The organism is Stenotrophomonas sp. CASM106, assembly GCF_049384825.1.
GTDB classification, from domain to species: Bacteria; Pseudomonadota; Gammaproteobacteria; order Xanthomonadales; family Xanthomonadaceae; genus Stenotrophomonas; species Stenotrophomonas muris.
The window spans coordinates 1-213,541 of sequence record NZ_JBMRFS010000007.1; the positions used below are offsets into that span (position 1 = coordinate 1).

A 213,541-nucleotide genomic window follows, 5' to 3' on the forward strand; every position below is an offset into this window, starting at 1 on the left:
CCCGGTAGTGCCGGGCGCTGGCGGGAATGGGGTGATAGTGGTTTTTGCCGGCCAGCGGCCGGCACTACCCCTTATCCACGCATGGCGTGAATCTACTTCGCGGCTTTCTTGACGGCCTTCTTCGCCGGTGCCTTCTTTGCAGCGGCCTTCTTTACCACGGCCTTCTTCGCCGCCTTCTTGGCAGGCGCCTTCTTGGCTGCGGCCTTCTTCGGCGCCGCTTCCTTCTTCACGGCCGCCTTCTTGGCCGGTGCCTTCTTCGCGGCAGCCTTCTTGGCGCCGAAGCCCTTGCGCACGGGCTTGCCGGTTTCTTCCATCAGCTGCTGCACTTCGGCCAGGGTCAGCGATGCCGGCTCGCGATCCTTGGGGATCTTGCCGTTCATCCTGCCGTCGCTGATGTACGGGCCGAAGCGGCCGTTCAGCACCTGGATGTCGCTGCCCTCGAACTCCTTGATGATCCGGTTGCGCGCGATCTCTTCCTTCTCTTCGATCAGGAACACGGCGCGGGCCAGGTCGATGGTGTACGGGTCGTCTTCCTTCTTCAGCGAGGCATAGGTGCTGCCGCGCTTGGCGAACGGGCCGAAGCGGCCGATGCCGACGCTGACCGGCTCGCCGTTGTCCTCGCCCAGCGCGCGTGGCATCAGGAACAGTTCCAGCGCGTCTTCCAGCGAAATGGTGTGCATCGACTGGCCGGGGCGCAGCGAGGCGAATTTCGGCTTCTCCTCGGCGTCCTCGGCGGTGCTGCCGATGGCGGCGTAAGGCCCGAAGCGGCCGAGGCGCACGCTGACCGGCTTGCCGGTCTTCGGGTCGGTGCCGAGCTCGCGCGCGCCACTGGCCTCGGCGCGGTCCACCGATTCCTTCTTGTCTTCCACCAGCTCCTTGAACGGCTCCCAGAAGCGGGCCATCAGCGGGATCCACTCTTCTTCGCCACGCGAGACGGCGTCGAGCTCGTCTTCGAGCTTGGCGGTGAAGTCGTAGTCCACGTACTGGGTGAAGTGGCTGGACAGGAACTTGGACACCGCGCGGCCGACGTCGGACGGGCGGAAGCTGCGGCCTTCCATTTCCACGTACTTGCGGAACAGCAGGGTCTGGATGATCGAGGCGTAGGTCGACGGACGGCCGATGCCGTACTCTTCCAGCGCCTTCACCAGCGCCGCTTCGGTGTAGCGCGGCGGCGGCTGGGTGAAATGCTGCTCGGCCTGGATGCGTTCCAGCGGCACGCGGTCGCCCGGCTTCATCGCCGGCAGCTTGCGGCCTTCGTCCTCGTCTTCGGCGCTCTTGTTGTCCTTGCCTTCCTCGTACACGGCCAGGAAGCCGGGCACCACCACGGTGGTACCGCTGGCACGGAACACGTGCTCGCTGCCAGCCGACAGGTCGACGCTGACCGTGTTGAGCGTGGCCGGAATCATCTGGCAGGCGACGGCGCGCTTCCAGATCAGTTCGTACAGGCGGCGCTCGTCGTCGGTCAGGAAGCGGGCGACCTGCGACGGAGTGCGCAGGGCCGAGGTCGGGCGCACCGCCTCGTGCGCTTCCTGGGCGTTCTTGGACTTGGTCTGGTAGGTGTTCGGCTGGTCGGGCAGCGAGGCGATGCCGTAATCACGGGCGATCACGTCGCGGATTTCGGCCAGCGCGTCCTGCGACAGGTTCACCGAGTCGGTACGCATGTACGAGATGAGGCCGACGGTGCCTTCGTCACCGATCGCCACGCCTTCATACAGCTTCTGCGCCACCTGCATGGTCTTGCGGGTGGTGAAACCGAGCTTGCGCGAGGCTTCCTGCTGCAGGGTGGAGGTGGTGAACGGCGGCGCCGGGCGGCGCTTGCGCTCCTTGCTGGCCACGTCGGTAACATGCAGCGAGCCCTGCGCGGCCTGCTGGATGCGCAGGCGGGCGGCTTCGGCGGTGTCGCCGTCGGTGATGGTGAACTGCTCGAATTTCTGCCCGTCCAGCTTGACCAGCTTGGCGTTGAAGTGCTGCGACGGGTGTGCGCACTCGGCGGCGATCGACCAGTACTCGCGGGCGATGAAGGCTTCGATCTCTTCCTCGCGCTCGACGATCATGCGCAGCGCCGGGCTCTGCACGCGGCCGGCGGACAGGCCGCGCTGGACCTTGCGCCACAGCACCGGCGAAAGGTTGAAGCCGACCAGGTAGTCCAGCGCGCGGCGCGCCTGCTGGGCATCGACCAGATCGCTGGCGATCGCGCGCGGCTGGCTGATCGCTTCCTTGATGGCGCGCGGGGTGATCTCGGTGAACACCACGCGCTGCATCGGCTTGTCCTTGACCAGCCCGCGTTCCTTCAGGATCTCGGCGATATGCCAGCTGATCGCTTCACCTTCGCGATCCGGGTCGGTCGCCAGCAGGATGTCGTCGGCGCCCTTGGCGGCCTTGGCGATCGCGTCGACATGTTTTTCGTTCTTGTCGATCACGTCGTAGTGCATGGCGAACCCGTTGTCCGGGTCGACCGCGCCTTCCTTCGGAATCAGGTCACGCACATGCCCATACGAGGCCAGGACGGTGTAGTCCTTGCCGAGGTATTTGTTGATCGTCTTGGCCTTGGCCGGCGATTCGACGATGAGCAGGTGCTTGGGCATGGCAGCAGTGTCTGTGGGGCGAGCCGCAGGGGAGGGGCCGCTAGGGTGGAGCAAACGGCCGCATTAGTGAAGCGGCCACGGACAAATCAATACGCTGAACGCCCGGTAGTGTGCCGGGCGTTCAGGTTTCACCTTATTAGAGGAATCACGCCCGGCCAGCCCCTGTCAAGCAGCCAGACGTGAGGATGGCCGTTCATGAGGCCATCTTGGCGATGAAGCCGACCGCGGCCACCAGCACCACCAGGCCCGCCAGCACCAGCAGGCCGGTGAGCACCAGGATCACGATGGTGACCGTGCCCAGCTCATGGCGCTGCAGGTGCGGCTGGTCGGTGTAGGCCCAGCGGTCGACCACCAGGGTGTCGCAGATCATGTCGTGCAGGCCCTGCTTGCGCTCGGTGAAGGCGGCCATCAGGAAGCCGATGCCGAGGGTGAAGCTGCTCAGCAGCATGGCCCAGTAGCGGCCGAAGGCGCGGCCCTTGGTCAGGCGATCGCCGTTGCTGCGCACGACCTTGATGCCGACCGCCATCTTGCCCAGCGTGGCGCCACCCTGCGAGGAATGGAACCAGGTGTAGTAGGCAACGCCGATGGCCATGTTGATCAGCGCGCTGGCCACCTGCGCGACGATTTCGATGGAGGTCTCGCCGCTGCCCACCGCGCCCATGCTGGCGCCAAGCACCACGCCGATGATGGCGCCGATGATGCCGCCCGGAATGGCCAGCACGAAGTAGTCGATCATGTACGCCGCTACGCGCTTCCAGAAGCCTGCGTAGACCACCTCGCCGCCGATCACCGGCTGCGGGCCACCGGCACCGGAAGCGGCCGGGGCGCTGTAGGGCGAGCTGCTGAGCGCGCCCGTGCCAGGCAGCGGTGCAGTGCCGTTGTCGATGGCGGCGTAGTCGCCGCGCAGGTCGAAGCCGCCGCTGGCGGTGGCCGTGCTGGCATCGGCCAGTGTCTGCAGGCCGAGCTCATCGACCACCTGGCGCAGTGCAGCCCACTGGGCCATGCCTTCGCGCCAGACCAGGGTGTCCAGATTCAGTTCGCCCCGCTGGAAGCGCTGGCGGATTTCCTGGACCGGCAGCGGGCCCTGGCGTTGCTGTCCTTCGGCGTAGTACCACTCGGTCATTGCATGTTCCCTGTTGGATCGTCCTTGGAGGTGCTGCCGTGCACGTGGCTCAGCCGCGGCACGACGGCGGCAGGTACTTGTCGTCGCTTTCACCGCTGCATTCCCAGCGGCCGCTGTCGCGATCATATTCCAGCCACAGCAGGTCGCCATCGAGGCTCTTGCCGGGCACGGCCAGCGTTGCTTCGATGCCGCAGTGGCCGTTGTTGAAGCGGCCGATGTTCACCGCCGACAGGCCGGCCTGGGTGAAATCACCCGGCGCCGGGAAACCGGCATCGTTGGCACCGGGGCAGCGGCCTTCGTCGTCGGCGAAGTGCTGCACCTGCTGTTTCAGCGGCTGCAGGGCCTTGACCGCGGTGGCAACCTTGGCACGCACGGTGTAGTCGTTGTAGGCAGGCAGGGCGATCGCCGCGAGGATGGCCATGACCGGCACCAGCACCAGCAGCAGGCCGCCGCCGATGATCGCGGTCAGGGCGCAGCCGGAGAGCTTCTTTTTCGGCGGCGGCAGCACCCCGGCCGGGGTCTGCGTGGCATAGGGCGTGGACGGCGGCAGCACCGGTGGTTGCGGCGGCGGCGGCGCAACCGGTTCCGGTTCGGGCTCCGGCTCGGGTTCCACGGCCGGCGCGGCGACGTCCAGCGCCGGCACGATCAGGCCCAGCTCATCGACCACGCTGCGCAACGGCTGCCATTGCGGCAGGCCGTCGCGCCAGACCAGGGTGTCCAGGGAGATCTGGTTGTTGCGGAACAACTCGACCAACTGTTCCGCCGGCAGCGGGCCTTGCTGCCGGTTGCCTTCTGCGTGGAACCACTCGCTCACGGGGACGCTCCTGAATGCGCTATGCCCCCAAGTGTACGGTCAGTGCAGGGGTTCTGGCTCGTCCATGAACATCTGCGTCTCCATCCAGGCGTAGGCCGCTTCGGAGCCGGGCTGGTTGAACAGCACCATCAGCACGACCCACTTCAGGTCGTCCAGGTCCAGTTCGTCCTGGTCCAGGGCCATCGCCCGGTCCAGCACCAGCTCGCGCTGGTCGGCGTCGAGGATGCCGTGCTGTTCCAGGTACAGCAGGAAGCCGCGGCATTCCACGTCCAGCTTGTCCAGCTCGGGGCCGTGGTAGATGCGCACGGGGCCATCGACCCGCGCCTGGGCCACGCTCGGCCGCTGCGCGGCCAGGGCATCGAGCCAGTCGAACGCCTTGTTGATCTCGGTGGGGCTGAAACCGGCCTGGATCAGGCCGTTCTGGAGCGAATCGCGGTCACGGATCAGGTCCGCATCTTCGCTGAAATAGTGTTCAAACAGGTACAGCAGTACATCCAGGATGCTCTCTTTCATTGCCCCTCGGCCTGCGTCGCGCGACGCTGTGGAGGTGAAGAAACTAGGGAGTTCGACAGTAGCGGCCGTGTACGCACACCACGATTCCCGCCAGTTCCATGGCCAGCAGCATGGAGGACACCTGTGACGCCGTCAATCCACAACGCGTGATCAGTGAATCCATACCGCTTGGGTTGTGGTCCAGCGCCCGCCACAAGCACTGGTAGTCAGGGTCGCCGGCCCAGCGCGCCGGCAGGAGCGCCGGCGGTGCCTGTTCAGTGGGGGTGGCCAACCGCGATTGCAAGCCCGGCAGCTGCTGGCGAAGGGCGGGGGCGAGCAGTTCCAGGACCTCCTCGGGGCGCTCGACCAGCGCCGCGCCCTCGCGGATCAGGCGATGGCAGCCGGCCGCGCGCGGGTTGAGCACCGACCTGGGCAGGGCACAGACCTCGCGGCCCGCCTCGGCGGCCAGGCGCGCGGTGATCAGCGCGCCCGAGCGCTGTGCGGCCTCGACCACCACGGTGGCCAGCGCCAGTCCGGCCACCAGCCGGTTGCGCGCAGGGAAGTGGCTGGGGCGGGCAGCCGTGCCCGGCAGGTACTCGCTGAGCACCACGCCTTCGGCGGCGATCCGCGCCTGCAGCCGGGCGTGGCTGTCCGGATAGGCCCGGTCAGGGCCGGTGCCGATCACTGCCATGGTGCAGCCGCCGGCCTCCAGCGCAGCCTGGTGCGCGGCCGCATCGATGCCTGCGGCCAGGCCGCTGGTCACCGCCAGGCCGGCCTCGACGAAGCAGCCGGCAAAACGCGCGGCCAGTGCACGCCCGCCCGGGGTGGGCGAGCGGCTGCCGACCAGCGCCACCGAAGGGCGCCAGGCCAGGCAGGGATCACCGGCCACGAACAGCGCCAGCGGCGGGTTGGGTACCTCCAGCAGTGATGGCGGAAAGGCCGGATCGGTACACGGCAGCAGGTGATGGTTGTCCTGTTCCAGCCAGCGCCGGGCGGATGTCCAGGCCCGGGTATCGGGGCGTTCCAGGGCGGCGCACTGCTCCGGCGTGCAACCGTGCGCACGCCAGGTCGCAGTGCCTTGCGCGATGGCGGTTTCCGCATCGCCCGCGGCCTGCAGCAGGGCCCGTCGGGACGCCAGTGCGCCTCCCGCCATCAACAGGCGCAGCAGCGCCTCGTATGCATGTGTGGTCATCCCCCACTATCGGCCGCACACAACAAAGGCGCCCTAGGGCGCCTTCGCATGTGGCTGTCAGGTTTTGCCGGAGGTGCCTGCCGGCCCGCGGCCGGCACTCCAGTGGTGGCCGGGGCAGTCCGGCAACCGTTACTTCGCGTCCGGGTGCAGCGCGTTGTAACCCACCTGCACCGGCTTCACGCCCTGCATCACCAGCGCGTAGCTGACGTTGTCGAAGGTGCGGAACACCATCGCATGCGCGGCATACTCATCCGGCAGCGAGACCCGGCCTGCGCCGGTGCTGAGCGAGTCGTCCATGCGCGAGGAGGTCGGGTACTTCATGCGGTGCGCTACATGCCGGCCCGGGCGCCACAGCGAGAACACGGTGCCGTTGTCCACGCCCTGGGCACGGCCGGCCGAAATCGCGATCACGTCGCGTGGGCCACCGGCGGTGAACATGTCGGTGACCGCCAGCACGCGCACGTCCACGCCCTCGACACCCGCAGCGGGTACGTGGGGCACGAACTGCAGGTCGTACGGCCGGGCTTCGACCGGCACCAGGCGGTCGCCGGCGCGCACTTCGCGGCCGCCGACGTTCTTGTCCAGCACCAGCGTGGAGGCCTCGACCTTGCCGCCGGCGATCTGGGTGATGGTGCCGGTGGCGACCTGGGCCAGTTCGTAGCCGAGCACGCCACGACGTGCGTTGGGTGCGTTGTAGGCCTTCCACAGGTTGCCGCTGCCCGGGGTGACGTCGCCGTTGGCGGTCAGGTCCTCGGTCGGCTTGGGCTGGGCGTAACGCACGGTCGGGCGTACCACGGCCCAGCGCTGGCCCACCTGGGCATCCGCCAGGCGCACGTAGACGGTGTCGCCACCGGACACGCGCAGGCGGCTGTCCTCCAGGCCGACGACGTAGGGCAGCTGCTTGACGCTGTCGACAACGCTCAGCTGCTTCAGGAACGGCTCGACCTGGGCCAGCGGAATGGCGTCGATCGGGGCCTCCTGGCGCGGACCGGCCTGGGACACGGTCACCCGGTCCAGGTAGGCCAGGCTCAGCACGTCACCTGGATAGATCAGGTGCGGGTTGGCGATCTGCGGATTGGCTTGCCAGATCTCCGGCCACAGCCAAGGCTTCTGCAGGAAACGTGCGGCGATATCCCACAACGTATCCCCTTTTCGGACCACATAGGTGTCCGGGTGCCCGCCATTCACTTCCACGGCGGTAGCATAGGCAGCCACGGTCAGCATCGCCGCGGCGACGACCGTACGAAAACGAAGCAACATAGGTGTGAAGCCCTGATTCCCCAACAGGTCCACGCACTATAGTCCAGAAACCGGGGCGCAAGGCAAGCGTTGGAGCTAGAATCTGCGACGTATGCCGGCGTGCCGGCCCCCTACCCGGAAACAGCCATGGCCCTTCTCCCCATTCTCGAGTTCCCCGATCCGCGCCTGCGTACCAAGGCTGCGTTGATCGACGCCGCCGAAGTCACCACGCCGGCCTTCCAGGAACTGATCGACAACATGTTCCTGACCATGTACGACGCCCCGGGCATCGGCCTGGCCGCCACCCAGGTGGACGTGCACAAGCGCTTCATGGTCATCGATGTCAGCGAAGAGAAGAATGAACCGCATGTGTTCATCAACCCGGAAATCGTCGCCAAGGACGGGGGCCGGGTGTACCAGGAGGGCTGCCTGTCGGTCCCGGGCATCTTCGCCGACGTGACCCGCGCTGACACCATCACCGTGAAGTACCTGGACCGCAACGGCCAGGAGCAGCAGCTGGAGGCCGGTGAAGTGCTGGCCACCTGCATCCAGCACGAGATGGACCACCTGGACGGCAAGCTGTTCATCGACTATCTGTCGCCGCTCAAGCGCGAGATGGTCCGCAAGAAGCTGGCCAAGCAGCGCAAGCACGTGGCGTGATCGCCAATCCGGGCCGCCCTCCGGGTGGCCCGTGCCTGCGCGACGCGCGCGGGCTGTACGGCGCCGGCCGACGGCGCCGTTTTCTTTCCTGCACGAATCCATCCTGCAAGTGGGGTAGCCATGAGGATTGTCTTTGCCGGTACGCCGGAATTCGCGGTGTCGTCGCTGCGCGCCGCGGCGCGCCACCACGAGGTCGTGGCCGTCTATACCCAGCCTGATCGCCCGGCCGGGCGCGGCCGTGGCCTGGCACCGTCGCCGGTCAAGCTCGAAGCCGTGGCCCGTGGCATTCCGGTCTACCAGCCCGAATCGCTGAAGGATGAAGCTGCCCAGCGGCAGCTGCGCGACCTGCAGCCGGACCTGATGGTGGTGGTCGCCTACGGCCTGATCCTGCCCAGGGCGGTACTGGCGATCCCGACCCACGGCTGCTGGAACGTGCATGCCTCGCTGCTGCCACGCTGGCGCGGTGCCGCGCCGATCCAGCGCGCGATCCAGGCCGGTGACGCAAAGACCGGCGTGTGCCTGATGCAGATGGAAGCCGGCCTGGATACCGGCCCGGTGCTGCTGCACCAGGAGCTGCCGATCGCGGCCACCGATACCGGCGGCCAGTTGCATGACAAGCTGGCCGAACTGGGCGCACAGGTGCTGTCCGACGGCCTGGGCCTGCTGCGTGCCGGCATCAAGCCGATCGCGCGGCCGCAGCCCGAGCAGGGCGTGACCTACGCGCACAAGCTGGACAAGGCCGAAGCCCGCCTGGACTGGGCGCAGGACGCCGATGCCCTGGCGCGCACCGTGCGCGCCTTCAATCCGTGGCCGATCGCCGAGGCCACGCTGGCCGGCGAGCGCGTGCGCATCCACGGCGCGGTCGCTCTTGACCTGGCCCACGGCCAGGCGCCGGGGGCGGTGCTGGCGGCCAGCCGCGATGGTATCGACATCGCCTGCGGCCAGGGCGCGCTGCGCCTGCGCACGCTGCAGCGCGAAGGCGGCAAGGCGATCACCGCCGCCGACTACCTCAATGCCCGCCGCGACCTGCACGTGGGGGCATAGGCGGTGTCGAAGCAGAATGATTTCTCCGTCGCCAAGGCGGCGCCGGGCGCGGCCACCCGCATGCTGGCCGCACGCGTACTGGCGCAGGTGTTCACCCGTGGCCGCTCGCTGAAGGCGGAACTGGCCTGGGCACTGCCCAAGCTGGCCGACAGTCGTGATCGGGCCTTGCTGGAAGCGCTGTGCTTTGCAGTCCTGCGCCGCCGCAGTACCTACGACGCTGCCTTGCAGTCGTGGATGCAGAAGCCGCTGTCGGCGCGTGATGCCGACCTGCGCACGTTGCTGATGGTGGGCTTCGCGCAGCTGGACGTGCTGGAACTGCCGGCGCATGCGGCCCTGTCGGCCACGGTCGACGCCGCCCGCGCGCTGGGCCGTGAGCGCCAGGCCGGGCTGGTCAACGCGATCCTGCGCCGCGCGCAGCGCGAGGGGTTCCCGGAGCAGCCTGCGCGTGACGCCTTTCCGGCGTGGCTGGCCGATGCCGTCGAGCGCGACTGGCCGTCCCAGGCCCAGGCGATCTTTGCTGCCAGCCTGCAGCCGGCGCCGCTGTGGCTGCGTGCCAACCGCCAGCAGGGGGGGCGTGACAAGGCGCTGGCCACGCTGGCCGAGGCCGGCATTGCTGCCGACGCCAGCCCGCTCAGCGCCGACGCGCTGCGCCTGGTGGCGCCCATCGCGGTGAACCAGTTGCCGGGGTTCGCCGACGGTGCGCTGTCGGTGCAGGACCTGTCGGCGCAATGTGCGGCGGACGCGCTGGCACCGGCGTCCGGCGCCCGCGTTCTGGACGCCTGCGCGGCACCGGGTGGCAAGTCGGCGCACCTGCTGGAGCGTGACCCGAGCCTGCGTCTGCTGGCGCTGGATATCGATGCGCGTCGCCTGGCGCGTGCCCGCGATACCTACACCCGCACCGGTGTAGGTGAGGGCGCGCAGACCCGGGTGGCCGATGCCAGCGACCCCGGTGCGTGGTGGGATGGCACACCGTTCGACGCCATCCTGCTGGATGCGCCGTGTTCGGCCACCGGCGTGATCCGCCGCCAGCCGGACGTGATGTTCCACCGCCGCGCCGAGGATATCGATGCGCTGGTCGGCGTGCAGGCCCGCCTGCTGGAGGCCTGCTGGTCGATGCTGCGCCCGGGCGGCGTGCTGCTGTACGCCACCTGTTCGATCCTGCGCGCCGAGAACATCGATCAGGTGCGGGCCTTCCTGAAGTGGCATCCGGACGCGGTGGCACAGCCGCTGGATGACAGATTCGGCCTGGACTGCGAGGGGATCGCGCGCCAGCGACTGCCGGGTGACAGCGATGCTGACGGTTTCTTTTACGCGCGTCTGCTAAAAACGGCCTGACCCCCCGCTGACGTTGCGAGTCCCATGCTGAAATCCCGCGCGTCGCGCGAGACGTGGTTGTTCGTGGTGATGGCCCTGCTGGTGCTGGGGGCCGGGCTGGGCCTTCGTGATCCGTGGCCGTCGGACGAGCCGCGCTTCGCGCTGGTGGCCAAGCAGATGTTCGACAGCGGCCACTGGCTGTTCCCGCACCGCGGGACCGAGCTGTACTCGGACAAGCCGCCGATGCTGATGTGGTGGCAGGCCACGCTGTACAGCCTGGTCGGGCAGTGGCGCGTGGCCTTCCTGCTGCCGTCGCTGCTGGCGGCACTGGGCACGCTGTGGTGCGTGGTCGACCTGGGCCGGCGGCTGTGGACGCGGCGGGTGGGGCTGTATGCCGGCTGGGCGCTGCTGTTCGCGCTGCAGTTCACCTTCCAGGCGAAGAAGGGGCAGATCGATCCCCTGCTGCTGCTGTTCATCACCCTGGCCAACTACGGCCTGCTGCGCCACCTGCTGCTGGGGCCTGCCTGGCGCTGGTGGTGGCTGGGCTGGTTCTTCGCCGGCATCGGCGTGATCACCAAGGGCGTGGGCATGCTGGCGCTGCTGATGATCGTGCCCGCGGCAATCGCCACGGCGCTGCGGTGGCCACGGGTGGGCCTGCACGCGCGCGACGCGCGCTTCTGGCTGGCGCCGCTGGCCTTCCTGCTGGCGGTGTCGTTGTGGCTGGCGCCGATGCTGCTGGCCGGCTTTGCCACCGGCTCGGACGAATATCGCGCCTACATGGACGATATCCTGTTCCAGCAGACGGCGCGGCGCTACACCCATTCCTGGGATCACCACCAGCCCGCCTGGTACTTCCTGGCGACGATGCCGCTGATGTGGATCCCGGCATTCCTGGCCATGCCCTGGGCGATTCCGGCCTGGCGCCGCCGGCTGCAACGCCGCGACGCGCGCTATCTGCTGCCGCTGGCCTGGTGGCTGATGGTGGTGCTGTTCTTCTCGATTCCCGCCGGCAAGCGCGACGTCTACATCCTGCCGGCGCTGCCGATGTTCTGCCTGGTGCTGGCACCGCTGTTGCCGGGGTTGCTGAAGCGACGCGATGTGCAGGCCGTGGTCGGGCTGTTCACCGGCCTGCTGTCATTGGGCCTGGCCGTGGCTGGCGCGATGGCGGTGCTGGGTGACCCGGCCTTCGAGCTGCGCCTGACCCATAGCCGCGGGCTCGCCCCCGGGGCCGTCGACGCGCTGGCGTGGACGATCCTGGCGATGGGCCTGTGGGGCGGATTGAGCCTGCTGGCCTGTGGCCGTCGCCGGCAGCTTGCGCTGGTGTCGACCCTGGCGGTGGTCTGGGTGCTGTACAGCCTGGTCGGCTACCCGCTGCTGAACGATTCCAGTTCGGCCCGTGGCCTGATGCGCACGGTCGGTACCCGCCTGGGCCCCGATGCCGAGCTGGGGTTGGTGGCCTGGAAGGAACAGCACCTGCTGCTGGCCGACCGTCCCGCCGCGACCTTCGGTTTCGAGACTGACTGGGACGAGCAGCTGGTGGCGGCCACGCGCTGGCAGCGGCTGGCGCCCGGACGTCGTTGGCTGCTGGTCCACGAGTACGCGATGCTGTCGTGCGTCGACCGCAACCGCTCCGAACTGGCCGGCGTGTCCAACCGGCGGCGCTGGTGGCTGGTGCCGGCGGCGGCGGTGACGGTGCCGTGCGTGGTCACTGCCGAGGAGCGGGAACGTGAACGGCGTTTGCAGGAACATGACTAGCCAGCACGATTTCCGCTTGTCCAGTCTGCCCAAGCGGGTCCAAAGGCAGTAAAACAGCAGGCTGGGACGGCCCGCGTTGGCCTGTCCCATTCTTCCAGCATATTGCAGCGATACTTCCCGACGTGCCAGCTTCACCGGACAACCTGAACCTCATGGCCGGCGACCCGCTGGGCGTTCCCGTCGGTGGGCGTCACGGGGTTGCACACGGGCTGGCCCAGCTGGGGCTGTTCTGCCTGCCGGCACTGGTGCTGACCGTGCCGATCAACCTGTTGCCGTATGGTCTCCTGCTGCTGCTCAGCACCCTGCTGGCGCCGGAGCTGCTGTGGCGCGCGCGGGGCATGGCCGGCCAGCCGGTGAAAGTGCTGGTCTGGCTGATGCTGGCGGTGCTGGCGCTCGGCGTACTGTCGGTGGTGCTGTTCGAACAGGGCCTGCGTGACGTCGACAACCGTTCGCGGTTCGTGGTGATCCCATGGATCGCGCTGTGGATCTGCGCGCTGCGTCCCAGCCTGCGGTGGCTCTGGTACGGCTCGTTGACCGGCCTGCTCGCCACCTTCGTGATGTCGCTGTGGCAGGTGCTGGGCGGTGCCCCGCGCGCGGAGCTGTTCACCAACGCCATCGTGCTGGCCGACATCGTGATGGTGTTGATGGTGCTGCTGGTGTTCTGCCGGCCGTCGCGGCGCTGGTCGCTGGTGATCCTCGGCATGGCCGCCGGTTGCGGCACCATCGTGCTGACCGGCAGCCGCGGTGTGTTCGCCGCCTTGCTGGCGCTGCTGGTGGTGCTGGCGCTGAGCCTGCGCTGGCGTACCGGTGCGGCGCGCCTGTCGGTGCTGGCCGGGATGCTGGCGATCGGTGCGACGCTGCTGCTGTCGGTGCCGGAGCTGCGCCACCAGGTCCGCCTGAGCGAGCTGCACAGCGACGTGCAGCGGATGGAGCTGGGCGACAGTGATTCTTCCGCCGGTGCCCGCGTCGAGCGCCTGCAGGTAGCCTGGCAGACCTTCCTCGATCATCCGCTGGTGGGTGTTGGCATCGGTCATTTCGACAGCGCGATGCAGCGCGTGCCGGTCTGCCGGGAGAACCCGGAAGAGTTGCGCTGCCACCTGGGGCATGCCCACAACGACGTGGCCGAATGGGCGGCGACCCAGGGTGTACCGGGCCTGCTGCTGTTGCTGGCGGTGTATGGCATCCCGCTGTGGTTGTTCGTGCGCCTGCATCGCCGCAGCGGACGAGCGACCTTCCGCGGGCCGGCCGCTGCCGGCGTCATGCTGGTGATCACCTACGCGTTGTGCGGGCTGACCCAGTCGATGTTCGCGCACCAGATGACGGCCAGTTTCTACGTGACCCTGGTCGGGCTGCTGACCGGCCTGTCGATCGTCGAAGGCGCGCGCCACCGGGCGATCACCGGCGGCTCGTGATGCGTCGGCGCGCCGGGCGGGCCCCGGCGATCAGGGGTTCGGCGGGTCGGCCACGGGCTGGCCGTTGCCCAGCATCCACAGCATGATGGTCTTCTGCCGCACGTAGTTGGCGCGCACGTAGGCGTAGACCAGGCCGTGCCAGCCGTCGCGGAAGCCGCCACGGAACACGAAGCCGCGCCAGAACCGCCAGGCCGGCGCCAGCACCAGCTTGCCCAGCGTGGCCCGCTTGCCGCGTGCGAACTCGTGCTCGGCCATCATCCGCGCGTACTTCTCGGTCTTGGCCAGCTGCTGCTGCAGGGAGCGGTACGGGTAATGGACCAGGTCGCCGCGCAGGGTGCCGACGCTGCCGTCGACGCTGGCCGCCTCGTGGATCTCGCGCTTGCCGCGCCAGCCGCCGCGGCGGCGGTCGAACAGGCGCATCACCCGGTCCGGGTAGGCGTTGCCATGGCGCAGGAACCTGCCGAAGTACTCCGACAGGCGCGCGAAGCGATAGCCGGCATGGCCGGCGAAGCCACCGTCGCGGGCCTGTTCGATGGCTGCGCGCAGTTCCGGGCTGATCCGCTCATCGGCGTCCAGGCACAGCACCCAGTCGTGGCTTGCCTGCTCGACGCAGTAGGCCTTCTGGCTACGGAAGCCATCGAACGCGCGCTGCAGCACGCGGGCGCCTGCGGCCTCGGCGATGGCCAGGGTGGCATCGGTGGAGTACGAGTCCACGACGATGATCTCATCGCAGAAGGCCAGCGAGGCCAGGCAGTCGCCGATGCGGCCGGCCTCGTTGAACGCGATAATGCAGGCCGAGATGCGAGGCCGTTCGATGGGAGCGGTCGTGGAGGACATGATGGCCGGGTACCTGTTGTTTGCGACGGAGCGCTATGCGCTGCCTATTCTCGCCCCGTTGGCGCAGGCCTTGCACGCCTCCGGGCAGGAGGTGGCGGCCTGGTTCGAGGACGGCGCGGCCGCCAGCAGGCTGCCGGGCGTGCCCAACATCGGACTGAAACAGGCCCTGGCGATGCGGCCGCGTGCCGTGTTCAGCGCCGCGAACTGGGTGCCGACCTTCCTGTCCGGCGCCAAGGTACAGCTGTTCCATGGCTTCAACGTAGAGAAGCGCGACAGTGCGCGCGGCCACTTCCGGGTGCGCGGCATGTTCGACCTGTACTGCACGCAGGGGCCGGCCACCACCGCGCCGTTCCGTGAGATCGCCGCCCTGCAGGGCCATTTCGCCGTAGCCGAGACCGGCTGGCCGAAGCTCGACCCGCTGTTCCGCGACGACGGTGGCGAGAGCGCCGCGCTGCGCGCAGCGGCGGGCGGGCGCCCGGTGATCCTGTTCGGTTCGACCTTCACCGAGCGCCTGAGCGCAGCGCCCCACCTGCATGCGCAGATCGCCGCCGATATCGCTGGCGGTGAGCGCTACTGGCTGCTGACCCTGCACCCGAAGTGCCCACCGGAACTGTTCGAGCGCTACCGCGCGCTGGCCGGTGCCCATGCCCGCTTCATCGAGCCGGAGCAGGTGATGGCCGCGCAGCGCGCCGCCGATGTGCTGGTGTCGGACACCTCGTCGATCGTTTCGGAGTTCATCGTCCAGCACAAGCCGGTGGTGACCTTCCGCAACCGCGTGCCCAAGCCGCACATGATCGACTTCGACGACCCGGCGCAGCTGCCGGCGATGCTGCAGCGCGCGCTGCATCCCGACGCCGCGCTGCAGGCGGAGATCGTGCGCTACGCCGACGCCATCCATCCGTACCGCGATGGCCTGTCCAGCGAGCGGGTGATCGCCGCCACCGAGGATTTCCTGTCCGGTGAAATGGGCGTGCTGCGGCGCAAGCCCTTCGGCAGCTGGGTGCGCGACCTGCAGATCCGCAAGGACCTGGGATATTGGGGGCCGTCGCAGCGCTGATGCCTCGCCGACCCCGCTCGCGGTAGTGCCGGCCGCTGGCCGGCAACCTCGGGAATGTCTGCGGTTGCCGGCCAGCGGCCGGCACTACCGGTGTTGCTTACCAGCGCAACTTGCGCCGCGCCAGCGCCGCGGCCAGCTGCTCCATCACGTGTTGCGCCTGCGCCTGCGGCAGGTGGCGCAGGGTCAACGCCACATCACCGTGCGCACCGGCCGTATCCAGCTGCAGGCTGCTGGTGCCGAGCAGCTTGTCCAGCGGTGAACGCTGCAGGCGCAGGCCCTGCACCTTGTCCAGCTCGGCCCAGCGCCACCAGCGCTTCCACCAGCCGCCGCGCACGGCCACGTAATGGGCATCCAGATACCAGCCCATGCGCGCCATCTGCCGATGTGCCACCAGCAGCGCCACCGGCAGCCAGGCCAGCACGATCAGGCCCCATGATCCCCAGCGCCAGTACGCGGCCGCTGCCAGCACCGGCACCAGCAGCAGCGCGCCCAGGCACAGCCGCCACCAGCCACGCTGCGGAATGGACTGCCATTGCGCTGGCGGCCACCGCAGTTGAGGCAACAGGTGCTGCACCAGCTGCTCGCAGCGTATTGCCGGTGCCAGCGGTGCCAGCTCGCGCAGGGCGCGGTCTTCGTCGCGCGAGGGGCCGCCGGCAGCGCTGTCAATGCGCAGCTGGCGCAGGCCGAACCAGCGATGCAGGGTGGTTTCGCGCAGCGTCCAGGCCTGGATGCGGCGACGCGCGACACTGCTGCGGGTACGGCTGAGCAGGCCGGCCGAGACGGTCAGGCGGCGATCCTGCTCGCTGAGGGTGAAGCCGTGATAGCGCAGCAGGGTCAGCACCACCGACAGCGCACGCAGCGCCAGCCAGCCCAGCAGCAAGGCTGCGGCCAGCAGCAGGAAGGCGCCGGCCACGCCGGGATGCAGGTGGCTTGCGTAGCCGAAGGCTTCCCGGCCGCCACGCTGGATGGCCGCGTCCATCACCGGCCGCGGCACGGTCTGGAACAGCACGCCGAAGGCGGCGATCGCCAATGCCCAGCCGCGGTTGGACAGCAGGCCCATGCGCACCACGTCCCAGCTCGACAGGCGCAGCAGCACCTGTTCGGTGTCGGCGTCGGTGATCGAGTGGGCGGCCACGACGTCGGCGGCCTGCGGTGCCTGCCCACGCTGGCGCACCAGTCGTTCCAGCGCCAACGCCTGGTCCAGCTTCAGCACGCGCATTTCGGCTTCCGGACGCACGCCGCCGGCCGATTCAAGGCGCAGCTCGGCCACGCCGAACAGGCGGTGCAGCGGGTTCTGCCGCACTTCCACGTTGTGGATGCGGGCGAACGGGATCTCGCGGCGGTTGCGCGCCAGCAGTCCGCTGCGCACGGTGATCGCGTCGCTGCCGATGCGGTAGCGGTAGCTGAGGTACTGCAGCACCGAGACCAGCACCAGCGCGGCAATCGCCGACAGCGGAATCAGCTGCGCCCACATCGGGTCGCGGTCACCGCGCTGGCCGAACACCAGCAGCGCCACCAGCGGCAGGAAGTAGTGACGCAGCTGCATCAGCAGCACGAACAGCCACGACCACGGGTGCAGGCGATGGTCCTCGCCACCGGCAGGCAGCGATGCGGGCAGGGGCGGCGGCAGGCTCACAGGGCGTCGGCGTCCTGGTCGAGCTGATGCGACAGGGTGTCACGCAGGCGCTCGGCGTCGGCCTCGTCCAGGCCGCTCACGGTCACTGCGCTCATGCGGGTCCCGGCGGTGTGCACGATCAGCGTGGCCAGGCCGGCACGGCGTTCCAGCGGGCCGCGGCGCAGATCCAGGTGCTGCACGCGCGAAATGGGGATGCGCGTTTCCAGCTGCCACATCAGGTCGCGGCGCAGGCCCAGCCCTTGGGTATCCAGCCGCCAGCGGGTGCGGGTCAAGCGCCGGTGGCCAAGCCACGCGCCGAAGACGATGCCGATCAGCAGCCCAAGGGCGGCCGTCCACAGGCCGCCGGGCAGCTCGAAGAACCACGCGGCCGCGGCCAGCGGCAGGCCCGGCACGAACAGTCCGCCGAAGGCGCCTTCCAGTGCGGCCAGGCGGGCGGCGCGCTGCGGCAGCGACTGCCAGGCATCGGCAGGCGGGGAGGTCAGGGGAACGTCGATCACGCAGGCTCCGTCAGGTGGCAGGGCGGGCGGTGGCGGCAGGGCCGCACCGCGCAGACGGTAGCAGGTCGACCGCGCTACTGGGCAGCCTGGATCAGCGCGTCCACATCCAGCATGTGGCCGGCACGATCGGCCTTGGTGCGCAGGTAGTGTTCGTTCTCGGCAGTGATCTCGCCGGTGACCGGAATGCAGTCCAGCACCTCGATGCCGGCGTTGCGCAGACGCTGTGCCTTGGTCGGGTTGTTGCTGAGCAGGGCCACGCGCGAAATGCCCAGGCCATGCAGCATCGCCACCGCACTGCCGTAGCGGCGCTCGTCGGCACCGAAGCCCAGCTGTGCATCGGCATCGATGGTGTCCAGGCCGTCGTGCTGGTAGCCGTAGGCGCGCATCTTGGCGGCGATGCCGGTGCCGCGGCCTTCCTGGTCCAGGTACAGCAGCACGCCGCCGCCCAGTTCCTTCAGCTTGCGCAGGCCGCGCCGCAGCTGGTCGCCGCAGTCGCACTTGAGTGAGCCGAACAGGTCGCCGGTCAGGCACGAGGAGTGCACGCGTACCGGCACCACCGCCGACAGGTCCGGTTCGCCGACGATGATCGCGACCTGGTCGCGCTGGGCCACGCCGCCGCGGAACACCGCGAAGGTGGTCACGCCGACGTCGCGCAGCGGTACCGGCGAACGGGCGACCAGTTCGTAATCGTGGGCGGCGTGTGCCGCGCCCTCGGCCAGGTCGCACAACGCCACTTCGGCCGCACCCGCAAAGGTCATGTCCTCTGCATCCAGGCGCACCGCCACCATCGCCGGCAGCAGCAGGCCCAGGCGGGCCAGCTCCACCGCGCCGGCATCGAAGGCGTCGCCGGCCGTCCAGTCGTCCGGCATCGGGCCGGGCTCGCGCAGGTAGCCCAGCGAGGGCAGGGCATCGAAGGCAACCCCCGCCAGCGGCAGGCGCGCGCCTGCCGGTGCCTCCACGCCGAGCACGCGGGCGCGGGTGGCGGTCAGGAACAGGTAATGGCGCTCGCGTGCGGCAGCGGCGAAGGCAGCGAAGCTGCTGGCAGTGGCGCTGTCCAGTGCAATCACCGCCAGGCGCTGGCCCTGCCCATCGTGGAGCAGTACCGGGCGACCGGCACGCAGTTCGGCCACCGCGCGTTCGCAGCGGATCGCGGCGGGGTCGCCGAACAGGGAAGAGGCAGCAGGCATGGCGGGACCGGGGGAGGCGGACATCGCAGTCTCTATGGGGGCGCCGGCGTCGTATTCAACGTGGTGCGGCCGCCGGTCGCAAGGGCCGGATGGGCATGGGCGTGGGGGCCGTCAGTGCGGATGCTCTTCGGTCGCATACGGATCTTCCTCGCCGCTGCCCGGTGGCCGCAGCGTATAGCGCTTGTAGGTCCACTGGTACTGCGTCGGGTCGCGGCGGGCGATGCGCTCGATGCCGGCATTGAGCGCGGTGGCGGCCACCTGCGGGTCCGGATCGGCCACGGCCGGGTCGGTCGGCTCGATGTGCAGGGCGAATTCCATGTCCGGCCCGATGCGCTCGCACCAGCCATACAGCACGGTGGCGCCGGTGCGCTCGGCCAGCCGGTTGACCAGGGTCATGGTCAGCGCCTGCACGCCGAAGAACGGCACGAACACGCCATCGCCGGCCTTGGGCTGCTGGTCGGGCAGGATGCCGGTGGCGCCGCCGTCCTTGAGCACCTTGAACAGCTGGCGCACGGCCGGGCCCTCGGCGCGTACCTGCTGCACGTTCTGGCCGCCGCGCACCAGCTGCAGGAAGGCGTCGCTGGCCTCGTCTTCCGGCGGCTTGTAGACGATGGCGATCTGCCCGCGCGAGGCCAGCCACTGGTTCAGCAGCTCCCAGTTGCCGAAGTGCGGTGCGGCCACGATCACGCCCTTGCCGCTGGCCAGGGCCGCGTCGTACAGGGCTTCGCCGTGGCGCTGCTTCAGGTGCAGCCGCAGGTTGTCGGCCGGCTGCCGGCTCCACAAACGCAGGGTCTCGATGGCCTGCAGCGCAGTGGAGCGCAGCAGTTCGCGGTGCAGACGGTCGCGTGCAGGACCGTCCAGCTCCGGGTAGGCCAGTTCGAGGTTGCGCCGGGTAACGCGGCTCTCACGGGCATTGACACGAACCCACGTCCACGCCAGGGCGTGTGCGAACCCCCGCAGCAGCGGCCAGGGCAGGCGGGCGAACAGGGTGGTGGCGCGGTAGACCAGCCGGGCTTTGCGTTGCGGATTCATCGGCGCCAGTTTAGCCAAGGGCGCTGCTATCGTGGCCGGCCCCGTTCATTGGAAGCCCACGATGCTCGTCCTGATCCAGCGTGTCAGCCAGGCCGCCGTCCATGTCGACGAGGAGGTGGTGGGGCAGATCGGCCCCGGCTTGCTGGCCCTGGTCGGCATGGAACCGGGGGATAGCGAGGCCCAGCTGCGGCGGATGGCCGAACGCCTGCTGGGTTACCGGGTGTTCGCCGACGAGGCCGGGAAGATGAACCGGTCGCTGCGCGACACCGGTGGCGGCCTGCTGCTGGTCAGCCAGTTCACCCTGGCGGCCGATACCCGTTCGGGCATGCGGCCGAGTTTCACCAGCGCCGCACCGCCGGACGAGGCTGAACGCGGGTTCAATCGATTTGTCGACATCTGCCGTGAAAATCATGCGCCAGGGGTGGAAACGGGCCGGTTTGGTGCCCATATGGTCGTCAGCCTGGTCAACGACGGTCCCGTGACCTTCCTTCTCAGGCCCTAGGCCGCCGGGACCACCGCCCGGCAGGCAGGGCCCCGGGCTGGTATAATGCTACGTTCCCTATTTCTCCCTAGCCGGTGGCGCGAGCACTACATGGCCAACGAACGTCCTGCCCAATCCGAAATCAAGCAACTGATCAGCAAGGGCCTGGAACAGGGCTACCTGACCTACGCCGAAGTCAATGACCATCTGCCGGACGACATGGTCGACCCGGAACAGATCGAAGACATCATCGGCATGATCAACGGCATGGGCATCGATGTCCATGAAGTTGCGCCGGATGTGGAAACCCTGCTTCTCAACGACGGCAACACCGGTAACCGCGAAGTCGATGACACCGCGGCCGAAGAAGCTGCCGCCGCGCTGAGCGCGCTCGACACCGAAGGTGGCCGTACCACCGACCCGGTGCGCATGTACATGCGCGAAATGGGCACGGTCGAGCTGCTGACCCGCGAAGGCGAAATCGCCATCGCCAAGCGCATCGAGGAAGGCCTTTCGCAGGTCCAGGCCGCCCTGGGCCAGTTCCCGGTTTCGGTCGAATCGCTGCTGACCGACTACGAGGCCCACAAGGAAGGCAAGAAGCGCCTGGCCGAAGTGATCGTCGGCTTCAACGACCTGGCCGACGAAGAGCCGGCGCCGCCGGCGGTCGCTGCCGATGACAGCAGCGATGCCGACGCAGAAGGCGACGAGGACGAGGACGATGACGTCGAGGGTGGCGAGGAAGAAGCCGCACCGACCGGTCCGGATCCGGAGGAAGTCGCTGCGCGCATGCAGGCGCTGAGCGATGCTTTCAATGCCTTCAAGAAGGCGGCGACCAAGGGCGACAAGAAGAACCTGCCGCGCCTGCGCGAAGAGATGTCGGCGGTGTTCGTCACTCTGAAGCTGCCGCTGCCGCTGACCGACGTGCTGACCAAGCAGCTGCGCGACACCATGGCGTCGATCAAGGCCCATGAGCGACGCGTGCTGAACCTGGCCACCGTCACCGCGCGCATGCCGCGCAAGGACTTCATCCGCTCCTGGGAAGGCAACCAGACCAACCTGGAGTGGGTGGAAGACGCACTGAAGCGCAAGCAGAAGTGGTCGTCGGCCCTGCGCGAAGTGAAGGATCAGATCATCGCCGAACAGCAGGCGACGATCGACATCGAGAAGCTGACCCAGCTGGACCTGGAAGAGCTGAAGGAAATCAGCCGTGCCATGGCCTACGGTGAAGCCAAGGCGCGCAAGGCCAAGAAGGAAATGGTCGAGGCCAACCTGCGCCTGGTGATCTCGATCGCCAAGAAGTACACCAACCGTGGCCTGCAGTTCCTCGACCTGATCCAGGAAGGCAACATCGGCCTGATGAAGGCCGTGGACAAGTTCGAGTACCGCCGCGGTTACAAGTTCTCGACCTACGCCACCTGGTGGATCCGCCAGGCGATCACCCGCTCGATTGCCGACCAGGCGCGCACCATCCGTATTCCGGTGCACATGATCGAGACGATCAACAAGTTGAACCGCATTTCCCGCCAGATGCTCCAGCAGTACGGCCGCGAGGCCACGCCGGAGGAGCTGGCCAAGGAAATGGACATGCCGGAAGACAAGATCCGCAAGGTGATGAAGATCGCCAAGGAGCCGATCTCGATGGAAACCCCGATCGGCGACGACGAGGATTCCCATCTGGGCGACTTCATCGAGGACACCAACGTGGAGTCCCCGATCGAGAACACCACCAACATCAACCTGTCTGAAACCGTGCGCGACGTGCTGGCCGGCCTCACCCCGAGGGAAGCCAAGGTGCTGCGCATGCGCTTCGGCATCGACATGAACACCGACCACACGCTGGAAGAAGTCGGCAAGCAGTTCGACGTGACCCGCGAGCGCATCCGCCAGATCGAAGCGAAGGCGCTGCGCAAGCTGCGTCATCCGAGCCGCTCGGAGCAGCTGCGCAGCTTCCTGGATATCGATTGATTTCCAGCGGCTGGTGAAGCGTTGAGAGAAACCCCGCCTGGTGCGGGGTTTTTCTTTTTGGGGTGCCTGGACATGCCCGACGGGGCTTGCCGATGACGCATCTGCCGTTTGAATTTTTCCTGCGACGGTCGCACGCTGATCGCGCAGATGCTCAACACATCCCGTAGGCGGGCCGGTCATCACCGGCGCCGATGCAAGCGCGCGGCAGGTCACGTGCAACTCGTACGGCCTGCGGCATTGATTCGTCATGCATCTGGAGTCACGCCATGAATGATGTGGAGCACGATGTTCCCGAGCCCGTGCAAACCGATTTCCCGCCGCTGCTGGACTGGGATGAGGTGATGCGGGATGAGTGCGAGGATCGATTGGGATTTGCACGCCGTACGACGTATGCGCTGCTGACGCTGTCGGAGGCCGGATTGCTTGCCGGCTTCAGCGGCGACAACCAACAGGGACTGGAGGAGATCAGAAGGATGGTTGCGTTGTTCCAGGCATGCCTGAGGCGGCAGGTATGGCTCGCAGAAGCGGCGGAGAGGCGGCTGGGGCGTATTTCGGAGGCGTTTGCCGCTGCCGGGTAGCCGATCGAGCGCGGCCTCCACTACACTGTGACGCTGCGCCGGGCCTATAGCTCAACGGTTAGAGCAGGGGACTCATAATCCCTTGGTTCCAGGTTCGAATCCTGGTGGGCCCACCATAAGAAGCAGGTGCTTGGGCGTCGGGCCCGATGCCTCTACCGCGTCGGCGGAAAAAGCATCGGAAATAATTCTCGGGCACCGATAGGGTTCCACGGGATTTACTGCGCATCGACAGGCAATGGACACTTGGTGCCATGACAAGGAAGGCAGCAAGAAACGAATGGTTGGTCCTCGCCGGCAGGTGCGCGGAGAGTACACGGAGGCGGCCACGCCGGCTGGCTCTATCGCCAGGACCATATCTCCATGGTGACGCTCGAAAGCGGCAAGATAATGGCCTACAGGGAGTACTGGGATCCTTACGTTGCGCTGAGGGACTTCGGGCTGGTCAGGCCCGGTGTTGCCGCTCGATAGCCCTGAACAGCACACGGCGTCGTGGCGTGATGCTTGCAGCGTGCCTTGGCAGCACCTGGATCAGCTTTCTGGAAGCTCGATCAGGAATCCCCTCCTTATGTAGTGCGGGATCTTCACGTACTCGGCCCTGACGCGTTCGGCGAACTCCGGATCCAGGTGCCAGTCACTCTTGTCTACTGCGAAATAGTTGACCCACTGCGCGGTAACGGTTGGCCCTGGCCAATGACGGGCCAGTGTCATCAGATATCGACGCGCGGAACAGATTTTTCCGATGGCAATGACGCTCCGTCTCTCTTCGAGAGGCAGCATGCGCTCGGCAAGCTCGCGCGAGCGCCATACGTTCTCACCAGTGTTCATGGCGAACGGCTCGATGATGAGCACATGCTCTGGAACTCCCAACTCCATGAGGCGGGTAGCCATGGTTTCGGCTTCTGAATCGTGAAGACCTGCGGTCATGCCACCGGAAACGACTGCCTTCCGGAACATTCTCTTGTGCCACAGGGTGACTACTGCCTGGCAGAAATCCTCCACTCCGTGCCGAGTTCCGAAGATCAGTGCGAGATCTGAGCGTACTGCAGGGCGCTCCGGCATGACGTAGTCGCCTATGCGCTCGATGTCTTCCAGTTGCATGGCTGCTTCCCTCATGGTCAATTTGGCTGGCTTCTAAGTTGACCACTGGAGTATTACGGCCTGTGGGTTCTCGAATTGGTACGAAGACCCTCTTCGACGCGCAGGTCAGGGGGGCGGCCCACAATCTGGTGGTGCATCTCCTGGATACCCCGCATGACATTCGTCGTGATCGCGTCCGCGAGCGCAATCGCGAGAAAGGCACAACGTTCCCCATGGAGGTACCCGCTGCCTTCCTTGAGCTGGCGAGCGAGCATTGGGAACCGATGGACCCAACCGAATGCGAGATCTACGACGTCAGGTAATCACCTGGAATTCAAGGCCCCCTTCTGACTGACAGGGATACAAAGGCCCCAACGCCGCTGCACGCTCCTGATACATGAGGTAGCGCGTCATCGCCCCGCAGCCGCGATGCTGATTCATGGGAGGAGACGGCGGCAGCCGCCATGCGGCTGCCGCTCATGTGGACGTCCTGCTGCATGCAACTACTTCGGCATCAACACGGTGTCGATCACGTGGATCACGCCATTGGACTGGCCGACGTCGGCAATGCTGATCCCCGCCTTGCCGCCCTTGGCATCGATGACCCACAGCTTGCCGTCATGCAGTGCGACGGTGAGGGATTCACCTTCAACGGTCTTCAGCGTGGCCTTGCCGCCGTGCTTCCTGGCATCGGCCATCAGCTGCGCTGAACTGTAATTGCCTGGCACCACGTGGTAGGTCAGGATCTTGGTCAGTTGTGCCTTGTTTTCAGGTTTCACCAGCGTATCGACCGTACCTGCGGGCAGCTTGGTGAAGGCTGCATTGGTGGGCGCGAAGACGGTGAAGGGGCCGGCGCCATTGAGGGTATCGACCAGGCCCGCTGCCTTGACCGCAGCGACCAGGGTCGTGTGGTCCTTGGAGTTGATGGCGTTCTGGACGATGGTCCTGGTGGGATACATTTCCGCCCCGCCGACCATCACGGTACTGGCGGCGAAGCTCATTGAAGTGGCTGAGACGAGTACGGCGAAGCTGACTGTGGCGGCTATCCGCTGAAGGGCTTTCACGGCGCGTTCCTCTATGGGATGCCCGCAAGGCGCGGGCATCCTACATACGCGCTGGCGCGGCCCTTGGATGCAGGCAGATGCATCAGTGCGCGTTGTCGCCTGAAACGTCGCAGCGTTGTAAAAGCCGAGTGAACGACTGCCCCCTGCCGGCGGCTACGCAGTACGAACTGCGCGCCGCTCAGCGGCGCGGATGGCGGATGTCGGATGGGCAGCCAGAAAGGCGCGCGTTGCTGATGGCCTGGCGGACACCACAGCCACGGCATGAGAGCACGGTTCCACCGGCAACGTGTTCCATCTCATGCTCGTCCCACACGCTCGTCGATCCGCAGGCGGTGCAGGTGGCGACGATCTGCAGTGCGCGGGCCAGGTCGCCCTGCTCCCCAGCCTTGTAGGTGAGATCGGTGATCTGAAAAATGCCGGTATGACTCATGGGAATGCCGGGGGGTGCTTGTTGGCGAACGATAGGGCCCACCGGGTATCGGTCGTGTCGGTGCTGTGTTGATGGATGGTTGAAGTGCAGGCTATTCGTCGCTGCGTCGATTGAGCTCTTCAAGCCGTGCGCGGCTGACTGACTGGTGATTGCCGCAGGTTGGGCAACTGAGGGCAGCCGCACCGTCGAGATCGACAAGGCCATGGTTGGGAATGGCCCTGAACTGCCAGGAACACTTGATGCAGGAGCAATCGATTCGGGTGACCTGCAGCAGGGTGCCGTCTGCCCGCGTCACTCCCTCGACGCTGATTACGTAGAACTGTCCGATGTCACGCATGAAGATGAACGAAATTCCTGAATCCGTAGGGCGCCATCATGCTGTCTTGTGGGCCATCTGGGACAAAGGTGGCTTGGTCGAATTCTGAAGAGTTAAGAATTCGAGTGACGATGCGGAATGGTGTCGACCCATCGCCAGCATGCCGGTGTCACCGCGCGGGGTCGTCGACCACAGGCATGCTTGGCGTGCGGATGCTGATTCCGATCCCGACAGGAGATCGCATGATGCGCAGTGCTTGTACGTCCTTCGTTCTGGCTGCATCGCAATGCGTTCCGGCATTCGCGTCCGACGCTGGCGAATCACCCAGGTCAAGACGCCGGCGCCGATCATCGATGGCCTGCAGTACACGCGCGCCTTCAACGTGGCCGGACCCTCACGGCCGAGGGTTACGGTGCCATCGAGTTCCTGGATGCACAGGGCAAGGTGATCCACACGCTGGCGCCAGAGGCCGAACTTCGCCGCCAGCGCGTGCACACCTCGAATCGAGGCTTACCCGCGCCGACCGCGCCCGTCGATGCTGTAGCGCCCGGCCCCGGTGCAGGCCAGCAGCAGGAACCCACCGGCCAGCCCCAGGTTCTTCAGGAACATGATCTGCTGGGTCTGGTCGGCGAAGTTGTGGTGGAAGATGAAAGCGGTGACCAGGCTGAAGCCCACCAGCACGATCGACACCAGCCGGGTCTGGAAGCCGAGCAGGATGGACAGGCCACTGCCGATCTCGAAGGCGACCGTTGGCCACAGCAGGATGCCGGGCACGCCCATGGCTTCCATATAGGCCTGGGTGCCGCTGAGATCGCCGAGCTTGCCCAGCCCGGAGACCAGGAACAGCGCCATCAGCAGGATGCGCGCAAGCAGGTAGGCAAGCGAATGCGATGAGGTGCTCACAGGGATGTCCTCGGGGATGGCCGACGAAGGCGATCGGAGCCCACCCGCAGTGAAGCCCGTGTCTACGCGGGGGCAAGCCGCCTTGACAGGCGCCGCGCGGCAGTAGACCTTTCCAGCATGACGATCGATATTGAATCGCTCAGCCTGCGGGAGCTGGGCGCCTTGGTGGTTGCCGCTGAACAGCGGAAGCAGCTGATTTCCAACCGCCGTCCTGCCAGCGCGGTGCGGCGTATGCTGAAAGCCGCCGCGGCGGAAGCGGGATATACCCTCGAAGAACTCTTTGGCGATGAAGCCATCGAAGCGGGCGCACCCAGCCGGAAACCGGCACGGCGCAGAACCGGCAAAGTGGCCGCCAAATACCGAGACCCGGAATACAAGCGGCTGACCTGGTCCGGCCGCGGGCGCATGCCGCGTTGGCTCGCTTCCAGGATCCAGAAGGGCCACAAGGTCACCGACTTCCTGATTCCCGGGTTGGCGCGACCGACGGCGCGCAAGGGCAGCCCGATCGGCAAGCGCACGGTCTTCAAGAAGGATTGAACCTGCCACGCTGCTACCCTGCCGGGGTCTTTGAACGAAGGAGCGCGGGATGGCACACGATGCAGGCAGGACGATCACGCCCACGATGCTGTATATCGCCGCGGCCGCGGCCGTGCTGGTCAGCCTTCTGGCCTGGGCGGTGGAATGGAGCGGGATGGCCTATGTCTGCCCATATTGCCGCGTGCAACGCACGGTCATCGGCGTGCTGGGCCTGCTGACGCTGTTCGCGCGCCCGGGCGGCATCGTCGTGCCCTGGCTGTCGTACAGCGCGGGCGCCTTCGCGTTCGTGGTGGCGGCGATGCAGCACTTCAACGGTTGGAAGCGCATTTCCGCCGGCGACTTCAGTTTCAACGAACAGTGGTACATCGATCCGTGGCTGCTGTCGGGCTGCGCGATGCTGGTCCTGGTGGCGCAGCTGATGCTGGTGCAGGCCGCCTGCCGGCGCAGGTTGCACTGACAGTGTCGTCGCTGCGGGAGAAGTGCCGGGTATGGCAAGCGCTCTCAATCCTTCAAAGCGGTAGTGACATCGCGTGTGGCGCGCGATGCTCATGAAGCATGCCGTCGCACAGGATCCTCTACATACTGAATCCATCGGGCAACATGGCACGAAAGTTCAGCGTCATGCGTGATCGTGAAGGCGGCATCCGTTGCGACAAAATGGAACCCGGCGCGATGGATTGCGAACCCTTCGTCATCATCGACGAGCTCCCGGTCGAGCAACCGGCGATCAACTATCTTCAGTTCAAGCGCATAGTCGCTCAATCGGTGATCAGCCTGTCTGAGCCCGGCTACCCGACCAATGTGTACGATGACATCCAGAATCCGCAGAGAAGGGATGCGGTCAGCCAGCATCTGGGGCAGCGTTTCGAGACTTACATCTACCTGGCTTCTGGCGCGTACTCGCTTGGCATCGATGTCTGGGCGCCGCAGAAGATCCGCTATGCTGACGGGTCTACCGCTTCCTACAACTACAGCATGATCAACCGTCGCTGGGAGCCCAACGCCCTCCTTTACAAGGACAGGTTCGGTAACTCCATTCCGCTTAGCGTTACACAGTTGAGCGAGGGGCGAGGCGGCGTTACGCATCGCTTCGAATTCCCGAATGGCAATGCCACCGATATGGGAAGCTTCGTCAATGCGCTCAACAACATCGGTGTCCCGGTGACGGGGGCAGGCAATCAGTCTGTCACCTGCACCAGCACGATCAGGCTGACCGAGGTCAAGGTGACCTGCAACCGGAACTGATGAGGAATAGATCGATGCGAGTTTCACCAGGCCTGGGTTCCACGGTCATATTCGGTACTTCCTTTGTGGGAGCACTGCTATGCGGGTTCGTGTTTCCATCCATGTCGGCAGGTTCCCCGGAGCTGACCCCTTGGATGTTCAACGGTCTGCTGGCGTGCGGCGCGGTTGCGCTTTTTAGTGCTCCCTTTGGCTGGCGGGGTTACCTGAACTGGAGATCGCGTCGATTGAAGTAACGCATGGGGCCTGCGTGACTGCTGGCCCCTTGTTACCTGGGAGGAGGCGCAGCGCTAGGCGTCCTGGAAAACCGCCAGCTGCGCAGCGAACGCACGCTGGTAGGCGGGCCGCTGCGTGGCCCGGGCCACATAGGCGGCGACCTGTGGGTACTCGTCGAGCAGGCCGCTGCTCTTCAGGCGCAGCAGCACCGAGACCATCATCAGGTCGCCCACGCTGAATTCGCCGTCCAGCCACGTTGCCCTGGCCAACCACGTCGATAGTTGGGCCAGCCGCGTCCGGACCCGCTCATCGAGCATTGGCAGCCGTTGCGCGTACCAGGGTTGCTCGCGCTCAAGCACCCAAGCCATGGAGCGCTCGACGATGGGGGGCTCCACCGTGTTCAGCGCAGCGAACACCCACATGATCGCGCGCATGCGGGCGTCCGGATCGCGCGGCAGCAGGCCGGGGTGCTGTTCGGCCAGGTGCAGGGCGATGGCGCCGGATTCGAACAGGGTCCGGTCGCCCTCCTGCCACGTGGGAATCTGCCCGAACGGATTCCGTGCCAGGTGCGCGGGCTGCTTCAGCTCGGCGAAGCTGAGCAGTTGTACGTCATAGGCCACGGCCAGTTCCTCCAGCGCCCAGCGCACGCGCATGTCACGGGCCAGGCCCTGGCCGCGGTCGGGGGAGGTGGCGAAGGCGGTGAGGATCGGTGGCATTGGAGCGCTCCTGCAGGCCGATGGGCCTGCCTTTCCTGTTCCGACGAGCGACGGGGCGGGAAATCGACAGCCCTCGATGCGGGCCTTCACCCGGCCCGATGCTGCTCCCGATACTGATCGGGCGTGCACTGCGCGTGCCGCTTGAACATTTCGGCAAACGCGCTGACGCCTGAATAGCCAAGCTCCCCGGCGATGCGGCTGATCGGCTTGCGTGTGCACAGCGCCTCGGTGGCGCGCACGAACTTCACACGCCCACGCCAGTCGCCGAGTGACATGCCCGGTTCACTGCGCGCCATGCGCTCCAGCGTGCGCACGCTCATGTGAGGCCGCTGCGCGTTCTCGGCCACGGATTCGGCCGTGCATTTGCCGCCTGCATCGTGCTGATGCAGCGCCGGAAGATTCCGCTGACGGTGCTGCAGTCACTGTTCCTGCAGGCCACGGCGGCATCGCTGATCCTGCTGCCGGTGCAGCTGCCGGAGTGAACAACCTGACCGCGGTGGGCTGTTTCGGTTTCGCTGCGGTGTGTGCATCGATCCTTGCGCCCCTCAGCTGGATGACCGGTCTTTCGCGCTTGGGCGCGGCGCGCGTTTCGGGATTCTTCAACCTGGTGCCGATCGTGACCGCCGCACTGGCGGTGATGCTGCTGGGTGAGTCACTCAGCGGATGGGGTGCTGGGTGGCAGCCTGCTGGCGGTGTCGGGTGTGGTACTTGCTGAATATGCCGCCAAGCACGGGTGCGGAAGGCCGATGCGGCCCGATATTCCAGCAAGGTCTGCACGAAACGTGCACCTCACGTCGACGTTGTGCGATGCCGTTGCGCTTCAGTCTGGCAACCCCATTCCCCGCCCGCGCAGGAGCCCATCGATGAATACGCCTGGAAAGCCGAGACCCACCTGGAAGCAATGGCACGTGCTGCTGGTGATCCTGGCAATCGCGCTGCTGGTCACTCTGATCATCGTCACCGCACCGTGGTAACGCGTGCAACGCGCTCAGATTCCGTGAAAGCCGACGATGCTTGAAATGACGAAGTCAGCAGGTGTTTCGCATGGTGATGCGTGCATCAATTCGTGCTCACCTGGTTGGCACACGCGATTGCACACAGTGGGGTCGAAGGCAATGCAGATGCACTGCCATTCTCCACTGACTTTCGAGCACACAGGAGCGACGCCATGAGCACCCAGTCCACCATCGAACATCGCCTCAACGACCTGATCGAAATCGCCCGCGATGGCAAGTCGTTCTATGAAGAAGCGGCCACCAAGGTCAAGGATGCCGAGCTGTCGGCACTGTTCACCCGCATCGCTGGCGTCAAGGGCCGCATCGTGGCGGCGTTGAGCGGCTCAGTGGCCGCCAGCGGTGGCAAGCCGGCCGAACATGGCACCGTGGTCGGTTCGATGCAGCAGTTCTACGGCAAGGTTCGAGCCGCTTTCGGTGACACCAACTATGGCTACGTGGCTGAACTTGAAGAATCCGAGGACCGCCTGCTGGGCGCGTTCAAGGATGTGCTGCAGGACAACGAGCTGCCGCCGGCCGTGCGCCAGGAAGTGACCCAGCTGCTGCCGGAAGTGCAGGAGTGCCACAACGTCATGCGTGCGCGAAAGCACGCAATGAAGGCCGCCTGACCGCAGCGGTCGGCCCAATCAGCGGGACTGGCAGCCGGGGCGGTTTACCGCCCCGGCTGTTGCATTTGCGGCCCGCGCCGATGGCCTTTGATCAGGCCGCGTCGTCGTTCAGCATGTAGCCCAGCCCACGCTTGGACTCGATGCTGACACTGGCCGAGCGCAGGGCACGGCGCAGGCGTGATACGTGCGGATCCAACACGGTGGTACCGCCGTCGGCGCCGGCCAGGTGCACGGCAGCACTCAGCACTTCATGGCGGACGATCCGGCCCTGGCGGGCGCAAAGCGCTTCCAGCAGCAGCAGCTGGCTGCGCGGCAGGCTCAGGGGCGCACCGCCTACCAATGCCATGCGGTTGGAAAAATCGAACGTGAAATTGCCGATTCTCAGAATGTGGCCGGCATCAGCGTCGAGGCGCCGGGTAATCGCGCGCAGCCGCGCGGCCAGTTCGTCGAACTCGAACGGCGTGGGCAGGTAGTCATCGGCACCGGCATCCAGGCAGGCGATGCAGTCGGCAGCGTGGTTGTGGCGCCCCAACAGCAGAATGGGCAGCCAGGTACGCAAGCCGCGCACGATCTGCACCAGCTTCAGTGAATCGCCTTCGGGCAGCCAGCGGTCGAGAATGAGGGCGCGGTACTCCACGGCCTGTACCGCGGCCTTGGCCAGTGACCAGGTTGCCACGAGGTCCACCAGCATGTTGCGGCTCTGCAATACGTTGCGAAGCGCCTGTGCAAGTTCGGCGTCGTCCATGGCCACGAGGATGCGCATGCTGCGTCTTTTCCTGATTGCTGGATCCGGCGGGCGTGCAGGCGCACTGCGTAGCGTCCGTCATGGTGGTGAGGTCGCAGCGGGGCCGAGCAATGGTCACGGCTGCAGCACGTGCTGCAGCTGGCTGATCATCCCCCCCCCGGGATGCCTGTCCTGGCATTGGCAGATGCAGGACGCGCAGCGCGGGCAGCGGACGGCTGCCTGCCAAGCGATCTCTACGTCGTATGGAGACCTGCCACGTGGCGGTGCATCACGCTGTGGCAGATGTCGAGGTGGTGGGCGCGCACCACCACCTCAGGCAAGCCGGAGAGGCTTAGCCGTTGCAGCAGTTGCTGTCGGAGCTGCTGCAGCTGTTGCCCAGGTTTTCCTGCTGGTTTTCGATCATCAGGCGCTGCAGATTCAGGACGCGATTCATATCAACTCTCCTTAGTCGTACATGGGATCGGGAGGCATGCGTGCCTCCCACGCGTTACGCAATGAAATGATTCACTGCGCGATTGCACCACGCAATCTCAAAGCCCTGTTGCAGTTGCTGAAGAACCCCGGTCTATACGTGGCGGATGGAAAATGGCATTGCCGATTGGAATGAGTCAAGTCAATTGTGGAATGAGAATCGCCTGCGCAATGTAGCGGCAAGGTACGGTGGCAATCATCGATCTGCAGGGACATTCCGGGCGGCTGCATTGCAGCGATAGCCGGCGGATTTCACGCCGTGCTTACGAATGAAGCAGGCAGGGAATCCGCATTCCGCATTTTGCGATGCCTGCAGGCTGGAGCGCCCGCAATGCATCCATCGCGCATGTGCGAGGCGTTCGCGGATGTGTGCACCGGGCAAATGAGCCGTGGAACCGACCAGGGAGAGACGATGTCAGCGCGTCAACGATCACTGCGTGAAGCACGCCACATGGACAAGGCCGCCTATGTGGGGGGCGACGAGCGGTTCTACGAATTGAGCTACAACCAGTACCGGCCCAGCGAGGATTTCCGCAGTATCGTTGAAGCGGAGATCGAGGCGGCCGGCATGGCGTGGACGATCCATCGCATCGGTGTCTGGTCGCACCTGGCGACGCATGGCGACCCGGTCGCCGGCAACCTGCCGCCGCAAGGCTGGAAGATCCACGTTTCAGCCACGCAGCAAAACTGCCAGCGGGTGCTGCGCACCGTCACCCGGATGGCCCTGGCCGAGCGCGTGAAGTTCAAGTTCGCAAATGACATGAACACGATGCGCATGATGAGCTCCAAGCGTTGGCCACGCGGTGGCTCAGGCAAGTTCATCACGCTCTATCCGCTGGACCTTGCGGTCTTCACGCGCTTCATCGAGCAGCTGCATGGGGCGCTGAAGGACGAAGATGGCTCGTACATCCTGTCCGATCGACGCTACAAGGACTGCCGCTGCCTGTATTACCGCTATGGCGGCATGCGCCAGGTGTACCGGCTTGATTTCATCGGCCAGAAGGTGCCGATGCTGGTCGCGCCCGACGGCAGCCATGTTCCCGACCTGCGCAATCCCTATTTCGAGGTGCCTGCCTGGGAAACCGACCCGTTCCCCAGCGAGGATGATCCCGGCGAGATGACGTTGAAGGAGGGCCGCTATCAGGTGCAGGCCGCGCTTGGGTTCTCCAACACGGGCGGGGTCTACCTGGCGTTGGACCAGGTCACCGGGGAGGAAGTGGTCATCAAGGAGGCGCGGCCCCATGTGGAAATGCACGGGGAAGGGCTCGACGCCACCAGCCGCCTGGCACGCGAACGACGCAATCTGGAGTTGCTGGGCCCGGTGGGCGCCTCGCCGCGCTGCCTGGAAGCATTCACCGATTGGGAAAACAGCTATCTGGTGGAAGAGCGCCTGGATGCATTCGATCTTCGCGAGCTGATGCTCAAGCATTCGCCGCTGATGAAGGCCCGTCCCAGCGCACGCGATGGTAGTGACTACTACGGGATGTGCGTGACCATCTTCACCGGTCTGCTTCGCGCGGTCGACCGCGCACACAAGATGGGAGTGGTGATCGGTGACATCTCGCCGTCCAACATCATGGTCGACCGCAGCGACATGCGTGTGCGCCTGATCGATCTGGAGGCCGCGTTCCTGGACGGCAGCGATGAGTGGGATGACATCCACACGCCCGGATTCCGCCGGATCATGAAAGGGCGCAAGCGCGCCAGCTGTTTCAGGGATGACCGTTACGCGACCGCAGTGGTGATGTTCTACTGCCTGTTCCCGCTGATGGCCATGGCCTACATCCGCACCGACCTGTTCCAGAAGGTGCTGCCGGTGATGATGGAGGACATCGGCTGGCAGCACACGCCAGTGGCCGAGGTCATCCAGGCGCTGGTGGACGACCGTATCGACCTGGAAGAGGCCGCACAGCTGCTGCAGCAGCCGGCGACCCTGCAGGCGCCGTTCTCGTCGCCGCAGCGCCCGTTGCCGGCGCCGCGCCAGTGTATCCGGCGGCTGCTCGCGTTCATGGATGCACACAGCCGGCTGCAGCCGGAGCGGACGCTGTTCCCACTTGATCCGTTCTCGCACTCCACCAACACGATGAGCCTTGGTCTGGGGGCGACCGGTGTGATCCACGCCTTCCATGGGGTGGGTCATCAGCCGTCGCCGGCGGTGATGGAGCGCTATGCGCAGGAGCTGCAGGCCCTGGATCGCACATCGCTACCGCCGGGGTTCCTCACCGGCCTTGCCGGCATCGCCTGGTCGGCGCTGCTGCGTGGCGAGGTGGAACTGGCCCGCAGCCTGCTCGACAGCGCTGACGGCAGTGACCTGTTGCATGCGCATCACTCGCTGTATCACGGCATGGCGGGTATCGGAATGGCGCACCTGGCCATGCATCACGCGACCGGCCTGCCCGGGCATCTCGACAGGGCGCTGTCGCTGGCGCGGCGGCTTGCAGACACCGTCCACCACGGAGAGCGGGGTGCCTACTGGCAGGACGAAGGTGGCGTCCGCATCGGCATGGGTTACGGCCAGGCCGGCGTGGCGCTGTTCCTGCTGAGGCTGTCGCAGCTCAGTGGTGATCCGGCATGGCGCGTGCTTGGCGAGCAGGCACTGCGACACGATCTCTCCTACGGCTTCGAGCTGGAGACCGGGGTGACCACCTTCCCCAGCTCACCGGAAGAGGTCAACACCTATGAACCCTATCTGGAGCAGGGGACTGCGGGCATCGCCAAGGTCGCGATCCGTTACGGCCTGTGGCAGGACGTGAATCGGCTGGTGGATGACTTCCATCGCAAGTATTCCGGCTTCTGCGGCCTGTTGTATGGCCTGTCGGGCATGCTGGATGTGTTTGTCGACGCCCATCTCTACTCCGGTGACCCGAGGTACCTGCAGATGGCGGAGCGACCGTACCAGGGCATCGTCGATCTGTATCTGTTCGAGGAGGAGGAGGGAATGGCGGCGGTGCCGGGCGAGAATCTGTTCCGCATTTCCTTCGACCACGGTACCGGCATCGCCGGAGTGATCCGCGCCCTGCATCGGTACGACACGCTGGCGCCGGATGAGTTCTTCCTGGATGCACTCGATGTGCATGGCGCGGTGGTACGGGAAGTGGACGCAGCCGGGGTGGGGCAGGCGGCGGTTGCATGAATGCGCGCCCGCACCCGGCCGGACAGCCACTTCAGCGCGAGCAGACCGCGCAGCGGCACAGTGTGCGCGCCATCCTCGCCAGCTTCGCGATCCTGCTCGGCCCCCTCCGCGGGCGCTACCTTGCGGTGGCCGCCACCACCGCGATGTTCGGCGGACTGGGCGGGCTGCTGCATCCGCTGCTGATCCGCGCGATCTTCGACGAGGCCGCCAGCCGGCAGGATTTCAATCGCTTCCTGCTGCTTACCGGTGCATATCTGCTGCTGTGCCTGGTGACCAACCTGGGCAACTACAGCTGCGCGCTGTGGCAGCAGCGCGTGGATAACCGCATCGTGGAGCGGATCGGGACCTCGTTGCTGACCGCCTACTATGGCCGCAGTTATGACGAGGTGGTGCAGAAGGGGGCTGGCTACTATGTGGCGCGGATCCGCTCGGACGTGAAGGATGGCGTGGTGCCGATGCTGTCGGTCGCACGCACCACCCTGACCCAGGCGGTGACATTCGTCGCCTTGATCGCAGCCCTGCTGATCATCTCCTGGCGTGCGTTCCTGGTGCTGATGGCCATCATTCCCATCGCCACCACGGTCAGCGTGCTGGTCGGCCGACGCATCCGCGAGCTGACCGTGGTGGAGCGTGACCGCGAGGCCGAACTGGTTTCTTTGCTGACCCGGGCCGTGTCTGCCTTCAAGATGGTCTGCACGTTCGGCCTGGGCCCCAGGACGGTGCAGGCCCATGACCGCAGCCTGCGCGAGGTGCTGGATTCGACCTACCAGCGCTTCAGGGTGGTGAGGACCCTGCAGGGTGCGAGCGACCTGACGATGGTGATCTCGGATGTCTGCTCGATCTTCGTCGGCGCACTGTTCGTGTTCCGCCAACAGATGACACTGGGTTCGTTCATCGCCTTCATGAACGCCTTCTGGCGCTCAGCCACGACGCTCATCGGCATCTTCAAGAACATTGCCGAGATGCACAGCCACGGTGTGGTGGTGGTGCGGGTGGCGGAGTTCATGACCGCGCCGGCAGCCGCGGCGTCGGCCACGCACATCGAGGGTGGTCTGCTGGCGACGTCGATCGGCTACGGCTACGGCGCCACTCCCGTGTTTTCGGATTTCACCCTGGCCCTTTCACCCGGTGAACGTGCACTGGTGATTGGCGACAATGGCAGCGGCAAGACGACCCTGGCCAACGTCCTGGCCGGGTACTTCCAGCCCGTCGCCGGCCAGCTGCTGCGACCGGCGCGTATCCGCGCCATCACGCTTCCTCTGCAGTTCCCTCCGCTGAAGGTGCGCGACCTCGGCGCCGATCCGGTGCTGCTGGCGCGACTGGGGATGGACGGCGACGGGATCGCCGACAGCCTGCCGGAAACCCTGTCGGCAGGGCAGCAGCAGAAGATCGCCCTGGCGATGGTGCTGGGCGAGGACGCCGACCTCTACATTCTTGATGAGCCGGTCGCCAACCTCGATACGGCCAGCCGCGAGATTGCGATGGACGCGATCTTCGCACGCAGCCATGGCCGCATGCTGGTGATGATCATGCACGGCGCCGAGGCCTACCGCGCCCGATTCGATCACGTACACGAACTTGGCAGGTCCATGTGGCAACCGGCACGGGTCACGCCCGTGCACGTCCGGGGAGAGGCATGACATGAAGTCGATACAGGGTGCAGAAAAGGGTGCGGGCATGCGCAGGCTGGTCTACTGCGCGCAGGTGGCGCTGCACAATACACTGCGGAGCAAGGCCATCACCGCCCTGATGGTGCTGGCCATCGCGGTGGGCATTGGGGCCAGCATGACCACCTTGACCGTGGTCTACCTGCTGTCCGGCGATCCCTTGCCCGGGCGCAGCGGTGACCTCTACTACCCCCAGCTGGATGCCAACCCGAACTCGAAGGGCCGCGAGCCGTACGACGTGCTGGACTATCGTTCGGCCTACGACCTGTGGTCGTCCGGGCGCGCGGACCGGCAGACACTGCTGGTCACCAATCCGGTCAAGCTGCGGCCCGATCAGGGCAGCGCGCCACCGGTCATCCGCTCATCGATCTCCACCACCACCGACTTCGCGACGATGTTCGCGGTGCCGCTGGCGCATGGACGCTGGTGGTCGCGCGAGGAGGATGACGCGCGCGCACGTGTGGTGGTGATCTCGTCGGAGCTCAACGAGCAGATGTTCGGTGGGGGCGACAGTGTGGGGCAGACACTGCGGGTCAAGGACACCGCGATGCGCATCGTGGGCGTGCTCGCGCCCTGGCGGCCCTCGCCGCTGTTCTACAAGGTGCGGGGCGGCCGCTTCAGCGGCGGCAACACGTCGGGCTTCTTCGCCTCGGCCGATGATCTGTTCATGCCGCTGACCTCCAGCCTGGAGATCAATGACGGCGACTTCGTGCCGTTCACCTGCTGGTCCACGCCGGAGGAGCGCGGCCGGCTGCAGACCGCGCCGTGTGTCTGGGTACACCTGTGGGTCAAGCTGGACAGCGCCGCCAAGGTGGCCGCCTATCAGCGGTTCCTGCAGAACTATGCCGCTGAGCAGAAGGCCCTGGGCCGGATCAGCCACGCCGACAACACGCGGCTGCGCTCATTGATGCAGTGGCTCGATTTCAACCAGGTGGTACCCAGCGACGTGAAGCTGCAGGCCATCCTGGCCTTCGCCTTCCTCGGGATCTGCATTGCCAATGTGGTCGGTCTGCTGCTGGCGAAGTTCCTGCGCTACAGCGGCGAGATCGGCTTGCGTCGCGCACTGGGCGCAAGCCGCGCGGCGATCTTCCTGCAGTGCGTGGTCGAGGCCGCGCTGGTGGGGGCACTGGGTGGCACGCTGGGCCTGTTGCTGACCTGGCTCGGCCTGAGCGCGGTGCGCAGCCAGCCGGTGGCCTATGCGGACCTGGCGCGGCTTGATACCACCATGCTGCTGTTCACCCTGGCGCTGTCGGTGCTGGCCAGCCTGCTGGCGAGCCTGATTCCCGCGATCCGTGCCAGTGCGGTCCAGCCCATCGCCCAACTGAAGCTTCTGTAGAGGAACCACCATGCAGATCGGCATCGTACTTTCGGCCCTGCGCCGGCACCGCCTGGCGACCTTCCTCATCGCGATGGAGATCGCATTGGCCTGCGCCGTGCTGTGCAACGCGATCTTCCTGATGATCGAGCGGAACGCTGCAATGCAGCTGGTCAGTGGCCTGGACGAGTCACGGCTGGGGGTGATCCAGCTCGACGGCATCGATGCCGAGCGCGCCAACGATGTCAACGCGCGGGTCGTTGGTGCATTGCGGGGGCTGAGCGGCGTGACGGCGGCCGGGCTGGTCAGTGCCATGCCGTTCGGCAGCCCGGGTATACGCGCCGGCGTCAACCTGGACGAGGACCAGCAGGTGCCCGGCGGTGTTCTGGATTTCTACCTGGCCGATGCCGTGGCCCTGGACGCGCTGCAGTTGCACCTGGTCGGTGGGCGCATGCCCGGTGCGGACGAGTTCGCACCGACCGATGAACTGGTGCCGGCCAATCCCCCGGCGCTGGTCACCCAGGAGCTGGCCCAACGCTACTGGCCCGGCGAAAACGCCGTGGGCAAGAGCCTGTGGGCGATGGATACCCGGCTGCGGGTGATCGGCGTGGTCGAGCACATGGCCGTATCCCGCCCCGGCCGCGGTGAAGCCAAGGGCTCGGACTGGTCGGTGATCGTGCCCGCATCGCAGGGGCCGCGCCTGACCGGCCGCTATCTGGTGCGCGCCGAGGCCGGCGACATGAACCGCGTGATGCGCGATGCGCAGCAGGCAATCCGCCGTGTCGCGCCGGACGTGGTGTTCGATGTCGAAGGCAGCCGGCGCATCTCCGAACTGCGCGAGCGCCATTTCGAAGGTGACCGGGTCATGATGGGGCTGCTGGGCGGTGTCATCATCGCACTACTGGCTGCCACTGCCCTGGGCATTGTCGGACTGGCCAGTTACTGGGTGGAGCAACGTCGCAAGCAGATCGGCATCCGCCGCGCGCTGGGGGCCACGCGCACCGATGTGATGCGCTATTTCCAGATCGAGAACCTGCTGATTGTCTCCATCGGCATCGCGGCCGGGGCTCTGCTGGCCTACGCGATGAACCTGACCCTGATGCGCTTCTACGAACTGCCGCGCCTGCCACTGCTGTACCTGCCGGTGAGTGCGGTGATCCTGCTGCTGCTGGGCCAGGCGGCGGTACTGCTGCCGGCGCTGCGTGCCGCGGCCATCGCGCCGGTGTCGGCCATCCGTTCGTTGTGAGTCCCGCAGCGGCCTTGGCCGGTCGCTGCTTTCATCTGCAAGCGAGAATTCCCATGCTCAGGATGCAAGGCGTCAGCAAAGTGTTCCAGGTGGGTGAAGTCATGACCCATGCATTGCGCTCCATCGACCTGTCGGTGCAGGAGGGCGATTTCCTGTCGATTACCGGCCCTTCCGGCTCCGGCAAGTCCACACTGCTGAACATCCTCGGTCTGCTCGAGGGCTTTTCCGGCGGCCACTACGCGATCGGCGGCGTGGATGTTGGCGGCATGCGCGACGCGGCGCTCAGCGCGCTGCGCAACGAGAAGATCGGCTTCGTGTTCCAGGCGTTCAACCTGATTCCGGACCTGACCATCCAGGCCAATGTGGAGGTGCCGCTGCGCTACCGTGGCATGGCGGCAGCCGAATGCAGGCAGCGTGTGGTCTCGGCACTGGCCCAGGTCGGACTGGGCAGCCGCATGTCGCACTATCCCGGCGAACTGTCGGGCGGGCAGCAGCAGCGCGTGGCGATCGCCCGCGCCATCGCGGGTACGCCGGCCCTGCTGCTGGCTGACGAGCCGACCGGAAACCTGGACTCGCAGATGTCGCAGGGGGTCATGGAGATTCTGCGTGAGCTCAACCAGGGCGGCATGACCATCATCATGGTGACGCATGACAAGGAGCTGGCGGCATGCGCGGGTCGCAGCGTCCACATCGTGGATGGGCAGATCGTCGAGGTCACAGCGCAGGCCATGCAGGCGCTGTGCGCCTGAGCTGAAAGGGAATCACCTGCAAGCAGAAGGGGCGGCCGATCGGCCGCCCCTCCTGTTTTCATCGCATTGCAGGCACAGATCAGAAACGCACGGACCAGCGTGCATTCGCACCATGGTCACGGCTCTCGCTGCCGAACTGGCCGCTGTAGCCCAGCTCCAGCTGCTGGCGCGAGGTGAGCCACGCCGACAGGCCCAGTTCGGCCACCACCGCGTTGTCGGCGATCGGCGCGCCGTTGACCGCGAACGTGGAGCTGCCATTGGCAAACGCAAGGTTGGCGACCTGGCTGCGATCCCCCGAGGCACGACGATAGCCGACGCCCCCGCGCAGGTGCAGCCAGCTGTCCTGCTGGAACGAAGCCTTCAGCCCCTTGTCGAAGCGCACGCCGGCGCTGGCGATCGTGGTTCCGGTGTCGTCCACCTTGCCCTGCAGCGCCGCTGCTCCACCGCGTTCGCTGATGCGCTTGAGGTCCACTTCCACGCGCGCCACCTGCAGGTACGGCTCCAGCCCGGCTTCGGGGCCACCGAAGCGATAACCAGCTTCGATGAAGGCCTGGCGGGTGCGGGCGTCGTAACGCGCGCTCAGGCTGTCACTGAAACCTGCGAAGGCGACTTCACGCGTGCTCTTCACCTCGTGCTTGCTCCACGCCACACCACCGCGCAGGCCGAAGCCGCCCCAGGTGTGGCTGGCATAGGCACCGAAGTGCGTGTTGTCGATCTTCGACTTGGCGCGGCGGTCCTGCTGCTTGACGTCGGTACGGCCGGTACCGGCCAGCACGCCGACCTGCCAGCCGGAGAACTCGCGGTCGATGCCGACCAGCAGGCCGTTGCTGTTGGCCTCGGTGCGGGCGGTGTTGAAGTCACCGTCCAGCCTGCTGTTGCCACCGATGGCCTGCACCCATGCACCCGTCGCATCACCCACGTCGCTGCCGGGCGCGGTGGCGCCGGCACGGCGTGACAACGCGGCATCGCGCACGTAGCGGCTGCCCTCGACCAGGGCGATGGCCGTGGCCGGATGCAGCTCGCCGCTGAGGCCATCGAGCACGCCACCGACCTGCTGCGGGAACAGCTGGGTCAGCGGCTTGGGCAGGCCCTGGGCGATCGGCAGCAGGTCGGCGGCGGCCGCCACCGCACACTGGTTGGGCGTGTTGGCAGCCGTGGCCAGCGAAGCGCCACGGGCCACGTCGATGCGCGTGCCATTGGCGCCGTAGGCCAGGCTGAACTGCAGGAAGGGCGAGAACGCACTGAAGTCGGTCTTGGCGAACTGGCCGCTGATGCCACCGTCGGCACGCAGGACGTTGAACTGTTCGCCGAGGTAATACACGCCCGGTTCCGGCAGGGCGACCAGGGTGCCGCCGAGGGTGGCGGTGCCGGTCACGTGCAGCTGGTCACTGCGACCACCCGGTGCCAGCTCCGCCGCATACACGCCGGTGGCGCCCTGCACGTAGTTGCCGTTGATGGTCAGCGTGCCGATCGAGTTGCCCGGCGCAATGATGCCGTCCACGCGGGTGTTGCCGAGCGTGCCGACGCCCTTCAGCAGGCCATTGGCGCCGACGGTGGTGGTGCCACCGGCCTGCGTGCCGTTGAAGGACACCACGCCGCCGTTGACCACCAGGTTGCTGTTATCCAGCACGCCGCTGGTGCTGACCGTGCTGACGCCGCCGGTGGTGGTCAGGGCGGTGGAGACCAGGCTGCCGTTGAGCAGCAGCCGGCCACCCTGGACCTCGACCGCCGAGGTGAGCGTGTTGGCGCCGTTCAACTCCAGCATGCCGTCCTGCACCACGGCGCCGTTGAAGCTGTTGTTGCCGCTCAGGCGCAGCCAACCGATACCGGATTTGGTCAGCTTGCCGGGGCCGCCGATGTCGTTGGTCCAGTTGTCCCACGCATCGCCTTCCCAGACCTTCAGGCCGCCGGCCCTCTGGTTCATCACCACGTTGGTGTCCACGCGCAGCGAGCCATAGCCTTCGATGGCCTTGCGCAGGTCGACCATGCCCCAGCCGTAGATTGCATCGATGCCTGGCGCGCCGAGATCGCGTGCGGTGGTCAGCAGCACGTCGCGGACCTGGGCGTTGTCCAGGTACGGGAAGCGCTCCATCAGCAGGCCGAGGGCGCCGGTGATATGGGGGGCGGCCATCGACGTGCCGGTCTTGGTGCCGTAGACGTAGTTGGTGCTCTCGCTGTCGATGATCAGCCGCACGTAGGCGGAGGTGTTCTCGATGCGGCCCTGGATATCGCCGGAGACGATGGTGCTGACGATATCGGTACCGGGGGCCGAGATGCACCAGTTGGCGGCAACCCCGCAGATGCTGGAACTGCCATCGATCACGTAGTCGGTTTCACCTGCGGCGGCGTCGGGCCGGCGGACATTGGCGACCGCCAGCCAGTACGGTTCCAGTTCGGGCTTCCAGCGCGGCATCGAGGCGGTGATGCCGGCAACCGCACCGCTGCCGTTGCCAGCCGACCACACCTGGATGAGAGTGGAGCCCGGGGCATCGCCGTTGTTGGCGTAGATGCTGCCGTACACGCCGTAGTCGGCACCGATGCTGGCGTACTGCTGGTCCAGCGCGGCGGCGGTCATGTTGCGCGTGGAAATGCCCCAGCTGTGATTGATGGCGCGTACACCCTGCGCCTGGATCTGCGCATACATGTCCAGCGTGGCGGCATCATCCGGATCGGTGCGGTACACCGCGCGCGGACGATAGAACCTGTCCGGGTCCAGGCGCCACTCGTAGTAGGTGTCACCGAACACGCGGGCGGCGGTAAGATCCGCACCAAAGGCCACGCCATGCATGCCGGTGCCATTGCGGTTGGCGCCGATGGTGCCAAGCACATGCGTGCCGTGATCGGCGTAGCTGAAGCCATAGGGCTGGCCGGCGGCGATCAGGCGTGCCGCCAGTGAGGCCGGAACGCCGGCGCCCAGTCCGTAGTAGTTGTAGCCGGGCTGTTCGCCGCGGGTCTGCCCGCAGGCGCCCGCCCCTGCGACCACGCCCGGCGTCGCACAGTCGGCACCGATGGTGATGCTGGAGGTATTGCGTCCTGCAAACTCCGGATGCGCCAGTGCGGAGCCCGAGTCGAACAGCGCCAGGCGTACGCCCTTGCCGGTCAGGCCGCGCGCATAGGCGTAGTCCGCGCCCATCGCGCCCAGGCCCCAATCGGCGTTGAATTCGTCGCTGCGCCAGCTGGCCGGATCGCCGGGATTGCCAAGAACGGCGTTGCTGCTGGCGGCAGCTGCCGTGGCCGTGGTTGCAGGTGCGGTGCTGGCAGCGGGCTGCGCCCACGCGGCCTGCAGCTGGCGCTGCTGCTGCCAGGCCTCGAGTGATTCGCTGGCCATGGCTGGCAGTGCGGTGGCCAGCAGCAGCGAGCTGGCGACGGCAAGCGCCAGCGGGCGATGCGACAGGGAGCGGGACGAACGGCCGTACAGCGGGTGATTCATCGGACAACTTCCTTGGTTGACGGACAACAAGGCCGTTAACGCCAAGGCATGGCGATATCCCCCAGTAATGTGAAGGGAATTTTATGAACGTGTTAATTTTTTGTGATCGGTGCATGGTGCGGCTCCAGCGGGCAGGGCAACGTGACCCTTCCTTCCGAGGCTTCGGAACCGCCCATGCGTACCGCATTCCGTAAACCACCGTTGGCGATATTGGGCGGGGCCGATCCTGGCAGCGACGCGTTCGAGCGCGCAGCTGGTGGCCAGGTGCCCAGCGTCATCCCGGAAGGCAGCATGCCGCCGGCCGACTGGCCGGCCACGGTGGTGGTGCCCTGTGGCATGGGGGATGCGCGCAACCTGATCATGGCCCTTGCCGGTGATGCCTGCATCGTCAGCGGTGGGCGCGCCTGCACGATCTCGGAGGTTTGGCTGCACAAGCGGCCGCTGCTGCCGCTTGCAGGGGCAGGTGGCGGGTCCGACGCGCTGCCGGACACCCCGCCGGACGAGCGCGGCAATTCGCCGATCCTGCCGTGGCGCAACAGTGATGAGCTGGCCGGGCAACTGCGTGTCCTGGGAATGCTGCAACACTGAGTCCAGCCGCATCCGCCTTCACCCAACGTCCCGTGTGCAGCGCTAAGGTGGCCCGGCCTGGGCTCCCCAGGCTTATCAAGGAGTGATGTCGATGCGTACTTTCAGGAAAGTGATCGCCGGTGTTGTGTTCGCGTTGGCCTGCAGCGGCTCGGTGGCCGTGGCCGGACCGGTCCAGCCCTGCGATTTTCCCTGCTGGAAGGCCTACCAGGCGTGTGTAGCCGGTGGGGGTGATGCCATGGAATGCCAGTACGAATACGATCGATGCGTCATGGAGCGCTGCGGCGCGGTGTAAGCCCAGCCATGATCGGCTGATGACGGGCCCCGTCCATGACGGGGCTCTTCTGTTTGTGCGCAGGGTCGGGCACTCTCGGCGCATTCTTCCTGGTGGAGTGGAACATGGCCGTCATGCGTGTCGTCGCCAACATCGCCACGTCTGATCCCGCCCGCGCCGCTGCATTCTATGGCGAGCTGCTCGGCATGCCGGTGGTGATGGACCATGGCTGGATCGTCACCCATGGCGGGCAGGGCAGTGCGCTGGCGCAGGTCAGCTTTGCCAGCGAAGGGGGTTCCGGCGCACCGGTGCCGGACCTGTCTATCGAAGTGGACAACCTGCAGGAGGTGCTGGAACGCATGCACGCGGCTGGCATCGCGCTGGACTATGGGCCGGCCGACGAGCCCTGGGGCGTGCGGCGCTTCTTCGTCCGCGACCCGTTCGGCCGGCTGTTGAACATCCTCGCCCACGCCTGAGCGACGGCGGGCGCTTCAGCGACGGGTGCCGCCACGCTTCGGCGCCGGCGACACGCCGACCATGCGCAGGCAATCGGCCACCACCGCCGCAATGAAGGTGTCGGCGTCCTGCGTGGGCGCAGCGATCAGGTCATCGGTGGCGCCATGTACGCCGGCATAGATCAGCGAGGCCGTGATCTGCGGTGCCGGCAGCTGCCACAGGCCTGCACGGGTGCCCGCCTCGAGGATGTCGAGCAGCTGCTGCTGGATGGCGTTGCGCTCGGCATTGCCGCGCTGGTGGTGGTGATGGTTGGCGTAGACGACGTCGTGCAGTGCGTGCGTGCGCACATAGGTCTCGATGTTGGCGCGGATCCAGGCGCACAGTCGCGCCACGCCATCGTGGGCAGGCTGCTGCTGAACGGCATGGTCGACCTCGGCCATGAACTGCAGCGTGTAGCGCTGCGCCAGCGCCTGCAGGATCTCGGTGCGCGAGGCGAAGTAGGTATAGAACGTGCCCTTGGCCACGTCGGCGGCGGCCACGATGTCACTGATGGTGGTCGCTTCCACGCCCTGTGACAGGAACAGCGCCTGCGCGGCGTCCATCAGCTCTTCCTGGCGGGTTTCAGCGGGTTTGGTGCGGGGCCTGGCGACTGCGGGAATCTGCATGGGGCGGGGTCCGGGTGCGACGGTCGCCATTCTAGCTTCCCCCGGCAATGACTGACCGCCGGTCATTGACTGACGGTCAGTCAGCAGGCTACGATGCGCGCACGCTCCCTCCCGGCATCCGCACATGCAACGCTTCCGACGGCCGGCCCTGGTGCTGGCGGCCTACCTGGGCACCTTCCTCGCCTCGCTGGACATCAGCATCGTCAACGTCGCGCTGCCGACGCTGCAGCAGGCACTGCACACCGACATGGCCGGGCTGCAGTGGGTGATCAACGCCTATGCCATTGCCCTGTCCGCAGTGATGCTGTCGGCGGGGCCGCTGGGTGACCGCTATGGCCACCGCCGCATGTGGCTGCTCAGCGTGGCGACCTTCACCGTGGGCTCGCTGCTGTGTGCCTGCGCAGGCAGTCTTTCCGCACTGGTGGCGGGGCGGGCGGTGCAGGGGGTGGCCGGCGCCCTGCTGATCCCGAGTGCGATGCCGATCCTCAGCCATGCATTCCCTGATCCGCGCCAGCGTGCACGCGCGATCGGGGGCTGGTCGGCGTTCAGCGCGCTGGCGCTGGTGCTGGGGCCGCTGCTGGGAGGCGAACTGGTGCAGCGCGCAGGTTGGCCCAGCATCTTCCTGATCAACCTGCCGCTGGGCCTGCTTGCACTCGCGCTGGGAGCCTGGGGCATTCCTGAGCGACGGCATCCGCAGCACGCCGCGCTGGACCCGGCCGGGCAGCTGCTCAGCATCGTCGCGCTGGGTGCACTCAGTTACGGCCTGATCGCGATCGGCGAGCACGGCCTGCTGGCACCTTCGACCCTGCTGGCGCTCGGCATCGCAGCATCCGGCCTGGCGCTGTTCGCGTGGGTCGAGCGCCGCGTGGCGCGGCCGCTGCTGCCGCTGGACCTGTTGGCGAAGCCGGGTTTCGGCATGCTCAACCTGGCCTCGTTCGGGCTTGGATTCACCGCTTATGCGAGCCTGTTCTTCCTGTCGCTGTTCTTCCAGCAGGCGCAGGGACATGGGGCTGCGCAGGCCGGTGCGCAGCTGGTACCGCAGTTCGTGCTGATGGCGGTGGTGTCGCTGCTGTTCGGCCGTCTGGCGGCGTGGTTCGGGCTGCATGCCGCGCTGGTGACGGGCTATGCAATGACAGGCATGGCGCTGTGTGCGATTGCCACGTTCGAGCCGACTACAGCGCACGGCCAGGCCAGCGCACTGCTGATGCTGCTCGGCACTGGCATGGGACTGGCGGTACCTGCGACCGGCATGGCGGTGATGTCATGCGTACCGGCCGAGCGTGCCGGCATTGCGTCGGCCACGATGAACGCGCTGCGCCAGGCGGGCATGAGCCTGGGCATCGCGCTGCTGGGCAGCCTGATGGGCCTGCGCGCGGTACGCCAGTTCACTGCGACCGCGCAGGCGGCAGGGCAGCCCGCAGTGGCCGCACAGGCGCGCACGCTGATCCTGCAGCCGTCGTCACTGCTGCCGGGGACACAGATACTGGCCTGGTACCGCGGCGCGATGGCCAGCGGTTTCGGCTGGGCGATGGCTGTCGCGGGCGTGCTGGCCCTGTTGGCGGCGCTCGCCCTGTACCGCCAGTGCAGGCGCGCCTGAGCACGCTGCGGTCAGCCCTGCTGGCGTTGCGGCCCTTCCTTCGTCGGCGCGGGTTCGGCCGCGTGCTGCCGCTGTTGCCGTGCATTGGCGTGGCGCGCGTGCCCGCCTTCGCGGCCGATCGCTGCCATGTGCTGGCGATTGCGGCTGATCGCCTCGCCGCCCTTGCGGCCTGCCACGCGTGCCTCGGCCGGGCTGAACTCATGTGCATTGCCGGACGCATGCGCGGCGCGTCCACCCTTTGCGGCAATCGCGCGCTGCTTGTCCCGGTCCATCGAAGCGAAGCCGCGATGGGAGGTGCCGTGATGCTGGTCAGCCATGTGAAGGCTCCCGGTGCATGGAAGGGGAGCTCATCCTTGCGTGTGCCCGGCTAAGGCAGTGTCCGCACCGGCGGTGCTGCCCTCACGCCACGCCGCACTGGCTTTCACGGCGCAACTACGCCGCTGCGCGATGAGCGCCGCGTGGCTAGGATGGACCGGCATGGCGGATGACCGCCCAGACAGGAAAGGACGCCGTGAACAGATTCGGATGGCTTGTACTGCTGGCCTGCGCTGCACCGGCCCATGCGGACACTGCGCTGCTGAGCGGCAGTTTCGTTCACTTCGGTTACTCGTCCACCGATGAGCAGCTGCCAGCGGCGCAGCTGCCGCTGTTCCTCGACGAACTGCGGGACCTGGGCAACGACACGCTCATCATCGGCCAGACCCGCGCCACCCGTGCCGGCGTGGGCTGCGCCAGCAGCGCGCAGGATTTCGAATGGATCGCCGGCTTCCCGGCCAAGCTGGGCACGGTGCTGGACGCGGCCGCAGCGCGTGGGATGAAGGTCGTGGTCGGCACCACCTACAGTTCGGGCCAGTGTGCGGCATTCTGGCAGGGCTCGAACGCTGCAGCGGTGGCGCAGGACGCAGCGCAGTCGATGGCGCAGCTGGCCCAGCAGTACGCGATGCATCCGGCATTCGCCGGCTGGTACATCACCGATGAGCCCGCGCAGGTACCGGCCGAGCGTGCGTCGTTCTATCGTTCAATCGTTTCCACACTGAAAGCGGCGACGCCGTCCAGGCCGGTGATGGTGGCGCCCTATCTGGCATCCTCCAGCGTCGACCCGGCCAGCGTGGCCAGTGCTGCGCTACGGTTTCGCTCTGCCACGGGGGTCGACGTGCAGATCTGGCAGGACGGCATCGGCGCGGCGTCGCACGCGAAACTGTTCCAGTGGGATCGACCGGGCTATTCCACCGAGCAGTACTACCAGGCGTTGTCGGCGCAGCTGGGCGCCAGCGCTGTGTGGGCCGACATCGAGCTGTTCAACCATGGCAGCCCGCTGTTCCTTGATACCGGTAACGGCCTGTCCGGTGCATACCGGTCGGCGTCGGTGCAGCGCATCAACCAGCAATTGTGGAGCGCGCGTTCGGCTGGCAAGCGCGTTGCCTGGCTCAACCAGTACCACATGTCCGAAGTGGTTGGCCCCGGCCAGGGCTACGGCGAGGCGCCGCGGATGATGAACACCTATCGCGGGTTGTACGGGTTGGGTGCCTCGTACCTCGTCGATCCGGTGCAGACCACCTATCACTACAGCGTGGCGCCGGCGACCAGCTATCCCGACGGCAGCGGCCATGAGCTGTTCGACCGCCGGGTAGGCGACCCGCGCAATCCGATGGACGCGGGTTGGGTAGGCGTGCACGGCAACGTCAGCATCACCATCGACCTGGGCCAGCGCCGACGGGTGGACTGGATCGGCCTGCACACGATGACCCGCCCGGCCTGGGGCATCGTCACGCCGACGTCGGTGGAGGTGATGTGCGCCGAGCCCGGAACTGCCGCCGTAACGATCGGCACGCTGTCGGCACCCTTCACCCAGTCCGGCGTGATGGGCTCGACCGAAGAGGAGTACGTGCTCGGCAATGCAGCCCCCCTGGCTGCGCAATGCCGCACGCTGGAGCTGCGCGTGGCCAACGGCAGCTGGACATTCCTCAGCGAGATCGAGATGGCTGCAGAGCAGTAACGCCTCAGCGCCGGCGGGCGTCCTGCAGGCGCTGTGCGAAGGGCCGTTGTTCGAGCGCCACCAGTGCTTTGCGCAGCACCTGCTCCAACGACTGCCCCAGATCGGCATCGAGGCTGCGTGCCGCCACTGCGGTGGCCTGCCATTGCGCCTGCAGCACAGGCATCGCGCGCTGCGCGCGCGGGCTCAACTGCAGGATGCGTTCGCGCCCGTCGTCACCATTGGCAGTGTGCAGCCAACCATCGCGCACCATCGCCGCCACGGTCTGGCTGAGCGCCGAATGGCTGAGCCCGCAGGCCAGCGCGAGGTCCTTGATCCGGCAGGGGCCCTGCGCCATCAGCGTGCGCAGCACCGGCGTGTAGCGCGGCCGGTAGTCCAGTTGCAGGTGCCGGTAGGCCTGCTCGACGGCCGGGTCCAGCTGGTCGAGCAGGGCGCGCAGCAGGGTACCCAGTGTGGCGTGTTGGAGATCCATGAGTGGGATGATATATAAGCGCTTATATATCCTCAATGCGGGGTGGATGATGGCGGTCTCCTGGATGCTCGGCGCGCTGCTGGCGACGGCCTGCCCGGCGCAGGATGCGGTGCTGCAGGCGGCCGCCAGCGCCGTGCAGGCGCAGTACCTGGACGAGGCGGAGGCCGCCCGCATCGCCGATGCCCTGCGCAGCTGGTCGGCGCAGCAGCGCTATGCGGACAGCTGTTCGGATCCTGCTGCGTTCAGCGCACGCCTGAACCAGGACCTGGACATGTTCGATGGCCACTTCCACGTTGAGCGCGTGGACGCAGCTGCCGGCCAGGACGACTGGTTGATGGCCTGGCGTGCCGATGCCCGCAGCAATGGTGCCGGTGTGCGCGAGGTGCGGGTGCTGGAAGGCAACATTGGCTACCTGCGGTTGAGTACCTTCTATCCGCTGGATCTGGCGCGGCCGAAGTTCGCTGCGGCCTTCACGCTGCTGGCCGACACCGATGGCCTGGTGCTGGATCTGCGCCAGAACGGGGGAGGCGACGATGCAAGTGCCGACCTGCTGGTGCGCACGCTGCTGGACGCGAAGATCGGCGCGGTGCAGCAGCTGGACCAGCGTGGCCGGCGCACGCCGGTACCGCTGCCGCCTGCCAGCCTGCCTGTGTACCTGAAGCCGCTGGTGGTGCTGATCGACCGGCGTACCGGTTCGGCGGCCGAGTTCGTCGCCTATTCGCTGCAGGCCCTGGGCCGCGCGCGCATTGTCGGCACGCGCAGTGGCGGTGCCGCGCATATGTTTGGTGATCCTGTGCTGCTGCCCGATGGCTATCAGATCAGCATTCCCGACCGGCAACCGATCAATCTGCGCACCGGCGGCAATTGGGAAGGCACCGGCGTGAGGCCTGATGTGGCCGGCGGCGACGATCCGCTGTTCATCGCGCGGCAACTGCTGGCGCCTGCGAAGTCGTCTAGATGAACGCACGATTGCAGGGCTGTCCTATCGCAGATGCGCGAATGCATGCCTAGAATCGAAGCATCCCGGTAGTTCCCGGGCGCTTCGAGTGAATGGACTCAATGAAGATTCTGTTGACCGGCAGTTCCGGGCGCATCGGGCGCGCGATCTTCGGTGCGTTGGCGGCCGCCCACGAAGTGGTGGGGCTGGACCGCAGCCCGTTCGCCACCACGCGCATCATTGCCGATGTCACCGATCGCCAGGCGGTCACGCGTGCGGTGCAGGGCGTGGACGCGGTCATCCATACCGCGGCCCTGCATGCTCCGCATGTCGGCCTGGTGCCGGACGCGGTATTCCAGCAGATCAACGTGGAGGCAACCGCGCACATGCTGCAGGCCGCACGCGAAGCCGGCGCACGGCGTTTCGTGCTGACCAGCACCACCGCCCTGTACGGCCATGCCGTGGTAGCCGGTGGCTGCCGTTGGATCGATGAAGACACCGAGCCGCTGCCGCGCACGATCTACCATCGCACCAAGCTGCAGGCCGAGACCCTGGCTGAAGCTGCCGCCACGCCGGGCTTCAGCGTTCGCGTGCTGCGCATGGGCCGGTGCTTCCCGGAACCGCCCGAGCGCATGGCGATGTTCCGCCTGCATCGCGGCATCGACGCCCGCGATGTGGCCAGCGCACACGCTGCACTGCTGCTCGACGAAGGCGCCCGATTCGCCCGCTATCTCGCCTGCGCACCGACGCCGTTCCGGCGCGAGGACTGCCTGGAACTGGCCACCCACCCGCGCAGCGTGCTGGCCCGTCGCGCGCCGCAGCTGCTGGCCGAGTTCGAACGCCGTGGCTGGCCGCTGCCATTGAGCATCGACCGTGTCTACGACAGTGCCCGCCTGCGCAGTGAGCTGGGCTGGCAACCGTGCTTCGGGCCGGATGACGTGCTGCAGCAGTATGCCGTCGGCAGCATCGAGGTACTGCCGCGCGCGCAGTGGATCAAGGACCGCGTGGCCGAGTGAGGCCATCGCGACGGACGGGTGGCTGACCCGACCCTGAGCAGATTCAGGAATGTGCAGGCCGGTCGCCTCAACCTCGTTGGCGGGCGGCCGCTAACCCGGTGCGCTTCCAGCGCCGGGCCCGCCCGGCGGCCGGTGGCCTGCGCGACGGATCGCGCGCCTGCGCGGTGCCTTCGTGGTGCCGGTCGTCCTGAACTGCCTTGCGGACCCTCCCATGCCTTCTTCCCGTTCCGCCGCTGCCCGCCGCCCGGGCAGCATCGCCCACAAGCTGATGCTGGGCACCGCCGCGATCGCGCTGCTGTGCTTCGGCCTGACCGCGTTCCTGATCTACCGACAGGCCAGCGCCAGCCTGATCAGCGCCTCGCGCCAGACCATGACCAGCGAGGCGACCGCTGAGGCGCGCCAGGTGGCGGCCGATCTGGGCACCGCCTTTGCCAGCAACGATGCCATGGTTGAAAGCGTGCTGGCCCAGCGCGCCCGTGGTGACGTGCCCGACCGCGCCAGCTTGGCGGCGGTGCTGGGCGAGCAGCTGCGCGCCCATCCCGAATGGCTGGGCAAGAGCACCATGTGGGAGCCCGATGCCTTCGACGGCAAGGATGCCGAGTTCGTCAACACCGAGGCGCACGATGCCACCGGCCGCTACATGAGCTACTGGGCCTGGCAGGAGGGCAAGCCGCAGCAGTCGGTGATGACCGATTACACCGAGACCGCCAGCGGTTCCGGTGACTGGTACATGGTGCCCAGCCGCGACAAGCTGCCGAAAGTGAGCGAACCGTATGCCTATGACATCGCCGGGCAGCAGGTGCTGATGAGTACGCTGAGCACGCCGATCATCGAGAACGACAGGTTCCTCGGTGTCTTCACCGTCGACTTCTCGCTGGCAGCGTTGCAGAAGCACCTGGCCACGCTGAAGCCGATGGGGGCCGGCCGCGTCGAACTGCTGTCGCCGAAGGGCGTGGTGCTGGCCTCGGCCAATGCCGCCGAAATCGGCAAGCCTCGCAACGACGCACTGACCCGCAGCATGCTGGCCGAGATCGCCGCCGACCGCCCCTTCGAGGCCTTCAGCCCCGATGCGGCCGGCAACGTGCGCGTGTATGTGCCGCTGCGCGTGGGCGATGCCCCGCAGCGCTTCGCGCTGGGCGTGGTGATGCCGCATGCGGTGATCGTGGCCGAAGCGCGCCAGCTGCTGTGGCTGACCCTGCTGGTCGGCGTGATCGCCGCGCTGACCCTCAGCGCCGGTGTCTACATACTGCTGCGCCGCCTGGCGATCCGCCCGCTGGCCGAAGCGGTGCGCGTGGCCGGTGACGTCGCCGCCGGCAAGCTGGACAGCACCCTGCCGGCGCGCAGCAACGACGAAGTGGGGCGCCTGCTGGACGCGATGCAGGGCATGCGCGGCCAGCTGCAGGCGGTGATGGCTGCGCAGGCCGAAATGGCGCGCCGCCACGATGCCGGTGAACTCAGCTACCGCATGGATGCCGCGGCGTTCCCGGGCGAGTACGGCCGCATGGTGGCCGACAGCAACCAGCTGGTGGCCTCCAGCAACGCGGTCACCCAGCGCCTGGTTGAAGTGATGCAGCGCTATGCCGTCGGCGACCTCAGCGTGGACATGGAAGCACTGCCGGGCGAGAAGGCGGTGTTCACCGCTGCGATGGCAACCACCAAGCGCAACCTGGCCGCGATCAACGAGCAGATCCAGCAGCTTGCCGCTGCGGCCGCCGCCGGTGACTTCGCCGTGCGCGGTGATGCACTGCGCTTCGACCACGATTTCCGCCGCATGGTGGAGACCCTCAACACCATGATGGAAGTCAGCGACCACAACCTGGCCGCACTGTCGACGCTGCTGCGCGCGATCGCCGGCGGTGACCTCAGTACCCGCATGCAGGGTGACTTCCATGGGGTATTTGCGGTGATGCGCGACGATGCCAACAGCACCGTGCAGCACCTGACCCAGATCGTCGGCCAGATCCAGCAGTCGGCAGCCAGCATCCGCCTGGCCGCCGGTGAGATCGCTGCCGGCAACAGCGACCTGTCGCGCCGTACCGAACAGCAGGCTGCCAACCTGGAAGAAACCGCCGCGTCGATGGAAGAACTGACCTCCACCGTGCGCCAGAACGCCGACCACGCGCTGCAGGCCAACGCGCTGGCCGGTTCCGCGGCGGGCGTGGCCAGCGAAGGCGGCCAGGTGGTCAGCCAGGTGGTGCACACCATGGAGCAGATCGAGGCGTCTTCGCAGCGCATCGCCGAGATCATCTCGGTGATCGATGGGATTGCGTTCCAGACCAACATCCTGGCGTTGAACGCAGCAGTGGAAGCGGCGCGCGCCGGTGAGCAGGGCCGTGGCTTCGCCGTGGTTGCCAGTGAAGTGCGCGCGTTGGCGCAGCGTTCGGCGGGTGCTGCGAAGGAGATCAAGGAGCTGATCGACGCCTCGGTGGCCCAGGTCGGTGCCGGTGCGCAGCTGGTGCACGGCGCGGGGCGCACCATGCAGGACATCGTCGGTCAGGTCGGTCGGGTCAACGAGATCATGGCCGAGATCTCGGCCGCGTCGCGCGAACAATCGGCCGGCATCGAGCAGGTCAACCAGACTGTGGTGCAGATGGACGAAACCACCCAGCAGAACGCCGCGCTGGTGGAGGAAGCCAGTGCCGCCGCGCGTGCGATGGAGGAGCAGGCCGAGCAGCTGGCGGTGGCGGTGTCGCGCTTCCGCCTGCAGGCCGAGCCGGCGGCCGTGGCACGCCGCGCGGCCTGATCGCGCAAATGAAGACGCCCGGCGGGGGCCGGGCGTCGGTTGCATCCTTGCCGCGCATCCCTGCGCCGGTCTGATGGCTTAGAACATTCCTTCAAACGGGTTCCAGCTGGCGCGACCTTCCACCTTCTCCAGGTAGTAGCTGTAGTTGGTGCTGGAGGCGACCAGCAGATTCATCGCGATGAACAGCATGCGCCCGACGACGTCGGGAAGGAACATGCTGACGATGGCCAGCGCGATGTTGATGCCGATGACCACCAGCGCCTTGCGCCACATGCCCAGGATCAACAGGTAGATCGCACCGAAGAACAACGCGAAGAAGTTCAGGTTGATCTTCAGGCGGTCACCGAACGACAGCGCCTTCCAGGCCTGCTTGAAACCGGGATTCTTGGGCGCGCCATGCTGGCGGAAGAAGTTGAAGCGGAACTGCCACTTCGGGCTGAACTGGGACAGGTCAGTGGTATTCATTTGGGGGAAACATCCCTGTGAGAAAACGTTTTCATGATAAGGCAAGTCCTATTCAGGATCCAAGGGCTGCCGTCAAAAATGTGACGCGTGCCGTGTTCCACGTGCTGCGGCCGGGTGCCGCACCGTCACCCGCCCGCCTTGTTTTTAGGATAGGGTGCGCAGTTCCGCTGCCGCCCCGGTTGGACCCGTGCGGCGGCGGGATGTCCATGGAGGTTGCATGACCACACCTGCTACACCGGAAAACGCACCGGGACCGGTGCTCCTGCCGACACCTGAAGTGGTGCAGGCACAACAACTGCTCGCACGCCAGCAACTGGCGGTGGCGATGGACCGTGCGCGCACGGCCGCCACGCGGGACGCGGCACCGGCCGCGCTGGAAAGCGAGTAACCCGCAATACCGTCGATCGCGCTGGCATGTCGCCAGCGCGATCACGGCGCGTGCCGCCGGTCAGAAGCGCGCGGTCATGCTGAGGAAGTAGCTGCGCCCGGCGACGAAGTAGTCGGTGGAGCCTTCCGCATACAGCTTCCTGTCGGCCAGGTTGCTGACGCCACCGCGCAGGGTCAGCACCTCGTTGACGTTCCATGCGACGGTCAGGTCATACAGGGTGTAGGCCTTGAGGAAGGTCGTGGCGGTGCCGGTCTGCTTGCCGGTGTACTGCGCCGACAGGCTGCCGGAGAACACCGTATTCGGCGACCAGTCCAGCGACGAGTAGCCGGAGAATTCCGGCGTATCGATCAGGTTGCGGCCGGTGGTCAGGTTCCTGGCTTCCTTCATCCAGGTTGCCGAGGTGCGCCAGCGCCACTGCTCGCCGAAGCGGACGTTGAAGTTGCCTTCCATGCCGCTGGTGCGCGCGCGCTGCACGTTGCTCATGCGCGTCCACCAGATGCCGTTGAAGCGGCCCAGCGGTGCGTATTCGATCTTGTTCCGGAAGTCGGTGTGGAAGTAGGTCACGCCAACATCGATCAGGTCATTGTCGAAGCTGATGCCGATCTCGCGGTTGGTGCTGGTTTCCGGATCCAGGTCCGGGTTGCCGGCCATGTAGCACCCGCCGCGGGTATAACCCAGCGGGATCAGCGAGGTGCAGCCACGGCCGCCGGACTGGGTGGCAGCGGTGGCCGAATTCTCGGTCAGGCTGGGCGCACGGAACCCCTTGGAGACGCCACCGCGGATGGTCCACTGTTCGGCCGGATGCCAGACCAGGTACGCACGCGGGCTGACGTGGCCGCCGAACTTCTCATGGTGGTCCAGGCGCGCGCCCACGGTCAGGGCCAGGGTGCGGTGCAGCTTCAGTTCGTCTTCGACAAACAGCGCCCAGGTATCCACTTCCAGGCTGGAGCCGCTGACGGCGTTGCCGGCGTAGTCGATCGGCGCGCGGCCGATGGTATCGGTGTTGGTCAGTTCCTGGCGCTTCCACTGCCCACCCACGGCAAACTGGTGTTCAACGCCCAGGGTGAACGGCGTGGTCAGGCTGCCTTCGATGATCGTGTCGGTGGCCTCTGAGCGGCCGGTGGCGCCGATGTCGTTCTTGTATTCGGTCCAGTACGCGCTGAGCCTGGAGGTGCCGAAGCTCCACGTGCCATCGTGGTTGAGCGCCAGCGAGCTGCGCTTGAGCTCACTGGCTCCCCAGGCGCCTTCGTCCTGCTTTTCCAGCGACGCATCGATGAAGGCCTGCTGCACGCCATGGCCGGCTTCCAGCGACAGTTCCTGTGCGTCGCTCAGCTTCCACTGCAGCAGCGCATCGACAGTGCGGTCCTTCTCGCCGGCGTAGGCATTGCCGTAGACACCGTGGTTGGACTGGTCCGAATCACGGCGCATGCTGTTGGCACCGATGCGCAGGCCGAAGCGTTCGCCCAGTGGGCCGGAGAAGGTCGCGCCGATCTGCTGGGTATCGCCGCGCTTGCCATCACCGGGACGGGTGTAGCTGTGGGTGGCGCTGCCGTTCCATTCGTCGCCGATGCGCCGGGTGATGATGTTGATCACCCCGCCCATGGCGTCGGAGCCGTACAGCGAGGACATCGGCCCACGCACCACTTCGATGCGTTCGATCTGGTCGGGCGAGATCCAGTTCAGGTCCTGGCGGCCGAGGTCGGGGCGGTAGTTGGTCGCGGCCGAGCTGCCCATGCGCTTGCCGTCCACCAGCACCAGCGTGTAGTTGGACGGCATGCCGCGCAGCTTGATCTTGGACTGTTCGCCGACGGCGCTGAGGCCGCCGGTCACGCCCGGCACGCGGCTGAGCAGGGTGGCCAGGTCGGGAACCGGCTGGCGCTCGATGTCCTCACGGCTGATCACGCTGATGCTGGCCGGGGCATCCTTGATCCATTGCTGGCTGCCCGAGGCGGTGACCACCACGGTATCCAGATCCTTGGTGGAGGCATCGGCGCCGGCCTCTGCAGCGGCCAGGCCTGGCAGGGCCAGCAGGCAGGCGGAGGCCAGGGCAGGGGCCAGGCGGGTGCGCGGCAGGCGCGCGGAACGGGAACGGGACGATGGGGACATGGCGGCTTCCATGGGAGGTGGGGTGACCCGGTGGAAGCAGCAGGCGCAGGCAGACAGCAGGCAGCCACCCTTCCGTGGGTCGTCGGTGCGCGCGGTGTGGACCGGCGCAGCTGGGTGGGTCGCGGCCGTGCGGAAGACGGTGACCTGCCTGGTTAATGAAATGATAACCGTTCGCGTTTGATACGATCCAGTACCCGGGGCGATGCAGTGACATCTGGCCATCCCCCGACGTGATCGCCTGCTATTTGCTGAATGGGGATAAATCCCGGCGTAGGCCTTCGCACCCGGCTTACATTCAGCGCCCTAGACTGGGCCGCATTTTCGATTCCGCCCCGTTGGAGATCGTGTGGGTTCCGGTAGTGACAGACATCGACTGTGCGGCCTGAAGCCGACACAGTCTGGACAAGTGCGGGCGCCGGGAAAGCGCGCCGGGAACCTTGGTGCATGCAGCCCGGCCGGGATGGCCGGCCGTGCCGACGGCGCGGAGTAGGCGGCGATGGGGGTGCAGACCATCCATGCGGAAGCAGAAACGCCCCGGCTCGACGCCGGCTGGGCGCTGCTGCCCGCTGAATCTCCGTTGCAGATGCCCGAACAGACCCTGCGCGAAGGTGCACTGAAGGTCCGGCGGCATCGCACGTCGCCGCGCCTGATCGGCCTGCGCCGGCTGTACATCTTCGGTGGCACGCTCGGCATGACCGCCGTGGCCACGCGGATGATGTGGCGGGTGCTGTCGGCCAATGGCATCAGCGTGCTCGAAGCCTGCCTGCTGGTGCTGTTCGTTGGCCTGTTTGCCTGGATCGCGCTGTCTTTCGCCAGCGCCCTGGCCGGCTTCCTGACCGCCGTGTTCGACCGTGGCTATCGCCTCGGCATCGACCCGGACAAGCCGCTGCCGACCGTGCACAGCCGCACCGCGCTGCTGATGCCGACCTACAACGAAGACCCGCGCCGCCTGCTGGCGGGCCTGCAGGCGATCTACGAGTCGGTGGCGGCCACCGGCCAGCTCGGCCGATTCGATTTCTTCGTGCTCAGCGATACCCGTCGCGAGGACATCGCCGCTGCCGAGGAGCGGGTGTTCGGCGAGCTGCGCGAGCGGGTGCCGGACGGGCAGATCCGCCTGTTCTACCGCCGCCGTGGTGACAACAGCGGGCGCAAGGCCGGCAACATCGCCGACTGGGTCCGTCGCTTCGGCGGTGCCTACCCGCAGATGCTGATCCTCGACGCCGACAGCCTGATGACCGGCGACAGCATCGTGCGCCTGGTGGCCGGCATGGAGCACAACGCCGACGTCGGCCTGATCCAGACCCTGCCGTCGGTGATCGGCGGCCGCACCCTGTTCGCACGCATGCAGCAGTTCGGTGGCCGCGTGTACGGGCCGGTGATCGCCCGTGGCGTGGCCTGGTGGCATGGCGCCGAGAGCAACTACTGGGGCCACAACGCCATCATCCGTACCCGCGCCTTCGCCGACCACGCCGGCCTGCCGGCGCTGCCGGGGCGCAAGCCGTTCGGCGGCCACGTGCTCAGCCATGACTTCGTCGAAGCAGCGTTGATGCGTCGTGGCGGCTGGGCCGCGCACATGGTGCCCTACCTCGGTGGCAGCTATGAAGAGGGCCCGCCGACGCTGACCGATCTGCTGGTTCGCGACCGCCGCTGGTGCCAGGGCAACCTGCAGCACGGCAAGGTCGTGGGCAGCCGCGGCCTGCACTGGATCAGCCGCACGCACATGCTGATCGGCATCGGCCACTATTTCACCGCACCGATGTGGGCAATGCTGATGCTGATCGGCATCGCCATCCCGCTGTTCCAGGAGGGCATCGACTTCAATGCCCTGCTGCACCTGTCGCCCAGCGTGTACTGGCGCGCACAGGACGAAGAGCAGGTGGTGCGCCTGTTCGCCGCCACGATGGCGGTACTGCTGCTGCCCAAGGTGCTCGGTTACCTGGCGATGCTGCTGGACCCGGTCGACCGCCGTGGCTGCGGCGGTGCGATCCGTGCCTTCGTGTCGATGCTGGTGGAAACCGTGCTGGCCGCGCTGATGGCGCCGGTGGTGATGTACGTGCAGTCGCGGGGCGTGGCCGAAGTGTTGTCCGGCCGCGATTCCGGCTGGGATGCGCAGCAGCGTGACGACGGCGGCATCTCGTGGCTGGCACTGATCCGCGGCTACGGTGGCCTGGGTGTGTTCGGCGCCTTCATGGGCGTGCTGGCCTGGGCCGTGTCGCCGTCGCTGGCGGCGTGGATGGCGCCGGTGGTGATCGGCATGGTGTTGGCCATTCCGGTGGTGGCGCTGACCTCCTCGCGTGGTCCGGGCGCCTTCCTGCATCGCCTGGGCCTGCTGGACATTCCCGAAGAGAACATCCCGCCACCGGTACTGGTCCGCGCCGCGCAGCTGCGGCGCGAAGCGGCCGAGCAACCGCCGCTGTACTGATTGCCCCACGCCAGCGGCATAATGCGGCTCGAACTTGAAGGAGCCGCATCATGCTGCAAACGGTGGAACAGGAAACCGGCGCCTCGCCGCAGTGGTCGGTGATCTGGCTGCACGGCCTCGGCGCCGATGGCCATGATTTCGCGCCGATCGTGCCGGAGCTGGTGCGGCCGCACTGGCCGGCGCTGCGCTTCGTGTTCCCGCACGCACCGGTGCGGCCGATCACGATCAACAACGGCGTGCCCATGCGCGGCTGGTACGACATCGTCGGCATGGACTTCCGGTCGCGTGCCGACATGGCCGGCGTGCAGGAATCGGTGGTGCAGCTGGACGCGCTGATCGCGCGCGAGATCGAGCGTGGCGTCGCGGCGGAGAAGATCTTCCTGGCCGGCTTCTCGCAGGGTGGTGCGATCATCCTGACTGCTGCGCTGTCGCGTACCGCGCCGCTGGCCGGCCTGATCGCCCTGTCCACCTATCTGCCCGAAGCCGACAGTGCCACGCGCGTTGAAGGCGCGGTGCAGGTGCCGGTGTTCATGGCCCATGGCAGTGGCGACCCGGTGATCCCGCAGGCCGTGGCGGCCCACAGCGCACAGGCGCTGCGTACGCTGGGCCTGGACGTGGCGTGGCACAGCTACCCGATGGCCCACCAGGTCTGTGCCGAGGAAATCCAGGCACTGGGTGACTGGCTGCAGGAACGGCTGGGCGCGGCCTGAGCCATGCCCCTGGCCAGCCCATCGCCGTGGATGCCGGAACTGTGCCGCCTGCCGCGGCTGGCGGCGATGCTGGGCCTGGCCGAGCTGGTGGTGGTGGTGCTGGCCCTGGCCCCGGATGGCAGCCGCCACTGGACCGTTGGCGAGCTGCTGTCGGCCAGCGGCTTCGCGCTGTGGCTGGCGCTGGCCGTGACCGCCAGCCTGTGCCTGCTGCGGCAGGCGCTGTCCAGGCTGCCGCAGGTGATGGGGGCGGTCGCTGCCATCGCACTGGCGGCCCTGATCGCGGTCGTCTGCGCCGGCATCGTGCACGCGCTGTACGCGGTGCTGGGTGACAGCTTCGCCAACGGCATCAGCTTCTGGCGCTTCACCCTCGGCAGCGCCGCCACCACCGCGCTGATCAGCGCGCTGGCGCTGCGCTACTTCTATGTCAGCGACCGCTGGGCGGCCCAGGTGCAGGCCAATGCGCGCGCGCAGGCCGATGCGCTGCAGGCGCGCATCCGCCCGCATTTCCTGTTCAACAGCATGAACCTCATCGCCAGCCTGCTGCATCGGGACCCGGCGGTGGCCGAGCGTGCCGTGCTCGACCTGTCCGATCTGTTCCGTGCTGCGCTCGGTGCAGGCGAGGGCGATTCCACCCTGCGCGACGAATGCGAACTGGCCGAGCGCTACCTGTCGATCGAATCGCTGCGCCTGGGCGAACGCCTGCAGGTGCGCTGGCAGCGTGACGAGCCGCTGCCGTGGGACCTGCCATTGCCAAGGCTGGTACTGCAGCCGCTGGTGGAAAACGCCGTGCTGCATGGCATTTCGCGCCTGCCCGAGGGCGGCACCATCGAGCTGCAGCTGCTGCGCGAGGGCAACGATCTGCAGATCCGCGTGCGCAATCCCGCGCCTGATCCGCAGGCGCCCGGGCTGGCCCTGGCGCGGGGGGCCGGCCATGCCCAGCACAGCATCGGCCATCGGCTGGCCTGGCGCTTTGGCAGTGCCGCGCGGATGACGGCTGGCTGGAGCGAGGGCTACTATGCCTGCCAAGTGACAGTGCCGATCCAGTGAGGGGACGATCGTGAGGGTAGTCATCGCCGATGACGAACCACTGGCGCGTGAGCGCCTGCGCAGCCTGTTGGCCGCACAGGACGGCGTGGACGTGGTGGCCGAGGCCGGCAACGGCGAGCAGGCCCTGCACGCGTGCGCGGAGCTGCAGCCGGACCTGGTCCTGCTGGACATCGCAATGCCTGGGCTGGACGGCCTGGAAGCAGCCCGCCACCTGGCCAGCTTCGAACCGCGGCCGGCGGTGGTGTTCTGCACTGCCTACGATGCGCATGCGCTGTCGGCCTTCGAAGCGGCAGCCATCGATTACCTGATGAAGCCGGTGCGCGCCGAACGCCTGGCAGCGGCGATTGCACGGGCACGCACGTTCCTGGCCGGTCGCGATGGCCAGCCGCAGGCGCACAGCGGGCAGCAGGCACGCAGCGTACTGTGCGCACGCCTGCGCGGCAGCCTGCGGCTGATTCCGCTGGACGACATCCACTACCTGCAGGCCGAAGAGAAGTACGTGGTGGTGCACCACGCGCGCGGCGAGGACCTGATCGAGGAATCGCTGAAGTCGCTGGAAGAAGAGTTCGCCAGCCGCTTCATCCGCATCCATCGCAACTGCCTGGTGGCGCGGCACGAGCTGGTGGAGCTGCGGCGCGGCTCCGGCGGGCAGGTGCAGGCGGTGCTGCGGCATGGCAGGCAGCCGCTGGAAGTCAGCCGCCGCTGTGTGGCGACGCTGAAGCAGGAACTGCGGCATCTGTGAGTGGTCCCGCGCGGCCTGCGGCCGCGACTGCTATGAAATCAACAGCAACAGCAACAGCGGGTCATGGCTCGTTGTTTCTACGTGCTGGGCCGGGCCGGGGTGGGGCGGCGGGACACGCTGCAAGTACATCCATGTAAGCTCGATGGCGCCATCCATGGCGCCAACGGTCCCGCCGCCCCACCCCGGCCCAACCCTCACATTCGTCCAGCGTCGGACGGCAAAGGCATTGTTGTTATCGGGCGGGGGAAGAAGGGTCAGATCCCTTTTCCTGCGGAAAAGGGATCTGACCCCGGAAGCCTTCGGCAGTTGCTTTTGCTTCTGCTCTTTTTTCTTTTCTTTTGATCTTCCGTGGCTGACGCACACGGAAACTGTCAGAGGCCGGGCGGGGTGGGTTCGCGGGGGTGTCCGCGGCATGGATGCCGCGGCCAAGCCTCCACGGACGGATTCACGGCGTCCCCCGCGAACCCACCCCGCCCGGCCAAGCGCGATAGATCCAGCCGATGCACCAGCCACGAGGGGCTCCGCCGTTGGCCGTATCCGTGCCGAAGGCGCGATAATGACCGGATGGAAACCGTCCGCATCGCCACCCGCAAGAGCCCGCTCGCCCTCTGGCAAAGCGAACATGTCGCCAACCGCCTGCGCCAGGCCCATCCCGGGCTGCATGTGGAACTGGTGCCGATGAGCACCCGCGGTGACGAGGTGCTCGACCGCTCGCTGGCCGCCATCGGTGGCAAGGGCCTGTTCCTGAAGGAGCTGGAGCTGGCCATGCTGCGCGGTGAGGCCGACTGCGCCGTGCACTCGCTGAAGGATGTGCCGATGCAACTGGACGAACCCTTCGCGCTGCCGGCGATGCTGACCCGCCACGATCCAGCCGATGGTTTCGTCTCCAACCTGTACGCCTCGCTGGACGCGCTGCCGATCGGTGCGCGGGTCGGCACCTCATCGCTGCGCCGCCAGGCCCAGCTGCGCGCGCTGCGCCCGGATCTGGAATTGCTGGACCTGCGCGGCAACGTCAACACCCGCCTGGCCAAGCTCGACAATGGTGGTTACGACGCCATCGTGCTGGCCGTGGCCGGCCTGGAGCGCCTGGGCCTGGGCGGGCGCATCGTCGCGCGCCTGCAGCCGCCGCAGTGGCTGCCGGCACCGGCGCAGGGCGCGGTGGCGGTGGAGTGCGACGGTGGCAATACGCGCCTGATGGCGCTGTTCGCCACGCTTGATGACGCCGCTACGCGCGCCTGCGTGGAAGCCGAGCGGGCGATGAACCGCGCGTTGCATGGCAGCTGCCACGTGCCGGTGGCGGCCATCGCGCAGTGGCAGGGCGACGACCTGCACCTGCAGGGCCTGGTCGGCAGTGCCAGCGATGGTCGTGCGGTGCGCGCCGAGGCGGTGGGCCCGGCCCGGGATCCGGAGGCGCTGGGCCAGCGCGTGGCGAAGATGCTGCTGGAAGCCGGTGCCGGCGAACTGCTGAACGTCTGAGCTACCGCCGGTAGTGCCGGCCGCTGGCCGGCAACCGCGTGCCCAGTTGAATGCAGTTGCCGGCCAGCGGCCGGCACTACCGGAAGAAGAACGGGCGCCCTGGGCGCCCGTTCTGCTTACTTGAACTTGTAGACCACGTTCATCGTGGTCAGCGTATCGGTCTTGCGCTTGTCCTCGGCCACGTCACTGTTGTAACGCGCCTGCCAGCCGGCCTTCAGTGCCAGGTGCTCGTTCATGCTCACCGAGACACCGAAGTCGTTCTGGCCGAAGGTGTTGTACGAACCGGATTCGACCAGCAGCGTGTTGACCAGGTCGGTGTTGTCAGTCAGCGAATACTTCATGTCGAACAGGCCACGGCCGATCAGGCCGGTGCGGGTGCGGTCGTCCTCGGTGCTGTGGGTGCGGCGCACACCGGGGCCGATCTGCGCGTCGAACGAGAAGCGCTCGGTGTTCCACAGGCGGGTGCCGTAACCCAGACCGAACGAGCTCTGGCGGTCGTAGGTGGCGAAGTCGTCGCGTTCCGTACGCACCGTCGCGGTCAGCTGGCGGTGTTCGCCCAGCTGCAGCGCGCTGCCGGCACTGCCGGTGTAGCGGTTGGCGGTGGTGTTGTTGCGGCGGGTGGTGGTGCCGTCGTCGTTGGTTTCGGTCACCTTGGAGCTGGAGCGGAGGCCGAACAGGTCCATGCTGTGCACCCAGTCACCGTCGGTGTAGCGCAGGCGCAGACGGCCGTTGAAGCTCTCGGTGCTGCTGTTGCCGCGTGCCGAGGCAAACCCGAGCTCGCCACCACTGCCGCTCCACGGCGAGGACATCGCCGCCAGCTCGGAGGCATCCTGCGCGTATGCGAGCGGCGCACACAGCAGCAGGGGGATCAGCAGGGACACGCGCAGGGACATCGAGGCTTCTCCGAAACGGTTGACAGCCGGTGATGATACTGGAAGCGTGATGGCGGTCCGAATCGATCCAAATGCGCGCTTCAGCGAACGTTGGCGCGGTCGCCTATTCAGGGCAGATCGACGCGCACCTCAGGGTCGTTGAAGCGCGAATAGCGCAGGCGCAGCTGGAAGCTGCGGCCATTGCTGCTGCCGCTGCGCACGATCTGGCGTGGCAGGCCCTGGGCATCCACCCAGTATTCCAGGCGTTCCCCGGGCTGGGTGCCGCGCAGCCGGTAATGCCGGGTCTGCACCCCGTCCAGCGACTGGCTGCCGAGGTCTTCGGCCTTCAGGTCGGCGGACAGGGCATCGGCCGGCAGCGGGTTGCGCCACTGCTCAAGCAGGCCAGGCGGGGTCGGCACCTGGCGGATCGCACCGTCGGCCTGCAGGAACATGGTGTCGCCGATGATGGTCTGCGGCCCCGCCGGCGTCTCCACCCGGAAACGATCGGGCGCGACGAAGTCCATGGCGCTGCGTACCGGCTGCGGCGCGCCCAGCACCTCCAGTTCGGCGTGGAAGCTGCGCAAGGCCGCGAAACGCTGGCTGGCGCCCAGCACCGCCTGCGTCGGATCGGCGACGGGTACCGGGGGCTCGGCGCCGGCCGGCGCCGGCGCGCGATCACAGGCGGCCAGCAGCAGGCAGGCCAGCAGGGACAGGGCAGGCAACCGGCGCATCGGGCATTCCATGGGGGTGGGGGCGACCACGATAGCCCAAACGTCCCACACAAGACCCGCGACTCGGACATAATCGGGGGTATGGACCGATACGAACGCATCACCGCCCTGCATCGTCTGCTCAAGTCCGCGCGCTATCCGGTGACGGTGGCGACCCTGCAGGACAAGCTCGGTTGTTCCCGCGCCACCGTCTACCGCGACCTGGCCTTCCTGCGCGATGCGCTGATGGCACCGATCGAGGGCGACGGCGAGGCGGGCTTCCGCTACCAGGCTGACGAGAGCGACCGTTTCGAGCTGCCCGGCCTGTGGCTCAGCTCGGAGGAGCTGCATGCCCTGCTGGCCTCGCAGCACCTGCTGGCGCGGACCGGCGGTGGTGTGCTGTCGTCGGTGCTGGCACCGCTGCAGCAACGCATCGAGAGCCTGCTGGCGGCCCAGGCCGGCGTGTCCAGCTGGCCGGTCGACCGCGTGCGGGTGATTCCGCACCGTGGCCGCAAGTTTGACGAAGGCAGCTTCCGCAGCGTCGCATCGGCCGTGCTGGAGCGCCGCCAGCTGGCGTTCGAGTACCGTGCCCGTTCCACCGACGAGCCGACCAAGCGCACCGTCTCGCCGCAGCGCCTGACCCACTATCGCGACAACTGGTACCTGGATGCCTGGGACCATGACCGCGACGCCCTGCGCAGTTTCGCGGTCGACCGCATCCACAAGGCGCGGGTGGTCGACAGCACCGCGCGCGACGTCGCCGACAGCGAGCTGGACGAGCAGCTCGGCGCCAGCTACGGCATCTTCTCTGGCGCGCCGAAGGGCTGGGCGACCATCCTGTTCAGCGCCAAGGCCGCGCGCTGGGTGGCCGACGAGCACTGGCATTCCAAGCAGCAGGGCCGCTTCCTGGCCGACGGCCGCTATGAGCTGAAGGTGCCGTACAGCGTCTCGCGCGAGCTGCTGATGGATGTGCTGCATTACGGCTCGGATGCCGAGATCGTCGAGCCCATGATGCTGCGCGAGCAGGCCAAGGCGTTGCTTGAGCTGGCCCTGAGCAACTACGAAAACTCCTGACACTCCCCCGAGAATTCAATCCCCCATGAAAAAGACCCTGTTGCTGCCCCTGCTCGCCGCTGCGCTGGCCCTGACCGCCTGCGGCAAGTCCGGCGAGCCCTCGCAGAAGCTGGTGGTGGCCGCCACGGCCGTGCCGCATGCCGAGATCCTCGAGGTGGTCAAGCCGATCCTCAAGCAGGAAGGCGTGGACCTGGACGTGCGGGTGTTCAATGACTACGTGCAGCCCAACGACCAGCTGGTGCAGAAGCAGGTGGATGCGAACTACTTCCAGACCGAGCCCTACCTGGATGCCTACAACCGCGACCGCAAGACCGACCTGGTGAAGGTGATCGGCGTGCACATCGAGCCGTTCGGTGCGTACTCGCGCAAGGTCAAGTCGCTGGCCGAGCTGCGCGAAGGCGCCGACGTGGTGATCCCGAACGACCCGAGCAACAACAGCCGCGCGCTGATCCTGCTGCACAAGGCCGGCGTGATCGAGCTGAAGGACCCGACCAACGCACTGGCGACCCAGCGCGACATCATCGCCAATCCGAAGAACCTGAAGTTCCGCGAGCTGGACTCGGCGATGCTGCCGCGCGTGCTGGACCAGGTCGACCTGGCCCTGATCAATACCAACTACGCGCTGGACGCAGGCCTCAACCCGACCCAGGATGCGCTGGCGATCGAGAGCAAGGACTCGCCGTACGTGAATTTCCTGGTCGCGCGCCCGGACAACAAGGACGACGCCCGTGTGCAGAAGCTGGCCAAGGCCCTGACCAGCCCGCAGGTGAAGGCGCTCATCGAGACCAAGTACAAGGGCGCGGTACTGCCGGCGTTCTGACCGGCACTACCCCTCAATCGACGTGGAAGGCGAGGGTGGCGGCCACCGCCTGCTGCCATCCCGCATACAGTTTCTCGCGCCGGGCCACCTCCATCCGTGGCTCGAAGCGCCGGTCCAGGCCCCATTGCGCGGCGATCTGTTCGCGGCTGTTCCAGAACCCCACTGCCAGGCCGGCCAGATAGGCCGCACCCAGCGCGGTGGTCTCGGTCAGTCGCGGCCGCAGCAGCGGCACACCGAGAATGTCGGCCTGGAAACCGGCCAGGAAGTCGTTGCCGATCGCACCGCCATCAGCGCGCAGCTCGGTCCGCGCGATACCCGCATCGGACTGCATCGCATCGAGTACATCGCGGGTCTGGTAGGCCATCGCTTCCAGCGCGGCGCGCACGAAGTGCGCCTTGCGGGTGCCGCGGGTCAGGCCGAACATCGCACCGCGCACATCACTGCGCCAATAGGGCGCGCCGAGGCCGACGAACGCCGGCACCAGGTAGGCGCCGCCACTGTCGGGCACCTGCGCAGCCAGCGCCTGGCTGTCGCTGGCGCGTTCGATCATGCGTAGTCCATCGCGCAGCCACTGCACCACCGAGCCGGCGATGAAGATCGAACCCTCCAGCGCGTACTCCACGCGCCCGTCCAGGCCCCAGGCAATGGTGGTCAGCAGGCCGTTGCGCGACCGCACCGCCTGCGCGCCGGTGTGCATCAACATGAAGCAACCGGTGCCATAGGTGTTCTTGACCATGCCCGGCTGGAAACAAGCCTGGCCGAACAGCGCCGCCTGCTGGTCACCGGCGATGCCGGCGATGGGGATCGGATGGTCGAAGAAGAACTGCGGCCGGGTGTGTGCGTACACCGCGCTGGAGTCGCGCACCTGCGGCAGCATCGCGCGCGGAATGTCGAGCAGGGCCAGCAGGTCGTCATCCCAGTCCAGCGTGTGGATGTTGAACAGCAGCGTGCGCGCCGCATTGCTGTAGTCAGTCACATGTGCCTGGCCACCGCTGAGGTTCCACACCAGCCAGCTGTCGATGGTGCCGAACAGCAGCTCACCACGTTCGGCGCGCTGCTGCGCACCATCCACGTGGTCGAGGATCCAGCGCACCTTGGTCGCGGAGAAATAGGCGTCGATCAGCAGCCCGGTCCGCTCGCGGATCAGTGCTTCATGCCCGGCGGACTTCAGCCGCTCGCAGATGGCGTGGCTCTGCCGCGATTGCCAGACGATGGCGTTGTGGATCGGCTGGCCGGTGGCACGGTCCCAGACCACGGTGGTTTCGCGCTGGTTGGTGATGCCCAGCGCGGCGATATGGCGTGGGTCGATCTGCCCGCGGCTGAGCAGTTCGGTCAATGTGGCATAGACGCTGGTAAGGATCTCGCGGGGGTCATGCTCGACCCAGCCGGGCTGCGGGAAGATCTGCGCGAACTCGCGCTGCGCGCTGCCGACGATGTCGCCGGCGCGGTCGAACAGGATCGCGCGCGAACTGGTGGTGCCCTGGTCGATGGCCAGCACGTAGCGGGGCGTCATGCAGCGTCTCCAATGGCGATGGGGAAATCCTAATGCATCGATCGCGTCGCGCGCGGCTGCCCTGGTAGCTGCCAACCTGGGTTGGCACACGTGGCAACACGGGGGTCAGAGCCCTTTCCGTGGAAAAGGGATCCGACCCTCCATCCACGCCTGCAGCCGTGCCACCTGCGCAGCATCCAGGCGCAACCCCAGCTTGCTCCGGCGCCACAGGATATCGTCGGTGTCACACGCCCACTCGCGTTCGCGCAGGAAGTCCACTTCGCGTGCATGCAGGCCACCGCCGAAGTCCTCGCCCAGATCGTGCAGGCCGTGTACACCCTGCAGCAGTTCCGCGCTGCGACTGCCATAGGCCCCGGCCCAGCGTCGCGCGATACCTGCGGGCAACCACGGTGCCAGCGCCAGCAGGCGCGAGCACGCCTGTGCGGCGTCGCCCCAGTCGCTGCCCGGCAACGGGTCTCCGCGCGCCGTCCAGGCCGGTCCCATCTGTGGCAGGGCAGGGCGCAGCAGGTCCAGTGCCTCCTCGGCCAGCACCCGGTAGGTGGTCAGCTTGCCGCCCAGTACATGCAGCGCCGGTGCCGGGTCCACCTGCACCTGCAGGCGGTAGTCGCGGCTCAGCTGCGCTGCGCGCGGATCCGGGTCGGCCAGCAATGGACGGACACCGGCGAACGCCCAGACCACCTCGTCCGGGGCGATGGGGTCACGCAGGTAGCGATTGGCCGCTTCGCACAGGTAGGTCACCTCGGAAGGCAGCACGCTGCAGCGCGCCGGGTCACCGCGATAGTCGGTATCGGTGGTGCCCACCAGCAGGTGGTCGTGGGCGAAAGGCAGCAGGAACACCACCCGCCCGTCGGGCTGCTGCAGCAGGCAGGCGCTGTCATCGGGCCAGGGCCTGCGCAGCACGATGTGGCTGCCCTGCACCAGGCGCAGCGCAGGGCCGCCGCTGCGCGCCTGCATCCGTTCCAGCAGGCCCCCGGCCCACGGGCCCGCCGCATTGACCACGGCGCGGGCATTCACGGGGTGCCGCTGGCCATCGGCGGATTCCAGCACGGCCCGCCACCGGCCCTGCACGGGGTGCAGGTCGATGCAGCGGCTGCGCACCTGCACCTGTGCGCCCCGCTGCGCGGCATCCAGGGCGTTGAGCAGTACCAGCCGCGCGTCATCGACCTGCGCATCGGCGTAGCTGAAGGCCTGCCGCAGCGCCGGGGAGAGCCACTGGCCGAGCGGATCGTGCTGCAGTTCCAGTGCGCGTGACGCGGGGAAGGCGGGGCTGCGCCGGCCCAGATGGTCGTACAGCCACAGCCCCGCGCGCAGTATCCAGCGCGGGCGCAGGTGCGGTTCCCACGGCAGGACGAAGCGCAGCGGATGGACCAGATGGGGCGCCTGCCGGCGCACCACCTCGCGTTCGCCCAGCGCCTTGCGCACCAGCCCGAACTCGCCCTGCTCCAGGTAGCGCAGGCCGCCGTGGATCAGCTTGCTGCTGGCGCTGGAGGTGTGCGCGGCCAGGTCATGCTGTTCGCACAGCAGCACGCGCAGGCCGCGGCCGCTGGCGTCACGGGCGATGCCGGCGCCATTGATGCCGCCACCGATCACCAGCAGGTCGACGTCGTCCATCGTGTCTCCGCGTCCTGTGCCTGTAGAGCCGAGCCGCGCCACCCTTGACCGTGGGCGCCATTGAACGTAACGCATCGCAATGCGCGCGGAGCCCGCCGCTCGACCCGGGATAGGGGGCTTGGCTCGACTCTACAAAAAAGCAGCCGAGCATGGGCTCGGCTCTACACGCGGAACGCGGGTGACGGAAACGACGACGGGCCCCGAAGGGCCCGTCGCGTTGCATCAGTGAAGCAGGTGCTGCCTGGATCAGAAGCGGGCGCCGATGCCGAAGCCGACGGTCCACGGATCCATCTTGGCTTCGCCGATCTTCTCGCCGCCGACCTTGATGTCCGGGCGGGCGCGCATGTAGCGGGCGTCAGCACGGGCGAACCAGGTGGAGTTGATGTTCATGTCGACGCCGACGGTACCGATCACGCCCTTGGCATCCTTGAAGCGGATGTCGGTGTCAGCGCCGTTGCCCAGCTTCTCGTTGCTGAAGCTCGACTGGTAGTAGCCCACGCCCACGAACGGGCGGAACACGTTGTCAGCCTGGCCGAAGTGGTACTGGCCGCTCAGCGCGACCGGCTGCTGCTCGACCGAACCCAGGCGGGCGTTGTTCGGGCCCTTGAACTTGTTGTCGAACTTGTCGGCAGCGCCCCACAGCTCAACGGCCCAGTTGTCGTTGATGTAGTAGCTGAAGCTGACGGTCGGCGCCGGGCCACCGTCGGTCTTCTTCACGCCGGTGATCGGGTCGTTCTTCGGCTCCAGCAGCGAGATGCCGCCAACAACGGCAAAATGCTTGCCCGAAGCGGTATCGGTGGTGCTGCTGTCCTGGGCGAAAGCGGCCGGCGCGAAGGCGGCGGAGGTCAGCAGGGCGAGACTCAGGATACGGATGGAGCGCATGGGGGTATCTCCTAATGTTTCTTGTTTTGGGCCCCCGGTTGCGGGGCGAGCACACCGTAGTCGCCCCAACATGAATCGAATCCGACGCACGTTAAAAAATAGTTTTCCTTGTTCAGCGACGGGTGCGGAATGCCTGTATTCATGGCGCTTTCTGCTCTCGCCGACATTCATGCAGTTGGAGAAGATGTGAGCACGGCAACGTTGTGCATTGGCCTGCCAGCGCAGGTGAACGTCGATTGCAGGGTGCTGCTGCTGGGCTCGATGCCAGGCGTGGCATCCCTGCAGGAGCAGCGCTACTACGCGCATCCTCGCAACCGCTTCTGGCCGCTGATGGCCGATATCTGCGGTTTCGACGCGGATCTGCCCTATGCGCAACGGCTGCAGGCGTTGAAGGCCGCAGGCATCGGCCTGTGGGATGTGATCGGGCGCTGCGAGCGGCGCGGCAGCCTGGATGCGGACATCGTGCGTGGCACGGAAGTGGCCAATGCACTGCCGGAACTGATCGCCACGTTGCCTGAGCTGACGCTGATCGGCTGCAATGGCGGCGCGTCATTGCAGGCATTCCAGCGCTGGGTGTTGCCGCGGCTGGAGGCCCCGCCGAAGGTGGTCGCGCTGCCGTCGACCAGCCCTGCCAATGCGGCGTGGTCGTTGCCGCGCCTGCGCCAGGCCTGGCAGCCAGTGCACGACGCGCGGGCGACATGAAGCGGACATCGCCTGGACAATACGCTACCGACTGGTCGCGCACCCGACCCATGGGCAACAGCCTGTCCCGGCTGCGTGCGTACTGAAAACACCTGTAACGGTTGGCGCTGGACCCCGCTGGCCGCACAATAGACGTTTCCCTACACCAGATTGCCGGAGTTATCCCCATGGCCGAAATCAAGGAAGCACTTGTCCCCGATATCGGTGACTACAGCGATATCCCGGTAATCGAGGTGCTTGTCGCCGTCGGCGACACGGTCAAGAAGGACCAGGGCCTGGTGACGCTGGAAAGCGACAAGGCGACCATGGAAGTGCCGTCCTCGGTGGCGGGCGTGGTCAAGGAGCTCAAGGTCAAAGTGGGCGACAGCCTGTCCGAAGGCAAGGTCGTGGCCCTGATCGAAGTGGCCGAAGGCGAAGCCGAAGCCGCCAAGCCGGCCGCTGCCGCACCGGCACCGGCACCGGCATCGGCACCGGCACCGGCACCGGCACCGGCACCGGCACCGGCACCGGCCAAGGCCGCTGCCCCGGCTGCCGCCACCCAGAGCGCGCCGGCCGCAGCTGCGCCGGCCGCTCCGGCTGCCAGCGGTGGTGCGGTTGAAGCCCTGGTGCCGGACATCGGCGACTACGCCGGCATTCCGGTCATCGAAGTGCTGGTCGCCGTGGGCGATACGGTCAAGAAGGACCAGGGCCTGGTCACGCTGGAAAGCGACAAGGCCACCATGGAAGTGCCGTCGTCTGTGGCCGGTGTGGTCAAGGAGATCAAGGTCAAGGTGGGCGACAATCTGTCGCAAGGCGACGTGGTTGCCATCATCGAAGCCGAGGGCGCTGCCGCGCCGGCGCCGAGCAAGGCCGCTGCTGCTGCCGCTCCGGCTGCCGCAGAGACCGCCACCAAGGTCGAGCCGGTCGCTGTGCCGGCGCTGCCGGACAAGCTGGCGGCCCGCGAGATCGCCTCGGCCGGTACCCCGTCCAGCCCGCCGGTGCAGTTCAATGCCGATGGCGTGCTGCCGGCCAAGGTGCCGTACGCCACCCCGGCGGTGCGCGTGTTCGCCCGCGAGCTGGGCGTGGACCTGCTGCAGATCAACGGCACCGAGAAGGGTGGCCGCATCACCAAGGGTGACGTACAGAAGTTCGTCAAGGCCGCGCTCAGCGGTGGCGTGCCGGCCGCTGCCGGTGGCGCCGTCGCCGCTGGTGGTGGCCTGAACCTGCTGCCGTGGCCGAAGGTCGACTTCAGCAAGTTCGGCGAGACCGAAGTCCAGCCGCTGTCGCGCATCAAGAAGATCTCCGGTGCGAACCTGGCCCGCAACTGGGCCATGATCCCGCACGTCACCCAGTTCGAGCAGGCCGACATCACCGACCTGGAAGGCCTGCGCGTGGCGTTGAACAAGGAGAACGAGAAGGCCGGCATCAAGCTGACCATGCTCGCCTTCCTGATCAAGGCCAGCGCCGCAGCGCTGAAGAAGTTCCCGGAATTCAACGCCTCGCTCGATGCCAGCGGTGAAAACCTGACCCTGAAGAAGTACTTCCACATCGGTTTCGCCGCCGACACGCCGAACGGCCTGGTCGTGCCGGTCATCCGCGACGTGGACAAGAAGGGTGTGGTGCAGATCGCGCAGGAAACCGGCGAACTGGCCAAGAAGGCACGCGACGGCAAGCTGGGCCCGGCGGACATGAGCGGCGGCTGCTTCTCGATCAGCTCGTTGGGCGGCATCGGCGGCACCGCGTTCACCCCGATCGTCAACGCACCGGAAGTGGCCATCCTCGGCGTCTCCAAGTCCTCCATCCAGCCGGTCTGGAATGGCAAGGAGTTCGCGCCGAAGCTGATGCTGCCGCTGTCGCTGAGCTACGACCACCGCGTCATCGACGGCGCACTGGCCGCACGCTTCACCACGTACCTGTCGCAGGTACTGGCCGACATGCGCCGCGTGCTGCTGTAAGGCACCGCTCCGCCCCCACCGTGCGGCCGCAGCCCCTGGCGCGGCCGCGTGAACAGATGCAGTGACAGCCCGCCGGCGCCGCCGGGCGGGCACGAGGAAAACCCACCATGGCCACGATTGAAGTCAAGGTTCCCGACATCGGCGATTACAGCGATGTGCCGGTGATCGAAGTGTTGGTCGCCGTCGGCGACACGGTGAAGAAGGACCAGGGTCTGGTAACCCTGGAGTCGGACAAGGCCACCCTGGAAGTGCCGTCCTCGGCCGCTGGTGTGGTCAAGGAAATCAAGGTCAAGCTGGGCGATACCCTGTCCGAAGGCGCCGTGGTCGTGGTGCTGGACGCTGAAGGCGCCGCCGCAGCCCCGGCCAAGGCCGCCGCGCCGGCTCCGGCCGCCCCGGCCAGCAAGCCGCCGGTGACCCCGTCGCACCGCGCCCCGGCCGAACCGGCTGCGCCGAAGCCGGCGCTGTCCAGCGGCAAGCCGGCCGACATCGAATGCGAGATGGTCGTGCTGGGCTCCGGCCCGGGCGGCTACACCGCAGCCTTCCGCGCCGCCGACGTCGGCCTGGATACGGTGCTGGTCGAACGTTACGCCAGCCTCGGCGGCGTCTGCCTCAATGTCGGCTGCATCCCGTCCAAGGCGCTGCTGCATGCTGCTGCGGTCATCGACGAAGTGGCCCACGCCGGTGATTTCGGCGTCGAGTTCGGCAAGCCGACCATCACCCTGGACAAGCTGCGCGCGTACAAGGAAAAGGTCGTCAACCAGCTGACCAAGGGCCTGGCCGGCATGGCCAAGCAGCGCAAGGTGCGCAGCGTGCAGGGCGTTGGCAGGTTTGTCTCGGCCAACGAGCTGGAAATCACCGCGGCTGACGGCAGCACCCAGCTGCTGCGCTTCCAGAAATGCATCATCGCCGCCGGTTCGCAGGCGGTGAAGCTGCCGAACTTCCCGTGGGACGACAAGCGCGTGATGGATTCCACCGATGCGCTGGAGCTGGCCGAAGTGCCGGGCTCGCTGCTGGTCGTCGGCGGCGGCATCATCGGCCTGGAAATGGCCACCGTGTACAGCGCGCTGGGCAGCAAGGTCACCGTGGTCGAGTTCATGGACCAGCTGATGCCGGGCGCCGACAAGGACCTGGTCAAGCCGCTGGCCGACCGCCTGAAGAAGCAGGGCATCGACGTGCACCTGAAGACCAAGGCCTCGGGCGTCACCGCCGATGCCAAGGGCATCACCGTGACCTTCGAAGCCGCCGAGGAAGGCCAGGCGCCTGCGCTGGCGCAAGGCACCTTCGACCGCGTGCTGGTGGCCGTGGGCCGCTCGCCGAACGGCAAGAAGATCGATGCCGAGAAGGCCGGCGTGCAGGTCACCGACCGCGGCTTCATCCCGGTCGATCGGCAGATGCGTACCAACGTGCCGCACATCTTTGCCATCGGCGACATCGTCGGCAACCCGATGCTGGCCCACAAGGCCACGCACGAGGGCAAGCTGGCCGCTGAAGTGGCAGCCGGCCACAAGAAGGAGTGGGTCGCCCGCGTGATTCCGTCGGTGGCCTACACCAACCCGGAAATCGCCTGGGTCGGCGTGACCGAGACCGAAGCCAAGGCCAAGGGCCTGAAGGTCGGCGTGGCCAAGTTCCCGTGGGCCGCCAGTGGCCGCGCGATCGGCATCGGTCGCACCGAGGGCTTCACCAAGCTGATCTTCGACGAAGAGACCCACCGCATCATCGGTGGCGCGATCGTCGGCGTGCATGCCGGCGATCTGCTGGCCGAGATCGGCCTGGCCATCGAGATGGGTGCGGAAGCGGAAGACATCGGCCACACCATCCATGCGCATCCGACGCTGAGCGAGTCGGTGGCGATGGCCTCGGAAATCTACGACGGCACGATCACCGATCTGTACATGCCGAAGAAGAAGTAAGGCGTCCGCGCCGTTCCGAACGAAAAGCCCTGGCATCTGCCGGGGCTTTTTTTCTTCGATCAGTGCTGCAGCAAAGGGTGGGGCCACTGCACGGGTGGCAGGCATTTCGACAAATGTCCCCCGTCGCCCGCCTGCGGCGGTCGCCTCCTCCTTTACTTTGTCAAAATGCCTGCCACCCGCGCAGCGGCTCGGCTTGCGGACGGTCGAGAGCAGTGCCAAAGCCGCCCGGATGCCCTCTCCCTCCGGCGCTCGACCACGCCTGCGTCTACGGCAACTGCCACCGCGAAGGTCTGGGCCGCTGTGCGGGTGGCAGGCGTCTGGACAAATGTCCCCCGTCGTCCGCCTTCGGCGGTCGCCTCCTCCTTTACTTTGTCCAGACGCCTGCCACCCACGCAGCGCACGGCTTGCGGATAGTCGAGAGCCACAGCCTGGCCCGCCTGGATGCCTGACACGCGGGGGAAGAGGGGCTTGTGTGCGAAGTAAAGGAGGAGGTGACGGCCGTAGGCCGGCGCCGGGGGACATTCGCACGCAAGCCCCTCGTCCCCCAGCGCTCGACCACGCATGCGTCTACGGCAACTGCCACCCACGCAGCGGCTCGGCTTGCGGATAGTCGAGAGCCAGTGCCTGGGCCGCCTAGATGCCTGACACGCGGAGGGAGCGGGGGTTGTGTGCGAAGTAAAGGAGGAGGTGACGGCCGTAGGCCGGCGCCGGGGGACATTCGCACGCAAGCCCCTCTTCCCCCAGCGCTCGACCAGCCTGCTTTTCTGCTCGACGATGCAAAGAAAAAACGCGGCCCCGATGTTCCGGAGGCCGCGCCAGGAGAGAAGATGCCGTGGAAGGGGCAGGGGATCAGAACACGAAGCTGATACCGGCCACCGGGCCCTTGAATTCCTGCTTCAGGCCGACCGTGCCGTCGCTGCCCTTCTTGTCCACGTCCAGCTTGAACCAGTCGTAGCCGGCGAACACACCGAAGTTCTTGGTGAAGCGGTAATCGACGATCGCATTGGCGCGGCTCAGGTCGCCCTTGTAGTCATCGAAACTGCCCCAGCGCGTGTTCAGGTACTGGCCCTGCAGCGTGATCATCCAGCGCTCGGACGGAGTGAAGGTCATGCGCGCACCCACCACCGGTGCCACGCCATCGGCCTTCTCGTTGAGGAACTGGCCTTCATACACCGTGCCCAGGTCCGCGTAGCCCTTGGTGCTGACCTTGGCGTACTCGCCACCGATCTGCAGGCCCAGGTCGAAGGTGTCGGTATCGACGACCGAGTAGTCATAGACCAGGCTGGCCACCTGGTACTTCAGCTCGCCCTTCACGAAGCTGCCGGCCGGCACGCTCTCACCGCCGAAGGAAATGCCTTGGTCAAGCGTCTCGCGACGGTCCTTGTCGTACTTGAAGTAGTTGAACAGCAGGCGCTGACGGTTGCTGATGCGGAACATGCCGTCGATGCGCGGCTCCCATTCCTTGCCACCCAGCTTGAAGTCCTGGTCCAGGGAGATGTCTTGGCCGGCCACGGTGGTGCTGCCACGCAGCGTGTTGTCCGAATCGATGTTCATCGCACCCAGACGGATGGCGAAGCGGTCGTCGCCTTCGGCGGCGTGGGCGGCATTGGCGAACGAGGCGCCGGCAGCGAGCAGGGAAAGGGCGAGCAGGGTGGGTACGGGGCGCATCGAAGAGTCCTTGCAGTGGTTCATCAGAATGAAGACCACTGTGCCGGACGCCGCCGTCCACCATCCGTGAACGTATGGTCCACGGCGTGTGCACGGTTCAGCCCTGTCGCGACGACGCAAAAAGATGGCCCCGGAGCCGGGCTTCGGGGCCATCGCGGGACCTGCGGGGCGAAGCGTCGACGAGGTTGCTGCAGGCAGGTCGAAAGATCGGACCGGCGCATCCGGCGAAAGTTCCGCGCCTGCGACCAAAGTTCAATACTGCGGTGCAGCATCACGCGGACGTCATTGTCCCCCGGGTGGCACGCAAAAATGTAACCGTTACCGCAACTTGCGGCTTCCAGGGATGAACAGGCAGCGGTTGTCTCGCAAATTGTCCCATTGCTATAATTTGGCGGCTCGATGAGGCCCCCCTGCTGTAGCCGCCTCAGCCCTCCACTTGCAACCACGCGGGACGTCCTGTGCTGAACTCCGTTGATGCGGGTCGGCGACTGATGCTGCGCGCCGCGGTCTACCCGCTGGCCGCGGTGGCTGTCCTGGCCCTGGCCTTCCTGCTGGTAGGTCCGAAGTATGCCCTCGGCGCGCTGGCGTCCGGTGTGGCCATTTCGGCCGGCGGCTGGGTTGCGGCACGGATGGCTCTGGGCGGTGGTGCGGTGGCCGCAGGATCGGCGATGGCTCGCCTGATCATTGCGATCGTGGCCAAGTGGGTCGTGGTTTTCGGCGTCCTGCTGGTGGGGTTCCTGGTCTTCAAGCTGCCTGCATTGGCGCTGTTGGCCGGTATCGCCGTCGGCTTGATGTTCCAGGTCCTGGCCATGGCCAGGCGTTGACAGAATTCAATTAACTGAAGGTTCCGGACACATGGCGGGCGAGGCTCTAACCCCTACCAGCTACATCCAGCATCACCTGCACAACCTGACCGCACCGGTCGGCAAGGGTGAGGGTATGTTCTGGCATATCCACGTCGATACCTTCCTCACCGCCGTCCTGATGGGCCTGGTGATCGTTGTCGCGTTCTGGCTGGGGACCCGCAAGGCCACCGCCGGCGTGCCGGGCAAGTGGCAGGCCTTCGTCGAGATCTGCCTGGAGTTCGTCGACCGCCAGGCCAAGGACACCTACCACGGCAAGAGCAAGCTGGTCACGCCGATCGCCATCACGATCTTCTTCTGGATCCTGTTGATGAATCTGCTGAAGATGATCCCGGCCGATTTCATCGCCAAGCCGCTGGAATGGGTGGGCGTGCACTACTGGAAGCCGGTGCCGACCGCTGACGTCAATGCCACCCTCGGCATGGCCATCAGCGTGTTCTTCCTGATGCTGTTCTTCGCGCTCAAGTCCAAGGGCCTGGTCGGCTTCGTCAAGGAATTCCTGACGGCGCCGTTCGGCAAGTGGATGATGCCGTTCAACCTGATCCTCAACATCGTCGAGTGGCTGAGCAAGCCGATCTCGCTGGCGATGCGACTGTTCGGCAACATGTTCGGCGGCGAAATCGTGTTCCTGCTGATCTGGGTGCTGGGTGGTGCCGGTTTCTTCGGTGCCATCGCGGGTGGTGTGTTCGGCCTCGGCTGGATGCTGTTCCACCTGCTGGTGATCCCGCTGCAGGCCTTCATCTTCATGATGCTGTCGATCGTGTACCTGAGCCTGTCGGAAGACGCTCACTGAGTTTCAAGCTTCAACGCGTTTCAACCTTCATCCGTTTCATCACCCTTAGCAACTTAAGTTCCTGGAGATAACCATGTACTTCGCCGTCCTGACCAACTTCGCGCAGATTCAGAGCTCCACCGCCCTTGCCGTCGGCATCATGATCGGCCTGGCCGCGCTGGGCGCCGGTCTGGGTCTGGCCATCATGGCTGGTAAGTTCCTGGAGTCGGCCGCGCGCCAGCCGGAACTGATCCCGGTCCTGCAGGTCCGCATGTTCATCACCGCCGGCCTGATCGACGCCGCGTTCATCATCTCGGTCGCCGTTGGCCTGCTGCTGGCCTTCGCCAACCCGCTGTCGGCTGCCTTTGCTGGCGCCGTCACCAAGGCTCTGGCCGGCTGATACAGCGGTTTGAGACGACCGGGTGCTGATGCACCCGGTTTCGGATGAAGGCCGGATGTGCCGCTTCGGCGGCACGTCCACCCCGAAACCAGCGATCGAGCTAACCATGAATATCAATTTCACCCTTCTTGCGCAGGCGCTGGCCTTCGCTGGTCTGATCTGGATCATCGCGACCAAGATCTGGCCGCCGCTGATGAACGCGATCGAAGAGCGCCAGCAGAAGATTGCTGAAGGCCTCGCTGCTGCCGACCGCAGCCAGAAAGATCTGGCCCAGGCGCAGGAGAAGGTCAACGAAGCGCTGAAGGAAGCCCGCACCAAGGCCAACGAGATCATCGATCAGGCCCACGCGCGTGCCAACCAGATCGTTGATGCAGCCCGTAACGAAGCGATCACCGAAGCCACCCGTCAGAAGGAACTGGCCCAGGCTGAAATCGACGCCGCCGCCAACCGTGCCCGTGAAGATCTGCGCAAGCAGGTGTCCGCGCTGGCCGTGACCGGTGCCGAAAAGCTGCTCAAGCGCGAAATCGACGCCAACGCCCACAAGGCGCTGCTCGACGAGCTGGCCTCGGAGATCTAAGGATGAGCCAGGCCCTCACGCTTGCCCGCCCGTACGCCCGCGCCGCGTTCGCGACCGCGCGCGACGAAGGTGCGTTCGCGCCGTGGTCGGACGCCCTGGCGTTCTCCGCCCACGTCGCCGCCGACCCGCGCGTGGCGGCCCTGCTCGCCAACCCGGAGCTGGGTCGTGACGACGCCGTCGCCCTGCTGGCGCCGGTGTCGCACGGCGAGACCTACTCGCGCTTCCTGGCCATCCTGGCCGAATCGCATCGTCTGCCGCTGCTGCCGGAAATCTCCGGCATGTTCGACGCCCTGCGCGCCGAAGCCGAGCACGTGGTCAAGGCCACGGTGACCTCGGCTTCCGAGCTGTCGGCCGGCGAGCTGGACGCGATCAAGGTCGCGCTGCGCAAGCGCTTCAACCGCGAGGTCGACGTGACCACCGCGGTCGATGCTTCGCTGATCGGCGGCGCCGTGATCGACGCCGGCGACGTGGTCATCGATGGTTCGCTGAAGGGCAAGCTGGCCCGTCTGCAGACCGCGCTCGCTAACTGAATTCATTTAACGTCCGGCCCCGCTGCCGGCACTAGGACTTGACGATGGCAACCACGCTCAACCCCTCCGAAATCAGCGAACTGATCAAGAACCGCATCGAGAAGGTCAAGCTGGCCGCGGAATCGCGCAACGAAGGCACCGTGACCAGCGTGTCCGACGGCATCGTGCGCATCTTCGGTCTGGCCGACGTGATGCAGGGCGAAATGATCGAACTGCCGAACAACACCTTCGCCCTGGCCCTGAACCTGGAGCGCGACTCGGTCGGCGCCGTGGTCCTGGGTGACTACGAGCACCTGCGCGAAGGCGACGTCGCCAAGACCACCGGCCGCATCCTGGAAGTGCCGGTCGGCCCGGAACTGCTGGGCCGCGTCGTGAACGCGCTGGGCGAGCCGATCGACGGCAAGGGCCCGCTGGGCACCGACCTGACCGCTCCGGTGGAACGCGTTGCTCCGGGCGTGATCTGGCGCAAGTCGGTCGACCAGCCGGTGCAGACCGGTTACAAGTCGGTCGACTCGATGATCCCGATCGGCCGTGGCCAGCGCGAGCTGATCATCGGTGACCGCCAGACCGGCAAGACCGCCATGGCGATCGATGCGGTGATCAACCAGAAGGGCACCGGCATCAAGTGCGTGTACGTTGCGATCGGCCAGAAGGCGTCGACCATCGCCAACATCGTGCGCAAGCTGGAAGAGAACGGCGCGCTGGCCCACACCATCGTGGTGGCCGCGACCGCTTCCGAATCGGCTGCCATGCAGTACATCAGCGCCTACTCGGGCTGCACCATGGGTGAGTACTTCATGGACCGCGGCGAAGACGCGCTGATCGTGTACGACGATCTGTCCAAGCAGGCCGTTGCCTACCGCCAGATCTCGCTGCTGCTGAAGCGTCCGCCGGGCCGTGAAGCCTACCCGGGTGACGTGTTCTACCTGCACTCCCGTCTGCTCGAGCGCGCTGCCCGCGTGTCCGAGGAATACGTCGAGAAGTTCACCGAAGGCAAGGTCACCGGCAAGACCGGTTCGCTGACCGCGCTGCCGATCATCGAGACCCAGGCCGGCGACGTGTCCGCCTTCGTTCCGACCAACGTGATCTCGATCACCGACGGCCAGATCTTCCTGGAAACCGACCTGTTCAACGCCGGCATCCGTCCGGCCGTGAACGCCGGTATCTCGGTGTCGCGCGTCGGTGGCTCGGCCCAGACCAAGATCATCAAGAAGCTGTCGGGCGGCATCCGTATCTCGCTGGCCCAGTACCGCGAGCTGGCTGCGTTCGCGCAGTTCGCCTCGGACCTGGACGAAGCGACCCGCAAGCAGCTGGAGCGTGGCCAGCGCGTCACCGAGCTGATGAAGCAGAAGCAGTACGCGCCGATGTCGATCGCCAACCAGGCGCTGTCGATCTACGCCGTCAACGAGGGTTACCTCGACGACGTGCCGGTCAACAAGCTGCTGGCGTTCGAAGAAGGCCTGCACGCCCACTTCGCCAACACCCAGGGCGAGCTGATCAGCAAGGTCAACGCCACCGGCGGTTGGGACAACGACATCGAAGGTGCCTTCAAGAAGGGCATCGCCGAGTTCAAGACCACCGGCAGCTGGTAATCGCGGTCCTGTAGAGCGGAGCCGCTGGCTCCGCTGGACCAGATGACAAACGGTTGAACAACGCGGGGCATCAGCCCCGCGCCACGGGAAACAAGAGATGGCAAGCGGACGCGAAATCAAAACCAAGATCAAGAGCGTGCAAAACACCCGCAAGGTGACGCGCGCCCTGGAAATGGTCTCGGCCTCCAAGATCCGCAAGGCGCAGGATCGGATGAAGACCTCGCGTCCGTACGCGCAGGCGATGAAGCAGGTGATCGGTCATCTGGCCCAGGCCAGCACCGACTACCAGCATCCGTTCCTGGTCGAGCGCGAGCAGGTCAAGCGGGTCGGTTTCATCGTGATCTCCTCCGATCGCGGTCTGGCCGGCGGCCTGAACAACAACCTGTTCCGCAAGATGCTGGGCGAAGCCAAGGCATGGCAGGACAAGGGTGCCGAAGTGGACCTGGTGACCATCGGCCAGAAGGCTTCGACCTTCTTCCGCCGCGTGAAGGTCAACATGGTCGGCAGCGTGACCCACATCGGCGACGTGCCGAAGCTGGAATCGCTGATCGGTGTGATCAAGGTCATGCTCGACGCCTTCACCGAAGGCAGGATCGACCGCGTGTACCTGGTCTACAACCGCTTCGTGAACACCATGGTGCAGAAGGCCAGCTTCGATCAGCTGCTGCCGCTGCCGCCGGCTGAGAAGCAGGTCGCTCACCACGACTGGGACTACCTGTACGAACCCGATGCCGCGACCGTGCTCGAGCACGTGATGACGCGTTACATCGAGTCGCTGGTGTACCAGGCACTGCTGGAAAACGTCGCCTCCGAGCATGCGGCACGCATGGTTGCGATGAAGGCGGCGAGCGACAACGCCAACAAGCTGATCGGCACCCTGCAGCTCGTCTACAACAAGGCGCGCCAGGCAGCGATCACCCAGGAAATCTCCGAAATCGTCGGCGGCGCGGCAGCAGTCTGACCGCGTTCGTTCAAAGCACACATTAGAGGATGCAGCAATGAGTCAGGGCAAGATCGTTCAGATCATCGGCGCGGTCGTCGACGTCGAATTCCCGCGTGAATCGGTGCCGAAGGTGTACGACGCACTGAAGGTGGAAAACACCGAGATCACCCTCGAAGTCCAGCAGCAGCTGGGCGACGGCGTGGTGCGTACCATCGCCCTCGGTTCCACCGACGGCCTGAAGCGCAACCTGGTTGCCGTCAACACCGGCCGTGGCATCTCGGTGCCGGTCGGCGCCGGTACCCTGGGCCGCATCATGGACGTGCTTGGCCGTCCGATCGACGAAGCCGGCCCGGTCGCTGCCAGCGACAACTGGGAAATCCACCGCGCTGCGCCGTCGTATGAAGACCAGTCCCCGGCCACCGAGCTGCTGGAAACCGGCATCAAGGTCATCGACCTGATGTGCCCGTTCGCCAAGGGCGGCAAGGTCGGCCTGTTCGGCGGCGCCGGCGTCGGCAAGACCGTCAACATGATGGAACTGATCAACAACATCGCCAAGGCGCACAGCGGTCTGTCCGTGTTCGCCGGCGTGGGTGAGCGTACCCGTGAGGGCAACGACTTCTACCACGAAATGAAGGACTCCAACGTCCTGGACAAGGTGGCGATGGTGTACGGCCAGATGAACGAGCCGCCGGGCAACCGTCTGCGCGTCGCCCTGACCGGCCTGACCATGGCCGAGTACTTCCGCGACGAGAAGGACGAAAACGGCAAGGGTAAGGACGTCCTGCTGTTCGTCGACAACATCTACCGTTACACCCTGGCCGGTACCGAAGTGTCGGCACTGCTGGGCCGCATGCCGTCCGCCGTGGGTTACCAGCCGACCCTGGCCGAGGAAATGGGCGTCCTGCAGGAGCGCATCACCTCGACCAAGAACGGTTCGATCACCTCGATCCAGGCCGTCTACGTTCCCGCGGACGACCTGACCGACCCGTCGCCGGCGACCACCTTCGCCCACCTGGACTCGACCGTGACCCTGTCGCGTTCGATCGCCTCGCTGGGTATCTACCCGGCCGTCGATCCGCTGGACTCCACCAGCCGCCAGATGGATCCGCTGGTCATCGGCCACGAGCACTACGACACCGCCCAGCGCGTCCAGCAGACCCTGCAGAAGTACAAGGAACTGAAGGACATCATCGCGATCCTGGGCATGGACGAGCTGTCCGAGCAAGACAAGCAGGCCGTGTCGCGCGCCCGCAAGATCGAGCGCTTCTTCAGCCAGCCGTTCCACGTGGCCGAAGTGTTCACCGGTTCGCCGGGCAAGTACGTGCCGCTGAAGGACACCATCCGTGGCTTCAAGGCCATCGTCGATGGCGAGTACGACCACCTGCCGGAGCAGGCGTTCTACATGGTCGGCGGCATCGAAGAAGCGGTCGAGAAGGCCAAGAAGATGGCCGAGAAGGCCTGATCCGGGACGGGCGGGAGCGATCCTGCCCGACCTGACGCCGGCGCCGGGCAACCGCCCGCGCCGGTGGACCCCCACGGCGGCATTGCGCCGCCGCGAACAGCGAAGAGATTTGCATGAGCACGATCCGTTGCGACATCGTCAGCGCCGAGCAGGAAATCTTCCGTGGCGAAGCGACCCTGGTCGTGGCCACCGGTGAGCTGGGCGAACTGGGCATCGCGCCCAAGCACGCGCCGCTGATCACCCGCCTGAAGCCGGGCAAGGTGGTGGTGACCACGCCGAACGGCGAGCAGCTGGATTTCGCCATTTCCGGCGGCATCCTGGAAGTGCAGCCGCAGGTGGTGACCGTGCTGGCCGACACCGCGATCCGCGCGCAGGACATCGACGAAGCCTCGGTCCGCAAGGCCAAGGAAGAAGCCGAGCGCATCCTGGCCAACCGCGGCGAAGCGATGGAAGTGGCTGAAGCCCAGCAGAAGCTGGCCGAAGCCGTCGTCCAGCTGCAGGCGCTGGAGCGCCTGCGCAAGAATCTCAAGCACTGAGGTTCGCGCGTCATCAAGCACAAGCGCCGGCTAGCTGCCGGCGTTTTTGTTTGTTCGCCACAGGAGCAGGGAATGCAGCACCACTCGACAGCGATTGAAGGCAGCAGCTGGCAGCGGCCGTGGCGCACACCGGCAGGCGTGTTCCTGATTGCGTGGATCGTTCTGTGCCTGCCATGGCTCAGTGGCATCAAGACCATTCCCTTTGATGCCGTGCAGCAGTTCTTCCCGGCGGTCAGTTTCAGTGCCGAGCAGTTGCGTCACCTGCAGGCCCCCTGGTGGAATCCGTATCTCTACGGTGGCTACCCGCAGGTGGCCGATCCGCAGATGATGACGCTGCAGCCGACGATGCTGCTGCCGATGCTGCTGGCGCCGGGCTCCCTGCACCTGTTCACGGTGGTGGTGCTGCTACATGTGCTGGCAGGCGGCCTGGGTGCACTGCGGTTGAGCCGCGTGCAGGGCATGCCGCCGCCGGCGCAGCTGCTGTTCGCACTCACGCTGATGTTTGGTGGCGTGGCCGCGTCGCGCCTGCAGCACACGCCGATGGTCATCAGCTACTGCCTGCTGCCCTGGCTGTGGCTGGGCCTGGAGCAGGTCCGCCGGCGGGGACGGATGCGCGACATCCTGCTGGCCGGTGTGGCCGGCGGGATGTGTGCGCTTCAACTGACCCAAGTCACCTATTTCATCATCCTCGCGTGCGTGATCTACGCCGTGGCTGCTGTCGTGCTGGCACAGGGGCAGCGCATGCGCCTGCTGTGGCAGCTGGGCGTGGTGGCCATTCTCGCCGGTGGTGTCAGTGCGCCGCAGTGGCTGTCCACGCTGGCCTGGCTGGACCAGACCAATCGCAATGGCCTGACGCTGGAAGCCGCGCTGCCGGGTGCCATCCACTGGCAGACACTGGTGACACTGCTGTCGGGCAACGTGTTCTCGCAGGGGCGCGGCGACAGCTGGGCCTTCGGTGATATCAGCGCCGATTACCTCTATGTGGGGGCAGTGCCGCTGGCGCTGTGGCTGCTCTGGGGCGGTGAGGTGCTGCGGCGCAAGCCGGCGGCGACGCGCGTCGCGCTGTGTGCGCTGACGCTGGCGATCATGGTCGCGGTGGGTGGCGCCACGCCGCTGTTCCCCTGGTTGTTCGGCTGGCTTCCGGGGCTGGACCTGTTCCGGCGCCCGTCCGATGCGCTGTTCCTTACCGTGCCTGCGGCGGCGTGGCTGGGTGCCAGTGCCCTGCAGGTTGCCCTGCAGCGGCAGCCATTGCGATTGCATCGGGTGTCCGTGGCGGTCGTCGCAGTGCTGGGCGCGTGCGCTGCGTGGCTGGCGATCGATCATGGTCATCCGCTCGCTTTCGCCTGGCTTGCGGTCAGCGCCGCGCTGGGCGTAGCCGCGGTGTGGGTGCTGCGCCGCCACCAGTCACCTGCGCGCTGGGTGCTGGCGCTGGTGCTGTTGGACCTGCTGCTGTTCAACGTCGGCACCAGGTTCAACGCGGGCAGCGGCACAAAGTCGGTGCTCACCGCCGATCGTGCGGGTCCTGCGCAGCGCGCCTATGCGCTGCTGGCGGCAGAGCGGCATATCGGCATACCCGAGCGCGCGGTGGTCTTCGGCATCGGCGGACTCACCAACGGCGCGGCGGTGCATGCCATTGCGCTGGCAAACGGCTACAACCCGCTGCTGGCAAGCGACTATCTGCAGATGACCGGGATGCCGGGCGAGCCGGTGGATACCTTCCAGCAGAAGGTCCCCACTGCCTGGATGCCAGACACCGCTGCTCCCCTGTACGACCTGCTGGGCGTGCGTTGGCTGCTGGCCCAGGAGCCGTTCCCGGGCTCCAGCGCGCAGGGCGACCAGGTGGAACTTGCGCGGCGTGACAGCGTGCTGCCACGGGTGCTGAATCCGCGGCAGGTGCGCCGCCATGAGGAGCGTCTACCGCCTGCGCCGCTGTTCAACCAGACCGATTTCAACCGGCAGCTATGGCTGCCGGCAGCCGCCAGCAGCCACTGTGCCGAACAGGATGCCGGCGAGGCCACGGTACAGGTGCTGCACTACCAGCCGGGACGCATCGAGCTGACGGTGGTGGCCGACGATGCAGCATGGGTGGTGATCAACGAAACCACCGGTCGTGGCTGGCAGGCGCAGCTCGAGGATGGCCAGGTACTGCCGCTGCTGCGCGGCAATGGCCTCTTCCATGCGTTGTGCGTGCCGGCCGGGCAGCATCAGGTGCGGTTGCGCTACAGCGCGCTGCAGCTGTGGCGTGAGGGACTGGGAGCGCGCCTGCGCCGTGACGGTGATCGCTGACCGCTGACCGCTGACCGCGATCAGCGGTACACCACATAGCGCATCAACAGGAACGACACGCACGCCAGCCCGCCTTCCACCAGTGGCTTGGCCAGCCAGGTGTACTGCAGGCCCAGCGCGTGGTCGACCAGGCTCACCAGCAACGTGCTTGCCGCGGTCAGCAGCAGCCACAGCCCGAAGAAGCGTACAAAGCGCCTCCAGCCCAGCTTGTGGGTGCCGGCCTCGGCAAAGGTGTAGCGGCCGTTGAGCCAGAAGCCCAGCAGCATGCCGGCCAGGCGTCCGGCGACGTTGGCCGGTGCGACCGGCATGCCAAGCGCGGTGGCGACCACGAACACCAGCCAATCGACCAGCAGCTGCACGAGCCCGATCACGAGGTAGGCGCTTCCCTGGCGGACAAGGCTCATCGGCATGGTGAAGGAGGAGGGATGCCCATGTTAACGGCGTACGCTCTAGAATCGTCGGCAACGAACCACGGACTGCCGTTCCCATGACCCAAGCCCTGCACGTCATCATCCTCGCCGCCGGCGCCGGCAAGCGCATGAGGTCGGTGCTGCCGAAGGTGCTGCAGCCGATCGCCGGCCAACCGATGCTGGCGCACGTGATCGATGCGGCCCGCGAACTGCAACCGGCGGCCATCCATGTGGTCTACGGCCATGGCGGTGAGGCGGTGCGGCAACAGTTCGCCGACCAGCCCGACCTGCAGTGGGCTGAACAGGCGCAGCAGCTGGGTACGGGCCACGCGGTGGCGCAGGCGATGCCGCAGGTGCCGGATGCCGTGCAGGTGCTGGTGCTGTACGGCGATGTACCGCTGATCCGCGCGCAGACCCTGCGCGATCTGCTGGCGCAGCCAGGGCGGTTGGCGGTACTGGTCGCCGAGGTTGATGACCCGACCGGTTACGGCCGCGTGCTGCGCGATGCCGAAGGCAAGGTGGGAGCGATCGTCGAGCAGAAGGACGCGACCGACGACCAGCTGCGCGTGCGCACGATCAACACCGGCATCATCGCCGCGGAGTCGACCGCGCTGCGCCGCTGGCTGTCGCAGCTGTCCAACCGCAATGCACAGGGCGAGTACTACCTGACCGACGTGTTCGCGTTTGCCGCGCATGAGTACACCCCGGCCGAAATGGCGCTGGTGGCCGACGCGCAGGAAGCCGAGGGGGCAAACGATCCCTGGCAGCTGTCTCAGCTGGAGCGTGCCTGGCAGCATCGCGCCGTGCGTGCGCTGTGCGCACAGGGTGCACGCGTGCGCGACCCGGCACGACTCGACATCCGTGGCACCGTCACCGTGGGCAGTGACGTGCTGATCGATGTCGATGTCGTTCTCGAAGGCAACATCGTGCTCGGCGACGGCGTTACCATCGGCCCGTTCAACCGCCTGAAGGACGTTACTCTCGGCCCCGGTACCGAAGTACGCGCGCACTGTGATCTGGAGGGTGTGGTCACCGAAGGCGCGGCACTGGTCGGTCCGTTCGCGCGCCTCCGCCCAGGTACCGTGCTGGCCGATGGCGTGCACGTCGGCAACTTCGTCGAAACCAAGAAGGTCACCCTTGGCGTCGGCAGCAAGGCCAACCACCTCACCTATCTGGGTGATGCGGTGATCGGCAGCAAGGTGAACATCGGTGCCGGCACCATCACCTGCAACTACGACGGCGTGAACAAGTCGACCACCACCATCGGCGACAACGCGTTCATCGGTTCCAACAGTTCGTTGGTGGCGCCGCTGACGATCGGCGAGGGCGCGACCATCGCTGCCGGTTCGGTCATCACCCGCACCGCCCCGGACGGCAAGCTGACACTGGCCCGCGCACGACAGGAAACCATCGATGGCTGGAAGCGCCCGGTCAAGAAGTCCTGAGCCACGTATTCCGCATGCCGACGAGCTCGGCGTGCTGCCGGCAATTGAACAGCGTGCCGGCGAACTGCTGAAGGATCACGAAGCCCATCCGGTATTTGCCAGCCACGGCCTGGATCTGCCGACGCTGCAGGACGGCCTTCAGCGGGGCCAGTTGTGGGTTGTGGATGGCCCCGGCGGCGACATTGCCGGCTACCTGCTGGGCGGCGAGCTGTGTGGCGAGTTCCATGTCCTGCAGATGGATGTGGACCCGGCGCACGCGCGTCGTGGCCATGGCCGTGCATTGCTGCGGCACGCCTTGGCGCAGGCCAGGGCCACCGGCTTTGCTGCAGCGGTGCTGACCACCTTGAGCGATGTGCCATGGAATGCAGCCTTCTATGCCAGCGAAGGGTTCGACGTAGTGCCTGAGGCTGAGTGGAACGACGGCCTGCGCGCCGTCATGGCCGAAGAGGCTGCGCTCGGGTTTCCGATGCACCTGCGGGTGGCGATGCGGCGGGCCTGGTAGGTGCCGGCCCTGGTCGGCACATCCACGCATGGCGTGGATCTACCCGATCGGCCCGCTCAACCCACCGGCAACAGGATCGACACGCACAACCCGCCATCGCCGCGGTTCTGCAGCGACACGCGGCCACCGTGCGCTTCCACGATCTCGCGCGTCAGTGCCAACCCCAGGCCGGTGCCGTTGCGCTTGGTCGAATAGAACGGCATCAAGGCGTTCTGCAGCACCTGCTCGTTCATGCCCTTGCCGCGATCCAGTACGTCCAGGCGCAGCCATTGCGGCAGCCGTGTGAGTTGCACCTGTACGTCATCGTTGGGCGGATCGGCCTCGGCGCAGGCTTCATGCGCGTTCTTCAGAAGGTTCAACAGCGCCTGCCCGAACTGCGCGATGTCGATGCGGCTGCTCAGGTCCTCGTCCGGCTCGCGTTCCATGGTGAACGGGATCTGCTGGCGCAGGCTGGACAGGAACGGCGCCCAGTGCACGGTCTGCAGTTGCGGCTGCGGCAGCTTGGCGAAGCGTGCATAGCCACGGATGAAGCCTTCCAGGTGGCGTGCGCGGTCCTCGATGGTGGTGAAGATCTCCGGCAACCGGTCGAAGCGTTCGCGCTGCACCAGCACGCCACCGGAGTGGGCAAGCGAGGCGATCGGTGCCAGTGAGTTGTTGAGCTCGTGGCTGATTACCCGGATCACCTTCTTCCACGTCTGCACTTCCTGGCGGCGCAGTTCGGCGGTGAGCAGGCGTACCAGCAGCAGGTCGTGCGGACGGCCGTTGAGCTGGAAGGCGCGGCGCGACAGGTGGTAGACCTGCTCGTCATCCTCGTCGCCGTCCTCGCCCTCGGCATGCACCGCGAACAGGCTGTCGCCGCCACGGGCGATGGCATCGCGCAGCTCTACCGGCACCTGTTCCAGCACCTCTTCCAGACGCTGGCCTTCCAGCTTCCAGCCGCCATGCAGCAGCTTGCGCGCAGCCAGGTTGGAGAACACCACGCGGGCGATGCCATCGCCGCCGGAGGCAATCAGCAGCATGGCCACCGGCGTGTTCTGCACCATGGTGTCCAGCAGCAGTTCGCGCTGCACCAGGCCCTGCCGCTGTTCGCGCAGCACATCGCCCAGCTCGCGGTGCGCCTGCACCAGGTCGCCCAGTTCGTCGTTGCCCGGCCAGTACACGCCGAAGTTGTACTCGCCGTCGCGGTAGCTGCTGGTGGTGCCGGACAGTGCGCGCATCAGCGAGCGCACCGGTGCGGTGGCACGGCGCAGGGTCCACCACATCAACGCCAGCAGGATCACGGCCGACGCCGTGGTCACCACCCAGCCATGGTTCATCCAGTACGCCAGCAGCCACGGCAGCGCAGCGGCCAGCGCCAGCACCGGCAGCAGGCGCAGGAACAGGCGGAAGGTGAACGAGCGCCGTTTCATTCGCGTGGGATGCCGTGGCGGTCCATGCGCCGGTACAGGGCCTGGCGGCTCAGGCCGAGTTCGGCAGCCGCCTGGGCGATGACGCCGTGGTTGCGTGCCAGCACGTCCTCGATGCGCTCACGGTCGGGATCGTTGCCAGCGCTCGGTGCAGGTCGTGGCGCCGGTGCGGTGCGCGGTAGGTTCAGGTCGGCCACCTCGATGCGGTTGCCGGTCGCCAGCAGTTCGGCACGCTGGATCACGTTGCGCAGTTCGCGCACGTTGCCCGGCCACGGGTGCCGTTGCAGGGCGGCACTGGCGGCACTGGACAGCGGCTTGCCGGCCGTCAGGAAACGCTCGGCCAGTGGCACGATGTCGCCCGCGCGCTCGGCCAACGGCGGTAGTACCAGTTCCACTGTATTGAGGCGGTAGTAGAGATCTTCGCGGAACGTGCCGTCGCGGATCATCGCCGGCAGGTCGGCATTGGTCGCGCTGACCACGCGGACTTTGACCTGGCGTTCGCGATTGGAACCCAGGCGCTCGAAGCGGCCGGTTTCCAGCACGCGCAACAGCTTCATCTGCCCGCCCAGCGACAGGTTGCCGATCTCATCCAGGAACAGCGTGCCTCCGTCGGCGGCTTCGAACTTGCCCTCGCGTGCCTTGTTGGCGCCGGTGTAGGCGCCGGCCTCGGCACCGAACAGTTCGGCCTCGATCAGCTCCGACGGCAACGCGCCGCAGTTGACCGTGATGAACGGGCCCTTGGCCACCAGTGAATTGGCCTGGATGATCTGCGCGATCTTCTCCTTGCCGGCACCATTGGGACCGGTGATCAGCACCGGCAGCTCGGAGCGCGCGACCTGGCAGGCCAGGGCGATGACGCGCTCGCTGGCCGGATCGGCGAAGACCGCACCGCACAGGTCGTACTTTTCTTCCAGCGCATTGCGCTGGCGCAGCTCGCGGCTGCGGCGGCGGTCCAGTTCGCGCCGCGCCTCGGACAGCTCCAGCAGGTTGTTGACCGTGGTCAGCAGCTTGCGGTCGTCCCAGGGCTTGGCCAGGTAGTCGGCGGCGCCGGCCTTGACCAGGTCCACCGCGCTGCTCAGGTGGGTCCAGGCGGTCAGCAGGATCACCGGCAGGTCCGGGTGGCGTGCGCGGATCTGTGCGAACAGCGCTTCGCCCTCCTCGCCGGAGGTGGTGTCCTCGCTGAAGTTCATGTCCTGGATCACCAGGTCGACCGGCTGCGACTCGAGCAGTGCCAGCCCCTCGGCCGGGCACTGCGCCTGCAGGGTGTCGATGTCGTGCAGGGAGAACAGCACGTCCAGTGCAGTGCCCACACTGGCGTTGTCGTCGATGATCAGGATCGAAGGCATCAAGCGGTTCTGCAGAAAGGGATGGGCGGCGCCGATGGAGCCGTGTTCGTGTCCATACGCCGGGAGAGCCCGGCGCCACCCATCAAGCATAGCCAAACCCGTAGCCGTCGGGGCGGCGGGCTCAGCGTCGGGGCGGCGGCGGTGGCGGTGGCGGTGCTGGCGGAGGCGGAGCGACCAGCGCCATGCGCCAGACAGCGGCGTCCACCGCGACCGTCAGTTCCTGCCTGTCGCGCTGCAGCAGGAGATAGGCCCTGGCGGCGCTTGAACGCCGCAGGGCCTCGGCAAGATGCTCGATCCTGCGTACGGTGGTGTCATCCACCCGCAGGATGCGATCGCCGCTGCGCACGCCGAAGCGGGCTTCCGGGCCGGCGGCTTCCACGCGCACCTGGCCTTCGCTCGAACGCAATGCCAGGCGCGCATCGTCCTGGCGCCACTCCAGTGTCTGCGAGCTGCCACCGCCGGCCAGTGCCGGCAGTGGCAGGAGCATCATCATCAGCATCCAGCGGATACGCATCTCATGCGCCCCGCGTGGCAACCGCAGGCGGTACCGCTGCCGCGCGCCGGGCCGGCCCGAACACCGCGATCTGGCCAAGCACCCACAGCAGCAGTGCGCCCAGCGGCAGGTAGTGCAGCGGCATGCGCGGCAGCTCGTACATGTTCATCAGTGCCAGGTTGATCGCATAGGCGGCCAGCATGCCCAGCACGATGCCCAGCGTGGCCAGCAGGAAGTTCTCGGTCTGGAAGTAGCGCAGGATCTGCCCACGCGTCGCGCCGAGCGCGCGACGGATACCAATCTGCTTGCTGCGCTGCTGCACCCAGAAGCTGGCCAGGCCGATGATGCCCAGTGCGGTGACCACCAGCAGCGAGATGCACACCGTGATCAGCAGCCCGACCATGGCCCTGTCGTTCTTGAAGTAGTCATTGCGCTGCGCCTCATAGGTCAGCTTCTCGCGCACCAGCCGGTTGGGGTCGTTGCGTTCAAGCGCGGCGATCGCGCCCTTGAGTACTTCCTCGCGCCGTTCCGGAGCGGTGCGCAGGACGTACGGGCCCTGGGTGAAATCGGTCCGCACAGGCAGCACCATCGACAGCGTGGTGTTGTTGTTGTAATCGGTGGGCGTGGCCAATGACGCGACAATACCCACCACGTGCAGTGGCTGCTTGCCCATGTAGAACGTCTTGCCCAGTGCGTTCTCGCCGGGGTACAGCCTGTCGGCGAGCGTGCGGCTGATGATCACCGAGGAGGCGGTATTGGTGGAGGCGTTCTTCTGTGCATCCTCGACATTGCTGTATTCGCTGGGCTGGAAGTCGCGGCCGGCGGTCAGCTGCAGTCCAAGCGTGGACAGTCCACCTTCGCCGAACATGTACATGGTGACGAAGGCGGTCGGACGTTCCTGTTCCTGCTTCAGCGAAACGCTGGTATTGGAGGAGTTCGGGCGGAACGGCAGCTGGTTGACCTTCGCGGCGGCGGTGACCCCGGGAACGGCGCGCAGGGCGGACAGGTCCTCCTGGGTGCGGGCCTGGCCATTGGTCTGCTTGCCGATGCCGCTGACCCGGACGAACACCAGCTCGTTCTCGGCCAGGCCGCTGGTCTGGCTGATCCGTTCAACGCGCTGGGTGACCAGGAACAGGGCATTGCAGACGATGGCGCAGGTCAGGGCGACTTCCAGCACGATCAGGGCGGCGGCTGTCTTGTGCCGGCGCATGGTGCTGAGGATGGGGCGGATATCCATGGGAGGTCCTCGTACTCGTGCTTACTGCGACTTGAGCTGGATGGCCGGGGTAACCTGCATCGCGCGCCAGGCGGGCAGGAAACCAGCGGCGAGGCTGGCGAACAGGGTCAGGCCAATGGCCAGCAGCAGCATGCTGCCGTCCAGGTGGGCCAGGCTCGCGTAGTCCACGGGTTGCTGGCGTACCGCATACAGGCCGAGCAGGGCCAGGCCGATGCCGAGCACGCCGCCGGCAACGCCGATCGCACCGGCTTCAACCAGGCATTGCAGGAAGATCTGCCCACGGCTGGCACCGAGGGCGCGGCGCACGCCGATCTCACCGCTGCGGCGCAGGAACTTCGCCAGCAGCAGGCCCACCGTGTTGACCAGGCAGACGCCGAGAAAGCCCAGTGCCAGCCACATCTGCAGGCGCACGTCGCTGGGCACGGCATTCTTGAACGTCAACCACTCCATCACCGGGCGCAGGCGCACATTGGTGGGGCGCTCGAAACGGCCCGCTGCGCGCTGCTGGTCCGAGTAGTTGGCCAGGTAGCTGCGGTAGTCCTCGACCTTGGCCGGATCCAGCTCCACCCAGTACTGGATCCAGCTGCAGGGCGCGCTGATCGAGTTGCTGCTGCCATCCGGATTCTCGCCGAAGCAGTTCATGTTGCCGTTGCTGCCGAACTCCAGGTCCATCGCAGTGGAAAACGGCACCAGCAGGTCTTCATCCTTGCCGTAGTTGCCGGTGGTCAGATCGAAGAAGTGGGGTTCGGGATTCCACTTCTTCATCACGCCGATCACCCGCAGTGAATGGCCACTCAGGCGGATCTCGCGACCGGTGCTGTCGGCACCCTGGAACAGCTTGTCGTTGATCGCTTTCGACAGCACCACCACCCGGCTGCGATTGTCATCATCGCTGCTGTTCCAGGCACGCCCGTACTGCATCGGCACGTCGAACATCGGGAAGAAATCGGCCGACGTCCAGCGCGTGTCCACCGAGAACGGCTTGAGCGTGCTGAGCTCCGGTTCCACCGTGCCGCCGCCCGCGCTCATCATCGCCTGGCGGATGCCGCGCTTCTCGCGCAGCAGGGTCTCGGCGTCGCGCCGTGTCATCTGTTCCTCAGGCTCCTCACCCGGGGTATAGCCGCCGCGCGGGCGCGGATCGACCTGCACGTAGAACAGCTGGTCGCTCTTGCCGGGAATCGGGTCGCCGGACAGCACGTGGAACACCGTCAGCGTGGTCATCGAGGCACCGATGCCGAGCGCGATGGCGACCACCATCAGTGCGGTCAGGATCTTGTTGCGGCGGAAGCTGCGTACCGCCAATCGGGTGTAATAGGCGAACATGGGAGTGCCCTCACTCGTTGACGGCAACGATGTGGCGCGGCGGGGTAGCCAGCACCGGTTCGCGCACCAGGTCGGTCACCTGGCCATCGACGATGTGCACATTGCGCTGCGCGCGCGCGGCCAGTTCCGGGTCGTGGGTGACCATCACGATGGTGGTGCCGGCGGCATTGATCTCCTCCAGCAGTTCCATCACGCCGCGGGCCATCTGCGTATCCAGGTTGCCGGTCGGTTCGTCGGCCAGCAGCAGGCGCGGGCTGCCGGCCAGCGCACGCGCGATCGCCGCACGCTGCTGCTGGCCGCCGGACAGTTCGTTCGGGTAATGCTTCATGCGTGAGCCCAGGCCGACCTGGGTGAGCGCCTTCTCGATGCGTTCGCGGCGCTCGTTGGCACTCATCTTCCGGTAGCGCAGCGGCACGTCGACGTTGTCGAACAGGTTCAGGTCGGGAATCAGGTTGAAGCCCTGGAAGATGAAGCCGATCTTCTGGTTGCGCAGGCGGCTGCGGGCGTCATCGCCCAGCGTGCTCACGTCCTGGCCGTCAAGCAGGTAGGTGCCGCTGGTGAAGGTTTCCAGCAGGCCGGCGATGTTGAGGAAGGTGGTCTTGCCGGAGCCGGACGGGCCGGTGACCGCGACGAACTCGCCTTCCTTGACCTGCAGTTCCAGCGAGCGCAACGCGTGGGTTTCCACCTGTTCGGTGCGGAAGACCTTGGCGACCGAACGCATTTCGAGCATGTACATGGGGTGTCCTCTCTCCAGGATTCAGGTATCGGGTATCAGTTGACGGAGACGCGTTCGGCGTCCTTGAACAGGTCGCTGCCGGAGACCACGATGCGGTCGCCCGGCTGCACACCCGACTTGATTTCCACTTCGCCCAGGCTGCTGACGCCCAGTTCCACCGGACGCCGCACCGCGGTGCGGCCATCCATCACGTAGGCCACGCCATTGCCCTGTTCGACGAACGGGCCGCGCTCGACCTTCAGCACGTCCTTGCGGGTATCGAGCAGCACGCGCACCGACATCCGCTGGCTCTGGCGCAGGCCTTCCGGCTGCGCGCTGGCGAAGCGCACGCGGGCGTTGACCTCGCCGTTGACCACTTCCGGCGACACCGCGCTGATCTCGCCCGGGAACGGCTTGCCATTGCCGCCGGTCAGCTGCGCCGGCATGCCGATCGCCAGGTCGCGGGCGAAGCTCTCCGGCACCTTGATCTCGACCTCGAACTTGGACAGGTCGACCACGCCCAGCACCGGCGCGTTGGCAGCCAGGTTGGTGGACTGGACCGCCTGCACCTGGCCGACCTGGCCGTCAAACGGTGCGCGCAGGGTCAGTGCGTCGACCTGGCGCTGCACTTCGGCCACCACGGCCTTCTGGCGGTCGGCCAGCAGGCGCTTGTTGCGGGCATCCAGGTCGGCGCCCTGGCTCTGCAGGCGCGCATCGGTGGTGGCGTTGGCCAGGGTGATGTCGGCCTTCTTCAGCGAGTCCTTGGCCTTGGCCAGGTCGATCTGTGGCACCGCACCGCCGTCGTAGCCGCGCTGGAAGCGCTGCAGGTCGCGGTCGGCGGCCTGGCGCTCGATGGTGGCCTGGTCGGTTTCCTTGCGCGACTTGGCGCGGGCCAGGGTGGCGTCCAGCGCGGCACGGCTGGCCTCGGCTTCCAGGCCGGCCAGGGTGGCCTGTTCCTGGGCCAGCTTGCTGCGCAGTTCCGGGCTGTCGATGACCGCCAGTTCCTGGCCCTTCTTGACCACGTCACCGGCGACCACTTTCAGGTCCACGGTGCCGGCCGAGATGGCGTACAGGATCGGGCTGTTGGCGGCGATCACCCGGCCGTCGGCGGCGATGTCGCGGACCAGGTCGCCGCGCTTCACTTCGGCGATGCGCACCCGGCTGCTGTCGAAGGAGCGGCTGGCATTGGACCAGGCATGCACGGCCCAGCCGATGCCGGCCAGCAGCACGATGGCGCCCAGCGCCGGCCAGCGGTAGCGCTGCCAGTTGACGCGGGTGGCGCCGGCGGGGGCGGAGGAAACGATCTGGTCCTGTGCGGAAGTGTCGCGGATCATCGGGTGCGTGCCTGACGGTGGTAGCCAGTACCAAGCACGTAGCGTGCCAACTTTATTTCCTTTCAGTTCAACAGGTTGGGCGGGCCGCTGGAGTGTCCGGGTGTCCGCGGACACCTTTCCGGACACTTTCATTAAGCGGACAGGAGGGGGAAGCCGGACACGCGGGCTAGAATGCGCCGATCGTCTTCAAGGAAACGCGTGACATGTGTGGAATCGTGGGTGCAATCGCCGGTCGCGACGTGGTGCCGGTGCTGATCGAAGGCCTGAAGCGGCTTGAGTACCGTGGTTACGACTCCTCGGGCATCGCGGTGATCGATCACGCCGAGCGCCCCGAAGTACGTCGTGTCCGCCGCACCGGTCGCGTGTCGGAAATGGCCACGGCGGCCGAGGCCGAAGGGTTCAATGCGGTGCTGGGTATCGGCCACACCCGCTGGGCCACCCACGGCGGCGTCACCGAGGCCAACGCGCATCCGCACATCAGCCACGGCGTGGCGCTGGTGCACAACGGCATCATCGAGAACCACGAAGAGCAGCGCGAGAAGCTGCGCGCGCTGGGCTACACCTTCGAGTCGCAGACCGACACCGAAGTCATCGCGCACCTGATCCATCATCACCTGAAGGGCGGCGATGACCTGCTGGTGGCGCTGCAGCACACGGTGAAGGAGCTGACCGGCGCCTACGCGCTGGCCGTGGTCAGCCGCGCCGAGCCGGAGCGCTTCGTCTGCGCGCGCATGGGCTGCCCGCTGCTGGTGGGCCTGGGCGAGGGCGAGAACTTCGTCGCCTCCGACGTCTCGGCGGTGATCTCGGCCACCCGCAAGGTGATCTTCCTGGAAGAGGGCGACACCGCCGAGATCCGTCGCGATGGCGTGCGCATCTTCGATGAGCATGACCGGCCGGTCGAGCGCGATGTGCACCTGTCCGACGTGTCGCTGGCATCGCTGGAGCTTGGCCCGTACCGCCACTTCATGCAGAAGGAAATCCACGAGCAGCCGCGCGCGCTGGGCGACACCATCGAGGCGGCGATCGACGCCGGTGGTTTCCCGGCCGAGCTGTTCGGCAAGAATGCCGAAGCGGTGCTGTCGGGCATCGAGGGCGTGCAGATCATTGCCTGCGGCACCAGCTACTACGCCGGCCTGACCGCGCGCTACTGGATCGAGGCCATCGCCGGCCTGCCGTGCAGCGTGGAGATTGCCAGCGAGTACCGCTACCGCGCCGCGTATGCCAACCCGAAGCACCTGATCGTCACCATCTCCCAGTCCGGCGAAACGCTGGATACGATGGAGGCGCTGAAGTACGCCAAGGCGCTTGGCCACAAGCACACGCTGTCGATCTGCAACGTGCCGGAAAGCGCGATTCCGCGCGCCAGCGAGCTGGTCTGCTACACCCGCGCGGGCGCGGAGATCGGCGTGGCTTCGACCAAGGCCTTCACCACCCAGCTGGCCGCGCTGTTCCAGTTGACCGTGGTGCTGGGCAAGCTGCATGGCCGCATCGACGCGGCGCAGGAAGCGGATTACCTGGAACAGCTGCGCTTCCTGCCGGGCAGCGTGCAGCACGCGCTGAACCTGGAACCGCAGATCGCGGCGTGGGCCGAACGCTTCGCGCGCAAGTCCAATGCGCTGTTCCTGGGCCGTGGCCTGCATTACCCGATCGCGCTGGAAGGCTCGCTCAAGCTCAAGGAGATTTCCTACATCCACGCCGAGGCCTACCCGGCGGGCGAGCTGAAGCATGGCCCGCTGGCGCTGGTGGACGAGGACATGCCGGTGGTGGTGATCGCCCCCAATGACAGCCTGCTGGAGAAGGTGAAGTCGAACATGCAGGAAGTGCGCGCCCGTGGTGGCGAGCTGTTCGTGTTCGCCGACCAGGACAGCAACTTCAATGAGTCCGAAGGCGTGCACGTGATCCGCACGCCGCGCCATGCCGGCGTGCTCAGCCCGATCGTGCACACCATTCCGGTGCAGCTGCTGGCCTACCACACCGCGCTGGCACGCGGCACCGACGTGGACAAGCCGCGCAACCTGGCCAAGAGCGTGACGGTGGAGTAACACTACCGGATCCGTTGAATGCTGCATGCGAAAAGGGGCCCGCGTGGCCCCTTTCGTTTGCGTGGTTGGCCATGCCAAGTGGGACAGCCGCCGGGTGTTCTGTCCGCCGTCGGCAGCAGGCAATCATTCTTTAATGCGTGGCATTGGCTGTATTCAGCGGCGGTTTCAGCCGCGGTGCCATTCTCTGGATCGTCGGTTGGTTCCCACGACGAACTGTCCTATCGATGCCGGTAGTGACCGATGGTCGCAGTCGTAGAATCGATTTGACCGAGGTCCGGGTTGAGCGGTTGAGCCCACCTCGTTCGCGTTGCAGCACATCGCCTGCCGATCCATTCCACGCGGCGGGCGGGTGCGCCAGACGTGCGCTGAAAGGTCTGTTCCCGGGGAGGGGGCGTATCGGAAGAGCACACTTTTTTGACTTCAGTGACCTGCACCAGGAAACAAGAATGAACGTCCGCGAACTCCTGCAATCCAAGAAAGAAGCTGTCATCACCATCGACGCCGAGGACACCATCGGTGCCGCCGCCCACAAGATGAGCGCGAACAGGATCGCTGCGCTGGTGGTGATGAAGGACGATGCCCCGGTCGGCATCATTTCCGAGAAGGACATCGTGCGTACCCTGGCCGACGACGGCCCGCAGGCCGGCCGCCGGGTGATCTCCAGCCTGCCGTCCACCGGCCTGGAAGGCATTGCGCCGGACGCGACGCTGAAGCAGGCCATGTCGTTGATGACGTACTCGCGGCGCCGTCATCTGATGGTGACCGACGGCAACCAGCTGGTCGGCATCCTCAGCCTGGGCGATATCGTGAAGAACCTGCTGGGCGAGCTGGAACTGGAAAAGGCCGTGCTTCAGGACATCTACATGGCCGCCCACTGAGGGCTGCAGCGCTGGAAGCAGGGAAGCCGGGCATTGCCCGGCTTCTTCGTTCACGGCTTCGGTGATATCAGAACGTGACCTTCACCGAGTCGGCGCTGTAGTTCGCCGGACCGTGATAGACCACTTCGATGTTGTTGCCGTCCGGGTCGAGCACGAAGGCGCCGTAGTAGCCCGGGTGGTAGGGGCGTTCGCCCGGCGCGCCGTTATCGGTGCCGCCGGCGGCGATCGCGGCGGTATGGAAGGCATCGACGGTGGCGCTGTCGCGGGCCTGGAAGGCCAGATGGTGCCGGCCGGTCAGCTGGCCGGCGGCGGCCTCGCTGCTGGCGCTGGAAATGAACAGCTCATCGGCCCAGAAGTAATCATCGCCTTCGCCGGCGATCGGGATGCCGATGGTGTCGAACACCGCCTGGTAGAAGCGGCGGCTGGCGGCCAGGTCACGCACCACCAGCTGGATGTGGTCGATCAGGCGGCCGCGGTGCAGTTCCATCGTTTCCATACGAACCTCGCAAAAAAGGGGACGGAGGGGATTAAGTCGCTTCCGACCAATAGTGCCAGAAATGACTTAATCCCCTCCGTCCCCTTTTTGTCAGTTGGCGATGATTTCGACCCAGTAGCCGTCCGGGTCCTTGATGAAGGCCAGGTTCTTCATGCGGCCGTCGGTCAGGCGCTTCTGGAAGGTCACGCCGAGGTCCTCGAAGCGCTGGCAGGCGGCCTCGATGTCCGGCACCGACACGCAGATGTGGCCGAAGCCGCGCGGGTCGCTGTTGCCGTCGTGGTACACCGCACCGGCCTGGGTTTCGGTACCGTGGTTGTGGGTCAGTTCCAGCACGCCCGGCAGGCCGGCCATCCACAGGCGGCGCTGGCTGTCGTCTTCTGGCACCACTGCGCCGGCCGGCACGTAGGCCAGGAAGTACAGGCTGAACTGGGCGTCGGGGAAGTCGCGCTTGTCGATCAGCTGGTAACCCAGCACGCGGGTGTAGAAGTCCAGCGAGGCGGTGATGTCCTTCACCCGCAGCATGGTGTGGTTGAACACGAAGCCGCTGGTTTCGGCCGGGGCCTGGGCGGCGACGCCGGGGACATCGCGCAGGGCGGGAATGGTCATGGGGGAGGTCCTTCAGACGGGGCCGTTGCCGGCCGGATGGCGCCATTCTACCGGCCCGCACCTGACGGCACCGCGACGTACAATGGCCGGATCGCACCGTTCCGTCCTGATAACGATTGCCCGCCATGTCGCAGCGTGAATGGGTGGCCGCCGCCATCCGCAAGATCGAAGCCGATTTCAACCGTTCCGCCGATACCCATCTGATCCCGCTGGCGCTGCCCGGGTTCGAGGGCATCGACCTGTACCTGAAGGACGAGTCGAGCCATCCCACCGGCAGCCTCAAGCACCGGCTGGCGCGCTCGCTGTTCCTGTACGCGCTGGCCAACGGTTGGTTGCGCGAGGGCCGGCCAGTGATCGAGGCCTCCAGTGGCTCGACCGCCGTGTCCGAAGCCTATTTCGCGCGCCTGCTGGGCCTGCCGTTCATTGCGGTGATCCCGGCCACCACCTCGCCGGAAAAGATCGCGGCGATCGAGTTCCATGGGGGCCGCTGCCACCTGGTCGAGCGCGCCTGCGACCTCAACTGCGATTCGGAAAAGCTGGCCCGCGAAACCGGCGGCCACTTCATGGACCAGTTCACCTATGCCGAGCGGGCGACCGACTGGCGTGCCAACAACAACATCGCCGAATCCATCTTCAAGCAGATGGCCGAAGAGCCCAGCCCGGTTCCGGAATGGATCGTGTGCAGCCCGGGTACCGGCGGTACCGCCGCCACGCTGGGCCGTTATGTCAGCTACCGCCGGCATGACACCCGCATCCTGTGCGCGGACCCGGAAGTGTCGGTGTTCTTCGACGGCTACAAGGCTGCCGTGGCCGGTGAACAGGACTGGCGTGGACTGACCTGCAGCGGTGGCTCGCGCGTGGAAGGCATCGGCCGGCCACGGGTGGAGCCGAGTTTCATCCCGACCAGTGTCGATGCGATGGTGAAGGTGCCCGATGCGCTGAGCCTGGCCGCGATGCGCCATGTCAGCCGCCAGCTCGGCCGCCGTGTCGGTGGCTCCACCGGCACCAACTTCATCGGCGTGCTGCAGGCCGCGCAATGGATGCGTGAGGCGGGCCACCAGGGCAGCATCGTCAGCATCCTGTGCGACAGTGGCGAGCGCTATGCGCAGAGCTATTACGACCCGGCGTGGTATGGGCGGCAGGGAATCGATGTCGACGGCGCCGATGCGCAGCTGGCGGCGGCGGTGGCCGGGCAGGGGTTGCCCGAACTGCCGTGGTGCAGCCTGGAAGCGTTGTAACGCGGCAACGCACGGCCGGCTGTGCATCGGCTGGGTAGCGTCTGCTGTTGGTCGACCGCTCCACGTTCAGGTCGCCAGAATCCCGCGCTGCGCGCGAAAGTCGACCCACAGTCGACTCCACCCGGTCGCCGGGGCGTCTCAATACCCCGCTGCGGTGAACGCATCCAGCACCGCATCGCGCAGCGCATCAGGCAACGCCTCGATGTCCATCGCGCGGTCATCCAGGTGCAGGCTGGGGTCCAGGATGCTGGCGCGTCCCTGGGCCAATGCCTGCAGCCACAGCAGCACGCAGATCACGAACTCGCGCTCGTGGCCCAGCTGCAACTGGCTGGCGCCGCGCTCGATCACCTCGAACGGGTACCACTCCTGGGCATCGTTGAACGTGCCGCCCTGCTGCAATACTGCCTGCAGCTGCTCCAAATGGCGGGGGGCGTCGTCGCCGGCATCGCACAGCGCGGCGATCCAGGCCAGTTCTGCCGGGCTGGCGGACAGCGCCAGCGAGCGCGCCGGTGAGATGGATGCCACTGCAGCCAGACCTTCCATGTAGGGCCTCGTTCGGTAAGTACCGCTGCGGACTCCCCCGCAGCCAGAGCTTCGGTGCGCGGCCGTCAGGCCGACGTGAACGCCGGCGCATGCCCCCTTGTCAGCCGCGCCTGTCAGCGCCATATCTGGGAAGCTGCCCGCCCGCCGGGCCCGTTCCCTGGAGATCTGCCGTGACCGTTGCCAACCCCCTGCTCGATTTTTCCGGACTGCCGCGCTTTGACGCGATCCGCCCCGAGCACGTCGCGCCGGCGCTGGATGTGCTGCTGGCCGAGGCCGAAGCTGCCGTCAGCGCAGCCGAGCGGGTGCAGCCGGTGCGTTGGGACACCTTCGTCACCCCGCTGGATGACGCCACCGAGCGCCTGTGGCGTGCCTGGGGCCTGGTCGGCCACCTGCAGGGGGTGGTCAACACCCCGGAACTGCGTGAGGCCTACAACGGCAACCTGCCGCGGGTGACCCGTTTCGCCAGCGCGCTGGGCCAGAACCTGGCGCTGTATCGCCAGTACCAGGCACTGGCCGCCAGCCCGGAGGCGGCGCATTTCAATGAAGCCCAGCGCAAGGTGCTGGACAACACGCTGCGTGACTTCCGCCTGGGCGGTGCCGAGCTGGCACCTGAGGCGCAGCAGCGCTTTGCGGCGATCAAGGAGGAACTGTCGGCGCTGTCGGCGAAGTTCTCGCAGAACGTGCTCGACGCCACCGATGCATGGTCGCTGTACATCGAGGACGAAGCGCGACTGCTGGGCCTGCCGGAAGACGTGAAGGCTGCCGCGCGCGCTGCGGCAGAGAAGGACGGCAGGACCGGCTGGAAACTGACCCTGCAGATGCCGTGCTACCTGCCGGTGCAGACCTGGGCTGAAGACCGCGACCTGCGCGAGATCCTGTACCGTGCCAGCGCGCAGCGTGCATCGGAGTTCGGCGATGACGCGCTGGACAACAGTGGCAACATCGACCGTATCCTTGCCCTGCGCGCCGAACTGGCCGCGTTGCTCGGCTTCGATTCGTACGGCCATTACTCGGTGGCGACCAAGATGGCGCAGGACCCGGCCGAAGTGCTGGGTTTCCTGCGTGACCTTGCCGCGCGAGCCAAGCCGTTCGCGGCCAAGGACCGCGCCGAGCTGGAGCAGTTCGCACGCGAGCAGCTGGGCATCGATGACCTGCAGGCCTGGGACCTGGCGTTCGCCGCCGACCGCCTGAAGCAGGCGCGTTACAGCTATTCCGAGCAGGAGGTGAAGCAGTATTTCACCGAACCGAAGGTACTGGGCGGCCTGTTCTCGGTGATCGAGCAGCTGTATGGCCTGCATGTGCAGGAAGACAGCGCACCGGTGTGGCACGAAGACGTGCGCTTCTTCCGCCTGGTCGATGCGCAGGGCGCGCTGGTCGGCCAGTTCTACCTGGACCTGTACGCGCGCGAGGGCAAGCGCGGCGGTGCGTGGATGGACGATTGCCGCAACCGTCGCGTGCGTGGCGACGGCAGCGTGCAGACGCCACTGGTCTACCTGGTGTGCAACTTTGGCCGGGGCGCCAACGGCAGGCCGGCGACCTTCAGCCACAATGAAGTGACCACGCTGTTCCATGAGATGGGCCACGGCCTGCACCAGCTGCTGACCCGCATCGGCGAACTGGGCGTGGCCGGCATCAACGGCGTGGAATGGGACGCGGTGGAGCTGCCCAGCCAGTTCATGGAGAACTTCTGCTGGGAATGGGACCATCTGCAGGGCATGACCGCGCACGTGGACAGTGGCGAGCCGCTGCCGCGCGCGCTGTACGAGCGCATGCTGGCGGCGCGCAATTTCCATAGCGGCATGGCCACGGTGCGCCAGCTGGAGTTCGGCCTGTTCGACATGCTGCTGCACAGCCAGTTCGAACCGGCGCAGGACAGCGTGCTGGCGCTGCTGGACCGCGTGCGCGCGGAAGTGGCGGTGAACCACCCGCCGGTCTGGAACCGCTTCCCGCACCAGTTCAGCCATATCTTCGCCGGTGGTTACGCCGCGGGTTACTACAGCTACAAGTGGGCCGAAGTGCTCAGCGCCGATGCCTACGCCGCGTTCGAGGAAGCGCCGCAGGCACTGGCTGAAACCGGTGCACGCTTCCGCGATGAGATCCTGTCGCGTGGTGGCAGCCGCCCGGCGGCGGAGAACTTCAAGGCCTTCCGCGGCCGCGCGCCGCAGATCGACGCGCTGCTGCGGCACTCGGGCATGGCGTAAGCGAAAAAAAGGGGACGGAGGGGATTAAGTCGTTTGTGCACAAACGACTTAATCCCCTCCGTCCCCTTTTTCTATTCGGCGTAGATCATCTTCCGGGTCATGCCGCCGTCGACGATGAAGTCCTGGCCGGTGCTGAAGCCGGACAGCGACGACAGCAGGTACACCGCCAGCGCGCCGATGTCCTCGGGGCGGCCGACCCGGCCGACCGGGTGCTGTGCCTGGTCGATGGCGGAGTACTCAGGTGCGTGTCGCCGCGAGGGGGCCTGCCAGGCCGTGGTGCCGATCCAGCCCGGACTGATGCTGTTGACCCGCACCGTTGGGCCGGCACTGATCGCCAGCGCATGGGTGAACGCCACCAGCCCGCCTTTGGCCGCAGCATAGGCCTCGCTGTGCGCTTCGGATTGCCAGGCGCGGGTCGAGGCGATGTTGATGATTGCGCCGGCGGCGCTGGCAGTCAGCGCCGGTAGTGCGTGCTTGCTGCACAGGAAGGCACCGTGCAGCGAGGACAGGCGGCGCTGCCACTCATCCCAGTCCATGTCCTGCAGCTGCGTGCCATGCGGTCCGGCGATGCCCGCGTTGTTGACCAGCCCGTCGATACGGCTGAAACGCCGCAGGGCCACGGCGATGAAGTCGCGCACGCTGGCTTCGTCGGTGATGTCCAGGCGCTGGAATGCGGCCTCGCCACTACGCTGCCATTCCGCCAGGCACGCCTCGCCGGCCTCCACGTCCAGGTCGCCGATCAGCACGCGTCCACCGGCACCGAGCACGGCCTGGGCGATGCCACGGCCGATGCCGTTGGCGCCGCCGGTGACCAGCACCACCTTGCCCGACAGCGGCGCGGCCGGCCATGCGGCAATCGGCGGCACCGTGCTCACGTCAGGTCTTCGCCACGCAGGCGGCGATGCCAGCCGTCCACACCGATGCGGTCCAGGGTCTGGATGTTGCGCTCGACGATCACGTCCGGGTCCGGATAGACATCCACTGCGCGCGCCACGCTGTCTTCGCGCAGCAGGTGCAGGGTGGGGAAGGGCGCGCGATTGGTGTAGTTGCTGGCGTCGTCCGCTGCCACGCCGTCGAACTGGTAGTCCGGGTGGAAGCTGGCCACCTGCAGGATGCCCTGCAGGTCCAGTGCCTCGATCGCGGCGTCGGCGTTGTCGAGGAAATCGTTGTAGTCGAGGAAGTCCGTCAGCACCTGCGGATGCACGATCAGCGTGGTATCGATCTGCTCGGCCGGCGTATCGCGCAACAGCACCAGTTCCTCGGCCAGCTGCTCAACCAGCGCTTCCGGCGTGGTCGCATCACTGAGCACGATGCGGACCTGGTCCTTCACATACACCGCCTTGGCGAACGGGCACAGATTCAGGCCGATGACGATGCGCTCCAGCCACAGGCGGGTGGCAGCGATCGGGTCATCGGTGGGCAGGGGGGAATCGGTCATGGCGGGCACGTCGGCTGGCGGGGCCGCCATTGTAGGCGCGTCGCTGGCAACGCGCCGTCGTGCCTGCCGCTGGCAGCGCCGGGGCAGGCCCGGCGGATGCCTCAGTCGCGGAAGTTGTTGAACTGCAGCGGCAGCTCGAACTTGCCGGCCTTGAGCACGGCGATGGCGTCCTGCAGGTCGTCGCGCTTCTTGCCCTGCACGCGCAGCTTGTCGCCGTTGATCTGGCTTTCCACCTTCAGCTTGGCATCCTTCAGCGCCGCCGCGATCTTCTTGGCGATCTTCTGCTCGATGCCCTGCTTGACGGTGATCTTCTGCCGGGCCTGGGCCAGGTTGGTCTCGATGTCGCCGAACTCCAGGCTGAGCACGTCGATGCCGCGTGCGGCCAGGCGAGCACGCAGAATGTCGTTCATCTGCTTGAGCTGGAATTCGGTCGGCGCGGTCTGGTTGATGACATCGCCGTCGCGCTCGAACTTTGCGTCCACGCCCTTGAAGTCGAAGCGGGTGGCCAGTTCGCGGTTGGCCTGGTCGATGGCGTTGGTCAGCTCGTGGGTGTCGACTTCGGACACGACGTCGAAGGAAGGCATGGGCGGTGCTCCGCAGGTTTCAGTGGCGATCATTCTATCGCGAGGGCCCGCATGCCCGCCCTTTGTAGCGCCGAGCCCACGCTCGGCGGCTTTGTGAAGGGCAGCCGAGCGTGGGCTCGGCTCTACAGAAAGCGACGACCGGGCGATAATGGGCCATGAACGTGCAACGCTCCCCTTCGCGTGCGGTGGCCTGGATGGTCGCTGCGGTCGCCTGTTTCTCGCTGATGGACGCTGGCATGAAGCAGCTGTCGGCCAGCTATCCGACCCTGGAAGTGACCTTCCTGCGCGGCGCGGCCTCGTTGCCGTTCGTGCTGGTCTGGGTGTTGGCCAGCGCCGGCCCGCGCTCGCTGGTGCCGCGTCGCTGGGGCCTGCACCTGCTGCGTGGCGCGCTGGGCATGGCGATGATTGGCTGCTTCGTGTTCGCCCTGCGCGACCTGCCGCTGTCCACCGCCTACACCATCTATTTCGTCGCCCCGCTGCTGATCGCCGCCTTGTCGGTACCGCTGCTGGGCGAGCGGGTCGGGCCACGGCGCTGGGTCGCCATCGGCATCGGCCTGGTCGGCGTGCTGGTGGTGCTGCGGCCGGGCGTGGACGGTTTCATCTCGGTGCCCGGCCTGATGGTGCTGGCTGCGGCCACCGCCTATGCCGTGGCGGCGATCACGGTCAGCCTGCTGACCCGCACCGATACCTCGCAGTCGATGGTGGTCTGGTTCCTGGTGATCATGGCCATCGGTGCCGGCCTGCTGTCCCTTCCCGGCTGGGTGCCGCTGCAGCTGGCGCATGCGCCGCTGATCGCCGGCATGGGCCTGGCCGGGGCGCTGGGCCAGATCGCCCTGACCAAGGCGTTCCAGCTGGGAGAGGCCTCGATGATCGCGCCCTTGGAGTACAGTGGCCTGGTCTGGGTGATCGGTTGGGACCTGGCCTTCTGGGGCCAGCTGCCTGATGGCTATACCTGGGTGGGCGCCGCGATCATCGTGGCTTCGGGACTGTACCTGCTGCATCGTGAGCGCCTGAACCGGGTGCAGCCACCGAAGCCGCTGGACCATCCCTGAGCCGGTTGGGCCTGGGAATGGGGTCAGAGCCCCTGCGGGGATCCGACCCCGGGGTCGGATCCCCGCAGGGGCTCTGACCCCAGCCAACACGTCGGCGCGGGCGGCTTAGAACCAAAAGGAATAACATTCTGGCCCATGGCGCGGGCGCGCGACCGCCTGCGCTGGTAGGCTGCACGCCCCCTTCCGTCACCCAGCCGGTGAGCCACGCCCGTGATCGAGTTCCAGCGCCTGCACAAATCCTATGCCGTTGCCGGCCGCGAAGTCAGCGCGCTGCAACCGCTGGACCTGACCATCGAGGCCGGTGAGGTATTCGGCATCATCGGCCATTCCGGCGCGGGCAAGTCGACCCTGATCCGCATGATCAACCGCCTGGAAGAACCCAGCGGTGGCCGGCTGCTGATCGGTGGCGAGGATGTCACCGCACTGGACGCGGACGGCCTGCGCACGCTGCGCCGGCGCATCGGCATGATCTTCCAGCACTTCAACCTGCTGTCGTCGCGCACGGTGGCTGGCAATGTCGCCTTCCCGCTGGAGCTGGCCGGCACGCCGCAAGCGGAGATCGACGCGCGCGTGGCCGAGCTGCTGCAGACCGTGGGCCTGGAAGCGCATGCGCAGAAGTATCCGGCGCAGCTGTCCGGCGGCCAGAAGCAGCGTGTCGGCATCGCCCGTGCGCTGGCGACCCGCCCGCAGATCCTGCTGTGCGACGAGGCCACCAGCGCGCTGGATCCGCAGACCACCGCCTCTGTGCTGTCGCTGTTGTCGAAGATCAACCGCGAGCTGGGCCTGACCATCGTGCTGATCACCCACGAGATGGACGTGATCCGCCGTGTCTGCGACCGCGTGGCCGTGCTCGATGCTGGCCAGATGGTCGAGACCGGCCCGGTTACCCGGGTGTTCCTGCATCCGCAGCACCCGACCACGCGGCGGTTCGTCAGCGAATCGGAGCACGTGGACGAAGGGGCGTTGCACCGCGATTTCGACGTGGTGGGCGGGCGCATCGTGCGCCTGACCTTCCTCGGCGGCGACACCTACGAACCCCTGCTCGGCAGCGTCGCGCGCCAGACCGGGGTCGACTACAACATCCTGTCCGGCCGTATCGACCGGATCAAGGACACCCCCTATGGTCAGCTGGTGGTCGCCCTGGTGGGCGGTGACCAGTCCGCCGCGCAGGCTGCCTTCGTGGCTGCCGGCGTGCATGTCGAGGAGCTGCGTCGATGATCATCGCCACTGCCGGCGGTTTCTTCCGTCACCTGGATGCGGGCAAGTGGGCCGACATCGGCCAGGCCACCATCGACACCCTGCTGATGCTGCTCGGTTCGCTGCCGCTGACCCTGGCCATCGGCCTGCCGCTGGGCGTGCTGCTGTACCTGTTCGGGGCGCCGCAGATGAAGCGCCGGCCGTTTGCCTATGGCGTGCTGGCTCTGGTGGTGAACCTGCTGCGCTCGGTGCCTTTCATCATCCTGATGATCGTGCTGATCCCGGTCACGCTGTTCCTGATGGGTACCTCGCTGGGCGTGCGCGGCGCGATCGTGCCGCTGGTGATCGGCGCGGCGCCGTTCTACGCGCGCCTTGTCGAGACCGCGCTGCGCGAAGTGGATCGTGGCGTGATCGAGGCGACCCAGGCGATGGGTGCCACCACCTGGCAGCTGGTCACCCGGGTGCTGCTGCCGGAAGCACGACCGGGGCTGATCGCCGGGGCGACGGTCACCACCGTGGCCCTGATCGGCTTCACCGCGATGGGCGGTGCGATTGGTTCCGGTGGCCTCGGCGACCTGGCGTTCCGCGATGGTTACCAGCGTTCGCACACCGACGTGGCGCTGGTCACCGTGGTCCTGTTGCTGGTCCTGGTGCAGCTGCTGCAGATGCTCGGCGACCGCCTGGTCGCGCATTACAGCCGCAAGTAACAGAATGCCGGGCGGCAGCCGGCCAGCGGCCGGCTCTACCCGATTGCCGGGAAAAAAACGGTAGTGCCGGCCGCTGGCCGGCAATTCCACGTGCGGTCAACGCGCGTTCGGTACTTCGTAGCCCAGCTTGCCGACCTGTTCCGGATGCTGAGGCACGCGCTTGAGCTTGTCGGTGTTCACGCCGTACTCGTCGCGCAGGCGCTCGGCCAGCTCCTTGTACAGGGCTTTGTCCATGTCCGGCGTGCGCGCGAAGATCCAGGCCATTTCGCGGCCCGGATAACCGATCAGTGCCCATGAATAGTCCGGGGCCACTTCCAGTACCCGCGAATGGGTCGGCACCACGCGATAGAACCAGGTTCGCCAGCCATGGTTGCCGCTGTCCGGATCGACGCTGGCACGTGCGCGAATTTCCTGCAGTGGTTCGCCGAAGCCATCACGGTAGCGGTAGGTGATGGCGACCTTGTGCTCGTCGCGCAGCTCGTACTCGTTGACGCTGGCGACATGCCCGCGTTCGATGAAGTTCGGCACGCGGCCGATCACATACCAGGTGCCCATGAAGCGCTTCAGGTCGATCGGCGCCCCCGGGTCGGCCGCGTCGGGGGCGCTGGCGCGGGGCGACGGCGGCTCACTGGCGGCCATGGCAGGACCTGCCAGGGACAGAGCCAGCAGCACGGCGCAGAACGGGCGGATCGAAGTCATGCGGGAGCGGGCTCCAGTGGGCTTGCACGCGCATGGTCGACTGTGTGCACGCGATCCGTCAATGGTGTCGCATCCTGTGAGAAGGGGCTTGCCCAAGCTGTGTTGCATTGTCTACCGGAGAAGCCCCCATGAACGCTCGTTCCGTCCGTCGCCCTGCAACTGAACGCGTCACCGAACGCGCCGACCCGCGCCTGCTGCGCGGCGTGCGGCAGCTGACCCTGGCTGGGCTGGCGCTGGTACTGGTCTGGCCGGCGGCGCGTGGCAGCAGCGCATGGCTGGGCTGGCTGCCGATGTGGCTGGTGGGCATGCCGCTCGCGGCCTGGTGGGCGCTGCTGCGCTTTCCGCTGCCGCACCCGTCATGGCGATGGCGGGCGCGGCGTACCGGTGGACAGGCGCGCCGTCGACCGGCTCCCGCCGCACGCGGGCGGCGCGGTCCGGCGGCCACGGCCTGACCTTCGACACGGGGGCGGCTGCAGCGATCCATGCTAGCGTTCCACAGCTTATGACTGCCTGGAGCTGCAATGTCTCGACTCGCTTCCGCCTGCCTGCTGGCTGGCATGATGACCGCTGCCTCGGTGGGGACCGCCGTGGCTGCTGAAGACGCCGATCGCTACGCCTGGCTGGAGGATGTCACCGGCGACAAGCCGCTGTCCTGGGTCAAGGAACAGAATGCCAAGTCCGAGGCGCGCCTGGCGCAGACCCCGGCCTTCAAGCAGATGGAGACCAGCATCCGCGAGGTGCTCGACTCCGACGCCAAGATTCCCGGCGTGCAGAAGATCGGCGATTACTACTACAACTTCTGGAAGGACCAGCAGCACGAGCGCGGCCTGTGGCGCCGCACCACCCTGGCCGAGTACCGCAAGGCCTCGCCGCAGTGGGAGACCGTGCTCGACCTGGATGCACTGAACAAGGCCGAGGGCGAGAACTGGGTCTGGCACGGCGCCGATTGCCTGCGCCCGGATTACAGCCGCTGCCTGATCGCGCTGTCGCGCGGCGGCGCCGACGCCGACGTCACCCGTGAGTTCGACCTGGCCAACAAGACCTGGATCAAGGACGGCTTCTTCCGTCCGGAGTCGAAGGGCGGTCTCAACTGGGTCGATCGCGACACCGTGTTCGTCTACACCGACTTCGGTGCCGGCTCGATGACCACCTCCGGCTACCCGCGCGTGGCCAAGCTGTGGAAGCGCGGCACGCCGATGGCCTCGGCCACCGTGGTGTACGAAGGCAAGCCGGAGGACATGTACATCGCGGCGATGCACGATGACACCCCGGGCTTCGAACGCAACCTGGTCAGCCGCACCCTGGCGTTCTACAACAACGAGCTCTACCTGCGTGGCGATGACGGCACGCTGACCAAGATCGATGCGCCGAACTCGGCCGAGAAGGGTTTGCACAAGCAGTGGCTGACCCTGGAACTGCGCGATCCGTGGACCGTGGGCGGCAAGACCTACGCGTCCGGTTCGCTGCTGGCGACGAAGCTGGACGACTTCCTGGCCGGCAAGCGCGACTTCGACGTGCTGTTCACCCCGACCGCGACCACCTCGCTGGCCAGTGCCAGCTGGACCAAGAGCCACCTGGTGCTGAATGTGCTGGACGACGTCAAGAACCGCCTGTCGGTGCTGACCCCGGGCGCCGACGGCTGGCAGACCAGCCGCTTCGTCGGCGCCCCGGCCTTTGGCACGCTGGGCGTGGCTGCGGTGGACAGCAATGACAGCGACGCGGTGTGGCTGACCGCCACCGATTACCTGACGCCGACCACGCTGGCCCTGGCCGAGATCGGCCAGGCACCGGAAACGCTGAAGACCATGCCGGCCTTCTTCGATGCCAAGGGCAAGGTGATCGAGCAGCACTTCGCCACCAGCAAGGACGGCACCCGCGTGCCGTATTTCGTGGTGCACGACAGGGCGATGAAGCTCGATGGCTCCAACCCGACCCTGCTGTATGGCTACGGTGGTTTCGAGATCTCGCTGACCCCGAGCTATTCCGGTGGCATGGGTCGCGCCTGGCTGGAGAAGGGCGGCGTGTACGTGGTCGCCAACATCCGCGGCGGCGGCGAGTACGGCCCGCGCTGGCACCAGGCGGCGCTGAAGCAGAACCGTCACAAGGCCTATGAAGACATGGCCGCGGTGGCGCGGGACCTGGTCAAGCGCAAGATCACCAGCGCCAAGCACCTGGGCGTGCAGGGCGGCAGCAACGGTGGCCTGCTGACCGGCAACATGCTGACCCAGTACCCGGAGCTGTTCGGTGCGGTGGTGGTGCAGGTGCCGCTGCTGGACATGAAGCGCTACAGCCACCTGTTGGCGGGCGCCTCGTGGATGGCCGAGTACGGCAACCCGGATACCAGCGACTGGGAATTCATCAAGACCTTCTCGCCGTACCACCTGTTCAACGCGAAGAAGAACTACCCGCCGGTGCTGTTCACGACCTCCACCCGCGATGACCGCGTGCACCCGGGCCACGCCCGCAAGATGGCGGCGAAGATGATCGACGCCGGCAAGGACGTGACCTACTACGAGAACATCGAAGGGGGCCACGGCGGCGCAGCCAACAATGCACAGGCCGCGCATATGTCCGCGCTGGCCTACAGCTTCCTGTGGGAGCGGTTGGGCGGCAAGTAAGCAGAACGGAAAACGCCGCCCCAGGGCGGCGTTTTTCTTTACCGGTAGTGCCGGCCGCTGGCCGGCAACCGCATCATTCAGGCATTCCCGGCTTGCCGGCCAGCGGCCGGCACTACCCTCAACGTGATCCCTGCCAACGCTTCAACCCGCGCGCGATCCGCGCCACCGCCTCCTGCAACCGCGGTATTTGCTGGGTATACGCCAGCCGCACATGCTGGTTGGCGCGATGGAAGCCGAAATCCAGGCCCGGGGTGAACGCCACGTGCTCGGTTTCCAGGAAGTGCGCGCAGAACGCCTGCGCGTCGTCGGTGAACGCGCTGACATCGGCGTACAGGTAGAACGCGCCCTGCGGCTCGACTTCAATGCGGAAGCCGAGCTCACGCAACGCGGGCAGCAGGAAGTCGCGGCGTTGGCGGAACGCTTCACGGCGCTGTTCGAAGATCGCCATTGATTCCTCGCTGAAGCAGGCGAGCGCGGCGTGCTGGGCGATGCTGGAGGCGCTGATGTACAGGTTCTGCGCCAGCTTTTCCAGGTCCGGTACCGCTGCAGGCGGTGCCACCAGCCAGCCCAGCCGCCAGCCGGTCATGCCGAAGTACTTGGAAAAACTGTTCAGCACGAACGCGCTGTCGTCCACCTGCAGCACGCTGGGCGCATCCAGGCCGTAGGTCAGACCGTGGTAGATCTCGTCCACCACCAGATGGCCGCCCCGCGCGTGCAGGGCCTGCGACAGTGCCGCCAGTTCGTCGGCGGACAGCACGGTGCCGGTCGGATTGGCCGGTGAGGCGACCAGCGCGCCGACGCTGTCGTCATTCCAGTGCTGTTCCACCAGCGAAGGGGTCAGCTGGTAGGCGGTGTCCGGGCCGACTGGCACCAGCTGCGCGCCGCCCTCGACGAGGCGCAGGAAGTGGCGGTTGCAGGGGTAGCCGGGGTCGGCCAGCAGCCAGTGGCGGCCGGGATCGACCAGCAGGCTGCTGGCCAGCAGCAGCGCACCGGACCCACCCGGGGTGACCAGGATGCGTTCGGGATCGACATCCAGCCCATAGTGGCTGCGGTAGAAACCGCTGATCGCCTGGCGCAGCGCCGGCAGGCCGCGCGCGGCGGTGTAGCGGGTGTGGCCGGCGGCCAGTGCGGCCTGGCCGGCACGCACGACGGGCTCGGCGGTAGTGAAGTCCGGTTCGCCGATTTCCAGGTGGATCACATCGTGGCCTGCCTGTTCCAGCGCCTGCGCGCGGGCCAGCAGGGACATCACGTGGAACGGAGCGATTTCATGGCTGCGCCGGCTGTAGCCCGGCGTGTGGGGCGGGGTGCTCATGTGCCCATGGTACGCCGGCCGGCGCAACCCATGACGTTCCGCAGGGTTGCCGCATTGCCGCGATTGGGGTCAGATCCCTTTTCGGGAAAAGGGATCTGACCCCGTCGAAGACCATTGCATTGATGCGCCAGGAGCCTTATCTCATGAAGTCCACCCTCTGCCTGTTGCTCGCCAGCCTGATGACCACGACTGCTACCGCCGCCACGCCGCCCGTTCCGCCGGATGCCGCCAAGCATCCGCACGTGGTCAAGGCGCCGTTCGGCGCGACCCGCAACGATGACTATTACTGGCTGCGCGACGACAAGCGCGAGAACAAGGACATGCTGGCCTACCTGCAGGCAGAGAATGCCTACGCCGACCAGCTGCTGGCACCGCTGAAGCCACTGGAAGACACCCTGTACAAGGAGATCGTCGGCCGCATCAAGCAGGACGATTCCAGCGTGCCGGCGCGCGAGCGCGGCTACTGGTACTACAGCCGCTTCGAGACCGGCCAGGATTACCCCATCCACGCGCGCCGCAAGGGCAGCATGGAGGCGGCCGAGGAAGTCCTGCTGGACGTCAACGCGATGGCCGCCGGCAAGGGCTACTTCAGCGTCGGTTCGATGGAAGTCAGCCAGGACAACCAGCTGCTGGCCTGGGCCGACGATGACGTCGGCCGCCGCCAGTACACGATCCGCTTCAAGGACCTGGCCACCGGCACGGTGCTGCCCGATGTGATCACCGGCAGCTCCGGCGATCTGGTCTGGGCCGACGACAACCGCACCGTGCTGTATGTCGAGAACGATCCGGAAACGCTGCTGACCGTGCGCGTGAAGAAGCACGTGCTGGGCACCCCGGCCAGCGCCGACACCGTCGTCTACGAAGAGAAGGACGACAGCTTCTACATGGGCATCGGCCGCACCCGCGACGATCGCTTCATCACCATCGGCGTGCACAGCACCGTGTCCTCGGAAGAGCGCTATGCGCCGGCCAGCGACCCGACCACCTTCACCGTGCTGGCGCCGCGCCAGCGTGACGTCGAATACGATGCCGACCACCATGACGGCCGCTGGGTGATCCGCACCAACGATGGTGCGAAGAATTTCAAGCTGGTCACCGCACCGACCGATGCCACCTCGCGCGCGCAATGGAAAGACTGGATCGCGCATGACGATGCGGTGTTCATCGAAGGCTTCGAACTGTTCGACACGTACACCGCCATCGCCGAACGGTCCGAGGGCCTGGAGCGCATCCGCCTGCTGTTCAAGGACGGGCGCAGCGACTACGTGAAGGCCGACGAGCCGGCCTATTCGATGGGCCTGGGCGATAACACCGAGGCCGATACGCCGTGGCTGCGCTACGTCTACACCTCGATGACCACCCCGACCACCGTGTTCGAGCTGAACACCGCCACCGGCGAGCGTCGCCAGCTGAAGGTGCAGCCGGTGGTCGGCTATGACGCCTCGAAGTACGAGACCAACCGCGTCTGGATCACCGCGCGCGATGGCGTGAAGGTGCCGGTGTCGCTGGTCTACCGCAAGGGCTACCAGAAGGACGGCAAGGGCGCGCTGTTCCAGTACGCCTACGGCAGCTACGGCATGTCGATGGATCCGTACTTCAACCAGACCGCGGTCAGCCTGCTTGATCGTGGCGTGGTGTATGCCATCGCCCACATCCGTGGCGGCCAGGAGATGGGGCGCGACTGGTACGAGAACGGCAAGCTGCTGCACAAGCAGAACACCTTCAACGACTTCATCGACGTCACCCGTGGCCTGGTAGCACAGGGCTGGGCGGCGAAGGATCGCGTGGCCGCGTCCGGTGGCAGCGCCGGCGGCCTGCTGATGGGCGCGGTGGCCAACCAGGCGCCGCAGGATTACCGGGTGATGGTGGCGCAGGTGCCGTTCGTCGACGTGGTCACCACCATGCTCGACCCGACCATTCCGTTGACCACCAACGAATACGACGAGTGGGGCAACCCGGAGCAGAAGCCGTATTACGACTACATGCTGTCCTACTCGCCCTATGACAACGTGAAGCAGCAGGCGTACCCGGCGCTGTACGTGGGTACCGGCCTGTGGGATTCGCAGGTGCAGTACTGGGAGCCCGCCAAATGGGTGGCCAAGCTGCGTGACGACAACACCGGCCACTACCCGATCCTGTTCCGCACCAACATGGAAGCTGGCCACGGCGGCAAGTCGGGGCGCTTCCAGCGCTACCGTGAACTGTCCGAGTCGTACGCGTTCGTGCTGCAGCAGCTGGGCATCGCCCAGCCGTAACGGCGAAGGGGCGCCGGGCGCTGCCTGGCACCCCGAACCGGTATCCTTGCGGCCATGAGCCTGCCCGAGCCATCTGCACCCCGCGATAGCGCCACGCCGCCGCGCGTGGTGCGTTTCCGCTGGGCATGGTGGCTGCTGGCGTACGTCAGCCTGGGCACCGGCATCGTCGGCATCTTCGTTCCGGGGCTGCCGACCACCGTATTCATCCTGATCTCGGCCTGGGCCGCCTCGCGCGGTTCGGAGCGCCTGCATACCTGGCTGCTGCAGCATCCGCGTTTCGGCCCGGCCATCGCCAACTGGCAGGCACACGGGGCGGTCAGCCGCTACGGCAAGTGGATGGCCACGATCACCATGGCGGTATGCGCCGGCATCATGCTGTGGTGCGTGCCGATCGCCTGGGTGAAGTGGTTCTCGATCGGCAGCATGACCGTGGTCGCAATCTGGCTGTGGACGCGGCCGCTGCCACCACCGCCCGCGGATTGAGCGCCGGCGGTAGTGCCGGCCGCTGGCCGGCAACCCGATTCCCTGCACCAACCGCTCAGCCGCCAATGGCTATACTCGGGGCATGAAGATCCCCCATCGAAACGCCATCCTGATTCCGCTGGCAGCGGCCTCGCTGCTGCTCCTCGCCGCCTGCGGCAACAAGGGCCCGCTGGTACTGCCGCAGAAGCCGGTGCCGGTGGAAGAAACTGTCGAACCCGCTGCCGAGCCCGCCACCGAGGCGACTGCGCCGCAGACCCAGGGCAGCGGCACCCCGGCCACGACCGTGGAGCCGGCCGCACCGGCCACCCAGCCGGCGCCCACGCCCGCGAAGAAGGCGGGCAGCGGGAATGAGTAAGGCCGGTTCCAAGGCCCTGCGTTTCAGCAAGATGCATGGCGCGGGCAATGATTTCGTAGTGATCGACCTGCGTGACGGCACCGCACCGCCCACGCCCGAGCTGGCCGCGCGCCTGGCCGACCGCCACACCGGCGTTGGCTGCGACCAGATCCTGACCATCGAGGCACCGCGTGCGGACGGTTCGGTGGCCTCGTACCGCATCTGGAATGCCGACGGCTCCAATTCCGAGCAGTGCGGCAACGGCGCGCGCTGCATCGCCGCCTGGCTGGTGCGCGAGGGCAGTGCGCAGGGCGATGCATTCGTCATCGACAGCCCGCTGGCCAGCCATGAAGTGAAGGTGCTGGGCGAAGGGCAGTTTGCGGTGACGATGGGCGTGCCCGCCTTCGAGCCGGCCAACGTGCCGCTGATGGGCTTTGCGCACGCGCGCGAGGAATACCTGCTGCCGCTGCAGGGCGAGAGCGTACGCTTCGCCGCGGTGTCGATGGGCAACCCGCATGCGGTGATCGAAGTGGGCCTGGTCGATGCTGCACCGGTCGAGCGCGTCGGTGCGCTGCTGCAGCAGCATGCGTCGTTCCCGCGCTCGGTGAACGTGGGCTTCGCCCAGGTGATGAGCCCGGCCCACGCCCGCCTGCGCGTGTTCGAGCGCGGTGTCGGCGAGACCCTGGCCTGCGGCAGTGGTGCCTGTGCCGCCGCGGTGACCCTGATGCAGCGCGGCCGCCTGCAGCGCGATGCCCGCATCAGCCTGCCCGGTGGCGACCTGCGCATCCAGTGGCCGGGCGATGGCCAGCCGGTGGTGATGGCGGGCCCGACCGCATTCGTCTTTGAAGGGGAGTGGATGGCATGACCGAAACCGTCGACAAGCTCGGGGCCCATGAAGTCGCTGCCTGGTTGCGGCGTCATCCCGGCTTCCTCAAGCAGTTCCCGGACCTGGCCCTGACCCTGGTGGTGCCGCGTGACGACGGCCCGACCGCGTCGCTGGCCAGCTACCAGCTGGAAGTGCTGCGCGAGAAGAACCGCGAGCTGGCACGACGGTTGGCCGATCTGGGCGCGACCGCCCAGGTCAATGAGCGCCTGGCGGTGCGCACGCACCAGCTGACCCTGGCGCTGATGAAGCAGGACAACGCGGCTGACACCCTGCGCGCGATGGCCGCCTCGCTGCAGGAAGACTTCGCCGGCGACCTGGTGCGGCTGGTGGTGCACACGCCAGTGGCCGGGCTGGAACAGGCCGACTGGCTGCAGGTGATTGCCGCGGATGATCCGCAGCTGGGCCCGTTCCGCGATTGCCTGAACGATGGCGAGCCGATCTGCGGCCGCCTGCAGCCGGAAAAGAATGCCGTGCTGTACGGCGTGCGCAGCGAGGAAGTGCAGACCACCGCGCTGCTGCCGCTACCGGGCGTGGGCCTGATCGCGGTCGGCAGCCACGACCCGAACCGCTTCTACCCGGGCATGGGGACGTTGTTCCTGCGCATGATGGGTGACGCGCTGGTCACTGGCCTGAAGCGCTTCCCGGGCTGAGCAGGTTGCGACGACGATGAGCGCGGTACAGGCCTTCCTGCAGCACCTGCAGGTGGAGCGGCGGATGTCGGCGCATACGCTCGACGCCTACCGCCGCGACCTGGACGCGCTGTCGGCCTGGGCCGAGCCGCGTGGCGTGGCGGTGGAGGCACTGGATGCCGAGGCGGTGCGCCAGTTCGTTGCCGATGAGCACCGCCGTGGCCTGTCGGCCAAGAGCCTGCAGAGGCGCCTGTCGGCCTGCCGAAGCTTCTATGCCTGGCTGCTCAAGCACGGGCGCATCGAGGTCAGCCCGGCAGCGACGCTGAAGGCACCGCGCGCACCGCGCCGCTTGCCACAGGTCCTCGACGCCGATGAGGCGGTGCAGCTGGTCGAGCTGGAGCCGGAGGGTGAGCTCGGCCGCCGTGACCGCGCGTTGCTGGAACTGTTCTATTCCTCTGGCCTGCGCCTGAGCGAAGTCTGCGCGCTGACCTGGCGCGATCTGGATTTCGACAGCGGGTTGGTGAACGTGCTGGGCAAGGGCAACCGCCAGCGCCGGGTGCCGTTCGGCCGGCCGGCGCGCGAAGCGCTGCAGGCGTGGCGCGCGGAAAGTGGCGGCGGCCCGGCCTCGCCGGTGTTCCCCGGCCGCAACGGGCCGATCAGCCAGCGCGCGGTGCAGATCCGCATCCGCCAGCTGGCGCAGCGCCAGGGCCTGTTCAAGCACGTGCACCCGCACATGCTGCGGCACAGTTTCGCCAGCCACATCCTGGAATCGTCCGGCGACCTGCGCGGTGTGCAGGAGCTGCTGGGCCACGCCGACATCGCCACCACGCAGATCTATACCCACCTCGATTTCCAGCACCTGGCCAAGGTCTACGACGCCGCGCATCCGCGCGCGAAGCGTCGACGCAGCAACGAGGGCAGCGGAGAAAGCTGAACGTTGCCCCTGCGGCAGCCGGTCGCGGGTGGCTTGAAGGGCGCAGCGCAGTCCCCACCTCTGGTTCTGTCACCCCGGAGGCATCATGGACCCCAGTCAGAACCCCAACGTTTTCCACGCCACCACCATCGTCTGCGTCCGTCGCGGCGAGCACGTGGCCATTGCCGGCGACGGCCAGGTCACGCTGGGCCACACCGTGATGAAGGGCAACGCGCGCAAGGTGCGCCGCCTCGGCCGTGATGGCCAGGTGCTGGCCGGCTTCGCCGGTGCCGCCGCCGATGCCTTCACCCTGTTCGAGCTGTTCGAGGCCAAGCTGGAAAAGCATGGCCAGCTGCAGCGTGCTGCGGTCGAACTGGCCAAGGATTGGCGCACCGAGCGCCGCCTCGGCAAGCTGGAAGCCCTGTTGGCGGTGGCCGACAAGGAAACCTCGCTGATCATCAGCGGCACCGGCGATGTGATCGAACCGGAGGACGGCATCATCGCCATCGGCTCGGGTGGTTCGTATGCACTGTCGGCCGCACGCGCCTTGATGGCGCACACCGAACTGGATGCGCGCACCATCGCCAGTGAAGCGATCGGCATCGCCGGCGACATCTGCATCTACACCAACCGCAACGTGGTGGTCGAGGAGCTGTGAGGGTAGCGTCGGGCGCTGGCCGGCAACCTCATGATCCCCCGCACGCGTGCCTGGTTGCCGGCCAGCGGCCGGCACTACCGACAAAGAATCCGTGAGCACATCCATGTCGAAGATCGAAGTTTCCTCCGCCACCATGACCCCGCGCGAGATCGTGCAGGAACTGGACCGGCACATCGTCGGCCAGCACGACGCCAAGCGCGCCGTGGCCATCGCCCTGCGCAACCGCTGGCGCCGCATGCAGCTGGTGCCCGAGCTGCGCAATGAAGTGATGCCGAAGAACATCCTGATGATCGGCCCGACCGGCGTCGGCAAGACCGAGATCGCGCGTCGCCTGGCCACGCTGGCCAACGCGCCGTTCGTGAAGGTCGAAGCCACCCGCTTCACCGAAGTCGGCTACGTCGGCAAGGACGTCGAGCAGATCATCCGCGACCTGGCCGATACCGCGGTCAAGCTCTATCGCGAACAGGCCAAGGTGCGCGTACGCACCCAGGCCGAAGAGCGTGCCGAAGACCGCATCCTGGATGCGCTGCTGCCGCGCCGCAGCGGTGGCATCGGCTTCGATCCGGAAGTCGCCCGCAACGAGCCGTCGGCGCAGGACAACGAGACCCGCATCAAGTTCCGCAAGATGCTGCGCAACGGTGAGCTGGACGAGCGCGAGATCGAACTCGACCTGGCCGCCAACGTCAGCATGGACATCATGACCCCGCCGGGCATGGAGGAAATGGGCCAGCAGCTGAAGTCGATGTTCGCCAACCTCGGCGGCGGCGCCAAGGCGCACAAGCGCACGCTGACCATCAAGGCCGCGCGCCCGCTGCTGATCGAGGAAGAAGCGGGCAAGCTGGTCAACGAGGACGACATCCGCACCGCCGCGATCGAGGCCTGCGAGCAGCACGGCATCGTCTTCATCGACGAGATCGACAAGGTCGCCAAGCGTGGCGACAACGTGGGTGGTGGTGACGTGTCGCGCGAAGGCGTGCAGCGCGACCTGCTGCCGCTGGTGGAAGGCTCCAACGTGTCCACCAAGTACGGCACGATCAAGACCGACCACATCCTGTTCATCGCGTCGGGCGCGTTCCACCTGGCCAAGCCCAGCGACCTGATTCCGGAGTTGCAGGGCCGCTTCCCGATCCGCGTGGAGCTGGGTGCGCTGAGCAAGAACGATTTCGTGCGCATCCTGACCGAACCGAAGGCCGCGCTGACCAAGCAGTACGAAGCACTGCTGGCCACCGAAGGCGTCAAGGTCAGCTTCACTGCCGATGCCATTGATCGTCTGGCCGAGATCGCTTTCCAGGTGAACGAGCGCCAGGAAAACATCGGCGCGCGTCGCCTGCATACGGTGCTGGAGCGCCTGCTGGATACGCTCAGCTACGAGGCACCGGACCGCGACGGCGAAACCCTGGCCATCGACAGCGCCTACGTTGACAAGCACCTGGGTGAGCTGGTGCAGGACCCGGACCTGAGCCGCTACATCCTGTAATGCCCGGCGGGGTCGGATCCCTCGCCGTGGCGAGGGCGCTGACCCCGCTCACTGCAACAGAAAAGGCCGCCGCAAGGTGGCCTTTTTCCTGTGCGGTCAGTGCGATTGCCGGGTGCGGTAGTCCCGCAGCACCTGGTCGATCACTGCACTGGTGCGGGCGGCGCTGATGCCGTTCGAGGGCGAGTGCCCGTTGCCGCGCAGTTCGTCCACGAGGGAGGCGATCAACGGCTGCTGGATCGACGACGGGTTCGGGATGTCGAAGGCCTGCACGCCCGCTTCGGTTTCCAGCTCCACCGGAACGTCCTCGAAGGTGGCAAAGCGCAGCTGCCCACGGTCGCCGGTGATCTCGATCTGATCCTGGCGGCGGAACGCGCAGAAGCTCCATTGCGCGATGCCGTGTGTCCCCGTCCCGGTGCGGAAGCACATCGAGACGCTGTCCTCGGCGGCGTAGGCGCCGGTCAACGAGCTGGCCAGGCCACGCACATCGCTCAGCGGCCCCAGCAGATGGTCGAGCAGGTCCAGGGTATGCGAGCCCAGGTCGACGAACAGCCCGCCGCCGGCGATCGCGGGGTTGGTCCGCCAGAAGTCAGGCGATGCGACATCCACTGAATGCGGCCGGTGCAGGGTGGCGCGCACGCCGCGCACTGTGCCGATCGCGCCGTCGTCCAGCAGCTGCTTCACCTGTGCGAAGCGGGGCAGGGCACGGCGGTAGTAGGCCACGAACACGGGCACGCCGCTGCGGGCGCTGGCCGCGATGATGCGCTGGCACTCGTCGTGGTCCATGGCCATCGGCTTTTCGATGTAGACCGGCTTGCCCGCAGCAATCGCCTGCAATGCGTAGTGCATGTGCGTGGAGGGCGGTGTTGCAACGTAGACCGCGTTCACCTCCGGATCGGCGATGAGTGCATCGGCGTCCGCGTACCAGCGCGGAATCGCGTGGCGGCGTGCATAGTCTTCGGCCAATGCGGCATTGCGGCGCATGACCGCCGCCACCCGCGAGCCGGGCGTACTGGCGAGCGCCGGACCGCTCTTCTTCTCGGTGACGCTGCCGCAGCCGATGAAGCCCCACACCACGTTGTCCAGGATCATCGATCTACCCTTGCAGGGGTGCCGCAGTGATGGGAGCAGCCTCGTTCACGCCTCGGGCAGCGGCTCGGGGACGGTGCCGGGAACGAACACGCCATCCTTCACGTAGGCGGCCAGGGTCATGTCCAGAGCGAGCATGCCGTCGCGCTTGAGGTCCATCAGGTCCGGTTCGACCATCGCGCCGTGCAGCACGCCCAGCACGGTGGCGTGCAGCATGCGCGCGGCGATTTTCGGGTCGGCGCCCTCGCGCAGCTGGCCCAGATCGCGGGCGCGGCGCAGGGCACGCTCCATCCGGTCCAGCGCATCGCGGAATCCGGGCTGCTGCATTTCGGTCAGCACCCTGGTGTCCGCCGACGCATCGCTGCGCAGCATGATCTCCATGGTCTTGCGCAGGCGCTCGTCCTCGGACAGCTCGATGAACGAGTGGATCATCACCGCGCGCAGGTCGTGCACCGGGGTGTCGCGCTGGTCGGTGGAGGTGCGCTCCAGTTCCTGCATGAAGGGCAGGTGCACGCGCTCGACGATGGCGGCCAGCACCTCGCTCTTGTTCTTGAAGTGCCAGTAGACCGCGCCACGGGTGTAGCCGGCGCGGGCACCGATCATCTCCAGCGTGGTACGGGCCCCACGCCGTGTTCATGGAAGCAGGCTTCGGCGGCGTCAAGGATGCCTTCCCGGGTTGCCTGGGTGTCCTCTTTGGTCTTGCGGGCCATGGGTGTGGGTACGAGTGCGGGTGAAACGTGGCTGAATTGTACCGGTTTACAAACAAACAAGCATGTATGTATATTTCGCACCCATCATTCCCGTCGTGTGCGTGGCAGGCCGGTCCGGCTCCCACTCCACCCGGGTGGGCGCGATCTGCGGGCTTTCACCGGAAGGGGAACGTCCATCGATATCAGCTCCCTCTGAGATTCCTTCCTCCAAGAGCCTTTCCGTCATGTTGCTGAGCCGAATCCGACCCTTTGCACTGTCGCTGGCAATCGCCGCGACCGTGGCTGCCTGCGGCGGCCAACCCCAGGCCCCCGAGCAGGGCCCGGGTGACGTCACCGTGGTCACGCTGAAGTCCGAGACCGTGGGCCTGACCCGCGAACTGCCGGGCCGTACCAATGCCTTCCTGGTCGCCGAAGTGCGCCCGCAGGTCAATGGCATCGTGGCCAAGCGCCTGTTTACCGAGGGCGGCATGGTCAAGGCCGGCGAGCCGCTGTACCAGCTCGACGATGCCAGCTACCGGGCCCAGGCCAACAACGCCCGCGCCCAGCTGGCCCGCGCCGAAGCCACCGCCAATGCCGCGCGCCTGAGTGCCAAGCGCATCACCGAGCTGGCCAAGGTCGATGCGGTCAGCCAGCAGGACCTGGAGAACGCCGTCGCCGCGCAGAAGCAGGCCGAGGCCGACGTCGGTGCCGCCAAGGCCTCGCTGGATGCGGCCAACGTCACCCTGGGCTACGCCCGCATCACCGCGCCGATCAGCGGCCGCATCGGCAAGTCCAGCGTCACCCAGGGTGCGCTGGTCAGCGCCGGCCAGGCCAACGCACTGGCCACCGTGCAGCAGCTGGACCCGATCTATGTCGACCTGACCCAGTCCTCGGCCGAGCTGCTGCAGCTGCGCCGCGAACTGGCCGCCGGCCGCCTGCAGGACAACCAGACCCTGCCGGTCAGCATCCTGATGGAAGACGGCAGCACCTTCGAGCACAAGGGCACGCTGGAGTTCTCCGAAGTCAGCGTTGATCCGACCACCGGCAGCTTCGGCCTGCGCGTGAAGGTGGACAACCCGGACGGCCTGCTGATGCCGGGCATGTACGTGCGTGCGGTGATCGGCGGCGGCGTGCGCAGCGACGCGGTGCTGGTGCCGATGCAGGGCATCGCGCGCGATCCGAAGGGCGACACCACCGCGATGGTGGTCGGCAAGGACAACAAGGTCGAAGTGCGCCCGGTCAAGGTCAGCCGCACGGTCGGCGACAAGTGGCTGGTCGAGGACGGCCTGAAGGCCGGTGACAAGGTCATCGTCGAAGGCCTGCAGAAGATCGGCCCCGGCATGCCGGTCAAGGCCACCGAGAAGGGCGACGCACCGGCCAAGCCGGCGGCAGCCGCCCAGCCTGCCGCCCCGGCCGGCGACGCGAAGTAAGCGGAGAACCCCATGGCACGCTTTTTCATCGATCGACCCATCTTTGCGTGGGTGATCGCCATCATCATCATGCTCGCCGGCGGCCTGGCGCTGTTCAAGCTGCCGGTCTCGATGTACCCCAACGTCGCACCGCCGGCGGTGGAAATCAGTGCCACCTACCCGGGTGCATCGGCCAAGGTGGTCGAGGACTCGGTGACGCAGATCATCGAGCAGAACATGAAGGGCCTTGATGGCCTGATCTACTTCTCCTCCAACAGCTCGTCCAACGGCCAGGCCACCATCACCCTGACCTTCGAGAGCGGCACCAACCCGGATATCGCCCAGGTGCAGGTGCAGAACAAGCTGCAGCTGGCCATGCCGCTGCTGCCGCAGGAAGTGCAGCGGCAGGGCATCAACGTGGCCAAGTCCAGCTCGGGCTTCCTGAACGTCATCGCGTTCGTGTCCGAGAACGGCAGCATGGACGCCAACGACATCGCCGACTACGTCGGTTCCAATGTCGTCGACCGCCTGAGCCGCGTGCCGGGCGTGGGCAACATCCAGGTGTTCGGTGGCAAGTACGCCATGCGCATCTGGCTGGACCCGAACAAGCTGCATACCTATGGCCTGTCGGTGCCGGAAGTGACCGCCGCGATCAAGGCGCAGAACGCCCAGGTGGCGATCGGCCAGCTCGGCGGTGCGCCGTCGGTGAAGGGCCAGCAGCTCAACGCCACCATCAACGCGCAGTCGCGCCTGCAGACCCCGGAACAGTTCCGAAACATCATCGTGCGCGGTGCGCAGGACGGTGCCGAGCTGCGCCTGGGTGATGTCGCCCGCGTCGAGCTGGGTGCCGAGTCGTACGACTTCGTCACCCGCTACAACGGCCAGCCGGCCAGTGGCCTGGCGGTCACCCTGGCCACCGGCGCCAACGCGCTGGATACCGCGGCCGGTGTGGATGCCGCGCTGGAAGACATGAAGGGCTTCTTCCCGGCCGGCCTGAAGGCCGAGATCCCGTACGACACCACCCCGTTCGTGCGCGTGTCGATCAAGGGCGTGGTGCAGACCCTGATCGAAGCGATCGTGCTGGTGTTCGTGGTGATGTACCTGTTCCTGCAGAACTTCCGCGCCACCCTGATCCCGACCATCGCCGTGCCGGTGGTGCTGCTGGGTACCTTCGGCGTGCTGGCGATGCTGGGCTTCTCGGTGAACATGCTGACCATGTTCGCGATGGTGCTGGCGATCGGCCTGCTGGTGGACGATGCCATCGTGGTGGTGGAGAACGTCGAGCGCATCATGTCCGAGGAAGGGCTGTCGCCGCTCGAAGCAACCCGCAAGTCGATGGGCCAGATCACCGGTGCGCTGGTGGGTATCGGCCTGGTGCTGTCGGCGGTGTTCGTGCCGATGGCCTTCATGAGCGGCTCCACCGGCGTGATCTATCGCCAGTTCTCGGCCACGATTGTCTCTGCGATGGCGTTGTCGGTGCTGGTGGCGATCGTGCTGACCCCGGCACTGTGCGCGACCATGCTCAAGCCGCTGAAGAAGGGTGAGCACCACGTCGCCCACCGTGGCCTGGCCGGTCGCTTCTTCAATGGCTTCAACCGTGGCTTCGACCGCACCAGCGAAAGCTACCAGCGCGGCGTGCGCGGCATCATCCACCGTCCGTGGCGCTTCATGGGCATCGTGGCGGCGCTGTTCGTGCTGATGGGCGTGCTGTTCGTGCGCCTGCCCAGCTCGTTCCTGCCCAACGAAGACCAGGGTGTGCTGATGGCGCTGGTGCAGGCGCCGGTCGGTGCCACCCAGGAACGCACGCTGGAATCGATCGCGGCACTGGAAAACCACTTCTTGCAGAACGAGAAGGATGCGGTGGACTCGGTGTTCTCCGTGCAGGGCTTCAGCTTCGCCGGCATGGGCCAGAACGCGGGCATGGCGTTCGTCAAGCTGAAGGACTGGAGCGAGCGTGACGCCGACAATGGCGTGATGCCGATCACCGGCCGTGCGATGGCGGCCCTGGGCCAGATCAAGGATGCCTTCATCTTCGCCTTCCCGCCGCCGGCCATTCCGGAGCTGGGGACCGCCTCGGGCTACACCTTCTTCCTGAAGGACAACAGCGGCCAGGGCCACGAGGCACTGGTGGCCGCGCGCAACCAGCTGCTCGGCCTGGCCGCAGGCAGCAAGAAGCTGGCCAACGTACGCCCGAACGGCCAGGAAGACACGCCGCAGTTCCGCATCGACATCGACGCGGCCAAGGCGACCTCGCTGGGGCTGTCGATCGACCAGATCAACGGCACGCTGGCGGCCGCGTGGGGCAGCTCGTACATCGATGACTTCGTCGATCGTGGCCGCGTCAAGCGCGTGTTCGTGCAGGCCGACCAGGCGTTCCGCATGGTGCCGGAGGACTTCGATCTCTGGTCCGTGAAGAACGACAAGGGTGAGATGGTGCCGTTCAGCGCCTTCGCTACCAAGCACTGGGATTACGGTTCGCCGCGCCTGGAACGCTACAACGGTGTGTCGGCAATGGAAATCCAGGGCGAACCGGCCCCGGGTGTCGCCTCCGGTGATGCCATGGCCGAGATCGAACAGCTGGCCAAGCAGCTGCCGGCGGGTTTCGGCATCGAATGGACGGCGATGTCCTACCAGGAACGCCAGGCCGGCTCGCAGACGCCGCTGCTGTACACGCTGTCGCTGATGATCGTGTTCCTGTGCCTGGCCGCGATGTATGAAAGCTGGAGCGTACCGACCGCGGTGCTGCTGGCGGCCCCGCTGGGTATCCTCGGCGCGGTGCTGGCCAACACCTTCAAGGGCCTGGAGCGCGACATCTACTTCCAGGTGGCGATGCTGACCACGGTGGGCCTGACCAGCAAGAACGCGATCCTGATCGTCGAGTTCGCCAAGGAAAACCTGGAAAAGGGCGCCAGCCTGATCGAGTCGATCATGCACGCCGTGCGCGACCGCCTGCGCCCGATCGTGATGACCTCGCTGGCCTTCGGCATGGGCGTGGTACCGCTGGCGATCTCCACCGGTGCCGGCTCCGGCGCCAAGCAGGCGATCGGCACCGGCGTGCTCGGCGGCATGATCGTCGGCACCGTGCTCGGCGTGTTCTTCGTGCCGCTGTTCTTCGTGGTGGTGCAGCGCGTGTTCAAGCGCAGATCCACGACGTGACCTGAAACGGTCATGCCGGCCTCAGGCTGGCGTTATCGAAACGGTAGTGCCGGCCGCTGGCCGGCACTGCCTCCTGCCATCCGGCAGTACCGATGGAAGTGATCCCCATGAAAAGTGCATCCCTGTTCCTCTCCATTGCCGCCACGCTCGCGCTGGCCGGCTGCTCCACCCTGGCGCCGAAGAACACCGCCGTCGCTCCGGCGATTCCTGCGCAGTGGCCGGCCGAGGCCGCGCAGGGCGAGGTGGCCGATGTCGCCGCCGTCGGCTGGCGCGATTTCTTCACCGATGCGCGCCTGCAGCAGGTGATCGAGCAGTCGCTGCAGAACAACCGCGACCTGCGCGTGGCCGTGCTCAATGTCGAGCGCGCGCGTGGCCAGTACCGCGTGCAGCGCGCCGATCGCGTGCCCGGCGTGGCCGTGACCGGCCAGATGGACCGCCGTGGTACCGATGCCGGTGTCACCGAGCAGTTCAGCGCGGGCGTGGGTGTGGCCGAGTTCGAGCTGGACCTGTTCGGTCGCGTGCGCAACCTCAGCGAGGCGGCGCTGCAGCAGTACTTCGCCGTGGCTGCCAACCGCCGCAACGCGCAGCTGAGCCTGGTGGCCGAGACCGCCACCGCGTGGCTGACCTATGGGGCTGATGCGCAGCGGCTGAAGATCGCCGATGCCACGCTGAAGACCTACGAGGATTCGCTGCGCCTGGCCGAGGCCCGCCACGAACGCGGCGGCAGTTCGGCGCTGGAGCTGACCCAGACCCGTACCCTGGTCGAGACCGCACGCACCGATGCCGCGCGCCTGCGCGGCCAGCTGGCCCAGGACCGCAACGCACTGGCGCTGCTGGCCGGTGGCCAGCTCGATCCGGCACTGCTGCCGGACAGCATCGAACCGCAGCTGCTGGCGCTGGCCCCGCCGCCGGCCGGCCTGCCCAGCGACGTGCTGCTGCAGCGCCCGGACATCATGGCCGCCGAACACCAGCTGCTGGCCGCCAATGCCAACATCGGTGCGGCACGCGCAGCGTTCTTCCCGAGCATCTCGCTGACCGGCAGCATCGGCAGCGGCTCCAGCGAACTGTCCAACCTGTTCGACAGCGGCACCCGTGTGTGGAGCTTCCTGCCGAAGATCACCCTGCCGATCTTCCAGGGCGGCAAGCTGCGCGCCAACCTGGCCATCGCCAACGCGGATCGTGATATCGCACTGGCGCAGTACGAGAAGTCGATCCAGGTGGGATTCCGCGAAACGGCCGATGCGCTGGCGTTGAATGTCAGCCTGGATGAGCAGGTGAGTTCACAGCAGCGCCTGGTGGAAGCGGCCGAACAGGCCAATCGCCTGTCGCAGGCACGCTACGACGCGGGGCTGGACAGCTTTGTCACCCTGCTTGACGCGCGGCGTACCGCCTACAACGCGCAGCAGACCCAGCTGCAGGCGCAGCTGGCGCAGCAGGCCAACCGCATCACCCTGTACAAGGTGCTGGGCGGCGGCTGGCACGAGCGCGGGTAAGCAGTGCTTCTGGTAGGTGCCAACCTTGGTTGGCACGGATGCGTCAGCGCAGGCGGCTGGCCCTGTGCCAACCAAGGTTGGCACCTACCTGGAGATCGAGGGTAGTGCCTGCCGTTGGCCGGCATTGTCATTCGGAGGCCTGCTATACCGCTTCATCGTCGCGTCGCGCCGCATGGCAGGCGCGAACGCGCGCCAGCGCATCGCCGGCTTCGCGCGCCATCTGCTCGTACTCGGCGCGGATCTCTTCCAGGCGCGCTTCATCCAGTTCTTCCAGATCCAACAGTTCGTTGTTGGCTTCGGCCGTCGCCCGGATCAGCTCGTCCAGCTTGATCTGCATCGCGGCAGTATCCGCGTTCTGCGTGTGCTGGATCAGGAACACCATCAGGAAGGTGATGATGGTGGTGCCGGTGTTGATCACCAGCTGCCAGGTGTCGTTGAAACCGAACACCGGGCCACTGATGCCCCAGATCACCACGATCGCTACTGCAGCCAGGAAGGTCCACGGCGAGCCGGTGGCGGCCGCGGCCTTCTTGGCGATCGTATTGAACAGGTTGCGTGCTTTCATCGTCGTCGTCCCACTCAGGTGACGAGGATGATCGGCAGTGGCCCGTGCAGGGGTTGTGCAGCGGCGGTCAGGCGCGCATGCGCTGCAGTCGTGGCGCCTGCAGGCTGCGCACCGGGCTGCTCTGGTAGACGTGCTGCCAGCAACGGTCGACGAACTCACGGGCCTGGGCTTCGCTCAGCCGCGGCATGATCTGCAGGGCGTATTGGGTCTGGAACATCTCGTCACGTTCGGCCTCGCTGGCGCGCGGCTGGGTGATCAGCGAATCACAGGCGAACTTGATCCACGGCACGTACGAGCCGAACGAGTTGTGCGGCAGTGCGCCTTCGGCATGTTGGCGGCGCCAGTGGTCAAGCTCGGCGTCAACGTTGATGACCGGAGGAATGGTGGGGACTTCAGCGTGCATGACAATCCAGTTCGGTTGAGTGGAAAGGGAGTGGGGGTTCATCCGAGTGTGGCGTATATGGCGGTGCATGCCGCGTCAGCGGGATGTGGAGCCTGCGTTGGCATGGCCGATCAACTGCGCATGTTCGACCGCACCGAGGTCTTCGGCCAGAGTGGCCATCGCATTGCACAGGCGTTCGTGGTCGAGCGGGTGGCGGCGGACCAGCTCCAGTTGCATGTGCTGATAGGCAGTCCAGAACGGCGCGCCGCGCCGGTGCAGCGCATATTGCTGCTGCAAGCGTTCGCGGATCGGATCGAGGATCGGGTCTGTCGTAGGGCGTACGGCGTGCGCGCACATGGCTGGCTCCGCCGGGGAAAGGGTGCCCCGGTGACCCCACCGTAGGCGTGTCAGCCGCGTGGGGTGTTACCGCAATGTGTGCGCGTGACCTGGCTGACTGTGCGCGCGGTCACGCCGATGCCCGCAAAGGCCGCCGGCACAAGGGCGCACCGGCGCTGAAGCGTTCATTAAATGTGTTGCAGAGACGAGCGCGCGTGGCTCATTCGCCGATGTCCTCGTTCCAGATGTCGGGATGACGGCTGATGAAATCGCCCAGCAGGTCCACGCATTCCTGGTTGTCCAGGTCGATCACGTTGACGCCGTTTTCGCGCAGCCAGTCGATGCCGCCCTGGAAGGTGCGCGATTCGCCCACCACCACGGTGCCGATGTTGAACTGGCGCACCAGGCCCGAGCAGTACCAGCACGGGGCCAGGGTGGTGACCATGATGGTGTCCTGGTAACGGCGCTGGCGGCCGGCCTTGCGGAAGGCGTCGGTTTCCCCATGCACCGACGGGTCGCCTTCCTGCACGCGGCGGTTGTGGCCGCAGCCGAGCAGGCGGCCGTCGTTGTGGTACAGCGCCGCGCCGATCGGCACGCCGCCCTCGGCCAGGCCCTGGCGGGCTTCGGCGATGGCGGTCTGCAGCAGGGCCTGGTAGTCGGGCGTGGTGATCATGCGGGGCTCCGGTAAGTCGTGGCCCGCCATCATACGGGCAGGGGGTGCCGCTGGACCCCGGCGGTGCGATAATCGGGGCCATGAGCGAATCCCCCTACAAAGCCGGTACCACCCATTTCGGGTTCCGCGACGTCGCCGCCAAGGACAAGCAGAAGCTGGTCGGCCAGGTCTTCACCTCGGTCGCGCGCAACTACGACCTGATGAACGACCTGATGAGCCTGGGCGTGCACCGGGCGTGGAAGCGCTACTACGTGGCCACCGCGCAGGTGAAGCCGGGCGACCGCGTGCTCGACCTGGCCGGCGGCACCGGCGACATCGCCGCCCTGCTGAAGGAGCGCGTCGGCGCCGAGGGCTCGGTGGTGCTGGGCGACATCAACGCCGGCATGCTGTCGGTCGGCCGTGACCGCCTGACCAACCGCGGCCTCGTGCTCGGCCTGGACTACGTGCAGTGCAACGCCGAAGCCCTGCCGTTCCCGGACAACAGCTTCGATCTGGTCACCATTGCCTTCGGCCTGCGCAACGTGACCGACAAGGACGCTGGCCTGCGCGAGATGTACCGCGTGCTGAAGGTGGGCGGCCAGGCCCGCGTGCTGGAATTCTCCGAAGTCACCGCGGACTGGTTCAAGCCGATCTACGACTTCCACTCGTTCAAGATCCTGCCCAAGCTGGGCAAGCTGTTCGCCAACGATTCGGACAGCTACCAGTACCTGGCCGAGAGCATCCGCAAGCACCCGCCGCAGGACGAACTGAAGGCGATGATGGGGCAGGCCGGCTTCGAGCGCTGCCACTACAAGAACCTGACCGGCGGCATCGTCTCGATCCACTCCGGCTACAAGCTGTAAGCCCTGCTCTGGTGGGTGCCAACTTGGTTGGTACTCGCCCGCTGCGGTCATCCGCTCTGGTAGGTGCCGACCTTGGTCGGCACGGGCCTGCCGCGTGCGTTGATGGATCCGTGCCAACCAAGGTGGGCACCTGCCTGTAGATGCCAACCAAGGTTGGCACCTACCTGTAGATGCCAACCTTGGTTGGCATGCGCCGGAGGCGCAGGAACGGCCCCGGCCTGCATTACCCCGCACCGCGCAACGCCTGCGCGTCCGGAGGGAGGTACCATTGGGGTTTGATCCCCGTAACGGTCCCGATTCATGCGTAATCCGCTGATGCTCCTTCCGCTGGCCGTGGCCCTGGCCGCCGGCTGCTCCCAGGAGGCGGCCGCGCCCGCCGCCGCCCCGACTGCCGCAAAGGCCCCCGCCGCCCCCGTGAACGCCGAGAACCGCAGCCACGACGAAAGCTCGTATGCCGAGCCGGACAAGGTCGTCATCAAGGACATCGCGCTGGATCTGAAGCTGGACTTCGACCAGAAGCAGATCGGCGGCACCGCCACCTACACCCTGGAATGGAAGCAGAAGGACGCCAGGCAGCTGGTGCTCGACACCCGCGAGCTGACCGTGTCCAAGGTCGAGGCCGTCGCCGCCGATGGCGCGCGCAGCCCGCTGCAGTTCGCGCTGGCCCCGGTCGACAAGGTGTTCGGCAGCAAGCTGACCATCGAGACCCCGGAACAGCCGGCCAAGGTGGAAGTGACCTACCACACCGCACCGACCGCCTCGGGCCTGCAGTGGCTGGCGCCGTCGATGACCGAAGGCAAGAAGCTGCCCTTCATGTTCAGCCAGTCGCAGGCCATCCACGCCCGCTCCTGGGTGCCGCTGCAGGACACCCCGAGCGTGCGTTTCACCTACAGCGCGCACGTGGTCTCGCGCCCGGACGTGATGGTGCTGATGAGTGCCGACAACGATCCGAAGGCCGCGCGTGACGGTGACTACACCTTCAAGATGCCGCAGCCGATTCCGTCCTACCTGCTGGCCATCGCCGCCGGCGACCTGGTGTTCGAGCCGATCTCCGGCCGCTCCGGTGTCTGGGCCGAGCCGACCATGGTCAACAAGGCGGCCAAGGAATTCGAAGACACCGAGAAGATGATCGGTGCCGCCGAGAAGCTGTACGGCGAATACCGCTGGGGCCGCTACGACATGCTGGTGCTGCCGCCGTCGTTCCCGTTCGGCGGCATGGAGAATCCGCGCCTGACCTTCGCCACCCCGACCGTGATCGTCGGTGACAAGTCGCTGGTCTCGCTGGTCGCCCATGAACTGGCGCACAGCTGGTCGGGCAACCTGGTGACCAACGCCAGCTGGAAGGACATCTGGCTCAATGAAGGCTTCACCACCTACGTCCAGGGCCGCATCACCGAAGCCCTGTACGGCAAGGAGATGGCCGAGATGGAGAAGCAGATCGACCAGACCGACCTGCTGGCCGAAGTGAAGGACATGAGCCCGGCCGACCAGGCGCTGGCGCTGCCGCCGCTGAACGAGCGTGACCCCGACGAAGCCCTCAGCCAGGTCGCCTACGTCAAGGGTTCGTGGTTCCTGGAATTCCTGGAGCAGCGCTTCGGCCGCGAGACCTTCGATCCGTTCCTGCGCGGCTGGTTCGATGACCATGCCTTCCAGAGCGCGAACACCGACCAGTTCGTCGCGTACATGAAGAAGAACCTGCTGCCGAAGAATCCCTCGGCAGTGACCGAGGCCGAACTGAAGGCGTGGCTGGACGAGCCGGGCATTCCGGCGTTCGCGGCCAAGGCGCAGTCGCGCAACTTCAGCAGCGTCGATACCGCGCGCATTGCCTTCGCCAGCGCCGGCACCGTGCCGAGCAGCCAGGTCATCGCCGACTGGAGCACGCAGGAATGGGTGCGCTTCATCGACGGCCTGGGTGCGACCCAGCCGCTGGACAAGCTGGCCACGCTGGACAAGGCGTTCCACTTCACCGGCACCCCGAATGGTGAGATCGCCATGCGCTGGTACCCGCTGGCGATCCGCAGCGGCTACGAGCAGGCCAATGAAGGTGCTGCCGCGTTCATCGAGCGCGTCGGCCGTCGCAAGCTGATCCTGCCGATCTACGCCGAACTGGTGAAGACCCCGAAGGGGCTGGAGCTGGCCAAGCAGGCCTTCGAGAAGGCCAAGCCGGGCTACCACCCGATCACCACGGCCTCGGTCCAGGACATGCTGGCCAAGGCTGAAGCCAAGTAACCGGTGGTGCCGGCCGCTGGCCGGCAACCGGTCACTGCTTCACCAGCTACGGCGGGGAAACCCGCCGTTGCTGTATCCGCTTTTCGCTGCCGATAGAATCGGGATGCACTCGCATAGGACCTCCGCCATGAAACGACTGATCCTGCTCACCGCCTGCACCCTGGCCCTGGCCGCCTGCAGCAACCCCGAGGAAGAGCGCAAGGCGCAGGAAGCCGCCGCGGCCGCCGTGCAGGCGCAGAAGGAAGCCAAGGCCGAGGACGTGGCCAAGCAGTACGACATGGCCGTGGCCGCGCAGGACTGGGAACGCGCGCGCCTGCATGGCGCCTCGCTGCTGGACCAGTACAAGGACACCGCCGCCGCCGAGCGCATCGCCGCGGGCTTCGACGAGGTCAAGGCCAAGGGCGATGCCGCGCGCGACCTGCGCCGCATGCAGGCGCTGTGGCAGTACAACCAGATCCCGGTGGGCAACAAGGGCAACCAGGTTTCGGCGCAGATCTACAGCAAGGAACGGGTGGACGTGGATGGCAGCGGCGCCAAGCCGGTGCAGCTGGTGTTCCGCGATCACCCGGAGTGGAAGCGGCACGCTTACCTGGTGCTGCAGGCCGGCGATTTCCGCTGCCCGCAGTGCACGGTGAAGGTGACCGTGGACGATGGCAAGCCGGTGTCGATGGCGGCCTGGCGCCCGAAGACCGATGAAGCCATCGCCCTGTTCATCACCGACCAGAAGGCGTTGTGGAAGCTGGCGCGCAAGGGCAAGTCGATCAGCATCGAGTTCCCGGTCAAGGCTGGCGGCACGCGTACGGCCGTGTTCGAGACCGGCGGTGTCGACGCCAGTCGCATGCCGCAGTGGTGGCAGTGATGATCGCGACGGGCAGCGCAGTGCACGCGTTGTCCGCGATCCGGCACTGGGTCTTCGACATGGATGGCACGCTGACCGTCGCCGTGCATGATTTCGCCGCGATCCGCCGTGCGCTGCAGATCGCGGCCGAGGAGGACATCCTGGACCATATCGCAGCGTTGCCGGATGCGCCGGCGCAGGCCAAGCGTGAGTGGCTGCTGGATCACGAACGTGTGCTGGCCGAGGAGGCGCTGCCGGCGCCGGGTGCGGTGACGCTGCTGCGTGCGCTGGCAGCCGACGGTTGCCGGCTGGGCATCCTGACCCGCAACGATCATGCGCTGGCGAAGCTGACGCTGGACGCGATCGGGGTCGGGGAACTGTTCGATGATGCCGACATCGTCGGCCGTGATGAAGCGGTGCCCAAGCCCTCGCCGGATGGCCTGCAGCAGCACCTGCGGCGCTGGGGCATTGCAGCGAGGGAGGCGGTGATGGTCGGCGACCACGCCTACGACCTGGAGTGCGGCCGCGCCGCGGGCGCCCATACCGTGCTGGTCAACCTGCCGGAAAACCCGTGGCCCGGCCGTGCCGACTGGCATTTCGCCGATTGCCGCGCGCTGTTGGCGGCCTGGCAGCAGAAGGGGTAGTGCCGGCCGCTGGCCGGCAGTGTCGACCAAGGTCGACACCTACCAACAGCATTCCCAGCAGCGTATCGGGTGGAAAGCCCCCTTGTTGTTCAAGGGGGCGCGCCGAAGGCGCGGGGATAAGGTGGAATGCGCGGGCAGTTCGGTTTACGCGCCCAGCGCGTAACCGAACTGCTGCTTGAACTGCTCGTTGAACTCGTCGAAGGTGAAGCGCTGGTTCTGCGTGCCCGGGTGCTCGACCTTCAGTGCGCCCATCAGGTTGCCCATGCGGCCGATGGTCAGCCAGTCGTAGCCCTTCTGGATGCCGTAGATCAGGCCGGCGCGGAAGGCGTCGCCACAGCCGGTCGGGTCGACCACGCGGCGCTCGTGCGCCGGCGGGATGTCGTAGCTCTTTTCCGGGGTGTGGATGACCGCGCCCTTCGGGCCGCGGGTGGTGATGTAGGCCTTGACCCGGCTGACGATCTCCTTTTCGTCCCACCCGGTGCGCTCCTGCAGCAGGTTCGACTCGTAGTCGTTGACCACCACGTAGTCGGCCTGGTCGATGAAGGCGCGCAGTTCCGGGCCGTTGAACAGCGGCATGGCCTGGCCCGGGTCGAAGATGAACGGGATGCCGTCCTCGTGGAATTCCTGCGCGTTCTGGATCATGCCTTCGCGGCCGTCCGGGCCGACCAGGCCCAGGGTCACGCCCGGCACGCCGCGCACATGGTTCTCGTAGGAACGCATCATCGCGCCCGGGTGGAAGGCGGTGATCTGGTTGTTGTCGTGGTCGGTGGTGATGAACGCCTGCGGGGTGAACAGCTCATCGATCACGCGCACGCGCGACAGGTCGATGCCCAGGCCTTCGAAATACTCGCGGTACGGGCCGAAGTCCGAACCCACGGTGCCCATCGGGATCGGCTGGCCGCCCAGCAGGTGCAGGTTGTAGGCGATGTTCCCGGCGCAGCCGCCGAACTCGCGGCGCATGCGCGGCACCAGGAAGGACACGTTCAGGATGTGCACCTTGTCCGGCAGGATGTGATTCTTGAACTGGTCCGGAAACACCATGATGGTGTCGAAGGCAAGAGAACCACAGATCAGAGCGGACATCGATGTAAGCCTATGCGGTGAATTTTGGGGTGGGCCAGCCCGGTTCAGCGGGCAAGCAAACGGCGCCCTTGGGCGCCCGACGGCGCAAAGGTTACCCGCTGGTGCCGCTCAGGGCCAGAACCGGGTGATGCCCGATCAGGCCGAAAGCCTGTGAAGACGCGGGTTCAGCTAGTTTTTTCCTTGCTCGGCGGCAGGCGGGTTGCTAGGCTTGTCGGCCTCGATTTCTGCCCATTTTTTCGCCATCCCGCGGCGGGCACGACACCCCTCAGGACTCCTTCCTCAGATGTTCAAGAAACTCCGTGGCATGTTCTCCAACGACCTGTCCATCGACCTGGGCACGGCCAACACCCTCATCTACGTGCGCGGGCAGGGGATCGTGCTGAACGAGCCGTCGGTCGTGGCCGTGCGCCAGGACCGTGCCATCGGTGGCACCCGCTCGGTGGCAGCCGTGGGCGCCGAAGCCAAGCAGATGCTGGGCCGTACCCCGGGTCACATCACCACCATCCGCCCGATGAAGGACGGCGTCATCGCCGACTTCACCTACACCGAGGCGATGCTCAAGCACTTCATCAAGAAGGTGCACAAATCGCGCGTGCTGCGCCCGAGCCCGCGCGTGCTGGTCTGCGTGCCGGCCGGCTCGACCCAGGTCGAGCGCCGCGCGATCAAGGAATCGGCCGAGGAAGCCGGTGCCCGTGACGTGTTCCTGATCGAAGAACCGATGGCGGCCGCGATCGGCGCCGGCATGCCGGTCACCGAGGCCCGTGGCTCGATGGTCATCGACATCGGCGGCGGCACCACCGAAGTGGCGGTGATCTCGCTCAACGGCATCGTCTATTCGGCCTCGGTCCGCATCGGCGGCGACCGCTTCGACGAGTCGATCACCAACTACGTGCGCCGCAACCACGGCATGCTGATCGGTGAAGCCACCGCCGAGCGCATCAAGGTCGAGCTGGGCTGCGCCTACCCGCAGGCGGAAGTGATCGAGATGGAAATCTCCGGCCGCAACCTCGCCGAGGGCGTGCCGAAGATGATCAAGATCAGCTCCAACGAGGTGCTCGAGGCCCTGCACGAGCCGCTGTCGGGCATCGTCAGCGCGGTCAAGCTGGCGCTGGAGCAGACCCCGCCGGAACTGTGCGCCGACGTCGCCGAGCGCGGCATCGTGCTGACCGGTGGTGGCGCCCTGCTGCGCGACCTGGACCGCCTGATCTCCGAGGAAACCGGCCTGCACGTGCAGGTGGCCGACGATCCGCTGACCTGCGTGGCCCGCGGTGGCGGCCGTGCGCTGGAGCTGGTGGACATGCACGGCAACGAGTTCTTTGCGCCGGAATAAGCCGTCCCGGCCGTTCCTGCCCGCCGCGCCCTTCCGGGGTGCGGCCCGCCGTGATGGCGGGCCGGCACCGGCGGGGCGCCCGCGTGTTTCCCTTTCGCCTTCTGCCAGTTGAATCGTTGCCGTGCCGCCCTACGCCGGTCCTCCCGTTGCCTCCCGATCCGGTGATGCCGCCAGCCCCCTGCGGTTGCTGGCCTATCTCGCGTTGGCCATCACCCTGATCGTGCTCGATGACCAGGCCGGCTGGCTGGCGCGCCTGCGCGAGCAGGCCAACAGCCTGGTGCAGCCGGTGTGGGCGCTGGCCGGCCTGCCCGGCAAGCTCGGCAACCAGGTCAAGGATTCCGCCGCCAGCCATACCCAGCTGGTGACCGAGAATCGCGAACTGCGCAACCAGCTGCTGCTGGCCAACGCGCGCCTGACCCGCCTGCAGACCGCCGCGCTGGACAATGCCCAGCTGCGCGAACTGCTGAACGTGGCCGAGCGCAGCGGCCTGGACGTGCAGCTGGCGCCGATCCTGGACATCGACCTGGACCCGGTGAAGCAGCGCCTGGTGCTCGACGCCGGCACCCGCGAAGGCGTGCACGTCGGCCAGGCGGTGATCGATGCCGGCGGCTTGATGGGGCAGGTGATCAGTGTCACCGGCGGCACTTCCACCGTGCTGCTGCTGACCGACCCCGACCACGCGGTGCCCGTTACCGTGGCCCGCAACGGCGTGCGCCTGATCGTCTACGGCCGCGGCGATACGCTGGAGCTGCGCGACATTCCGCTCAGCGCCGGCGTGGAAGTGGGCGATGAGATCGTTACCTCCGGCCTCGGCGGGCGTTTCCCGGCCGGCTTCCCGGTCGGCACCATCACCGGCCTGCGCCCGGACGACACCCATGCCTTCCTGGTCGGCGAACTGAAGCCGGCGGCCCAGCTCGACCGCGGCCGCGACGTGCTGCTGCTGCGCCCGGGCGCGGCGATCCGCATTCCGCCGGAACTGCGCCTGCAGCTGGAAGAAACCGCCCCGGGGGGGCCGGCCACCGGCGCCAGCGTGCCTGCGGGAGCCGCGCCAGCGGCAACGACGCCGGCTCCGGCCAGCTCCCCGGTAGTGCCGGCCGCTGGCCGGCAACAGCCCTCGTCGCAAACGAGGACTGTTGCCCCCGCATCCTCCCTTACCCCCGCGCCTTCGGCGCGCCCCCCTCAGCCGACTGCACCTTCGGTGCAACCGGCCCGCGCATCCTCCCTTACCCCCGCGCCGTTGGCGCGCCCCCCTCAACAAGAGGGGGGCTCCACCCCAGCCGGGTCCACGGTAGTGCCGGCCGCTGGCCGGCAACCGACCACGCCGGAGGCCCAGCGATGAGCCGCCTGCGCGACAACCCGTGGGTGCTGCCGGCCAGCCTGGTGGTGGCGCTGCTGCTGGGCCTGCTGCCGTTGCCGGCGCTGCTGCAGCCGCTGCGCCCGTACTGGCTGGCGCTGGTGCTGGCGTACTGGGTCATCGAAGCTCCCGAACGCGTCGGCCTGGGCATCGCCTTCGCCAGCGGCGTGGTTGCCGACCTGTTGTACGGCGGCGTGCTGGGCGAACAGGCGCTGCGGCTGGTGATGCTGGCCTTCATCCTGCAGCGCTTCCGCGCCCGCATCCGCTTCTTCCCGATGTCCCAGCAGATGCTGGCCATCGGCGGCCTGCTGTTCAACGACCGCATCGTCAGCGCGCTGGTCCACATCGTGGTGGATGAGCCGACCCTGCCGTGGTCGTACTGGTGGGCACCGCTGCTGGGCATGGGCCTGTGGCCGCTGGTGTTCGTGCTGCTGGACGCGGTGCGCTTCGGCAAGCGCGGGCGCTGAGCCATGATCCCGCGCCGCCAGGTCAAGAACCCGCACGCCGAAGCCGAACAGTTCCGCCGCCGCGCGGCGCTGGGCTTCCTGGGCGTGCTGGTCTGCCTGCTGGGCCTGGGCGGCTGGTACTTCAAGCTGCAGGTGCTGGACCACGACGTCTATGCCACGCGCTCGGAAGCCAACCGCATCAAGCCGCGGCCGGTGGTGCCCGGGCGCGGCATGATCTACGACCGCAATGGCCGCCTGCTGGCCGAGAACGTGCCGGCCTTCCGCCTGGACGTGACCCCGGACAAGGTCAAGGACATGGACGCCACCCTGGACGGGCTGGCGAAGATCATCAACATCAGCCCGGAAGAGCTGGAAGCGTTCAACAAGTCGCGCAAGGCGCGCCGCAAGTTCCTGCCGGTCACGCTGAAGCTGCGCATGAGCGACGAGGAGATGGCGCGCTTCGCGGTCGACCGCTGGCGCTTCCCCGGCGTCGAGCTGGAGCCCTACCTGACCCGCCGCTACCCCTACGGCGATCTGTTCGCGCACATCATCGGCTACGTTGGCCGCGTTGATGACAAGGATCTGGAGATCCTCGGCGAAGGCAATGCCGCGCTGACCCACATCGGCAAGTCCGGCCTGGAGCGTTACTACGAGCAGCAGCTGCGCGGCAAGGTCGGCTACGAGCAGGTCGAGACCAACGTGCAGGGGCGCGCGATCCGCACCATCGGCCGCGTCGCCGCGCAGTCCGGCGCCGACCTGCGGCTGTCGATCGACGCCGACCTGCAGCGCGCCATGGTGGCCGCCTTCGGCGACCAGGAAGGCTCGGCGGTGGCGATGGACCCGCGCACCGGCGAAGTGCTGGCGATGGTCAGCCTGCCGTCCTACGACCCCAACCTGTTCGTCAACGGCATCTCGCATGCCGACTTCAAGGCGCTGAACGAAAACCCGTCGCGGCCGCAGTTCAACCGCCTGGTGCTCGGTGGCGTCGCCCCCGGTTCCACGCTGAAGCCGCTGATCGGCCTGGCCGGCCTGGATTCGGGCGTTCGACGCCCGGAAGACAAGGTGCTGTCCACCGGCATGTTCTATCTGCCGGGCACTTCCCGCGGCTGGGGTGACGCCCACCGTGGCGGCCATGGCTGGACCGACCTGCGCAAGTCCATCGCCGAATCGGTCAACACCTACTACTACAAGCTGGCGCTGGACCTGGGCATCGAGCGCTTCGACCATTACATGGAGTACTACGGCTTCGGCCAGCCGACCGGCATCGACCTCACCGGCGAGATCGGCGGCATCCTGCCGTCGCCGGCCTACAAGCGGAAGAGCCGCAAGGAAGCCTGGTACCCCGGTGATACGGTCAACATCAGCATCGGCCAGGGTGACTGGAAGGTCACCCCGCTGCAGCTGGCGCGCGGCGTCAGCGGTCTGGCCGATGGCCAGCTGCGCACCCCGCACCTGGTGATCCAGCAGCGCGAGGGTTTCGACAGCGACTGGTCGGCGATGCCGGCTGGCGAGAGCAAGCCGGTCAGCCCCAACCCCGCCAACGTGCAGGCCGTGCGCGAGGGCATGATGGCGACCATGCGGCCCGGCGGCAGCGGCTGGCGCGTGGCGGTGGGTGCGCCGTACGTGATGGCCGGCAAGACCGGTACCGCGCAGGTCATCAGCCGAAAGGGCACGGCGGCGGTGAATCCGAAGAGCCTGCCGATGCACCTGCGCCACCGCGCGCTGTTCGTCGGCTTCGCACCGGTGGAAAACCCGGTGATCGCGATCGCGGTGGCCGTGGAAGGCGGCGGCTATGGTGGTTCGGCGGCCGCGCCGATCGCACGCAAGGTGTTCGACGCCTACCTGCTGGGCAAGATGCCCGAAGGCATGCAGCCACTGGACAGCGAGCGCGGCACCACCGCCATCGGCGCCACCGCGTTCGACAACGAAGATGCCGGCGCGCGCCAGGCTGGCGACCTCGCCGCGGCGCAGCTGGGTGAACATCCGGCGCTGGTCGGCGTGCCGGCGCCGGAACCTGTACCCGCACCGCAGCCGGGTACGCCGGCCGCCGCCGTGTTGCCCGCCACGCCACGCCCGACCGTCGCGGAGCCCGTACGATGAGAGTGTTCCTGCGCTGGGCCGGCGACATGCTGCGCCGCTTCTTCAGCACGCTGGACTGGGTGCTGTGCCTGGCCCTGGGGACGCTGATGGTGATCGGCCTGGCCACCCTGAAGAGCGCCGGTGGCGACAGCCTGGTGATGGCCCAGGGCGCGCGCTTCGCCGTGGGCATGGCCGCGCTGTGGGGCATCTCGCGGGTGCCGATCCTGCGCATCCGCTCGGCTACGCCGATGATCTACGCGATCTCGATGATCCCGTTGCTGGCGGTGTTCGTGCTGGGCACCGGCAAGTACGGCCGGCAGTGGCTGGACCTGAAGTTCTTCTACCTGCAGCCGGCCGAGCTGCTGAAGGTCAGCCTGCCGATGATGGTGGCCTGGTACCTGCACAAGATGCCGCTGCCGCCGCGCTTCAACACCGTGCTCGTGGCCCTGGTCATCATCGGCGTGCCCACTGGCCTGGTGATGCTGCAGCCGGACTTCGGTACTGGTGTGCTGATCGCTGCCAGTGGCGTGTTCGTGCTGTTGTTGGCCGGCCTGCCGTGGTGGTGGGTCGGCCTGGGTGTGGGTGGCGTGGCCGCGGTCGCGCCGGTGGCCTGGTTCTGGTTGCTGCGGCCGTACCAGAAGGACCGCATCATGATGTTCCTGGACCCGGAGATGGATGCGCTGGGGGCCGGGTGGAACATCATCCAGTCGAAGATCGCGATCGGTTCCGGCGGCTTCGATGGCAAGGGCTGGGGCGAGGGCTCGCAGTCGCACCTGAACTTCATTCCCGAACAGACCACCGACTTCGCGTTCTCGGTGCTGAGCGAGGAGTTCGGCTGGATCGGCGTGGCCACCGTGCTGGCGCTGTACCTGGTGGTGATCGGGCGCTGCCTGTGGATCGCCAGCCAGTCGCGCGATTCGTATTCGCGCCTGCTGGCCGGCGCCACCGGCCTGGCGTTCTTCGTCTATGTGCTGGTGAACGGCGGGATGATTTCCGGCCTGCTGCCGGTGGTGGGCGTGCCGATGCCGCTGATCAGCTACGGCGGTACCTCGGCGGTGTCATTGCTGGCCGGCTTCGGTCTGGTGATGGCCGTGCGCAGTCACAACCCGGTGCACGGCGGCTACGGCTGAGTACGGCGTCGGGGTCAGATTCCTTTTTGCACAGGGAAAAGGGATCTGACCCCACAGCCCGGCTACGGAGATCAGAAGCACCCTGACAGCTTCACGCAAGCGCCCGTTGCTAGCGTGCTGTGCGTGGAATGGAAACGACTGTTTGGCGGCTGCCGTGAGGCAGTGCGCACGATCGATCTGCCGTTGCTGGTCGCATTGCTGATCCTGATGGGCGCGGGCCTGGCGGTGCTGCACAGTGTGTCCGGGCCGGTGGCCGGGCAGGCGGCGCGCTTTGCGGGTGGACTGCTGGCGATGTGGCTGCTGTCACGTGTTTCGCTGCTGCGCCTGCGCGCGTGGACACCAGCGTTGTACGCGCTGTCGATGCTGCCGCTGATGGCGGTGTATGTGATCGGCACCGGCAAATATGGGCAGCGCTGGCTCAACCTCGGCGTGTTCTACCTGCAACCGTCGGAGCTGCTCAAGCTCAGCCTGCCGTTGATGATGGCTTGGTACCTGCACCGGCAACCGCTGCCGCCGTCGCCGCGCACGGTACTGACCGCCGCGGTGCTGATCGGCGCGCCGGCGGTGTTGATCCTGATGCAGCCCAACCTCGGCACCGCCACGCTGGTCACCGCCAGCGGCGTGTTCGCGTTGTTGCTGGCGGGCCTGCACTGGGGCTGGGTGGCGACCGGCGCGGCGGGGCTGGCAGTGGCCGCGCCGCTGGCGTGGTTCGGTCTGCTGCGTCAGTACCAGAAGGATCGTGTGTTGACCTTCCTCGACCCGGCGGCCGACCCCCTGGGCACCGGCTGGAACATCCTGCAGTCACGCATCGCGATCGGCTCCGGGGGATGGCAGGGACGCGGCTGGGGGCAGGGCACCCAGGCCACGCTGGATTTCCTCCCCGAATACACCACCGACTTCGCGTTTTCGGTGCTGGCCGAAGAGTTCGGCTGGATCGGCGTGGCGACGCTGTTCGCGCTGTACCTGTTCGTGGTCGGGCGTTGCCTGTGGATTGCCGTGCACGCGCGCGACACGCATGCACGGTTGCTGGCCGGCAGCCTGGGGCTGGCGTTCTTCGTCTACGTGCTGGTGAACGGCGGAATGATTTCCGGCCTGCTGCCGGTGGTGGGCATTCCGATGCCGCTGATCAGCTACGGCGGGACATCGGCGGTTTCGCTGTTGGCCGGCATCGGGTTGGTGATGGCGGTACGCGGGCACCGGCCCGTGCACGGGGGATAGGGTTTCCGGCCAACGGCGCAGCCCCTCGTGGGTGGTGTCTGGGTGGCTGCGGAAGGCAGAAGCCGCAGGTGGGCCGGTCGGGTTGGGTACGCGGGGGACGCCGTGAATCCGTCCCTGGAGGCTTGGCAGCCGCATCCATGCGGCTGACACCCCCGCGTACCCAACCCGACCGGCTTCTGACAGATTTCGGAGGTCTGCCACCCACGGAGAAGAAAAAGAAGATCAAAAGCGGATCGCGACGCTGCGCTTGCTCGTGAGCCGAGCATGGCTCGGCTCTACACACGGCAATGAAGCGACCCGCCAGGCCGCCTTTGCTTTTGATCTTCTCTTTACTTCGCCGTGGGTAGACGCGCACGGAACCTGTCCGTGGCCGGGTAGAGGGGCTGCGCAGGGGCGTGAGCCGCATGGATGCGGCGACCGAGCTTACAGGGACGTACTTGCAGCGTCCCCTGTGCAGCCCCTCTACCCGGCCCCACCGCTGAACTGCTTTGCGTGGCCACCCACGAGGGGCTGCGCCGTTGGCTGGAAACTACCTGACTGCGCAACGCCCGTTGTGTAAGCGTTCTCACACCGATGCACGACAGCACGCCCGCTGACGAAAGTCCGCAAAAAACGTTAGCTGGTTCACACTTTTACACCGCGTTGATCTTGATCAATGGACTTGTCGTAATCGGCCTGCACAATGGCGGCCCGTTCGGCACGGCGCGCCGTCAATCGTTGCAGCGCGAGGGGGCGTCGGGCGGGAAGCAGTACTGATCCAACGGGTACAGGGAGCGCGGGGTACTGCCACTGGGGAGCGGCAGCCGCGCAGGTACCGACCGGATCCGGTCGCCGGTTGCGTCTGCGGGGATGGGGACGCAACCGGCAACCTCTATCTGAATGGGGAAGGGCGATCACGATGCCTTCACATTTCCCGCTGGTCGCAGGCAAATCGTTGTGATTCATGGTGTTAGGGGTTTTAATTCATCCATGACCTGCTAACCTGCGACGATGATTCGACGCACTCTGGCCTGCATGCTCACCCTCGGCCTGGTCGCCTGCGCGACCCAGCCGAAGTCCCCACCGTCTTCGCCCCAGGCCAGCAGTACGCCGCGCCAGCCCGCCGCCAAGGCCCATGGCCCGGCCGAGGCCGCGCCTGAAGCCACCGCCGCCACCGCGGCGCCTGTCGATCTCACCCCGGTGCCGTTCGAGGTCGCACGGGCCCGCTTCATTGCCGATACCGCCAAGCGCTATGGCCTGAAGCCGGAGCAGATCAGCAGCGTGCTCGACCAGGCGCAGGTGCGCCAGCCGATCATCGCCGCGATGTCGCGCCCGGCCGAACGGGTCAAGCCGTGGAATGAGTACCGGCCGATGTTCATCAGCAAGGCGCGCATCGATGGCGGCCGCGCGTTCCTGGCCGAACACCGCGCCGAACTGGATCGCGTGCAGCAGCGCACCGGCGTGCCGGCCGAAGTGATCGTCGCGATCATCGGTGTGGAAACCAGCTACGGCAGGAATGCTGGCAGCCATCGCGTGCTCGATGCGCTGTACACGCTGGCGTTCTATTACCCGCGCAGCGGCGACCCGGCCAAGCTGGAACGCGAAGTGCGCCGCGAGCTGTTCTTCCGCGATGAGCTGGCCAAGCTGTTCGAGTTGGGCCACGAAGAGAAACTGGATATCACCACGCTCAAGGGCAGTTATGCCGGTGCGATGGGCATGGGCCAGTTCATGCCGTCCAGCTATCTCGACTACGCCGTGGACGGAAACGGTGATGGCCGCCGCGACCTGTTCACCAGCTACGACGACGTGTTCTCGTCCATCGCCAACTACTTCGTGAAGAAGGGCGGCTGGGTGCGTGGCGGGCAGGTGGCCGTGCCGGCCACGCTGGCGCCGGGCCGCGAGGAGTTCAATCCGACCGAATGGATGCCGACCTGGACGATGGACGACCTGGCGCAGCGCGGCTACCAGCCGGGCGCGCCGGTGCAGCCGGGCGCCACCGCCACGCCGATCACGCTTGAAGGCAGCACCGGCAAGCAGTACTGGCTGGGCTTCCAGAACTACTACGCGATCACCCGCTACAACCTCTCGAAGATGTACGCGATGGCCGTGTTCCAGTTGTCCCAGGCCATCGCCGGACAGGAGCTGCCCCCGGCATGAACATCAGATGGCTGGTCCCAGGCTTGATCGTCCTCGCGCTGGCTGCCTGCAGCAGCGCGCCGAAGAAGCCGGCCACGGCCGGCCATGGTGGCAAGTCCGGCGGCACGCTGGTGCAGGGGCGTGGCTCGCGCCCGGCACACTGCCCGGAAGGGTCACCGTACGCGGCGGCCAAGGAAGACCTGAGCACCCGCGGCAACTACACTGCCGGTGGCCTGTACAAGCCGGGCGTGCGTGACAGCACGCCGGATTACATTCCCAACGTGGCCTGCATTCCCGAGCCGGAAGTGACCGCCGAGGAGCGCTCGGCGATCGGCAACAAGTCGCCGTACGTGGTGCTGGGGAAGTCGTACAAGGTGCTCGACGATACCCACGACTATGTCGAGCGCGGTACCGCGTCGTACTACGGCGCCAAGTTCCATGGCCGCCTGACCTCCAACCGCGAGGTCTACGACATGTACCAGTTCACCGCCGCGCACAAGACGCTGCCGCTGCCCAGCTTCGCCCGCGTGACCAACCTCGACAATGGCGAGTCGGTGATCGTGCGCGTCAACGACCGCGGCCCGTTCCACGATGGTCGCGTGGTCGATCTCAGTTATGCCGCCGCCGTGCGCCTGGGCATCACCCAGCGCGGTACCGGCAACGTGGAAGTGCGCGCGCTGCAGCCGGGCGAGAGCAACCTGCTGGCGCAGAAGCCGTCCCGCCGCGAGCGTCGTGCCGCCGAAGCGGCAGCTGCGGTGGCCAGTGCACGCCCGGCAGCGACCGCGCGCGCCACTGCCGACAGCGATATCGATCGCCTGGTCAAGCGCCTGCCGGCCGATGGCATGCCGGCACGCGGCCAGCCGGCCACCACCCAGGGCGTGGCCAGCACCGTGCCGGACGTGGCGGTCAGCAGCCTGCCGCCGAGTGCACCGCTGCGCAACACCGCACCGGCGCCGGTTGCAGTCGCCAGCGCCGCGCCGCGCGCCGTCGCGCCGGCACCCGTGCGCACCGTCGCCGCCACGCCGGCGGCACCCAGCCTGTCGCAGCAGGTGGTGGGCGCGGTGATGGTGCAGGTCGCCAGCTTCTCCAGTCGCGACAACGCCAACCGCGCGATGGGCCAGCTCAACGCTGCCGGCATCGTCGGCGCGACCATCAGCGACATCGCCGCCGGTGGCCGCACCCTGTTCCGTCTGCGCGTTCCTGCCACCGACCATGCCAGTGCCGCGGAACTTGCCGGCCGCATCGCCGGTCTGGGCCTGGGTTCGCCGCAGATCGTCAAGGATTGATCCGCCCGGGCCGGTGCTGCCGGCCCAGGCTCCCCCGGCCTTACAATGGCCGTTACGTTCCACCCTCCATTCCCGGCCGTCCCCTGGAGCCTGCTGTCCAATGAATTTCCGTTCCGCCGCCACCGCCCTGGCCGCCACCCTGGTGGTGGGCCTGGCTTCCGCCCAGACGCCGCTGCCGACCCCGGCCACGCCGGCGCCTGCCGCCGCCGCTGCCGCCCCGGCCACCGTCGCGACCCCGCCGGCCCCGGCCCCGAGCGTGTCCAAGGCCTGGGTCCTGATGGACTACGCCACCGGTCAGGTGCTGGCCGGCGAGAACATCCACGAGCAGCTGGCCCCGGCCAGCATCACCAAGGTGATGACGTCGTACGTGGTTGCCGCCGAGGTCAAGAACGGCAAGGTCCGTGCAGATGACCAGGTGATGATGAGCGAGCGCGCCTGGCGCGAAGGTGGCGCCGGTACTGACGGCAGCTACAGCGGCTTCCCGGTGAACCAGACCGCACGCCTGGAAGACATGGAAAAGGGCATGGCAATCCAGTCCGGCAATGACGCCGCGATCGCCCTGGCCGAGCATGTGGCCGGCAGCGAAGAGGCCTTTGCGTCGCTGATGAACAGCTACGCCGCCAAGATCGGCATGAAGGACTCGCACTTCGTCAACGCCCACGGCCTGACCGCACAGGGCCACCACAGCACCGCCTACGACCTGGCGCTGCTGGGCCGCGCGATGGTGCGTGATTACCCGGAAACCTACGCGTATAACAAGATCAAGGAATTCCAGGTCGGCAACATCAAGCAGCCGAACCGCAACCTGCTGCTGTGGCGCGATGGCAGCGTGGATGGCATCAAGACCGGCCACACGTCCGAAGCCGGCTACTGCCTGATGAGCTCGGCCCAGCGTGGCGACCAGCGCCTGATCGCCGTAGTGCTGGGTGGTGCGTCGGAGAAGCAGCGTGCCGACGACAGCCTGGCCCTGCTGAACTGGGGCTTCCGCTTCTTCGAGACCCACCGCCTGTACGAACCGGGCAAGGCCGTGGCCGAGCACAAGGTCTGGAAGGGCACCACCGACAAGGTACAGCTGGGCGTGGCCCAGCCGATGCTGGTGAGCGTGCCGCGCGGCCGCTACAACGATCTGAAGCCGAGCATCGACGTGCCCAAGACCCTGGAGGCACCGTTCACTGCCGGCCAGCAGATCGGCACCGTGAAGGTCACGCTGGATGGCAAGGTCATCGCCGAGGCACCGCTGGTGGCCGTGGCCGCCGTCGAGCAGGCCGGCTTCTTCAAGCGCCTGTGGGACAGCTTCTGGATGTGGTGGGAATCGGAATGATCCACGCCTTGGCGTGGTGAACGAAAAGGCCGGCAAATGCCGGCCTTTTCTGTTTCGGGATGCCGCTTCCCCCCGCACGCGGGGGGTAGAGACCCATCCAGGACGGGGGGGTAGAGCCGGCCGCTGGCCGGCTCCCCATGAACCCACCCGGATGCGGGTAGAGCCGGCCGCTGGCCGGCTCCCCAGCAACTCATCCGGAACTGCCGGCAGCCGGCCAGCGGCCGGCACGACCTGCAGCGTCTGACTTGCAGCGAGCGATGCGGTAACCGGTGTGCCGACCAACGGTCGGCACCTACCCGCTTCACCCTCAGCCCCTCGCCTACAGCGAGCGGCTGATCGTGAAGCTGCCGAACACCGGCGATTGGCGCTGGCCGTTGAACTCCCGCGTGCTGTGGTAACGCGCAGCGGCGAACTTCCAGCGTCCGTACATCACGGCCACGCCATAGCCGCCGTAGGCCACCACATGGCGCTTGTCCACGCTGTGACTGTTGCGGAACGTGTTGCCATCCAGCGTGATGTCGCGGATCACCCAGGCCGCGTCCGAGGTCGCGAACAGGTGCCAGGACCAGCCATTGGGACGGCCGCTGCGGGTCGGTGCCGTGTTCTCACCGGCCGGGCGCAACGGCGTGCTGCCGAAGTCGTCCGGCAGCTTCCAGCCGAAGCGCACTTCACCGCCGAGGTTGGCCTTGGTTTCCAGGTTGCCGATCGAGCCGCCGTAGTGGCTGATCGCGTCCCAACCCCAGCCGTCGGCATTGATGCTGGCATCACCCGGCCAGCGGCGCATGCGCTCATGGGTCAGCATGAACAGCGGCTCGTTGTGCAGCTGGTTGTCCCAGCCCTTGAATTTCTCGTCGCCCAGCACTTCGTGCACGGCATTCTGCACCTGCTTGCCCTGTGCCCACGGGCCAACTACGCCCAACGTCAGCTGGGTGGTCTGCAGGCGGTCGCCGCTGCGCGCATTGAAACCGAAATTTGCGATCAGTACGCCCGCGTAAGGGCGGTCGTCCTCGATCAGGTCCCTGCGGCTGAAATCGGTCGGGGTGAAGATGCCCTGGCCGATGCTGAAGATCATGTTCTGCTGTTCGAACCTGCCCGGATGCAGGCCTTCCAGGTACTGGTTCACCCAGCGCGCCATGCGTGGAAGGCACGGGTCGTCGGTGTAATCGACCAGATTGGGCGAGACCAGGGTCAACAGCGCACCGTTGGTATAGCCCTGGTCCTGGTGGCGGCCGCCGAACAGGTCGTTGTCGACGCGGAAATTGACCTGCGGCGGGTGATCGCGCATCGCGTCCGGGCCACATTGTTCGGCCGCCTGGGCGGCAAAGGGGAGGGCAGAGGCCAGCAGGCCGGCCAGCCCGAGGGCTGCGACACTACGCATGGATGGAATGCTCATGGGGAAGGGGGCGGTTTTCTGTCGTTTTCTGCAACGCTACGGTACTCGTGCCCGCGCGCCGGAACGAGCACGTTGGGATCACTTGTCTGTTCCGAAAACAACATTGTCCGGCGGACACAATTCGTTACCCGCGCACGCGCCGCAGGCCTGGCGTGAAGGCGACTGCAGGCCGCGCGCACGATGCCCCGGTCAGTGAGGGGCCGAAAGAACCAGTCAGCTGCCGTTGGGCTCTCCGCCCCCGCTTTTGGGCCAGCTGCAACGCAGCAGGCCGCCAGTGCTGTCTTTGACGTTGATGAATACTCTTGGGTTTGTTGCCCTGCGGCCCGATAATGGGGCCATGGAAATCAAGTCCGACAACCCCGACCACGGCTTCCAGTTCCCCGGCCAGTTCGAGCTCAGCGCCATGGGCCCGGCCAACCGCGGCCTGGAGCATGAGCTTCCCCGTCTGCTGCTGGCTGCCGGCATCGATGTGGTGAACGAACGCATCAGCTGGAAGCATTCGTCCAACGGCAAGTACGTGTCCGTCCGCATCGTGTTCAAGGCCGAGAGCCGCGAGCAGTACGACCTGGCGCACCAGGCGCTGCGCGACCACCCGGAAGTGAAGTGGACGCTGTAGCCGACAGCTGCCCGGCCGAAGCCGCCCCGGAAGACCGCGCGCCGCGTCCGGCGGTGGTCCGCGACCTCGGCCGCCAGGCGTACGAGCCGGTGTGGCGCGCCATGCAGCGCTTCACCGACCAGCGCAGCGACGCCGACGCCGACGAACTGTGGGTAGTCGAGCACGATCCGGTGTTCACCCTGGGCCAGGCCGGCAAGGATGAGCACGTGCTGGCGCCGGGTGACATCCCCGTGCTGCACGTGGACCGTGGCGGCCAGGTGACCTATCACGGGCCCGGCCAGATCGTGGTCTACCCGCTGTTGCGCCTGCCGCGGCTGGGCATCGGTGTGCGCGACTACGTGTGCCGCATCGAGCAGGCCCTCATCGATACCCTGGCCGAGTGGAACATCGGCGCCGAACGCCGCGAGGGCGCCCCGGGCGTCTACGTCGGTGGCGCCAAGATCGCTGCGCTTGGCATCCGCGTGCGCCGCGGCTGCACTTTCCATGGCCTGGCCTTCAACGTGACCATGGACCTGGAACCCTTCCACCGCATCAACCCCTGTGGCTATCAGGGGTTGCAGGTGACCTCGGTGGTAGACTTGGGCGGCCCCTCCGGGCTGGATGCCGTCAAGCCGGTGCTGCTGGACCACCTGGCCCGCCAGTTCGGCCTGCTGCTGCAGCACACGCCGGAACTGCCCGATCTTTCTGCGGCCGCCTGACCGCCCCCCGGAACTGCCATGACTGAAACCACCGCCCGTTCCATTCCCCTGCAGATCGTGCAGGGCGACTCTCCGTCCGCCGCGCCGTTGCAGGCCGGGGTCAAGCAGCTGGGCGGTGACAAGATCAACCGTTCGCCGGTGCAGTTCGCCGACGCGCCGGTGCTGCGCAAGCCGTCCTGGATCCGCGTGCGCATTCCCTCGGGCAACGCCGTGCAGAACCTCAAGGCCAAGCTTCGCGAGAACCGCCTGGTGACGGTGTGCGAGGAAGCCAGCTGCCCGAACATCCACGAATGCTTCGGCCATGGCACCGCCACCTTCATGATCCTCGGCGAGGTCTGCACCCGCCGCTGCTCGTTCTGCGACGTGGCCCATGGCCGCCCGAAGCCGCCGGATGCCAACGAACCGGCCAGCCTCGGCCAGACCGTGGCCGACATGGGCCTGAAGTACGTGGTGGTGACCAGCGTCGACCGCGATGACCTGCGTGACGGCGGTGCCCAGCACTTCGTCGACTGCATCACCGCCATCCGCGAAAAGTCGCCGGGTACCCGCATCGAAGTGCTGACCCCGGACTTCCGTGGCAAGGGCCGCATGGAGCGCGCGCTGGAGATCCTGGCGCAGAACCCGCCGGATGTGTTCAACCACAACATCGAGACCGTGCCGGAACTGTACCGCAACGTGCGCCCGGGTGCGGACTACCAGTGGTCGCTGAACCTGCTGAAGAACTTCAAGGCGCAGCACCCGGACGTGCCGACCAAGAGCGGCATCATGCTGGGCCTGGGCGAAGACTTCGAACAGATCAAGGCCACCATGCGCGACCTGCGCGCGCACGATGTGGACATGATCACCATCGGCCAGTACCTGCAGCCGACCGCGCATCACCACCCGGTACTGAAGTACTGGACCCCCGAGGACTACAAGGCGCTGGAAGACTACGGCTACGCGCTGGGCTTCAGCCACGTGGCGTCCGGCCCGATGGTGCGCTCGTCGTACCACGCTGACGTGCAGGCCAAGGGCGCCGGCGTCTCCTGAGGTGGGTGCGGACCGTTGGTCCGCATACCTCTGCCTGCCGTAGAGCCGAGCCCATGCTCGGCTGCCTGCTGCCGGCCAGCCGAGCATGGGCTCGGCTCTGCATGCATTCACAATTTGCTACACCGGCCCGGCTAGGCTGGTTTTCCACCGAGCGCGGCCGGATGACAAACCCGGCAACTTTCGGCACTGTCGTGGTGTCTGAACACCCTGCAGTCTCCCCCTTGGCAAGGCGCCTTCGAGCACGTCAATGAAATTCAAAGCCCCCGCATTCCTGATGGCCCTGGCGCTGGTCGCGCCGCTGGCGCTGGCGGCCAAGGCCGACTCGCCCGCATTGCCCGCGGCGGCCACCGCCGATCAGGTGACCACCTCCAAGCTGGTGTACGGCCTGTTGTCCGACAGCCGCTACGCCTACCGCCCTCGCGCGCTGGACGAGGCCACCTCCAAGGACGTGTTCAAGCGTTACCTGGAGACCCTGGACGGCGGCAAGCAGTACTTCACCCAGGCCGACGTGGCGCGCTTCGCGCCGTTCGAAGCCAACATCTCTTCGGCCATCCGTGGCGGCGAGCTGGAGCCGGCGTTCCAGGTGTTCGCGGTCTACAAGCAGCGCGTCGGCGAGCGCGTGGCCTATGCGCGCAAGCTGCTCAAGCAGGAGCCGGACTTCACCACCGACGAGCGCTTCGAATACGACCGCAAGAAGGTTCCGTGGGCGGCCAGCAGTGCCGAACTGGATGAGCTGTGGCGCAAGTCGGTGAAGAACGACTGGCTGCGCCTGAAGCTGGCCGGCAAGAAGCCGGACGACATCCGCAAGACGCTGGACAAGCGCTACGCGACGCTGGAGAAGTCGGTCAACGAGCTGAAGGGCGAAGACGTCTTCCAGTTCTTCATGAACGCCTACACCAGCGCGGTTGATCCGCACACCGACTACTTCACCCCGCGCACCGCCGAGAACTTCAACCAGGCGATGTCGCTGTCGCTGGAAGGCATCGGTGCGCAGCTGCAGCGGCAGGACGACATGGTGGTGATCCGCGAGATCATCGCCGGTGGTCCGGCCGCAGTGGACGGCACCCTGAAGCCTGGGGACCGCATCGTCGGCGTTGGCCAGGGCAAGTCCGGCCTGGTCGAGGATGTGATCGGCTGGCGCATCGACGACGTCGTGGCCAAGATCCGCGGTGCCAAGGATACCCAGGTCAAGCTGGAATTCATCCCGGCCGCCGAGGGCGTGGACGGCAAGCACCACACGCTGGTCCTGACCCGCCAGAAGGTGCGCCTGGCCGAACAGGCCGCCAAGGGCGAGACCATGAGCATCCCGGCCGCCAACGGCGAACCGGCGCGCAGGATCGGCGTGATCAAGCTGCCGACCTTCTACCAGGACTTCGAAGGCCGTCGCCGCAATGCCGCTGACTACGCTTCGGCCACCCGCGACGCCGCCAAGCTGCTGGCCGGCTTCAGGAACGACAAGCTGGATGGCGTGGTGCTGGACCTGCGCAACAACGGGGGCGGCTCGCTGGATGAAGCGATCGAACTGACCGGCCTGTTCATTGAACAGGGCCCGGTGGTGCAGGTGCGCGAGTCCGGTGGCCGCGTTACCGTCAACAGCGACCGCAACCAGGGCGTGGCGTGGGACGGCCCGCTGGCGGTGCTGATCAACCGCGGTTCGGCCTCGGCCTCGGAGATCTTCGCCGGTGCCATCCAGGACTACGGCCGTGGCCTGGTGATCGGTGAAACCAGCTTCGGCAAGGGCACCGTGCAGAACATCGTCGACCTCGATCGCTGGCCGAGCGGCGAAACCCAGCGCTTCGGCCAGGTCAAGCTGACCATCGCCCAGTTCTTCCGCATCAGCGGCAGCAGCACCCAGCACAAGGGTGTGGTGCCGGACCTGGCCTTCCCGGCCAGCGTCGATGCCACCGAATTCGGCGAAAGCACCTACGACAACGCCCTGCCGTGGACCCGCATCGCCGCCGTGCCGCACACCCAGTACGGCAACTTCGCGCCGCTGCTGCCGAAGCTGGAGACCCGCCACGACGCGCGCATCGCCACTGACAAGGAATTCCAGTGGTGGAACGAGGACGTGGAGCAGTTCCGCACCGAGGCCGCGAAGAAGTACATCTCGCTCAACGAGGCGACCCGTCGTGCCGAGCGCGAGCGGCAGGACGCCCAGCGCAAGGAGCGCCAGGTGCAGCGCAAGGAACTGGGCCTGGCCCTGGACCCGCTGGCCGACGACAGCAGCGACGATGGCCTGACCGGCAACGAGCGCGACATCGTCAAGGATGCCGCCCGTGAGAAGGCCGCTGAAAAGCGTCCGGACCCGCTGCTGCGCGAGTCGGCCTCGATCCTCGCTGACGCGGTCAATCTGCTGGCCAATGACCGCCCGCTGTCGGCCCAGGTGCTGCCGCAGTCCACCGGCGCGGGGCGCTGGGCGGACTGAGTCGGAGACGGCATGCAATACCCGAGGGGCCGGCATTGCCGGCCCCTTGTCGTAAAAGGGGACGGAGGGAATTAAGTCGTTTGTGGCACAAACGACTTAATTCCCTCCGTCCCCTTTTTCGTGCATGAACCGGGAGCAACGTGGGAGGGTATGTCGACCTGCCGCACACGGGGGTGGGACTACCCTTGGTGCTTCCGTTCTCGCAGGAGTACCCATGCGGGCCTCCCGTCTTTCCAGCGCCGCCGTGGCGCTCACCAGTGCCCTGATCCTCTCGGCCTGCGGTGGCCGTGCCGCCGACAGCACCGTGTTGCGCGAGTCCTTCGACTCCGGCGATACCTTCTCGCGCACGGTCGATGGGCGCCCGGGCGAAGCCTGCGAAGCGGCGCGCCGCACGCTGCTCAGCCAGGGCTATGCCATCGCCCGTTCCGACGATGCACAGGTGGAAGGCAACAAGAACTTCCAGCCGCGCGAGGATGACCATGAGCAGCTGGTGCTGCGCATCTCCTGCGCCCCGCGTGGCGGCCAGACGCTGGTGTTCGTCAGCGCAGTGCAGGATCGCTATGCGCTGAAGAAGAGCCCGACCTCGGCCAGTGTCGGTGTGGGAGCGCTGGGTTCGGTATCGCTGCCCTTCGGCAGCAACGACGACTCGCTGGTGAAGGTGGTCAGCAGCACGGTCACCGATGCCGAGTTCTATCGTCGCTTCTTCCAGCGCCTGCAGCAGTACCTGCCGGCCGCGGCGGGCAAGCCGTCGCCATCGCCGGCCGCGGCACCGGAGCCCGCACCCGCACCGGCGGTCACGGACCAGGGCTGAGCGTGCGCGGCAGGTGGCTGATTGCAGCCCTGCTGCTGGCGCCCGCGTGGGTCGTCGCAGCGCCATCCCCGGACTGTACGCAGGGCCTGCTGCAGCGGTTGGGGTGGCGCTTCGAGGATGCCGAGCTGCGTGCACCGCAGGTACACAAGGGCCCGGTGTGTACGCGTTCCTCGCTCGCCGCGGCACAGGCAGCGGGTGACCTGCGCGTACGCTGGCCGGCGGATCTGCCTGCAGGCGAACGACAGGCACTGCTGCAGCAGCTGCTGGAAGACCCTGCCACGGTCTGCGCCTATGCCTTCGAGCTGGGGGCGGCCACGCGGCGCGCGACCTCGGCATTGCAGGGCAATGCCACGTTCCGTTTCTCCGGCCCACAACTGGGCTGGATCGGCTTTGGTCTGCGCGGCGCGCCGACACAGGGCTGGCAGCGTACGCGCAGTTTCGGCCGTGGCTTCGTGCCCAGTGCGGGCAACAGCCATGCGCTGCAGGCGTTCTACAGCGGTGCCGTGCGCGCCGAGTGCGGTGTCGGCCGCCAGGTCGCGCAGCTGGCCACCCAGCGCGAGCTGTATGGCGATGCTGCGTTCGATACAGAGTTCGCAGCGGATGAACTGTCGATCGGCACCTTCCTCGCGCTGCACGCCACCGACAGCATCCTGCTTGGCGCGCACGCGGGCGAGTTCTTCGCCGACGGCAAGGCGGTGCGCACCTCGGCGATGGGGCGGCAGGCGTTCGTGGGTGTGCCCGGCTTCATCGAACATGTGTACGACAACGGTACGCTGGATGACCTGAGCAACCAGGCCGAGAACTTCGTGGTCGTCACTGTGGGCGAGGGCGCTGCGCAGGCCCTGGCGCAGCACGGCGGCCTGGCCTGGTACGACCAGCGCAATGCCGAACTCTGGAACCTGGCGCAGGACATCCCGCGCATCGGCCAGCGCTACTTCGAGCGCCTGCTGTTCGAGCGCGATCCGCAGTTGCGCGCACGGCTGGCGCCGCGCTACCACGACACGCTCGCGCGCATGGACCAGCTGCTGGACGATCCGTTCTACCAGCAGTTCGTGATCTATGTGCATCCACGCGGTATACGTCCCATCGGCTACCACGTCGCCCGCCTGCTCGATCGCAACCCGCGAACCCCGTTTTCGATCGACCTGGCGGTGCACAATCTGCATACCACGCTCTACCGGCGTTGGCGCGAGGCGCAGCTGCGCCACTGCGCGGCTACCGGCAGGCCAGGCAGCCTGACCCTAGACCCCAACTGAAGGTGAAACAATGGATATTGCAATGATCGGCCTCGGCCGCATGGGCGCCAACATGGCCCAGCGCCTGCATCGCGGCGGCCACCGCGTGGTCGGCTACGACCCGGGCGAAAGCGCCCGCCAGCGCGCCGCCGAGGCCGGCCTGGAGGTGGTCGATTCGCTGGCCGCCGCCGTGGCCGCGCTGCCGGTGCCGCGCGTGGTGTGGCTGATGGTACCGGCCGGCGAAACCGTCGATCAGACGCTGGGCCAGCTGACCCCGCACCTGGCCGAGGGTGACATCGTCATCGACGGCGGCAACTCCAACTACCAGGACTCGATCCGCCGCGCCAAGGCGCTGGCCGAGGATGATCTGGGCTACGTCGACTGCGGCACCAGCGGTGGCGTGTGGGGCCTGCAGGAAGGCTACAGCCTGATGGTCGGTGGCGAAGCGTCGGTGGTGGAGCAGATCGCACCGTTGCTGCGCACGCTGGCCCCGGCCGAAGATCGTGGCTGGGGGCGCGTCGGCCCGTCCGGTGCCGGCCACTTCACCAAGATGGTCCACAACGGCATCGAGTACGGAATGATGCAGGCCTATGCCGAAGGCTTCGCGCTGATGGAGCGCAAGCAGGAGATGGAACTGGACCTGGCGCAGGTGGCCGAGGTGTGGCGCCACGGCAGCGTGGTGCGTTCGTGGCTGCTGGACCTGAGCACCGAAGCCCTCAAGCGCAATCCTTCGCTGGATGGCATTGCCCCGTACGTGGAGGATTCCGGCGAAGGCCGCTGGACCGTGGCCGAAGCCATCGCGCTGGATGTGCCGGCGCCGGTGATTACGCTGTCGCTGCTGGAACGCCTGCGCTCGCGCGAATCGAATTCGTTCACCGACCGCCTGCTGTCGGCGATGCGCAATGAATTCGGTGGCCACGCCATCAAGAAGTCGTAAGCACTGCGGTGGGGTCAGAGCCCTTCGGCGTTGCCGAAGGGATCCGACCCAAGGCAGATCGGGGTCGGATCCCTTTCCGCAGGAAAGGGCTCTGACCCCATGCAGCCAGTCGAGCATGGCTCGACTCTACAAGAGCCATCTCACGGATAGCCGCCTTTTGCTGTTGCTGTTGAGGTTGCCGGCCAGCGGCCGGCACTACCGTTTCTGCGGGTGCAGGGCGCAGCCCTGCCGATCACCCCAACGCGATCCGCCGCCCTTCGCGCGCGCTGTCCATGCCGGCCTGCAGCAACCGCATCAGCTGCAGCGCCTGCACCGGGCTGACCGTGGCTTCGCCCTCGCCGTGCATCGCCGCTGCGAACTGCGCATACAACCGGCGATAGTCGCCGGGCAGGTTGTCGACGGTGCTGCGTTGCACGTTGTCTTCGGTATCGCAGCGCACCAGCTCGCCATGCCGCGGATCGATGCCCCAGCCTGGTGCGCCCGGCGCGACGCCGCGGCGCAGCTGCGCCTCCTGCACGTCCAGCCCGTGCTTGATCCAGCTGGCGGCGCTGCCATGCACACTGAAGTGCGGCGTCTGCGCTGCCACCAGGGAACCGGCGTGGACGATCGCCCGATGCCGTGGGTAGTGCAGTATCGCGTGGAAGTAATCGATGCCGCCGCCACCTTCGCGCTGCACGGCCAGGTCGGCATCGATTGCCTCGGGCCAGCCGAACAGCACCAGCATCTGGTCCAGCAGGTGCGGACCGAGGTCGTACCACAGGCCACTGCCGGGCCCGCCCTGTTCGCGCCAGCGGTCGCGCACCTGCGGACGGTAACGGTCGAAGTGCGCGTGGCACTCGGCCACGTCGCCCAAGCTGCCTTCGGCCAGCAGCGACTGCAGGGTGAGGAAGTCGGCATCGAAACGCCGGTTCTGGAACACGGTGGCGATGCGCCCGGCATCGCGTGCCGCAGCCAGCACCGTTTCCGCTTCGGCCACATCCAGCGCGAACGGCTTGTCGACCAGCACATGCTTGCCTGCCGCCAGCGCCGCGATGGCCAGTGGCGCGTGCTGTTCGTTCGGCGTGGCGATCACTACGGCATCCACGGCCGGATCATCGAATACCTGCTGCGGCGTGGCACGCACGTGCACATCGCTGAACGCACGCAGCAGGGTGTCGCGTTGTGAACTGACGATGCTGTGCAGCGCCAGCCCGGGGGTGTGCTGGATCAGCGGTGCATGGAAGACGCGGCCGGCGAGGCCGTAGCCGATCAGGGCCAGTTGCAGGTCGGGGCGCATGGCAAGGCTCCGGCAGTGGGAAGGGCAGGGTAAACGACGGGGACTGGCAGTCCAAAACTGAACGGTTGCCATTGGAAACGTTTCGATTCACGGCGGCATGACCGCAACGCCACGCCTGCTCTACGGTGGGTTGTCCAGACTGGCAGCACATTCCGAAGGAGTACGACACGATGAGCAATACCACCCGCACGCTGATTGCTTCCGCCCTGACCCTGGGCCTGGCGCTGTCCTCCTCGGCCGCATTCGCCAAGGACCCGGCCGCGAAGAGCCCGCCGACCAGCACCCATCCGACGACCCATGCTGATCGTCACGACTCCAATGAGCCGGTGACCGATACCTGGATCACCACCAAGGTGAAGGCCGATCTGCTGGCCAGCAGCAACGTTCCGGGCACCGAGATCAAGGTGGAAACCGTGAACGGCGTGGTCAGCCTGAGCGGTGCCGTCGCTACGCAGGCGGAGAAGGACAAGGCGGTCAACACCGCCAAGGGCATCAAGGGCGTGACCCGCGTCGATGCCGCCGCGCTTAAGGTCAGCGCCGCTGCCAAGCGCTGAGCATCCACCGACCGTTGAACAGGGTGGGCGCCCCGAAGGGGGCGCCCACTCGCGTATGGGGCCGGCTGCGGGGGCCCGTTCAGCCTGCCGCGCTTTGGACTCCAGAGTTGTGATTGCCTGCGCTATATTGCCGGTTCCGCCGCAGCCGGGCTCGTCCCGGGTCCCGCTCCGCGGCCGTGCTGACGAGGAACTATGGCGCTGGTTTTCAGTGACGACATCTGGGACCGCTGGCGGTTGCCGGCCCTGGCGCTGGCGGCTGCCGCGATCATCGTGGTGCCGTGGTTGACCCTGCGCAAACTGCAGCAGGACAGCGAAGAGGCGATGGCCTGGGTCAACCACACCCAGTCCGTTGGTGTGGCGCTGCAACAGCTGCAGGCCGATGTGCGCGACGTCGAATCCGCCGCCCTGACCCTGTCCAAGGGCGTGGATGCGCCCGGCCTGCGCGAGCGGATGGCCAAGGCCAACGAGATCCCCGGGCGCCTGGCCGAACTGGGCCGGATGACGCGTGACAATCCCGATCAGCTGATCCGCATTGGTCGGATCGAATCGATGCTCGAAGGCCGCATGGCGCTTGCCCGCGAGCTGGCCCGGTCCGAACCGAACTCCGACCAGCGTGAGCTGGTGCAGGACCTGAGCACGCGTTATCCGATCCGTGGCCTGGTGGAGGAGCTGCAGGCCAGCGAGCAGAATCTGCTGGCACTGCGCGCCCAGCAGGCCGCGCGCCAGCGCAAGCAGACCGAACTGGTGTCGTGGAGTTCGCTGGCGATCCAGCTGGCCCTGCTCGGCCTGGTGCTGTGGCTGCTGCAGCGGCAGATCGGCCGCCGCCTGCATGCGGAACGGCAATCGCTGCGCTCGGCCGCACGCGCGGCGTCGGTGCTGCAGACCGTGCGCGAACCGATCGTGCTGCTCGACCGCGACCTGCGCGTGCAGCTGCACAACCCGGCGTTCGCCGAACTGTATGACCTGCAGGACGAGCGCGCCGATGGCCTGCTGCTGGAAAACATCGGCGACGGCGCCTGGCGGGATCCGGTGGTGCGCCAGCGCCTGGCCGATGTGCTGTCGCGTGGCCGCGAACTCTGGGACTTCGAGCATGAGCAGCGTACCGCCGATGGCATGGTGCGCTACATGCTGCTCAACGCACGGCGCATGCCGCTGCCCGACACCGATGACGAAGTGGTGCTGCTGACCATCAGCGACGTCACCATGCAGCGCGCAGTGCAGCTGCGCGTGGAAGAGCTGAACCGCCAGCTGGAGGGCAAGGTCGCGCAGGTGTCCGAGGTCAACCGCGAGCTGGAAGCCTTCAGCTACTCGGTTTCGCATGACCTGCGTGCGCCGCTTCGCCACGTGGCCGGATTCTCCGACAAGCTGTCGCGCCACCTCGGCGACGCCGCCGATGACAAGAGCAGGCATTACCTGGAGGTGATCTCCAGTTCGGCCCGGCGCATGGCGGCGCTGATCGACGACCTGCTGGTCTATTCGCGGCTGGGCCGCGCGGCGATGCGCCAGCAGGCGGTGGACATGCAGTCGCTGGTGGCCGATACCCGCGCCATGCTCGATGCCAACCTGCAAGCCGAGGCCGAGAACAGCGGCCATGCGCACCACGTGGAGTGGAGCATCGCGCCGCTGCCGATCGTGGTGGGCGACGAGAACATGATCCGCCAGGTCTGGCTGAACCTGCTCGGTAACGCGGTGAAGTACTCGGGCAACCGCGAGCCGGCGAAGATCCGCGTGGACTACCAGCCGCAGCCCGATGGCGGCCATCAGTTCACGGTCAGCGACAATGGTGCAGGCTTTGACATGGCCTACGCCGGCAAGCTGTTTGGTGTATTCCAGCGCCTGCACAAGGCCAGCGACTACCCGGGTACCGGCATCGGCCTGGCCAGCGTGCGCCGCGTGCTGACCCGCCATGGCGGCCGTATCTGGGCCGAGGCCGAACCGGACGTCGGCGCCACCTTCCACTTCTACCTGCCTCCCGCGATCGACGCGGACAAACAAGGGCCTTCTGCATGACCACTCTGCGCACCATTCTTCTCGCCGAAGACAGCCCGGCGGATGCCGAAATGGCGATCGATGCCCTGGAAGAGGCGCGTCTGGCCAATCCCATCGTGCACGTCGAAGACGGCGTGGAAGTGATGGACTACCTGCTGCGCCGCGGCGCCTTCGCCAATCGCGAGGAAGGCCTGCCGGCGGTGCTGCTGCTGGATATCAAGATGCCGCGCATGGATGGCCTGGAAGTGCTTCGGCAGATCCGCGAGCATGAAGAACTCAAGCGCCTGCCGGTGGTGATCCTGTCGTCCTCGCGCGAGGAAAGCGATCTGGCCCGCAGCTGGGACATGGGCGTGAACGCCTACGTGGTCAAGCCGGTGGACGTGGACCAGTTCTTCGGCGCGGTGCAGACCCTGGGCAAGTTCTGGGCGTTGATCAACCAGGCACCGGAACTCGAGTGAGCCCATGCCCCTGACCGGTCCCGCCCTGGGGGCGCTGCGCATCCTGCTGGTGGAAGACTCACCAGAGGATGCCGAGCTGATGTCCGAACAGATGCTCGACGCGGGCCTGGACGCCCGCTTCGAGCGTGTCGAGAGCGAGGCGGAACTGCGCCAGGCACTGGCTGCGTTCCAGCCGGACATCGTGCTGTCCGACCTGAGCATGCCGGGGTTCTCCGGTGATGACGCGCTGCGCATCGTGCGCGAGACCTCGCCGGACGTGCCCTTCATCTTCGTCTCCGGCACGATGGGTGAGGAGAACGCGGTGGCGGCGCTGCAGAAGGGCGCCAATGACTACATCATCAAGCATCTGCCGGCGCGCCTGCCGTCGGCGGTGGCGCGTGCGATCCGCGATGCACGCAGCGCGGTGGAGCGTGCACGGGTGGAAACCGAGCTGATGCGCGCGCAGCGCCTGGAAAGCCTGTCGCTGCTTGCTGCCGGCCTCAGCCATGACCTGCGCAACATCCTGCAGCCATTGCTGATCATGCCGGACCTGCTGAAGGCGCGCACCGAGGATCCGCAGCTGCACCACCTGGCCGATGTCATCGCCGAGTGCGGTCGCCGTGGCCATGAGATGGCCGAATCGATGCTGTCGTTCGTGCGCGGTTCGCGCAAGCCGAGCGAGCGCATCGAGATCGATGGCCTGTTCGATGCGGTTGCACTGCTGTTGCGCAGCAACGTGCCCGACGCCGTGCGCCTGGAACTGCAGGTGCAGGACGAAGGCCTGGTGGTCGATGCCAACTACACCGAGCTGCAGCAGGTGATGTTGAACCTGGCGCTCAACGCGATCCAGGCGATGCCCAACGGCGGTCGCCTGAGCCTGACCGCCAGCCATGCCGGCCAGCGCGATGGCGTGGACTGGATGCGGATCTGCGTGGCCGATGAAGGCATCGGCATGGATGCAGACACGCTGTCGCACCTGTTCAATCCGTTCTTCACCACCAAGGCCGACGGCACCGGCCTGGGCCTGATTTCCTGCAAGCGCATCGTCGAAGGTGCCGGCGGCAGCATCCATGTCAGCAGCCAGCCGGGGCAGGGCACCTGCTTCGAACTGCACTTGCCGATGCACGAAGCCAGCGACGGTAGTGAGCCGATCGAGCAGCTGGTGGCCCTGGGCAGTGGCCAGTCGATCCTGGTGGTCGATGGCGAGGCCACGCGCCTGTCGTTGCTCGGCAATGCGCTGTCAAGCCAGGGATATCAGCTGCAGCTGGCCTCCGATGGCCCGGCGGCGCTGCGCTGGATGCAGCAGGAGGCAATGCCGGCGCTGGTGATTGCCGACGCCGGCTCGAAGTTGTTGCCGGCCAGCCAGCTGCTGGGCGAGATGGCCACGCTGGGCTATCGCGGCCCGGCGCTGGTGCTGGAAGACGCAGCGGTGGAGGTGGCGGCCGATGCATTTCCCGCTGGCGTGCAGGTGCACGTGCTGCGCAAGCCGCTGCAGATGCAGCAGGTGTTCCGCGCGGTGTCCGAAGCGCTGGGCTGATGTCGCGGTAGTGCCGGCCGCTGGCCGGCATCCCTGTGTGGTGGGATCAACGCGGTTGCCGGCCAGCGGCCGGCACTACCGTTCGGTAGGTTCCCAGGGGAAGCGTGGCAGGGCGTCCACTGCCTGTTCCAGCCGCCGCGACCAGTTCTGGTGGATGTCCGCATACAGCGTGGAATCCGCACCCAGCCGCAGCTGCTGGCCGATGCGCAGTTCGCCGTCGCGCAGCAGCGCCAGGTCGATCGGCAGGCCCACCGACAGGTTGGAACGGATGGTGGAGTCCAACGAGACGATCGCCGTGCGTGCGGCATCCTCCAGGCGCGTGGCCGGGCTGAGGATGCGGTCGAGGATCGGCTTGCCGTACTTGGATTCACCGATCTGCAGGTAGGGCGTCTCCGGCGAGGCGGCGATGGCGTTGCCGAGCGGATAGATCATGTACAGCCCGGGGCGCTCGCCGGCGATCTGCCCGCCGAAGATCAGCGTGGCCTGGGTATTGACCCCATCGTGGCCATGTTCGCTGTGGTTGCTGTGCACCTGGCTGTCCACCAGCAGCTGGCCGACGTACTCGGCGGCTTCGAACAGGTGGGTCATGTCGCGCAGGTTGGGCGCGCGCCGTTCGTCGGCATCGCGCCCCAGGCGCGACACCAGCAGCTGGGTGGTGGCCAGGTTGCCAGCCGCCATCAGCACGTAGGCTGCCTGGCCGGGATACTCGAACACGTGCAGCTTGCGGTGCACGCGCACATCGTCCAGCGAGGCATTGGTCCGGGTGTCGGCAGCGAAGACCAGGCCCTCGTCCACCTCGATTCCAACGCAATAGGTCATGTCGGTGCCCTATCATGTGCATCCCGGATTGTAGGCAGGCCGCCGTGACGACGGCATGTCCACGCCCCCATTGCTGCCACCTGAACCGCATGACGACCGTGCTCCTGAGCCTGGGCAGCAATGTCCAGCCCCGCCGCTACCTCCACGCCGCGGTGGCGGCCCTGCGCGAGCGCTTCGGCGCGCTGCAGGTATCGCCGGCCTACCGTACCGCCGCGGTCGGCTTCGATGGCCCGGCCTTCCTCAACAATGCGGTGGCGATCGAGACCGATCTGCCGCTGCAGGAGCTGGACGACTGGCTGCACGCGCTGGAAGACGCGCACGGTCGCGACCGCAGCGGGCCGCGCTTCTCCGACCGGACCCTGGACATCGACGTGGTGTTCTATGGCGACCTGGTGCTGGAAGGTCCGGGGTACCTGCGCATCCCGCGGCCGGAGCTGAAGCACGCGTTCGTGCTGAAGCCGCTGGCCGACATCGCGCCGGGCTTCATCGACCCGGTCAGCGGCCAGGACCTGGCCACGCTGTGGCGCGCGCACGCGCAGTTTGGCGAGGCGTTCGAGGTGGTGGATCTGGAGTGACGGGGTCAGATCCCTTTTCCCGCCGGGAAAAGGGATCTGACCCCGTTGTGGACCCCGGCAACCTTTCAGCTGACCGTACGCCCGCCATCCACGCGCAGGGTGTGGCCGGTGACGAAGCTGGCCTCGGCCACCAGCCAGTACACCGCCTCGGCGATCTCCTCGACGGTGCCGATCCGCGCCAAAGGCGTGCGTGCCAGCAGCGCCTCGCGGGCGAAATCATCCTTGCCCTGTTCCGGCCACAGGATCGCACCCGGCGCTACTGCATTGACCCGCACCTTCGGCGCCAGCTCCAGCGCCAGCGCGCGCGTTGCCATCTCCAGCGCGGCCTTGGCCATGGTGTAGGCGATGTGGTCACGCATCGGGTCGGTGCCGTGCAGGTCGGTGAGGTTGACGATGCAGCCCTGCTGGCGGCGCAGGTAGGGCGCTGCCGCCTGTGACAGCAGCAGCGGCGCGCGTGCATTGACCGCATACAGCGCGTCCATCGCCTCGGCGGTGACCTGGCCGAGCGGGGTGGGGAAGAAGTTGGAGGCGTTGTTGACCAGCGCGTCCAGGCGGCCGAAGTGGGTGACGGCCTGTTCGACCAGATCGGCCAGGGCGTCGGCGTCACGCAGGTCGGCCTGCAGGGCCAGCACGCTGCCCGGGCGCACGTTGTCGAAATCGAACGCAGCCTGCTGCAGCTCGGCGCTGGAGGTGTTGGCGTGCAGCACCACCGACCAGCCACAGGCGTGGAACTGGCGGGCGATGGCCGCACCGATCCGGCGCGCGCTGCCGGTGATCAGGACCACGGGGTGGGTATCGCTCATCGAGGGTCCTCCAAGGCTCGGCTATCCTGTGCACCATTGTCACCGCATTCGAAGACGCCATGCAGCCCACCTTCCCCCTGCCCGAAGCCGATGCCTTGGCCCACAGCGACCAGCTGGCCGCTGCCCTGCGCGCCGAAATCCTTGCGCAGGGCGGGGCAATGCCGTTCTCCCGCTTCATGGAGCTGTGCCTGTACAGCCCCGGCTGGGGCTATTACAGCGCCGGCGCCAGCAAATTCGGCGGCAGTGGCGACTTCACCACCGCGCCCGAGCTCGGCAGCCTGTTCGCCGGGAGCGTGGCCAACGCGCTGGCGCCGGTGTTCGCCCAGCTGGGTACGCAGGCGCGGATGCTGGAACTGGGCGGTGGTACCGGCGCCTTCGCCGAAGCGGTGCTGCTGCGCCTGGCCGAACTGGACGCGCTGCCGTCGCGCTACGCCATCCTCGAACCCAGCGCCGACCTGCGCGAGCGCCAGCAGCAACGGCTGCAGCAGAACCTGCCGGCCGAGCTGGCCGCACGCGTGGACTGGGTCGATCGCCCGTTCGAAGAGGACTGGGAGGGCGTGGTGTTTGCCAACGAAGTGATCGACGCGCTGCCGACGCCGCGCTTCCTGATCCGGGATGGCGAGGTCTACGAGGAAACCGTGGAACTGGACGCCGAAGGCAACTTCATCCGTGGTGCGCAGCCGGCCGACATCCTGCTCAACGGTGCGGTGCGCCACATCGAGCGCTACCTGGAGCGCCCCTTCGCCGAGGGCTACCGTTCCGAGGTGCTGCCGCAGCTGCCGTACTGGTTGCAGGCGGTGGCGGGCGGCCTGCAGCGCGGTGCGATGCTGTTCATCGACTACGGTTACAACCGTGGCGAGTTCTACCAGCACGACCGCGATGAGGGCACCGTACGCGCGTTCTACCGCCACCACGTGCACAACGACGTGCACCGCTGGCCGGGGCTGCAGGACATCACCGCGTCGGTGGATTTCACCGCGATGGCCGAGGCCGGCATGCACGGCGGTTTCGAGCTGGCGGGCTACTGCAGCCAGGCCAGCTTCCTGCTCGGCAACGGCCTGGACCAGGTGCTGTCGCTGGCCGAGGAGCGCACTGATGAGGTCGGCCGCATCCAGCTGCGCGACCAGGTGAAGAAGCTGACCCTGCCGACCGAGATGGGGGAGCGCTTCCAGGCGATCGGCCTGCAGCGCGGCGTCGACTTCGAGCCCGCCTTCGAGCTGGGTGACCTGAGCTGGCGCCTGTGAACGATGCGCTGCCGCTGATCAAACCACTGCGGCGGCTGCGGCTGTGGACCGCACTGTGGTTCAGCGCGGTGTTGCTGGTGATCGTGGTCTGCCTGATCCCACCGCCACCGATTCCGTTGCCGGAAAACGGCGACAAGGGTGAGCACTTCCTCGCCTATTTCATCCTGGCTGGCAGCGCGGTACAGCTGTTCCGGCACGGACGTCCGCTGCTGTGTGTGGGCGTGGGCCTGGTGCTGATGGGGATCGGCATCGAGTTCGCGCAGGGCGCATTGACCGATGACCGCATGGCCGATCCGATGGACGCGCTGGCCAACACGATCGGCGTGCTGGCCGGCCTGGCTACGGCACTGACCCCGCTGCGCGATCTGCTGCTGCGCTGGCGCGGGTAAAGTTCCTGTAGAGCCGAGCCCATGCTCGGCTTCCTCCCAAAGGCAGCCGAGCATGGGCTCGGCTCTACAGTAGATCCACGCCATGCGTGGATCGATTGCGCCAGGACAGGCTTGGGGTCACTTCCCCAGCGTGACCTCATCCAGCACCCACATCGCCGGGCGCGTGTCGCCGGTGAAGTTGATGCACAGGTCACCGGTGCCCTGGGAGCCCTTCGGCAGCGTCGCACGCAGCGTCACGAAGCCATCGGCATCCGGCGTGGCCGGCAGCGGCACTTCGGCCAGCACCTTGCCGCTGCAGTCGCCGCGACGCACCAGCATCTCGCCATGCGCACGCTTGGCCTTCTCGAAGCGACGCTTGGGCTCGTCGTGGGCCAGCTGGAAGTAGTACGGAATACGCCCCGCGCGGACTTCCACGCTGCCGATGCCGTCCAGCTGTGCCTGTGGCCAGCGCCAGCATGGCTGGAAGATGTCCACGTTGAACACTGCGCGGTTTCCCTCGCGCGGGCCATCGTCTTCCAGGCGCAGCACCAGCCCCTTCTTGCCTACGCAGCTGAGCAGTTCGTCACTGCGGCGGCTGAGCAGCGATTGCGCACTGAAGTCCGCGACCGTCGGCTTCGCCGCCAGCATCTGGCCCTGGTAGAACGCGGCGGCCTGCACCGTGGTCGGCAGCGTACTGGTCAGCGGCTGCTGGTACAGCGGCGACTGCGCCGTCACCGGCTGGCCATCGGTGCTGTAGCGCACCTCATAGCCCAGCGGGTTGGCCAGCGACACGGTCACCGTGTTGGCGGCGCGGTTGTCGGTGTAGTCCACGCCCACTTCGAACGGGGTCTGCGCGTAGGCCAGGCCCCAGGCGCGGTAGCGTTGCAGCTGCGCGGGCAGGCGCGCGAGGAAATCGCGGAAGTCGCGATGTTCCGGCGTGCTCCAGCCGGTCTCGGCCACCGCGGCCAGGCGCGGGAACAGGTTGTGCTGCAGGCGCGCATAGGTGCGCGTGTGTTCGGTGAACATGTTGGCCTGCAGGCCGAGGATGTGCCCGCGCTTGTCAGCGGCCAGCTCGGCCGGCACGGGCTCGAAGTTGTACAGCTTGCCGAGGTTGACCTGGGCCGGGCGGCCCGGCGGTTCGTTCGGCGAGGCCGTCTGCAGGTAATCCAGATAGAGGTAGCCCACGGGCGACATGACCACGTCATGGCCAGCACTGGCCGCGGCCAGGCCACCTTCGGTGCCCTGCCAGGACATCACCGTGGCCTGCGGCGGCAGCCCGCCTTCAAGGATTTCATCCCAGCCGATCAGGCGCCGGTCGTGCTCCTCCAGGAAGGTCTCCAGGCGCTTGATGATGTGGCTCTGCATGGCCATTTCATCCTTGATGCCCAGCGCACGCATGCGCTGCTGCACCTGCCTGGAGGCTTCCCACTGGTCCTTGACCGCCTCGTCGCCGCCGACGTGCACGTACTTGGCCGGGAACAGTTCGATCACTTCCTCCAGTACGTTCTCGAGGAAGGTGACAGTACTGTCTTCCACGTTGAACAGGTTCGGGAACACGCCCCATTCGCTGATCGGCTTCAGCGGGGTATTGATCGAACCCAGTTCCGGGTATGCGGCAATCGCTGCGGTCGCGTGCCCCGGCACATCGATTTCCGGAATCACCTGGATATGCAGCTTCGCGGCATAGGCAATCACTTCGCGGATCTGGTCCTGCGTGTAGAAGCCGCAATACGGATGCTCCTTGCCAGTGACCGGATCGATGCCACCGTCGCCGGCCGGCAGGCGGCAGCTGCCCACTCCGGTCAGCTTCGGATAGCGCTTGATCTCCATGCGCCAACCCTGGTCATCGGTCAGGTGCCAATGGAAGGTGTTGAGCTTGTGCGCGGCCATTGCGTCGAGCACGCGCTTGATCTCGTCCAGGCTCTGGAAATGCCGCGCCGAGTCGAGCATGAAACCGCGCCAGCTGAAGCGTGGAGCGTCCTGGATCTGCACCGCTGGCAGCACGCCGTTGCTGCCGCCGGTGGCGAGCTGGGCGAGGGTGGTTGCGCCATAGAACAGGCCGGTTTCGTTACCGGCCTGTACCACTACGCCCTGTGCGGTGCTTTCCAGCGTGTAGCCCTCGCCGCTGTCGCGGAAGGTGGGCACGATCTGGAAGCGGATGCCACCGGTCCTGGCCGCCGTCTTGCCCTTGGCCAGCCCCAGGCGCGGGCCGCCACTGCGCGCCAGCAGGTCGGCGAACTGGCTGGCGACGCGCTGTGCGGCCTCGCCTTCGGCCTGCAGCACGGTATCGGCGCGCACGGTGATGCCGCTGCCCTGGCCAGGCTGCACATTGCTGGGGGCGGGAATCAGCATCAGACTGCCGGCACGCAGCTGCGGGCCGGGTGCCTCAGCGGCCGGCATGGGGTCGGCGGCAAGTGCCGGCAGTGCCGGCAACAGGGCGAGCAGGCTGCCCAGCAGCACTGCGCTGCGCATCCGGGCGCGGGAAGGCTTGACCATCGGTACGACTCCTTGGAACGGTGCGATGAACGCTATACATGAAAAACGCCGGGCCCGGAATGACCCAGGCCCGGCGTGCGTGCACGACTCGGCGATGTTGCCGCCGCTGGATCAGTACTTGAAGCGGAAGTTGAGGTAGTACTGGCGACCGTTGCTGTAGAACGAGGTCGGGATGGCCGCAGTCTGGTAGTACTTGTAGGTCGGGTTGTTGAGGTTCAGGCCATCCAGGGTGATGCTCAGCCAGTCGGTGGCCTTGTAGCTCAGCGACGCCGACAGCGTGCCGAAGTCATCCTGGTAGTACGGATTGGTGCCCGACAGGCTGATCAGGAACGAGGAACGGCGGGTATAGCTGACGCGGGCGCCAAAGCGCTCGTTCTCGAAGTAGGCACCCACGTTGTAGGTGTTCTTCGAGGTGCCCAGCAGGTTGTGCGAGCCGTCCGACCAGGTGTGCGAGGTGGTGCCGTTGGCGTAGGTGTAATTGGCATTGACGCCGAAGTACTCGCCGATCGGCTGTTCGTAGGCCACTTCCACGCCGGTGACCTTGCCGTCGGCATTGATCGGGGTGGAGATCTGGTAGGTCTCAAGCTGGTTGGTCAGTTCGCTGTACAGCTGGCGCGAGACCACGTCGAAGGCGATGTAGTCCTTCAGGTCCATGTGGTACGCGCCCACCGACAGCAGGCCGCGCGGCATGAAGTACCACTCCAGGTTGGCGTCCAGGTTGGTCGACAGGGTCGGCTTGAGGTTCGGATTGCCACCGCCGCCGGTGCGGTTCAGGTCCGAACCGTACGAGGAGGCACCCAGTGCCGAGTAGTCCGGCAGGGTCTGGGTCTGCGAGGCGGCGACGCGCAGCACCAGCGAGTCGTCCAGGTCGAACTTGATGTTGGCGCTGGGCAATACGCGGTTGCGCTTGTTCTGGAAGGCCAGGCGCTCCCACATGCCGAACAGGCTGCTGACATCGGCATCGGCGGCCTTGCTGACGGCGTTGTAGGTGTCGATGTCCTGCTTGATGTTGACGTAGCGCAGGCCGACGTTGCCGCTCCACCAGTCGCCGCGGAAGTTGGCTTGCACGTAGCCGGCGAAGTTCTTTTCCTTCACCTTCCACTCGGCGCCATAGTTGTGGCGACCGGTCGGGCCATCATTGCCGGCCAGCCAGGTGGAGTTGTTGGTCACCGCGTCCTTCAGCGCGCCCGGGGTGAAGTACCAGAGGTTGCGCGGGAAGGTGCCGCCGATGTCACCGGCAAAGCCGCTGGGATAGTTGGCCGTCGCACCGTTCTTCAGCGCGCTCCAGATGTCACCCGGGGTTGCACCTTCCGGCGACAGCGCTTCGCGCTTGTGGTCGGCGAAACGCAGGCCGAAGTCGATCGAGCTCAGCACGCCGCCATCGTTGAAGTACTGGTTGAAATCGAGCGTGGCCCACTTCTCCTTGTCTTCAGCGGTGACCTGCTGGTTGCCCCAGGTGCCGAAGCTGGTCACGCCGTTGGGCGAGATGTCGCCGCCGACGTTCCAGTCGATCGGCGAGCCATTGCCGTGGGTAGCCCAGCTGGCGCCGCCGCCGTTGGCCAGGGTGACCTCGGCGATGTACTGGCGCGGCGTCTCGCCGGTACCCTTGGTGCTGCCGGCCTGGAACTTGGCGGTCAGGCTGTCGCTGATCTGCCAGTCGGCATCGAAGGTGACATAGCTCGACTTGGCCTTCGACTCGCGGTAGATCATGTCGTACACCGCATAGTCGGTGCCGGGCACGCCCTTGTAGTTGGCGTTGGTCAGCACGCCGTCCTTGACCACATAGCCCGGATCCGGCGCCTGCGACTTGGCGAAGCTGTTGCCGAACATCATGAAGTTGCGGTTGTAGTTGTTCGCCTTCAGCTCGGAGCTGAAACCATTGAGGCCGAGGGTGAGGCTGTCGCTCGGCTTGAACTGCAGCGAGACCAGGCCGCCCTTGCGCTCGCGGGTCTGTTCGAACAGGGTCGAACCCAGCAGGCCCGGAACGTTGACGCCGATCAGGTCCGGATTGGTCTTGGCGACCGGATCGTTTGCGCCGATCTTGAAGAAGCCACCCGGGATTTCCTGCGCTTCACGGCGCAGTTCGCGCTTCTGGCTGAAGCCCTGCACCATCACGCCGAAGGTGCCTTCGTCGTTCTTGTAGTTGAACAGCGCCGAATATTGCGGGTCGTTCGACTTGGCCTGGTCCGAGCGCACCAGGCCGATCGAGCCTTCCGCGGTGAACGGCTTGGAGAATTCCAGTGGCTTGCGGGTGATGATGTTGACGGTACCGGTGGTGCCGCCGTCCTGCAGCTTGGCCTGCGAGGACTTGTTCACTTCCACCGAGCTGACCAGTTCGGACGGCAGCAGCGAGTAGCTGACGCTGCGGCCGACGTTGTTGCCCTGGCTGAGCACGAACCAGTCGGCCGAACCGACGGTGTGGCCGTTGATCAGGGTCTGGGTCAGGCTCGGGCTGGTGCCGCGCAGGCTGACACGGTCGGCTTCGTCGAAACCGCCTTCATCGGCGCTGGACGAGCTGATGTTGACGCCCGGCAGGCGCTGCAGGGTGTCGGCGACGTTGTGCGCCGGCAGCTTGCCCACGTCCTCGGCGGTGACCACTTCCACGCGCGCATTGGCTTCGCGCTTGGTGTCCAGCGATTTTTCCATCGAGCCACGGATGCCGGTAACGGTCACGGTGTCCAGGTCGGTGGCGGTCGGGGCAGCCTGCTGCGCGTGCGCACTGAAGGCGATGCAGCTGACGATGGCGGCCGAAAGCAGGGTCTTGCGGGTATTCATGATGTCTCTCCTCATCACTCGATTGGATGCCGGCGGCGGTGTTCGATAACGGTTGCGATGACATGCGCGGGGCGGCGGCGAAGTCCCGTGCGTTGGCGTGCCACGTACTGCGTGCTGCGATTGCGTTGAAGCCTGTTGCGGTGTCAGGCGGCCGACTGCTGCTGCAGGTACCAGCTGGCAGCGCCGACCACGCCCAGCTGGCCGTGTTCGACGACCTTCACCGGGATGCGTGCCAGTGCTTCGCCCATCGGCCCCTTCTGCAGGTAGCGTTCGACGAAGGTGCTGGCGTGCAGGTATTCGCGGATCTGCGGCAGGATGCCGCCGGCCAGGTAGACGCCACCGTGGGCACCATAGAACAGGGCCATGTCGCCGATGGTGCTGCCGAGCAGGCCGCAGAACACGTCCAGCGCCTGGCGCGCGTGTGCATCGGTATCGGCCATGGCGGCGGCGGTGACCGCATCGGGGCTGGCCAGCGTCGGTGCCTGCCCCTGCAGCGCGCACACCGCGCGGTACAGGTTCATCAGGCCCGGGCCGGAGATCGCATGCTCGATCGACACGTGCGCGCGGTCGCGCTGCATGTGGCGGACGATGGCCATTTCCAGTTCGGTGCTTGCGGCCAGGGTCGGCTGGCCGGCTTCCGTCGGCAGCACCACCGGGCCGTGCGCAGTGGGGATCCACAGCGCGGCGCCGAGGCCGGTGCCGGGACCGACCACCAGGGTCGGGCCACGCGCAGCGGTGTCCGGCCCGCACAGGTGCAGCACGCCACTGGCGTCCACCTGCGCGGCGGCATAGGCCACCGCTTCGAAGTCATTGACGATGTAGACCCGCTGCAGGCCGACATCGGCCTCCACCTGGCGTGCCGACAGCGGCCACGGCAGGTTGGCGGTGATCACCGTGCCGTCCTCGCGGGCGTAGCCGGCGCTGGCGACCACACAATGCGTGGGCCGCGGGCCTTCGCCGAGGAAGTCAGACAGGATCGCGCTGAGGCCGGCATGGTCGGCGTTGCGGTACTTGCGGTATTCCAGCACCTGCACCGGATGGGCGGTGTCACCGCTGGCCTGGACCCGGGCCACGCGCACATGGGTGCCACCGACGTCCGCGGCCAGGAACGAGGGCGCGACGCGGGACAGGACATGCGACGGGGCGGGGTGGCTGGCGGTCACGCGGGCTCCTGCTGCAGGTGGGGCTGGCCCCGGGATCGGGGGCAGCGATTGGGGCGGAGTCTGTAACCGCGCTGACAACGATGTCAACGAGTTCGTGACACTTTCGTTGCTGCGCCGCAACGAATGCGACAGGCAGTAAACGTTTACATGGCGTGAGTGCGGGTTTCACGTGGGAACCGTTGCTGCATGGGGCTCTAGGCCTGGCGCGCATTCAGCGCGGAGCACCGCGATCGACTTGCGCAGTGCAGCACGAGGTTGAAGGGGCGTGCATGGAAGTTGACAAACCGCCGTTGTCCACCGAAAGAATGTGACAACGTTGTTCCCAGCCACTCTCCGACGCCGCGTTCTGCGGCCGTCGCCGCAGGAGCCCTCCTGATGTCCGCCGTCCCCGCTGCAAGCGCGCGCCCGAACGTGGCCACCTCCATCGCCATCGTCGGCGTGCTGTTCTTCCTGATCGGCTTCTTCACCTGGCTCAACGGCCCGTTGATCACCTTCGTCAAGCTGGCCTTCGAACTCAGCGAGGTCGGCGCCTTCCTGGTTCTGATGGTGTTCTACCTGTCCTACTTCTTCCTGGCCCTGCCGGCGTCGTGGATCCTGCGCCGCACCGGCATGAAGAAGGGCCTGAGCCTGAGCCTGCTGGTGATGGCCGGTGGTGCCGCCCTGTTCGGCGAATTCGCCACCCAGCGCTGGTACCCGGGTGCGCTCGGCGGCCTGTTCGTGATCGGCAGCGGCCTGGCCCTGCTGCAGACGGCCATCAACCCGTACATCTCGATCCTTGGGCCGATTGAAACTGCGGCACGCCGCATCGCGCTGATGGGCATCTGCAACAAGATCGCCGGCATGCTGGCGCCGGTGCTGATCGGCACCCTGGTGCTGCATGGCATCGGCGACCTGGACAAGCAGGTGCAGGCCGCCGACGCGGTCACCAAGGTCGCGCTGCTCAACGAATTCGCCGCCAAGATCCATGCGCCGTACCTGGCGATGGCCGCGCTGCTGGTGGTGCTGGCGGTGGCCGTGCTGTTCTCGCCTCTGCCGGAGATCAAGTCCTCCGAAGCCAATGCAACGCCGTCAGGTGCACCAGGAACCGCCGAGCGCCGCAGCATCTTCCAGTTCCCGCATCTGTGGCTGGGCGTGCTGTGCCTGTTCGTGTACGTAGGCGTGGAGGTCATGGCTGGTGATGCGATCGGCACCTACGGCCACGGTTTCGGCTTGCCGCTGGACCAGACCAAGATGTTCACCTCGCTGACGCTGGGTGCGATGTTGGCCGGCTACGTGGTCGGCCTGCTGGCGATCCCCGGCCTGGTCTCGCAGTCGCGCTACCTGACCATTTCGGCAGTGATGGGCGTGGTGTTCTGCCTGGGCGCCTGGGCTACGCACGGCTACGTCTCGGTGGGCTTCGTGGCGCTGCTGGGCTTTGCCAACGCCATGATGTGGCCGGCCATCTTCCCGCTGGCGATCCGCGGCCTGGGCCGCTTCACCGAGACCGGCTCGGCCCTGCTGGTGATGGGCATCGCCGGCGGCGCGATCATTCCGCAGCTGTTCGCCGTGCTCAAGCAGCACATCGACTTCCAGCTGGTGTTCGTGCTGCTGATGGTGCCGTGCTACCTGTACATCCTGTTCTATTCGGTGGTCGGCCACCGCGCCGGCCTGCCGCAGGACAAGGTCTGATCGGCGATGATGGACGGCAGCCAACCCCAGGGAAAACCGATGCGCAGAGCGACCATCAAGGACGTTGCGGAGAAGGCCAAGGTCTCGCTGAAGACGGTCTCGCGGGTGATCAACAACGAGCCCTCGGTGATGCAGGCCACCCGCGCGCGGGTGCTGCGTGCCATCGCCGAGCTGGACTACGAACCCGATCCGTCCGCGCGCAACCTGCGCAGCGGCACCACCTTCGTGATCGGGCTGGTCTACGACAACCCGAACCCGTACCACATCATCGGCGTGCAGAACGGCGTGCTCGCCGCCTGCCGCGAGACCGGGTTCGGCCTGCAGATCCATCCCTGCGATTCCAGTTCGCCGCTGCTGGCCGATGAACTGGCTGACTGGGTGCAGCGTTCGCGCCTGGCCGGGCTGGTGCTGACCGCACCGATGTCCGAGCGCCGCGACCTGATCCAGGCGCTGACCGCGCGTGGCATCAAGCTGGTGCGCATCATTGCGGCCACCGAAGATCCGGCCGACGGTGCCTGCGTGTTCGTCGACGACCGCGAGGCCGCCTACGAGATCACCGAACACCTGATCCAGCTGGGGCACCAGCGCATCGGCTTCCTCTGGGGCGGCAGCTCGCACCGCTCCTCGGGCGAACGCTATGCCGGTTATGAGGCCGCGTTGAAGGACTACGGCATGACCGTGGACAAGCACCTGGTGGTGCAGGGCGACTACACCTTCGACGACGGTTTCCGTGGCGCGCGCCGCCTGCTGGCGCTGCGCGAACCGCCTACCGCCATCTTCGGTTCCAACGACGAAATCGCTGCCGGCGTGCTGGCCGCCGCCAAGTCGGCCGGCATGAACGTGCCCTACGACCTGTCCATTGCCGGTTTCGAGGACAGCCCGTTCTCGCGCCAGTCGTGGCCGCCGCTGACCACCGCCAAGCAGGCCACCGAAGACATCGCCCGCCATGCCGCGCGCCTGCTGATCGCGCAGCTGCGCAGCGACGCCTACGACGATGCGCCGGCACCGCTGCACAACCAGGGCTTCGTGCCGCAGCTGGTGGTGCGCGGTTCGACCGCGCCGATGCGCCCGGCCGGCGCACGCCCCCTTCCTTCCGATCCTGCCTGAGCCTGCCATGTCGCTGTCAGACCCCACCGCTACCCTGATGTTCGCCGAGGCCGCTGAAGCGGCCGACGTGGTTGCCCGCCAGTTCTCGCGAAACCACGCCACCCTGGAAACCCTGGCCGCCAGCCTGCGTGCCGCGCCGCCGCCGTTCGTGGTCACCTGTGCACGCGGCAGCTCAGACCACGCCGCCACCTATGGCAAGTACCTGCTGGAAACCCAGCTGGGGCTGGTGGTCGCGTCGGCCTCGCCATCAGTGGGCTCGGTCTACGCCGCACCATTGCAGCTGCGCGGCGCACTGTTCATCGTCATCTCGCAGTCGGGCAAGAGCCCGGACCTGCTGCGCAACGCCGAGGCGGCCAAGGCCGCCGGCGCGCGCGTGATCGCGCTGGTCAACGTCGAGGATTCACCGCTGGCGCAGTTGGCCGACACGGTCATCCCGCTGCATGCCGGCCCCGAGAAGAGCGTTGCAGCGACCAAGAGCTACCTGGCCTCGCTGGCCGCATTGCTGCAGCTGGCCGCGTACTGGAAGCAGGACAGCAGCCTGCGTGCGGCGCTGGACCTGCTGCCGGACGCGATGCGTGAAGCCTGGCAGTGCGACTGGAGCGCGGTGACCGAGGGCCTGGTCGAGGCCACCAACCTGTTCGTGCTCGGCCGCGGCCTGGGCCTGGGTGCGGCGCAGGAAGCGGCGCTGAAGTTCAAGGAAACCTGCAGCCTGCACGCCGAAGCCTACAGCTCGGCCGAGGTCAAGCACGGCCCGATGGCGCTGGTCGGCCGTGGCTTCCCGGTGCTGGCCTTCGCCCAGCCGGACGAGACCGGCGCCGGTACCCGTGCGGTGGTCGATGAATTCAACGCACGTGGTGCGCAGGTGTGGATGGCCGGTGCCGGCGGCAACCTGCCGGTGGCCGCCGCGCCGCATCCGCTGTGCGCACCGCTATTGACCGTGCAGAGCTTCTATCGCGCCATCAATGCGCTGGCGCTGCGCCGTGGCTTCAACCCGGACCTGCCGCCGCATCTGAACAAGGTTACGGAGACGGTGTGATGGCGACGGTGCTGCGCAATGCCCGCATCCTGGCCGGCGATGAGTTCCGCGACGACCTGGCGGTGGTGATCGAGGACGGTCGCATCAGCGCGCTGCTGCCCGATGCCGCGCCGCAGCTGGGCCACGCGGCCGAGCAGGTGGACCTGGGGGGCGGCTGGCTGCTGCCCGGCTTCATCGATGTGCAGGTCAATGGCGGCGGCGGCGCGCTGTTCAACAACACGCCGGACGTGGCGGCACTGCGCACCATCGCGCAGGCGCACCGCCGTTTCGGTACCACCGCGATGCTGCCGACGCTGATCAGCGATGACGTGGCGGTGATGCGCGAAGCCATCGGTGCAATGCGCGAGGCCATCACGCAGGGCGTGCCGGGCGTGATCGGCATCCATCTGGAGGGGCCGTACATCGCGCCGGCGCGCAAGGGCACGCACGATGCCAGCAAGTTCCGCGTGCCGGACGAAGCGGAGATTGCGCTGGCCGCATCGCTGGATAACGGCGTGACCCTGCTGACGCTGGCGCCGGAGCGCGTGCCGCTGGAGACCATCCGTGCGCTGGTCGAGCGTGGCGTGATCGTCGCTGCTGGGCACACTGCAGGCACCTACGAAGAGATCCGCGCCGGCCTGGATGCCGGCGTGCGCGGCTTCACCCATCTGTACAACGCGATGTCGCCGTTGCAGGGCCGCGAGCCCGGCGCGGTGGGCGCTGCGCTGGAAGACCGCGACAGCTGGATCGGCATCATCGTCGATGGCGTGCATGTGCACCCGGCCAGCCTTCGCGTGGCGTTGGCGGCCAAGCCGCGCGGTCGCCTGCTGCTGGTGACCGATGCGATGCCGCCGGTTGGAGCCGACGATCCCAGCTACGTGCTGTATGGCGAAACCATCACCGCCATCGATGGCGTGGTGCGCAATGCCGCCGGTTCGTTGGCCGGCTCGGCGCTGGACATGGCCACCGCCGTGCGCAATACCGTGCAGCTGCTCGGCCAACCGCTGGCCGAAGCGGCGCGCATGGCATCGACGTACCCGGCGCAGTTCCTCAATGTCGATGATCGCCTGGGCCACATCGCCGAGGGCTACCAGGCCGACCTGGTGCTGCTGGACGACGCCCTGCAGGTGCGTGGTACCTGGATTGCCGGACAGTACGAGGCCGCCTGATGAACAGTTCGCCGCCACGCCGGCTGGGCTCGATCGATGCCCTGCGCGGCATCACCGTGGCGGCGATGCTGCTGGTCAACAATCCGGGTGACTGGAGTGCGGTGTTTGCACCGCTGCGCCATTCGGAATGGCATGGCTGCACGCCCACCGACCTGGTGTTCCCGTTCTTCCTGTTCCTGGTGGGTGTGTCGATGGCCTTCAGCGTGGCACCGCGCGCGCTGGATGCCGCTGCACGCCCAGCATTGGCGCGCGGCGTGCTGGAGCGTGCACTGCGCATCCTGCTCGCCGGCGCGTTGCTACACCTGTTGATCTGGTGGGCGCTGCATACCCATCACTTCCGCATCTGGGGCGTGCTGCAGCGGATTGCGGTGTGCGCAGCGTTGGTGGGTGTTCTGGCGGTGTATGCGCGGCCGCGCGTGCAGGCTGGCGTGCTGGTCACGCTGCTGGTGGGCTACACCGTGCTGCTGATGGGCATCGGTGATCTGGCGCCATGGACCAACCCGGCCAGCCGCCTGGACACCACGCTGTTCGCACCGTGGATCTACCAGTGGCACGCCGATACCGGACTGGGCCATGACCCGGAAGGATTGCTGAGCACGCTGGGTGCGCTGGCCAGTACCGTGCTCGGCCTGATTGCCGGTGGCCTGCTGCGCAACGGTCGTGCGGCGGCATTGGCTGGCCTGGGTGTGGCAACCGCCGTGCTGGGGCTGCTGCTGGCCACGGTGCTGCCGTTGAACAAGCAGCTGTGGACGCCCAGCTATGTGCTGTGGACCGGCGGCCTGGCCGCGCTGGCGCTGTGGCTGGGCCATGTGTTGATCGACCAGAAGCGATGGCCGCCGCTGGGCCGCCGTTTCGGGGTCAACGCAATTACCGCCTATCTTGGCGCATCGGTGATGTCGGTGGCGCTGATGGCGACCGGCGCGTGGGGCTGGATCTGGCAGCAACTGGCCGCCGCGATGCCGCACGCGCTCGAGCTGGCGTCGATGCTGCAGGCGCTGGCGTTCGTCGCGCTGTGGTGGGGCGTGGCGTGGTGGCTGGACCGGCGGAAGATCTATCTGAAGATCTGACGGCTCCGGGTCGGATCCTTTCCGCAGGAAAGGGCTCTGACCCAACCCGGGAGGCCGCCTCATCCAGGCATGGGCATGACTCCGCAAAGGTGAACGATTTCAGGCACGTAGAGGTCAGGTGATGCCCGATCAAGTTCGCATCTGAACTGTGATGATCGGCACGCAAATTCACCTGTCGAAACGGTTCACCATGGCGCAGACTTCGCTCGCAGTACCGCATATCCGCAGTTCCTGATCCCCTGTCCAGGAGTGCTGTATGTCCCGTGCCGTCCCGCGCGCAGTGCGTATGCGCCGCCTCACTGTTTCCGTACTGCAGGCTTTGGCTGTTCCCTCCGTCATGCTGTTGACCGCCAGCGCCGCCTGGGCCGGCTGTGACAGCGTCGCCCCCGTCGCCGGACAGACGGTCACCTGCGATGCCAATGCGCCGAACCCGCAGACCGTTCCCGTCACCGCCAATGGCGCCGCCGGCATCACCGTCACTGTCGCCAGCACGGCGCAGCTGCAGCAAAGCGGTGGCAGCAGCGCGATTTCGCTTGTCGGGGCCGGTGGGCACCTGTTGTCCAACCTGGGCACGATCAGTTCGGTGGGCGGCGTGGCGGTGCAGCTCGGTGGCGGCAGCCGCGTCGAGAACTCGGGCAGCATCAGCACCGGCAACAACACCGCCCTGCAGTTCGTCGGCGCGGGCGACAGCGTGCTGGTCAACCGCGGAACGATCAGCGGGCGCACCGGCGTGCAGTTCGGTGCCGGCAATGATCGCCTGGACATGCAGGCTGGCAGCATCAGCGGCAGTGTGCTGCAGGGCGATGGCAATGATGCGCTGCTGCTGGACAACGGTACGATCGACAGCGTCGACCAGGGCAGTGGCGATGACCAGATGACCGTCACCGGCGGCACCGTCACCGGCGTGGTGGCGCAGGGCAGTGGCCGCGATGATTTCGTCATGAGTGGCGGCACGGTCGGCGCGCTGCAGCAGGGCGACAACATCGATACCTTCCGCATGAGCGGTGGCCGCATCATCGGTGCGTTCGAGGATGGTGACCAGGCGTGGATGACCGCTGGCCGCATCGGCCGGGTCAACATGAAGCTGGACAAGAACCTGTGGGACCAGTCCGGCGGCACCGTGGACGGCAACGTGGTGACCGGCTTCGACACCGACACCATCATCATCTCGGGTACGGCCTATATCGGCGGCAACATCAGCGTCAGCGGCGGCAACGACAGCGTGACCATCACCGACGGCACCGTGCGCGGGCAGGTACTGCTCAGTACCGGCAACGACACCTTCAACTGGAATGGCGGCGGCATCGTCTACGGCGCGATCGACATGGGGCCGGACAGCGACGTCGCCGACCTCGGCAACCTCAACCAGGGCAACCTGGGGGCGGTGCCGCTGTTCGACGGTGGCGGTGGCATCGACCAGCTCAACTTTCACAACGTCAAGACTGCCGGCGTGGGCCGCTTCCAGAACTGGGAGGCGATCAGCCTGGCTAACAGCACCGAGCTGACCTTTGATGGCGACCTGGTGCTGGGCGACAGCGGAACCGGCACCGGCACGCTCACCGTGGACGACACCAGCACCGTCTACGCGGGCAGTGGCGGCCATGCAGTCCGTCCGTTCAACAGTGGTGCACTGGTGGAGATGGTCAATGCCGGGCGCATCGACCTGACCGGCACCGGCGCAGGCGACGTGTTCACCGTGCGTGGCAACTACCGTGGTGACGGCGGTGGCCTGTACCTGCGTACCGTGCTGGGTGCGGACAATTCCAGCAGCGACCGCCTGGTGATCGATGGCGGAACCGCCACCGGTACCACCGGCATCGGCGTGCTCAATGCCGGCGGCAGCGGCGCCGCCACGCTGGCCGATGGCATCCTGGTGGTGCAGGCCTTGAATGGTGGCCGCACTGCGCCGGGCGCGTTCTCGCTGTTCGCACCGGTTGCAGCCGGTGCCTACGAGTACTTCCTGTTCAAGGGTGGTGTCAGCGCCGGCACCAGCGAGAACTGGTACCTGCGATCGACGCTGGTGACCGGACCAACGCCGGCACCCAACGGCGGCGGCACTGCCACGCCACCGCCCCTGACGCCGCCGGTCGCACCGCCGCCGGCGATCACCCCGGCACCGCCGCCGCCGCCTGAAGGCGCTACCGATCCGAACCTGACCGCCGGCGAGGCCGCGCCGCCACCGCCGCCACCGGAACCGGCGCCGGTGGCGCCGCCCAGCGACCCGGCGGTGCCGGACGTGCCGGTGGCCGGCGGTGCGTTGCCCGGTACCGGCACCCCACCAACGCCGGGTGCACGCCCGGCCGAAGGCGCGGTGGTGCCGCTGTACCGCGTGGAGACCGCCGCCTACGCCGTGGTGCCACCGCTGCTGCGCGAGACCTCGCTGGCCAGCCTCGGTACCTTCCACGAGCGGCAGGGCGAACAGCGCCTGCTGTACAACCAGGGCACAGTCCGCACCGCCTGGGGCCGGTTGGTGGGGCAGAGCAGCGAGATCCACTGGAAGGGTGATGCGCAGCCGGGCTTCGATGGCGATGTGATGGGCCTGCAGGCCGGTCTCGACGTGTGGGCTGCGGCGTCTGACAACCACCGCAACCAGATCGGCGTATTCGTTGGCCGCACCCGCGCGCAGGGCAAGACCACGGGTCTGGCACTGGGCTGGGAGAACGTGCAGATAGGCCAGAACCGCCTGGATGACAAGCACGTGGGCCTGTACTGGACCTTCACCGACAGCAGTGGGGGTTACATCGACGCCGTGGCGATGCAGAGCCGCTACGACGGCCGCGTGCGTTCCTCGCGTGGGCTCGGCTTCGGCCTGAGCGGCGACGGTACCAGCGTGTCGGTGGAGGCGGGCAAGCCGCTGCTGCACTTCGGGCAGTCCGCATGGTGGCTGGAACCGCAGGTGCAGGTGATCTGGCAGCGCACTTCGCTGGATGACCGTCGCGATGAAGTATCGAGCGTGCGCTTCGACAACGACAACGCGTGGACCGGCCGCATCGGCCTGCGCCTGGCGGGCGATTACCAGTTGGCCGACAACGGCTGGCAACCGTATTTCAAGCTCAATTACTGGCATGGCCGTTCTGGTGAAGACCGCATCCGTTTCGACGACGACGTGATCGTCAATTCGCAGCGCTCACGCGCGCTGGAAGCCGGCGTGGGTGTGGTCGGGCGCTTCAACCGAACGATCAGCGCCTATGCCGTGGCCGACTACACGCGCGAACTGGGCGGCGACCGCAACGAGAAGCGCCGCGTCATCGAAGGCAACATCGGCCTGCGTGCGGACTGGTAGCGCCTGGTGTAGATGGCTGACCCGCTCTGGCAGGTGCCGACCTTGGTCGGCACGAATCGCACCCGCGCCATGACGCTGCTCTGGTAGGTGCCGACCTTGGTCGGCGCGAATCCCACCGACGCCATGACGCCGCCCTGGCAGGTGCCGACCTTGGTCGGCACGAAGCCCACCGGCGCCATGACGCCGCTCTGGTAGGTGCCGACCTTGGTCGGCACGAATCCCACCGGCGCCATGACGTTGCTCAGGTAGGTGCCGACCTTGGTCGGCAAGAATCCCACCGGCGCCATGACACTGCTCTGGTAGGTGCCGACCTTGGTCGGCACGAATCCCACCGACGCCATGACGCCGCTCTGGTAGGTGCCGACCTTGGTCGGCACGAATCCCACCGGCGCCATGACACTGCTCTGGTAGGTGCCGACCTTGGTCGGCACGAATCCCACCGGTGCCATGACACTGCTCCGGTAGGTGCCGACCTTGGTCGGCACGAATCCCACCGGCGCCATGACGCCGCTCTGGTAGGTGCCGACCTTGGTCGGCACGAATCCCACCGGCGCCATGACACCGCTCTGGTAGGTGCCGACCTTGGTCGGCACGAATCCCACCGGCGCCATGACGCTGCTCTGGTAGGTGCCGACCTTGGTCGGCACGAATCCCACCGGCGCCATGACGTTGCTCTGGCAGGTGCCGACCTTGGTCGGCACGAATCCCACCGACGCCATGACCTCCGCGCAGCCGAGCATAGGCTCGGCTCTACAACAGCGGTGCGCATGCATCCGGTTCCACCAACGCCCCGGCATGATCGGCCAACACGACCACCGCATGTAGCAGCCCTTCCTCCACCTGCGGCGGACACTGCGCCTGCGCATCATCCATCTCGCGTGCCGACTGCGCCGCCAACAAGATGCCCCCACACGCAGACACTGCCGCCAGGCAGCGCGTTGCCTCGGCCAAGTCCCGGCCGCGCGCCTCGCTGAGTTGCTGCTCGCGCCACGCCTGGCCGTCGGCTGCGTGGTTGTGAGCGATGCCGCGCAACCGGGTGAAGAACGCCGATGGCGGCGCTTGTTCGTTGACTTCGGCGAGCGCACCTTCCAACGCTTCGGCTGCGGCGTTGGACAGCTGCAGGCCGGGCAGTGCACCGCCGAGCAGGGCCTGCAGGCGTGGATAGGTGGGGTGGGGCGTGTTCATGGCGGCAACCTCACGAGGCGAGGCCACCTGCGGGATGCAAGGTGGCGGGCGGTGCGGGTTGGCGTGCCGGTGAAGCTCTTCACGAGGAATGACGCCGGCGGATCCGGGGATCCCCTCGCACCGCCCGCCGCAGAACGACGGACGGTGCATTGTTCGGGCCGGCAACGACGTTGCAAGCCTGCTCGTGAAAAACTTCATTCAGGACGCCAATCCCGACCAGCGCAGGAGGCGCCGGCAAAGCCACCTTGGCGTGTTGTACGCCGCGATGACATGGGCAAAGTTGTAATGTTGTGATCGCAGTGAGCGTGTCTGCCTGCAATCTGCGGAGGAGGCAAATACGACAGTTCGCGCGTGGCGCAAGCGATCATGCCCCGGTTATGCTGCGGTCCTGATTCAACGACAAGGAAGCGTCGCATGCAGGTTCGCAAGGGAGTGCGTCGCATCGGCGCGCTGATGCTCGTGTTGCTGGCGACCGTCGCCATGGCCGATACGCCAGGCGCGGTCGAGGTGCCCTCGCCGGAGGCCCAGGCCGAGATCCTCAATCTGCTTGAACGCCAGGCGCTGTATCGCGATCGGGTGGACTGGCCCGCCATCCGCATCCGCCTGCAATCGGCGCAGGGGGATCCCGCGCAACGGCTGGCCGTTCTGCGCGAAGCCATTGCGCTCAGCACCGGCCACCATGGTGCGTGGACCACGACCCAGCGTCAGCGCGAATCCCTCGCGCGTGCGCAGCAGGCCGGTGCCGCCGCCGTGGACCGGGCCAAGGCCGCTGATGCGGTGGATGCGCGCATCGGCTGGGTGGTCATCGAGGGCTATGCCTCCTCGCCGGGCGCGACGCCGCAGGAAAAATTCCGCCAGGACATCCAGCGTGCCGCGCGGTGGCAGCAGGTCATCCGCAGCAAGGACGACGGCGCGCGCTGTGGCTGGATCGTTGACCTGCGGGACAACGGTGGCGGCTCCATGTGGCCGATGCTGCTGGGCATGGCACCGCTGCTGCGCACCTCGGTGGTGAACAATGAGGACGTCGGCGCGTTCGAAACCGCGCAAGGGCCGCAGCGCTGGACGTTGACGGCGACTGCGGTGCAGCTGGCGGGCAGGCCGCTGCTGGACTTCGGCCAGTCCGGCCATGTAGTGCGGCAGCCTGGCGCACCGGTGGCGGTGCTGTTCGGGCCCCGCACCGGCAGTTCGGGCGAGGCCTCGGTGCTGGCGTGGCGTGGCCGCCCGCAGGCGCGGAGTTTCGGCCAGCCGACCGCGGGCGTCTCCACCGGCAATGTCGTGCACACGCTTGCCGATGGCAGTCGCCTGCTGCTGACCACCAGCGTGATGCGGGACCGCAATGATCGTGGCGATGGCCTGAAGATCGAACCCGACCAGCGCGTCGAGGGTGACGCGGCCACTGTGGCCGCCGCCCAGGCCTGGCTGCTGGCCCAGCCCGCCTGCCAGGTCAACCGGACATGATCCTGATCGGCCAACAGGAACGGGTGCTGATCGTCGGCCCCACCGAAGCGCACCACTGCCTGCGCTGCCAGACGGAAACCGAGTTCGCGCCGCAGCTGCGCTACAAGATGGCGCGCATCGACCTGCTGTTCGGCTTCACCTACCAGCGCCGCTACGAGCTGGCCTGCACCCGGTGCGAGCACGGCTGGGTGCTCGATACCGAGACCATGGACCAGCAGCTTGGCGGGGTGCCGATCCCGTGGCGGCACCGCTTCGGCCTGCCGTTGATGCTGGTGGGGGTCGCCGTGCTGGCGGTGGCCGGTTGGATGTGGCGGCACGGATACATCGGTTGAGGACCGGGCCTGTTAAAGTCTGCCCTGCAACCACGTACCGGAACCGACCATGGACCACGACACCCCGTTCGAACCCCTCAACGATCTCGAGGTGCGCCTGCTGCAGGCCCAGGACGGCACGCTGACCGCAGCGCAGTTCCTCGACGGCCTGCTGACCTCGACGGCGTTCGTGCTGCTGGACAAGGCCATTGGTGAGGATGGCGCCTGGGACGAGAGCATCTCGCCGCTGGTGCTGACCAGCGAGAGCGGCGAGCCGATGTTCGCGGTGTTCACCGCGCCCGAGCGCGCCGGCCTGTGGCACGAGCAGCTGCCGCAGTTTGCCCATGCCATGCCGATCGCGGTGCACGCGCTGCTGGCCGGTATCGGCGACGGCGTCGGCCTGGTGCTGAACCCGGGCCTGGACGTGGGCATGGAGATGATTCCCGATGCCGTGGCCCAGCTGAAGCAGCGTGCGGCGGCGATTACCCGTGGGATGGCGCACTGAAGCCAGTGATATAGGAGTGCCGGCCAGCGGCCGGCACTACCCATGGGAGTCGGTGCGCGGCCGCCACGGCGGTTGCGGATCAGCGGGCGGCGGCGATGGCTTTCACCCGCGCCTTGGCCAGCGCTTCGCCGATGGCCGGGCCCTTCAGATGCGTGGTATCCAGATCCCTGGCCTGCACTGACAGCGCCGCCTGGTGCAGGCGCTTGAGCGTTTCGCCCTGTGGGTAGTCGGCGTCCTCGAAGCCGAGCCGGCCGCGCTTGTCGGCCTCGCAGCACAGTGCGATGCGGGTCACGCGTTCCGGCCGGCGCAGCGCATCACAGCGGCCCAGCAGTTCCAGCACGGTGGCATCGCGCAGTTCATCGATGCGGTGCACGTTCAAGTGCTCGCGGCACACCGCTTCGGCCAGCTGCTGGTGTTCGGCGGGAATCTTCAATCGTGCGCACAAGGCCTTCAGCGGCTTGATGCCGCGTTGCTCGTGCATGATGTGGCGCGGCCATTCCTCCGGCGGGGTCAGGCCCTTGCCCAGGTCATGGGTAAGCGCGGCAAAGCCGACCAGGTCATCGCCCGGCGCCAGCCTGGCAGCCATGTCGCTGACCATTTCCTGGTGGATGCCGGTATCGACTTCAGGGTGGAACTCAGCACGTTGCGGCACGCCATACAGCGCTTCCAGCTCGGGCAGGATCGGGCCCAGTGCCTGCGCATCGTGCAGCGTGCGCAGGAAGGCGGAGGGCCGTTCACTGACCAGCGCCTTGCGCAGCTCCTGCCAGACGCGCTCGGGCACCAGCGCGTCCAGCTCGCCGCTGGCGGCGACCTCGCGCATCAGCGCCATGGTCTCTTCGGCGACGGTGAAGCCCAGTGGTGCGAAGCGCGCCATGAAGCGCGCCGCGCGCAGCACACGCAATGGATCTTCCACGAACGCGGGGCCGACATGGCGCAGCACGCGTTGCTCGATATCGCGCACACCGCCGTAGGGATCGACCAGCGTGCCGGTGTCTTCGTCGCAGGCAATCGCGTTGATGGTGAAGTCGCGGCGCTGCAGGTCTTCTTCCAGCGTCACTGCCGGGTCGGCGTCGACCACGAAGCCGCGGTAGCCACGCCCGGATTTGCGCTCGGTGCGCGCCAGCGCGTATTCCTCACCTGTTTTCGGGTGCAGGAACACCGGGAAATCGCGGCCGACGGCGGTGAAGCCCTGCGCTTCCATCTGCGCGGGCGTGGCGCCGACCACCACCCAGTCATGGTCGCCGGCAGGTCGCTGCAGCAGGCGGTCACGCACGGCGCCGCCGACAAGATAGATCTTCATGGCTGGAATCATCGCATGCCCGGCGCAGACGCACCGGTAGTGCCGGCCGCTGGCCGGCAACCGCAGTCACCCCGAAGCTGCCGGCCAGCGGCCGGCACTACCGATACAGCGTCCAGCCCGATCCAGGCCAGCAGGCTCATCGTTTCCCTCCCCAGCGAGTGGATGCCGGGGAATGCCGGCCAGCGGCCGGCAGTACTGTGTTGCGATCAATCGCCGCCCTGGTCGGCGTTGGCGGCGCAGCTGAAGCGCTTGCGCTTGTCCACCAGGCGGCCCATCAGGCGATCGCTCAGCGGCAGCGCATCACCATTGAGGCGCCAGTCGTAGATCACGCTGAAGGCCAGCACGCGGGCCACGTACTCGCGGGTTTCCTTGTAGCTGATGGTCTCGATCCACAGGTCCGGATCAAAGCCCGGGCGCTGGCTCTGCCAGCGTGCGGTCGGGGTCGGGCCGGCGTTGTACGCGGCGATGGTCACGTAGGGCAGGCCGTCGTACTTGTTCATCAGCTGGCGCAGGTAGGCGGTGCCGATGGCGATGTTGGTGTCCGGGTCGTACAGGCTGTCGGCGCCGCCGTAGCCGGTCAGGCCGATCGACTTGGCCACGCCGGCACCGGTGGCTGGCAGCACCTGCATCAGGCCCATGGCGTTGGCAGGCGAGCGCGCACGCGGGGTGAAGGTGCTCTCGGCGCGGATCTCCGCCGCCACCCAGGCCGGGTCGATTGCGTTGCGTGCCGATTCGCGGCGGATGGTGGCGTCGTGGTGCAGCGGGAAGCGCAGGTCGTACAGGCGCTGCTCCTGCGGCTGCTTGCCGAGCGCGAACACGGCGCGGTCGAACCAGCCGTTGTCCTGCGCCACGCGCACGGCGAGGCGACGCTGGGTGTCATCGAAGCGCGACAGTGCACTGTTCCATTCGGCCACGGCCCAGCCAGCGCGATCGATCTGGTACAACGCCATTGCGCGCTGGATGGCCGGGTCGCGCGCGATCACCGCCTGAGCCTGCGCGCTGTCGTTGGGCTGCCACGGGCACAGCGTGTAGCCCTGCTGCAGCTTGTCGGCGGCGAGGAAGCCGTGGAAGGTCGATGCACGCGCGGCCTCGCGGAACAGCGGCTGCGCCTGCTGGGCCTGGCCGGTCTTCTCCAGCATGCGGCCTTCGAAGTAGCGCCAGCGCGGATCGCTGCGCTGCTTGCTGCCCATCTTGCGGATGGCGGTCAGCGCCGCCGGCCAGTCGCCGCGCGACATCGCTTCGCGCACGCGCCACTCGTGCAGGCGTTCGTCATAGGCCGACTCCGGCACCGCGTTGAGGCGGCGTGCCGAATCGGGCAGGTAGGACGCCACCGTCCACAGCGCGATCTGGTACAGCACCTGGCCCTGCTGGTCGGCACTCAGCCCCAGTGCCTGCGCGTACTGCGGCAGCTGCTGTTCGGTGGCGGCCGGGTCGGCCTTGGCCAGCTTGGCCAGGCCATCGGTGGCGATGCGCCGGCTGCGCTCGTTGCGGGGCCAGTTCAGGGCGCTGGCGTTGGGCTTGTCGACGAAGGCGGCGTAAGTGTTGGCCAGTGCCAGGTCAGTGGCAGGCAGGCCGCGGGCCGCGCTGCGCATCACGGCGGGCTGCTGCGCGTCGGCGGCAGCATCGATCCGTTCCCAGCGCAGGGCGTCGCTCAGGCCGCCTTGTGCCTGCAGCACGGTGAACACCGCATCGCAGCTGTCCGGCAGCGGCTTGCCGTTCTTGCGCCACAGCTCCTGTGCTTCGCTGATCCACTGCGGATCGACCTTGCCGGTCACCTGGCGCGCGGTCAGCTGCGCACAGCGCAGGCCGGCGTTGTCGGTGGGCGCCCAGTTGGCCAGCAGGGTCGGCCAGTCCTGGCGGCGGGCGAGCGAGGGCAGCCACACGCTGCGGAACGTGCTGGCCACGGCCTGGCCCTCATAGCGCTTGAGGAAGGCCTGTGCCTGCGCGGTATCGACGGTGTCGATGTTGCGGCGCAGGTTGGCGTACTCCAGCCAGCCATACGCCGGATGGCGGCTGAGCGCAGCGGCCTGGCCAGGATCGAACTGGCCGCGTTCGGCGGCCGCGATCGCGGCTTTCAACTGCGCGTTCTGGGCATCGAGGGACTGGGCATTGGCGCAGCCGATCAGCAGCGTGGTGGCCAAGGGCAGCAGGGACAGGGCGGTCGAAGAGCGTCGGGTCATGGCATGCAGCATAGCGGGCAGTGGCTGAATTCAGTTTCGCATTGCGTGCACGCAATGCGTGGGCAACGATAGCTGAATGACTCCGCACAGGCCCCTGCCGCAGGCGGGCGCAGGCGTCGTAACGTCGGCCTTGGGCGAACCGCCCGGCTGCAGGGAGCGGCACATGGCGTTCAGTAGCGCAGGAAGAAGCGGCCCGCTGGCGGACATCAATGTCACGCCACTGGTGGATGTGATGCTGGTGCTGTTGATCATCTTCATCGTAACCGCGCCGATCGTGGCCCGGCCGATTCCCGTGCAGTTGCCACAGGCCACCGATCGCACGATCGATCGCCCCGAACCGCCGCCGCCGATCGAGCTGCGACTGGATGCGTCGAACCAGCTGAGCTGGGATGGCCAGCCGATGGCGATCGGCGATCTGCAGGGGCGCCTGCAGGCGCAGGCCGGCGAGCATGCCGGCAACCTGCCGGAGCTGCGCATCGCCACCGATCCGGCGGCCGAGTACGAAGGCATGGCGCGGATATTGGCTGCGGCCGAAGCCACTGGCATGGAGCGCATTGCCTTCGTGCGGTGAGTTTCGTGCGGTGAGTCCGGCAACGGGCGGCCTGCCATCGGCAGGCCGCTCTTCCTGCGAGGGAACGTGGCATGCGATACGGGACACAGCACGCGGCCTCACTGATGGCCGCCCCCAATCTGGCACCGCTGGTGGATGTGTTGCTGGTGTTGCTGGCGCTGGTGATCACCGCGCTGCCGATGGCGCAGGCGACCGGCCTCCTGGCGCTCCAGCAGCGCACCTCGTGCCCACCCTGGCCGGCGTCCTCACCCCAGCCGATCCACCTGCACATCGACGCAGCGGGGGCGATGTTCTGGAATGGCCAGCCGCTCGACGCTGTCGCGTTGCAGTGGCACCTGGTGCAGGCGCAGCAGATGCCGCAGCAGCATCGCCCCTGGGTGCACTTGGCGATCGCCGACGACCCCGACTACGAAGACATGGCACGCGTGCTGCTGGCCGTGAGCCAGCATGGGCTGCGCGTCGACGCGCCCGGTCACTAGCGCCCGCACCGACAAGTCCCCTTGATGAGCTGTGGCGGATCTCGGCGCGCGCTGACGCAGCCGGCATCAAAGCGGAGGGCGGTGAACAGTACCGTCCGGTTCCAAACGGTCCTCATCTGACGTAAATGGCTGTCAATTGCGTCAATTCCGCGTGAAAGAGTGTCGATCATCACGCCGTGATTTTTACCGCTTGTTTACAAAGGAGACGCTGCCGCCATGCAGGGGGGAGCGCGGCAGTCCATGTCCCGACATTCCTTTGGAGAGAGAGCGAATGAAGCACCTGCACCACCGCCCGTTGGCGGTTGCCGTCACGCTGTGCGTGATGGCCTTGGCACCCCTGGGTGCCGCTGCACAATCCACCACCAACCTCGACGCGGTGGAAGTCACCGGTACCCGCATCAAGCGCGCTGAAGTAGAGGGCCAGGTCCCGATCCAGACCCTGACCCGTGGCGACATCGAACGCACCGGCCTGACCTCGATCGGCGAAGTGCTGCAGCAGCTCACCGGTTCCGGCTCTGCGCTCAACGCCAAGTTCAACTCGTCCGGCAACTTCGGTTTCCCGCCCGATGGCAGTGGCGTGGGTGCCGGCTCGGCGCAGGTCGATCTGCGCCACCTGGGTGCCAAGCGCGTGCTGGTGCTGGTCGACGGCATCCGCTGGGTCAATGAATCGTCGGCGTCCGGTGTGGGCTCGGCCACCGACCTCAACACCATTCCACTGGCCATCGTCGAGCGCATCGAGGTGCTGGAGGACGGTGCTTCGTCGCTGTACGGCTCCGATGCCATCGCCGGCGTGGTCAACATCATCACCCGCCGCGATTTCGATGGTGGGCAGGTGACGCTGAACTACGGCGAGTACAGCAAGGGCGACGGCACGCAGAAGGGCGTGGACCTGGCCTGGGGCAAGAGTGGCGATCGCTTCAGCCTGTTCCTGGGCGCCAGCTGGACCAAGCAGGACCCGGTATTCGCCAAGGATCGCGAGCAGTCGCGCTTCCCCATTCCCGGTACCGGCCTGGCGTTCGGCAGCGGTGGTATTCCGCAGGGCCGTTTCATGTTCACCGACCCGAACACCGGTGCGGTGCAGAACATCGTGCCCAATACCGGCGTGAGCAATCCGCGGTACGACGGCAGTGCCGGCTGCAGCCGCACGGATGACTATCACTGCTTCACCACCGCCGACCGCTTCAACTTCGCCGAATACAACATGGTGCTTACGCCGTCGGAGCGCAAAGGCCTGTTCGGCCAGTTCCGCTTTGACATCACCGACAACGTGCAGTGGTACATCAAGGCGCTGGGCAACCGCCGCGAGTCGACCAACCAGGCCGGCCCCGAGCCGCTGTTCTTCGGCCCCGATGGCGCCACCGGCAATCCGTTGGCCGACAACATCGTGGTCTCGCGCCTGAACCCGTACAACCCGTTCGGCTTCGATCTCGTCTCCGGCGACAACATGAGCCTGATCGGTCGTCGCCCGGTGGAGGGCGGTGCGCGCGTGTTCAAGCAGAAAGTGGACACCACCTACTTCGCCACCGGCCTGGTCGGTGACTTCCATGCCGCCGACCGCAGCTGGTACTGGGACGTCAACGGCATGTACAGCAAGAACAAGGCCGAGCAGACCAACTACGGCAGCTATGACATCTACAAGGTGAACATGGCGCTGGGCGATCCCGCGGTGTGCGCGGCCACGCCTGGCTGCGTGCCGTTGAACATCTTCGGTGGCGCCGGTTCGATCACCCCGGACATGCTGAAGTGGATCCAGCCGGTGGTGCGCGACCGCAGCCAGAACGAACTGAGCCTGTTCACCGCCAACCTGTCCAGCGAGCTGTTCTCGCTGCCGGCCGGTCCGGTGTCCTTCGCCACCGGCTTCGAGTACCGCAAGTACAAGGGCGCCTACCAGCCCGATCCGCTGACGGTGATCGGCCACTACAACGGCGTGCCGTCGCAACCGACCTCCGGTTCCTACGACGTCAACGAGGCCTATCTGGAGTTGAGCGTGCCGATCTTCGCCGACTCCTCGTTCGGCAAGAAGCTGGACCTGAGCCTGGCCGGCCGCTATTCGGACTACTCCACCTTCGGCGGCGAGTTCACGCCCAAGTACGGCCTGCGCTGGCAGGTGACCGATGACTTCGTGCTGCGCACCACGTACGCCGAGGGCTTCCGCGCACCGTCCATCGGTGAGCTGTACGGCTCTGCCGCACGTGCCGACCTGCAGCTGTTCGATCCGTGCTCGGTAGGCTTGGGCGGCACGCCGCCGCGTGGCAGCGCGGCCAACTGTGCTGCACTGGGCGTCCCGGCCGGCTTCCAGCAGGCCAACTCGCAGATCTCGGTGACCACCGGCGGCAACCGCGAGCTGGACCCGGAACGCTCGCGCAGCTTCAGCGCCGGCTTCGTGTGGAGCCCGTGGTTCGGCAACAACGCCTCGTGGTCGGAGCGCTTCGATGTGGAAGTCACTTTCTACCGCCATGCCATCGATGGTGCGATCCAGGCCATCAACGCGCAGACCCAGCTGGACCTGTGCGTGGATACACTGGACCCGATCTACTGCAACGGCATCACCCGTGCCAGCACCGGTGCGGTCAGCAGCTTCAACAACCGCCTGACCAACCTGGGTTCGATCAAGACCGACGGTTGGGACGTGGATCTGTTCTGGACGCTGCCGCAGACCTCCATCGGCCAGTTCAAGGTGGGGTGGAAGAACACCTTCGTCGGCCGTTACGAGGCCACTGGCGCGGCCGGGCAGAAGCAGCCGCAGAAGCCGGGCGTGGAAGTGGCCGACAGCTCGATCCCGGAGTGGACCAGCAATGCCAGCCTCGGCTGGACGATGGATCGCTGGAGTGCCAACTGGACGGTGCGCCACATCTCCGAGCTGACCGAGAACTGCGGCGATGCGGCGGCCTTCCCGGTGTGCAGCAACCAGGCTGCGGGCACCAACACGCTGTCGGCCACCACCTTCCACGACATGCAGGTGGGCTACAAGATCGACTGGATGAAGGGGCTGCAGCTGACCGCGGGCCTGAACAACGTGTTCGACAAGGATCCGCCGATCTGCCTGTCGTGCTCGTTGAACGGCTACGACGCTTCGACCTACGACATCCCGCGTGGCCGTTACTGGTACCTGCGCGCGGACCTGCGCTTCTGATGTGACGGTGGCAGCGCCGGTCAGTTCCGGCGCTGCCTTGCGGGTGTAGAGCCGAGCCCGCGCTCGGCTGATTCTCTGAGCCGAGCATGGGCTCGGCTCTACAGGTGCGGGGCGTGCGAACCCCGCGTCTGATCAGAACGCCCAGGTGAACGTCAGCGAGCCATTGCGGCCATCGCCGTAGGCACCGTAGCCGTTGATCTGCGACAGGTACTTCTTGTCCTGCAGGTTGTTGAGGTTGGCCTGCACGCTGAACTCCGGCGAGATGCGGTAACGCACGAAGGCGCTGACCAGTGCGTAGCCGCTCTGTTCGATGCGGCCGTAGGCCGGCACCGGGTAGTAGATGCGGTTCTGCCAGTTGGCGCCGCCGCCGACGGTCAGTGCCTGCAGCGACTGCGGGGTGTAGCTGGTGAACAGCTTCAATGCGGTCTGCGGCAGGTTGGTGTTGATGTCGGCGCCGTTGATGTCCTTGGCCACATAGCGCGACGCACCGAAGGTCGCATTCCAGCCCGGGGCGAGTTCGCCGTTCAGCTCGAACTCGAAGCCGCGGCTGACGGTGCCGCGTGCGGCGATCGAGGCGAACTCACCCGGACGGCCGATGATCGGCTCGCTGGTGACCTGGGCGACGTTGTCCTGCTCGATGCGGAACACCGCCAGCGAGGCGTTCAGCCGGTTGTCGAACCAGGCACCCTTGACGCCCACCTCGTAGCTCTTGCCGTCGACCGGGTCGAGATAACGGTCGTTGCGGTCACGTGCGGTCTGCGGCTGGAAGATCTCGGTGTAGCTGGCGTACGCGGAGTAGGTATCGTTGATGTCATACACCAGGCCGGCGTACGGGGTGGTCACCTTGTGTTCGCGGTCGTCGTTCTCGCCTTCGCTCTTCCAGTTGGTGTAGCGCGCACCGAGGATCAGCTTCAGCGGATCAGCCAGCGACAGACGGGTGGCGGCATAGCCGGCCTTCTGGGTGATGGTGCCCTGGCTGGCCAGCGCCAGCGGGTTCCAGTTCGGCTGGGCGATGTTGCCGGTCCAGTCGAGATAGGAGCTGAAGGGATTCCAGCCGGTGCCGGGGCCACCCATCTGGAAGTCACCGTAGTTGGCGAATTCGCGCTTGTTGTAGCTCAGGCCGGCCATGAACTGGTGCTCGCGGCCGAACAGCTGGAACGGGCCGTCGATGTAGCCATCGATGCCATCGACCTTGCGCTCGGTGTTGTAGAAGCCGGCCATCGGCGTGACGCCGGTGCCGGTGGCCTTGTCGAACGCGGTGTAGGACGGATAGAACAGCTTGTCGTCGGCGTTGGTGCGGTCGTGGGTGGCGCCGATCCTGAACTTCCAGCCGTTGCTGAAGGCGTGCTGCAGGGTGGCAAACGCGCGCTTGCTGGTGGTGTCCCAGTAGGTCCAGTCCGGCGACGGATTGAACGAGGTCGGGTAGTTGGTCGGGCTGCCATCGGCGTACCACATCGGGAAGCCGCCCCAGGTCGCACCATTGGCGCGCTTCTGCTGGTAGTCGTAGCCCACGCTCAGCTGGGTGTCCGGGGTCAGGTCGGCATCGATGACGGCGTAGCCCAGCGTCTTGCGCTGGTTGTAGCGGTCCATCTGGCCGTCGGTATCCAGATAGCTGCCGATCACGCGCCCGCGCACGCTGCCGCTGGCGTTGAGCGCGCTGCCCACATCCACCGTGGTGCGGGTGCGGCCCCAGCTGCCGACGTTCACCGACACGCTGCCGGTCAGCTCGGCGCTGTCGGCATGCTTGCGCACCAGGTTCACCGAAGCGGACGGGTTGCCGGCGCCGCTGAGCAGGCCGGTGGCGCCGCGCACCACTTCCACGCGGTCGTACAGCGCCAGATCCAGGCCGGAATCACCGTAGCTCCAGTTCTGCACCATCTGCGTCGGCAGGCCGTCGAACTGGTAGGCGTCGATGTAGAACCCACGCGCGTAGAACTCGGTGCGCTCGCTGTCGGACTGGGTGCTGGTCACGCCGGTGGTGTTGGCCAGCACGTCGATGATGTCGTCGAGCTTCTGATCTTCGATGCGCTGGTGGCTGATGATGCTGACCGACTGCGGGATCTCGCGCGGTGCCAGGTCGAAGCGGGTACCGGCCGAGGTGCGGCGCACCGAATAGCCTTCGGCGCGTTCGCCCTTGACCACGACCTTGTCCAGCGTGGTCGGGTCGGCGGCGGTGTCGGCGAAGGCGGCCGGGGCCAGGGCGCAGAGTGCAACGAGTACGGCAACGGACAGCCGCTGCGGCTGCGGGATACGGAAGGCGGAACGGGTCATGGGGGTCCTGGACGAGCACGCGCGCTCGGCCGGCATCCAGAAGGCGAGGCGCTACGGGTGGGAAACGGGCGGGCAGGCCGTCCTGGCACCACCGGAAACGAAAAAAATGGTAATACGAACTATTCCTATTTACAAATCATGAACGAGGTAGGCACTCACGCGGGCCGCGACGCAGCGCATGGGGTTCAGCGCAGCAGCGGCAGCGGATCGCGCGCGCCATCGGCGCCGTAGATGCCCCAGTGCAGGTGGGGCGGCGTGCCCTTGGCATTGCCGCTGTCGCCTACATGCCCTAGCAGGTCGCCGGCCTGGACCACCTTGCCGCGCGCCAGGCCTTCGGCCCAGTCGTCCAGATGGGCGTAGTAGTAACGTTCGCGCCCGGGCCCGATCACCCAGACCTGGCGGCCACCGAGGCCGCGCTCGCTGACGTCCGCGATGACGCCGGCAGTGACGCTGCGCACCGCGGTGCCGCGCTTGGCGAAGATGTCGATGCCGGCGTGGGAGCGGTAACGGCCACGTGGTGCGCCGAAGGTGTCGGCGATCTGGCGTGGCCGCACGCCGTCCACCGGCACCGCCAGTTGCGTGGCCGGCGGCATACGAGAGAGTGTCCACAGCAGCTTCGGCGCAGCGGCCCATGGGCTGTTCCACAGCGCCATCGCGGCAATGAGGGCGATGGCCAGCCACAGGCCGCGCAGCAACCAGCGGCGCAGGCGACGGGCGGGGGAGGGCGATGTGTCCATGGTCTCCGACTGTAGCGCCGAGCCATCCTCGGCGGCTGTTGCTGTGCGGTCAAAGCGCAGTCGAGCATGGCTCAGCGCTACAGAACCGGGGCCAGCGGCACTTCGAAACTGCGCTTCAACGTCCCCAGCGCGACCGACGTACGGAAGCGCTCGATGTTGTCATCGCCGCCGAACAACCGCTCGGTAATGGCCTCGTACTCTTCCATTGACGCGGCCGAGACCAGCAGCAGGAAATCGCCATCGCCGGTGATCGAGTAGCACTGCTGCACCGCCGGGTCGTCCTGCACGCGGCGCTTGAACGGCGCCACGTGATCACGTTGCTCGCTGACCACGCGCACTTCGACGATGATGGTCAGTGGCCGCCCGACCTGGGCGGCGGCGATCACCGCCACATTGGCCGCGATCACGCCGCTGTCCTGCAGGCGCTTGATGCGGCGCTGCACGGCCGGCGTGGACAGGTGCACGGCCTCGGCGATTTCGCGCTGCGGCAGGGTGTTGTCCCGCTGCAGCAGGTCGAGGATGGCGCGGTCGAAGCTGTCGAGCACGGGGGCGGTGGCCATGGCGAGCAGAAGTTGCACGAACGGGCCGTCAATTGAGCCAAGTGCTCGGCGCTGGCGCAATAGACTTTGCCCATGCAGACCCCACGACTCGCGCCGATGTTGCCGGCGCTGGCGGTGCTCGGCTCGGTCACCTCGCTGGCCATCGGCACCTCCTACGCAAAACACCTGTTCCCGCTGATCGGCGCGCAGGGCACCAGCGCGCTGCGCGTGGGCTTCTCGGCGCTGTTGTTGCTGCTGTTCTGGCGGCCGTGGCGCTGGAAGACCAGCCGCCCGGATGCGATCACCATCCTGCGCTACGGGCTCACCCTGGGCCTGATGAACCTGCTGTTCTACATGGCCCTGCGCACGATTCCGTTCGGCATCGCGGTGGCCATCGAATTCACCGGGCCGCTGACGGTGGCCATGCTGTCGTCGCGACGGCCGATCGATTTCCTCTGGGTGGGCTGTGCAGCGGTGGGGCTGCTGTTGCTGCTGCCGATCGGCGGTGGTCCGGCGCTGGATCCCGCTGGCGTGCTGTATGCGATGGGGGCTGCGGCGTGCTGGGGCCTGTACATCGTGTTCGGCAAGCGTGCCGGCCACCTGCATGCCGGGCATTCGGTGTCGCTGGGGCTGCTGGCGGCATCCCTGGTGGTGGTGCCGGTGGGCGTGGCGCATGCCGGTGCCGCGCTGCTCGACCCGAAGATCCTGGCCGCCGGGCTGCTGGTGGCGCTGGTGTCCAGCGCGATCCCGATGTCACTGGAGATGATGGCGCTCAAGCGCCTGCCGAAGGAGACCTTCGGCATCCTGATCAGCATGGAACCGGCGGTGGCCGCGCTGTGGGCCATGCTTCTGCTGCACGAGCACCTGCATGGGCTGCAGTGGCTGGCGATCGGCTGCACGGTGCTGGCCTCGGTGGGCAGCACGACGACCGCGCGGCGATTGAAGGTACCGGCCGCCGCCTGAAAAAGGGGACGGAGGGGATTAAGTCGTTTATGCATAAACGACTTAATCCCCTCCGTCCCCTTTTTGGGGTCAGCGCAGGGCGTCGGCCGGGACGTCGATCTGCATCGCCAGGGCGAGGTGATCGGAGAACGCGGCTGGTACGGCTTCCACGGTACGAGTCTGCAGGCCACTGCTGACCAGGATGTGGTCGATGGCGCGGTCGGGGCGCCAGCTGGGGAAGGTCGGCACGATGCAGCCCGGGGGCTGCAGCCGGGTCTTCTGGTACAGCACCTGCATTTCCGGGCGTTCGGCCAGGCAGTTGAAGTCGCCCATCAGCACCGCGTTGGGGTGGTCGGACAGCAGCTCGGCGATGAAGCCCAGCTGCGACATCCGCGAGCCCGCGCCCAGTGACAGATGCGCCACCGCCACCGCCAGGCCATCGGTACCATCGCCGAACTTGGCCAGCAGCACGCCGCGCCCGCCGATGCGGCCGGGCAGGGCATGGTCCTGCACTTCCACCGGTTCCAGCTTGCTCAGCAGGCCATTGGCACTGGATGCCACGCCGCCCATGCGCCGGTTCGGCTGGTGGCTCCAGTAGTTGAAGCCGGCGCGCTGGGCCAGGTAGTGGGTCTGGTTGGTGAAGCCCGAGCGCAGGCTGCCCGGGTCGGCCTCCTGCAGGCCGACGATGTCATGGTCGCGCGCCAGGGTGGCGATCGCGTCCAGGCTGCTGCGCTTGCGCCCCGCCGGCAGCGCATGTGACCAGCTGCGGGTCACATAGTCGCTGTAGCGGCGGGTACTTGAGCCGGCCTGGATGTTGGCCGTCAGCAAGCGCAGGGTCCGTGTACGGGGGGAATTCACGGCCGGGAAATGCTTCTCTTGGATCAGTGAGCCTGGGCCGCACCGCGTTCGCGGGCGATCAGGTGGTCGGCGATGCGCAGCATGTCCGGGAAGCTCTTGCCCTTCACCAGGTACTTGCCGTTGACGATGATCGACGGGGTGCCGCTGATCTGGCTGCGCTGGGCGAACTGCTTGGCCGAGTTGGTCTTGGCGTTCACCGCGAAGCTGCCCATGGTGGCGGCGAACTGCTTCGGATCCACGCCATAGGCGGCGTAGAACTTGGCGATGTCTTCCACCGAGTCACGGCCGCGCTCGCCCTTCAGGGTCTTCTGCGAGTGGATGGCGGCGTACAGCGCTTCGTGGGTCTTTTCCTGCACGCCCAGGGTCTGCGCGGCGTAGAAGGCACGGGCGTAGTCATCCCAGGTGCCGCCGAACATGGCCGGCACGTAGACGAAGTTCACGTCGCTGGGCAGGCCGGCCTTCCACGGGCCGACCAGCGGCTGGAATGCGGCGCAGGCCGGGCAGACGTAGCCGAAGATCTCGGTCACTTCGATCTTGCCGGCAGCCGGCTGGAACGGCTGGCCGTTCGGGATCACCTGGTAGTCGGCGCCTTCCACCGGGGCCGGGCCAGTCAGCGCGGCGGTGGTCGGGGCCGCCGCGGCGGCCGGAGCCGCTTCGGCCGGGGCCTTCTCGCCTTCAGCGGCAGCTGGCGCGGCGCCTTCGCTGCCCGCCGCCGGCGCAGCAGCCGGTTCGGTGGTGGCTGCCGGGGTTGCTGCCGGTTCGGCCGGGGCTGCGGTGGTGTTGGTGCTGCCGTCGTCGGCCTTGCAGGCGGCCAGGATCGGCAGCAGCGCTGCGAGGGCGAGGGCGTAACGGATCTTCATGGAAACGTCTCCAGCATCTGGAAAGGTGGGGGCCGGCGCCAGGCGCCAGCCAGGGGGAAATGATGACATGCGGCGGCGACAGCGCCGTGTCGAGGGTGGGCGTTGGTTCAGCGGCCGCGGGCGGCGCGGGCCTGCGCGATCAGCGCCGAGGCGATGCGCAGCTGGTCGTCGAAGCTGTTGCCCCGCACCAGGTACTGGCCGTTGATGATGATGGCCGGGGTGCCCGGGATCTTGGTGCGCTGGGCGAACGCGCGCGCGGCCTCGACCTTCTTCTGCACGGCATCGCCGCGCAGGGCCTGGAGGTAGCGGTCCGGGGTCACGCCGTAGGCGTTGTAGAACGTGGCGAGCTCATCGGCCGAGACGTTCTGCATCGGCAGCGATCCCTGCTCGTGCAGGGCCTTGAACACGGCAGCGTGGCTGCGCTTGGCCACGCCGACTTCGTCGGCGGCGTAGTAGGCCAGTGCCCAGGCATCCCAGGCGCCACCGAAGGCCGCCGGCACCGGGGTGAAACGCACGTCGGCCGGCAGCTTGGCCGCCCAGGCTTCCAGCTGCGGTTCGAAATGGGCGCAGTGCGGGCAGGTATAGCCGAAGACCTCGACCACTTCGATCTTGCCGGCCAGCGGCTGGAACGGGCCTGGCTGGGCGATGCGCTCGTAGTCTTTGCCCTCGACCAGCGGGGCATTGGCGGGGGTGGCGGCGCAGGCTGCCAGCGGCAGCAGCACCAGCACGGACAACAGCAGGCGGGAAATCAACCTCATCGACACGCATCTCCGTTGAAAAAAGCAACGCCGGCGCGGTCGCCGGCGTGAAGGAAACATACCGCAGCCGTGGGCCGGCGTCGCGGCCCGGGCCGACCAGTGGTGGTCAGGGGGCGGCAGCCGGTTGCGTCGGCGTGGCCGCAGCGGCCACATCGTCGGCCTTGTTGTGCAGGCCCTGCAGGTAGCTCGACAGCGCCTGCACCTCCTGCTCGCTGAGCTTCTGCGCGACCGTGGCCATGATCTGGAAGTGCGCCTTGTCGGTCTCGTTGGTCTGGCCGGCCTGGTACTCCTGCAGGCGGCGCGCGACATAGCTGGCGTGCTGCCCACCCAGGTGCGGATAGGCCGGGCCGGGATTGCCGGCACCGCTGGGGCCGTGGCAGGCCATGCAGGCCGGCAGCCCACGCTTGGCATCGCCACCGCGGTAGAGCTGCTGGCCGATCTCGTAGAACTTCATGCCCTTGTAGGGGCCATCGGTGACCGCCGTGTCATCGGCGATGCCCGCGTTGGCCTTCTGCGTGGCGAAGTAGGCGCCGATATCGCGCATGTCCTGCGGGGTGAGGTTCTGCACGAACGGCACCATCGCCACCGCGGCGCCGGAACTGCGCTGGCCATTGGCGATCAGGGCCATCTGCTGGGCCACGTAGCGTTCGCTCTGGCCAGCGATGGACGGATACATCTCCACCGTGGAATTGCCGTCGGCGCCATGGCAGGCCGCACAGGCCGTCGCCTTGGTCTGGCCGGCCTTGGCATCGCCCCAGTGGGTCTTGCTGAAGTCCACCTCCAGCGAGGCGGTATTGATCGGCCCGTTGTCGGGCAGCGGGGTCAACGTGGTCTGCGCGAACGCAGCAGCGGCAACGACTACAGCAGTGGCAAGGGCGGATACGGCAAGAACGCGAGCGTGGCGCATGCTGAAGCTCCGTATGGACCGGGCCGGACGGTGGCCGCCGGCATCGCCCGGATTATCAACGCCGTTTCCGCGCACGGTCAACGCAGCAGTGCAGCAAAATGGCCGCAGCGGCCGCCGGCACGGGCGCGCGGCGCCGCAACATGCGATCCTAGGCACATGTCATTGCTCATCGAACGCGCCCGTTACCACCTTTCGGCCCACAACGTGCGGCAACTGCCGCCCGACGAAGGGGCCGAAGTGGCCTTCGCCGGCCGCTCCAACGCCGGCAAGTCCAGTGCGCTCAACGCGCTGACCCGCCAGAACGCCCTGGCCCGTGTCTCCAAGACCCCTGGCCGTACCCAGCAGCTGGTGTTCTTCCAGGTCACCCCGGAAGCGCATCTGGTCGACCTGCCAGGTTATGGCTACGCCAAGGTGCCGCTGGACCTGCAGGCGCACTGGCAGGCCTTCATCGACAAGTATTTCCGCACCCGCGAAGCCCTGAAGGGGCTGGTGGTCGTGATGGACATCCGCCATCCGCTGAAGGACTACGACCGGCAGATGCTGTCCTACGCCGTGCAGCGCGGCCTGCCGGCGCACGCCCTGCTGACCAAGGCCGACAAGCTCAGCCGCAGCCAGCAGATGCAGTCCCTGCAGAAGGTGCGCAAGGAACTGCAATCGGCCTACGGCGACAGCGTCAGCGTGCAGGTGTTCTCCGGCGAAGACCGCACCGGCGTGGACGAAGCCCGCGGCGTGATCGGCGGCTGGCTGGGGCTGGAATAAGGCATTGCCGGTCGCCCGGCTGGCAGCTGGGCGCTACCCGATCGGGTGGGTGCCGACCTTGGTCGGCACACCCTCACAACGGCGAATACTCCGCCGGCACCCACGCATAGGCCTGGCCCTCGCTGCGCACATGGCCCAGGCCCGGGAACGGCAGGTGCGCACCGGCCACCCACCAACCGTTGACGGTGGCCTGCTGCAGCAGCCCGCGACGGCTGGCGATGGCCGCCTTGCGGTCCGAATCGGCCTCGAATGCCGCTTCCGGGTGCGCGAACTGCACCGCATGGAAGTGCAGCACATCACCCCACACCAGCAGTGACTGGCCCTGGCTGTCGAACCGGTAGGAGACATGGCCGGGGGTATGGCCGTGGGTGTCCATCGCCACCGCGCCACCGGGCAGGGCATCGCCGGGGCTGAACGTGCGCAGGTGGCCGCTTGCCTGGTAGGGCGCGACCGCGTTGCGTGCCAGCGGGAAGGCGAAGCGCACGCCCTTCGGCGCCGTGGCCTCGCTGGCCGGGCTGAGCCAGTAATCGGCATCGGCCTTGGACAACCACACCGTGGCATTCGGGTAGGCCGGCTTGCCCTGCGCGTCGAGCACGCCGCACAGATGGTCCGGGTGGGCGTGGGTCAGCAGCACCTCGTCCACCTCGGCCGGGTCCACGCCGGAGGCGCGCAGGTTGCCCAGCACCTGGCCCAGGCCGGGGCCGAAGCACTGCGCGGTGCCGGTATCGACCAGGGTCAGGTGGTTGCCCTGGCGCACCAGGAAGGCGTTGATCGCGGTCTGCAGGCCCTTCTTGTCTTCCGGTACGTAGCGGCCTTCCAACAGGCGGCTGACCAGTGTCGGCGGCACGTCGACCACTTCCTGCCGGCCCAGCGCGACCACGCCGTCGAACAGGGCGGTGACCTGCAGCGCACCGACGCGCTGGTGGTAGACGCCGGGCACCTGCTGGGTGGGAGCGGGCGAGGTGGCTTCGGCCAGTGCAGCCAGCGGCAGGGACGACAGGGCCAGCAGCAGGGCGCCGCGCAGCGGCAGGGGACGCAGGATCATGGCGGTTCTCGGTGGATGACGGGCGGTTCCGTTGTGCCCAGCGTGCCGTGGCCGGCGTGTGCACGGCGCTCAAACCACTGCGCGGAATGCTCAGGGAAGGGGGTGTTGTCTGCAGGGCTGCGCCCTGCACCTGCTACGAGCCAGGGCAACGGCCGAAGCAACAGCAACAGCGACAGCGGGCTATCCGTGGGATGGCGGGGTGGGTCCGGTTGCGGGAGACGCCGTAAACCCCGCTCCGCGGTCCGGCCCAGTCGCTGGCGGCTGGGCGTTCGGGCGCTTGCGAAGCAGTGCTTCGCAAGCAAAGCGCCCTCACCCATGGGGGCTTGGCCGCGGCTTGCTCGTGTGCGCTGTCCTGCGCACACGGCAAGACCGGGGCGGGGCATCCTGCCCAACCCGCCCGAGGTATACCTCGGGCCCATGCCGCGGACACTCCCGCAACCGGACCCACCCCGCCTTCGACAGTTTTCCGCGATCTGTCAGCTCGCGGGGTCAGATCCGTTTTCCGCAGGAAAACGGATCTGACCCCAGATCGATTTCGATATCTGACAGATGTGTCGACCAAGGTCGACACCTACCAACAGCCGCCGGAATCTGTCGAAGGCGGGGCACTGTGGGTTTGCGGGGTGTGAGCCGCATGGATGCGGCGACCAAGCCCCCATGGACGGGTTTACGGCGTCCCCGCAAACCCACAGTGCCCCGCCATTCCACGGAATGCACGCCGTTGCTGTTGCTGTTGCTTCGGCTGTTGCTGTTGCCTCTGCGGGTGCAGGGCGCAGCCCTGCCGAACCCCCTCAAATATCTGTGGGAGCCAGCCCGTACTGCTCGGCGAAGCGCTTGCTGAAACTGGCCGCAGACCGGTAGCCCGCGCGTGCGGCCACGGTCTTCAACGGCAGGTCGGTGGTGTAGAGCAGCTGCATGCCATGCGCCAGCCGGGCCTCGGTGAGCAGCTGGCGCAGGCTGGTGTCCTCGGCCGCCAGGCGACGGCGCAGGGTCGCGCCGCTCAGCGCGAACTGTTCTTCCACATCGCGTGATTGCCAGTCGCGAGCCGGTTCGGCGGCGATGCGGTCGCGGATCTGTTCGCCCAGGCTCGGCGCCTGCGGCAGCAGCAGGTTGCCGTGGCCCTGTCGGCACAGGGTCAGCACCAGCGAGGCCAGGGCCAGCCGCGCGTCGCTGTAACGGCCGTCCTGCAGCGATTGCCGCCACTGGCGCAGCACCGCGCCATGGTCGATCAACGGCAGTCGCGCCATCGCCTGGCCGGGGGCGGGAAGCTCTTCATTCCAGAGCGTACGCGCCGCCGCCAGCACTTCGGTGCAGAGCGGCACGATGGCACTGAGGTAGCGGCCGCTGCAGGGATCGGGGGTGTTGACCACGTCGATGCGGCACCGCTGGGTCAGCAGCAGGATGTCGCCGGGAACGAACGTCAGCGACTGGTGTGCGGTACGTACCTGCTTGCGGCCTTCCAGCAGGATCGCGAACTGCGGTTGCGGAACCTCCACCGAGCTGGCGCCATGCTCGCGGCGTGCGGTGATGCAGGCATAGCCCTCGGCGCGCCCGCAGCCGGCCAGGCTGGCCATCTCGGCCAGTAACGCAGTGGCCGCTGGCAGCATGCCGGTCATGACACCTGGGCACCGAACAGGCGACCGACGCCGGCCGCCGCAGCCATCGCCAGCGCGCCCCAGAACATCACCCGGACCGCGCCGCGTACAGGCGGTGCGCCCCCGGCCTGGGCCGCCACCGCGCCGGTCAGGCACAGGCCGAGCAGGGTGCTGGCCGTGGTCATCAACGCAACCTTGTCGGTCGGCGCGAGCAGGGCGGTCAGCACCGGCAGCGCCGCACCGCAGGTGAACGCACCGGCCGAGGCCAGCGCCGCCTGCAGCGGGCGCGCGCGCAGGGTGTCAGTGATGCCCAGCTCATCGCGGGCGTGGGCACCCAGTGCATCGTGGGCGGTAAGCTGTTCGGCCACCTGCCGGGCCAATGCAGGCTCCAGGCCGCGGTGGCGGTAGATCGCGGCCAGCTCCTCCAGTTCGCTGTGCGGGTCTTCGCGCAGCTCGCGCTTTTCCATTGCCAGGTCGGCCGCTTCGGTGTCGGCCTGGGTCTGCACCGACACATACTCGCCGGCGGCCATCGACATCGCGCCGGCCACGGTGCCGGCCACGCCGGTGGCAAGGATAGTGGTGGCGGAGGCGCCGCTGGCCGCCACGCCGACCACCAGGCCGGCCACCGAGACGATGCCATCGTTGGCCCCCAGCACGGCGGCACGCAACCAGCCGACGCGCTCGGAGCGGTGCAGTTCGGGGTGTCGCGAATGACGGTTCATGACGCCGAGTGTACGAGGGTCAAGAGGGCGTCGGTAGGATGCTGAAACCCGTCACCGTCGCATGACGCAACGGGGTGCCACGCTATAGTGCGCCCTTGCGATGGAAGGCCGCGAGCCCCACATCCCCCGCCACCGTCCAGCGAGCCTTCCCCTTGTCGAGCCCCAGCCACGTCGCCGATACCCCCATTACCGACCGCTCGCAGCTGGTGGAGGTGATCGCCTCCGGCGAGAAGCCCCGCGCGCAGTGGCGCATCGGCACCGAGCACGAGAAGTTCGGGTTCCGCCTGGACGACCTGCACCCCCCGACCTTCGAGGGCGAGCGCGGCATCGAAGCGCTGCTCAACGGCCTGGTCCGCTTCGGCTGGGAGCCGGTGCAGGAGAACGGCAACACGATCGCGCTGCTGCGCGATGGTGCCTCGGTGACGCTGGAACCGGCTGGACAGCTGGAACTGTCCGGCGCGGCGCTGGAGACCATCCACCAGACCTGCGTGGAGACCGGCACCCACCTCAACGAAGTGGCACAGGTGGCCGGCGAACTGCAGCTGGGTTTCCTCGGCATGGGCTTCCAGCCGAAGTGGAAGCGCGATGAAATGCCCTGGATGCCGAAGGGGCGCTACAAGATCATGCGCTCGTACATGCCCAAGGTCGGTTCGCTGGGCCTGGACATGATGACCCGCACCTGCACGGTGCAGGTGAACCTGGACTACGCCACCGAAGCGGACATGGTGAAGAAGTTCCGCGTGTCGCTGGCGCTGCAGCCGATCGCCACCGCGCTGTTCGCCGATTCGCCGTTCACCGAAGGCAAGCCGAACGGCTACCTGAGCTACCGCTCGCACATCTGGACCGACACCGACGCCGACCGCACCGGCATGCTCGACTTCGTGTTCGAGGATGGTTTTGGTTACGAGCGCTATGTCGACTACCTGCTCGACGTGCCGATGTATTTCTCCTACCGCGATGGCATCTACCACGACGCCAGCGGGCAGAGCTTCCGCGATTTCATGCAGGCCAGGCTGCCGGTGCTGCCGGGTGCGCTGCCGACGCTGCGCGACTGGTCGGACCACATGACCACCGCGTTCCCGGAAGTGCGCCTGAAGAAGTACCTGGAAATGCGCGGTGCCGATGGTGGCCCGTGGAGCCGCCTGTGTGCGCTGCCGGCATTCTGGGTGGGCCTGTTGTATGACGACACCGCACTGGATGCCGCCTGGGACCTGGTACGCGATTTCACCCTGGCCGAGCGCCATGCACTGCGCGACGGCGTGCCGAAGCATGCGATGAACCTGCCGTTCCGCAATGGCACGGTGCGCGACCTGGCCCGCGAAGCGGTGAAGATTTCCGTCGAAGGCCTCAGGCGCCGTGCGGCGCGCAATGCCGACGGCCAGGACGAGAGCAAGTTCCTGGACGTGCTGCAGGAGATCGTCGAATCCGGCCTGACCCCGGCCGAGCGCAAGCTGGCGCTGTTCCATGGCCGCTGGCACGGCGACGTCGATCCGGTGTTCCGCGAGTTCGCGTACTGAGTGGATTGCGGTAGTGTCGGCCGCTGGCCGGCAGATGTATGGGGTTGCCGGCCAGCGGCCGGCACTACCAGAAGAAAAACCCCGGCATTGCCGGGGTTTTTCTTTTTCGCATCTGCCCTGGATCAGGCGGCGTTCTGCATCGTCGCCATGTCGATCACGAAGCGGTAGCGCACATCGTTCTTCGCCATGCGTTCCCAGGCTTCGTTGACGTTCTTGATGTCGATGATCTCGACGTCGCTGACGATGCCGTGCTCGGCACAGAAGTCCATCATTTCCTGGGTTTCGGCCATGCCGCCGATTGCCGAGCCGGTCAGGTGCTTGCGGCCGAAGATCACGCTGCCGCCGGTCAGCGGCGGGTCCAGTTCGGTCAGCACGCCGACCAGGCACATGGTGGCCTCGCGCTTGAGCAGGCCCATGTACGGGTTGGTGTCATGGCCGACCGGGATGGTGTTGAGCAGGAAGTCGAAGCTGCCGGCGTGCGCCTTCATCTGCGCGGCATCGCGCGAGACCAGTACCTCATCGGCGCCCAGGCGCTTGGCATCGGCACCCTTTTCCGGCGTGGTGGTGATCATCACGACGTGCGCGCCCAGTGCCTTGGCGAACTTCACGCCCATGTGGCCAAGGCCACCGAGACCGATCACGCCCACCTTCTGCCCCGGGCCGACCTTCCAGTGGCGTAGCGGCGACCAGGTGGTGATGCCGGCGCACAACAGCGGGGCGGCCGCCTTCAGGTCGAGGGTGTCGGACACCTTCACCACGAAGCGCTGCTCGACCACCACGTGGTCGGAATAGCCGCCGTAGGTCGGCGCGCCGGTTTCGCGTTCACGGCCGTTGTAGGTCCAGGTCGCGCCTTCGGCGCAATATTGCTCCAGATCGTGCTCACAGGCGTCGCAGTGGCGGCACGAGTCGACCATGCAGCCGACGCCGGCGTGGTCGCCAACCTTGAAGCGGGTGACGTTGCTGCCGACTTCGGTCACCCGGCCGATGATCTCGTGGCCCGGCACCATCGGGTAGATCGAGCCACCCCAGTCATCGCGGGCCTGGTGCAGGTCGGAATGGCAGATGCCGCTGTAGAGGATCTCGATGCGCACGTCGTCCGGGCCGACCGCGCGGCGTTCGAACTCGTACGGGACCAGCGGGTCGGTATGGGAATGGGCGGCGTAACCACGGGCGAGGGACATGGGGAATCCTTGGCAGGGTTTATCGAAATGCGTTTTACAATACGCCCCGCAACCAGCAGCAAGAAGCGCGGATATCGGCATGATTCATCAAGTGAAACTGCACAATGGCCACTGACAACCTGACCCATCTGGCCGCGTTTGCCGCAGTCGCCCGCCACCGCAGCTTCCGCCGCGCCGGTGCCGAACTGGCATTGTCGACCTCGGCGGTGAGCTATGCGATCCGCGCGCTGGAAGAACGGCTGGGCGTGGGCCTGTTCCATCGCACCACCCGCAGCGTGGCCCTGACCGAGGCCGGGCAGCGCCTGCTGGAGCGCCTGCAGCCGGCGTTGGGGCAGGTGCACGACGCACTGGAAGAAATGAACCACTTCCGCGCAGCCCCGGCCGGCCTGCTGCGCATCAACGCCACCCGCGCGGCGGTACCGACCCAGTTGGGGCCGAGGCTGGCGCGCTTCCTGCACGCCCATCCCGACGTGCGGGTGGAGCTGACCGAAAATGACGGCCTGGTCGACATCGTCGCCGAGGGCTACGACGCCGGCGTGCGCCTGCATGAGTTCGTGCCGGAGGACATGGTGGCGGTGCCGATGGGGCCGCCACTGCGCGGGCTGATCGTCGGCTCGCCGGACTACCTGCGGCGTCGGCCGGCACCGCAGCATCCGCGCGACCTGGCCGCGCACGAATGCATCCGCTTCCGCTTCGCCAGTGGGCACCTGTACAAGTGGCAGTTCGAGCGCGATGGGCAGGCGCTGGAGATCGACGTGCCCGGGCGGTTGACCCTGTGCGAGCAGGGCACGATCGTGCGCGCCGTTCTGGATGGCATCGGCCTGGCGTACGTGCTGGAAGACACGGCAAGGTCGTACATCGAATCGGGGCAGATGGTGGCGGTGCTGGAAGACTGGAGCGAGCCGTTTGCTGGCTTCGCGCTGTACTACCCGAAGCAGCGGCAGATGCCGGGCGCGCTGCGTGCGTTCGTGGATATGTTGCGCGAGTGAGTCGCGATGGATGACGTGGTGCCGACCAACGGTCGGCACCCACCGGGGCAGGCCATTGCCGACCAACGAATCGACATCGGCCGGTAGATCCACGCCATGCGTGGATGGCACCACGCTACGGCCCTTGCAACACCGGCGCCAACAACGCCACGCACTCACGCAGATGCATCTCCACCGGCGCATCCTCGGCCACCACGCCGATCACACGTTCACGCAGCGGCTCGGCCACGGCCATCGCCAGGATCAGCCGCGCCATGCATGCGGAATCTCCCTCGCGCAGCAGTCCACGCTGCTGCTGACGTGCCAGCCAGTCGGCCAGCAGCGCACGGCCGCGTTCGATGCCGTTGTCGAGGTAGGCCTGCAGCAGCGCGTCCTTGCCGGGGAAATCGGTGGCCAGCAGGCGAAACACCTGCACCGCCTGCGCCGATAGCGCCTGCGTGCACACCGCGTGCAGGATGTCCTGCAGCAACGGCACGACCTCTTGGGCATTGCGCGCATCACGCTGCAGCTGTGGCGCGAAGCCGTCGGTCCACTCGCGCACCGCCAACCCGACCAGTTCCTCGCGGTTGCTGGCATGGCGGTACACGGTTTTCTTCGCTACCCCGGCATGCGCCGCCACCGCTTCGATGGTGGTGGCCTCGTAACCCTGTGCCAGCAGCAGCTCCAGCGTGGCCTGCAGCACCGCGTGGCGGACTTCGGCTTCCGGTCGCGCAGGGCGGCCACGGCGGCGGGTCGGTGATGTGGTCGCGGGCAGGGTGGTGCTGTTCATTGCGCCCATCTTACCGCATCCGGTTAATTGCGAAACGGTATACGTTTCCGTATTGTCGGGTCTCCCAACCTGTAGAAGACCCCCATGGATACCGCTGTGAACGCTCGCCCCTGGCTGGACCACCACGATCTGCTGGACCCGGCGCCGATGCATCTGGAAACCGGCATCCAGCGCAGCGAAGACGGCACGCTGCTGGTGGCGGTGCGCACCGATCTGCACGGCTGCAAGGGCCGCATGCTGGACTGGTGGTTCACCTTCTTCGAGACCACCCAGCACATCCGCTGGTGGCATCCGGTCGATCATGTCGAGCATCGCGGCTGGGACGCGGCCTGGCAGCGCGGGCGCAGCTACCACGGCGCCAGCATCCATGCGGTGGAATCGCTCGCTGACATTCCGCCGGTGGCGGCGCGCCTGAAGTTCCATGACCCGCGCACCTTGCTGGTGCCCGAACGCCTGCAGGCGGCACAGGATGCACGCCATGTATCGGCGGTGATCGCCGCGCGCATCGGCTTCAGTGATCACGTGCGTCTGGATGTACAGGGCGATCCCTGCGATGGGCAGATGCTGCATGTGGCGCGCGATACGCCGTTTGGCTGCGTGCTGCGCAGCCGCTTCGTGCTCGGCCTGGATAGCGCCGATCCGCGTCGCGATGCCGGCGACGCGGTCGGCCTGGGCCTGCTCAGGCACTGCTATACGGAGTTCAGTTTCCTGTCGCGGCTGCTGCCTTCGCTGTACTACGGCGAGCGCGCCAACGGCGAAGCAGTGCCGTTGCCGTGGTGAACGGCGCGCCG

General features: G+C 67.1%; 191 protein-coding genes, 1 tRNA gene and 2 pseudogenes. 115 read left to right on the forward strand and 79 right to left on the reverse strand.

Annotation, left to right across the window (positions count from 1 at the left end):
* Nucleotides 1-92 precede the first annotated feature (92 nt).
* From VG556_RS16305 to VG556_RS16330, 6 genes are all read right to left on the reverse strand, one after another.
* Entirely contained in the window at nucleotides 93-2,585 is a 2,493-nt protein-coding gene (locus tag VG556_RS16305; protein WP_014648569.1) for a DNA topoisomerase I, read from the reverse strand.
* A gap of 193 nt (nucleotides 2,586-2,778) precedes the next feature.
* The gene (locus tag VG556_RS16310) at nucleotides 2,779-3,708 is read right to left on the reverse strand and encodes an RDD family protein (RefSeq protein WP_049408647.1); all 930 of its coding nucleotides are present in this window, start codon (nucleotides 3,706-3,708) and stop codon (nucleotides 2,779-2,781) included.
* Between the two features lie 49 nt (nucleotides 3,709-3,757).
* Nucleotides 3,758-4,522 carry a pilin gene (locus VG556_RS16315; protein WP_100450674.1) on the reverse strand — a complete coding sequence of 255 codons (765 nt, stop codon included), beginning with the start codon at nucleotides 4,520-4,522 and terminating at the stop codon, nucleotides 3,758-3,760.
* A 39-nt stretch (nucleotides 4,523-4,561) separates the two neighbouring features.
* Nucleotides 4,562-5,035, reverse strand: coding sequence for a DUF494 family protein (locus tag VG556_RS16320; protein WP_005419622.1), 474 nt, complete (start codon nucleotides 5,033-5,035; stop codon nucleotides 4,562-4,564).
* A gap of 43 nt (nucleotides 5,036-5,078) precedes the next feature.
* Nucleotides 5,079-6,206 carry a DNA-processing protein DprA gene (gene dprA / locus VG556_RS16325; protein ID WP_423180032.1) on the reverse strand — a complete coding sequence of 376 codons (1,128 nt, stop codon included), beginning with the start codon at nucleotides 6,204-6,206 and terminating at the stop codon, nucleotides 5,079-5,081.
* 129 nt (nucleotides 6,207-6,335) lie between these two features.
* Complete coding sequence (locus VG556_RS16330; RefSeq protein WP_032958270.1) at nucleotides 6,336-7,466, reverse strand: LysM peptidoglycan-binding domain-containing protein; 1,131 nt, start codon at nucleotides 7,464-7,466, stop codon at nucleotides 6,336-6,338.
* Between the two features lie 126 nt (nucleotides 7,467-7,592).
* On the opposite strand from VG556_RS16330, the gene def reads away from it, so the two are divergent.
* The 5 genes from def (at nucleotide 7,593) to VG556_RS16355 (ending at nucleotide 13,630) form a co-directional block, all read left to right on the forward strand.
* Complete coding sequence (gene def / locus VG556_RS16335) at nucleotides 7,593-8,105, forward strand: peptide deformylase (RefSeq protein WP_014648564.1); 513 nt, start codon at nucleotides 7,593-7,595, stop codon at nucleotides 8,103-8,105.
* Nucleotides 8,106-8,225: 120 nt separating this feature from the next.
* Complete coding sequence (gene fmt, locus VG556_RS16340; protein WP_014648563.1) at nucleotides 8,226-9,149, forward strand: methionyl-tRNA formyltransferase; 924 nt, start codon at nucleotides 8,226-8,228, stop codon at nucleotides 9,147-9,149.
* Between the two features lie 3 nt (nucleotides 9,150-9,152).
* Nucleotides 9,153-10,484 (forward strand): 16S rRNA (cytosine(967)-C(5))-methyltransferase RsmB, encoded by a 1,332-nt coding sequence (rsmB, locus tag VG556_RS16345; RefSeq protein ID WP_100450672.1) that lies wholly within the window; start codon nucleotides 9,153-9,155, stop codon nucleotides 10,482-10,484.
* 24 nt (nucleotides 10,485-10,508) lie between these two features.
* On the forward strand, nucleotides 10,509-12,218 hold the full coding sequence (locus VG556_RS16350) for an ArnT family glycosyltransferase (protein WP_100450671.1): 1,710 nt from the start codon (nucleotides 10,509-10,511) through the stop codon (nucleotides 12,216-12,218).
* Nucleotides 12,219-12,370: 152 nt separating this feature from the next.
* Nucleotides 12,371-13,630 (forward strand): O-antigen ligase family protein, encoded by a 1,260-nt coding sequence (locus VG556_RS16355; RefSeq protein WP_046432731.1) that lies wholly within the window; start codon nucleotides 12,371-12,373, stop codon nucleotides 13,628-13,630.
* Nucleotides 13,631-13,660: 30 nt separating this feature from the next.
* On the opposite strand, the gene VG556_RS16360 is transcribed toward VG556_RS16355, so the two are convergent.
* Nucleotides 13,661-14,467: a glycosyltransferase family 2 protein gene (locus tag VG556_RS16360; RefSeq protein WP_032958277.1), complete on the reverse strand. Its 807-nt coding sequence runs from the start codon at nucleotides 14,465-14,467 to the stop codon at nucleotides 13,661-13,663.
* Here VG556_RS16360 and VG556_RS16365 point away from each other — a divergent pair.
* Nucleotides 14,466-15,524 (forward strand): CDP-glycerol glycerophosphotransferase family protein, encoded by a 1,059-nt coding sequence (locus VG556_RS16365; RefSeq protein WP_100450670.1) that lies wholly within the window; start codon nucleotides 14,466-14,468, stop codon nucleotides 15,522-15,524. The two genes, VG556_RS16360 and VG556_RS16365, sit on opposite strands and share 2 nt — an antisense overlap.
* Before the next feature lie 97 nt (nucleotides 15,525-15,621).
* Here the strand turns inward: VG556_RS16365 and VG556_RS16370 are convergent, their stop codons facing one another.
* From VG556_RS16370 to VG556_RS16385, 4 genes are all read right to left on the reverse strand, one after another.
* Nucleotides 15,622-17,160, reverse strand: a complete 1,539-nt coding sequence (locus VG556_RS16370; protein WP_100450669.1) for a PH domain-containing protein — start codon at nucleotides 17,158-17,160, stop codon at nucleotides 15,622-15,624.
* On the reverse strand, nucleotides 17,157-17,657 hold the full coding sequence (locus VG556_RS16375; RefSeq protein WP_014648556.1) for a PH domain-containing protein: 501 nt from the start codon (nucleotides 17,655-17,657) through the stop codon (nucleotides 17,157-17,159). Before VG556_RS16375 ends, VG556_RS16370 begins: the two co-directional genes overlap by 4 nt.
* Nucleotides 17,658-17,731: 74 nt before the next feature.
* The gene (gene ribA / locus VG556_RS16380; protein ID WP_100450668.1) at nucleotides 17,732-18,868 is read right to left on the reverse strand and encodes a GTP cyclohydrolase II RibA; all 1,137 of its coding nucleotides are present in this window, start codon (nucleotides 18,866-18,868) and stop codon (nucleotides 17,732-17,734) included.
* Between the two features lie 87 nt (nucleotides 18,869-18,955).
* Nucleotides 18,956-19,876 carry a lauroyl acyltransferase gene (locus VG556_RS16385; protein ID WP_099476005.1) on the reverse strand — a complete coding sequence of 307 codons (921 nt, stop codon included), beginning with the start codon at nucleotides 19,874-19,876 and terminating at the stop codon, nucleotides 18,956-18,958.
* Between the two features lie 61 nt (nucleotides 19,877-19,937).
* On the opposite strand from VG556_RS16385, the gene dtd reads away from it, so the two are divergent.
* From dtd to VG556_RS16405, 4 genes are all read left to right on the forward strand, one after another.
* A complete protein-coding gene (gene dtd, locus VG556_RS16390) occupies nucleotides 19,938-20,378 on the forward strand; it encodes a D-aminoacyl-tRNA deacylase (protein ID WP_014648553.1) in 441 nt (146 codons plus the stop codon).
* A 90-nt stretch (nucleotides 20,379-20,468) separates the two neighbouring features.
* Nucleotides 20,469-22,322: an RNA polymerase sigma factor RpoD gene (gene rpoD, locus VG556_RS16395; RefSeq protein ID WP_014648552.1), complete on the forward strand. Its 1,854-nt coding sequence runs from the start codon at nucleotides 20,469-20,471 to the stop codon at nucleotides 22,320-22,322.
* Nucleotides 22,323-22,588: 266 nt separating this feature from the next.
* Complete coding sequence (locus VG556_RS16400) at nucleotides 22,589-22,900, forward strand: hypothetical protein (protein ID WP_053496403.1); 312 nt, start codon at nucleotides 22,589-22,591, stop codon at nucleotides 22,898-22,900.
* 40 nt (nucleotides 22,901-22,940) lie between these two features.
* A tRNA-Ile gene (locus tag VG556_RS16405) sits at nucleotides 22,941-23,016 on the forward strand.
* A 412-nt stretch (nucleotides 23,017-23,428) separates the two neighbouring features.
* Here VG556_RS16405 and VG556_RS16410 read toward each other — a convergent pair.
* The 5 genes from VG556_RS16410 to VG556_RS16430 form a co-directional block, all read right to left on the reverse strand.
* The gene (locus VG556_RS16410; protein WP_100450667.1) at nucleotides 23,429-23,998 is read right to left on the reverse strand and encodes a YdcF family protein; all 570 of its coding nucleotides are present in this window, start codon (nucleotides 23,996-23,998) and stop codon (nucleotides 23,429-23,431) included.
* A 482-nt stretch (nucleotides 23,999-24,480) separates the two neighbouring features.
* Nucleotides 24,481-25,041: a fasciclin domain-containing protein gene (locus VG556_RS16415; protein WP_049404781.1), complete on the reverse strand. Its 561-nt coding sequence runs from the start codon at nucleotides 25,039-25,041 to the stop codon at nucleotides 24,481-24,483.
* Between the two features lie 178 nt (nucleotides 25,042-25,219).
* Nucleotides 25,220-25,471 carry a hypothetical protein gene (locus VG556_RS16420; protein WP_049404779.1) on the reverse strand — a complete coding sequence of 84 codons (252 nt, stop codon included), beginning with the start codon at nucleotides 25,469-25,471 and terminating at the stop codon, nucleotides 25,220-25,222.
* A gap of 91 nt (nucleotides 25,472-25,562) precedes the next feature.
* On the reverse strand, nucleotides 25,563-25,808 hold the full coding sequence (locus VG556_RS16425; protein ID WP_014648541.1) for a hypothetical protein: 246 nt from the start codon (nucleotides 25,806-25,808) through the stop codon (nucleotides 25,563-25,565).
* Between the two features lie 489 nt (nucleotides 25,809-26,297).
* Nucleotides 26,298-26,690 carry a DoxX family protein gene (locus VG556_RS16430; protein WP_100450665.1) on the reverse strand — a complete coding sequence of 131 codons (393 nt, stop codon included), beginning with the start codon at nucleotides 26,688-26,690 and terminating at the stop codon, nucleotides 26,298-26,300.
* 117 nt (nucleotides 26,691-26,807) lie between these two features.
* Here VG556_RS16430 and VG556_RS16435 point away from each other — a divergent pair, with 117 nt between their 5' ends.
* The 3 genes from VG556_RS16435 to VG556_RS16445 all read left to right on the forward strand — a co-directional run bounded on the left by VG556_RS16435 (nucleotide 26,808) and on the right by VG556_RS16445 (nucleotide 28,472).
* A complete protein-coding gene (locus VG556_RS16435; protein ID WP_041863852.1) occupies nucleotides 26,808-27,227 on the forward strand; it encodes an H-NS family nucleoid-associated regulatory protein in 420 nt (139 codons plus the stop codon).
* 49 nt (nucleotides 27,228-27,276) lie between these two features.
* On the forward strand, nucleotides 27,277-27,684 hold the full coding sequence (locus VG556_RS16440) for a hypothetical protein (RefSeq protein ID WP_049404777.1): 408 nt from the start codon (nucleotides 27,277-27,279) through the stop codon (nucleotides 27,682-27,684).
* Between the two features lie 164 nt (nucleotides 27,685-27,848).
* A complete protein-coding gene (locus VG556_RS16445) occupies nucleotides 27,849-28,472 on the forward strand; it encodes a hypothetical protein (protein WP_227864596.1) in 624 nt (207 codons plus the stop codon).
* Nucleotides 28,473-28,759: 287 nt separating this feature from the next.
* Here the strand turns inward: VG556_RS16445 and VG556_RS16450 are convergent, their stop codons facing one another.
* Nucleotides 28,760-29,401 carry a glutathione S-transferase family protein gene (locus VG556_RS16450; RefSeq protein WP_100450664.1) on the reverse strand — a complete coding sequence of 214 codons (642 nt, stop codon included), beginning with the start codon at nucleotides 29,399-29,401 and terminating at the stop codon, nucleotides 28,760-28,762.
* 86 nt (nucleotides 29,402-29,487) lie between these two features.
* Nucleotides 29,488-29,757, reverse strand: a pseudogene (locus VG556_RS16455) (helix-turn-helix domain-containing protein); the annotation flags it as partial.
* Nucleotides 29,758-29,879: 122 nt separating this feature from the next.
* On the opposite strand from VG556_RS16455, the gene VG556_RS16460 reads away from it, so the two are divergent.
* Entirely contained in the window at nucleotides 29,880-30,116 is a 237-nt protein-coding gene (locus VG556_RS16460; RefSeq protein ID WP_227864594.1) for an EamA family transporter, read from the forward strand.
* A gap of 453 nt (nucleotides 30,117-30,569) precedes the next feature.
* Nucleotides 30,570-31,022 (forward strand): PA2169 family four-helix-bundle protein, encoded by a 453-nt coding sequence (locus tag VG556_RS16465; RefSeq protein WP_014648535.1) that lies wholly within the window; start codon nucleotides 30,570-30,572, stop codon nucleotides 31,020-31,022.
* A 91-nt stretch (nucleotides 31,023-31,113) separates the two neighbouring features.
* Here the strand turns inward: VG556_RS16465 and VG556_RS16470 are convergent, their stop codons facing one another.
* Complete coding sequence (locus VG556_RS16470) at nucleotides 31,114-31,785, reverse strand: response regulator transcription factor (protein ID WP_032958333.1); 672 nt, start codon at nucleotides 31,783-31,785, stop codon at nucleotides 31,114-31,116.
* Between the two features lie 313 nt (nucleotides 31,786-32,098).
* Entirely contained in the window at nucleotides 32,099-32,200 is a 102-nt protein-coding gene (locus VG556_RS16475; protein WP_014038605.1) for a class III lanthipeptide, read from the reverse strand.
* A 450-nt stretch (nucleotides 32,201-32,650) separates the two neighbouring features.
* Between VG556_RS16475 and lanKC the strand changes: the two genes are divergently transcribed.
* Genes lanKC through VG556_RS16500 form a run of 5 tightly spaced genes read left to right on the forward strand, consistent with a single transcriptional unit; the run spans nucleotide 32,651 to nucleotide 40,348 of the window.
* Nucleotides 32,651-35,371: a class III lanthionine synthetase LanKC gene (lanKC, locus tag VG556_RS16480; protein WP_100450663.1), complete on the forward strand. Its 2,721-nt coding sequence runs from the start codon at nucleotides 32,651-32,653 to the stop codon at nucleotides 35,369-35,371.
* Nucleotides 35,368-37,011, forward strand: coding sequence for an ABC transporter transmembrane domain-containing protein (locus tag VG556_RS16485; RefSeq protein ID WP_014648531.1), 1,644 nt, complete (start codon nucleotides 35,368-35,370; stop codon nucleotides 37,009-37,011). The genes lanKC and VG556_RS16485 overlap by 4 nt, the downstream gene beginning before the upstream one ends.
* Nucleotide 37,012: 1 nt before the next feature.
* Entirely contained in the window at nucleotides 37,013-38,374 is a 1,362-nt protein-coding gene (locus tag VG556_RS16490; protein ID WP_414616584.1) for an ABC transporter permease, read from the forward strand.
* A 10-nt stretch (nucleotides 38,375-38,384) separates the two neighbouring features.
* Nucleotides 38,385-39,599 carry an FtsX-like permease family protein gene (locus VG556_RS16495; protein WP_032958343.1) on the forward strand — a complete coding sequence of 405 codons (1,215 nt, stop codon included), beginning with the start codon at nucleotides 38,385-38,387 and terminating at the stop codon, nucleotides 39,597-39,599.
* A 53-nt stretch (nucleotides 39,600-39,652) separates the two neighbouring features.
* The gene (locus VG556_RS16500; RefSeq protein ID WP_032958346.1) at nucleotides 39,653-40,348 is read left to right on the forward strand and encodes an ABC transporter ATP-binding protein; all 696 of its coding nucleotides are present in this window, start codon (nucleotides 39,653-39,655) and stop codon (nucleotides 40,346-40,348) included.
* A gap of 79 nt (nucleotides 40,349-40,427) precedes the next feature.
* Here VG556_RS16500 and VG556_RS16505 read toward each other — a convergent pair whose 3' ends face one another.
* Nucleotides 40,428-43,778 carry an autotransporter domain-containing protein gene (locus tag VG556_RS16505; protein WP_100450661.1) on the reverse strand — a complete coding sequence of 1,117 codons (3,351 nt, stop codon included), beginning with the start codon at nucleotides 43,776-43,778 and terminating at the stop codon, nucleotides 40,428-40,430.
* 174 nt (nucleotides 43,779-43,952) lie between these two features.
* Here VG556_RS16505 and VG556_RS16510 point away from each other — a divergent pair, with 174 nt between their 5' ends.
* From VG556_RS16510 to VG556_RS16520, 3 genes are all read left to right on the forward strand, one after another.
* Nucleotides 43,953-44,366 (forward strand): Rossmann fold nucleotide-binding protein, encoded by a 414-nt coding sequence (locus tag VG556_RS16510; protein ID WP_049439235.1) that lies wholly within the window; start codon nucleotides 43,953-43,955, stop codon nucleotides 44,364-44,366.
* 91 nt (nucleotides 44,367-44,457) lie between these two features.
* Nucleotides 44,458-44,658 (forward strand): hypothetical protein, encoded by a 201-nt coding sequence (locus VG556_RS16515; protein ID WP_100450660.1) that lies wholly within the window; start codon nucleotides 44,458-44,460, stop codon nucleotides 44,656-44,658.
* A gap of 104 nt (nucleotides 44,659-44,762) precedes the next feature.
* The gene (locus VG556_RS16520; RefSeq protein WP_032958352.1) at nucleotides 44,763-45,113 is read left to right on the forward strand and encodes a VOC family protein; all 351 of its coding nucleotides are present in this window, start codon (nucleotides 44,763-44,765) and stop codon (nucleotides 45,111-45,113) included.
* A gap of 15 nt (nucleotides 45,114-45,128) precedes the next feature.
* Here VG556_RS16520 and VG556_RS16525 read toward each other — a convergent pair whose 3' ends face one another.
* Nucleotides 45,129-45,758 carry a TetR/AcrR family transcriptional regulator gene (locus VG556_RS16525; protein ID WP_046432686.1) on the reverse strand — a complete coding sequence of 210 codons (630 nt, stop codon included), beginning with the start codon at nucleotides 45,756-45,758 and terminating at the stop codon, nucleotides 45,129-45,131.
* Between the two features lie 124 nt (nucleotides 45,759-45,882).
* Here VG556_RS16525 and VG556_RS16530 point away from each other — a divergent pair, with 124 nt between their 5' ends.
* Nucleotides 45,883-47,355 carry an MFS transporter gene (locus VG556_RS16530; protein WP_100450659.1) on the forward strand — a complete coding sequence of 491 codons (1,473 nt, stop codon included), beginning with the start codon at nucleotides 45,883-45,885 and terminating at the stop codon, nucleotides 47,353-47,355.
* Nucleotides 47,356-47,366: 11 nt separating this feature from the next.
* Here VG556_RS16530 and VG556_RS16535 read toward each other — a convergent pair whose 3' ends face one another.
* On the reverse strand, nucleotides 47,367-47,672 hold the full coding sequence (locus VG556_RS16535) for a KGG domain-containing protein (protein WP_046432675.1): 306 nt from the start codon (nucleotides 47,670-47,672) through the stop codon (nucleotides 47,367-47,369).
* 194 nt (nucleotides 47,673-47,866) lie between these two features.
* Here VG556_RS16535 and VG556_RS16540 point away from each other — a divergent pair, with 194 nt between their 5' ends.
* Nucleotides 47,867-49,351: a DUF4434 domain-containing protein gene (locus VG556_RS16540; RefSeq protein ID WP_100450658.1), complete on the forward strand. Its 1,485-nt coding sequence runs from the start codon at nucleotides 47,867-47,869 to the stop codon at nucleotides 49,349-49,351.
* Nucleotides 49,352-49,355: 4 nt separating this feature from the next.
* On the opposite strand, the gene VG556_RS16545 is transcribed toward VG556_RS16540, so the two are convergent.
* Entirely contained in the window at nucleotides 49,356-49,820 is a 465-nt protein-coding gene (locus VG556_RS16545; protein WP_014648520.1) for a MarR family winged helix-turn-helix transcriptional regulator, read from the reverse strand.
* A 49-nt stretch (nucleotides 49,821-49,869) separates the two neighbouring features.
* On the opposite strand from VG556_RS16545, the gene VG556_RS16550 reads away from it, so the two are divergent.
* From VG556_RS16550 to VG556_RS16560, 3 genes are all read left to right on the forward strand, one after another.
* Nucleotides 49,870-50,781, forward strand: coding sequence for a S41 family peptidase (locus VG556_RS16550; protein WP_049439338.1), 912 nt, complete (start codon nucleotides 49,870-49,872; stop codon nucleotides 50,779-50,781).
* A gap of 98 nt (nucleotides 50,782-50,879) precedes the next feature.
* Nucleotides 50,880-51,773 (forward strand): NAD-dependent epimerase/dehydratase family protein, encoded by an 894-nt coding sequence (locus VG556_RS16555; protein WP_423180033.1) that lies wholly within the window; start codon nucleotides 50,880-50,882, stop codon nucleotides 51,771-51,773.
* Between the two features lie 211 nt (nucleotides 51,774-51,984).
* The gene (locus VG556_RS16560; protein ID WP_100450657.1) at nucleotides 51,985-54,516 is read left to right on the forward strand and encodes a methyl-accepting chemotaxis protein; all 2,532 of its coding nucleotides are present in this window, start codon (nucleotides 51,985-51,987) and stop codon (nucleotides 54,514-54,516) included.
* 78 nt (nucleotides 54,517-54,594) lie between these two features.
* Here the strand turns inward: VG556_RS16560 and VG556_RS16565 are convergent, their stop codons facing one another.
* Nucleotides 54,595-54,981, reverse strand: coding sequence for a DUF2628 domain-containing protein (locus VG556_RS16565; protein ID WP_014648516.1), 387 nt, complete (start codon nucleotides 54,979-54,981; stop codon nucleotides 54,595-54,597).
* A 217-nt stretch (nucleotides 54,982-55,198) separates the two neighbouring features.
* Here VG556_RS16565 and VG556_RS16570 point away from each other — a divergent pair, with 217 nt between their 5' ends.
* Nucleotides 55,199-55,369 (forward strand): hypothetical protein, encoded by a 171-nt coding sequence (locus tag VG556_RS16570; RefSeq protein WP_005419553.1) that lies wholly within the window; start codon nucleotides 55,199-55,201, stop codon nucleotides 55,367-55,369.
* Nucleotides 55,370-55,429: 60 nt separating this feature from the next.
* Here VG556_RS16570 and VG556_RS16575 read toward each other — a convergent pair whose 3' ends face one another.
* Nucleotides 55,430-57,475: a TonB-dependent receptor domain-containing protein gene (locus VG556_RS16575; protein WP_100450656.1), complete on the reverse strand. Its 2,046-nt coding sequence runs from the start codon at nucleotides 57,473-57,475 to the stop codon at nucleotides 55,430-55,432.
* Nucleotides 57,476-57,971: 496 nt separating this feature from the next.
* Here VG556_RS16575 and mdoH point away from each other — a divergent pair, with 496 nt between their 5' ends.
* The 5 genes from mdoH (at nucleotide 57,972) to hemC (ending at nucleotide 63,872) form a co-directional block, all read left to right on the forward strand.
* Entirely contained in the window at nucleotides 57,972-59,897 is a 1,926-nt protein-coding gene (gene mdoH / locus VG556_RS16580; RefSeq protein WP_041863849.1) for a glucans biosynthesis glucosyltransferase MdoH, read from the forward strand.
* A gap of 50 nt (nucleotides 59,898-59,947) precedes the next feature.
* On the forward strand, nucleotides 59,948-60,607 hold the full coding sequence (locus VG556_RS16585; RefSeq protein ID WP_014648513.1) for an alpha/beta hydrolase: 660 nt from the start codon (nucleotides 59,948-59,950) through the stop codon (nucleotides 60,605-60,607).
* 3 nt (nucleotides 60,608-60,610) lie between these two features.
* On the forward strand, nucleotides 60,611-61,654 hold the full coding sequence (locus VG556_RS16590; RefSeq protein ID WP_014648512.1) for a sensor histidine kinase: 1,044 nt from the start codon (nucleotides 60,611-60,613) through the stop codon (nucleotides 61,652-61,654).
* A gap of 10 nt (nucleotides 61,655-61,664) precedes the next feature.
* Nucleotides 61,665-62,396, forward strand: coding sequence for a LytR/AlgR family response regulator transcription factor (locus VG556_RS16595; protein ID WP_014648511.1), 732 nt, complete (start codon nucleotides 61,665-61,667; stop codon nucleotides 62,394-62,396).
* A 564-nt stretch (nucleotides 62,397-62,960) separates the two neighbouring features.
* The gene (hemC, locus tag VG556_RS16600; protein WP_100450655.1) at nucleotides 62,961-63,872 is read left to right on the forward strand and encodes a hydroxymethylbilane synthase; all 912 of its coding nucleotides are present in this window, start codon (nucleotides 62,961-62,963) and stop codon (nucleotides 63,870-63,872) included.
* 116 nt (nucleotides 63,873-63,988) lie between these two features.
* Here the strand turns inward: hemC and VG556_RS16605 are convergent, their stop codons facing one another.
* Together VG556_RS16605 and VG556_RS16610 are read right to left on the reverse strand one after the other, a co-directional pair.
* Entirely contained in the window at nucleotides 63,989-64,765 is a 777-nt protein-coding gene (locus tag VG556_RS16605; RefSeq protein ID WP_032961276.1) for a DUF481 domain-containing protein, read from the reverse strand.
* A gap of 107 nt (nucleotides 64,766-64,872) precedes the next feature.
* Nucleotides 64,873-65,475, reverse strand: coding sequence for a LolA family protein (locus tag VG556_RS16610; protein WP_100450654.1), 603 nt, complete (start codon nucleotides 65,473-65,475; stop codon nucleotides 64,873-64,875).
* A gap of 81 nt (nucleotides 65,476-65,556) precedes the next feature.
* Here VG556_RS16610 and VG556_RS16615 point away from each other — a divergent pair, with 81 nt between their 5' ends.
* Complete coding sequence (locus tag VG556_RS16615) at nucleotides 65,557-66,528, forward strand: helix-turn-helix transcriptional regulator (RefSeq protein WP_014648507.1); 972 nt, start codon at nucleotides 65,557-65,559, stop codon at nucleotides 66,526-66,528.
* 25 nt (nucleotides 66,529-66,553) lie between these two features.
* A complete protein-coding gene (locus VG556_RS16620) occupies nucleotides 66,554-67,348 on the forward strand; it encodes a MetQ/NlpA family ABC transporter substrate-binding protein (RefSeq protein WP_100450653.1) in 795 nt (264 codons plus the stop codon).
* Nucleotides 67,349-67,361: 13 nt separating this feature from the next.
* Here VG556_RS16620 and glpK read toward each other — a convergent pair whose 3' ends face one another.
* The 3 genes from glpK to VG556_RS16635 form a co-directional block, all read right to left on the reverse strand.
* The gene (glpK, locus tag VG556_RS16625; RefSeq protein ID WP_100450652.1) at nucleotides 67,362-68,861 is read right to left on the reverse strand and encodes a glycerol kinase GlpK; all 1,500 of its coding nucleotides are present in this window, start codon (nucleotides 68,859-68,861) and stop codon (nucleotides 67,362-67,364) included.
* A 105-nt stretch (nucleotides 68,862-68,966) separates the two neighbouring features.
* The gene (glpD, locus tag VG556_RS16630) at nucleotides 68,967-70,472 is read right to left on the reverse strand and encodes a glycerol-3-phosphate dehydrogenase (RefSeq protein WP_100450651.1); all 1,506 of its coding nucleotides are present in this window, start codon (nucleotides 70,470-70,472) and stop codon (nucleotides 68,967-68,969) included.
* A 246-nt stretch (nucleotides 70,473-70,718) separates the two neighbouring features.
* Entirely contained in the window at nucleotides 70,719-71,354 is a 636-nt protein-coding gene (locus VG556_RS16635) for an OmpW/AlkL family protein (RefSeq protein WP_014648503.1), read from the reverse strand.
* Between the two features lie 186 nt (nucleotides 71,355-71,540).
* Between VG556_RS16635 and VG556_RS16640 the strand changes: the two genes are divergently transcribed.
* From VG556_RS16640 to lpdA, 3 genes are all read left to right on the forward strand, one after another.
* The gene (locus VG556_RS16640) at nucleotides 71,541-72,056 is read left to right on the forward strand and encodes a DNA-deoxyinosine glycosylase (RefSeq protein WP_100450650.1); all 516 of its coding nucleotides are present in this window, start codon (nucleotides 71,541-71,543) and stop codon (nucleotides 72,054-72,056) included.
* A gap of 167 nt (nucleotides 72,057-72,223) precedes the next feature.
* The gene (gene aceF / locus VG556_RS16645) at nucleotides 72,224-73,990 is read left to right on the forward strand and encodes a dihydrolipoyllysine-residue acetyltransferase (RefSeq protein ID WP_111144228.1); all 1,767 of its coding nucleotides are present in this window, start codon (nucleotides 72,224-72,226) and stop codon (nucleotides 73,988-73,990) included.
* Nucleotides 73,991-74,097: 107 nt separating this feature from the next.
* Entirely contained in the window at nucleotides 74,098-75,900 is a 1,803-nt protein-coding gene (lpdA, locus tag VG556_RS16650; protein WP_032961258.1) for a dihydrolipoyl dehydrogenase, read from the forward strand.
* An 849-nt stretch (nucleotides 75,901-76,749) separates the two neighbouring features.
* Here lpdA and VG556_RS16655 read toward each other — a convergent pair.
* On the reverse strand, nucleotides 76,750-77,568 hold the full coding sequence (locus VG556_RS16655; protein WP_046432636.1) for a hypothetical protein: 819 nt from the start codon (nucleotides 77,566-77,568) through the stop codon (nucleotides 76,750-76,752).
* A gap of 458 nt (nucleotides 77,569-78,026) precedes the next feature.
* On the opposite strand from VG556_RS16655, the gene VG556_RS16660 reads away from it, so the two are divergent.
* From VG556_RS16660 to VG556_RS16705, 10 genes are all read left to right on the forward strand, one after another.
* Nucleotides 78,027-78,392: a hypothetical protein gene (locus VG556_RS16660; RefSeq protein ID WP_014648497.1), complete on the forward strand. Its 366-nt coding sequence runs from the start codon at nucleotides 78,027-78,029 to the stop codon at nucleotides 78,390-78,392.
* A 31-nt stretch (nucleotides 78,393-78,423) separates the two neighbouring features.
* Nucleotides 78,424-79,224, forward strand: a complete 801-nt coding sequence (gene atpB, locus VG556_RS16665) for a F0F1 ATP synthase subunit A (protein WP_014038569.1) — start codon at nucleotides 78,424-78,426, stop codon at nucleotides 79,222-79,224.
* 73 nt (nucleotides 79,225-79,297) lie between these two features.
* Nucleotides 79,298-79,603, forward strand: a complete 306-nt coding sequence (gene atpE, locus VG556_RS16670) for a F0F1 ATP synthase subunit C (RefSeq protein ID WP_005411133.1) — start codon at nucleotides 79,298-79,300, stop codon at nucleotides 79,601-79,603.
* A 106-nt stretch (nucleotides 79,604-79,709) separates the two neighbouring features.
* A complete protein-coding gene (locus tag VG556_RS16675; RefSeq protein ID WP_005419512.1) occupies nucleotides 79,710-80,180 on the forward strand; it encodes a F0F1 ATP synthase subunit B in 471 nt (156 codons plus the stop codon).
* Nucleotides 80,181-80,182: 2 nt separating this feature from the next.
* Nucleotides 80,183-80,710: a F0F1 ATP synthase subunit delta gene (locus tag VG556_RS16680; protein WP_032129048.1), complete on the forward strand. Its 528-nt coding sequence runs from the start codon at nucleotides 80,183-80,185 to the stop codon at nucleotides 80,708-80,710.
* Between the two features lie 44 nt (nucleotides 80,711-80,754).
* Nucleotides 80,755-82,302 carry a F0F1 ATP synthase subunit alpha gene (gene atpA / locus VG556_RS16685; protein ID WP_005419511.1) on the forward strand — a complete coding sequence of 516 codons (1,548 nt, stop codon included), beginning with the start codon at nucleotides 80,755-80,757 and terminating at the stop codon, nucleotides 82,300-82,302.
* A 97-nt stretch (nucleotides 82,303-82,399) separates the two neighbouring features.
* Nucleotides 82,400-83,263, forward strand: coding sequence for a F0F1 ATP synthase subunit gamma (gene atpG / locus VG556_RS16690; protein ID WP_014648494.1), 864 nt, complete (start codon nucleotides 82,400-82,402; stop codon nucleotides 83,261-83,263).
* Nucleotides 83,264-83,300: 37 nt separating this feature from the next.
* Entirely contained in the window at nucleotides 83,301-84,707 is a 1,407-nt protein-coding gene (gene atpD / locus VG556_RS16695) for a F0F1 ATP synthase subunit beta (protein WP_100450648.1), read from the forward strand.
* A gap of 113 nt (nucleotides 84,708-84,820) precedes the next feature.
* A complete protein-coding gene (locus tag VG556_RS16700) occupies nucleotides 84,821-85,243 on the forward strand; it encodes a F0F1 ATP synthase subunit epsilon (RefSeq protein ID WP_005419509.1) in 423 nt (140 codons plus the stop codon).
* 72 nt (nucleotides 85,244-85,315) lie between these two features.
* Nucleotides 85,316-87,529: a hypothetical protein gene (locus tag VG556_RS16705; protein ID WP_100450647.1), complete on the forward strand. Its 2,214-nt coding sequence runs from the start codon at nucleotides 85,316-85,318 to the stop codon at nucleotides 87,527-87,529.
* Between the two features lie 20 nt (nucleotides 87,530-87,549).
* Here VG556_RS16705 and VG556_RS16710 read toward each other — a convergent pair whose 3' ends face one another.
* Nucleotides 87,550-87,933: a GtrA family protein gene (locus tag VG556_RS16710; RefSeq protein ID WP_100450646.1), complete on the reverse strand. Its 384-nt coding sequence runs from the start codon at nucleotides 87,931-87,933 to the stop codon at nucleotides 87,550-87,552.
* A gap of 83 nt (nucleotides 87,934-88,016) precedes the next feature.
* On the opposite strand from VG556_RS16710, the gene glmU reads away from it, so the two are divergent.
* Both glmU and VG556_RS16720 read left to right on the forward strand, forming a co-directional pair.
* Nucleotides 88,017-89,384 (forward strand): bifunctional UDP-N-acetylglucosamine diphosphorylase/glucosamine-1-phosphate N-acetyltransferase GlmU, encoded by a 1,368-nt coding sequence (glmU, locus tag VG556_RS16715; RefSeq protein ID WP_014648491.1) that lies wholly within the window; start codon nucleotides 88,017-88,019, stop codon nucleotides 89,382-89,384.
* A complete protein-coding gene (locus tag VG556_RS16720; protein WP_100450645.1) occupies nucleotides 89,353-89,886 on the forward strand; it encodes a GNAT family N-acetyltransferase in 534 nt (177 codons plus the stop codon). The genes glmU and VG556_RS16720 overlap by 32 nt, the downstream gene beginning before the upstream one ends.
* A gap of 56 nt (nucleotides 89,887-89,942) precedes the next feature.
* Here VG556_RS16720 and VG556_RS16725 read toward each other — a convergent pair whose 3' ends face one another.
* From VG556_RS16725 to VG556_RS16755, 7 genes are all read right to left on the reverse strand, one after another.
* On the reverse strand, nucleotides 89,943-91,295 hold the full coding sequence (locus VG556_RS16725; RefSeq protein WP_014648489.1) for a sensor histidine kinase: 1,353 nt from the start codon (nucleotides 91,293-91,295) through the stop codon (nucleotides 89,943-89,945).
* Nucleotides 91,292-92,638 carry a sigma-54-dependent transcriptional regulator gene (locus VG556_RS16730; protein WP_100450644.1) on the reverse strand — a complete coding sequence of 449 codons (1,347 nt, stop codon included), beginning with the start codon at nucleotides 92,636-92,638 and terminating at the stop codon, nucleotides 91,292-91,294. The genes VG556_RS16725 and VG556_RS16730 overlap by 4 nt, the downstream gene beginning before the upstream one ends.
* Nucleotides 92,639-92,759: 121 nt before the next feature.
* Complete coding sequence (locus tag VG556_RS16735; protein WP_100450921.1) at nucleotides 92,760-93,137, reverse strand: PDZ domain-containing protein; 378 nt, start codon at nucleotides 93,135-93,137, stop codon at nucleotides 92,760-92,762.
* Nucleotides 93,138-93,153: 16 nt separating this feature from the next.
* Nucleotides 93,154-94,368 (reverse strand): ABC transporter permease, encoded by a 1,215-nt coding sequence (locus VG556_RS16740; RefSeq protein WP_100450643.1) that lies wholly within the window; start codon nucleotides 94,366-94,368, stop codon nucleotides 93,154-93,156.
* Nucleotides 94,369-94,389: 21 nt separating this feature from the next.
* Nucleotides 94,390-95,691: an ABC transporter permease gene (locus VG556_RS16745; RefSeq protein ID WP_100450642.1), complete on the reverse strand. Its 1,302-nt coding sequence runs from the start codon at nucleotides 95,689-95,691 to the stop codon at nucleotides 94,390-94,392.
* A 10-nt stretch (nucleotides 95,692-95,701) separates the two neighbouring features.
* Entirely contained in the window at nucleotides 95,702-96,427 is a 726-nt protein-coding gene (locus tag VG556_RS16750) for an ABC transporter ATP-binding protein (protein ID WP_014648484.1), read from the reverse strand.
* Between the two features lie 35 nt (nucleotides 96,428-96,462).
* Nucleotides 96,463-97,740 carry an efflux RND transporter periplasmic adaptor subunit gene (locus VG556_RS16755; RefSeq protein ID WP_032961233.1) on the reverse strand — a complete coding sequence of 426 codons (1,278 nt, stop codon included), beginning with the start codon at nucleotides 97,738-97,740 and terminating at the stop codon, nucleotides 96,463-96,465.
* Between the two features lie 203 nt (nucleotides 97,741-97,943).
* Between VG556_RS16755 and glmS the strand changes: the two genes are divergently transcribed.
* Entirely contained in the window at nucleotides 97,944-99,782 is a 1,839-nt protein-coding gene (gene glmS, locus VG556_RS16760; protein ID WP_100450641.1) for a glutamine--fructose-6-phosphate transaminase (isomerizing), read from the forward strand.
* Between the two features lie 446 nt (nucleotides 99,783-100,228).
* The gene (locus VG556_RS16765) at nucleotides 100,229-100,660 is read left to right on the forward strand and encodes a CBS domain-containing protein (protein ID WP_014648481.1); all 432 of its coding nucleotides are present in this window, start codon (nucleotides 100,229-100,231) and stop codon (nucleotides 100,658-100,660) included.
* A gap of 67 nt (nucleotides 100,661-100,727) precedes the next feature.
* On the opposite strand, the gene VG556_RS16770 is transcribed toward VG556_RS16765, so the two are convergent.
* Both VG556_RS16770 and gloA read right to left on the reverse strand, forming a co-directional pair.
* A complete protein-coding gene (locus tag VG556_RS16770) occupies nucleotides 100,728-101,156 on the reverse strand; it encodes a VOC family protein (protein ID WP_049404183.1) in 429 nt (142 codons plus the stop codon).
* 90 nt (nucleotides 101,157-101,246) lie between these two features.
* Nucleotides 101,247-101,762: a lactoylglutathione lyase gene (gene gloA / locus VG556_RS16775; RefSeq protein WP_014648479.1), complete on the reverse strand. Its 516-nt coding sequence runs from the start codon at nucleotides 101,760-101,762 to the stop codon at nucleotides 101,247-101,249.
* Between the two features lie 125 nt (nucleotides 101,763-101,887).
* Between gloA and VG556_RS16780 the strand changes: the two genes are divergently transcribed.
* On the forward strand, nucleotides 101,888-103,000 hold the full coding sequence (locus tag VG556_RS16780; protein ID WP_014038552.1) for a PLP-dependent cysteine synthase family protein: 1,113 nt from the start codon (nucleotides 101,888-101,890) through the stop codon (nucleotides 102,998-103,000).
* A 138-nt stretch (nucleotides 103,001-103,138) separates the two neighbouring features.
* On the opposite strand, the gene VG556_RS16785 is transcribed toward VG556_RS16780, so the two are convergent.
* Nucleotides 103,139-103,543 carry a hypothetical protein gene (locus tag VG556_RS16785; protein WP_014648478.1) on the reverse strand — a complete coding sequence of 135 codons (405 nt, stop codon included), beginning with the start codon at nucleotides 103,541-103,543 and terminating at the stop codon, nucleotides 103,139-103,141.
* A 170-nt stretch (nucleotides 103,544-103,713) separates the two neighbouring features.
* Here VG556_RS16785 and VG556_RS16790 point away from each other — a divergent pair, with 170 nt between their 5' ends.
* Nucleotides 103,714-105,744: a M3 family metallopeptidase gene (locus VG556_RS16790; protein ID WP_032961226.1), complete on the forward strand. Its 2,031-nt coding sequence runs from the start codon at nucleotides 103,714-103,716 to the stop codon at nucleotides 105,742-105,744.
* Nucleotides 105,745-105,815: 71 nt separating this feature from the next.
* Here VG556_RS16790 and VG556_RS16795 read toward each other — a convergent pair whose 3' ends face one another.
* The 3 genes from VG556_RS16795 to VG556_RS16805 form a co-directional block, all read right to left on the reverse strand.
* Entirely contained in the window at nucleotides 105,816-106,619 is an 804-nt protein-coding gene (locus VG556_RS16795; protein WP_032961223.1) for an SDR family oxidoreductase, read from the reverse strand.
* Entirely contained in the window at nucleotides 106,616-107,182 is a 567-nt protein-coding gene (locus VG556_RS16800; protein WP_049406028.1) for a DUF1415 domain-containing protein, read from the reverse strand. Before VG556_RS16800 ends, VG556_RS16795 begins: the two co-directional genes overlap by 4 nt.
* Nucleotides 107,183-107,283: 101 nt before the next feature.
* Nucleotides 107,284-107,766: a YajQ family cyclic di-GMP-binding protein gene (locus VG556_RS16805; protein WP_006471121.1), complete on the reverse strand. Its 483-nt coding sequence runs from the start codon at nucleotides 107,764-107,766 to the stop codon at nucleotides 107,284-107,286.
* A 155-nt stretch (nucleotides 107,767-107,921) separates the two neighbouring features.
* Here VG556_RS16805 and VG556_RS16810 point away from each other — a divergent pair, with 155 nt between their 5' ends.
* The 3 genes from VG556_RS16810 (at nucleotide 107,922) to VG556_RS16820 (ending at nucleotide 110,722) form a co-directional block, all read left to right on the forward strand.
* Nucleotides 107,922-108,818 carry a DMT family transporter gene (locus VG556_RS16810; RefSeq protein ID WP_014648474.1) on the forward strand — a complete coding sequence of 299 codons (897 nt, stop codon included), beginning with the start codon at nucleotides 107,922-107,924 and terminating at the stop codon, nucleotides 108,816-108,818.
* Between the two features lie 210 nt (nucleotides 108,819-109,028).
* Nucleotides 109,029-110,036 carry a methionine ABC transporter ATP-binding protein gene (locus VG556_RS16815; protein WP_014648473.1) on the forward strand — a complete coding sequence of 336 codons (1,008 nt, stop codon included), beginning with the start codon at nucleotides 109,029-109,031 and terminating at the stop codon, nucleotides 110,034-110,036.
* Entirely contained in the window at nucleotides 110,033-110,722 is a 690-nt protein-coding gene (locus VG556_RS16820; protein ID WP_014038544.1) for a methionine ABC transporter permease, read from the forward strand. The genes VG556_RS16815 and VG556_RS16820 overlap by 4 nt, the downstream gene beginning before the upstream one ends.
* A gap of 96 nt (nucleotides 110,723-110,818) precedes the next feature.
* Here the strand turns inward: VG556_RS16820 and VG556_RS16825 are convergent, their stop codons facing one another.
* Nucleotides 110,819-111,421, reverse strand: coding sequence for a lipocalin family protein (locus tag VG556_RS16825; RefSeq protein WP_100450640.1), 603 nt, complete (start codon nucleotides 111,419-111,421; stop codon nucleotides 110,819-110,821).
* A 128-nt stretch (nucleotides 111,422-111,549) separates the two neighbouring features.
* Between VG556_RS16825 and VG556_RS16830 the strand changes: the two genes are divergently transcribed.
* Both VG556_RS16830 and VG556_RS16835 read left to right on the forward strand, forming a co-directional pair.
* On the forward strand, nucleotides 111,550-111,873 hold the full coding sequence (locus VG556_RS16830; RefSeq protein WP_100450639.1) for a hypothetical protein: 324 nt from the start codon (nucleotides 111,550-111,552) through the stop codon (nucleotides 111,871-111,873).
* Nucleotides 111,874-111,942: 69 nt separating this feature from the next.
* Nucleotides 111,943-114,039 carry a prolyl oligopeptidase family serine peptidase gene (locus VG556_RS16835; RefSeq protein ID WP_100450638.1) on the forward strand — a complete coding sequence of 699 codons (2,097 nt, stop codon included), beginning with the start codon at nucleotides 111,943-111,945 and terminating at the stop codon, nucleotides 114,037-114,039.
* Between the two features lie 118 nt (nucleotides 114,040-114,157).
* Here the strand turns inward: VG556_RS16835 and VG556_RS16840 are convergent, their stop codons facing one another.
* Entirely contained in the window at nucleotides 114,158-115,351 is a 1,194-nt protein-coding gene (locus VG556_RS16840) for a pyridoxal phosphate-dependent aminotransferase (protein WP_100450637.1), read from the reverse strand.
* 143 nt (nucleotides 115,352-115,494) lie between these two features.
* Here VG556_RS16840 and VG556_RS16845 point away from each other — a divergent pair, with 143 nt between their 5' ends.
* The 8 genes from VG556_RS16845 to hslU all read left to right on the forward strand — a co-directional run bounded on the left by VG556_RS16845 (nucleotide 115,495) and on the right by hslU (nucleotide 122,986).
* The gene (locus tag VG556_RS16845; protein ID WP_100450636.1) at nucleotides 115,495-117,606 is read left to right on the forward strand and encodes a S9 family peptidase; all 2,112 of its coding nucleotides are present in this window, start codon (nucleotides 115,495-115,497) and stop codon (nucleotides 117,604-117,606) included.
* A 54-nt stretch (nucleotides 117,607-117,660) separates the two neighbouring features.
* On the forward strand, nucleotides 117,661-118,089 hold the full coding sequence (locus tag VG556_RS16850) for a YbaN family protein (RefSeq protein WP_075076663.1): 429 nt from the start codon (nucleotides 117,661-117,663) through the stop codon (nucleotides 118,087-118,089).
* An 82-nt stretch (nucleotides 118,090-118,171) separates the two neighbouring features.
* Complete coding sequence (lptM, locus tag VG556_RS16855) at nucleotides 118,172-118,444, forward strand: LPS translocon maturation chaperone LptM (RefSeq protein WP_014648465.1); 273 nt, start codon at nucleotides 118,172-118,174, stop codon at nucleotides 118,442-118,444.
* Nucleotides 118,437-119,288 carry a diaminopimelate epimerase gene (gene dapF / locus VG556_RS16860; RefSeq protein ID WP_100450635.1) on the forward strand — a complete coding sequence of 284 codons (852 nt, stop codon included), beginning with the start codon at nucleotides 118,437-118,439 and terminating at the stop codon, nucleotides 119,286-119,288. Before lptM ends, dapF begins: the two co-directional genes overlap by 8 nt.
* Nucleotides 119,285-119,959, forward strand: coding sequence for a DUF484 family protein (locus VG556_RS16865; RefSeq protein ID WP_014648463.1), 675 nt, complete (start codon nucleotides 119,285-119,287; stop codon nucleotides 119,957-119,959). Before dapF ends, VG556_RS16865 begins: the two co-directional genes overlap by 4 nt.
* A gap of 16 nt (nucleotides 119,960-119,975) precedes the next feature.
* Complete coding sequence (gene xerC, locus VG556_RS16870) at nucleotides 119,976-120,872, forward strand: tyrosine recombinase XerC (protein ID WP_032961202.1); 897 nt, start codon at nucleotides 119,976-119,978, stop codon at nucleotides 120,870-120,872.
* Nucleotides 120,873-120,957: 85 nt separating this feature from the next.
* Nucleotides 120,958-121,509: an ATP-dependent protease subunit HslV gene (gene hslV, locus VG556_RS16875; protein WP_005411093.1), complete on the forward strand. Its 552-nt coding sequence runs from the start codon at nucleotides 120,958-120,960 to the stop codon at nucleotides 121,507-121,509.
* 103 nt (nucleotides 121,510-121,612) lie between these two features.
* On the forward strand, nucleotides 121,613-122,986 hold the full coding sequence (gene hslU, locus VG556_RS16880; RefSeq protein WP_100450634.1) for an ATP-dependent protease ATPase subunit HslU: 1,374 nt from the start codon (nucleotides 121,613-121,615) through the stop codon (nucleotides 122,984-122,986).
* A 96-nt stretch (nucleotides 122,987-123,082) separates the two neighbouring features.
* Here hslU and VG556_RS16885 read toward each other — a convergent pair whose 3' ends face one another.
* Together VG556_RS16885 and smeT are read right to left on the reverse strand one after the other, a co-directional pair.
* On the reverse strand, nucleotides 123,083-124,075 hold the full coding sequence (locus tag VG556_RS16885) for a Gfo/Idh/MocA family protein (RefSeq protein ID WP_423180034.1): 993 nt from the start codon (nucleotides 124,073-124,075) through the stop codon (nucleotides 123,083-123,085).
* A gap of 45 nt (nucleotides 124,076-124,120) precedes the next feature.
* Nucleotides 124,121-124,782 (reverse strand): annotated as a pseudogene (smeT, locus tag VG556_RS16890) (efflux transporter SmeDEF transcriptional repressor SmeT).
* Nucleotides 124,783-125,006: 224 nt separating this feature from the next.
* Between smeT and smeD the strand changes: the two are divergent.
* From smeD to smeF, 3 genes are all read left to right on the forward strand, one after another.
* Nucleotides 125,007-126,191, forward strand: coding sequence for a multidrug efflux RND transporter periplasmic adaptor subunit SmeD (gene smeD, locus VG556_RS16895; RefSeq protein ID WP_014648458.1), 1,185 nt, complete (start codon nucleotides 125,007-125,009; stop codon nucleotides 126,189-126,191).
* 12 nt (nucleotides 126,192-126,203) lie between these two features.
* Entirely contained in the window at nucleotides 126,204-129,326 is a 3,123-nt protein-coding gene (gene smeE / locus VG556_RS16900; RefSeq protein WP_014648457.1) for a multidrug efflux RND transporter permease subunit SmeE, read from the forward strand.
* Nucleotides 129,327-129,418: 92 nt separating this feature from the next.
* Nucleotides 129,419-130,819 (forward strand): multidrug efflux RND transporter outer membrane subunit SmeF, encoded by a 1,401-nt coding sequence (smeF, locus tag VG556_RS16905; RefSeq protein WP_115444190.1) that lies wholly within the window; start codon nucleotides 129,419-129,421, stop codon nucleotides 130,817-130,819.
* A 142-nt stretch (nucleotides 130,820-130,961) separates the two neighbouring features.
* Here smeF and VG556_RS16910 read toward each other — a convergent pair whose 3' ends face one another.
* The 4 genes from VG556_RS16910 to VG556_RS16925 form a co-directional block, all read right to left on the reverse strand.
* A complete protein-coding gene (locus VG556_RS16910) occupies nucleotides 130,962-131,384 on the reverse strand; it encodes a low affinity iron permease family protein (RefSeq protein WP_032961193.1) in 423 nt (140 codons plus the stop codon).
* Between the two features lie 67 nt (nucleotides 131,385-131,451).
* Nucleotides 131,452-131,787: a hypothetical protein gene (locus VG556_RS16915; RefSeq protein WP_005411085.1), complete on the reverse strand. Its 336-nt coding sequence runs from the start codon at nucleotides 131,785-131,787 to the stop codon at nucleotides 131,452-131,454.
* 75 nt (nucleotides 131,788-131,862) lie between these two features.
* Nucleotides 131,863-132,123 carry a hypothetical protein gene (locus tag VG556_RS16920; protein ID WP_014648454.1) on the reverse strand — a complete coding sequence of 87 codons (261 nt, stop codon included), beginning with the start codon at nucleotides 132,121-132,123 and terminating at the stop codon, nucleotides 131,863-131,865.
* Between the two features lie 199 nt (nucleotides 132,124-132,322).
* Nucleotides 132,323-132,775, reverse strand: a complete 453-nt coding sequence (locus VG556_RS16925) for a nucleoside deaminase (protein WP_005419409.1) — start codon at nucleotides 132,773-132,775, stop codon at nucleotides 132,323-132,325.
* 80 nt (nucleotides 132,776-132,855) lie between these two features.
* Between VG556_RS16925 and ubiE the strand changes: the two genes are divergently transcribed.
* The 4 genes from ubiE (at nucleotide 132,856) to VG556_RS16945 (ending at nucleotide 137,328) form a co-directional block, all read left to right on the forward strand.
* On the forward strand, nucleotides 132,856-133,617 hold the full coding sequence (ubiE, locus tag VG556_RS16930) for a bifunctional demethylmenaquinone methyltransferase/2-methoxy-6-polyprenyl-1,4-benzoquinol methylase UbiE (protein WP_005411082.1): 762 nt from the start codon (nucleotides 132,856-132,858) through the stop codon (nucleotides 133,615-133,617).
* A 300-nt stretch (nucleotides 133,618-133,917) separates the two neighbouring features.
* Nucleotides 133,918-135,846 carry a M1 family metallopeptidase gene (locus tag VG556_RS16935; RefSeq protein WP_100450631.1) on the forward strand — a complete coding sequence of 643 codons (1,929 nt, stop codon included), beginning with the start codon at nucleotides 133,918-133,920 and terminating at the stop codon, nucleotides 135,844-135,846.
* A gap of 127 nt (nucleotides 135,847-135,973) precedes the next feature.
* A complete protein-coding gene (locus VG556_RS16940; protein WP_008265071.1) occupies nucleotides 135,974-136,705 on the forward strand; it encodes a hypothetical protein in 732 nt (243 codons plus the stop codon).
* Complete coding sequence (locus VG556_RS16945; RefSeq protein WP_100450630.1) at nucleotides 136,705-137,328, forward strand: HAD family hydrolase; 624 nt, start codon at nucleotides 136,705-136,707, stop codon at nucleotides 137,326-137,328. The genes VG556_RS16940 and VG556_RS16945 overlap by 1 nt, the downstream gene beginning before the upstream one ends.
* 144 nt (nucleotides 137,329-137,472) lie before the next feature.
* Here the strand turns inward: VG556_RS16945 and VG556_RS16950 are convergent, their stop codons facing one another.
* Nucleotides 137,473-138,411: a carbohydrate kinase family protein gene (locus tag VG556_RS16950; RefSeq protein WP_005411078.1), complete on the reverse strand. Its 939-nt coding sequence runs from the start codon at nucleotides 138,409-138,411 to the stop codon at nucleotides 137,473-137,475.
* A gap of 283 nt (nucleotides 138,412-138,694) precedes the next feature.
* Between VG556_RS16950 and VG556_RS16955 the strand changes: the two genes are divergently transcribed.
* The 6 genes from VG556_RS16955 to rodA (VG556_RS16980) all read left to right on the forward strand — a co-directional run bounded on the left by VG556_RS16955 (nucleotide 138,695) and on the right by rodA (VG556_RS16980) (nucleotide 145,968).
* Nucleotides 138,695-139,741 carry a rod shape-determining protein gene (locus VG556_RS16955; protein WP_005419402.1) on the forward strand — a complete coding sequence of 349 codons (1,047 nt, stop codon included), beginning with the start codon at nucleotides 138,695-138,697 and terminating at the stop codon, nucleotides 139,739-139,741.
* A gap of 121 nt (nucleotides 139,742-139,862) precedes the next feature.
* Complete coding sequence (gene mreC, locus VG556_RS16960; RefSeq protein ID WP_053496213.1) at nucleotides 139,863-141,080, forward strand: rod shape-determining protein MreC; 1,218 nt, start codon at nucleotides 139,863-139,865, stop codon at nucleotides 141,078-141,080.
* On the forward strand, nucleotides 141,077-141,562 hold the full coding sequence (mreD, locus tag VG556_RS16965) for a rod shape-determining protein MreD (protein WP_005419400.1): 486 nt from the start codon (nucleotides 141,077-141,079) through the stop codon (nucleotides 141,560-141,562). The genes mreC and mreD overlap by 4 nt, the downstream gene beginning before the upstream one ends.
* 3 nt (nucleotides 141,563-141,565) lie before the next feature.
* Nucleotides 141,566-143,641, forward strand: coding sequence for a penicillin-binding protein 2 (gene mrdA / locus VG556_RS16970; RefSeq protein ID WP_100450629.1), 2,076 nt, complete (start codon nucleotides 141,566-141,568; stop codon nucleotides 143,639-143,641).
* Nucleotides 143,638-144,750 carry a rod shape-determining protein RodA gene (gene rodA / locus VG556_RS16975; protein ID WP_014648447.1) on the forward strand — a complete coding sequence of 371 codons (1,113 nt, stop codon included), beginning with the start codon at nucleotides 143,638-143,640 and terminating at the stop codon, nucleotides 144,748-144,750. The genes mrdA and rodA (VG556_RS16975) overlap by 4 nt, the downstream gene beginning before the upstream one ends.
* A gap of 123 nt (nucleotides 144,751-144,873) precedes the next feature.
* Nucleotides 144,874-145,968, forward strand: a complete 1,095-nt coding sequence (gene rodA, locus VG556_RS16980; protein WP_049406772.1) for a rod shape-determining protein RodA — start codon at nucleotides 144,874-144,876, stop codon at nucleotides 145,966-145,968.
* Between the two features lie 624 nt (nucleotides 145,969-146,592).
* Here the strand turns inward: rodA (VG556_RS16980) and VG556_RS16985 are convergent.
* Nucleotides 146,593-146,913, reverse strand: coding sequence for a hypothetical protein (locus tag VG556_RS16985; protein WP_401730966.1), 321 nt, complete (start codon nucleotides 146,911-146,913; stop codon nucleotides 146,593-146,595).
* 45 nt (nucleotides 146,914-146,958) lie between these two features.
* Here VG556_RS16985 and mltB point away from each other — a divergent pair, with 45 nt between their 5' ends.
* The 3 genes from mltB (at nucleotide 146,959) to VG556_RS17000 (ending at nucleotide 150,690) form a co-directional block, all read left to right on the forward strand.
* Complete coding sequence (gene mltB, locus VG556_RS16990) at nucleotides 146,959-148,104, forward strand: lytic murein transglycosylase B (RefSeq protein WP_100450628.1); 1,146 nt, start codon at nucleotides 146,959-146,961, stop codon at nucleotides 148,102-148,104.
* Complete coding sequence (locus VG556_RS16995) at nucleotides 148,101-149,369, forward strand: septal ring lytic transglycosylase RlpA family protein (protein ID WP_049408081.1); 1,269 nt, start codon at nucleotides 148,101-148,103, stop codon at nucleotides 149,367-149,369. Before mltB ends, VG556_RS16995 begins: the two co-directional genes overlap by 4 nt.
* Nucleotides 149,370-149,469: 100 nt before the next feature.
* The gene (locus VG556_RS17000; protein WP_014648443.1) at nucleotides 149,470-150,690 is read left to right on the forward strand and encodes a D-alanyl-D-alanine carboxypeptidase family protein; all 1,221 of its coding nucleotides are present in this window, start codon (nucleotides 149,470-149,472) and stop codon (nucleotides 150,688-150,690) included.
* Nucleotides 150,691-151,009: 319 nt separating this feature from the next.
* Here the strand turns inward: VG556_RS17000 and VG556_RS17005 are convergent, their stop codons facing one another.
* On the reverse strand, nucleotides 151,010-152,068 hold the full coding sequence (locus tag VG556_RS17005) for a lipid A deacylase LpxR family protein (RefSeq protein WP_080281880.1): 1,059 nt from the start codon (nucleotides 152,066-152,068) through the stop codon (nucleotides 151,010-151,012).
* Between the two features lie 352 nt (nucleotides 152,069-152,420).
* Here VG556_RS17005 and VG556_RS17010 point away from each other — a divergent pair, with 352 nt between their 5' ends.
* The 7 genes from VG556_RS17010 to gnd all read left to right on the forward strand — a co-directional run bounded on the left by VG556_RS17010 (nucleotide 152,421) and on the right by gnd (nucleotide 159,834).
* Nucleotides 152,421-152,699 carry a YbeD family protein gene (locus VG556_RS17010; protein WP_005411067.1) on the forward strand — a complete coding sequence of 93 codons (279 nt, stop codon included), beginning with the start codon at nucleotides 152,421-152,423 and terminating at the stop codon, nucleotides 152,697-152,699.
* Complete coding sequence (lipB, locus tag VG556_RS17015; RefSeq protein ID WP_100450627.1) at nucleotides 152,687-153,397, forward strand: lipoyl(octanoyl) transferase LipB; 711 nt, start codon at nucleotides 152,687-152,689, stop codon at nucleotides 153,395-153,397. The genes VG556_RS17010 and lipB overlap by 13 nt, the downstream gene beginning before the upstream one ends.
* A gap of 18 nt (nucleotides 153,398-153,415) precedes the next feature.
* A complete protein-coding gene (gene lipA, locus VG556_RS17020) occupies nucleotides 153,416-154,426 on the forward strand; it encodes a lipoyl synthase (RefSeq protein ID WP_049408083.1) in 1,011 nt (336 codons plus the stop codon).
* A 247-nt stretch (nucleotides 154,427-154,673) separates the two neighbouring features.
* On the forward strand, nucleotides 154,674-156,851 hold the full coding sequence (locus VG556_RS17025; RefSeq protein ID WP_100450626.1) for a carboxy terminal-processing peptidase: 2,178 nt from the start codon (nucleotides 154,674-154,676) through the stop codon (nucleotides 156,849-156,851).
* A gap of 214 nt (nucleotides 156,852-157,065) precedes the next feature.
* Nucleotides 157,066-157,662, forward strand: coding sequence for a DUF2242 domain-containing protein (locus tag VG556_RS17030; protein WP_100450625.1), 597 nt, complete (start codon nucleotides 157,066-157,068; stop codon nucleotides 157,660-157,662).
* Between the two features lie 2 nt (nucleotides 157,663-157,664).
* Nucleotides 157,665-158,918, forward strand: a complete 1,254-nt coding sequence (locus VG556_RS17035) for a hypothetical protein (protein WP_100450624.1) — start codon at nucleotides 157,665-157,667, stop codon at nucleotides 158,916-158,918.
* Between the two features lie 10 nt (nucleotides 158,919-158,928).
* Nucleotides 158,929-159,834, forward strand: coding sequence for a phosphogluconate dehydrogenase (NAD(+)-dependent, decarboxylating) (gnd, locus tag VG556_RS17040; protein ID WP_049407863.1), 906 nt, complete (start codon nucleotides 158,929-158,931; stop codon nucleotides 159,832-159,834).
* Between the two features lie 232 nt (nucleotides 159,835-160,066).
* Here the strand turns inward: gnd and VG556_RS17045 are convergent, their stop codons facing one another.
* Nucleotides 160,067-161,110 carry an oxidoreductase gene (locus tag VG556_RS17045; protein ID WP_100450623.1) on the reverse strand — a complete coding sequence of 348 codons (1,044 nt, stop codon included), beginning with the start codon at nucleotides 161,108-161,110 and terminating at the stop codon, nucleotides 160,067-160,069.
* A 170-nt stretch (nucleotides 161,111-161,280) separates the two neighbouring features.
* Between VG556_RS17045 and VG556_RS17050 the strand changes: the two genes are divergently transcribed.
* From VG556_RS17050 to VG556_RS17065, 4 genes are all read left to right on the forward strand, one after another.
* A complete protein-coding gene (locus VG556_RS17050; RefSeq protein ID WP_014648433.1) occupies nucleotides 161,281-161,664 on the forward strand; it encodes a BON domain-containing protein in 384 nt (127 codons plus the stop codon).
* A 192-nt stretch (nucleotides 161,665-161,856) separates the two neighbouring features.
* Nucleotides 161,857-163,674 (forward strand): sensor histidine kinase, encoded by a 1,818-nt coding sequence (locus tag VG556_RS17055; RefSeq protein WP_046432554.1) that lies wholly within the window; start codon nucleotides 161,857-161,859, stop codon nucleotides 163,672-163,674.
* Nucleotides 163,671-164,111, forward strand: a complete 441-nt coding sequence (locus VG556_RS17060; protein WP_005411057.1) for a response regulator — start codon at nucleotides 163,671-163,673, stop codon at nucleotides 164,109-164,111. The genes VG556_RS17055 and VG556_RS17060 overlap by 4 nt, the downstream gene beginning before the upstream one ends.
* Before the next feature lie 4 nt (nucleotides 164,112-164,115).
* The gene (locus VG556_RS17065) at nucleotides 164,116-165,627 is read left to right on the forward strand and encodes an ATP-binding response regulator (protein WP_046432552.1); all 1,512 of its coding nucleotides are present in this window, start codon (nucleotides 164,116-164,118) and stop codon (nucleotides 165,625-165,627) included.
* Nucleotides 165,628-165,702: 75 nt separating this feature from the next.
* Here the strand turns inward: VG556_RS17065 and VG556_RS17070 are convergent, their stop codons facing one another.
* Nucleotides 165,703-166,446: a 20S proteasome subunit A/B gene (locus VG556_RS17070; protein ID WP_100450622.1), complete on the reverse strand. Its 744-nt coding sequence runs from the start codon at nucleotides 166,444-166,446 to the stop codon at nucleotides 165,703-165,705.
* An 89-nt stretch (nucleotides 166,447-166,535) separates the two neighbouring features.
* Between VG556_RS17070 and folK the strand changes: the two genes are divergently transcribed.
* Entirely contained in the window at nucleotides 166,536-167,021 is a 486-nt protein-coding gene (folK, locus tag VG556_RS17075; RefSeq protein ID WP_100450621.1) for a 2-amino-4-hydroxy-6-hydroxymethyldihydropteridine diphosphokinase, read from the forward strand.
* Nucleotides 167,022-167,086: 65 nt separating this feature from the next.
* Here the strand turns inward: folK and VG556_RS17080 are convergent, their stop codons facing one another.
* Nucleotides 167,087-167,824 (reverse strand): pteridine reductase, encoded by a 738-nt coding sequence (locus VG556_RS17080; RefSeq protein ID WP_014648427.1) that lies wholly within the window; start codon nucleotides 167,822-167,824, stop codon nucleotides 167,087-167,089.
* A gap of 59 nt (nucleotides 167,825-167,883) precedes the next feature.
* Here VG556_RS17080 and VG556_RS17085 point away from each other — a divergent pair, with 59 nt between their 5' ends.
* Complete coding sequence (locus tag VG556_RS17085) at nucleotides 167,884-169,068, forward strand: class I SAM-dependent methyltransferase (protein WP_100450620.1); 1,185 nt, start codon at nucleotides 167,884-167,886, stop codon at nucleotides 169,066-169,068.
* On the forward strand, nucleotides 169,065-169,457 hold the full coding sequence (locus VG556_RS17090) for a hypothetical protein (RefSeq protein WP_100450619.1): 393 nt from the start codon (nucleotides 169,065-169,067) through the stop codon (nucleotides 169,455-169,457). Before VG556_RS17085 ends, VG556_RS17090 begins: the two co-directional genes overlap by 4 nt.
* Nucleotides 169,458-169,574: 117 nt before the next feature.
* Here VG556_RS17090 and VG556_RS17095 read toward each other — a convergent pair whose 3' ends face one another.
* The 3 genes from VG556_RS17095 to VG556_RS17105 form a co-directional block, all read right to left on the reverse strand.
* Nucleotides 169,575-171,932 carry a beta-N-acetylhexosaminidase gene (locus VG556_RS17095; RefSeq protein WP_100450618.1) on the reverse strand — a complete coding sequence of 786 codons (2,358 nt, stop codon included), beginning with the start codon at nucleotides 171,930-171,932 and terminating at the stop codon, nucleotides 169,575-169,577.
* Between the two features lie 111 nt (nucleotides 171,933-172,043).
* Nucleotides 172,044-174,707 (reverse strand): TonB-dependent receptor, encoded by a 2,664-nt coding sequence (locus VG556_RS17100; RefSeq protein ID WP_075076091.1) that lies wholly within the window; start codon nucleotides 174,705-174,707, stop codon nucleotides 172,044-172,046.
* 143 nt (nucleotides 174,708-174,850) lie between these two features.
* Nucleotides 174,851-175,870, reverse strand: coding sequence for a glucokinase family protein (locus tag VG556_RS17105; RefSeq protein WP_100450617.1), 1,020 nt, complete (start codon nucleotides 175,868-175,870; stop codon nucleotides 174,851-174,853).
* 375 nt (nucleotides 175,871-176,245) lie between these two features.
* Here VG556_RS17105 and VG556_RS17110 point away from each other — a divergent pair, with 375 nt between their 5' ends.
* The 6 genes from VG556_RS17110 to VG556_RS17135 all read left to right on the forward strand — a co-directional run bounded on the left by VG556_RS17110 (nucleotide 176,246) and on the right by VG556_RS17135 (nucleotide 185,179).
* Nucleotides 176,246-177,538 (forward strand): sugar MFS transporter, encoded by a 1,293-nt coding sequence (locus tag VG556_RS17110; protein ID WP_032957346.1) that lies wholly within the window; start codon nucleotides 176,246-176,248, stop codon nucleotides 177,536-177,538.
* Nucleotides 177,539-177,577: 39 nt separating this feature from the next.
* Nucleotides 177,578-178,645, forward strand: a complete 1,068-nt coding sequence (locus VG556_RS17115; protein WP_005411045.1) for a LacI family DNA-binding transcriptional regulator — start codon at nucleotides 177,578-177,580, stop codon at nucleotides 178,643-178,645.
* A 7-nt stretch (nucleotides 178,646-178,652) separates the two neighbouring features.
* A complete protein-coding gene (locus VG556_RS17120; protein WP_100450616.1) occupies nucleotides 178,653-179,681 on the forward strand; it encodes an SIS domain-containing protein in 1,029 nt (342 codons plus the stop codon).
* Nucleotides 179,681-180,829, forward strand: coding sequence for an N-acetylglucosamine-6-phosphate deacetylase (gene nagA, locus VG556_RS17125; RefSeq protein WP_053495105.1), 1,149 nt, complete (start codon nucleotides 179,681-179,683; stop codon nucleotides 180,827-180,829). The genes VG556_RS17120 and nagA overlap by 1 nt, the downstream gene beginning before the upstream one ends.
* The gene (locus VG556_RS17130) at nucleotides 180,829-181,896 is read left to right on the forward strand and encodes an acyltransferase family protein (RefSeq protein WP_100450615.1); all 1,068 of its coding nucleotides are present in this window, start codon (nucleotides 180,829-180,831) and stop codon (nucleotides 181,894-181,896) included. The genes nagA and VG556_RS17130 overlap by 1 nt, the downstream gene beginning before the upstream one ends.
* A 256-nt stretch (nucleotides 181,897-182,152) precedes the next feature.
* Nucleotides 182,153-185,179 carry an autotransporter outer membrane beta-barrel domain-containing protein gene (locus tag VG556_RS17135; protein ID WP_100450614.1) on the forward strand — a complete coding sequence of 1,009 codons (3,027 nt, stop codon included), beginning with the start codon at nucleotides 182,153-182,155 and terminating at the stop codon, nucleotides 185,177-185,179.
* Here the strand turns inward: VG556_RS17135 and VG556_RS17140 are convergent.
* Both VG556_RS17140 and VG556_RS17145 read right to left on the reverse strand, forming a co-directional pair.
* Nucleotides 185,098-185,898: a hypothetical protein gene (locus VG556_RS17140; protein ID WP_146257730.1), complete on the reverse strand. Its 801-nt coding sequence runs from the start codon at nucleotides 185,896-185,898 to the stop codon at nucleotides 185,098-185,100. The genes VG556_RS17135 and VG556_RS17140 overlap by 82 nt on opposite strands.
* 31 nt (nucleotides 185,899-185,929) lie before the next feature.
* Complete coding sequence (locus VG556_RS17145) at nucleotides 185,930-186,364, reverse strand: hypothetical protein (RefSeq protein WP_100450612.1); 435 nt, start codon at nucleotides 186,362-186,364, stop codon at nucleotides 185,930-185,932.
* 414 nt (nucleotides 186,365-186,778) lie between these two features.
* On the opposite strand from VG556_RS17145, the gene VG556_RS17150 reads away from it, so the two are divergent.
* The 3 genes from VG556_RS17150 to VG556_RS17160 are packed head-to-tail and all read left to right on the forward strand — an operon-like array spanning nucleotide 186,779 to nucleotide 188,638.
* Nucleotides 186,779-187,822 (forward strand): S41 family peptidase, encoded by a 1,044-nt coding sequence (locus VG556_RS17150; RefSeq protein ID WP_049403911.1) that lies wholly within the window; start codon nucleotides 186,779-186,781, stop codon nucleotides 187,820-187,822.
* Entirely contained in the window at nucleotides 187,819-188,154 is a 336-nt protein-coding gene (locus VG556_RS17155) for a hypothetical protein (RefSeq protein ID WP_100450611.1), read from the forward strand. The genes VG556_RS17150 and VG556_RS17155 overlap by 4 nt, the downstream gene beginning before the upstream one ends.
* A 49-nt stretch (nucleotides 188,155-188,203) precedes the next feature.
* A complete protein-coding gene (locus VG556_RS17160) occupies nucleotides 188,204-188,638 on the forward strand; it encodes an SseB family protein (protein WP_005419309.1) in 435 nt (144 codons plus the stop codon).
* A 79-nt stretch (nucleotides 188,639-188,717) separates the two neighbouring features.
* Here VG556_RS17160 and VG556_RS17165 read toward each other — a convergent pair whose 3' ends face one another.
* Together VG556_RS17165 and VG556_RS17170 are read right to left on the reverse strand one after the other, a co-directional pair.
* Nucleotides 188,718-189,938, reverse strand: a complete 1,221-nt coding sequence (locus VG556_RS17165) for a multifunctional CCA addition/repair protein (protein WP_111144297.1) — start codon at nucleotides 189,936-189,938, stop codon at nucleotides 188,718-188,720.
* 206 nt (nucleotides 189,939-190,144) lie between these two features.
* The gene (locus VG556_RS17170; protein WP_100450609.1) at nucleotides 190,145-192,130 is read right to left on the reverse strand and encodes a transglycosylase SLT domain-containing protein; all 1,986 of its coding nucleotides are present in this window, start codon (nucleotides 192,128-192,130) and stop codon (nucleotides 190,145-190,147) included.
* 151 nt (nucleotides 192,131-192,281) lie between these two features.
* Here VG556_RS17170 and VG556_RS17175 point away from each other — a divergent pair, with 151 nt between their 5' ends.
* The 3 genes from VG556_RS17175 (at nucleotide 192,282) to VG556_RS17185 (ending at nucleotide 196,301) form a co-directional block, all read left to right on the forward strand.
* Nucleotides 192,282-192,689 carry an ExbD/TolR family protein gene (locus VG556_RS17175; protein ID WP_014648410.1) on the forward strand — a complete coding sequence of 136 codons (408 nt, stop codon included), beginning with the start codon at nucleotides 192,282-192,284 and terminating at the stop codon, nucleotides 192,687-192,689.
* Between the two features lie 104 nt (nucleotides 192,690-192,793).
* On the forward strand, nucleotides 192,794-193,168 hold the full coding sequence (locus VG556_RS17180) for a biopolymer transporter ExbD (RefSeq protein ID WP_100450608.1): 375 nt from the start codon (nucleotides 192,794-192,796) through the stop codon (nucleotides 193,166-193,168).
* Nucleotides 193,169-193,439: 271 nt separating this feature from the next.
* Complete coding sequence (locus VG556_RS17185) at nucleotides 193,440-196,301, forward strand: TonB-dependent receptor plug domain-containing protein (protein ID WP_100450607.1); 2,862 nt, start codon at nucleotides 193,440-193,442, stop codon at nucleotides 196,299-196,301.
* A 132-nt stretch (nucleotides 196,302-196,433) separates the two neighbouring features.
* Here VG556_RS17185 and fhuE read toward each other — a convergent pair whose 3' ends face one another.
* From fhuE to VG556_RS17200, 3 genes are all read right to left on the reverse strand, one after another.
* Nucleotides 196,434-198,572 carry a ferric-rhodotorulic acid/ferric-coprogen receptor FhuE gene (gene fhuE, locus VG556_RS17190; protein WP_100450606.1) on the reverse strand — a complete coding sequence of 713 codons (2,139 nt, stop codon included), beginning with the start codon at nucleotides 198,570-198,572 and terminating at the stop codon, nucleotides 196,434-196,436.
* A gap of 185 nt (nucleotides 198,573-198,757) precedes the next feature.
* Complete coding sequence (locus VG556_RS17195) at nucleotides 198,758-199,309, reverse strand: M23 family metallopeptidase (protein WP_100450605.1); 552 nt, start codon at nucleotides 199,307-199,309, stop codon at nucleotides 198,758-198,760.
* 77 nt (nucleotides 199,310-199,386) lie between these two features.
* Complete coding sequence (locus VG556_RS17200; protein WP_100450604.1) at nucleotides 199,387-199,869, reverse strand: Lrp/AsnC family transcriptional regulator; 483 nt, start codon at nucleotides 199,867-199,869, stop codon at nucleotides 199,387-199,389.
* Between the two features lie 72 nt (nucleotides 199,870-199,941).
* On the opposite strand from VG556_RS17200, the gene VG556_RS17205 reads away from it, so the two are divergent.
* The gene (locus tag VG556_RS17205; RefSeq protein WP_100450603.1) at nucleotides 199,942-200,811 is read left to right on the forward strand and encodes an EamA family transporter; all 870 of its coding nucleotides are present in this window, start codon (nucleotides 199,942-199,944) and stop codon (nucleotides 200,809-200,811) included.
* Nucleotides 200,812-200,880: 69 nt separating this feature from the next.
* Here VG556_RS17205 and VG556_RS17210 read toward each other — a convergent pair whose 3' ends face one another.
* The 4 genes from VG556_RS17210 to VG556_RS17225 form a co-directional block, all read right to left on the reverse strand.
* Complete coding sequence (locus tag VG556_RS17210) at nucleotides 200,881-201,618, reverse strand: endonuclease/exonuclease/phosphatase family protein (RefSeq protein WP_021202520.1); 738 nt, start codon at nucleotides 201,616-201,618, stop codon at nucleotides 200,881-200,883.
* A gap of 53 nt (nucleotides 201,619-201,671) precedes the next feature.
* The gene (locus tag VG556_RS17215; RefSeq protein ID WP_100450602.1) at nucleotides 201,672-202,508 is read right to left on the reverse strand and encodes a thiol:disulfide interchange protein DsbA/DsbL; all 837 of its coding nucleotides are present in this window, start codon (nucleotides 202,506-202,508) and stop codon (nucleotides 201,672-201,674) included.
* A gap of 107 nt (nucleotides 202,509-202,615) precedes the next feature.
* Nucleotides 202,616-203,266, reverse strand: coding sequence for a thiol:disulfide interchange protein DsbA/DsbL (locus tag VG556_RS17220; RefSeq protein WP_100450601.1), 651 nt, complete (start codon nucleotides 203,264-203,266; stop codon nucleotides 202,616-202,618).
* Nucleotides 203,267-203,372: 106 nt separating this feature from the next.
* Nucleotides 203,373-204,173 carry a c-type cytochrome gene (locus tag VG556_RS17225; protein ID WP_014648400.1) on the reverse strand — a complete coding sequence of 267 codons (801 nt, stop codon included), beginning with the start codon at nucleotides 204,171-204,173 and terminating at the stop codon, nucleotides 203,373-203,375.
* A 156-nt stretch (nucleotides 204,174-204,329) separates the two neighbouring features.
* On the opposite strand from VG556_RS17225, the gene yihA reads away from it, so the two are divergent.
* Nucleotides 204,330-204,932, forward strand: a complete 603-nt coding sequence (gene yihA, locus VG556_RS17230) for a ribosome biogenesis GTP-binding protein YihA/YsxC (protein ID WP_005411022.1) — start codon at nucleotides 204,330-204,332, stop codon at nucleotides 204,930-204,932.
* Between the two features lie 73 nt (nucleotides 204,933-205,005).
* Here yihA and VG556_RS17235 read toward each other — a convergent pair whose 3' ends face one another.
* The 3 genes from VG556_RS17235 to VG556_RS17245 form a co-directional block, all read right to left on the reverse strand.
* The gene (locus VG556_RS17235; protein ID WP_075076104.1) at nucleotides 205,006-205,977 is read right to left on the reverse strand and encodes an MBL fold metallo-hydrolase; all 972 of its coding nucleotides are present in this window, start codon (nucleotides 205,975-205,977) and stop codon (nucleotides 205,006-205,008) included.
* A 791-nt stretch (nucleotides 205,978-206,768) separates the two neighbouring features.
* On the reverse strand, nucleotides 206,769-207,593 hold the full coding sequence (locus VG556_RS17240; protein ID WP_069117884.1) for a helix-turn-helix transcriptional regulator: 825 nt from the start codon (nucleotides 207,591-207,593) through the stop codon (nucleotides 206,769-206,771).
* Complete coding sequence (locus tag VG556_RS17245) at nucleotides 207,590-208,294, reverse strand: VIT1/CCC1 transporter family protein (protein ID WP_014648397.1); 705 nt, start codon at nucleotides 208,292-208,294, stop codon at nucleotides 207,590-207,592. Before VG556_RS17245 ends, VG556_RS17240 begins: the two co-directional genes overlap by 4 nt.
* A gap of 152 nt (nucleotides 208,295-208,446) precedes the next feature.
* Between VG556_RS17245 and VG556_RS17250 the strand changes: the two genes are divergently transcribed.
* The gene (locus VG556_RS17250; protein ID WP_100450600.1) at nucleotides 208,447-209,811 is read left to right on the forward strand and encodes a glutamate--cysteine ligase; all 1,365 of its coding nucleotides are present in this window, start codon (nucleotides 208,447-208,449) and stop codon (nucleotides 209,809-209,811) included.
* A gap of 122 nt (nucleotides 209,812-209,933) precedes the next feature.
* Here VG556_RS17250 and VG556_RS17255 read toward each other — a convergent pair whose 3' ends face one another.
* Nucleotides 209,934-210,992 carry an NAD(P)-dependent alcohol dehydrogenase gene (locus VG556_RS17255; RefSeq protein ID WP_014648395.1) on the reverse strand — a complete coding sequence of 353 codons (1,059 nt, stop codon included), beginning with the start codon at nucleotides 210,990-210,992 and terminating at the stop codon, nucleotides 209,934-209,936.
* Between the two features lie 104 nt (nucleotides 210,993-211,096).
* Between VG556_RS17255 and VG556_RS17260 the strand changes: the two genes are divergently transcribed.
* Entirely contained in the window at nucleotides 211,097-211,981 is an 885-nt protein-coding gene (locus tag VG556_RS17260) for a LysR family transcriptional regulator (RefSeq protein ID WP_049419508.1), read from the forward strand.
* A gap of 115 nt (nucleotides 211,982-212,096) precedes the next feature.
* On the opposite strand, the gene VG556_RS17265 is transcribed toward VG556_RS17260, so the two are convergent.
* On the reverse strand, nucleotides 212,097-212,759 hold the full coding sequence (locus VG556_RS17265) for a TetR/AcrR family transcriptional regulator (protein ID WP_049408781.1): 663 nt from the start codon (nucleotides 212,757-212,759) through the stop codon (nucleotides 212,097-212,099).
* A gap of 75 nt (nucleotides 212,760-212,834) precedes the next feature.
* Here VG556_RS17265 and VG556_RS17270 point away from each other — a divergent pair, with 75 nt between their 5' ends.
* Nucleotides 212,835-213,530 (forward strand): DAPG hydrolase family protein, encoded by a 696-nt coding sequence (locus VG556_RS17270; RefSeq protein ID WP_049408782.1) that lies wholly within the window; start codon nucleotides 212,835-212,837, stop codon nucleotides 213,528-213,530.
* Nucleotides 213,531-213,541 lie beyond the last annotated feature (11 nt).

What these genes read in the sequence shown, in the direction of transcription:
- VG556_RS17065 (WP_046432552.1), top strand. Translation starts at nt 164,116, where the DNA reads ATGCCCCTGACCGGTCCCGCCCTGGGGGCGCTGCGCATCCTGCTGGTG.
- ribA (WP_100450668.1), bottom strand. Translation starts at nt 18,868, where the DNA reads ATGTCCGCCTCCCCCGGTCCCGCCATGCCTGCTGCCTCTTCCCTGTTC.
- VG556_RS17175 (WP_014648410.1), top strand. Translation starts at nt 192,282, where the DNA reads ATGGCGTTCAGTAGCGCAGGAAGAAGCGGCCCGCTGGCGGACATCAAT.
- VG556_RS17000 (WP_014648443.1), top strand. Translation starts at nt 149,470, where the DNA reads ATGAATTTCCGTTCCGCCGCCACCGCCCTGGCCGCCACCCTGGTGGTG.
- VG556_RS16805 (WP_006471121.1), bottom strand. Translation starts at nt 107,766, where the DNA reads ATGCCTTCCTTCGACGTCGTGTCCGAAGTCGACACCCACGAGCTGACC.
- VG556_RS16410 (WP_100450667.1), bottom strand. Translation starts at nt 23,998, where the DNA reads ATGCAACTGGAAGACATCGAGCGCATAGGCGACTACGTCATGCCGGAG.
- VG556_RS16885 (WP_423180034.1), bottom strand. Translation starts at nt 124,075, where the DNA reads ATGATCCTGGACAACGTGGTGTGGGGCTTCATCGGCTGCGGCAGCGTC.
- VG556_RS16620 (WP_100450653.1), top strand. Translation starts at nt 66,554, where the DNA reads ATGAAAAAGACCCTGTTGCTGCCCCTGCTCGCCGCTGCGCTGGCCCTG.
- VG556_RS16535 (WP_046432675.1), bottom strand. Translation starts at nt 47,672, where the DNA reads ATGGCTGACCAGCATCACGGCACCTCCCATCGCGGCTTCGCTTCGATG.
- hemC (WP_100450655.1), top strand. Translation starts at nt 62,961, where the DNA reads ATGGAAACCGTCCGCATCGCCACCCGCAAGAGCCCGCTCGCCCTCTGG.
- VG556_RS16435 (WP_041863852.1), top strand. Translation starts at nt 26,808, where the DNA reads ATGACGATCGATATTGAATCGCTCAGCCTGCGGGAGCTGGGCGCCTTG.
- VG556_RS17225 (WP_014648400.1), bottom strand. Translation starts at nt 204,173, where the DNA reads ATGCGCCACGCTCGCGTTCTTGCCGTATCCGCCCTTGCCACTGCTGTA.
- VG556_RS17185 (WP_100450607.1), top strand. Translation starts at nt 193,440, where the DNA reads ATGAAGCACCTGCACCACCGCCCGTTGGCGGTTGCCGTCACGCTGTGC.
- glpK (WP_100450652.1), bottom strand. Translation starts at nt 68,861, where the DNA reads ATGACGCCCCGCTACGTGCTGGCCATCGACCAGGGCACCACCAGTTCG.
- VG556_RS16520 (WP_032958352.1), top strand. Translation starts at nt 44,763, where the DNA reads ATGGCCGTCATGCGTGTCGTCGCCAACATCGCCACGTCTGATCCCGCC.
- VG556_RS16995 (WP_049408081.1), top strand. Translation starts at nt 148,101, where the DNA reads ATGAACATCAGATGGCTGGTCCCAGGCTTGATCGTCCTCGCGCTGGCT.
- VG556_RS16560 (WP_100450657.1), top strand. Translation starts at nt 51,985, where the DNA reads ATGCCTTCTTCCCGTTCCGCCGCTGCCCGCCGCCCGGGCAGCATCGCC.
- VG556_RS16330 (WP_032958270.1), bottom strand. Translation starts at nt 7,466, where the DNA reads ATGTTGCTTCGTTTTCGTACGGTCGTCGCCGCGGCGATGCTGACCGTG.
- VG556_RS16475 (WP_014038605.1), bottom strand. Translation starts at nt 32,200, where the DNA reads ATGAATCGCGTCCTGAATCTGCAGCGCCTGATGATCGAAAACCAGCAG.
- VG556_RS16770 (WP_049404183.1), bottom strand. Translation starts at nt 101,156, where the DNA reads ATGGAAACGATGGAACTGCACCGCGGCCGCCTGATCGACCACATCCAG.
- VG556_RS16485 (WP_014648531.1), top strand. Translation starts at nt 35,368, where the DNA reads ATGAATGCGCGCCCGCACCCGGCCGGACAGCCACTTCAGCGCGAGCAG.
- VG556_RS17260 (WP_049419508.1), top strand. Translation starts at nt 211,097, where the DNA reads ATGGCCACTGACAACCTGACCCATCTGGCCGCGTTTGCCGCAGTCGCC.
- def (WP_014648564.1), top strand. Translation starts at nt 7,593, where the DNA reads ATGGCCCTTCTCCCCATTCTCGAGTTCCCCGATCCGCGCCTGCGTACC.
- VG556_RS16925 (WP_005419409.1), bottom strand. Translation starts at nt 132,775, where the DNA reads ATGATCACCACGCCCGACTACCAGGCCCTGCTGCAGACCGCCATCGCC.
- VG556_RS16555 (WP_423180033.1), top strand. Translation starts at nt 50,880, where the DNA reads ATGAAGATTCTGTTGACCGGCAGTTCCGGGCGCATCGGGCGCGCGATC.
- VG556_RS16465 (WP_014648535.1), top strand. Translation starts at nt 30,570, where the DNA reads ATGAGCACCCAGTCCACCATCGAACATCGCCTCAACGACCTGATCGAA.
- VG556_RS17155 (WP_100450611.1), top strand. Translation starts at nt 187,819, where the DNA reads ATGATCCTGATCGGCCAACAGGAACGGGTGCTGATCGTCGGCCCCACC.
- lanKC (WP_100450663.1), top strand. Translation starts at nt 32,651, where the DNA reads ATGTCAGCGCGTCAACGATCACTGCGTGAAGCACGCCACATGGACAAG.
- mreD (WP_005419400.1), top strand. Translation starts at nt 141,077, where the DNA reads ATGAGCCGCCTGCGCGACAACCCGTGGGTGCTGCCGGCCAGCCTGGTG.
- VG556_RS17165 (WP_111144297.1), bottom strand. Translation starts at nt 189,938, where the DNA reads ATGAAGATCTATCTTGTCGGCGGCGCCGTGCGTGACCGCCTGCTGCAG.
- VG556_RS16515 (WP_100450660.1), top strand. Translation starts at nt 44,458, where the DNA reads ATGCGTACTTTCAGGAAAGTGATCGCCGGTGTTGTGTTCGCGTTGGCC.
- VG556_RS17140 (WP_146257730.1), bottom strand. Translation starts at nt 185,898, where the DNA reads ATGGCGTCGGTGGGATTCGTGCCGACCAAGGTCGGCACCTGCCAGAGC.
- VG556_RS16590 (WP_014648512.1), top strand. Translation starts at nt 60,611, where the DNA reads ATGCCCCTGGCCAGCCCATCGCCGTGGATGCCGGAACTGTGCCGCCTG.
- lptM (WP_014648465.1), top strand. Translation starts at nt 118,172, where the DNA reads ATGAAGATCCCCCATCGAAACGCCATCCTGATTCCGCTGGCAGCGGCC.
- rpoD (WP_014648552.1), top strand. Translation starts at nt 20,469, where the DNA reads ATGGCCAACGAACGTCCTGCCCAATCCGAAATCAAGCAACTGATCAGC.
- VG556_RS16400 (WP_053496403.1), top strand. Translation starts at nt 22,589, where the DNA reads ATGAATGATGTGGAGCACGATGTTCCCGAGCCCGTGCAAACCGATTTC.
- VG556_RS16920 (WP_014648454.1), bottom strand. Translation starts at nt 132,123, where the DNA reads ATGTGCGCGCACGCCGTACGCCCTACGACAGACCCGATCCTCGATCCG.
- VG556_RS16470 (WP_032958333.1), bottom strand. Translation starts at nt 31,785, where the DNA reads ATGCGCATCCTCGTGGCCATGGACGACGCCGAACTTGCACAGGCGCTT.
- glmU (WP_014648491.1), top strand. Translation starts at nt 88,017, where the DNA reads ATGACCCAAGCCCTGCACGTCATCATCCTCGCCGCCGGCGCCGGCAAG.
- VG556_RS17240 (WP_069117884.1), bottom strand. Translation starts at nt 207,593, where the DNA reads ATGACCGGCATGCTGCCAGCGGCCACTGCGTTACTGGCCGAGATGGCC.
- VG556_RS16320 (WP_005419622.1), bottom strand. Translation starts at nt 5,035, where the DNA reads ATGAAAGAGAGCATCCTGGATGTACTGCTGTACCTGTTTGAACACTAT.
- mrdA (WP_100450629.1), top strand. Translation starts at nt 141,566, where the DNA reads ATGATCCCGCGCCGCCAGGTCAAGAACCCGCACGCCGAAGCCGAACAG.
- VG556_RS16725 (WP_014648489.1), bottom strand. Translation starts at nt 91,295, where the DNA reads ATGAAACGGCGCTCGTTCACCTTCCGCCTGTTCCTGCGCCTGCTGCCG.
- glpD (WP_100450651.1), bottom strand. Translation starts at nt 70,472, where the DNA reads ATGGACGACGTCGACCTGCTGGTGATCGGTGGCGGCATCAATGGCGCC.
- VG556_RS16545 (WP_014648520.1), bottom strand. Translation starts at nt 49,820, where the DNA reads ATGGATCTCCAACACGCCACACTGGGTACCCTGCTGCGCGCCCTGCTC.
- VG556_RS16615 (WP_014648507.1), top strand. Translation starts at nt 65,557, where the DNA reads ATGGACCGATACGAACGCATCACCGCCCTGCATCGTCTGCTCAAGTCC.
- VG556_RS16750 (WP_014648484.1), bottom strand. Translation starts at nt 96,427, where the DNA reads ATGTACATGCTCGAAATGCGTTCGGTCGCCAAGGTCTTCCGCACCGAA.
- VG556_RS17115 (WP_005411045.1), top strand. Translation starts at nt 177,578, where the DNA reads ATGCGCAGAGCGACCATCAAGGACGTTGCGGAGAAGGCCAAGGTCTCG.
- VG556_RS16495 (WP_032958343.1), top strand. Translation starts at nt 38,385, where the DNA reads ATGCAGATCGGCATCGTACTTTCGGCCCTGCGCCGGCACCGCCTGGCG.
- VG556_RS16565 (WP_014648516.1), bottom strand. Translation starts at nt 54,981, where the DNA reads ATGAATACCACTGACCTGTCCCAGTTCAGCCCGAAGTGGCAGTTCCGC.
- VG556_RS17265 (WP_049408781.1), bottom strand. Translation starts at nt 212,759, where the DNA reads ATGGGCGCAATGAACAGCACCACCCTGCCCGCGACCACATCACCGACC.
- VG556_RS16830 (WP_100450639.1), top strand. Translation starts at nt 111,550, where the DNA reads ATGAACGCTCGTTCCGTCCGTCGCCCTGCAACTGAACGCGTCACCGAA.
- VG556_RS16800 (WP_049406028.1), bottom strand. Translation starts at nt 107,182, where the DNA reads ATGACCGATTCCCCCCTGCCCACCGATGACCCGATCGCTGCCACCCGC.
- VG556_RS17025 (WP_100450626.1), top strand. Translation starts at nt 154,674, where the DNA reads ATGAAATTCAAAGCCCCCGCATTCCTGATGGCCCTGGCGCTGGTCGCG.
- VG556_RS16985 (WP_401730966.1), bottom strand. Translation starts at nt 146,913, where the DNA reads ATGAATCACAACGATTTGCCTGCGACCAGCGGGAAATGTGAAGGCATC.
- VG556_RS16810 (WP_014648474.1), top strand. Translation starts at nt 107,922, where the DNA reads ATGAACGTGCAACGCTCCCCTTCGCGTGCGGTGGCCTGGATGGTCGCT.
- VG556_RS16425 (WP_014648541.1), bottom strand. Translation starts at nt 25,808, where the DNA reads ATGCGTGACATCGGACAGTTCTACGTAATCAGCGTCGAGGGAGTGACG.
- VG556_RS16550 (WP_049439338.1), top strand. Translation starts at nt 49,870, where the DNA reads ATGGCGGTCTCCTGGATGCTCGGCGCGCTGCTGGCGACGGCCTGCCCG.
- VG556_RS16530 (WP_100450659.1), top strand. Translation starts at nt 45,883, where the DNA reads ATGCAACGCTTCCGACGGCCGGCCCTGGTGCTGGCGGCCTACCTGGGC.
- fmt (WP_014648563.1), top strand. Translation starts at nt 8,226, where the DNA reads ATGAGGATTGTCTTTGCCGGTACGCCGGAATTCGCGGTGTCGTCGCTG.
- VG556_RS17045 (WP_100450623.1), bottom strand. Translation starts at nt 161,110, where the DNA reads ATGCGCCCCGACCTGCAACTGGCCCTGATCGGCTACGGCCTCGCCGGC.
- VG556_RS16755 (WP_032961233.1), bottom strand. Translation starts at nt 97,740, where the DNA reads ATGATCCGCGACACTTCCGCACAGGACCAGATCGTTTCCTCCGCCCCC.
- VG556_RS16675 (WP_005419512.1), top strand. Translation starts at nt 79,710, where the DNA reads ATGAATATCAATTTCACCCTTCTTGCGCAGGCGCTGGCCTTCGCTGGT.
- VG556_RS17255 (WP_014648395.1), bottom strand. Translation starts at nt 210,992, where the DNA reads ATGTCCCTCGCCCGTGGTTACGCCGCCCATTCCCATACCGACCCGCTG.
- VG556_RS17215 (WP_100450602.1), bottom strand. Translation starts at nt 202,508, where the DNA reads ATGAAGATCCGTTACGCCCTCGCCCTCGCAGCGCTGCTGCCGATCCTG.
- VG556_RS17135 (WP_100450614.1), top strand. Translation starts at nt 182,153, where the DNA reads ATGTCCCGTGCCGTCCCGCGCGCAGTGCGTATGCGCCGCCTCACTGTT.
- VG556_RS16680 (WP_032129048.1), top strand. Translation starts at nt 80,183, where the DNA reads ATGAGCCAGGCCCTCACGCTTGCCCGCCCGTACGCCCGCGCCGCGTTC.
- VG556_RS16605 (WP_032961276.1), bottom strand. Translation starts at nt 64,765, where the DNA reads ATGTCCCTGCGCGTGTCCCTGCTGATCCCCCTGCTGCTGTGTGCGCCG.
- smeF (WP_115444190.1), top strand. Translation starts at nt 129,419, where the DNA reads ATGGAAGTGATCCCCATGAAAAGTGCATCCCTGTTCCTCTCCATTGCC.
- VG556_RS16490 (WP_414616584.1), top strand. Translation starts at nt 37,013, where the DNA reads ATGAAGTCGATACAGGGTGCAGAAAAGGGTGCGGGCATGCGCAGGCTG.
- VG556_RS16945 (WP_100450630.1), top strand. Translation starts at nt 136,705, where the DNA reads ATGATCGCGACGGGCAGCGCAGTGCACGCGTTGTCCGCGATCCGGCAC.
- VG556_RS17170 (WP_100450609.1), bottom strand. Translation starts at nt 192,130, where the DNA reads ATGCTGCATGCCATGACCCGACGCTCTTCGACCGCCCTGTCCCTGCTG.
- VG556_RS17205 (WP_100450603.1), top strand. Translation starts at nt 199,942, where the DNA reads ATGCAGACCCCACGACTCGCGCCGATGTTGCCGGCGCTGGCGGTGCTC.
- VG556_RS16510 (WP_049439235.1), top strand. Translation starts at nt 43,953, where the DNA reads ATGCGTACCGCATTCCGTAAACCACCGTTGGCGATATTGGGCGGGGCC.
- atpG (WP_014648494.1), top strand. Translation starts at nt 82,400, where the DNA reads ATGGCAAGCGGACGCGAAATCAAAACCAAGATCAAGAGCGTGCAAAAC.
- VG556_RS16950 (WP_005411078.1), bottom strand. Translation starts at nt 138,411, where the DNA reads ATGTCCGCTCTGATCTGTGGTTCTCTTGCCTTCGACACCATCATGGTG.
- VG556_RS16850 (WP_075076663.1), top strand. Translation starts at nt 117,661, where the DNA reads ATGAGCCTGCCCGAGCCATCTGCACCCCGCGATAGCGCCACGCCGCCG.
- VG556_RS16700 (WP_005419509.1), top strand. Translation starts at nt 84,821, where the DNA reads ATGAGCACGATCCGTTGCGACATCGTCAGCGCCGAGCAGGAAATCTTC.
- VG556_RS16385 (WP_099476005.1), bottom strand. Translation starts at nt 19,876, where the DNA reads ATGAATCCGCAACGCAAAGCCCGGCTGGTCTACCGCGCCACCACCCTG.
- VG556_RS16575 (WP_100450656.1), bottom strand. Translation starts at nt 57,475, where the DNA reads ATGTCCCCATCGTCCCGTTCCCGTTCCGCGCGCCTGCCGCGCACCCGC.
- VG556_RS16570 (WP_005419553.1), top strand. Translation starts at nt 55,199, where the DNA reads ATGACCACACCTGCTACACCGGAAAACGCACCGGGACCGGTGCTCCTG.
- VG556_RS16955 (WP_005419402.1), top strand. Translation starts at nt 138,695, where the DNA reads ATGTTCAAGAAACTCCGTGGCATGTTCTCCAACGACCTGTCCATCGAC.
- VG556_RS17145 (WP_100450612.1), bottom strand. Translation starts at nt 186,364, where the DNA reads ATGAACACGCCCCACCCCACCTATCCACGCCTGCAGGCCCTGCTCGGC.
- VG556_RS16845 (WP_100450636.1), top strand. Translation starts at nt 115,495, where the DNA reads ATGAAGTCCACCCTCTGCCTGTTGCTCGCCAGCCTGATGACCACGACT.
- VG556_RS16785 (WP_014648478.1), bottom strand. Translation starts at nt 103,543, where the DNA reads ATGGAAGGTCTGGCTGCAGTGGCATCCATCTCACCGGCGCGCTCGCTG.
- VG556_RS16825 (WP_100450640.1), bottom strand. Translation starts at nt 111,421, where the DNA reads ATGACTTCGATCCGCCCGTTCTGCGCCGTGCTGCTGGCTCTGTCCCTG.
- VG556_RS17120 (WP_100450616.1), top strand. Translation starts at nt 178,653, where the DNA reads ATGTCGCTGTCAGACCCCACCGCTACCCTGATGTTCGCCGAGGCCGCT.
- VG556_RS16525 (WP_046432686.1), bottom strand. Translation starts at nt 45,758, where the DNA reads ATGCAGATTCCCGCAGTCGCCAGGCCCCGCACCAAACCCGCTGAAACC.
- VG556_RS16915 (WP_005411085.1), bottom strand. Translation starts at nt 131,787, where the DNA reads ATGCACGCTGAAGTCCCCACCATTCCTCCGGTCATCAACGTTGACGCC.
- VG556_RS17060 (WP_005411057.1), top strand. Translation starts at nt 163,671, where the DNA reads ATGACCACTCTGCGCACCATTCTTCTCGCCGAAGACAGCCCGGCGGAT.
- VG556_RS17070 (WP_100450622.1), bottom strand. Translation starts at nt 166,446, where the DNA reads ATGACCTATTGCGTTGGAATCGAGGTGGACGAGGGCCTGGTCTTCGCT.
- VG556_RS17235 (WP_075076104.1), bottom strand. Translation starts at nt 205,977, where the DNA reads ATGATCCTGCGTCCCCTGCCGCTGCGCGGCGCCCTGCTGCTGGCCCTG.
- VG556_RS16310 (WP_049408647.1), bottom strand. Translation starts at nt 3,708, where the DNA reads ATGACCGAGTGGTACTACGCCGAAGGACAGCAACGCCAGGGCCCGCTG.
- VG556_RS17160 (WP_005419309.1), top strand. Translation starts at nt 188,204, where the DNA reads ATGGACCACGACACCCCGTTCGAACCCCTCAACGATCTCGAGGTGCGC.
- VG556_RS16365 (WP_100450670.1), top strand. Translation starts at nt 14,466, where the DNA reads ATGATGGCCGGGTACCTGTTGTTTGCGACGGAGCGCTATGCGCTGCCT.
- VG556_RS16355 (WP_046432731.1), top strand. Translation starts at nt 12,371, where the DNA reads ATGGCCGGCGACCCGCTGGGCGTTCCCGTCGGTGGGCGTCACGGGGTT.
- folK (WP_100450621.1), top strand. Translation starts at nt 166,536, where the DNA reads ATGACGACCGTGCTCCTGAGCCTGGGCAGCAATGTCCAGCCCCGCCGC.
- VG556_RS16360 (WP_032958277.1), bottom strand. Translation starts at nt 14,467, where the DNA reads ATGTCCTCCACGACCGCTCCCATCGAACGGCCTCGCATCTCGGCCTGC.
- VG556_RS16705 (WP_100450647.1), top strand. Translation starts at nt 85,316, where the DNA reads ATGCAGCACCACTCGACAGCGATTGAAGGCAGCAGCTGGCAGCGGCCG.
- VG556_RS17085 (WP_100450620.1), top strand. Translation starts at nt 167,884, where the DNA reads ATGCAGCCCACCTTCCCCCTGCCCGAAGCCGATGCCTTGGCCCACAGC.
- VG556_RS17220 (WP_100450601.1), bottom strand. Translation starts at nt 203,266, where the DNA reads ATGAGGTTGATTTCCCGCCTGCTGTTGTCCGTGCTGGTGCTGCTGCCG.
- VG556_RS16445 (WP_227864596.1), top strand. Translation starts at nt 27,849, where the DNA reads ATGCGTGATCGTGAAGGCGGCATCCGTTGCGACAAAATGGAACCCGGC.
- VG556_RS16655 (WP_046432636.1), bottom strand. Translation starts at nt 77,568, where the DNA reads ATGCGCCCCGTACCCACCCTGCTCGCCCTTTCCCTGCTCGCTGCCGGC.
- VG556_RS16780 (WP_014038552.1), top strand. Translation starts at nt 101,888, where the DNA reads ATGTCGCAGCGTGAATGGGTGGCCGCCGCCATCCGCAAGATCGAAGCC.
- VG556_RS16865 (WP_014648463.1), top strand. Translation starts at nt 119,285, where the DNA reads ATGACCGAAACCGTCGACAAGCTCGGGGCCCATGAAGTCGCTGCCTGG.
- atpD (WP_100450648.1), top strand. Translation starts at nt 83,301, where the DNA reads ATGAGTCAGGGCAAGATCGTTCAGATCATCGGCGCGGTCGTCGACGTC.
- VG556_RS17200 (WP_100450604.1), bottom strand. Translation starts at nt 199,869, where the DNA reads ATGGCCACCGCCCCCGTGCTCGACAGCTTCGACCGCGCCATCCTCGAC.
- dapF (WP_100450635.1), top strand. Translation starts at nt 118,437, where the DNA reads ATGAGTAAGGCCGGTTCCAAGGCCCTGCGTTTCAGCAAGATGCATGGC.
- smeE (WP_014648457.1), top strand. Translation starts at nt 126,204, where the DNA reads ATGGCACGCTTTTTCATCGATCGACCCATCTTTGCGTGGGTGATCGCC.
- glmS (WP_100450641.1), top strand. Translation starts at nt 97,944, where the DNA reads ATGTGTGGAATCGTGGGTGCAATCGCCGGTCGCGACGTGGTGCCGGTG.
- atpA (WP_005419511.1), top strand. Translation starts at nt 80,755, where the DNA reads ATGGCAACCACGCTCAACCCCTCCGAAATCAGCGAACTGATCAAGAAC.
- VG556_RS17195 (WP_100450605.1), bottom strand. Translation starts at nt 199,309, where the DNA reads ATGGACACATCGCCCTCCCCCGCCCGTCGCCTGCGCCGCTGGTTGCTG.
- VG556_RS16730 (WP_100450644.1), bottom strand. Translation starts at nt 92,638, where the DNA reads ATGCCTTCGATCCTGATCATCGACGACAACGCCAGTGTGGGCACTGCA.
- VG556_RS17030 (WP_100450625.1), top strand. Translation starts at nt 157,066, where the DNA reads ATGCGGGCCTCCCGTCTTTCCAGCGCCGCCGTGGCGCTCACCAGTGCC.
- lpdA (WP_032961258.1), top strand. Translation starts at nt 74,098, where the DNA reads ATGGCCACGATTGAAGTCAAGGTTCCCGACATCGGCGATTACAGCGAT.
- VG556_RS17080 (WP_014648427.1), bottom strand. Translation starts at nt 167,824, where the DNA reads ATGAGCGATACCCACCCCGTGGTCCTGATCACCGGCAGCGCGCGCCGG.
- lipA (WP_049408083.1), top strand. Translation starts at nt 153,416, where the DNA reads ATGACTGAAACCACCGCCCGTTCCATTCCCCTGCAGATCGTGCAGGGC.
- VG556_RS16505 (WP_100450661.1), bottom strand. Translation starts at nt 43,778, where the DNA reads ATGAATCACCCGCTGTACGGCCGTTCGTCCCGCTCCCTGTCGCATCGC.
- VG556_RS16710 (WP_100450646.1), bottom strand. Translation starts at nt 87,933, where the DNA reads ATGAGCCTTGTCCGCCAGGGAAGCGCCTACCTCGTGATCGGGCTCGTG.
- VG556_RS16440 (WP_049404777.1), top strand. Translation starts at nt 27,277, where the DNA reads ATGGCACACGATGCAGGCAGGACGATCACGCCCACGATGCTGTATATC.
- atpE (WP_005411133.1), top strand. Translation starts at nt 79,298, where the DNA reads ATGTACTTCGCCGTCCTGACCAACTTCGCGCAGATTCAGAGCTCCACC.
- VG556_RS16765 (WP_014648481.1), top strand. Translation starts at nt 100,229, where the DNA reads ATGAACGTCCGCGAACTCCTGCAATCCAAGAAAGAAGCTGTCATCACC.
- VG556_RS16740 (WP_100450643.1), bottom strand. Translation starts at nt 94,368, where the DNA reads ATGGATATCCGCCCCATCCTCAGCACCATGCGCCGGCACAAGACAGCC.
- VG556_RS16820 (WP_014038544.1), top strand. Translation starts at nt 110,033, where the DNA reads ATGATCATCGCCACTGCCGGCGGTTTCTTCCGTCACCTGGATGCGGGC.
- VG556_RS16610 (WP_100450654.1), bottom strand. Translation starts at nt 65,475, where the DNA reads ATGCGCCGGTTGCCTGCCCTGTCCCTGCTGGCCTGCCTGCTGCTGGCC.
- VG556_RS17100 (WP_075076091.1), bottom strand. Translation starts at nt 174,707, where the DNA reads ATGAATACCCGCAAGACCCTGCTTTCGGCCGCCATCGTCAGCTGCATC.
- VG556_RS16935 (WP_100450631.1), top strand. Translation starts at nt 133,918, where the DNA reads ATGCGTAATCCGCTGATGCTCCTTCCGCTGGCCGTGGCCCTGGCCGCC.
- ubiE (WP_005411082.1), top strand. Translation starts at nt 132,856, where the DNA reads ATGAGCGAATCCCCCTACAAAGCCGGTACCACCCATTTCGGGTTCCGC.
- aceF (WP_111144228.1), top strand. Translation starts at nt 72,224, where the DNA reads ATGGCCGAAATCAAGGAAGCACTTGTCCCCGATATCGGTGACTACAGC.
- VG556_RS16585 (WP_014648513.1), top strand. Translation starts at nt 59,948, where the DNA reads ATGCTGCAAACGGTGGAACAGGAAACCGGCGCCTCGCCGCAGTGGTCG.
- VG556_RS16940 (WP_008265071.1), top strand. Translation starts at nt 135,974, where the DNA reads ATGAAACGACTGATCCTGCTCACCGCCTGCACCCTGGCCCTGGCCGCC.
- rodA (WP_014648447.1), top strand. Translation starts at nt 143,638, where the DNA reads ATGAGAGTGTTCCTGCGCTGGGCCGGCGACATGCTGCGCCGCTTCTTC.
- VG556_RS16835 (WP_100450638.1), top strand. Translation starts at nt 111,943, where the DNA reads ATGTCTCGACTCGCTTCCGCCTGCCTGCTGGCTGGCATGATGACCGCT.
- VG556_RS17110 (WP_032957346.1), top strand. Translation starts at nt 176,246, where the DNA reads ATGTCCGCCGTCCCCGCTGCAAGCGCGCGCCCGAACGTGGCCACCTCC.
- VG556_RS17050 (WP_014648433.1), top strand. Translation starts at nt 161,281, where the DNA reads ATGAGCAATACCACCCGCACGCTGATTGCTTCCGCCCTGACCCTGGGC.
- VG556_RS17270 (WP_049408782.1), top strand. Translation starts at nt 212,835, where the DNA reads ATGGATACCGCTGTGAACGCTCGCCCCTGGCTGGACCACCACGATCTG.
- VG556_RS16840 (WP_100450637.1), bottom strand. Translation starts at nt 115,351, where the DNA reads ATGAGCACCCCGCCCCACACGCCGGGCTACAGCCGGCGCAGCCATGAA.
- VG556_RS17180 (WP_100450608.1), top strand. Translation starts at nt 192,794, where the DNA reads ATGGCCGCCCCCAATCTGGCACCGCTGGTGGATGTGTTGCTGGTGTTG.
- VG556_RS16910 (WP_032961193.1), bottom strand. Translation starts at nt 131,384, where the DNA reads ATGAAAGCACGCAACCTGTTCAATACGATCGCCAAGAAGGCCGCGGCC.
- mltB (WP_100450628.1), top strand. Translation starts at nt 146,959, where the DNA reads ATGATTCGACGCACTCTGGCCTGCATGCTCACCCTCGGCCTGGTCGCC.
- smeD (WP_014648458.1), top strand. Translation starts at nt 125,007, where the DNA reads ATGTTGCTGAGCCGAATCCGACCCTTTGCACTGTCGCTGGCAATCGCC.
- dprA (WP_423180032.1), bottom strand. Translation starts at nt 6,206, where the DNA reads ATGACCACACATGCATACGAGGCGCTGCTGCGCCTGTTGATGGCGGGA.
- VG556_RS17130 (WP_100450615.1), top strand. Translation starts at nt 180,829, where the DNA reads ATGAACAGTTCGCCGCCACGCCGGCTGGGCTCGATCGATGCCCTGCGC.
- VG556_RS16500 (WP_032958346.1), top strand. Translation starts at nt 39,653, where the DNA reads ATGCTCAGGATGCAAGGCGTCAGCAAAGTGTTCCAGGTGGGTGAAGTC.
- nagA (WP_053495105.1), top strand. Translation starts at nt 179,681, where the DNA reads ATGGCGACGGTGCTGCGCAATGCCCGCATCCTGGCCGGCGATGAGTTC.
- VG556_RS16305 (WP_014648569.1), bottom strand. Translation starts at nt 2,585, where the DNA reads ATGCCCAAGCACCTGCTCATCGTCGAATCGCCGGCCAAGGCCAAGACG.
- hslV (WP_005411093.1), top strand. Translation starts at nt 120,958, where the DNA reads ATGGACCCCAGTCAGAACCCCAACGTTTTCCACGCCACCACCATCGTC.
- gloA (WP_014648479.1), bottom strand. Translation starts at nt 101,762, where the DNA reads ATGACCATTCCCGCCCTGCGCGATGTCCCCGGCGTCGCCGCCCAGGCC.
- xerC (WP_032961202.1), top strand. Translation starts at nt 119,976, where the DNA reads ATGAGCGCGGTACAGGCCTTCCTGCAGCACCTGCAGGTGGAGCGGCGG.
- VG556_RS17245 (WP_014648397.1), bottom strand. Translation starts at nt 208,294, where the DNA reads ATGAACCGTCATTCGCGACACCCCGAACTGCACCGCTCCGAGCGCGTC.
- VG556_RS16735 (WP_100450921.1), bottom strand. Translation starts at nt 93,137, where the DNA reads ATGCTGATGATGATGCTCCTGCCACTGCCGGCACTGGCCGGCGGTGGC.
- VG556_RS16720 (WP_100450645.1), top strand. Translation starts at nt 89,353, where the DNA reads ATGGCTGGAAGCGCCCGGTCAAGAAGTCCTGAGCCACGTATTCCGCAT.
- hslU (WP_100450634.1), top strand. Translation starts at nt 121,613, where the DNA reads ATGTCGAAGATCGAAGTTTCCTCCGCCACCATGACCCCGCGCGAGATC.
- VG556_RS16450 (WP_100450664.1), bottom strand. Translation starts at nt 29,401, where the DNA reads ATGCCACCGATCCTCACCGCCTTCGCCACCTCCCCCGACCGCGGCCAG.
- VG556_RS17150 (WP_049403911.1), top strand. Translation starts at nt 186,779, where the DNA reads ATGCAGGTTCGCAAGGGAGTGCGTCGCATCGGCGCGCTGATGCTCGTG.
- VG556_RS17005 (WP_080281880.1), bottom strand. Translation starts at nt 152,068, where the DNA reads ATGCGTAGTGTCGCAGCCCTCGGGCTGGCCGGCCTGCTGGCCTCTGCC.
- fhuE (WP_100450606.1), bottom strand. Translation starts at nt 198,572, where the DNA reads ATGACCCGTTCCGCCTTCCGTATCCCGCAGCCGCAGCGGCTGTCCGTT.
- mdoH (WP_041863849.1), top strand. Translation starts at nt 57,972, where the DNA reads ATGGGGGTGCAGACCATCCATGCGGAAGCAGAAACGCCCCGGCTCGAC.
- VG556_RS17010 (WP_005411067.1), top strand. Translation starts at nt 152,421, where the DNA reads ATGGAAATCAAGTCCGACAACCCCGACCACGGCTTCCAGTTCCCCGGC.
- gnd (WP_049407863.1), top strand. Translation starts at nt 158,929, where the DNA reads ATGGATATTGCAATGATCGGCCTCGGCCGCATGGGCGCCAACATGGCC.
- VG556_RS17055 (WP_046432554.1), top strand. Translation starts at nt 161,857, where the DNA reads ATGGCGCTGGTTTTCAGTGACGACATCTGGGACCGCTGGCGGTTGCCG.
- VG556_RS16745 (WP_100450642.1), bottom strand. Translation starts at nt 95,691, where the DNA reads ATGTTCGCCTATTACACCCGATTGGCGGTACGCAGCTTCCGCCGCAAC.
- VG556_RS16350 (WP_100450671.1), top strand. Translation starts at nt 10,509, where the DNA reads ATGCTGAAATCCCGCGCGTCGCGCGAGACGTGGTTGTTCGTGGTGATG.
- yihA (WP_005411022.1), top strand. Translation starts at nt 204,330, where the DNA reads ATGTCATTGCTCATCGAACGCGCCCGTTACCACCTTTCGGCCCACAAC.
- VG556_RS16635 (WP_014648503.1), bottom strand. Translation starts at nt 71,354, where the DNA reads ATGCGCTCCATCCGTATCCTGAGTCTCGCCCTGCTGACCTCCGCCGCC.
- VG556_RS16420 (WP_049404779.1), bottom strand. Translation starts at nt 25,471, where the DNA reads ATGAGTCATACCGGCATTTTTCAGATCACCGATCTCACCTACAAGGCT.
- atpB (WP_014038569.1), top strand. Translation starts at nt 78,424, where the DNA reads ATGGCGGGCGAGGCTCTAACCCCTACCAGCTACATCCAGCATCACCTG.
- dtd (WP_014648553.1), top strand. Translation starts at nt 19,938, where the DNA reads ATGCTCGTCCTGATCCAGCGTGTCAGCCAGGCCGCCGTCCATGTCGAC.
- VG556_RS17095 (WP_100450618.1), bottom strand. Translation starts at nt 171,932, where the DNA reads ATGGTCAAGCCTTCCCGCGCCCGGATGCGCAGCGCAGTGCTGCTGGGC.